Here is a 226,886-nt window from a genome sequence, read left to right on the forward strand (position 1 = left end):
GCCGGGGCGAGCGCCGTCGGCGTCCTCGCCTTCGCGGGCTTCCTGCACGGGTCGCCGCGGCGGCGGATCCTGCCCTCCGTGCTCTGGCTGGCCCTGGTGCTGGGCTGTTCCCTGGTCGCGCTCCAGCTCGGCGGCCAGGGCATCGCGGTCCTGCTGCTCTGTGGCATCGCGATGGGCTCGATGCAGCGACTGCCGCCGGTCGTCGGGGTCTCGGTCACCGCGATCTCGGCGGTGCTCTACGTCCTGCTGCTGCCCCAGTCCGGGTGGTTGGGCAATCTCGGTCCGGTGGTGGGCCTGGGCGCCCTCGGCTATGTCGGCCGAGTGGACCGGGAGGTCCGGGCCGGCACCCTCCGGCTGCTGGAGCAGGAGCGGGCCGCCCGGACCGCCGAGGCGGAGTCCGCCGCGCTCGCCGAGCGGGCCAGGATCGCCCGGGAGATCCACGACGTGCTCGCCCACAGCCTCTCCGCCCAGCTGGTCCACCTGGAGGCGGCCCGGCTGATGCTGGACGCCGGCGCCGACCGGGCGCTGTTGCGGGAGCGGATCGTGGACGCCCGGCGGATGGCCCAGGACGGGTTGGCCGAGACCAGGGCGGCGCTGTCCGCGCTGCGCGGCGAGTTCGTCCCGGCGGGCGAGTTCCTGGCGGCGCTGGCGGAGGCGCAGGGCGCCCGGCTGCGGATCGAGGGCGCGCCCCGGCCGCTCGGGGCCGAGGCCGGGGTGGCGGTCCGGCGCACCGCGCAGGAGGCACTGACCAATATCCGCAAGCACGCGCCGGGGGCGGAGACCGCCGTCCGGCTGTCGTACCTCGACGGCACGGTCGAGCTGGAGGTGCGGAACGGCGCGGCGGTCGGCGACGACCCGGTGCTGGCGTCCAGCGGCAGTGGGTACGGGCTGCTCGGCATGCGCGAGCGGGCCGAGCTGCTGGGCGGTTCGCTGCTGGCCGGGCCCGAGGCGGGCGGCTTTCGCGTGCTCTTGAGGCTGCCCACACCGTAGGGTTGCGCGATGAGCGAGAACATCGTGCGGGTGCTGGTCGCCGACGACCAGAAAGTGGTGCGCGAGGGCATCGTGATGCTGCTCGGGCTGCTGCCGGGGATCGAGGTCGTGGGCGCCGCGGCGGACGGCGAGGAGGCCGTGCGGCTGGTCGAGGAGCACGCCCCGGACGTGGTGCTGATGGACCTGCGGATGCCGCGCTGCGACGGCGTCGAGGCGACCAGGCTGATCCGCAGCCGCCACCCGGGCACCGAAGTGGTGATCCTGACCACCTACGCCGACGACGACTCGCTCTTCCCGGCGCTGCGGGCGGGCGCGCGCGGGTACCTGACCAAGGACGCGGGCGGCGAGGAGATCGCCCGGGCCATCAGCGACGTGCGGTCGGGGGCGGCCGGGCTGTCGCCGCAGATCCAGGCCCGGCTGCTGGAACGGCTGTCCGGGACGGGGCAGCCGCCGACTCCGGCCGAGCCGGGCGCGAGCGGCGCGGCGGGGACGTCGGGGGCAGCCGGGGCGAACGCGGCGTCCGGTGTGTCCGGTGCGTTCGGGGCAGCGGCGCCGGTCCGCGCGCCGGTCCCGGCAGCGGCGGCGCAGCAGTCGGCCGGGCTGCCGGACGGTCTGACGGCGCGTGAGGCGGAGGTGCTGGCGCTGATCGCGGCCGGGCTGTCCAACGCCGAGATCGCCGGCCGACTCTTCGTCAGCATGGCCACGGTGAAGACCCACATCAACAACCTGTTCGCCAAGACCGGGGTCAGGGACCGGGCCCAGGCGGTGGGCTACGCCTACCGGAACGGGCTGTCGACGCAGGAGTAGCCGGGCACCGATCATCACCTGATGGAGTGAACGTCCGCACACCGGACCACGCGGGTGCGTCCCGCTCACCATGCTGGATGCCGACGGGCGCGGGGTCACCTGGGGGGCGCCCGGCACTCCATCCAGCGTGGGAGCACAGTTGTTGAGACAGCGGGAAGCGACGGGGACGCCGCCGGAGCAGGGATCGGTCGCGACAGCGGGGGAGCCCGAAGGCGCCGGGGCCGAGCCGGAGGGGGTGTCCGAGCCGGAGGGAGTGTCCGAGCTGAGGGGGGTGGCCGAACCGGAGGAGGCGGTCGGGGCGGAGGCGCCGCCCGCAGCGCCGCCCGCGTCGCCGGGGGCGGCGCTGCGGGCCGACGTCTACCGGCAGGTGCACGAGGGCGAGGAGTTCCGGGCCATCCGTCGCCGCTACCGGGGTTTCGTCTTCCCCGCCTGCGCGGTGTTCCTGCTCTGGTACCTGCTCTACATCGTCGCCGCGGTCACCCTGCCGGGGCTGATGGCCCGTCCGGTCGCCGGACCGTTCAACGTGGCCTGGCTGCTGGGGCTGCTCCAGTTCGCCACCACCTTCCTGATCACCTGGCTCTACGCCCGCCACGCCCGCGACCACCGCGACCGGGCCGCGCTCGGTCTGCGCTGGGAGACCCAGGACCGGCTCCGATGACCACTGACAGCCGGCACGCCCTGGCCGTGGGGCTGTTCACGGTGGTGGTCGTGGTCACCCTCGGCATCACCTTCTGGGCGGGTCGCCGCCGACGCGGGGCCGAGGACTTCTACACCGGCGGGCGCGACTTCAGCCCTATGCAGAACGGTTTCGCCATCTCCGGCGACTACATGTCCGCCGCCTCCTTCCTCGGCATCACCGGCCTCATCGCCCTGTACGGCTACGACGGCCTGCTCTACACCGTCGGCTTCCTGGTGGCCTGGCTGCTGGTGCTGATGCTGGTGGCCGAACTGGTCCGGAACTGCGGCCGGTACACCCTGGCCGACGTGCTGGCCCTGCGGATGCGCCGGCGGCCGGTCCGGGCGGCGGCCGGGATGTCGTCCATCGTGGTGTCGCTGCTGTACCTGGTGGCGCAGATGGTCGGGGCCGGCAGCCTGGTGTCGCTGCTGCTCGGGCTGAACACCGCCGCCGACCGGGCCTGGTCGATCGTCGGCATCGGCGCGTTGATGATCGTCTACGTGACCGTGGGCGGGATGACGGCCACCACCTGGATCCAGATCGTCAAGTGCGTGGTGCTGCTGCTGGGGACCTCGGTGCTGACGGTCATGGTGCTGCTGCGCTTCCACGGCGACCTCGGCTCCCTGCTGCGCTCCGCCGCCGCCCACAGCGGCTACGGCAGTCGCTTCTACGCCCCCGGCCTCCGCTACGGCGGCAGCGCGCTCAACCGGCTGGACTTCGTCAGCCTCGGCCTGGCACTGGTGCTGGGCACCGCCGGGCTGCCGCACATACTGTCGCGCTTCTACACCGTGCCCACGGCCCGTGCTGCCCGGCGCTCGACGATGTGGGCGATCGGACTGGTCGGCGGTTTCTACCTGATGACGATCGTGCTGGGGCTCGGGGCCGCTGCGCTGGTCGGCACCGCCGCCGTCCGCTCCGCCAACGAGGCCGGCAACACGGCGGTGCCGATGCTGGCGCAGGTGCTCGGCGGCGGGGCCGGGAGCACCGGCGGCACGGTGCTGTTCGCGGTGATCTCGGCGGTGGCCTTCGCCACCATCCTGGCCGTGGTCGCGGGGCTGACCCTGGCCTCCTCGGCGGCCTTCGCCCACGACCTCTGGGCCCGGGCCTTCCGCCGCCGGGACGAGGAGACGCCGACGGAGCAGCAGGAGGTGGTGGTGGCCCGGGTCTCGGCCGTGGTCTTCGGCGCGGTGGCGATCGTGCTCAGCCTCTACGCGCAGAAGCTCAATGTGGCCTTCCTGGTCGGCATCGCCTTCGCGGTCGCGGCCTCGGCCAATGTGCCGGCGCTGCTGTTCAACCTCTTCTGGCAGCGTTTCAGCACCCGCGGCGCGACCTGGGCGATCTACGGCGGGCTGGTCCCGGCGCTGGTGCTGGTGGTCTTCTCGCCGGTGGTCTCCGGCAATGCGGCGGCGATCTTCCCCGGGGTCGACTTCCACTGGTTCCCGTTGGAGAACCCGGGGGTGGTCTCGATCCCCTGCGGCTTCTTCTTCGGCTGGCTGGGGACGGTCACCTCGGGCGGGGCCGCGGATCCGGACGCCTACGCGGAGCTGGAGGTCAGGGCGCTCACCGGTGCCGGGGCGGTCTGAGCCGGGGCCGGTCGGGCACACGGCCGGGAACGGGTCGAAGCCCCCGGGCGCGACGGGGGAGGCGCGCCCGGGGGCATTTCCAGAGTAGCCCTTCCACCGGTGCCGAGGAGGGCCGAATCGAGGGTTCCCGGCGAGCAGTTGCCGAGGTACGGGCCGGTGGGCTCAGCGGGTCCGGAGGACCGGTCCGGCCTCGTAGCGGGCCGGGGTGACCAGTTCGGCCCCGCAGCTCTGGCTGCGCGGCGGCAGCGACACCCCGGCGGTGACCTCGACCGTCCAGCCGCGCCCGTCGCGGTGGTCCACCGCCACCGACCAGCCGGTGACGGTGGGGGTCTGCCGGAGCGTCAGCACCTCCGCGCGGTCCTCGCCGGTGTGCGCCCGCACCGCCAGTTCCGCCGCCTGGCCGGCCGGTTCCCAGTAGGAGCGCCCACGGCACCACTCGGGAGCCATCCGGCCCTCGTGGGTGGCGGCCAGGACCTCCTTGGCGCTCTCCGGGGTGAGCCGCCCGTAGGCGTAGCCGTAGGGCAGCACCAGCACGGTGGGCGAGAAGCGGTGCCCGCCGAGGTGGGTGGTCTCCCAGACCTGGGCGTGTCCGGCCGCGGCCAGCTCGGCGGCGAGCGGCCGGCCGAGCAGCGCGCAGCAGCGGTCGCGGCGGCCGTTGGTGCACACCAGCGCGAGCGGGTCGCCCCGGTAGGCGCTGCCCACGCCGTCGTGGGCGCCGGCGCCGAGCGCGGCGAAGTCCAGGTCGAGCAGGTCGGCCGGGTCCGCCGTCCGCAGTTCCCGGACCCAGGACAGGCCCGGACGGGTGTGTGCGAGGAAGACGTGCCGGGAGGGGTTGGGCGGGCAGTCGGCGTGTCGGCCGGGTCTGCGGATCAGTCCGATCCGCAGACCCGTGTCGCGGGCGCGCGACTCCAGGGCCCGGCCGAGCGCCGGGTCGAGGTGGCTCTGGGTCAGCGCCTTGGCGCCCCAGGGGCCCGGTTGCTCCAGCAGCAGCCAGCCGGCACCCGTGGTGGCGGTGCCGCCCATGGGTTCGGCGAGGGCCCTTGAAAGGGTGGTACAGGTGCTCACATAGGCAAGGTTAGCCTTACCAGTCGCCCATGCCTGCCGTTGGGACGCCGCGAATCCCGTCCGCGTCCGAAGGACCGGTGCTCGCGGTCCCGCCCCGGCCGCCGTCCGCGAGCGGGTTCGGCAGCAGCGTCCACAGGTCGCCGGGCGGTCCGCCGGCCAGCCGCATCCGGGTGAGGGCCTTCACCGGCAGCGGGTCCCGCAGCAGCGCCCGGCGGTCCTCGGGCGACAGCACCTCCGCCGCCGCCTCCGCCTCCCCGGCCACCGCCTCCCAGAGCAGGCCCTCCAGCAGCCGGTCGCGTCGGCCGAGGCCGGACACCAGCGAGCCGAAGGTCCCGCCCAGCACCGAGCCGAACAGTTTGCGCCGGAGCACCACCGGGTCGTCGTCCAGGACGTGCCCGCCGAGCGCGGTCGGGCGGACCCCGCAGGCCGCGAGCCGTTCACGGCTCACCCGGACGTCGGCGAGGTCCCGGTAGACCAGCCGCAGCGGCCGGTGCAGCCGGTCCAGCACCACCAGCAGGTTCTGCCCGTGCGCCTCCAGCGCCACCCCCCAGGCCAGCAGCCGCAGCAGCGGTGGCCAGGCCAGCGCCGCGAGCGAGCGCAACCAGCCGACCGGGTCCGCGAGTTGCGGGGGATGCTCGGCCAGGGCGGCCAGTGGCACGACCCGTTCCCCGGGCCCGGCGTGGAGCTCCGGCGACTCCCGCACCAGCACCGCGACGTCCCGGCTGGGGACCCCGGAGACCAGGGCGGCGCCCGCCGCCAGGTTGCGGGTGACCACCAGCGCCCCGCCGAGCCGGTCGGCGAGCTCCTCCAACAACGCGGACAGGGGTGCGCTGTTGACCACCGACTCGCCGGAGATGTCCCGTACGGCGGAGGTCATCCGCAGCGACAGTGAGGTCTTGAGGTGGGGGCCGCCGCCCTCGGGGGCGAGGGTGCGCACCGACATCAGCGCCGAGGCGGTGATCCGGCCCGCGATCCCGCCCGTGGCCCCGCCCGCGAGGCCGGGCGACCCGAGCCGGGGCAGCACCTCCCGCAGCTGCCAGGGGTGGACCGGCAGCAGCACCCGGTCGCCCTCGCGCAGCCACTGCGGCCAGTCGCCGACCAGCAGTGCCTCCGCCGCCGGGACCGGCAGCAGCGCCAGCTCCACCGGCCGCCGGTGCTCCGGGGCGTAGGCGAGCTGGTCGGCGACGGTGAAGCCGGGACGGCTCCGGCAGCAGGGGTGGTAGGGATGCCCGTCCACGACGCTCTGCTCCCGGCCGACCAGGGTGTCCGGGACCGGCGGCCGGTGGTGCGCGGCGCCGGCGCGGGAGAGCGCGAGCGAGGCGACGCTGTGGTCGAGCTCGGCGGTCAGCTCGGCGCTGCCGGGCAGTCCCAGCTCGGCCAGCAGCGCGGCCGGGTGGGTGTACTCGCGGTCGCCGAGGCGGACGATCAGCTCGTCCTTGGCGGCGCCGACGTCGTGGGGGAGGAGCGCGGGCCCGCGCAGCCGGGTGCGCACCTCCGCCGGCAGGGCGGCGGCCAGCCCCCGCTCGAACAGCAGGGCCCGCCAGAGCCGGGCCAGGACCGCCGCGCGCGCCCCGGGCAGTGCGTCGGTGAACTGCGGGACCAGCGCTGGATGCCCGGTCCGCAGCTCGGCGGCGAAGAGGGCTTCCGTCGGGCGCATATGGTGAGACATGAGGTGATACCTACCCAGGGTTTGCCGGAGCGCATCGTGGGACAAGGCTTCCAGAGAGGACAGGGCTCCCAGTGGGCCGACCAGGAGGCGGGCGAGTGACGGAGACCGAGACGGACCGGCGGGCGGACCGTATCGCGCGGACGGCGCTGCTGAACTGCCTGGTCCGGGAGGTGGCGCGACCCCTGGGGGAGGACTGGCTGCTCCCGGCGAGCGGGGCGGTGCTGCGGCTCGGACCGGGCCGCTGGCCGACCGGGCCCGCGCTGGTCACGGCCGAGGGGCCGGTCCCGCTGGAGCTGGAGGGGCTGCTCGACGTGGCCGGGCGGGAGCTGCGGGCGCGGACCGGGACGGACAACCCGACCCTCGCCGACGAGGTCAGGGACAGCCGCGACGTGGTCGCCGCGCTGCTGCGGGCCCGTGCGGCGGCCCGGCCCCCGGCCGATCCCTACCTCCGCTCCGAGCAGGCGCTGCTCGCCGGGCACCGCTACCACCCGGCCCCGAAGACCCGGGGCGGCGGCCGGCCGGAGCACTGGCTGCGGTACGCGCCGGAGGCGTACGCCGCCTTCCCGCTGCGGCTGCTGGGCGTTCCCGAGGAGCTGCTGGCCGGCGCCGGGGACACCGAGGCGGTCGACCGGCTCTGGGGCGACCGGGCCCCGGCCGGGTACCGGGTCCTGCCGGCCCACCCCTGGCAGCTGGAACTGCTGCACTCCTGGCCCCAGCTGACGGACGGTCGACTGCTGGACCTGGGCGCTGCCGAGGAGACGGCCTGGGCCACCTCCTCGCTGCGCACGGTGTACCTGCCGGAGGCCGACCTGTCGCTGAAGTTCAGCCTGGAGGTACGGGTCACCAACGACATCCGCCGGCTGTGGCTGCGCGACCTCCGCTGGCTGGCGCCGGTGGACGAGCTGCTCGCCAAGGCCTTCGCGGACGGTCCGGCGAGCGCGTCCATGCTGGCCGACAGCGGCTACCGGACCGCCGACCTCGGCGGCCAGGAGGCCCACGAGGCGTTCGCGGTGCTGGTCCGGGAGGGCTTCGGACCCGGTCCGCGCCCGCTGCTGGCGGCCGGGCTCAGCGAGGGCTTTCCGGGGAGCCCGCTGCCGGGGCCCGGCTCCGGCCGGGAGCGGGCACTGGAGTGGTGGCGGCGCTACCTGGACCAGGTGGTCCCGCCGGTGCTGCACGCCTACTTCCACCACGGCGTGGTGCTGGAGTGCCATCTGCAGAACGTCCTGGTCGGCGTGGACGGCGAGGGCTTCCCGGACCGGGTCGTGTTCCGCGACCACGAGGGGGTCAAGCTGGTCGCGGAGCGCCACCCGGAGCTGCTGGCGAGCCTCGGCCCGGACGTCCCCACCCCCGGCGTCAGCGCCGGGGGTGGCTGGCAGCGGCTGCAGTACTGCCTGTTGGTGAACCATCTGCTGGAGATCGCCGGAGCGCTCGCCGAGGGCTGTCCGCAGGCCGCCGACGCGCTCTGGCCGACGGCCAGGGCGGCCTTCGGCGGCTACGGCGGTCTCAACGGCTACGGCGGGCTCAGCGGTCACGACGGTCTCAGCGGTCACGCCGGGCCGGGTGGCCACGGCGGGCAGCCGGAGCTGCGGGCGCTGCTGGACAGCCCGACCGTGCCGGCCAAGACCAACCTGCTGCTGCGCTGGCTGGACGCCGACGGCGGCGACTCGGTCTACACCCCGCTGCGCAACCCGCTGGCGGGCTGAAGGGGGGCGGCGGCCCGCCGCCCCCCTCGCGCTCCGCTACGCCGGTCCGGCGACGGCCGCGATCTCCTTGGCCAGCGGGACGCCCGAGCCGTCGCGGCGCGGGTCGCGTCCGGGCAGCTCGGCCGGGGTGCCGTTGGCGGTCGCGGCCCGGGCCGGTGCGGCGCCGGCCCAGGCCAGCACCAGCGACTCCTCGCCCTTGAGGAAGCGCTGGCAGCGCACCCCGCCGGTGGCCCGGCCCTTGCGCGGGTACTGGTCGAACGGCGTCGCCTTGGCGGTGCCCAGGTTCATCCCGTCCAGCCCCTCGGTGGCCCCGGCCACGGTCACCACCAGGGCGTCGGCCGCCGGGTCGACCGCGGTGAAGGACAGCACCCGGGCGCCGTCGGCCAGCTTGATGCCGGCCATGCCGCCGGCCGGGCGGCCCTGCGGGCGCACCTGCGCGGCCTGGAAGCGCAGCAGTTGGGCGTCGGAGGTGATGAAGACCAGCTCCTCCTCGCCGGTGGTCAGCTCGGCCGCGCCGACCAGCCGGTCGCCGTCCTTGAGCCCGATCACCTCGAACTCGTCCTTGTTCTCCGGCCAGTCCGGGACGACCCGCTTCACCACGCCCTGCTCGGTGCCGAGCGCCAGCCCGGGCGAGGACTCGTCCAGGGTGGTCAGCGCCAGCACCTTCTCGCCGGCGTCCAGCTTCAGGAACTCGCTGATCTGCGCGCCGCCGGAGAGGTTGGGCGCGGTGGAGCTCGGCGGCAGCGAGGGCAGGTCGATGACCGGCAGCCGCAGCACCCGGCCGGCCGTGGTGACCGCGCCGATGTCGGCCCGCGCGGTCGCCGCGACGGCCGAGACCACCAGGTCGTGCCGGGTGCGTCCGCCGTCCGGGTCCACCGCCTGGACCGCGTCGGCGGTCCGGGCCAGCAGGCCGGTCGAGGAGAGCAGTACCCGGCAGGGGTCGTCGGCGACCTCCAGCGGCACGGCGGCGGTGGCCACCGCGCCGGCCTCCAGCAGCACGGTGCGCCGCTCGGTGCCGAACTTCTTGGAAACGGCCCCGAGTTCGTCCGAGACCAGCTTGCGCAGGACGGTGTCGGACTCCAGGATCTCGGTCAGCTCGGTGATCTCGCGCTGCAGTTTGTCCTGCTCGGCCTCCAGCTCGACCTGGTCGAAGCGGGTCAGTCGACGCAGCGGGGTGTCCAGGATGTAGACGGTCTGCGTCTCCGACAGCGAGAAGCGCTCCATCAGCCGCTCCTTCGCCTGGGCCGTGTTGTCGCTGCCCCGGATCACCGCGATCACCGCGTCGATGTCCAGCAGCGCCACCAGCAGGCCCTCGACCAGGTGCAGCCGCTCCTCGCGCTTCCGGCGGCGGAAGTCGGAGCGCCGCCTGACCACCTCGAAGCGGTGGTCGACGTAGACCTCCAGCAGCTCCTTCAGACCCAGCGTCAGCGGCTGCCCGTCCACCAGCGCCACGTTGTTGATGCCGAAGGACTCCTCCATCGGCGTCAGCTTGTAGAGCTGCTCCAGCAGCGCCTCCGGCACGAAGCCGTTCTTGACCTCGATCACCAGCCGCAGTCCGTGCGAGCGGTCGGTGAGGTCCTTGACGTCCGAGATGCCCTGCAGCTTCTTCGCGTTGACCAGGTCCTTGATCTTCGCGATCACCTTCTCCGGGCCGATGTTGAAGGGCAGTTCGGTGACCACCAGGCCCTTGCGGCGCGGGGTGACGTCCTCCACCGTGACCTTGGCGCGGATCTTGAAGGTGCCGCGGCCGTTCTCGTAGGCGTCCCTGATCCCGGACAGCCCGACGATCCGGCCGCCGGTGGGCAGGTCCGGGCCGGGGATGAAGCGCATCAGGGTGTCGAGGTCGGCGCCCGGATGCTTGATCAGATGCCGGGCGGCGGCCACCACCTCGGTCAGGTTGTGCGGCGGCATGTTGGTCGCCATGCCGACGGCGATCCCGGTCGCGCCGTTGACCAGCAGGTTGGGGAAGGCCGAGGGCAGCACCCCGGGCTCCTGCTCGCTGCCGTCGTAGTTCGGGTTGAAGTCGACGGTGTCCTCGTCGATCGACTCCACCAGGGCCATCGAGGCCGCGGTCAGCTTGGACTCGGTGTAGCGCATCGCGGCCGGCGGGTCGTCGTTGCCCAGCGAGCCGAAGTTCCCGTGACCGTCGATCAGCGGGATCCGCATCGAGAACGGCTGCGCCATCCGCACCAGGGTGTCGTAGATCGAAGCGTCACCGTGCGGGTGCAGCCGGCCCATGACCTCGCCGACCACGCGGGCGCTCTTGACGTACCCGCGCTCCGGCCGCAGGCCCATCTCGTTGGCCTGGTAGAGCACCCGGCGGTGGACGGGCTTCAGACCGTCGCGGGCGTCGGGCAGGGCCCGGGAGTAGATCACCGAGTAGGCGTACTCCAGGAAGGAGCCCTGCATCTCGTCCACGACGTCGATGTCGAGGATCCGCTCCTCGAAGTCCTCGGGCGGTGGGGTCTGCGAACTGCGGCGGGCCATCGCGGCGGCGCTCCCTTGCGATTACTGGCGGGTACGAGGGTGTGCGGGTACGGGTGGGGTGATGTGCGGACATCCGAAAGATACGGGGCGACGGACGGGTGGACGCGCAACGGCCTCCATTCTGGACCCTGCCGACGACAATCCCGTGGTCGCCCCGATCCGATCGGGCCGCACTCTCCGGCGCCCCCGCTCGTTGCAGCACAATGAGGTACCCAGCAGCAACCGACCGGAAGGACGAGAGCGGATGGCCGACCAGGCCCCCAGTTCCACCAACGGATTCGTCATCAGTGAGCACACCCTGGCCAACGGTCTGCGCGTGGTGCTGTCCGAGGACCACCTCACTCCGGTCGCCGCCGTGTGCCTCTGGTACGACGTCGGCTCCCGGCACGAGGTCGCCGGCCGCACCGGTCTCGCCCACCTCTTCGAGCACCTGATGTTCCAGGGCTCGGCCTCGGTCCCCGGCAACGGCCACTTCGAACTGGTCCAGGGCGCGGGCGGTTCGCTCAACGGCACCACCAGCTTCGAGCGCACCAACTACTTCGAGACGATGCCGGCCCACCAGGTCGAGCTCGCCCTGTGGCTGGAGGCCGACCGGATGGGCTCGCTGCTCACCGCGCTCGACCTGACCGGCCTGGACAACCAGCGCGCCGTGGTCAAGAACGAGCGCCGCCAGCGCTACGACAACGTCCCCTACGGCACCGCCTTCGAGCGCCTGGTGGCGATGGCCTTCCCCGAGGGCCACCCCTACCACCACACCCCGATCGGCTCGATGGCGGACCTGGACGCGGCCACCCTGGCCGATGCCCAGGACTTCTTCCGCACCTACTACGCGCCCAACAACGCGGTGCTCGCGGTGGTCGGCGACATCGACCCGGAGCAGACCCTCGCCTGGGTCGAGAAGTACTTCGGCTCGATCCCGTCCCACGACGGCAAGCGCCCGCCGCGCGACGGCGTCGCGGTGGACCGCTCCGCCGGGGCCAGGATGAGCGAGCACCTGGTCGAGGAGGTCCCCTCGCGCGCGCTGATGGCCGCGTACCTGCTGCCGCAGGACGGGACCCGCGAGGCCGACGCCGCCGACCTGGCGCTGACCATCCTCGGCTCCGGCGAGTCCAGCCGCTTCTACAGCCGGCTGGTCCGCCGCGACCGCAGCGCCGTCACCGCCGGCTTCGGCCTGCTGCGGCTCTCCGGGGCGCCCTCGCTGGGCTGGCTCGACGCCAAGACCTCGGGCGAGTCGGCGATCGAGGACGTCGGCGCCGCGATCGACGAGGAGCTGGCCCGCTTCGCCGCCGAGGGCCCGACGCCCGAGGAGCTGGAGCGCGCCCAGGCGCAGATCGAGCGCGAGTGGCTGGACCGGCTGGACACCGTGGGCGGGCGCGCCGACGAACTCTGCCGCTACGCGGTGCTGTTCGGCGATCCCAAGCTGCTGAACCGGGCCCTGGACAAGGTCCTCGACGTCACCGCCGAGGAGGTCAGGGCCGTCGCCGCGCGCCATCTGACGCCGGAGAACCGCGCCGTCCTCACCTACGAGCCGCTGGCCGAGGACGAGGCCGAGGACGCTGCCGACAACGACGCCGAGAACGCTGACGAGGACGTGAACGCATGACCATCGCCTCCGCCATGACCTTCCACCCCCGCCCCGAAGCCGGCGAGGCCACCCCGTGGGCGTTCCCGGCGCCCACCCGCAGCGTGCTGCCCAACGGGCTGACGGTGCTCCGCTGCGACCGACCGGGCCAGAAGCTGGTCGCCGTCCAGCTTCTGCTCGACGCCCCGCTCGCGGACGAGCCGGCCGGGCTCGACGGCGTCGCGACGATCCTGGCCCGCGCGTTCAACGAGGGCACCGCGACGCTCACCGCCGAGGAGTTCGCCGGCGAGCTGGAGCGGGCCGGCGCCACCCTGGACGCCCACGCCGACCACATGGTGCTGACCCTGTCGCTGGACGTCCCGGCCTCCCGGCTTGAGCGCGGGCTGCGGCTGCTCGCCGACGCCGTGAGCACCCCGGCGCTGCCCGCCGACGAGATCGAGCGGCTGGTCGCCAACCGGCTGGACGAGATCGTCCACGAGCTGGCCAACCCCTCACGCCGGGCCGCCTTCGCCCTCTACGGCGAGCTGTTCCCGGCCGACGACCGGATCTCCCGGCCCCGGGCCGGCACCGCCGACACGGTCAAGGGCATCGACCGGGCGGCGGTCGCGGACTTCTACGCCGCCCATGTCCGTCCGGCCACGGCCACCGCCGTGATCGTCGGCGACTTCTCCGCCGTCGACTTCGACGCGGTGCTCGCCGACACCCTCGGCGCCTGGACCGGCACCCCGGCCGAGCCCAGCACGGCCGCGCCGGTCACCGCCGACGACAGCGGCCGGGTGATCATCGTCGACCGCCCCGGCTCGGTGCAGACCCAGGTGCTGATCGGCCGGGTCGGCCCGGACCGCCACGACGACACCTGGGCGGCGCAGGTGCTCGGCACCTACTGCCTCGGCGGCACCCTCACCTCCCGGCTGGACCGGGTGCTGCGCGAGGAGAAGGGCTACACCTACGGCGTCCGGGCCTTCGCCCAGCCCCTGCGCTCGGCGGCGGACGGCAGCGGCCGGGCCATGCTGGCCATCTCCGGCTCGGTGGACACCGAGTCCACCGCCCCGGCGCTGGCCGACACCTGGACGATCCTGCGGGACCTGGCCGCCGGGGGGCTGACCGACGAGGAGCGCGACATCGCCGTGCAGAACCTGGTCGGCGTCGCCCCGCTGCGCTACGAGACGGCCGGTGCGGTCTGCTCCACGCTGGCCGACCAGGTCGAGCAGGGACTGCCGGACGACTACCAGGCGCAGGTGTACCGCCGACTGGCGGAGACCGACACGGCCGAGGCCACGGCCGCCGTGGTGGCCGCCTTCCCGCCGGACCGCCTGGTCACCGTCCTGGTCGGGGACGCGGCGGCGATCGCCGGACCGCTGAAGGACCTCGGCATCGGCGAGGTCACCGTCGTCAGCGCCTGACGCCGCGTTCCGACAGCGGTGACCTGACGCCGTGACAGGCGGTCGGCGGGGCGGCTCCACCGCCCCGCCGACCGCCTGTCCGGGGACCATCGCTGTGCGGGGACCATCGCTGTGCGGGGACCATCGCTGTGCGGGGACCATCGCGGTTCGGGGACCATCGCTGTGCGGGGGCCATCGCCGCTCACTCGCGCAGGCCGCGCCAGCCGAGCAGGCAGCAGAGTGCGAGGGCCACGCCGGAGACGGAGAAGCCCGAGCGGGCGCCCAGGGTCTGGCCGACGCCGGAGACCAGGAAGCTGGTGGCTGGGAGGGTGCCCGACATGCAGATCCCCCACAGGCCCATCACCCGTCCGCGCATCTGCGGCAGGGTGCGCAGCTGGACCAGGGTGTTGGCGGAGGCGATGAACCAGATCGAGGTGAATCCGGCCAGGGCCATCCCGGCGAAGTTCAGCGCCAGCAGCGGGGACCAGGCCGCGAGCAGCACCGAGCCGGCCGTGGCCAGGCCCAGCACCCGGACCCGTCGGCCGGTCGGGGTGGCCGTCCCGGCGGCGAGCAGCGCGCCGGGGAGCGCGCCCAGGCCGAAGGCCGCCAGCAGCGCGCCGTAGCCGCCGCCGCCCAGGTGCAGCGAGCGGGTGGCGAGGACCGGCAGCGGGACGGACATGGCGAAGAGCATCCCGCTGGCGGTGGCCAGCGGCAGGCAGGCGCGGAGCAGCGGGCTGCGCCAGGCGTAGCGGATGCCGGAGCGGATCGCCCCGGGCTCCTTCGGCGGCCCGGCCGGCACGTCGTGCCCGGGCTCGGGCTGCGGGACCATCCGCCGGAGCACGAACAGTGCCGGGAGGTAGGCGAGTCCGTTCACCAGGAAGCAGGCGGTGGGGCCGGTGGTCGCCAGCAGTGCGCCGCCGATGCCGGGGCCGAGCACCCGGGAGGCGTTGAGCGCCACCTCCCACAGGCCGACGGCGCTGGCCAGGGCGGACCGGCCGACCAGGTCGACGACGAAGACCTGGCGGGCGGTGGAGTCCACCGCGGTGACGCACCCGGCCAGCAGCGACATGCCGAGGATGACCCAGATCCGGAGCGCGCCGACGCTGTTGACCAGGCCCAGCGTCAGTCCGGAGGCCAGCAGCAGGCTCTGGGTGACGAGCAGCAGCCGGCGCCGGTCCATCCGGTCCACCAGTGCCCCGGCCCAGGCGCCGAGCAGCAGCACCGGTCCCCAGGCGCAGACGGTCAGGGCGCTCAGCCAGAAGGCGTTGCGGGTGTCCTGGAGCACCAGCCAGGAGAGGGCGACGTTCTGGGTCATGCTGCCGGAGGCGGAGATCACCTGGCTGCCGAACCACCAGCGGAAGTCCCGGCGCCGGAGCGCGGTGCCGATCCGGGTGAGCGCGGTGCCGATGGGGCCGGCGGACGCGTCCGACATGTCGGACGGGACGGTCTCGGAGCCGGGATCGACGGGCTCCGCCTCGTGGATTCTCATGGTCCTCCCCTTGTCAGCTGCGGACTTTAGCGCATCTTTACCTACGTGACGCAGGTCACTGTCAGGGAGGGATTTTCCGGGGAGGTTCTCCCCGTTTACCAGGGTGACCGAGCCCGGCCGACGCGAGCAGACGGAGGAGACCGACCATGACCGATGTGGACGTCAGGCGCTGCGCTCCGCGGCTGCGCGCGGATGCCACTCGTAATCGTGAGCGCATCATCGCCGCCGCACAGGAGGCATTCGTCGAGCACGGCGCGGATGCGCCGCTGGACGAGATAGCCCGGCGTGCGGGCATCGGCAACGCTACGCTGTACCGGCACTTCCCGGACCGCCGTGAACTGATCCACGGCGTCGTCCTGGCACTGCTGGACCAGGTGGTGGCCGGGGCCGAGACAATGATGGCCGATGCGCCCGACGCCTTCACCGCTCTCGAACGCTTTGTCCACGAAACCGTCGACTGGAAGATCGGGGCCCTGTGCCCGCTGCTCTCCGAGTGGATGGACCCGAACGATCCCGCTACCGCTTCCGCCCGCAACCGCCTCGACGACGTGGTCGAGGACATGATCGAACAGTCCCAGGCGGAGGGGCACCTACGTACCGACGTCGGAGCCGGTGACCTGATGGTCATCGTCTCCCAGATCACCCGCCCGCTGCCCGACACGAATCCGCTGGACCATGCGAGGTTCGTGCACCGGCACCTCCAACTCGTCCTCGACGGGATGCGGGCACCGCAACGCTCCGTCCTGCCGGGGAGTCCGGCCACCTTCGACGACCTGCGTCGGAGCTGCGCCACCCATTCGTCCTGCTGAACCACCGAACCACTGAACCACCGAACCGGAACTCCTACCGCCTGTGGCTGATGCGCGATGACGCCGTGTCAGTCGTCGGTTGCTCACACCTGCCTCCATACACACGGGAACTCCCATGTCTGAAACCGGCATCCAGGCCGACGTCCAACCCGACCCACAGCGCTGGAAGGCGCTGATCTTCATTGCGATCGCCCAGTTGATGGTCGTGCTCGACGCGACCGTGGTGAACATCGCCCTGCCGCATGCGCAGGAGTCCCTGCACATCTCGGACGCCAACCGCCAGTGGGTCATCACCGGCTACAGCCTGGCCTTCGGCGGCCTGCTGCTCTTCGGCGGCCGGATATCGGACCTCTGGGGCCGCAAGCGGGCCTTCATCACCGGTCTGATCGGCTTCGCCGCCGCGTCCGCGCTCGGCGGCGCCGCCGTCAACGAGGGGATGCTGCTCGGCGCCCGCGCCCTGCAGGGCGCCTTCGGCGCACTGCTCGCACCGGCCGCGCTCTCGCTGCTCGCGGTCACCTTCACCGAGGCCAAGGAGCGGGCCCAGGCCTTCGGCATCTTCGGCGCCATCGCCGGTGCCGGCGGCGCCGTCGGCCTGATCCTCGGCGGCGTGCTCACCCAGTACGTCAACTGGCGCTGGGCGCTGTTCGTCAACATCTTCTTCGCCATCGTCGCCGCCATCGGTGCGATCCTCTTCGTCCACGAGCGTCCGGACGGCCGCAACCGCAACCGGCTCGACATCCCCGGGGTGCTGCTCGCCAGCACCGGCCTGGTCGCCCTGGTCTACGCCTTCACCAAGGCGTCCACCCCCGGCGACGGCTGGGGCGCGACCATCACCATCAGCATGTTCATCGCCGCCGCCGTGCTGCTCGGCGCGTTCGTGCTGGTCGAGGGCATGGTCAAGGCCCCGCTGCTGCCGCTCCGGGTCGTCACCAACCGCAACCGCGGCGGTGTCTACCTCTCGCTGGGCCTGGCCGTGATCGGCATGTTCGGCCTGTTCCTCTTCCTGACGTACTACCTCCAGCTGGTCAAGCACTACTCCCCGGTCATGACCGGCGTGGCCTTCCTGCCGATGATCGGTGGCATGATCACCGGCTCGACCCAGATCGGCGCCCGGCTGATGAACCGGGTGCCGGCCCGCTGGCTGATGGGCCCCGGCTTCCTGGTCGGCGCGGCGGGCATGCTGATCCTCACCCGGCTCAGCGTCAACAGCTCCTACGCCGGCACGCTGCTGCCCGGCTTCCTGCTGCTCGGCCTGGGCATGGGTACGGCGTTCATGCCGGCCATGAGCCTGTCCTCGTACAAGGTCGAGGCGCGGGACGCGGGCATCGCCTCGGCGATGATCAACACCTCCCAGCAGATCGGCGGCTCCATCGGCACCGCGCTGCTCAGCACGATCGCGGTCAACGCCACGACCAGCTTCATGAAGGCGCACCACGGCAACGCGGCCCTGGTCTACCAGGGTCAGGTGCACGGCTACGTCATGGCGATCTGGTTCGCGGTCGGCATCCTGGTGGTCGCCTCGGCGATCGCGTTCGTCCTGGTCAACGCCGGCAGCCAGGCCGTCGCCCCGGTCACCGGCGGCGTCGGCGAGGAGATCGGCGACGTCTCGGTCCCGGTCATCATCCACTGACGATCGGCTGACGTCCGACTGACGCCACGTCATACCGCAGCAGCGGCCCCCGCCCGGGATCCCGGGACGGGGGCCGCTGTGCTGCTGCCGCCCGGATGCCCGTCCGGGCGAAATACTGTTGCGAGCCCTCCGGCCGCCATGGCTAGATGGTCCCGTGACCGGCACCAGCGCCGGTCCGAAGGCAGTGGAGAGGAGGCGGTCACCATGCGGGTCGAGTTGCTCTGCGGGCGCGTCAGCGCCTGCGCCTCCCCCAGGCGACGCCCCTCCACTGCCTGTTACCAACGCCGCCGCTAACCAACGCCGCCGGCAACTGCCACTGCCGGTGACCATCACTGACACGTCGCGCACCAGCTGCGCACCCCCGCGCCGTACCGGAGGTACGTACGGCACCAACAGACTTTGACACACCATCGACCGCGGAGGTCGTTCAACCATGTCGTACACCGAAGTACCCGGCGTCCGGGTCCCCATCCGGATGTGGACCGACCCTGCGGCGGTCGAGGGCCAGGCCATGCAGCAGCTGCGCAATATCTCCACGCTGCCCTGGATCGCCGGCCTCGCCGTCATGCCCGACGTCCACCTGGGCAAGGGCGCGACCGTCGGCTCCGTCATCGCCATGAAGGGCGCGGTCTGCCCGGCGGCGGTCGGCGTCGACATCGGCTGCGGGATGAGCGCGGTCAAGACCTCGCTCACCGCCCGCGACCTGCCGGACAACCTCAGCCGGCTGCGTTCGAAGATCGAGGCGGCCATCCCGGTCGGCCGCGCCGCCCACGCCGAGGTGGTCGACCCCGGCAAGCTCCACGGCTACCAGACCTCCGGCTGGAACGACTTCTGGTCCCGCTTCGACGACATCGCGCCCGAGGTGAAGTGGCGCCGCGAGCGGGCGATGTCCCAGATGGGCTCGCTCGGCTCGGGCAACCACTTCATCGAGTTCTGCCTCGACACCGCGGGCTCGGTGTGGCTGATGCTGCACTCCGGCTCCCGCAACATCGGCAAGGAGCTGGCCGAGCACCACATGGGCGTGGCCCGCTCGCTCCCGCACAACCAGGGCCTGGTCGACCGCGACCTCGCGGTCTTCATCTCGGACACCCCGCAGATGAACGCCTACCGCCAGGACCTGTTCTGGGCGCAGGAGTACGCGAAGCACAACCGGGCGGTGATGATGTCGCTCTTCCAGGACGTCGTCCGGAAGGAGTTCGCGCGGTCCAAGGTCACCTTCGACCAGGTGATCAGCTGTCACCACAACTACGTCAGCGAGGAGACCTACGACGGCCAGGAGCTGCTGGTCACCCGGAAGGGCGCGATCCGGGCGGGCTCGGGGGAGTTCGGGATCATCCCGGGTTCGATGGGCACGGGTTCGTACATCGTGAAGGGCCTCGGCAACGAGCGGGCGTTCAACTCGGCCTCGCACGGCGCGGGCCGGAAGATGTCGCGGACGGCGGCCAAGAAGAAGTTCGGCGTCCGTGACCTGGAGGAGCAGACCCGGGGTGTGGAGTGCCGGAAGGACTCCGGCGTCGTGGACGAGATCCCGGGCGCGTACAAGCCGATCGAGAAGGTCATGGCCCAGCAGACCGACCTGGTCGAGGTCGTCGCCCAGCTCAAGCAGCTGGTCTGCGTCAAGGGCTGAACCGGGCCCCGCGCACGTGATGCCGTCCGGTCCGCCGCAGGGGAGCGGACCGGACGGCACCGTTTCCGCCTCGGGTCGGCGCGGGCCGAAGCAGCGAGCCCCCGCCGGGACGGTGTCCGGCGGGGGCTCGCTGCTGGTGGGGCGGTCGGATCAGCGCACGTCGCCCAGCATGGCGGTGACCTTCTTCCGGTAGATCACCACGGCCACGCCCGCCAGTAGTGCGGCGACGCCCTGGATCGCGAAGGAGGGTGTGCTGAGGAAGGCGTTGCCCAGCAGTTGTTGCAGCACTGCGGCGACGGAATCGCCCACGGTCACGGCCAGGAACCAGACGCCCATCATCTGGCTGGCGTACTTCGTCGGCGCCAGTTTGGTCGTGACGGACAGGCCGACCGGCGACAGCGCCAGCTCGCCGACCGTCTGGACCAGGTAGACCACGGCCAGCCAGAGCGGGGAGACCTTCGTGCCGCCGGACGCTGCCGCCATGGCCAGCATCATCACGCCGAAGGAGGCGCCGATGAGGACGAGGCCGTAGGAGAACTTGGCTGCGGTGCTGGGGTTCTTGTCCCGCCGGGAGAGCCACACCCAGAGCCAGGCGACGACCGGGGCGAGCGCCATGATGTAGAGCGGGTTCAGCGACTGGAACCAACTGGACGGGAAGTTGAAGCCGAACAGCTTGGTCGCCGTGTTGCTGGTGGCGAAGACGCTCAGGGTGGAGCCGGACTGGTCGTAGATCATCCAGAATATGGCGGCGGCGAGGAAGAACCACAGGTAGCCGGAGAGCTTGCCGCGCTCGTCGGTGGAGAGGTCCGGGTCCCGGCGCATCCGCAGGAAGACCAGTGCCGGGATGGTCATGCCGACGACGGTCAGCGGCCAGATCACCCAGCCGATGCTGTAGCTGCCGCTGGCCACGACCGCCGCGTAGAAGACGACGGCGAGGACCACCCAGAAGGCGGCCTTCCTGAGCAGCGCCCTGCGCTCGGCGGCGGGGAGCGGCGAGCCGACCTTCTGGCTCTCCTTGCTGAGGTGGCGGCCGCCCAGGATGTACTGGGTCAGCCCCAGTGCCATGCCGACGCCGGCCAGGGCGAAGCCCAGGTGCCAGTCGACCTTCTGGCCGATGGTGCCGATGACCAGCGGCGCGGCGAAGGCACCCAGGTTGATGCCCATGTAGAAGATGGTGAAGCCGCCGTCCCGGCGTGCGTCGTTGCGGTCCGGGTAGAGGTGGCCGACCATCGTGGAGATATTGGCCTTCAGCAGCCCCGAGCCCACCGCGATGAAGCCGAGGCCGACGAAGAAGGACGCCTCGGCCGGCACGGCCAGCATGAAGTGGCCGGCCATGATGATGCAGCCGCCGATGAGCACGGTCTTGCGGGCGCCCCAGAAACGGTCGCTGACCCAGCCGCCGGGCAGGGCCAGCAGGTAGACCATCGCGTTGTAGACGCTGTAGATCGCAGCCCCGGTCGCCGCGGTGAAGCCCAGTCCGCCCTTGGCGGCCGGGGCGACGAGGTAGATCACCAGCAGGGCGCGCATGCCGTAGAAACTGAAGCGCTCCCACATCTCGGTCATGAACAGGGTGGCCAGGCCGCGCGGGTGGCCGAAGAAGCTCCGGCCGGCGGCAGCACCGGTCTGCGGGGACAGCTCCGGATCGAGGGGCAGCGTCTCTGTGGGCGACATCTGGTTCCTTGCCTGGTTCAGCGGGCGCACGCCGGTCCGGCGTACGTCCACGCGCCGCGTGACACCCGCCGGGATAGGGCGGTGCCCGCAGTGGTGACACGGGATCCCGGAAACTGTACGTCAGCACTTAGGCCGACTTGACCACTCATAGGGCGACATCGGTCAACGTTTGCCATGACAGTGGACCAATGCGACAAACACCAACCCTGGCGACAACAGCCCCATGTTCGACATAGATCATGGAATCGTGGCTAGAACAAGAAAAAGATCAAGTGATCTGAAGGTCTTAATGATCAACAAGCTGTGATTCAGGTCATGCCGGCTCCCGGCGACGCTGGATCGTGTCCGCTATGGGGAACGCTCGTCATGGATCCGGCGGATCGGTAGCCTGACGATCACTGTCGGATTCGTCGTCATCGGGGCCAGCGTGAGCAGCAGTGAGAAGTTTCGCGTGGAGTTCGCCTGTTCCGGGAACACCTGCCGGTCGCCGATGGCGGCACACCTCCTCGGGGCGGCTCTCGACGAGGCCGGGCTGGGCGAGACGGTGTCGGTCGGCAGCAGCGGCACCGTTGCCGAGCCGGGAGCCGGGATGGATCCACGTGCGGCGGAGGTGCTGGGGATCACCGGGGAGCGTGGGAGCCACGCCGCGCGCCGGACGGATCCGGGGGAACTGGCCGCCGCCGACCTGATCGTCTGTATGGGGGCGCGCCACTTGGCACAGGTCGAGCAGGGCCTGCCGACACGGCGGCGGCCCACGGTGGTCCTGATGTCCGGCTTCGACCCCGCCGCCGCGGATGGCACCGACATCGCCGATCCCTTCCATGGGGACCTGGGCCGGTATCAGGAGACCCGATCCGCCCTGGCGGCCGCGCTGCCCGGGCTGCTGGCGCGGATCAGGGCCGGACTCGCCGCAGAGCGGTAGTGAGTCCGGCCTTCGTCATCGGCGGCCTGGCCGGCAATGCCGTGGGCAACGCGCTCCGCCGCAACAACGCCGGCCCTGCCGCCCCGCGCCCGCCATGGTCCTCAGCCGGCTCACCGGCTGACTCCGGGCGCGCGGAGGCTCAGTGCCAGTCGCTGATCTGGACGTCGCGCGGCGCCGGTGCGCCCGCTCCGGTCTCCAGCAGTGACTTCAGGGACATCAGGTAGGAGCCCCACTTGGTGCTGCAGTGGTGCATGAACTCCACCGGCTCCCGCCAGCCCTCGTGGCTGAACAGCACGATCGTGTAGTCGCCGTCCTGCCGGAGGTCCCAGGTGACGGTGGTGCCGATCCACTCCTCGGGGCCGTCCACCACCCGCCACACCACCCGCTCGGACGGCCGCAGCTCGACGACCTCCATGTCGAAGCCGCCGACCGGGGGGAACCGGAACGCGAGAGTCCCGCCGACAGCGGCGTCGCCCCCGGTGTCGACGGTCCACCAGCCGGCCAGGCCCTCGACGGTCGTCAGCGCTTCGTACACCTTCTCCGGGCTCGGGGTGACGACCCCGATCCGATGCAGAATGTCCACCATCTCGACTCTCCTCCTCGACTCTCCTCGGCCCGGTCAGTGCTGCTGACGGTCCTGTTGGGTGCGCTGGATCGTCTCGGCGATCCGCTTGATCCGCTGCAGTCGGGCGTCCCAGGCCGACCCGACCGAAGACAGTTGGGCCACCGCACGGGCCAGTTGGGCCTCGTCGACCCGGTACCGCCGCTCCCGGCCCTCGGGCGTCGCCCGGACCAGGCCGACCCGGTCGAGGATGCCGAGGTGCTTGGCCACCGCCTGCCGGGTGACCGGCAGCTGCCGGCCCAGGGTGGTCGCGGTGCCGCCGCCCTCGGCGAGCAGCAGGTCGAGCAGGCGGCGCCGGGTCGGGTCACCGATCGCGGACCAGAGGTCGTCGTCGACCGGTTCCGCCACTGCCGTGCTCATGCCCGCGCCTCCAGCTTCTCGGCACAGGGCGCCAGTCGCGGCAGGTAGAAGTCCCAGCCGGTGACGTGGTCCTGGTACTGCTGCTCCAGGACGGCGACCTCCCAGCCCATCTCGCGGAAGCCGCTCTCGGTCATCCGGAGCAGCGTCCCGCCGCCCGAGGGGGTCAGCTCGAAGGTGACCAGCAGCGAGTTTCCGGCCGCTGCGGCCTCCCCGGCCGGGTGGGTCCAGCGGAACGAGAAGGTGCGCGGCGGCCGCACGTCGACGACGGTGAACTGCATCACCGTTCCGTCGGCGTCGCGCTCGCCGAAGACGATCTCCCCCGTCGATCCCGGCGTCGGGTCGTACCGGGCGTCGTCCGGCCACCACTCCTTGAGGTGGTCGGGACTGCTCACCACGTCGAAGACGACCTCGGGCGGGGCCTCGACGTAGATCTCGCGTTCGATGGTTCCGAATTCCTTGGCTTCCAACTCCATGACAGCCTCCTGCAACCTTTGGTTGCATGCCAGCCTAGTCGGGGGTCGGGCTCAGTGCAACCAGAGGTTGCTCATCGGGCCGAAGAGTACCCCTTGCCGTTCCCGGGGGTGGGAACGGCAAGGGGTCCACACCAGGTGGCGGCGCGGACGCCGGGCTCGTCGGCGTCGGCCGGTTCGCCTTCCAGTGCGCTGGTGGCCGCTGCCGCGCCGAGTTCGTCCGCGCCACCGCCACCGGCTCCGCTGCCACCATCGAACGCACCGTGACCAAGACCGGCGCCCGCTACACCACCCCCGCCGTTCTCTTCGTACGTCGTCCACCCGGCCCCTCCTGGGCTGAAAATCGGCCAACTGCCCTGACCGGGGCCGGGAATGCGTGCGAATGCCCCGGTGGAGTCACTATCGGAGTTCGCCCCCCGGACCACCCTTCGTCCCGTCAAGTTCGCGGGGTGATCCGGTTCTCTGTCTCTTCGGTTGTGGACCAGTGCGGGTCCCGGCTCCGAACGGGGAGCCAGAACCGGGACCCGTCCCACGCGGCGGAGGGTGGATCACGCGGCGTGGGAGATATTGGAACGGTGCGAGGGCTATCGGCTCATGCGAGTGCCGTCCGAGTCAGGTCCCGTGAATCCTGCGAATACTCGCCGTAGGAGTTCGTTCACGACGTACACGGGCAGATCGACCCTACCGAGCGAGTGCTCGCCCAGATCTGCCGCGCCGGGGCCGCCGAACAGCACGAGGATCCCGTCGAACGGCAACGCCCTCCACGGGCAGCCGTCGCGCAAAGCCTGCCGATACGCCAAGCGGCGCACGTTCTCGGGCTCCGAGCGGGACACCCGCGTGATCTCCCCTCGGTACTCGCTCATAGGGCGGCTCGGGACAGGTCGAAGCGGCAGAAGACGCTCTTGCCGCCCTCGTCGCGCGGGACCCACCACAGGTAGTCCGAGAGGCTGCGGACGATGTGCAGCCCGCGCCCGCGATCCGGGATGAGTGCCTCTGGCAAGTCCTCGGCGAAGTGCGGCCCGAAGGCATCCCCTATGGGCAGTGTCGGGGGTGAGGAGTCCTCGTCCGCGACCTCCACGAACAGCCAACTCGGCCAGGCCCGCAGTGTGAGCACGACCACGTGTCCGGCCGGGGGCAGGCCGGCGCGGTCGTCGGGGATGCTGTGGTGGGCGGCGTTGCCGACCAGTTCCGAGACGCACAGTTGCACGTCGTCGCAGAGTCGGCTCAGCCCCCAGCCGGTCAGCGCGACGCGGACCATTTCCCGCGCCGCCCACCCAGTGCTCTGCGAGTCGACCGCCAGCGCGAGAGACCCAACGCGCGCCGGGGATTCCAGGAGAACTCCCGCGAAGCCTGGCGCTGCCGCCGGGAGCGTACTGTCCACGGCTCTCTTCGAGTCCATGTCACCCTTCACCACCTTTGTTCCTCGTGCATCGATCGGCTTCGAGTCGCCGGATCTGTGTCGGCATCGAAGAGGTGACCTGTGGCCGACGGTTACCAGGGTTGGGGTTGCGGTCAGCGGATGCGATACGCACGGCGTATGGCTCAGGCGTATCGTCAATTGCATGGCTGACAGAGGACCATGGGTGCAGGCCCGTTTGCGGGCAGCATGGGCAGCTGGCGAGTGGGGGGCGATCTTTCGTGAGTATCGGCGTGCCGCCGATATCTCACAGCTCACGCTCGGATCGCTGATCGGAATGCCGCAGTCTCACGTGTCCTTGATCGAGAACGGCAAGCGAAGGATCACCAACGCCGACCTCATGGTCCGAATCGCCGAAGGGCTGGACGTGCCAGACGAATTGCGCGGACTCCCCAGTGTCCGAGATTCAAGGTCGACCATGTGGAGCCCGGATCCTGAGCTGAGCGAGCGTATGGCTCACGCACAAGACACGGGGCGTGTTGACGTGCGATCAGCCGACTGGATCGCTCGCGTTCTCGCCGAGCACCGCCGCGCTGAGGACGAGGTGGGCGGGAAGGATCTGTGGATAGTGGTCCGTTCACAGCTTGACGCCGTCACCCAGCTACTTCCGCGCGCATCCGGAGCTGCCGCCGACCGATTGCTGACGCTCTCGGCCGAGCATGCCCACTGGCTGTCATGGGTGGCTGCGGAAGAAGGCCACCGAGGCCCCGCCATGGCCTGGCTTGACCTGGCGCACGGATGGGCTGTTGACGCTGGTGCAGCCGACTTGGCCTCATGGGTCACACGGGTGCGCTCGTACTACACGCTCAACCAGGGTGATCCCGTGCGCGCACTGCGTACCGCCGAGGTGGCCCAACTTGCCTCAGGTAGCCTTTCCCCGGGGGCCGCTGCAATCGCTGTGCACGCGACTGCCATGGCAGCAGCAGCAGTTGGTGAGAGAGATCGTTGCCGCAGGCTTGCGGAGCAGTCCTATGAGTTGGCCCTTCAAGTCCCGACGGCTGACGAGCGTCCGGGGTGGCTGTACTGGCTCGATCCCACCCGTGCCAAGCTCATGCTGGGAGATGCCGCCTACGCCGCGCGTGACTGGCCCACTGCCGCTGCCTCCTTCGGAGAGGCACTGGCCGGCCTCGAAGGCTATCCGCGCGATCATGCGTACTACTCCACACGTCTAGCGTACGCGCGCCAACGGTCCTGACCAGGAATTTTGTTCATGGAGTGGCCGGTGGTCACTACCTTCCCAACAGGCATTCGCCGATGTATTGCTACCCGCACAAGACGGCGTACCGGCGGCTCGACCCGTGCCCGCGACTGGCGGGGCTGTAGGCGGCGGATCCTGAGCAGGCGCTGTCGTGCTACGCCCCCATCCCCTTCTGTACGACGTCTTCGCCGGGGGCGTGCTGGAACGGATCCCGCAGGCGCTCAGCGCCGGGGCAGCCGCCCGGCCGCCCCGAGCCAGCTCAGATCGCCCGGGATCTCCTCGTCCGCCCGCCACTTGAAGATCGAGGTGATGCCCGGGTCGAGCAGTTCGAAGTCCCGCAGCCAGCGGGCGACGTCGGCCCGGGAGTGGAGCACCAGCGGGGAGCTGGACTTCTGGTAGGTGGCCTCGAACCGCGCCACCGCCTCCGGCGAGTGGCCCTCGGAGGAGCCGGTGGAGACCACCAGGTGGCTGCCCGGGGCCAGCCGCTCCACCAGCCGGTCCACCAGCAGTTCCGGGTGCTCCTGTTGCCGGACGAAGTGCAGCACGGCCAGCAGCAGCACCCCGACCGGCTGGGAGAAGTCGATGTGCTCGTTCAGCCGCGGGTCGTCCAGGACGGCCCCGGGGTCGCGGATGTCGCCCTCGATGGCCAGGACGCCGGGGGCGGCCCGCAGCGCCCGGGTGTGGGTGAGCACGACCGGGTCGTTGTCGACGTAGACCACCCGGGCCCCCGGCCGGATCCGCTGGGCGACCTCGTGGGTGTTGGGCGAGGTCGGGATGCCCGCGCCGATGTCGATGAACTGGCGCACCCCGGCCTCGGCCAGCGCCTCCACCGACCGGACCAGGAACCGGCGGTTGGCCTGGGCCCCGGCCGGTACCACCGGATGCTCGGCGATCATGCGGTCCGCGACCTCCCGGTCCGCCGCGAAGTTGTCCTTGCCGCCGAGGTAGTAGTCGTACATCCGGGCGGGGCTGGCGACATCGGGGTCGAAGCGGTGGTCGGCGCCCGGGTACTGCTCCGGACCCGGCGCCGTCGACTCCTTCGGCGTACCCGGCATGCTGCCCCCACTCGATCCGGCGCGCTGGTGCGAACTGGCGCCGATTCTAGATCGCTTGTCGGGTCGTCATACACCTGTTCCGGGATCCGGTCGGGACCTTCCGCATGTCCGGGCCACGCAGGTCCGTTCGGTTCCGGTGGGCCCGGATCCGGCTGGAAGGAAGGGGTGCAGTGACGGTGTGTGGGCGGTGAAGGCAAATTGCCCGTGGCGTCAGGAACCCGGTGGTATAACGAATTGTGGGCCGGTTCAGGCCTCCGGGGCGACAGTGCGCACTCCAGGCTGGGGGGCCTCGTCGGAGCAGCGTGTGCCGTGGCGGATCCCGTCGCGGCGGTCGACCGGTGAATCACTGGTGCGGAGAGTGGGGGTGGTGGCGTTGGCCATCGACGCGTCCGACGGGCCGAGCGGCAACCAGGAGGTCCGGTCATGAGCATTGATCTGCGTACCCGTGCCCGGCAGGGCTTCATCCGGCTCGGCGGCCGGTTCGGGAACAAGCGGCTCCACGATGTGCGCAGCCTGCTCGGCGCGCTGGCGCTGGGCCGCTGGCTCGCCGACCATCCGGCGGTCCCCGGCGGGCTGCGCCGTCGGCCCGGCCGCTTCGACGTCTTCCGGGACGCCGTGGACCGGATCACCGGCAAGTCGCCGCTGTACCTGGAGTTCGGCGTCTGGGAGGGCTACTCGCTGCGCTGGTGGTCCGAGCACCTCAAGGGCGACCAGGCGCGCCTGATCGGTTTCGACAGCTTCCAGGGCCTGCCCGAGCAGTGGCGCCCCGACTACCCGCCGGGGACCTTCACCGTCGGCAGGCCGCCGGAGATCGACGACCCCCGGATCTCCTACCAGGTCGGCTGGTTCGAGGACACGCTCCAGGACTTCGAACTCCCGGACCACGACCAGCTGATCATCAACATCGACTGCACCCTCTACTCCAGCACCGCGCTGGTGCTCCGCTTCCTGGAGAAGCACCTCAGCACCGGCGACCTGCTCTACTTCGACGAACTGCCCGAGTACGACCACGAGCTGCGGGCCTTCTTCGAACACGCGGAGCGCTGCGGCCGGGTGATCCGCCCGGTCTCCCAGGCCCGCGGCTACTACTGGCTGTTCGTCTACGAGTAGGCCGCCGACGGCCCGCGGGCGTTCCGCAGACCTTGATCCAATCCGTCCCGCCGTGCATGAGGTCACGGCGGAGCGGGAAGGCCAAGGGGCATGGACGACTCTGTTGACGTGGTGCGCGGGCTGACCTACGGCCCCAGCGGGCAGCGGCTGGACGTGCACCTCCCACCCGGCGGCCCCGAGGGCACGGTGCTGCTCTGGCACGGCCGGGGCCGGGACGAGCGCGACGTCCTCGCGCCGCTGGCCCGGGAGGTCGCCGCGCTGGGACTGCTGGTCCTGGTGCCCGACTGGCGTTCGAACGAGCCGGACGGCGGCTGGACGCAGCTGCGCGAGTCGGTCGCCTTCCTCCGCGACCGGGCCGGCGACTGGGGCGGCGACGCCGAACGCACCGTGCTGGCCGGCTGGTCGCTCGGCGCCCGCGCCGCCATGGCCACCGTGCTGCGCCCGGCCGCACCCACCGAGGGCTGGCGGCCGGTCGCCGTCGTCGGCATCGCCGGCAACTACCTCACCTCCTCGGACTGCCGGATGGGTCCGGCCGCCGTCGACGACGTCGTCACCACCGCCGAGACTCCGGTCCCGCTCTGGCTGCACCACGGGGTGGCCGACGCGGTGGTGGACGTGGCTTCGCCGCGCGGCTTCGCCCCGGTGGCCGAGGCCCACGGCTGGTTCACCCACTGCACCGAGTCGGCCAGCGACCACGCGGGCGTGGTGCTGACCGAGTACGACCGGGAACTCGGCCGCTGCCGCCCCGCCCGGGCCGAGCACGCGGTGCACGCCGGGCAGACGACCGCGCAGCTCATCGCCAAGGCCGCCGCCGACTGCTGAGGGCTCAGCCCAGGACCAGCGGCGCGGCGACCGGCTGCCGGGGCACCGGGATCGGCAGCGTCCGGGCCGGGGCCGGATAGGGCGTGGAGATCAGGGTGTAGTCCTCGTCCAGGGCCGACTCCCGGACCTCCAGCCCGGTCGGCTCCCGGCCCAGCGCCAACTGCAGGGCCGCCCACGGAAAGTTGACGCCGCAGCGGGAGAGCTGGTGCAGCCCGCCGGAGGGCCGGGTGTTGATGTCGAGCAGCACCGGCCGGCCGTCCTGGTGCCGGAACTGAATATTGGTCAGATAGGTCAGCCGGAAGGTCTCGGCCAGCACCCGGGCCGGCTCCAGATAGGCCGGGTCCAGGGTGAAGCCGCGCCGGCGGCCGGACTTGGTCCGGCCGACCGCCCCGCGCAGCCGTCCGTCCGGGTCGACCAGGCAGTCCACCGAGACCTCGGGGCCGGCCAGGTGCGGCATCACCAGCCAGTCCACCGGCTGCGCCTCGGGCGCGCGGTCCAGTGCCTCGACCACCTCGTCGTAGGGGACGAGCCAGCTCGGCGAGCCGGCCAGCCGGGCCAGCGAGAACGGCTTGCGGGTCAGCACCCGGAACCCCTCGCCGCCCGCCCCGGTCACCGGCTTCAGGCAGGCGGTGCCGCCCTCCGCCTCGATCGCCCCGACCGCGTCCTTCAGTGACGCCGCGTCACGCACCCGCCACCAGGGCGGAACCGGCAGCCCGGCCGCCGCCAGCGCCTCGTAGGCGTCGGCCTTGTCGGCGAAGAGCTCGATCGCGGCGGCCGGCGGGGTGACCACGGTCGTGCCCAGCGCGGCGAACTCCTCCCGCCGCTCGGCCACGGCCCGCTGGTGCAGCCGGGGCAGGAACAGGTCGATCCGGTGCCGCTCGCAGTAGGCGAGGGCGAACTCCAGGTACGCGGCGGGCGAGAGCTGGTCGGGTTCCAGCGAGGAGACGTCGGCGGCGCGCAGCACCGGGGAGTCGGGGTCGACGTGGGTGGCGTGCACCTCCACCGCGACCAGGTCGGGGTTGTCGCGCAGCAGCGAGATGAAGAAGGCGTTCTCGGCGTAGGTGCGGTTCAGCCAGATGCGCAGCGGTTCTTTCGAGAGCGGGTCTTTCAATGCGGTGTCTCCAGGACGAAGGCCGGCGGGACAGGGGAGGGGCTTCGTGGTGACACTGGCCGACGGAGCCCACACCTTCGTGGGGCCGTGGCCGTGGTCGGGTGCGACCTGTGCGCAGTGCAGGGGTGGAACACCTGGGTCGCCCTGGGCCGTGGGCGTATCAGATCATGCCGGAGGGGGGTAGCGCGAGTGGCAGCTCCCCGAAACCGGGGCGGGTAACCGGGTGTTCACACGGGGCGGGAACACCCGCACGAAGAAGGGTCACCCTGGGCGGTGGTGGCACCGGGTTCCGGGGTGACCCTCGTTCGCTTCTCGACCGTCCCGACGAGCGCGGTCAGTCCTTCGGGAAGTCCTCTTCCCAGTACTCGGCCGCGCCCCGCTCGGGCGCCTCCGGGCCGCCGTGGAGGTCGCCCTCGCGGCCGCGCAGCTCCACCCGGCGGATCTTGCCGGAGACCGTCTTCGGCAGCTCGGCGAACTCCAGTCGGCGGACCCGCTTGTAGGGCGAGAGCTGCTGCCGCGCCCAGACCAGGATCGAGCGCGCGGTCTCCGCCGTCGGCTCGTGGCCGGGGGCGAGGGTGACGTACGCCTTCGGCACCGACAGCCGGACCGGGTCCGGCGAGGGGACGACCGCCGACTCGGCCACCGCCGGATGCTCCAGCAGCACGCTCTCCAATTCGAACGGAGAGATCCGATAGTCGGACGACTTGAAGACGTCATCGGTACGGCCCACGAAGGTGAAGTAGCCGTCCGCGTCCCGGAAGGCCACGTCGCCGGTGTGGTAGTGGCCGCCGGCCATGGACTCGGCGTGCCGGGCGGGATCGTCCTGATAGCCCGTCATCAGCCCGAGCGGGGCGCTGTCCAGCGGCAGGCAGAGCTCGCCCTCGACGCCGACCTCGGTCACCACGGCCCCGGTCAGCGGGTCGACCAGGGCCACCTGGTAACCCGGCAGCGGCAGGCCCATCGAGCCCGGCTTGAGCGGCTGCCCGGGGACGTTGCCGATCTGCGCGGTGGTCTCGGTCTGGCCGTAGCCGTCGCGCAGGGTGACCCCCCAGGTGGCGCTGATCCGCTCGATGATCTCCGGGTTCAGCGGCTCGCCCGCCCCGACCAGCTCCCGCAGCGGTGGCTGCCACCCGCTCAGCTCCTCCAGCATCAGCATCCGCCAGACCGTCGGCGGCGCGCAGAAGGAGGTCACCCCGTAGCGGACCATGGCGTCCAGCAGCGGCTTGGCGGAGAAGCGCGGCTGATTGACGATCAGGATCTCCGCGCCCGCGTTCCACGGCGCGAAGAAGTTGCTCCAGGCGTGCTTGGCCCAGCCCGGGGAGGAGACGTTGAGATGGACGTCCCCGGCCCGCAGCCCGATCCAGTACATGGTGGAGAGGTGGCCGACCGGGTAGGAGCGGTGGGTGTGCTGCACCAGTTTCGGGCTGCTGGTGGTGCCGGAGGTGAAGTAGAGCAGCAGTGGGTCCTCGGCCCGGGTCGGCCCGTCCGGGACGAAGGCGGCGTCCTCCTGGCCGCGCGAGTCGGCGTAGGCCAGCCAGCCGGGGACCGGCTCGCCGACGGCGATCCGGGTCCAGTCGCCGTCCAGGCCGGCGAAGCCGACGGTCAGCGCCGACTCGGCGACCACGTGGCGGACCGCGCCCCGGTCCAGCCGGTCGGCCAGGTCGTCCGGGGAGAGGAGGGTGCTCGCCGGGATCACCACCGCGCCCAGCTTGATCGCGGCCAGCATCGTCTCCCACAGCTCCACCCGGTTACCGAGCAGCAGCAGCACCCGGTCGCCGCGCGCCACCCCCTGCGCCCGCAGCCAGTTCGCCAGCCGGTCGGAGCGTCGGCTGAGCTCGGCGAAGGTCAGCGCGGTCTCGTCGCGGACCGTGCCCCCGGCGTCCAGGTCGACCACCCGCAGGCCGACCGCCCGGTTGCCCGCCGCCTCGCGGTCGAACCAGTCCAACGCCCAGTTGAAGTACTCGCCCCCGGGGCGGGGAAAGGCCCGTGCGCCCTCCAGGTCGCCCCGGTGCCGCAGCAGGTGGTCCCTGGCGGCTCTGAACTCGCGGTGCGCGGCCTCCCCAGCCCCGTCGGTACCGGCCCCGTCGGTACCGGGCCCGTCGGTACCGGCCCTGCCGGTACTGGCCGTGCTCGTGCCGTCCGCTGACATGACGTCCCCAATCTCCAGGCCGGCTGCTGTCGGTCCGCTGCACGCTGCCAGCACCGGTGAGCGCAGGTCAAGGGCGACGGGGCAGGCGGGCCGGGCCCGAGGGGTCAGGCCGGGGGCAGCTCGTCCAGGCCCTCGGCGACCAGCTTCGCCAGCCGGTCCAGCGCCGCGTCGGCCCCGTCGGCCTCGGAGGCGAGCACCACCTCGTCGCCGCCGGCCGCGCCGAGGCCGAGCAGCGCCAGCATGGAGGCCGCGTTCACCGGACTGCCGCCGGCCTTGGCGATGGTCACCGGCACGCCCACGGCCCCGGCGGCGCGGACGAAGATGGCGGCGGGACGGGCGTGCAGGCCCTCGGGCCAGCCGACGATGACAGTGCGCTCGGCCATGATGGGTGCCTTTCCACTGGGGTATGGGCTGCTTGCCACCTTGCCCTGTGCTCCGGCCTCCTGCACTCCGAACACGTAACCTGACCTGTGTGCACCCCGCCGAGCCCGCGCCCGACCGGCCCGCAGCGCAGCCCCCGGTCCAGCCCAACGAGGACGGCGCCGCCGCGCCCTTCCACTGGGAGGCCGACATCGTGCTGCGCGACGGCGGCACCGCCCGGGTCCGACCGATCCGACCGGACGACGCCGACCGGCTGGTCGCCTTCTACGCCGGGGTCTCCGACCGGTCCAAGTACTTCCGCTTCTTCGCGCCGTACCCCCGGTTGTCCGAACGCGACGTCCGGCACTTCACCCATCACGACTACGTCAACCGGGTCGGTCTGGCGGCGCTGGTGCGGGACGAGTTCATCGCCACCGTCCGTTTCGACCGGATCGACGAGAACGGCCGGCCCTCCGGCAGCGGGACCGACGCCGAGGTGGCCTTCCTGGTCCAGGACGCGCACCAGGGCCGGGGCATCGCCTCGGCGCTGCTGGAACACATCGCGGCGGTGGCCAGGGAGCGCGGCATCCGCCGCTTCACCGCCGAGGTGCTGCCGGACAACCGCACCATGGGCAAGGTCTTCACCGACGCCGGCTACACCCAGCACCGCAGCTTCGCCGACGGCGTCATGCACTTCGAGCTGGACCTGGAGCCCACCGAGAAGTCGCTGGCGGTGATGCGCTCCCGGGAGCACCGCGCCGAGGCCCACTCCACCCAGCGGCTGCTCGCACCCGGCTCGGTCGCCGTCATCGGCGCCGGACGCCACCCGGCCGGGGTCGGCCGCAGCGTGCTGCGCAACCTGCTCGGCGCCGGGTTCACCGGCCGGCTCTACGCGGTCAACCGCCGGGCCGCCGGCAGCCCGGAGGCCGCAGGCCCGGACGGCGTGGACCGGCTGGACGGGGTTCCGCTGTTCGCCCGGGTCGGCGACATCCCCGAGCCGGTGGACCTGGCCGTGGTCGCGGTCCCGGCCGAGGCCGTCCCCGGCGTGGTCGCCGACTGCGGCGCGCACGGGGTGCAGGGACTGGTGGTGATCACCGCCGGCTACGCCGAGACCGGTGCCGCCGGCCGGGAGCGCCAGCGCGAGCTGGTCCGCCAGGCCCGCGCCGCCGGGATGCGGGTGCTCGGCCCCAACGCCTTCGGGCTGATCAACACCGACCCCGCCATCCGGCTGGACGCCTCGCTCTCGCCCCGGCTGCCGGAGCGGGGACCGCTGGGGGTCTTCAGCCAGTCCGGCGCCATCGGGGCGGCCCTGCTGGAGGCCGCAGACCGGCGCGGCCTGGGGGTCTCCTCCTTCGTCTCGGCCGGCAACCGGGCCGACGTCTCCGGCAACGACCTGCTGCAGTACTGGGAGGAGGACGAGGCCACCCGGGTCGCCGTGCTCTACCTGGAGTCCTTCGGCAACCCGCGCAAGTTCAGCCGGCTCGCCCGGCGGCTCGCGGCGGTCAAGCCGATCGTGGTGATCAAGGGCGGGCGGCACAGCACCAGCATCCCGGCCGGCCACGCCGCCGCGCTGACCCGGATCCCGGACAGCACCGTGGACACCCTCTTCCAGCAGGCCGGGGTGGTCCGGGTGGACACCATCACCGAGCTCTACGACACCGCCGACCTGCTCGCCCACCAGCCCGCGCCGCGCGGCGACCGGATCGCCATCGTCGGCAACTCCGACTCGCTGGGACTGCTCACCCACGACGCCGCCCTCAGCGCCGGACTCCAGCCGCTGCCGCCGCAGGACCTCACCACCGCCGCCACCGCCGAGGACCTGGCCGCCGGCCTCGCCACCGCGATCGAGCGCCCGGACAGCGACGTGGTGATCGCCGTGGTGATCCCGCCGATCGGCACCGACGCCTTCACCGGTGGCGCCGACCGGCCCAGCTTCCCCGGCTCCGGGCTGCTCACCCAGGGGGCCGGGCTGCACGCCGGACTCGGCCTGGGCGCCGAGGCGGCCCACTTCACCGAGGCGCTGCGCACCGCCGCCGGGCAGGCAGCAACGGCCGGCAAGCCGCTGCTGCTGGTCCACCTCGCGCTGCCGGAGCTCGCCTCGGCGCTGCACGGCGCGGTCCCCGGCTACGCCCGGCCGGAGCGCGCGGTCCGGGCCCTGGCCCACACCGTCCGCCGGGCCGCCTGGGTCAGGGACAGCGCCGACCACGGCAGCGTCCCGGAGTTCGAGGACGTCGCCGAGGCTCCCGCCCGCCGACTGGTCGCCGAGGCGCTGACCACCGCCGAGGCCGTGGCGCTGGACGAGGCGGGGGCCGCCGCCCTGCTCGGCCACTACGGCATCCGGGTGCTGCGCAGCCTGCCCGCCGCCGACGAGCTCGGCGCCGCGCTCGCCGCCGAGGAGCTGGGCTACCCGGTCGCGCTCAAGGCGACCGCGCCGCACCTGCGGCACCGGGCCGACCTGGGCTCGGTCCGGCTGGACCTGAAGAACGAACAGGAACTGCGCCGCGCGCACCGGGAGAGCACCGCGCTGCTCGGCGCCGACGCCCGGCTGGTGGTCCAGCCGATGGCCGCCCGGGGCGTCGACACCGCCGTCTCCGCCACGGTCGACCCGGCCGTCGGCGCGATCCTCTCCTTCGGCCTGGCCGGAGCCGCCTCCGAACTGCTGGGCGACGTGGCCCACCGGCTGATCCCGGCCACCGACCGGGAGGTCGCCGGGCTGATCCGGGAGATCAGGGCCGCCCCGCTGCTGTTCGGCTGGCGGGGGGCCGAGCCGGTGGACACCGACGCCCTGGAGGAGCTGCTGCTGCGGGTCTCCCAGCTGGTCGACGACGTCCCCGAGGTCGCGGCGGTGGAGCTGGAACCGGTGGTGGTGGCCCCGCACGGGCTGGCCGTGCTGGGCGCGGCGGTCCGGCTGGCGGTGCTCCCCGCCCGCACCGACCTGGGCCCGCGCGCGCTGGGCTGAGCGGCCGGTCCCCGACCCCGCTGCGCGGCCGAACAGATCATCGACAACCCAGTAGCGGCACGGTGGCGCACACTGTCACCGGTCCGTGCCAGGATGGAGTCATGGCGAAGACCGGTATGACCACCACCCAGGGGCTGCGCTCCGCGATCGAACGCAGCGGCTACTATCCGACCCTCGTCAGCGAGGCCGTCGAGTCGGCCGTCGGCGCCGAGCCCGTCTCCGCCTTCCTGGTCCACCAGGAGACCACCTTCGACGCCAACGAGGTCCGCCGGCACGTCACCGTGCTGGTGCTGACCGACGGCCGGTTCATCGTCAGCCACACCGACGAGCAGGGCGCCGACGACACCTCGCCGGTGCCGTACGCGACCACCTCCACCGAGAGCGTCCGCGTCGACCGGATCTCCTCGGTCGTGGTCAGCCGGGTCGTGGCCAACCCCGAGACCTACACCCGGGGCACCCTGCCGCGCGAGGTCGTCCTCACCATCGGCTGGGGCGCGGTCTCCCGGATCGATCTGGAGCCCGCCGCCTGCGGTGACCCCAACTGCGAGGCCGACCACGGCTACACCGGCTCCTCGACCGCCGACGACCTGTCGCTGCGGGTCAGCGAGGCCGGCGACGGTCCGGAGACCGTCGCCCAGGCCCTGACCTTCGCCCATGCGCTCACCGAGGCCACGGTGGCGGCGGGCTCGGGCGCGGCCGGCTGACCCGACCGGGTCCCGCCGCCGAAGCATCCGCCCCCGATACCACCTGCGCCCGAACCACCTGCGCCTGAACCACCTGCGCCTGAACCACCTGCCCCGAATGAAGAGCCGATGACCCACACCGCCCCGACGCTCGACCCGGCCACCGCGCCCGCACCCGCCTACGGCAGCGCCTCGCTGGCCGACCTGCTGCCCGCCGTGGCCGCCGGGCTGGGGGTCGCCGGGCTGCCGCCGACCGGACTGGCGCTGCCGCCCGCCGACCGGGTCTGCGTCTTCCTGGTGGACGGCCTGGGCTGGGAGCTGCTGCGGGCGCACCCGGACGAGGCGCCCTTCCTCAACTCGCTGGCGCCCAGCTCGCTCGGGGGCAGCGGCCGGCCGCTGACGGCCGGATTCCCGGCCACCACCGCGACCAGCCTGGCGTCCGTCGGCACCGGCCTGCCGCCCGGCGCGCACGGCCTCGCCGGGTACACCGTGCGGATACCGGGCGACCGGCGGCTGATGAACCAGCTCCGCTGGCAGCCGCACGTGAACCCGCGCAGCTGGCAGCCGCACCCCACCGTCTTCCAGCTCGCGGACCGGGCCGGGGTGGCGACCTATCAGGTCTCCTCGCCCAAGTTCCAGTTCACCCCGCTGACCGAGGTCGCCCTCTCCGGCGGCCAGTTCATCGGCCGGCTCTCCGGCGAGGACCGGATGGACCTCGCCGCCGACCGGCTGGCCTCCGCCGACCGCGCGCTGGTCTACACCTACTACAGCGAGCTGGACGCCATGGGCCACCGCTACGGCGTCCACTCCGACGCCTGGCGCGGTCAGCTGATGCTGGTCGACCGGCTCGCCCAGCGGCTGGCCGAGCAGCTGCCGCCGCGTTCGGTGCTCTATGTCACCGGCGACCACGGCATGGTCGACATCGCCCCGGGGGACCGGGTGGACTTCGACGAGGATCCTGAGCTGCGGGCCGGGGTGCTGCTGCTCGGCGGTGAGGGCCGGGCCCGGCACGTCTACGCCCACCCGGGCGCGGCGGCCGACGTCCACGCCGTCTGGAGCGAGCGGCTGGGCGCGCAGATGTGGGTCGCCACCCGCGACCGGGCCATCGAGGCCGGCTGGTTCGGCCCGGTGGTCGAGGACCGGGTCTACGAGCGGATCGGCGACGTGGTCGCGGTGGCGCAGGCCGACATGGCGGTGATCGCGAGCCGCCGCGAGCCGGGCGAGTCCGCGATGATCGGCCTGCACGGCTCGATGACCGCCTCGGAGCAGTTGGTCCCGCTGCTGGAGTACCGCCGCTGAGCGCTCCGGCGCGCCCCCTACCGGACCCCTACCCGGCCCGGAACTCCCGCTCCGGGTGGCTGCTTCCGCCAGAATGGCCGCCATGGAGACCACCAGCAGTAAGCCGAGCAGCACCACGCTGATCACCGCCGCCGAACTGTCCGCCGCGCTCGCGGGGGAGCACCCGCCCGCCGTCCTGGACGTCCGCTGGCAGCTCGGCGGCCCTCCCGGCATCGAGGACTACGCGGCCGGCCACGTGCCGGGCGCGCACTTCCTGGCCCTGGACACCGACCTCGCCGCCGCGCCCGTCCCCGCCCCGGGCGTCGGCGGCCGGCACCCGCTGCCCGACCCGGAACTGCTCGGCGCGGCGCTGCGCCGGGCCGGGGTCTCGGCCGACCGGGAGGTGGTGGTCCTGGACGCGGCCACCTCCGCCGCCGCGGCCCGCGCCTGGTGGCTGCTGCGCTGGGCGGGGCACCGCCGGGTCCGGGTGCTGGACGGCGGCCTGGCCGCCTGGACCGCCGCCGGGCTGCCGCTGGAGCAGTCCGCCCCGGCCGCCGGGGCGGGCGACTTCGTCCCGGTCCCGGGCGCGCTGCCGGTGCTGGACGCGGACGGCGCGGCGGCGCTGGCCCGGACCGGCGTGCTGCTGGACGCCCGCGCGGGCGAGCGCTACCGGGGCGAGACCGAGCCGATGGACACCAAGGCCGGGCACATCCCGGGCGCCCTGAGCGCCCCCACCCTGGACAACCTGCGGCCGGACGGACGGTTCCTCCCGGCCGGGGTGCTGGCCGAGCGCTTCGCCGCACTCGGGGTGAAGCCCGGCGCCGAGTCGGCCGAGACCGTCGGCGTCTACTGCGGTTCGGGCGTCACCGCCGCCCACGAGCTGCTGGCGCTGCACCTGGCCGGGGTCGACGGTGCGCTCTACCCGGGCTCCTGGAGCGAGTGGTCCGGCACCGACCGGCCGGTCGCGACCGGCCCCGAGCAGGGCTGACGACCGCGCGGAAACGCCGCTGCCCACCGTCCTCGCCGGACGGTGGGCAGCGGCACATCGATGGGGTGAGCGAACGTCACTCCTGTTTCTTGCGGCGGGTGCCGAACACGATCTCGTCCCAACTCGGCACCGCCGCGCGGCGACCGGGGCGGACGCCGTCGGCCTCGGCCTGCCGGTCGGTGCTGCCGATCAGCCGGTCGCGGTGCGGGGAGGCGGCGCGCGGCATCAGGATGTCGGCGTAGGCGGAGCCCGCCCCCACGGCTGCCGCCGGGGCCTCGGGCTCGACCGGTTCGTCCTCCACCGGCTGGGTGCCCTGCGAGGGCACGACATCCATCAGCCCGGTCAACGGCTCGCGCTCGGCGGTCACCGGGACGGCGGCAGCGGCGGCCACCGCCGGCGGTTCCACCAGCCGCTCGGGTACATGACGGTCCGGCACATGACGCTCCGGCACATGGCGTTCCGGCGGGGCCATCCGCTCCGCCGGGCCCATCCGGCCGGCCGGGGGCCGCTCCGGGGCCAGCGGGCGCATGCCCATGCCCCGGTCGGCTCCGGGCAGTCGGGCGATCCTCGGCACGAACGGGAAGGTCGGCTCCTCGCCGCCGCGCTCCTGCGGTTCGCCGATCAGCGCCCGGGCCTCGTCGTCGATCGGCTGCACCAGCCGGCGCGGCGGGTCGTAGGTCCAGCGCGCCTGCTGCTGAAGGCCGTCGGCGCGGAACTGGAGCACGATCTCCCAGGTGTTGTCGTCCCGTCGCCAGGAGTCCCACACCGTGCTGTCCTTCTCCGCGCCGCGCAGCAGCAGCCGCTCCGAGACGGCGTCGCCGAGCTGCGGTCCGGTGCTCTCGCCCTGGCGGCGGACGGTGGTCTTACGGGCGCGCTCGGCCATGAAGGCGCGTTCGGCCAGGACCGGGCCCTCGAAGCGGCGCACCCGCTCCACCGAGATCCCGGCGAGCTGGGCGACCTCCTCGGCGCTGGCGCCGGCCCTGATCCGGGCCTGGATGTCGCGGGGACGCAGATGGCTCTCGACGTCGATCTGGCCCAGCCTGGGCCGGTCGCCGCGTACGGCGGCGCGCAACCGCTCATCAATCGGAAGGAAGTATTCCGTCGAGTCGGCGGCCTTGAGCACCAGTCGTGAGCCGTCATTGCTGACGGCTACGACACGCAGTTCGGGCACGGTTACCTCCCGGGTGGTGCCTGCCGACGTCACCTGCGTCGCTGCTCCCGTAACGAGTGTGGCCTGCCGACGGGCGGCGGGCCACAACATTGCAGAGTTACCCGGTGTGTCGGCTCTTATCCGCGACCCACCGTTATGGCACGGTTACCTCTTTGCGCCACCGGCTCTCGGCGGTGCATGTCCTACCCCGGTCGCAAGTGAGTGCACGCCGAAGCGGCCCGCAGTCAGGCTCCACGAACGGTACTCCATTTGTGGCACCCAGGTGTGGTGGCTCACGACTCAAGTCTCTCCTGAATCGCCGGATTCTCAAGGGTCGCCACTCCGACGGCGGTCGACCGAACGGCGGACAGTGATCATCTTCACATTTTCCACCCCGACCGAACCGGACATTTCTTCGATCGGTCCCTCTTCCTGCAGGATGGGAAAAGTCGTACATGGAGGGGCATTGGTGCAGAAATCGGAAGAAGTGGCGCGTCCGGCCCGGCGCCGGACCCTCGATCTGAGCGTCACCCAGGTGGCAGCGAGCGCGCTGGCGGCCGTGGTGGGCGCGGTGCTGGCGTCCGAACTCGGGGTCTACGGGACGATCATCGGCGCCGCGGTGGTGAGCACCGGCGCGACCGTCGGCAGCGCCCTCTTCCAGCACCTGTTCCGGCGGACCGGGGAGCAGCTGCGCGATCTGGCGACCTCCGGGCCGGTGCGGCCGGTGTCGGCCGTGCCCTTCGAGCAGCCTCCGGCCGACTTCGACCCCTTCGACCCGGGCGGCGAGCGGACCCGGATGATGGCGGCGCTGGCCCCGCCGGTCCCGGTCGACTCGGTCGCGGTCTACCGGGGCCGGACCACCTGGCGGCCGAAGGGGTGGAAGACCTACGCACTGATGGGTGTGCTGGTCTTCGGCCTGGCCATGGGCACGGTGACGGTGGTCGAACTGGTGGCGGGCAAGCCGGTGGCGGCGATCGTCAGGAACGAGCCGGGCAGCGGCACCTCCTTCGGCGGCGGCTCGGTGGAGCACGGCTCCGGCGGCTCCGGCCGGACCGACCCGGCCACGGTGCCGTCCACCACGCCCTCCGGCCCGGCCGGCGGCGGCGAGCCCTCCTCCGGCGCGAGCAGCGGGCCGAGCGACGGCCCGAGCGACGGCGCGAGCCCGACGCCGAGCAGCACCCCCAGTGGGAGCCCGCAGCCGTCGCACTCCGCCTCGGCGACCCCCTCCGACGGCCCGACGGCCGGCGCCGGGGAGGCCGTCGGCGCCGACCCGTCCACCACGCCGACGGCCGGCTGAGGCGGGGGCGACCCGGGCGCCGGGGTTCGGCTGCCGGGGCTCAGTCGCCGAGAACGCGCCGCAGGTAGTCGTTGCCGAAGCGGCGCTCCGGGTCGACCTTGTCGCGCAGCGCGGTGAAGTCCGCGAAGTGCGGGTAGTGCTCGGCCAGGTAGGCCGCGTCCCGGGTGTGCAGCTTGCCCCAGTGCGGACGGCCCCGGTGCGCCGTCATGAGCTTCTCGACCTCGGTGAAGTAGCCCTGCTCCCGGGTGCCCCGGTAGAGGTGCACGGCGATGTAGGCGGTGTCGCGGCCGTTGGCGGTCGACAGCCAGACGTCGTCGGCGGGGGCGACCCTGACCTCGACCGGGAAGCTGATCTGCCAGTCGCTGCGCTCCACCAGCGACTTCAGCTCCCGGAGCACGGTGGTGGCGGCCTCGCGCGGGACCGCGTACTCCATCTCGACGAAGCGCACCCGGCGCGGGCTGGTGAAGACCTTGTAGGAGGTGTCCGTGTAACTGCGCTCGGACCAGGCCTTGCTGGCGATCTTCGCGATGCCGGGGACGGCCTTCGGGAACCGCCGGCCGACCCGGCAGGCGCCCTCCCAGACGGTGTTGGAGAGGAAGTCGTCGTCCAGCCAGTGCTTGAAGGCGGGCAGCGGCGCGGCCGGGCCCGCGCTGCGGTTGTTGGCCTTGGTGCTGCAGCCCTCGGTGTGCGGGAACCAGTAGAACTCGAAGTGCTCGTTCTCGGTGGTCAGCTCCTCGAAGCGGTCGAGCACCTCGTCGAAGACCATCGGCTGCTCCCGCGCGGTCAGCAGGAAGGCCGGCTCGACGCCGAAGGTGATCGCACTGACCACGCCGAGCGCGCCGAGGCCGAGCCGGGCCCCGGCGAACAGCTCCGGGTTCTCGGTCGGCGAGCAGGTGGTGACCGTGCCGTCGGCCAGCACCAGCTCCAGGCCCCGGATCTGGGCCGAGATCGAGGCCGAGTCGCGCCCGGTGCCGTGGGTGCCGGTGCCGGTCGCGCCGGCCACGGTCTGCACCATGATGTCGCCCATGTTGGTGAGCGCCAGCCCGGCGTACTCCAGCAGCAGGTTCAGCCGCTCCAGCGGCAGCCCCGACTCGACGGTGACCGTGCCGCCCCGGTGGTCGACCTCGCGGACGGCGGTCAGCCGGTCCGGCCGGACCAGCACACCGTCGGTGACGGCTATCGAGGTGAACGAGTGCCCGGCGCCGACGGCCTTGACCGGCAGCCCGTCCGCGGCGGCCGAGCGGACCGCCGCGGCCAGTTCCTCCACCGAGCCGGGGGAGACGCTGCGGCGCGGCCGGGCGCTCTGGTTGCCGGCCCAGTTGCTCCAGGCGGTCCCGCTACCCGGGCTGGTGCTGCCGCTGCTGCTCGTCGACATGCGCACGCTCCTGCTGTTCCGGCGCCGACCGCAGTCGGCGTGCCCCGAGGAACGCCGTGACCGCGGCGAGGGCGGCAGCGGCCACGGTCACCCGGAAGCCGGCCGATGCCCCCGCGCCGTCCACCACCCAGCCGGCCGCCGAGGAGCCCAGGGCCACGCCGACGGCGAGCCCGGTGGTGGTCCAGGTCATCCCCTCGGTGAGCTTGGAGGCGGGGACGATCCGTTCCACCAGCCCCATGGTGGTGACCATGGTCGGGGAGATGGACAACCCGGCGACGAACAGGGCCAACGCCAGGGCCACGAGGTTCTTCACGAATAGGAGGGGCAGCATACTCACCGTCATGCAGATGATCCCCACCAGGAACCTCCTGGACAAGGGTCCGTGCAGCTTCAGCGTCCCGAAGACGATTCCGGCGATGCAGGAGCCGAGCGCGTAGACCGCCAGGACCAGGCTGGACATCGCCTTGTGGTGCAGGTGGTCGGCGAAGGCCACGGTCACCACGTCCACCGAGCCGAAGACCGCGCCGACGCCGACGAAGGTCAGCACCAGCACCCACAGTCCGGGGGTGCGGATGGCGGAGGTCCCGCGGCCCTGCTGGACCGTCGGGTGCAGTGGCGGCTCGGTGCCCCGCTGGACGGCGAACAGCGCCACCCCGGACGCCAGGCAGACCATCGCCACCAGTGGCCCGGCCTCGGGAAAGGCGGCCGTGCACAGTCCCACCGAGAGGATCGGGCCGATGATGAAGACGATCTCGTCCACCACCGACTCGAACGAGTAGGCGGTGTGGAGCTGCGCCGAGCCCCGGTAGATCAGCGCCCAGCGGGCCCGCACCAGCGAGCCCATGCTCGGCATGCAGCCGGCCACCGAGGCGGCGGCGAAGAGCGTCCAGTCGGGTGCGTCCCAGCGGGCGCAGAGCAGCAGCGCGCCCATGGCCAGCACGGTCACCCCGGTCGCCCGGAGGATCACCCGGCTCTGCCCGAACCGGTCCACCAGCCGGGAGACCTGCGGCCCCAGCACCGCCGAGGAGAGCGCCAGCGTCGCCGACACCGCACCGGCCAGTCCGTAGTCGCCGCGGAGGGTGGACAGCATGGTGACGATCCCGATGCCGGTCATCGACAGCGGCATCCGCGATATGAATCCGGCGGCGGAGAAGCCGAGGCTTCCGGGCGCGTCGAAGATCCGGCGGTAGGTGGACAGCACAAGAGCTCCGTAAGGTACATGGCTAACTTACACAGCTTACGTGCGGTGGCAACGCATTTCACGAGGCCTTTTCCCGGTGGCAGGATCGGTGCCATGTCATACGCGCCTGTCCCGAACGCCGCCCCCTACGACGCCCTGCTGCTGCTCTCCTTCGGCGGTCCGGAGGGCCCCGAGGACGTGGTGCCGTTCCTGGAGAACGTCACCCGGGGGCGGGGCATCCCCCGGGAGCGGCTGGCCGAGGTCGGCCAGCACTACTTCCTGTTCGGCGGGGTCAGCCCGATCAACGAGCAGAACCGCGAGCTGCTGGACGCGTTGCGGACGGACTTCGCCGGGCACGGCCTCGACCTGCCGGTCTACTGGGGCAACCGGAACTGGGCCCCGTACCTGGCGGACACCCTGCGCGAGATCGCGGCGGCGGGCCACCGGCGGCTGCTGGTGCTGGCCACCAGCGCCTACGCCAACTACTCGGGCTGCCGGCAGTACCGGGAGAACCTGGCGGGCGCGCTGACCGGGCTCCGGGCCGAGGGTGCGCCCGGCGCCGAGGGGCTGCGGGTGGACCTGCTGCGCCGCTTCTACAACCACCCCGGCTTCGTCGGGCCGATGATCGAGAACACCCTGGCCGCGCTGGCGGAGCTGCCCGAGGGCGTGCGCGCGGGCGCGCGGCTGGCGTTCACCACCCACTCGATCCCCACCGCGCTGGCGGACAGCTCGGGCGCCCCCGGCGACCCGGCCCGGGGCGAGCCCGGCGGCGCCTACGTCGCCCAGCACCTGGAGGTGGCCCGGCTGGTCGCCGAGGCGGTGGCCGAGGCCACCGGCGTCGCCGACCGGCCCTGGGAGCTGGTCTACCAGAGCCGCAGCGGCGCCCCGCACATCCCGTGGCTGGAACCCGACATCTGCGAGCACCTGGCGGCGGTCCACGCCGAGGGCGCCGAGGCCGTGGTGATGGTGCCGATCGGCTTCGTCTCCGACCACATGGAGGTCAGGTTCGACCTCGACACCCAGGCCCGGGAGGAGGCCGAGAAGCTGGGGCTGCCGGTCTCCCGGGCCCGGACCGTCGGCGCCGACCCGCGCTTCGCCGCCGCCGTCCGCGAGCTGGTGCTGGAGCGCGCCGCCTCGTCCCGCGGCGAGCGGCCGGAGCGCTGCGCGCTGGGTAGGCTCGGAGCCGGTCACGACCTGTGCCCGGTCGGCTGCTGCCCGGCGGCGCGCAACGCCGCCCCGGCGGCGGCCGGCGCGGACTGGACCGACTGACCGCCCAGCCGCCCGACCGCCAGACCGACCGCCAGACCGACCGCCCGACCGGACCCGACCGACCGTTTCGCCTGAGAGGCCGTCAGATGACCACGCTCCAGCAGGAACTGCTCGATCTCGCCCTCGAAGCCGCGGGCCTGGCCGGGGCGCTGCTGCGCGACGGCCGACCGGAGGACCTGGGCGTGGCCGCGACCAAGTCCAGCTCGGTGGACGTGGTCACCGAGATGGACCTCGCGGCCGAGAAGCTGATCACCGAGCTGATCGCCGACCGCCGTCCGGCGGACGGGTTGCTCGGCGAGGAGGGCGCGGCGGTGGCGGGCAGCTCCGGCGTGCGCTGGGTGATCGACCCGCTCGACGGCACCGTCAACTACCTCTACGGGCTGCCCGCGTGGTCGGTGAGCATCGCCGCCGAGCTGGACGGCGCGACCGTGGTCGGCGTGGTCGCGGTGCCCTCGCGCGGCGAGACGGTGCGCGCCGTGCTGGGGGGCGGGGCGTTCCTGGACGACGGACGGCGGGACCGGCGGCTCGCCTGCCGCCCGGCACCGCCGATGGAGCGGGCGCTGATCGGTACCGGCTTCGGCTACCTGCGTGAACGCCGGGTCCAGCAGGCGGAGGTGGCAAGGGAGTTGATCCCGCGGCTGCGGGACATCCGGCGCGGTGGCTCGGCGGCGATCGATCTCTGCGACGTGGCCGCCGGGCGGTTGGACGGCTACTACGAGCGCGGACTGCAGCCGTGGGACCACGCCGCGGGGGTGCTGATCGCGAGCGAGGCGGGCGCCCTGGTCGGCGGCCGGCCCGGCGCGGCCCCCTCCGGGGAGCTGACCGTGGCGGCGGCGGCCGGGCTGTTCGAACCCCTGCAGCAGGCGCTGGAGGAACTGGGGGCGTGGCACGACTGAGGTCAGTGCGCCACACCCCGCGCCCGTGGCGTCCCCCGGACCTCAGCGAGCGGGTCCGGGGCGTGCAGGTCGGAGTAGGACGGCAGCTCCGGTCAGGCCGCGGTGCGCGGCATCAGTACGTTGACCGGGATGCCGTGCTCGGCGGCGAGGCGGTGCAGGTCGTCGAGCTCGGACTGCTCGACCTCGGCCAGGAAGTCGTCCCCCGACTCCCGGGCGGTGCGCAGATCCAGTTCGGCTTTCCTTATGCGTTGCAGAATGCCGGCGGTGAAGGCGTCCATAGCAAGACCCCCTTGCTGTGTGTCGGGCGACCCCGGGCGGAGCCCAGTGCGGATCGGTCGCACGGCGGGCGGGTGCGAACCCACGCGGCGGAGCATGCGTGATCGCGGGTGTACAGACCGTCCTCCCCCCGCCCGTGCGGAGGGAAACCTCGGAAACCATGGGAATTCCGGCTTCCGCCCGGACCCCGCCGGCGCCCCCCGGCGCACGCTTTTCGGCCACTGCCGCCCGGCCGTCGCCTCCACCGGCCTGCTTACCACTGCTTTATCCGCCGAGGAGGCAGGATGGACAGGCACCAAGAGTGCCCAGGACCTGGGCGCCGCGCCCCTCCCAGGCCCCGGTCCGGGGGGACATCTGTGAAGGGACCACTCCGTTGCGGGTTCTTGTGGTCGAGGACGAGCAGCTGCTCGCCGACGCCGTCGCCACCGGCCTCCGTCGGGAGGCCATGGCCGTGGACGTGGTCTACGACGGCCAGGCCGCCCTGGACCGGATCGGGGTGAACGAGTACGACGTGGTCGTGCTGGACCGCGACCTGCCGCTGGTCCACGGCGACGACGTGCTGCGCGGCATCATCGACGAGGGGCTGGCGACCCGGGTGCTGATGCTCACCGCCGCCAGCGACATCAGCGACCGGGTGGAGGGCCTGGAGCTGGGCGCCGACGACTACCTGCCCAAGCCGTTCGCCTTCAGCGAACTGGTGGCCCGGGTCCGCGCCCTCGGCCGCCGGGCGACCACCCCGCTGCCGCCGGTGCTGGAGCGCGCCGGGATCACCCTCGACCCGGGCCGCCGGGAGGTGCTGCGGGACGGCAACCCGGTCGCGCTGGCGCCCAAGGAGTTCGCGGTGCTGGAGGTGCTGATGCGGGCCGGCGGCGCGGTGGTCTCCGCCGAGCAGCTGCTGGAGAAGGCCTGGGACGAGCACACCGACCCGTTCACCAACGTGGTCCGGGTGACCGTGATGACGCTGCGCCGCAAGCTCGGCGAGCCGCCGGTGATCGTCACCGTGCCCGGTTCGGGATACCGGGTCTGACACCATGGCCGAGAGCTCCCCCGAACCCGACGCGCCCCGGCCCTGGCCGGGGAACGAGGCGCATCTGTCGATACTGCCGTTCCGGCCGACCCTGCGGATCCGGCTGACCATGTTCTACGGCGGGATGTTCCTGCTGGCCGGACTGGTGATGGTGCTGGTCATGTACGTGTTCGTGTCGCAGGCGTTCCACAAGGTCGGCCACATGCCGTACTTCGAGGTGGGCCCGGACGTCACCATCAAGACCCACGACGGGACCACGCTCACCGGCGACCAGCTGAACCAGTGGATCGCCGCCCAGGAGGCCGGCACCTCGTCCCGGTCGCTGCACACCCTGGTGCTGAAGTCGATAAGCGCGCTGATCGCGCTGCTGATCCTGGCCGTGGCCTTCGGTTACGCGATGGCCGGACGGGTGCTCCAGCCGATCGGCCGGATCACCCGCACCGCGCGCAAGGTGGCCAGTTCGGACATGCACCGCCGGATCGACCTGGACGGCCCCGACGACGAGCTCAAGGAGCTCGCCGACACCTTCGACGAGATGCTGGAGCGGCTCGACCGCTCGTTCGAGTCCCAGCGGAAGTTCGTCGCCAACGCCTCGCACGAGCTGCGCACCCCGCTGGCGATCAACCGCACCCTGCTGGAGGTCCAGCTCGCCGACCCGGAGACCTCGCCCGACCTCCAGCAGCTGGGCCGGACCCTGCTGGCGACCAACGAGCGCAGCGAGCAGCTGGTCGAGGGGCTGCTGCTGCTGGCCAGGAGCGACAACGAGCTGGTGGACCGGCGCCCGGTCGACCTGGAGGAGGTCGCCCGGCAGGCGCTGGAGCAGACCAGGACCGAGGCGGCGGCCCGGGGGATCCGGCTGACCAGCGCCCTGGAACCGGCCGTGGTCTCCGGCAACGGGGTGCTGCTGGAGCGGATCGCGCTGAACCTGATCCAGAACGCGGTGCGCTACAACCTGCCGGCCGACGGCTGGGTCGAGGTCGCGGTGGGGGCGGTGGAGGGGGCCGGCGAGCTGGTGGTGACCAATGCCGGACCGGTCGTCCCCGGGTATGAGTTGGAGCACATCTTCGAACCTTTCCGGCGGGTCAGGAGCAAGGAGCGGACCCGCAGCGACAAGGGCGTGGGTCTCGGTCTCTCCATCGTCCGCTCGGTGGTGCGGGCCCACGGCGGCGCGATAGAGGCCGTTGCCCGCCCCGAGGGCGGCCTGGTGATGCGGGTGCGCATCCCGAACGGCTGAGCATCCCGAACGGCTGAGCCGGGCCGAACCCCGTCGATCTTCACCCGCCGAACTTTCACCTGGTCGGCGGGGTTGTCAGGGGTTCCTTACCGATGCCCCCTGCAGCTATCGGTCGCCCCTTGCCTCGGGTCGCGGCAACAACCTACGGTGGCGTAACCTACGGAAGCGTAGGTGGATGCCTGACCGAGAGTTGGATGCCGTGACCATCACCCCCTCCCGCAGCACCATGTCCGACACGGACCTGATCCTCGCCCTCGAAGAGGTGGTGGAGCGGGAGCTCAACCGGCACCTCGGGGTGGCCAAGGAGTGGATGCCGCACGAGTACGTCCCGTGGAGCAAGGGGCGCGACTTCGACGGGCTGATGGGCGGCGAGGCGTGGGCCGTGGACCAGTCCCCGGTCAGTGACATCGGCCGGATCTCGCTGGTGGTCAACCTGCTGACCGAGGACAACCTCCCCAGCTACCACCACGAGATCGCCACCATGTTCGGCCGCGAGGGCGCCTGGGGCACCTGGGTGCACCAGTGGACGGCCGAGGAGGGCCGGCACGCCATCGTGATGCGGGACTACCTGCTGACCGCCCGCGCGGTCGACCCGGTCGCCCTGGAGCAGGCCCGGATGACCCACATGGCCGAGGGCTTCACCTCCGACAACAGCCACTCGATGCTCCACTCGGTGGCCTATGTGGCCTTCCAGGAGCTGGCCACCCGGATCTCGCACCGCAACACCGGCCACCACTCCGGCGACCCGGTCTGCGACCGGATGCTGGCCCGGATCGCCACCGACGAGAACCTGCACATGGTCTTCTACCGGAACCTGCTCAAGGCCGCCCTGGAGATCGCCCCGGACCAGGCCGTCCGGGCCGTCGCCGACGTGGTCACCGGCTTCCGGATGCCCGGCCACGGAATGCCCGGTTTCGAGCGGGCCGCCGCGCAGATGGCCATCGGCGGGATCTACAACCTGCGGATCCACCACGACGACGTGCTCCAGCCGGTGCTGCGCCACCTCCGGGTGGCGGAGCTCACCGGCCTCGGCCCGGTCGGCCTCCAGGCGCAGCAGGAGCTCGGGATGTACCTGGAGGGCCTGGACACCCAGGCCACCCGCTTCGACGAGCGCCGGGCGGCCCTGCTGGCCCGCCGTGCCGCCGCCCAGGCGGCCAAGGGCTGAACCCGTGGCCGGGACGCCGCCGGGCGGCCCGTTAGCAGCCCCTGAGCGGTCCCTGAGCGACCCGTGGACGACCCGTGGGCGGCCGGGAGGGGCCGGGGGACCCGGCGGGGGCGGCACTCGTCCGGGGGCCCGCAGGGGGCCGCCGGGCCCGGCTCCGGCCGCTCCGCCGACGGGTGTCTTGTACCGCTAAGTCAGGACTTTTCAGAACAGTGATAAAGGTCACACTTCCTGCCGTTCGGGTGAACATTTCAGTCGATCACTCAGGGTGACCAAATCCGGCCGAGTGACGCACGGTAGTCCTGGGCCGCAGTCGGGCGGCTGTGGCGTGACATCGGATTTTCCTTGCGGCGACAGGGCAGTACCGCATCGGTGGTGGATGTTTCCGGCGGCCATGATCACGGTAAGTGCCCAGGGGGACGCGAGGCACAGCGCGCCGTCCGGCCCGGCGGAATGCCCTTCCAGTCACCTCTTCGAGGGGTGGGACGGGTGTCGATTGAGTAACGAGCCTTGAAGTAAGGCAAAATCTCGCCCTCGGGTCGGGCACAAGTCCGGCTCCCCGCGCGTTACCTGCGCTGGAGATACCCGCAGACACCCAAAGGGGGAGAGCGACATGGCTACTGACTACGACACCCCACGCAAGACCGATGACGACCTCAACGAGGACAGCATCGAGGAGCTGAAGGCCCGTCGGAACGAGAAGTCGACCAGCTCGGTCGACGTCGACGAGTTCGAGGCCGCAGAAGGCCTGGAACTGCCCGGCGCGGACCTCAGCAACGAGGAGCTCTCGGTCCGGGTGCTGCCGCGCCAGGCCGACGAGTTCACCTGCATGAGCTGCTTCCTGGTGCACCACCGGAGCCAGCTCGCGAGCGAGAAGAACGGCAACCCCATCTGCCGGGACTGCGCAGCCTGACGATTTCGGGTAGGAGGGTCCGTATGAGGCCGTTCCGACAGAGAAACCGTTCAGTACCCGGCAGTTCCCAGCAGGACAGCAGTACCCAGCAGTACCGAAGTGACCAGCACGGCGGCGACCCCGCGGAGGAGTTCCTCCGAGTCGCCGCCGAGCTGGACGTCCTGGACGGGTCCGCGCCGGCGGACCCCGTCCTCGTGGACGGAGCGGCCCCCGCCGCGCGCCGGGGCCGGGGCCGGGTGGTGGACTACCTGGTCACCACGCTGATGGACACCGCACCCCGGATCCCGGTCCGCGACCTGGCCGCGCTGCGCGCCCAGCACCCCGACGCCCTCACCCCCGAGGACCTGGCCGACCGGCTGACCTCGGGCGCGGCCAAGGCGGCCGCGACCGTCGGCGCCGGTGTCGGCGCGGCGGCGATGCTCCCGGTGCCGCCCGCGATGACCGTGGAGATCGCCAGTGAGGTGGTCGGTGTGGCGGCGGTGGAGGTCAAGCTGATCGCCGAGCTCTACGCCGTCTACGGCCAGCCCGTGCCGGGCAACGGCGCCCGGCGCACCGGCGCCTACCTCGCGGTCTGGGGCCACCGCCGGGGTCTCGACCTCAGCCGTCCGGCCTCCGTGGCCGCGCTCACCGGCGGCGTCGAACTGCGCCGTCAACTCCGTAAACGGATCTTCCGCAGTGGTCTGCGCAGTCTGCCCACGCTCGCGCCGATGATGGTCGGCGCCGCGGCGGGAGCGGTGCTCAACCGCCGCGACACCCTGAAGCTGGCCGCCGAGATCCGGCGCGACCTGCGCAGCCGCCCCCCGCTGGACCGCGACTACTGGAGCTGACCGGGGCGGCTACTGCCCCTGGGCGGCCGTCTGCCGGGCCGCCTCGGCCCGGGCGGTCACCAGTGCCTCGGCCAGCGCGTCCGGCGTCCGGGTGGACAGGTAGACGTACGGGGTGGGGTCCTTGGGATCGGTGACGTCCACCCGGATGGCGGTCGGGATGTAGGAGCGCAGCAGCATGAAGGCGCGCCCGTTGGCCTTGTGGGTGCGCCAGGCGAAGGACTCCTCCCGGTCCATCGGGTGCGCCTCGCCGAGGGCCTCCACCGGGATCCGGGCCTCCCCGGCGACCAGCAGCCCCTGGACCACGCGGATCCGGGCGGAGCCGTAGGAGCTGAGCAGCACGGCGGCGGCGGCACCGCCGGCGACGAGGCCGATCAGGCCCGGGACCGGGCCGAAGATCATGAAGATCAGGCCGAAGGAGATGGCGCTGCCCACCGGGAGCAGCCACATGGCGGGCGGAGCCGTGAGGCGTTCGTCGTACATGGCCCCATTGTGGACGGGCTTCCTGAGGGTTCCCGCACAGGGTCGCCGGTTCGGCGTGCGCCGCCGTGTTCTGTAAGGTCACGGGCGTGACCGCCCGCCCGTCCGCTACCCGCCAGGTGAATCCGTGAGCCATGACCCCGTGGACGTGCTGCTGCGCCGTCTCGACCCGGAGCTGCCGGCTCCCGCGTACGCCCACCCGGGCGATGCCGGGGCCGATCTGAGGACCACGGTCGACGCCGAGCTGGCCCCGGGCGAGCGGGCGGTGCTCCCCACCGGGGTCGCCATCGCCCTGCCGGACGGCTACGCGGCCTTCGTGCACCCGCGGTCCGGGCTCGCGGCCCGTTGCGGTCTGGCGCTCGTGAATGCCCCTGGAACGGTCGATGCCGGGTACCGTGGTGAGATCAAGGTGATCGTCGTCAACCTCGACCCGCGCGAGCGGGTGGTCTTCCGCCGTGGGGACCGGATCGCCCAGCTGGTCGTCCAGCGGGTCGAGAAGGTCCGCTTCCACGAGGTGGAGGAACTGCCGGGGTCGGCGCGTGCCGAAGGAGGCTTCGGGTCGACGGGCGGCCATGGCGCGGTTAGCATCCCCGTGGCCGGGCAGGAAATCTCATCGGTACCCGACCGGGAAGGACAGTGACCGTGTTCCGTCGTCGCGCCAAGAGCGAGGACGCTGTCGATCAGCACGACGGCCTTGACCAGGACGCCCTGGACGAGGACGACGTCGAGCAGTCCGCTGACAGCGAGGACGTCGCAGGTGTCGACTCCGAGGGGGAGGACGAGGAGTGGGCGGCGCTGCCGCCGGCGCCGCGCCCCGACGGCCCCTGGGACTCCACCGAGGTGGAGAACGCCGCGGAGGGCCGGGTGGACCTCGGCGGTCTGCTGGTGCCGGGCGTGGATGGCATGGAGCTGCGGGTCGAGGTCGCCGGTGACTCGATCGTCGCGGCCACCCTGGTGCTGGGCAGCAGTGCGATCCAGTTGCAGGCGTTCGCCGCGCCCAGGTCCGAGGGGATCTGGGGCGAGGTCCGCAACGAGATCGCCTCGGGCATCACCCAGCAGGGCGGCATCGTCGACACCGAGGAGGGCCCGCTGGGCTGGGGCCTGCGGGCCCAGGTCCCGGTGCAGCTCCCGGACGGGAAGCACGGCGTCCAGCTGGTGCGCTTCGTGGGCTGCGACGGTCCGCGCTGGTTCCTGCGCGGGGTGATCTCCGGCCAGGCCGCGGTCCAGCCGGAGTCGGCGCAGGTGCTGGAGCAGGTCTTCCGGGAGACGGTGGTGGTCCGCGGCGACACGCCGATGGCGCCGCGCGACCCGATCGTGCTGAAGCTGCCCGAGGACGCCCAGATGGTGGCGGACGGGCTGCCGCAGCAGGCGCCCGCCGAGGAGGTCCCGAACCGCTTCAGCGGCGACCCGATGAACCCCTTCGAGCGCGGTCCGGAGATCACCGAGATCCGCTGACCCCCGCGCGCGGAGCACCGCGCACTGCGACAGGAGGGCCCCGCTTCGGCGGGGCCCTCCTCGCGTGCGCCCGGAGCGGGCAACCCCTCGGGCAACCTTTAGGGCAACCGGAGCGGGTCCTTCTGCTTCCCGAAACCCCTTGCCAGGTGCGAGGGGCAGCCGCCAGGCTGTCGCCACCATTGTGGTCTAGACCAGCAATTCCGGGGGACGAGTGTGGCCGGTACGGATGTCAGGACCACGCGCGCCCGCACCCTGCCGCCGGTGGTCCGGCGTTCCGCGCACCACGGACTGGTGCTGGCGGCGGCGGCCCTGATCGTCCTGCTGGCCGGCACCGTCCTGGCCTCGCTGGCCTCCCTGGCCGGCTCGGCGGTGGACGCCGGCGTGGACGTCCGGCTCGCCGCCGACCCGAACACCAATGTCCAGACCACGGCGACCTATGCGCAGGGCGGCTTCGACTCGGGCGACGCGGACGTCCAGGCCGCGCTGGCCCGGGTCTTCCAGGGCATCCCGGCGCAGACCTCGATCGCGCTGTCCGGACTCTCCCCGCTGAGCGTCGCCCCCGGCGGGCCCAAGCCACTGGGTGTGCCGACCCTGCTGCACGCCTCGGCCGCCCAGGGCGTGGCCGCGCACGCCGGGCTGGTCGAGGGCGTCTGGCCGCCGGGCGCCGGCGACGCGAGCCGTGCCGACTTCCGCTCGCTGCCCGGGTACCGGCCCGGGACGGACGCGGCCGGGGCCGGGGGCCCGGTCCCGGCCGCCGTCCCCACCGTGCTCGCCCAGCAGTACGGGCTGCACATCGGCGAGCAACTGCCGCTGGTGGACGCCTACGGGCACCCGGTCGCGATCCTGGTCGTCGGGATCTACCGGGGCGGCGGCGCGGACCCCGGCTACTGGCCGGCCGTCGCCGACGACGCGGACGGCGGCGGGGCGCTCGCCGCCGGTCCGCTGGTGGTCAGCCCGCGGGCGATGGTCGCCAACGCCGCCTTCAACCAGGGCATCTGGGCGCTCTGGTACTCCGAGCCGAACTACGCCCGGCTGGACGGCGGCCAGGTATCGCTGCTGAACCAGCGGGTGACCGACTACACCCAGAGCGACATCGCCACCTCCGTCTTCCACGGGCAGCGGACCCAGCTGCTCAGCGTCTCGGCCTCGTCCGGGATCCCCGGCATCGTCGGCTCGCTCGACACCACCACGGTCGTGGCCCGCTCCGCGCTCTATCTTCCGGCCGCGCTGCTCGCGGCGCTGGCGCTGGTCTCACTGGTGCTGACGGCACGTCAACTGGTGGAGCACCGGCAGTCCGAGCTGGTGCTCCAGCAGACCCGCGGGGCCGGCGCCGGACGGCTGGTCGGCGGCGCCGCCGCCGAGTGGGCGCTGCTGGTGCTGCCGGCCGCGGCGGTCTCGCCGTTCCTCTCGGGGCCGCTGCTGCACGGGCTGCACGCCGCCGGGCTGCTGTCCGGGCCGATGCCGCTGGACACCGTCGGCGCCGGCGCCTGGCTCGCGGTCGGGGCCACGGTGCTGATCCACGCCGTCGCCACCCTGGTGCCGGTGCTGCGGACGGTCTCCGGGCGGGACCCGCTGGCCCGGCTGCGGCTGCGCGGCGCCCGGGCGGCGGCGGCCCAGCGGATCGGTGCGGACCTGGCGCTGCTGCTGGTCGCCGTCCTCGGCTACCTCGAACTGCTGCACTACCACTCGACGGTGGTCGGGACCTCGGTCGACCCGGTGCTGCTGCTGGTGCCGGTCGCCTGCACGGTCGCCGCCGCGCTGCTGCTGCTCCGGCTGCTGCCGCTGGCCAGCCGGGTGCTGGACGCCTTCGGCCGGCGCCGGCGCGGCCTGGTGCTGCCGCTGGCCGGCTGGCAGCTCAGCCGCCGGGCCTCGCGCAACGCCGGGCCGGTGCTGCTGATGTGCCTGGCCGTGGCCGTGGGCGCGCTCTCCACCACTGCCATCGCCTGCCTGGACGGACTCGCCCGGGACCAGGCCGCCTTCACCGTCGGCGCGGACGTCGCCGTCGACACCGGATCGGCCAGCAGCTACCCGCAGACCGTGCTGGCCCGCGACTACCTGCGGCTGCCGGGCGTCACCGCGGTCACCCCGGTCACCGACACCCCGGTCTCCACCGCCTCCGGTGACGCCGTGGAGATCGTCGGCATCGACACCACCCGGGTCGGCGCCGCGCTGCCCGCCCCGCCGCTGCCGACCCTGCGCGGCGACCTGGCCGGTCCGGGCTTCGCGGCCCGGGTGGCCGGGCTGGCCGGGGGCGGACACGGGTACGGGCTGCCGATCGCCGGCGACGCCCCGCAGCTGTCGCTGACCGAGAGCCTGACCGAGTCCGACCCGGCCGCCCCGCCGCCGACGATCGTGGTCACCGTCGAGGACGCCGAAGGGCTGACCCAGTCGCTCAGCGCGGTGCTGCCCGCCGCCGACGGCGCCACCCGCACCGTCGCCCTCTCCTACGGCAGCACCGGCGGCGGCCGGCTGGTCGCCCCGCTGCGGATCGTCGGGGTCCAACTGGTCCCGGTGTTCGACATCCCGCCGGGCGGGGCGCCGCAGCCGGCCTCCACCTACCGGCTGGTGGTCGACCGCTTCAGCGCCGGGGACGCCGCGGCCTCCGTGCTGCCGGCGCACGTGTCCTGGACCGACCGCACCCCGGTGCTGCAGGGAGACCTGCCGTTCCAGCCCTGCGGCCCGCAGGGCCGGATCAGCGGGAACGTCACCCAGATCTGCAGCGTCGGCGGCGGGAGGGCCGGCGGACCCGCGCTGGAGGCGGTGTTCACCACCGGTGCGCCCGGCGGCATCGCCGGCTCCGAGGCGGTCGAGCTCTCCGCCGAGCAGCCGGCCGAGCAGCTCGCGGTACCGGCCCTGGCCGACGACGCCTTCCTCCACGCCGAGAACCTGCAGGTCGGAGCGGCGCTCCCGCTCCAGCTCGACCAGGACCACGGGATCCAGGTGCTGATCGTCGGGGTGGTCCACGACATCCCCGGGGTCGGCAGTGCCGGCGGGCACCTGCTGGTCGACCAGCGGGCCCTGGCCGCCGCCTCGGACCAGGCCGGCGCCGTGGTGCAGCCCGCCACCGACTGGTGGCTCAGCAGCGGCGCGCCCGCCGCCACCGCCGCCGCGATCGCCGGGGCCCCGGGGCTCGGCAGCGCGCAGACCACTCCGCAGGTGCAGGCGCAGCTGGAGGCCGACCCCTTCCGCTCCGGGATGCGCACCGTGCTGGCGCTCTGCCGACTGCTGGCACCGGCCTTCGCGGTGATCGGCTTCACCGTCCACGCGGTGGTCTCCACCCGCGAGCGCCGCCGCGAGTTCGCCCTGCTGCGGGCGATGGGCACACCGAGCCGTCGGCTCGCCACCCTGCTCCGGGCCGAGCAGTTGGCGGTCGTGCTCTTCGCCGTGGTGCCCGGGGCCCTGATCGGGGTCGGCCTCGCCGCCGCGATCCTGCCCAGGGTCGTGGTCGACGACGACGGGAGTCCACCGTTCCCGTCGATGCTGGTCCGGGTGGACTGGCTCACGGTGGGGGCCACCGCGGTCGCCACCGCCGGCGTCATCTGGCTGGTCGTCATCTCCATGTCGAGGCTGCTCGCCCGGGTCGACCTGGTCCGTACGCTGCGGGCGGGGGAGGACGCATGAGCAGCGACATCAGGATCTTCGGCGCACTGGTCCGCCGGGAGTCCCGGAGCGACCTGCCGCTCCTCGGCTGCCTCGCGGTCCTGGTGCTGGTGCTGGCCGCACTCGGCTCGGCCGGGCCGCTGCTGCTGGCACGCCAACAGGACACCGCGCTGAGCCAGCGGATCACCGCCGCCCAGCGCAACGGCCCGCTGCTCGACGTCGCCGGCCAGTTCACCCTGGACGTGGCGGCCGGCTACCCGGCCTCCGCGGCCCCCGCGGTGCCGCTCCGCACGGTGCTGCCGGACAGCGGCCGGGACCTGGCCGGGTCGTTCGGGCCGGTGCTCGGCCCGACGACCCACCCGGAGCGGACCACCCTCGCCCTGCCCTGGGGCGACTACCTCTCGACCACCGCCCTGGCCGACGGCTACGGCGACGTGTCGCTGCAGCCGCTCTGGGTGAGCGACGCCGACGCGCACGTCCGCTACGTCCAGGGGCAGGCGCCCTCCGCCGCCGCCGTGGCGAAGGGCGCCGCGCCGGACATCGCCCTCTCCCAGGCCCAGGCCCGGGCGCTCGGGCTGAGCGTCGGCGAGCGGTTCCAGGTCGCCTCGCGGACCGACGCCGACCAGAACGCGCCCCTCTCCTACCGGCTGAGCGGCATCTACCGGCCGGTCGACACCGGCGACGACTTCTGGACCGCGCAGGCCGAGCTGGACCAGGTCCAGGTGGAGACGCCGACCGTGCCCGGCCAGCCCTCGCCGCTGGTGGTCCAGGGCCTGGTCGGGGCCGGAGCCGCGGACAGCGTCAGCACGGACGGCTTCGGCTACTTCCCGGTCGACTGGTACTACCGGATGGACCTGGGCCGGGCCGCCAACGCCCGCAGCGCGCCGGTCGTCACCGCGCTCGCCACCCTGGGCAACAGCCTCCAGCAGGGCTGGTGCGGGGCGCTCGACGGCAACGGGAACCCCGAGTGCAGCCTCGACGGCCAGACCGTCACCACCTTCGCCGTCAACGACACGGCGACGCCGCTGCTCACCGCCTTCGCCCAGGAGAACCGGCAGTTCGAGGCGTTGGCTTCGTTCGCGGTGGCCTCGCTGCTGGCCGTCGGCCTGGCCACGGTCGTGGTCGCGGTCCGGCTGCTGCTCCGCCGCCGGTCCGGCGACCTGGTGCTCCGGCGCTCGCGCGGCGCCTCCACCACCGAACTCCTGCTCTCCCGCATGGCGACCACGGTTCCGGTCGCCCTCCTGGCCGGGGCGGGGGCTGGATCCTGGGCCGGCCCCTCGCCCCCTCGGGCACCTCGGGACATCCGCTGCCCGCGCTCGCGATCGGCAGCGTGGCGGCGGCCGTGCTGCTGGTCCCGCTGCTCACCTGGTACACCGTCAGGGAGCCGGGCACCGCCCGGCGTTCCCGGCAGCGACGGCCCGTCGCCGCCCGCCGCTACGTGCTGGAGGGCACCGGGGTGCTGCTCTGTGTCGCCGGGGTGACCGCGCTGCGGGTGCGCGGCAGCAGCGGCGGCAGTACCGGCGGCGGGATCGACGTCCAACTCAGCACCGTGCCGGTGCTGGTGGCGCTGACGACGGTGCTGGTCCTGGTCAGGCTCTACCCGGTGGTGCTGCGGCTGCTGGCCGCCTGGGCCCGCCGGGGCGGCGGCACGGTCGCCTTCGTCGGCCTGCGCCGGGCCGGCCGGGACGCGCCGGCCACCAGCCTCGCGCTGTTCGTCCTGGTGCTCACCCTGGGCACCGCCGTCTTCGGCGGCCTGATCTCCCGCTCGATCCAGGACGGCACCGCCGTCGGCGCCCGGTGGACCACCGGCGCGGACGCGGTCTCGGTCGCCGCCGGGAACATCGCCCCCGGCGCCGTCGCACCCGGCCTGGCCGGACCCGGGGCGGTCCGGGCCGAGCTGGTCGAGAACCTGCGGGTGGTCAACCTCACCGGGGACGGCGACGGCCAGATCTTCAACCCCGTCGCCCTGGTCACCCTCGACCCGAAGGCGCTGGCCGCCGCCGAGCCGGGATCGCCGCTGGCCGCCCAGCTGAGCGCGCTCGCCGCCGGGCCGATCACCCAACTGGGCGACGGCAGCGACGTCCTGCCGGTGCTGGCGGTCGCCGCCATCGCGGACCACCGGGAGCAGACCGGCACCTACAGCGCCAATGCCATCGCGGCGGTCAGCGGGCACCACCCGACCCGGGTGAGGCCCGAGGGCACCCTCGACCGGGCCGCCCAGCTGGACCCGGTCCTCGGCCCGCTGCTGGACCAGCAGCCGCCCGGCACCCTGCTGCTGGTCGGCACCACCGCGGACGACGCGGTGCTGCCGCTGCAGTCGTCCGGCAGCACCGCCGCGCTGCTCTGGGCCCGCCCGGGGGCCGCGCCCGCCGCGCTGCGGGCAGCCGCCGCCACCGCGCTCCAGGCCCCGCAGACCGATGTGCAGCTCCAGTCCGACGTCCTCACGGCTCTGCGCACCGACGGCCTCACCCGGGCCGTCGGCCGGATCTACACCGTCTGCACGGCGCTGGCGGTGCTGTTCGCGCTGCTGGCGGTGGCGCTGGAACTGGTGCTCACCGCGCGCGAACGCGGGCGCACCACCTCCTACCTGCGCACCCTGGGCCTCGCGAGCCGGGGCGCGGCCGGACTGCAGATCCTGCAGCTGGTCCCGCTGGCCGCCGCGGCCGCCGCCGGGGGCGTGCTGCTCGGCCTGGTCGTGCCCCGGGTACTCGGACCGGCCCTGCAGATCCAGCAGTTCACCGGCGGGCCGACCGGTCCCGCCCTGCACACCGACTACTCGCTGACCCTGGTGCTGGGCGCCGGACTGGCCCTGCTGGTGCTCGGGGCGGCAGCGGTCGAGACCGCCGTCGCCAGGCTGCGGCGGCTGGAGTCCGTCCTGAGGCTGGGCGAGCAGTGAACGGGCCGACAGCGAACGGGCCGACAGTGAACAGGCCGACAGTGAACAGGCCGACAGCGAATGGGGGAGCAGTGACCATCGACAACACCGTCGGCCGGGTCGGCACCGGGGCCGGTGCGGCCGCCGCCGACCCGGACGGCCAGCCCGACCTGGCGGAACTGCGCCGCCGGGCCGCGCTCTCCGGCGCCCCCGAGCGCGAGCACGGCCTGATCGTCTGCGAGAACCTGGTTCGGATCTACCAGACCGAGGGGGTCGAGGTGCAGGCCCTGCAGGGACTCGACCTCTCGGTCGCGGACGGCGAGATGATCGCCGTGATCGGCGCCTCGGGATCCGGGAAGTCCACCCTGCTGGGCATCCTCTCCGGACAGGACGTGCCCACGGCCGGCGCGGCCGAGGTGGCCGGCTACGACCTGCTGGCCATGAAGCGCCGGGACCGGCTCGCCTACCGGCGCGGGACGGTCGGCTTCGTCTGGCAGCAGACCGCCCGCAACCTGCTGCCCTACCTCACCGCCGTCGAGAACGTCATGCTGCCGATGGCGTACGGCGGACTGCCGCGCAAGGACCGCCGGGCCCGCGCCGAGGAACTGCTCGACCTGCTCGGCATCGCCCACGTCCGGGACCGCAACCCGAGCCGGATCTCCGGCGGCGAGCAGCAGCGCGTCGCCATCGCGGTCGCCGTCGCCAACCGGCCGAAGGTGCTGCTCGCGGACGAGCCCACCGGCGAGCTGGACACCGCGACCAGCGAGGACATCTTCGCCGCGCTGCGCCGGGCCAACGCCGAACTCGGCGTGACCGTGGTCATCGTGACCCACGACGCGCTGGTGTCCGAGCAGGTCCAGCGCACCGTGCGGATCCGCAACGGCCGCACCGCGACCGAGGTGCTGCGCCGGTTGGCGACCTCGGAGGAGGGCGTGGAGGAGCTCACCAGCGAGGAGTACGCGGTGCTGGACCGCAACGGCCGGCTGCAGCTCCCGGGCGATTTCACCGACCGGCTGCAAATGCGGCGCCGGGTGAGGCTGGCGCTGGAGGCCGATCACATCGGAGTATGGCCCGATACCAAGGCCGGTCCGACGGCCGAGCAGGAGGGGGAACTATGAGCAGCGCACCCGCACCCGAGGGCGGTACGGCCGTGGCCGCGCCCGACGAGGCGATGGTGCAGGTCCAGGACCTGCACAAGACCTTCGGCAGCGGCCCGACCGCTGTCCACGCCCTGCGCGGGGTGTCCTTCACCGCCCGTCGCGGGGAGCTCACCGCACTCAAGGGCCGCTCAGGCTCGGGCAAGACGACCCTGTTGAACCTGCTCGGCGGGCTGGACCGGCCCAGCTCGGGCCGGATCACCATCGACGGCCAGGATCTCCAGGAGCTGGGCGAGGACGGCCTGCTGGCGCTGCGCCGGGACCGGATCGGCTTCGTCTTCCAGTCCTTCGGGCTGATCCCGATCCTCACCGCGGCCGAGAACGTCGGCGTGCCGATGCGGCTGCGCCGCACGGCGCCGGCCGAGCGCGAGGAGCGGGTTGCCGACCTGCTGGCCCTGGTCGGCCTGAGCGACCACGTCAACCAGCGTCCGGGCGAGCTGTCCGGCGGCCAGCAGCAGCGGGTCGCCATCGCCCGTTCGCTGGCCAACCAGCCGGCGCTGATCATCGCCGACGAGCCCACCGGCCAGCTGGACTCGGACACCGGACGCGCCATCATGCAGCTGCTGCGGGCGGTCGTCCGCAGCGAGGGGGTGACCGCGCTGGTCGCCACCCACGACCCGCAGCTGATGGAACTGGCGGACCGGGTGCTCGACCTGAGGGACGGTCAGATCGTCGAGGGCTGAGCCGGGGGTCGGCCGTCGGCCCGGGCGCGCTGCCGCGCGCCCGGGCCGACGGCGCGGCTACCAGAGAGCGGGCTTGCGGTCGACCCAGGGACGGGCGCGCTCCAGCTGCGCCGAGAGCCGGATCAGCGTGGCCTCCTCGCCGTAGCGGCCGGCCAGCATCACGCCGATCGGCAGACCCTCCGGGTTCCAGTGCAGCGGAAGGCTGACCGCCGGCTGTCCGGTGGCGTTGTAGAGCGGCGTGAACGGGGTGAAGGCGGTGAGCGCGGCGAACTCCTCGGCCGGGTCCTCGTCGTGGCGCAGCCCGCCGACCAGGGCCGGCGGCTGGGCCAGGGTCGGGGTGAGGATGACGTCGTACTCCTGCTGGAGCGTGGCCACCAGCGTCCCGATCACCCGGAAGGTGTAGAGCGCGGTGGCGAAGTCGGAGCCGGAGACCTCGCGGCCCTTCGCCCGCAGGAACCGGGTGAGCGGCATCAGCAGCTCCTCCTGCTCGGGCGGGACCGGGCGCTGTGCCGCCATCACCGCCCAGACCTGCTCGAAGACCCGGCGCATGGTGTCGTCGGCCGGGAACTCCAGCGGGGTGACCCGGTGGCCCAGCACGGAGAGCAGCCCGGCGGCGTCCTCGGTCGCCGCGGCGCAGTCCGGGTGGACCGCGATGCCGGGCACCGGCGGCGTGGCCAGCACCGCGATCCGCAGCTTGCCCGGCTCCCGGGCGGCCTGGTCCAGGAAGGTCTCGCCCGGGGGCAGCGGCGGGGCGGTGAAGCAGTCGCCCGGCATCGGCCCGGCCATCACGTCCAGCAGCGCGGCGGCGTCGGCGACGGTCCGGGCCAGCGGGCCGCTGGTGCTGAGGCCACTGACGTCGTACAGGGTCGGGCCGCCGCTGATCCGGCCCCGGCTCGGCTTGATGCCGTAGAGCCCGCAGACCGAGGCGGGGATCCGGACCGAGCCTCCGCCGTCGCTGCCGTGCGCCAGCGGGGCCAGCCCGGCGGCGACGGCGGCCGCCGCGCCCCCGCTGGAGCCCCCGGCCGAGTGCTCCAGGCTCCACGGGGTCCGGGCCGGCGGCGCGATCTGGTTCTCGGTGTAGCAGGGCAGGCCGAACTCGGGGGTGTTGGACTTGGCGAGCATGATCGTCCCGGCCGCGCGGAGCCGGGTGACCACGTGGTCGTCGACGGTGGGGACCTGTTCGGCGAAGGCCGCCGAGCCCAGGGTCGCGCGGACGCCGGCGACGAAGTTGAGGTCCTTCACCGGTACCGGCACGCCGTGCAGCGGCGACAGCGCCCGCCCCTCGGCCCGGGCCGCCGCGGACTCCTGCTCGGCCGCCGCGGCCTGCCTCCTGGCCGCCTCCGGGGTCACCGTGATGTAGGCGCCGACGGTGGCGTTCAGCCGGTCGATCCGCTCCAGGTAGTGGTCGGTCAGCTCGACCGGGGAGAGCTTCCCGGCGCTGATCAACTCACCCTGTTCCAGTGCGGTCAAATCGTGGAGCTGCGTCATTGCGGTCCCCTCGGGTCGCGGGCGGAGTGCGTCCTCCGGCCGATCCTCGCACCGGGTTCCGGCCTCGGCCAGAGGCACGGCCGTGGGTCGGACGGCCCGGCGCTCTCGTCAAGATGCCGCTAAAGGCAATCCGGGGAGGTACCGGTCCGTGCTGGTCGATCGGATGTTCCCGTACGCTCGGCTGGAAGCCCGGTGCGCAGGAGTGCGCCGCGGAGGACGGCAGAACCTGACACGGCTGCGCGGATCACTGAGCAAGGACGGACATGGCTCGCGGCAGGCTGAGGATCTATCTCGGGGCGGCACCCGGGGTCGGCAAGACCTGCGCCATGCTCGGCGAGGCGCGCCGCCGCTCGGACCGCGGCACCGATGTCGTGGTGGGCTTCGTCGAGGACCACGGCCGGGTCCACACCCGCGAGCTGCAGGACGGCCTGGAGGTCGTGCCCAGGCGCACGCTGACCTACCGGGGCTCGGACTTCACCGAGATGGACGTGGACGCGGTGCTCGCCCGCAAGCCCGCCGTCGCCCTGGTCGACGAGCTCGCCCACACCAACATCCCCGGCTCCCGCAACGCCAAGCGCTGGCAGGACATCCAGGAGCTGCTGGACGCCGGGATCGACGTCATCTCCGCCGTCAACATCCAGCACCTGGAGTCCCTGGGCGACGCCGTCGAGGGCATCACCGGCATCCGCCAGCAGGAGACCGTGCCGGACGAGGCGGTCCGCCGGGCCGACCAGATCGAACTGGTCGACATGGCCCCCGAGGCGCTGCGCCGACGGCTCGCCCACGGCAACGTCTACGCCCCGGAGAAGGTCGACGCGGCGCTCGCCAACTACTTCCGCCCCGGCAACCTCACCGCGCTGCGCGAGCTGGCGCTGCTGTGGACCGCCGACCGGGTCGACGAGTACCTCCAGCGCTACCGCGCCGAGAACCACATCGACTCGACCTGGCAGGCCCGGGAGCGGATCGTGGTCGGGCTGACCGGCGGGCCCGAGGGCCGGACGCTGATCCGCCGGGCCGCCCGGATCGCCGCCAAGGGTTCCGGCAGCGAGTTGCTCGCCGTCTACGTCGCCAAGAGCGACGGCCTGACCGGGGCCTCCCCGGAGGAGCTGACGGTGCAGCGGTCGCTGGTCGAGGACCTCGGCGGCAGCTTCCACTCCGTCCTCGGCGACAACGCGGCCGAGTCGCTGCTGGAGTTCGCCCGGGGCGTCAACGCCACCCAGGTCGTCCTCGGCAGCAGCCGCCGCAAGGCCTGGCAGTGGGTGCTCGGACCGGGCGTCGGCGCGACCGTCGCCCGGGAGGCCGGCGACATCGACGTCCACATCGTCACCCACGAGCACGTCGCCAAGGGACGGGTGCGGCCGATCCGCCGGATCGCCCGGCTCGGCCCGGCCCGCAGCGCGGCCGGCTGGCTGCTCGGCGTCGCCGGGCCGGTGCTGCTCACCGGAATCATCGAGTGGGTCCACAACAGCTCGAACCAGCAGACCGACATGCTGCTCTACCTCGGCCTGACCGTCGGCGCCGCGCTCACCGGCGGACTCTTCCCGGCCCTGGCCTCGGCGGCGGTCGGCTCGCTGCTGGTGAACTGGTTCTTCACGCCGCCGGTGCACACGCTGACCATCTCCGACCCGCAGAACATCGTCGCCATGGCGGTCTTCCTGGCAGTGGCGCTCTCCGTCGCCTACGTGGTCGACCTGGCGGCCAACCGGACCGCGCAGGCCGCCAGCAGCCAGGCCGAGGCCGAGACGCTGAGCTTCATGGCGCAGAGCGTGCTCAGCGGCGAGAAGGCACTGCCGGCCCTGCTGGAGCGGGTCAGGGAGACCTTCCAGATGGAGTCGGTGACGCTGCTGGAGCGCAGCCAGGACTTCGGCCCGTGGAACTGCGCCGGGGCGGTCGGGCCGCGCCCGGTGAGCCGCCCCGAGGACGCCGACGTCGACGTCCCGGTCGGCGACCGGCTGGCGCTGGCGCTGTCCGGGCGGGTGCTGCCGGCCGCCGACCGCCGGGTGCTCGGCGCCTTCGCGGCGCAGGCCGCGGTGGTGCTGGAGCGCCGTCGGCTGAGCGAGCAGGCCGCCGACGCCCGGCGGCTGGCGGAGGGCAACCGGATCCGCACCGCGCTGCTGGCGGCCGTCTCGCACGACCTCCGCACGCCGCTGGCGAGCATCAAGGCGTCGGTCTCCTCGCTCCGGGCCGAGGACGTCCGGTGGACGCCGGAGGACGAGGCCGAACTGCTCGCCGGGATCGAGGACGGCGCCGACCGGCTCGACCACCTGATCGGCAACCTGCTCGACATGAGCCGGCTGCAGACCGGCTCGGTGGTCCCGCTGGTCCGCGAGTTCGACCTGGACGAGGTGGTGCCCTTCGCCCTGCGCGGGGTGGCGGCCGACTCGGTGCGCACCGACATCCCCGAGGACCTGCCGATGGTCGAGGGCGACCCGGGGCTGCTGGAGCGGGCGCTCGCCAACGTCATCGAGAACGCGGTGAAGTACAACGACTCGGGCCGGGTCCTGGTCTCCGGCAGCCACCTGCGGATATTCGGCCAGGGCGACCGGCTGGAGGTCCGGGTGGCCGACACCGGCCCGGGGATACCGGACGAGGCCAAGGAGAAGGTCTTCGAGCCCTTCCAGCGCTTCGGCGACGCGCCGCGCGGGGTGGGCGTGGGCCTCGGCCTCGCCGTCGCCCGCGGCTTCGTCGAGGCGATGGGCGGCACCCTGACCGCCGAGGACACCCCGGGTGGGGGCCTGACCATGGTCTTCACCCTGCTCGCGCTGCCGGTCCCGGTCGCCGGACAGGCGGTCCCGGCAGCAACGACAGCAGCAACGACGGAAGAAGTGGAAGGCAGCGCATGACGCGGGTCCTGGTAGTCGACGACGAGCCGCAGATCGTCCGTGCCCTGGTGATCAACCTGCGGGCCCGTGCCTACGAGGTGGACGCCGCCCATGACGGCGCCTCCGCCCTGGAGCTGGCGGCGGCCCGCCACCCCGACGTGGTCCTGCTCGACCTCGGCCTGCCCGACATGGACGGCACCGAGGTGATCAAGGGCCTGCGCGGCTGGACCAAGATCCCGATCATCGTGCTCTCCGCCCGGCACGCCTCGGACGAGAAGGTCGAGGCCCTGGACGCCGGCGCGGACGACTACGTCACCAAGCCCTTCGGCATGGACGAGCTGCTGGCCCGGCTGCGGGCCGCCGTCCGCCGGGCCGACCCGGCCGGGACCGAGGCCGACGAGGCCGTGGTCGCCACCTCCTCGTTCACCGTGGACCTGGTCGCCAAGCGGGTCACCCGGGACGACGCCGACATCCGGCTCACCCCGACCGAGTGGCACCTGCTGGAGATCCTGGTCCGCAACGCGGGCCGACTGGTCAGCCAGAAGCAGTTGCTCAAGGAGGTCTGGGGCCCCGCCTACGGCACCGAGACCAACTACCTTCGGGTCTACCTGGCCCAGCTGCGCCGCAAGCTGGAGGTCGACCCGGCGCACCCGCGGCACTTCATCACCGAGCCCGGCATGGGCTACCGCTTCGAGCGCTAGCCCCGAACCGGGGGCCGAGTGTCGAACGCCAGGACGGAGGAGCCTCCGGTCGGGTCACCGCAGGGGCCCGCCGGGTGCTCCCGCAGGCTCGGGACCGGTACTCTTCGGGCATGAGTGGTGACATCCGCAACGACCGGCAGCAGGGGCGCCTGCGACGCATGTTCAGCCGGCTCGCGGCGAGCAGCGAGGACCTCCAGGCGGAGGAACTCCGCCAGCACGCCGAGGAGCAGGGCTGCACGCCCATAGCCTCCTGCCAGGACCGCCAGGAGGTGAGCGTGAGCGGCACCCTGCGCGCCGTCACGCTGCGGCCACGGGCCGGCGTGCCGGCCCTGGAGGCCGAGCTCTTCGACGGCAGCGACTCGCTGGACGTGGTCTGGCTGGGACGCAGGTCCATCACCGGGATCGAACCGGGGCGCCGACTGGTCGCCCACGGCCGTATCAGCCATCAGCGGGGCCGCCGGGTGCTCTTCAACCCCCGGTACGAGCTGCGCCCCGTCGGATCGGAGTAGGCACGCGTGAGCGGTGGCGGCAAGCACGGGGGCGGCGGCAGGACGGGCGCCGGGCCCGACGGCGGGGCCGAGCCTGACGGCGCGGGCGGCGGGACCGGGGTCGACACCTCGCTGATCGACGCCTTCGGCGGGGTCCGCGGCATGGTCGACATGACCGTGCCCGGCTTCGCCTTCGTCGTGGTCTTCACGGTCACCAAGAACCTCGGCCTCTCCTCGTACTCGGCCTTCGGCCTGACGCTGCTGCTGGCCGTCGTCCGGCTGGCGCGCCGGGAGACCCTGAAGCACGCCTTCGGCGGCGTCCTCGGCGTGGCCATCAGCGCGTACATCGCGATGAAGTCCGGCAAGGCGCAGGACTTCTACCTGCCGTCGATGATCTACGGGGTGGCGCTCGGGATCGCCTACGCGATCTCGGCGGTGGTGCGCTGGCCGCTGATCGGGGTGTTCCTCGGCCCGATCCTCGGCGAGAACATGACCTGGCGGACCCAGAACCCCGGCCGGCTGGCCGCGTACACCAAGGCGACCTGGGTCTGGGTGGCGCTGTTCGCGCTGCGGGCGGCCATCCTCTTCCCGCTGTACTGGGCCGGGAACGTGACCTGGCTCGGCGTCGCCAAGATCGGCCTCGGCGTGCCGCCGTGGCTGGTGGCGATCTACCTGTCCTGGCTGATCCTCTCCAAGGCCCCGCCGCCCATCAAGGTGGCCCAGGAGGAAGCGCCGGAGTCGGCGTCGGACGCGGAGCCGGAGACCTCGGTCGAGGACCTGGTCGACTGGCCGGAGCAGCTACCCGAGCAGACGCCGGACCACGCGCCGGACCACGCGCCCGAGCGCCGCTGACCGGCGCCGTACGAAGCAGGGGCGGGCCGCGTCGTTTCCGACGCGGCCCGCCCCTGCTGCTGCTCCGGGCGATCAGCCCTGCTGCGGCTCCGCCACGGCGCCCAGCAGCGCCTCCAGCTCGCTCTCGCGCTCGGCGGTGGAGACGAACAGCAGCTCGTCGCCGCCCTCCAGGGTGTCGCCGCCGCTCGGCACCAGCACCCGGCCCTCGCGGATGATGGTCACCAGCGCGGTGTCCTCCGGCCAGACGACCCCGCTGACCCGGGTGCCGACCACGGTGGCGTCGGCGGAGAGGGTGATCTCCACCAGGTTGGCGTCGCCCTGGCTGAAGCGCATCAGCCGGACCAGGTCGCCGACGCTCACGGCCTCCTCGACCAGCGCCGACATCAGGCGCGGCGTGGACACCGCCACGTCCACCCCCCACGCCTCGTTGAACAGCCACTCGTTCTTGGGGTTGTTCACCCGGGCGACGACGCGCGGCACGCCGTACTCGGTCTTCGCCAGCAGCGAGACCACCAGGTTGACCTTGTCGTCCCCGGTCGCGGCGATGACGACGTTGCAGCGCTGCAGCGCCGCCTCGTCCAGCGCCGTGATCTCGCAGGCGTCGGCCAGCAGCCACTCCGCCCGCGGCACCCGCTCCACCGAGATGGACTTCGGGTTCTTGTCCACGAGGAGCACCTCGTGGCCGTTCTCCAGCAACTCGCCCGCGATGGAACGTCCCACCGCACCGGCCCCGGCAATGGCTACCCGCATCAGTGTTCCTCCGGGCCCTTCGCGAAGACGGCCTCGACGGCCTTGAGGTCGGCGGTGCGCGTCATCATGTGCACCAGGTCGCCGTCCTGGACGACCATGTCGGGCGTGGGCAGGGTGCCGACGCCGAGCCGGGTGACGAAGGCCACCCGGACCGCGGCGGCCTGCTCCAGCCGGGACAGCCGGTGGCCGATCCAGCCGGCGGCCACCGGGACCTCGGCGAGCTGGAGCTCGCCGCTCTGGTCCTGCCAGTGCGGCTCGACGTCGCTCGGCAGCAGCCGGCGCATCATCTGGTCGGCGGTCCAGCGGACGGTGGCGACCGTGGGGATGCCCAGGCGCTGGTAGACCTCGGCGCGACGGGGGTCGTAGATCCGGGCCGCGACGTTCTCGACGCCGAAGGTCTCCCGGGCCACGCGTGCGGCGATGATGTTGGAGTTGTCGCCGCTGCTCACCGCAGCGAAGGCGTCGGCCTCTTCGATCCCCGCCTCGCGGAGCGTGTCCTGGTCGAAACCGACCCCGGTGACCCGCTTGCCGACGAAGCCCGAACCGAGACGGCGGAACGCCGTGGGGTCCTGGTCGACTACGGCGACCGAGTGCCCCTGCTTCTCGAGGGTGCGTGCGAGGGCAGAACCCACCCGCCCGCAACCCATGATGACGATGTGCACGACCGTCCTTCCGGTGTGATGTCTCGGCTCGATCTTGGCACCGTCTTGACGGGTGCCCGCACCAGGGTCGCACCCTCGCGCGGCAATGGCACACCAGCAGTATCACCGCAATCGGGGCGGATCTACCCAGAAAACCCGGGGCATCCGGGCCGCTGGGCCCCACCGACCACCGCCACGTGCAGAAATTCACAAGCGGCGGAGACCAATCCGTGACGGAGTCGAGATCAAAGCTTCTGGTTGCATGGTCGTCTCGTCATGAATCCTGCGATTCTTAGGCACTTTTCGGTACATGGCGAGGAACCTTCTGCTATCTCCTCCCGCGGGCCCGATGGACGCAAGGGGGAGGGGCGTTAAGAAGGCGTTAACGGGAGGCTCTACCATCCTCAGCGTGTCCAAACTCACCGACATGCCCAAGCGCATCCTCATCGGACGCGCACTCCAGAGCGACAAGCTGGGCGAGACGCTGCTGCCGAAGCGGATCGCCCTGCCCGTCTTCGCCTCCGACGCCCTTTCCTCCGTGGCCTACGCCCCGGAGCAGATCTTCCTGGCCCTGTCCGTGGCCGGGATCTCCACCATCCACTACTCCTGGTGGGTCGGCGCGACCGTGGCCCTGGTCATGCTGGTGGTGGTCGCCTCCTACCGGCAGAACGTCCACGCCTATCCCAGCGGCGGTGGCGACTACGAGGTGGCCACGGTCAACCTCGGCGGCAACGCCGGTCTGACCGTCGCGGCCGCGCTGATGGTGGACTACGTGCTGACCGTGGCCGTGTCCACCACCTCGGGCGTGGCCAACCTGGTTTCGGCCGTGCCCTCGCTGCACGGCCACGAGGTCGCCATCTCGGTCACCCTGGTCATCCTCTTGATGGGGATGAACCTGCGCGGGGTGCGCGAGTCCGGGACGGCCTTCGCCATCCCGACCTACGGCTTCATGATCGGCATCCTGGGGCTGGCGGCCTACGCGGCGATCCGCAAGTACTTCCTCGGCGCCCAGATGCACACCGTCAGCGCCGGCTTCCACCTCGTCGCAGAACCCGGACACAGCAACCTGGCGGGCCTGGCCATGGTGTTCCTGCTGCTGAAGACCTTCTCCTCGGGCTGCGCCGCGCTCACCGGCGTCGAGGCGATCAGCAACGGCGTCCCGGCCTTCCGCAAGCCCAAGAGCAAGAACGCCGCCACCACGCTGCTGATGATGGCGGTGATGGCGGTGATCATGATGATCAGCATCATCTGGATGGGCAACCTGACCGGTCTGCACATGGCCGGCAGCAACAGCCAGCTGATCGGCGCCCCGGCCGGCTACCAGCAGAAGACCGCGCTGGCGCAGATCAGCCAGGCGGTGTTCAGCAACTTCACACCCGGCTTCTACTTCATCGCCGCCGTCACCGGGCTGATCCTGGTGCTCGCCGCCAACACCGCCTTCAACGGCTTCCCGGTGCTCGGCTCGATCCTGGCCCAGGACCGCTACCTGCCCAGGCAGCTGCACACCCGCGGCGACCGGCTGGCCTTCTCCAACGGCATCATCGCGCTGGCGGCCGTCGCCATCGTCTTCATCATCGGCTACGGGGCCAACCCCGACCGGCTGATCCAGCTCTACATCATCGGTGTCTTCGTCTCGTTCAACATGAGCCAGACCGGCATGATCCGGCACTGGACCAGGCTGCTGAAGACCGAGACCGACCCGGCGGTCCGGCGGCGGATGATGCGCAGCCGGGTGATCAACACCGTCGGCCTGTGCTGCACCGCCTGCGTCCTGGTGGTCGTCCTCGGCACCAAGTTCATGTCCGGCGCCTGGATGTCCTGCCTGCTGATGGTGGTGTTCTTCGTCACCATGAAGGCCATCCGCCGCCACTACGACCGGGTCTCCGCTGAGCTGGTCCCGGCCGAGGAGCGCCCCGAGGAGGAGCTGCTGCCGACCCGGGTGCACTCGGTGGTGCTGGTCTCCAAGCTGCACAAGCCGACCCTGCGCGCCCTCGCCTACGCCCAGGTCTCCCGCTCGCTGCGGACCTCCAAGCTGGAGGCGGTCACCGTCAACGTCGACCCGGGCGACACGGCGACACTGCGCCGGGACTGGGAGCAGCGCGGCATCGAGGTCCCGCTGAAGGTGCTGGACTCGCCCTACCGCGAGGTCACCCGTCCGGTGGTCGAGTACGTCCGGGCGCTGCGCCGGGACAGCCCCAGGGACGTGGTCACCGTCTACATCCCGGAGTACGTCGTCGGACACTGGTACGAGCACCTGCTGCACAACCAGAGCGCGCTCCGGCTGAAGGGCCGGCTGCTGTTCACGCCGGGGGTGATGGTGGTCTCGGTACCCTGGCAACTCGAGTCCTCCGAACGGCGACGCAAGCCGGTCGAGTGGATCGCCCCGGGGCAGGTGCGCCGCGGGGACATCAACCGTGTGCAGAACCGCGACACCGCCCGTCCCCGTGCGGTCAGCCAGAGCAGCAAGGACAGCGACGAGTGACGAACCGACGCCCCACCCCCACCCCTTCCACCGGCTCCACCGGTACGCCCGAGGCGGACTCCCTGGTCGGGCAGCGGTACGAGGTGGAGGTGGGGCCGGTCGCCCATGGCGGCCACTGCGTGGCCCGGCACGAGGGCCGGGTGCTCTTCGTCCGGCACGCGCTGCCGGGGGAGCGGGTCGTCGCCGAGGTCACCGACGGCAGCGCGACCTCGCGCTTCCTGCGGGCGGACGCGGTCGAGGTGCTGACCCCGTCCAAGGACCGGGTGGAGCCGCCGTGCGCCTTCGCCGGTCCCGGCCGCTGCGGCGGCTGCGACTGGCAGCACGCGACCCCCGGCGCGCAGCGCAAGCTCAAGGTCCAGGTGCTGACCGAGCAGCTGCGGCAGCTGGCCAAGCTCAGCCCGGCCGAGGCCGGCTGGGACGGCAGCGTCGAACCGGTCGGCGGCAAGCTGCCGGCCGGCGTCGTCCCCCGGTGGCGGACCCGGGTGCAGTACGCGGTCGACCCGGCCACCGGCCGGGCCGGGTTGCGCCGGCACCGCTCGCACGAGGTCCAGCCGGTCGACGGCTGTCTGATCGCCGCGCCCGGCATCTCCGAGCTGGGCGTGGAGACCCGCGCCTGGGACGGGATGGCGACGGTCGAGGCGATCACCTCCTCCGGCTCCTCCGACCGGCAGGTCATCCTCACCCCGCAGGAGGGGGCCCGGCTGCCGATCGTGGAGCTGGACCGGCCGGTGTCGGTGATGCGGATCGACGGCCACGGCGGGCTGCACAAGGTGCACGGCCGCTCCTTCGTCCGCGAGCGGGCGGCGGGCCGGACCTGGCGGGTCAGCGACGGCGGCTTCTGGCAGATCCACCCCGAGGCGCCGGACCTGCTGGTCTCGGCGGTGCTGGAGGGCCTCGACCCGCAGGAGGGCGAGAACGCGCTCGACCTGTACTGCGGCGTCGGCCTGTTCGCCGGGGCGCTCGCCGACCAACTGGGGGAGACCGGCGCGGTGCTCGGCATCGAGTCCTCCAAGCAGTCGGTCGCCGACGCCCGGCACAACCTGGCCGACCTGATCGGCGACGGCCGGGTCCGGATCGAGTGCGACAAGGTGGAGCGGCTGCTGCCGCGCACCGGGATCACCGAGACCGACCTGGTGGTGCTGGACCCGCCGCGGGCCGGCGCCGGCCGCGAGACCGTCCGCCACCTGGCCGGGCTGAGCCCGCGCCGGATCGCCTACGTCGCCTGCGACCCGGCCGCGCTCTCGCGCGACCTGGCCTTCTTCGCCGACGCCGGCTACCGGCCGGTCAGCCTGCGGGCCTTCGACCTGTTCCCGATGACCCAGCACTTCGAGTGCGTGGCGATCCTGGAGCCGGTCGAGCGCTAGGTTCCGTGCGACCGGGCGGCTCCGCTGCGGAACGTGATGAACCTGTGTCTTTTCGTGTCCGCCCGGTGTGGGTATCTCCTCATAGCTCTCCCCGCAGACAGCTCTCCGCTGCAGGGGCTTGCTTGCTAGCAGAATCGCGCTAGCTTGAAAGTATGACTAAGAAGCAGCTGAACGTCCGGGTGGACGCCACCACTGCGGAGATCGCCCGCGCCAGGGCGGAACAGGAGGGGATCAGCATGAACCAGTACATCGAGAAGCTGGTCCAGCAGGACATGGGCGAGGTGGGCCGCTCCTTCGTGGACGCCGCCGCCCAGTTCATGAAGGAGTACGAGGCCGCGTTCCTCGCCGAGTTCGGCGAGCCCGAAGGGACGGGCCAGCGCCGTTGAACATCGAGATCGACCTGTCCTGGCTGCTCATGGTCGCCGAGCAGTACACCCCGGGCGACCCCAGGGTGACCGACTACGGCTCGCTGGTCGCGGCGGTGACCCGCCATCAGGCCGAGATCTTCGACGTGCTGGTCTACCCCGAGCCCGAGGACCGGGCGGCGGCGCTGATGCACCAGCTCATCCGGGTGCCCGCACTCGAACGCAACAACGAGCTGTTCGCCACCGCCGTCGCCTTCGCCTACCTGGTCTCCGGCGGCGCCAATGTCGCCACCACCACCCGCGAGATGCGCAGTCTCGCCCGCGGCGTCCGCGAGGGCCGGCTGGGCGTGGAGGCCACGGCCGAGCGGCTGGCCGGCTGGATCGTCGACCAGCTGCCGGACGCGGACGACGACGAGGACGATCAGGGCAGCGGGGCCGGCGGCGAGCAGGGGGACGCGGGGGACGCCGGGGACGGCGGGGAGCCGGGCCCGGGCGAGCCCTAGCCGCCGCGATCTGACAGTCTCCGCCGCGATCTGCCAGGCTGGGGGCCCGACCAGCGGGTCCGGGCAGCCGTTCCGGCCCGGACAGCCCCAGAAGACGAGGACCGGTACGCGTGCTGCAGGACATCGTGGAGTACCTGGTGTGCCCCCTCTGCCGACAGCCGCTGGGGCTCGGGGACGACCGCCCGGCCACCACCCTCCGCTGCCCGGACCGGCACTCCTTCGACATCGCCCGGCAGGGCTACGCCAACCTGCTGCCCGGCGGGGCCCACGCCGGAACCGGCGACACCGCCGCCATGGTCGCCGCCCGCGACGCCTTCCTCGGCGCCGGCCACTACGCCCCGATCGCCGCCGCGCTCGCCGCCGCCGTCCCCGAGGACAGCGAGTCCGTGGTCGACCTCGGCGCGGGCACCGGCCACTACCTCGCCGCCGTGCTCGACCGCCGACCGCTCGCCCGCGGCCTGGCCCTGGACATCTCCAAGTTCGCGCTGCGCCGCGCCGCCCGCTCGCACCCGCGCGCCGGCGCGGTGGTCTGCGACACCTGGCAGCCGCTGCCGCTCCGCGACGCGGCGGCCTCGGCCGTGCTCAACGTCTTCGCGCCGCGCAACGGACCCGAGATCCGCCGGGTGCTGCGCCCCGGCGGCACCCTGCTGGTGGTCTCGCCGACGCCGCGTCACCTCGCCGAGCTGGTGGGCGAGCTGGGACTGCTCGGGGTGGACGACCGCAAGGACGAGCGGCTCGCGGCGGCGCTGCAGCCGTACCTCGACCACCGGGGCAGCACCGAGCACGGCTTCCCGATGGAGCTCGACCACGCGGCGGTCGCCACGGTCGTCGGCATGGGCCCGAGCGCCTGGCACACCGACCCGGCCGCCCTCGCCGAGCGGATCGCGGCGCTGCCGGACCCGGTCCGGGTGACCGCCTCGGTGAAGCTGAGCGTGTTCACCCGATCGTAGGAATCCGCACGCCCGGACCCGGCCGGTGGCCCGCCTCCGGCTTCGGCCCTGCGATCCGGGCGGCGGGCGGAGCAGTAGCGTCCGTGGGCGTGACCATGACCGTGCCCGCGACGACCGTGCCCGCGACCTCCGCCGCCGCACCGGCCGCGCCGCGCCGCCCCACCGTGCGGGAACTGCGGCTCGTCGCCTTCAAGTCCCACGTCGGGACGCAACTGCCGCTGGCCCCGGTAACCGTGCTGCACGGCGCCTCCGGCGCCGGCGCCTCGAACGTGCTGGACGGCCTGGCGGCCCTCTCCGGCCTGGCCGGCGGCGGCGAGCTGACCGAGGCGCTGTCCGGCGTCCGCGGCGGGCTCGCCGGATGCGTCCCGCACGGCGGGCGCGGCTTCCGGCTCGGCTGCACCGTGGGCACCCCGCAGGGCGCGGTCCGGCTGGAGGTGGCGGTCAGGACCGACGGCCGGCCGCGGGTGGTGGCCGAGCAGCTCGCCCTCGACGGCCAGGTGTTGCTCGCCACCGGCGCGGAGGACCAGGCCCGGGGCCGGATCAACGCCAGCTGGCACAGCGACGGGCGGCAGGGCGACATCCGGGCGCCGCTCTCCGCCTCCGCGCTGCTCACCGCCCAGCTGCCGCTGCGGGTGGCCGGTGCCACGCCGGGGGAGCAGCGGGTGCTGGTGGCCGTCCAGCACCTGCTGACCGCGCTGCGCGAGGTCTTCCTGATCGATCCGGCGCCCGGGCAGATGCGGGACTGGGTCTCGCCCGCCGACGACGCCCGGCTGCGCAGCTCGGCGGACAACCTGTCGGCGGTGCTGGCCCGGATCGAGGGCGAGTGCCGGATCAGGTACGGACGGCTGCTCCAGGCGGTCCGGGCCGCCGCCCCCTTCCCGGCGGCCGGCCTCGGCGTCCTCCGCGCCGCCGGGGACGGACGGGTGCTCGCGGCCGTGGACGAGGGCACCGGCCGCCGCACCTCGGCCGCGCTGCTGGGCGCCGGGACGCTGCGCCACCTCGCCTTCGCCACCGTACTGCTGACCGGACCCGGGGTGCTGCAGATGGGCTCGGCGACCGAGGTGCCGGACGCGGAGCGGCTGCTCACCGTGCTGGCCGAGGACTTCGACCAGCGGCTGCTGCCGTTGGCGGTGGAGGTGGCGGCCCGCGGGCACGTGCGGCTGCTGGCGACCGGACGGGAGCCCGCCGACGTCCCCGGGGTGGTCGACGTCCACTGCCGACGGGAGCCGACGACCGGCGGCAGCGTGCTGGAGGGCGGCACGGGGAGCGGACAATAGTCCTATGCCTATGGATGAGCAGCAGCAGGGCGACGCGGCCGGGACCAGGGTCGGGACCGGGACCGGTGCCGGGGCCGGGACGTGGCGGGTGGCCGGGAGCACGGTGGGGGACGGGGTTCCCGATGTCGCCGAGCTGCAGCGGCGGCTGGGCCGGTTCGCGGCGGCCCGGGGCTGGGGGCAGTACCACCTGCCCAAGAACCTGGTGGCCGCGCTGAGCGTGGAGGCCTCGGAACTGCTGGAGATCTTCCAGTGGTTGACGCCGGAACAGGCGGCGGCGGTGATGTCTGACCCGGAGCGCGCCCCCCGGGTGGAGGACGAGGTGGCGGACGTGCTCGCCTACCTGCTGCAGTTCTGCTCCGCGCTGGGGGTGGACCCGCTGGCGGCGCTGGCCGCCAAGATCGAGCGCAACGAACTCCGCTTCCCGGTCGGCGGGACGCCGCCACTGGACGCCTGAGGGCCCGGCGTCGGGCGTCGGCCGCGCCCGATCGCCCGATCGGGTGACGGAGTTTTCCACACCCCCGGGTCTGTCCACAGGAGGCAGCCGTCCGCGCCCCGGTGTCCGGCCGCCGGTCCACGCTGGATTTCTGACGGATCGTCCGTCGGGAGACCAACGGGAGTGCGACGCCATGGACGCGCTGAGACTCATCAAATCCACCCGCCATGCGCTCACCGAGGCGCGCAGCGTCCCGCCCGCGCTGATCGAGGCGTGGCAGGCCTGCGTCCTGGTGGAGGCCGTGGCCTCGCTCGCGGCGCTCTCGCTGACAGGACCCGGGGCCGGCGCCGGGGGCGGAGGTGGGGCTGCGGTCGGGAGCGGCGCGGTGGAGATCGCCAACGCGCTGATGGAGGCGGCGAGCCACGCCGCGGCCTGTGTCGGCCGCCCCCCGGACGAGGGCGGCCCGAGCCGGGCGGAGCGGCTGAGCAGCGTCGGGGACCTGACGGCGACCGTGCGGGAGTTGCGGGCGCTGATCCACGAGACGGCGGAGTCGCTCATCGTGCTCGCCTGCGGGGCCGGCGAGCAGGAGCTCTACTGGCGCTGCATCGACTCCGTCGACGCCGTGGCGGAGTGCCAGGAACTGGCGACCGAGCTGCTGCGCGCCGTGGACCGGAGCCGGACCGAGCCCCGGCCGGTCTGGGAGCGGCAGCGCGCCGACCGGGGCGGTGAGTCGTGACGGCGCTGCTAGAGCTGCTGCGACAGCTCCTCGCGCGCATGTGGCGGCGGGCTCTGCAGGTCGGCGTCGAGCCGGCCCAGATCGGCGTCGAGTTCGGCGAGCAACTGCTGCATCTGGGCCAGCAGACTCAGCGGAGCTGCGGGCCCCTCGGAAAAGGCTGCGGGCCCCTCGGAAAAGACAGAGGTCTCGGACATGGCGGGCGGGCCCCTCCTGGCTGCTGCGGACGGGCCCGGCGGACAGTGCCGGCCCCGCCCGTGGAACGAGCGGGAGCCGAGCCCGGTCACCCTGGGTCACACCCAGGGGGGATCTACGGCGCCCTGGTGAGCCCAGGGTTGACGGACCGGGCCGGCCCGCACCGCCGGTCCGTCAGTTGTGGGCGTGCAGGGCGGCGTTGAGGCCGCCCCAGGAGCCGCTGCGGGCGATGACCTCGACCGCGCCGGACTGCGAGTTGCGCCGGAACAGCAGGTTCGGCAGGCCGGACAGGTCGACGGCCTTGATGATCTCGCCGTCCGGCAGGGTCACCCGGGTGCCGGCGGTGACGTAGAGGCCGGCCTCGACCACGCAGTCGTCGCCGAGCGAGATGCCGATGCCCGAGTTGGCGCCGAGCAGGCAGCGCTCGCCCACGGACACGACCTGCTTGCCGCCGCCGGACAGGGTGCCCATGATCGAGGCCCCGCCGCCGATGTCGCTGTGGTCGCCGACCACCACGCCCGCCGAGATCCGGCCCTCCACCATGGAGACGCCCAGCGTCCCGGCGTTGAAGTTGACGAAGCCCTCGTGCATCACGGTCGTGCCGGCGGCCAGGTACGCGCCGAGCCGCACCCGGTCCGCATGGGCGATCCGGACGCCGGACGGCACGACGTAGTCCGCCATCCGCGGGAACTTGTCGATCCCGTAGACGGCCAGCTGGCCGCCCTCGGCGCGGACGGCCAGCCGGGCCGCCTCGACGCCGTCCACCGGCACCGGGCCGATGCTGGTCCAGGCGACGTTGGCGAGCAGGCCGAACAGGCCGTCGAGGTTCTGCCCGTGCGGCTGCACCAGCCGGTGGCTCAGCAGGTGCAGCCGCAGGTAGGCGTCGTGGGCGTCCAGCGGGGCCTCGTCCAGGGAGGAGACGACCGTGCGCACCGCCACGACATCGACGCCGCGCCGGGCGTCGGTGCGCAGGGCACCGGCCACGCCCGCGCCGAGGGCCTCGGCGGCCTCCTCGGCGGAGAGCCGCACGGTCCCGGCCGGGCCGGGGGACTCCGCCAGCGTGGGGGCGGGGAACCAGGTGTCGAGGACGGTGCCGTCGGCGGCGATGCCGGCCAGCCCGACGGCGACAGCGCCACGGGCGGCAACGCCGAGGGAGGCGGTGGAGGAAAGGGGTGCAGTCTCGTTGGTCACCCCTGAACGCTAACCAATCCGGCGGGCCGATGCCGAACCGGACCGGCACGCGGACGCACCGGGTGACCGGATCGGTCCGCTGTCGGACCCGATCGCGCCTGTCCCGGCCGGTCAGGGCCAGGCCAGACTGATGGACATGACCCGAGCACTGATTGTCATCGATGTCCAGGAATCCTTCCGCGCCCGTCCCGAGTGGGCCGCGATCAGCAACCCGAAGATCGCCGACCAGGTCGACCGGCTGGTCCGGCTCGCCCGCGACGCCGGCGACACCGTCGTCTGGGTGCTCCACAGCGAGCCCGGCAGCGGCGGCGTCTTCGACCCGGCCCTCGGCCAGGTGCGGCTGATCGACGGGCTGGAGCGCCGCGACGGCGAGCTGCTGATCCACAAGACCTCGCACAACGCCTTCACCACCACCAACCTCCAGCAGGAGCTGACCGCCCGGGGCATCCGCGAACTGACGGTCTGCGGGATCCGCACCGAGCAGTGCGTGGAGACCACCACCCGGGTGGGCAGCGACCTCGGCTACGACGTCACCTTCGTCAGCGACGCCACCGCCACCGACCCGGTCACCCGGGGCGGGGTCACCCTCAGCGCCGAGGAGATCATCCAGCGCACCGAGTTCGCCCTCGCCGACCGGTTCGCGACCATCGCCACCGTTGCCGAGCTGGAGGCCGCCGCCCAACTGGAAGCGACAGCGTCCGACGGGGAATGATCGACCCACTATGAGTCGCATCCTCTTCCTGCTGGCGCCCGGCGTGCACCTGCTCGACCTCGCCGGGCCCGCGCAGGTCTTCTCCACCGCGGCCGCCTTCGGCCACGCCTACACCCTGGGCTATGTCGCCGAGCAGCCCCTGGTCACCAGTGCCCAGGGGCTGCCGCTGAGCGCCTCGACGGAGCTGCCCGTGCCGGCCCGGGACGACCTGCTGCTCGTCCCCGGGTGGAGTACGCCGTCCCTGCGCCGGGGGCCGCAGTTCGGCCCCGAGGCCCTGGCCTGGCTGTGTGCGCACCACGACCGGGGCGGGACCGTTGCCAGCGTCTGCGCCGGGGCCGAGGCCCTGGGCAGCGCCGGGCTGCTGGACGGCCGCCGCTGCACCACCCACCACGACTTCCAGGAGGAGCTGGCCGCCCGTCACCCCCGGGCCACGGTGGTGCGCGACGTGCTGTTCACCGTCGACGACCGGGTGGTCACCTCGGCCGGGATCGCCAGCGGCATCGACCTGGCGCTGTTCCTGGTCGCCGGCCGGCACGGTCCGGCGGCCGCCGCGCAGGTCGCCCGCGACATGGTGGTCTACGCCCGCCGCAACGGCCATGAGCGGCAACACAGCGCCATGCTCCGGCACCGCGCCCACCTCGACGACACCGTCCACCGGGCCCAGGACGTCATCGACAGGTCCTATGCGGACCGGCTGCCGCTGGCCGTCCTCGCCGCCTCCGTCGGGGTCAGCGAGCGCACCCTCACCCGCCAGTTCACCCGCGCCACCGGCCTCACCCCGCTGCGCTACCAGCAGACCCTGCGGCTGGAGCGGGCCGAGCACCTGATCGCCCACGGCTCCACCGTGGACGCGGCCTCCCGGAGCGTCGGCTTCGAGGACCCGCGGATGCTCCGCCGGCTCCGGGCCCGCGAGGCGGCCCCGGAGTGAGCCGGAGCCGTGGACCGGGGCCGTGGACCGGGGCCGTGGACCTGAGCCGTGGACCTGAGCCGTGGACCGGGCCGAGGAGCAGCGGACGAATCTGTTCCGCCGCACCCGGCCGACCTGCGGTTGTTCCAGGCCCCGCAGAGAAGGCGGCCCAGAGGTATTGACCACTGGTAAATACCAGTTCACCATTCGGTCCATGACAAACCATCGTTCCCGACGGGTTCCGACCCTCGTCGCGCTGGGCGGACTGCTGGCCGCCCTGTGTCTCGCCCCCGCCGCCCCGGTGGCCCTGGCCAGTGCCGTCAGTGCCGTCAGTGCCGTCGGTGCCCCGGTGGCCCGGGCCGACGCCGCCGCGCCGACGTCTATGTCGACGCCGACGCCGACGCCGACGCCGATCGCGGCCCAGGAGTGGCTCTACCCGGGCCGGGCCGGCTCCGTGACCTGCTCCGCGCCCGCCGAGTACCACGACGGCAGGCTCAAGAACGGGGTGCTCAAGGCCGAGTACATCGACTTCGACAGCGACGGCGACCCGGTGCAGCTCAACGCCTCCGAGCCGGCCTACGCCTGCAACGGCTACAGCGCCGCCAACGTGGCCGACGTCAAGGCCTGGTCCGCCCAGCAGTACCTGACCACCTCGCTGGCCGACCTGCCCTCGGAGGAGGCGCTGACCGGCAACCCGGCCAAGGTCGCCACCGCTGTCAGCACACTGGTCAACCTGACCAGCAGTATCGGCTTCACCGGTGTCGACGTGGACTTCGAGAACTACTGGAGCTGGGTCGGCAACGACCAGGCCAACTACTACGGCTTCCTGGCCAAGCTGGCCGCCGGACTGCACGCCGCCGGGCTCAAGCTGCAGGTCGAGGGCCCGCCGGACGTCACCACCGGCTTCAACTACGGTCAGGTGCTGGCGGCCGGGGCCGACCAGGTGGTGATGATGGTCTACGACGACGAGTACCAGTCGCCGGTCGGCTCGACCTGTCTGGCCTTCACGCCCTTCTCCTGGGAGCGGAGCCTGATCACCGGCGCGCTGGCGCAGATCCCGGCGGCCCAGCAGTACCGGTTCGTGGCCGGGCTGCCCGCCGAGGCGTACACCGCCACCGCCAAGTGCCAGACCATCACCGGCAACCTGACCTTCAAGGACATGCAGGCCGCGCCCGGCTACTCCAGCAACCCGAGCACCGTCGCCGCCCGCCGCGATCCGGGCTCCGGCGAGATCCGCTGGAGCTCCGGCGGCAGCTTCTACGACTACGTCGACCAGACCGCGCTCGACGAGAAGCTGGCCCTGGCGCGCAGCCTCGGCGTCACCAGCATCTCGGTCTGGACCCTGGGCGGCGGCAACCCCTGGTTCTCCGCCAGTGCGCTGAACGCCACCGCGCTGGTCTCCACCGCGAGCGGACGCTGCCTGGACGACCCGGCCGACGCCACCGCCAACCTGACCCCGATCGACGTCTCGGACTGCACCGGCACGGCCGGCCAGAGCTTCTACCACGCGAGCGACAACTCGCTGCAGACCATGGGCAAGTGCCTGGACGCCAAGGGGCAGGGCACTCAGCCCGGCACCGAGGTGGACCTCTACACCTGCAACGGCGGCGCCAACCAGCAGTGGCAGCTGAACGCCGACGGCAGCATCACCGGCGTCCAGTCCGGCGACTGCCTGGACGTCACCGGCGGTGCGGTGGACGCGCCCGACGGCACCCCGATGGAGCTGTGGCCCTGCACCGGCGAGAGCAACGAACTGTGGACCCGGCGCTGACGGCCGACGGCTGACCGCCTGCCCGCACGACCAGGGGTGCCCGGCACGGTCGGGCACCCCTGCAACCCCGGCAACCGCTGCAACCCCTGCAACCGCTGCAACCCCGGCAACCGCTGCGCCGGTCGGCGCGCTCAGGAGGGCGTGGCGAAGAACGGGTCGGCCGGCAGCCCCCGGCCCTGCTCGGTCGGATCGGCGGTGGACCACTGACCCGCCAGCATCCGGCCGCCGCTGTCGTTCCTGGCCAGCGACAGCCGGGAGACGATCCGGTAGCGGTCGCCCCGGTAGACCGAGTGCGAGAACTCGACCACCCGGCCCTGCTCGTCCTCGGTGACCCGTTCGAAGAGCAGCGCCGGGAAGTGCTGCGGCACACCCAGCAGCGCCGCCTCCTCCTCGTCGGTCACCGTCGGTTCGATGGTCTGCAGCGCGTCATGGACGCCGATGCCGTAGCGCGACTCCAGCAGCGCGTAGAAGGAGTGGTCGGCCAGATCCTCCGCGGTGAGCCCGGGGACCAGGGCCTCCGGCAGGTGGAGGGTCTCCACCGAGATCGGCTCGCCGTCGACCAGGCGCAGCCGGGTCGCCCGCAGCACCGGGGCCGAGGGGGCGAGCCGCAGCCTCCGGCCGACCCGGGCGCCGGCGCTGATCCGGGTGAAGTCGACGGTCCGGCTGGTCCAGTTGCCGGTGACGCCGGCCACGGCGTGGGTGCCGATGCCGGTGGCGGCAACGCCCCTGGCCTGCTGGGTCAGCGCCTGCGCGATCTTGGGCTCGGCCACGAACATGCCCTGCCCCTGCCGGCGGACCAGCAGGCCGTCGCGGACCAGCTCGTCGACGACGGAACGCAGCGTGGGCCGGGAGACCTCCAGCTCGGCGCAGAGCCGCCGCTCCGAGGGGACCGCGTCGCCCGGGGCGAGGCCCTCCATCAGGTCGAGCAGGTGCTCGCGGATCCGATCCCGCTTGCGGTACGTGTGCGGGGCTGTTGCCACGGCTCTCGGTTCCTCCACTGTCCGGTCGCACCGGAGTCGGAGCGACAACTGGTCAACCTCTGGCGCAACTGGTCAACTAACTGGTAAACATTCTGCCATGCGGCCGTCGGCCTGGCCAGCGTCCGCCCGTCCACGCGCCCTCGTCGAGGGCGTCCTACCGACAGGAGTCCAGGGTTGAAGATCGTCGTCGTCGGTGGCGGTTCCACCTACACCCCCGAGCTGGCGGACGGATTCGCCCGGCTGCGCGACCTGCTGCCGGTCGAGGAGCTGGTACTGGTCGATCCGGCCGCCGAACGGCTGGAGCTCATCGGCGCACTCAGCCGAAGGATCTTCGCCCGCCAGGGCCACCCCGGCCGGGTCACCACCAGCAGCGACCTGGACGCGGCGGCCGAGGGGGCGTCAGCCGTCCTGGTCCAGCTGCGGATCGGCGGCCAGCAGGCCCGGCTCGGCGACGAGACGTTTCCGCTGGACTGCGGCTGCGTCGGCCAGGAGACCACCGGGGCCGGCGGCCTGGCCAAGGCGCTGCGCACGGTGCCGGTGGTGCTGGACATCGCCGAGCGGGTCCGCCGGGCCAGCCCGGACGCCTGGATCGTCGACTTCACCAACCCGGTCGGCATCGTCACCCGCACCCTGCTGGACGCCGGGCACCGGGCCGTCGGGCTGTGCAACGTCGCCAAGGGCTTCCAGCACAGCTTCGGCGAATGGCTGGGCGTCGACCCGGGCACGGTCGAACTCGACCATGTCGGCCTCAACCACCTGACCTGGGAGCGCGGCGTCCGGGTCGGCGGCGTCGACGTCCTGCCCCGGCTGCTGGACGAGCACGGCGAGGGCCTGGCCGCCCGCTGCCGGCTGCCGGTGGAGGTGATGCGGCAGATGGGCGCGATCCCGTCCTACTACCTCCGCTACTTCTACGGCCACGACGCCGAGGTCGCCGAGCAGCGCACCAAGCCCTCGCGGGCCCAGGAGGTCGGCGACCTGGAGCGGCGACTGCTCGACCTCTACGCCGACCCGACGCTCGACACCAAGCCGGCCCTGCTGGAGCAGCGCGGCGGCGCCTTCTACTCCGAGGCGGCGATCTCCCTGCTCGGCGGGCTGCTCGGGGACAGCGGCGCGCGGCACGTGGCCAATGTCTGGAACGCCGGGACGCTGCCCTTCCTGCCGGACGACGCGGTGATCGAGGTCCCGGCCACTGTCGGCACGGGCGGCGCGGTACCGCTGCCGGTCGCCCCGCTGGAGCCCCGGTACGCCGGGCTGATCGCCCATGTCGCCGCCTACGAGGAACTGGCCGCCGAGGCCGCCGTCAAGGGCGGGCTGCAGCGGGTCGAGCAGGCGCTGCTGGCCCATCCGCTGGTCGGCCAGTACGACCTGGCCCGGCGGCTGGCCGCCGAGCTCGTCTCGATCAACGCCGACCACCTGCCGTGGAGCCGGCGGTGACGCTGTTCCTGGCCGTCGACGGCGGCAACAGCAAGACCGACGTCCTGCTGGGCCACGGTCGGCAGCGAAGGAACCGCCGCTCGGCTATCCGAGGTAGCCCCAGGCCCGGGCCGTCTCCCGGAGCTCCTCGGGGACGTCGGCGGCGGCCGGCAGCGGACGGGCGGCCTGGACCCGGCCCGAGCCGATGTTCTCGCTCCAGTCCCCGAAGTAGGGCTTGAACGGGCCGTGGTCCTGCCTGCCGTATTCGAGCATCCCGGGCTCCCAGGCAACGCCCAGGTAGGCGCAGACGCGCCGGGTCTCGCGCTCCGGGTCGGCGGTGAGGTCCTCGTACCGCAGGGTGAGGCCGTCGAGCCGGCTCCTGGCCTCCTGGACGCCGGCCACCTGCGCGTGGACATCGCGGAGAGCGCCGGTCCGCTCGGCGTCGTGGTGCCGGTTCAGCACCGACTCCAGCACCGAACCGGGGTGCCGGAGCAGGAAGAGGTAGCGGGCGTCGGGCCAGGCCGCCGCCATGCGCCGCCAGATCAGCGCATTGTTCGGGGTCTTGTCCACGATGATGTCCTTGCCGCTGCGCGTCAGTTCGTGGTCCAGCACCCGGTCCCACAGCAGATGCTCCAACGCAGCCCGGGGGAGCCCGAGTTCTGCCATCACCTCGGCGGCGTAGTCGGCCCCGAGCCGCACCTGGAGGGTGTCCAGGTGGAGTTCGTGCGGAGCGCGGATCCGGGAGTGGCTGTTCAGCAGCACCCGCAGCAGGGTCGAGCCCGACCGCTGCGAGGAGATGACGAACACCGGGGACCCGACCAGCCGGGTCCCGTGCCGGTCGGGGAGCAGCGCCGCCGTCCGCCGGCTCAGTCCGGGCGGGCGGAGCGCCTCCCGGAGGTGTTCGGCCCGCCGTCGGACCGCCCGGGTTGCCGCCCCGCTGTGCCGCGCTTCTCGCATGTCCCTGCCCCATGTCGACGTCCACCGGTCCGAGCGACCGCGCCCTTACCTTCACGTCGTTTTCCTATACGGCTCTTAAGGGGAAGTGAGAGGAGCCTTTGACAGGTGATTCCGAGCCGCCTCCCAGGCGGTCGGGACGCCCCGCGAAAACCCGGTGCCCTGCCGCCGCCCGCCCGCGATACTCGATCGTGTGTTCCTGACGATCAGTACCTCCGGTTCCGCCGAGCGACCCGCCACCGACCTGGGCTTTCTGCTGCACAAGCACCCAGGCCGGGCCCAGTCGTTCGCCACCTCCCACGGCCGCGCCCATGTCTTCTACCCGGAGGCGACCGAACAGCAGTGCACCGCCGCACTGCTGTTGGAGGTCGACCCGATCGGGCTGGTCCGGCGCGGGCACGGTAAGGGACGCGGCGGCTCACCCGACTTCGCACTCGCCCAGTACGTCAACGACCGCCCCTATGCGGCGTCCTCGCTGCTCGCGGTGGCGCTCACCACGGTCTTCAAGAGCGCGATGAAGGGCCGCTGCGACCACCGGCCGGAGCTGGCGGCCAACCCGCTGCCGCTGCGGATCGCCGTTCCCGCGCTCCCGGCGAAGGCCGGTGAGGAGGGCGGGCCCGAGCTGGTCCGGCGGCTGTTCGAGCCGCTGGGCTGGCAGGTCGAGGCGGAGGCCGTCCCGCTGGACACCCGGTTCCCCGAGTGGGGCGACTCGCGCTACGTCCGGCTGGAGCTGACCGGCTCGCTGCGCCTCGCGGACGCACTCAGCCAGCTGTACGTGCTGCTGCCGGTGCTGGACGACGCCAAGCACTACTGGGTCGCGCCGGACGAGGTCGACAAGCTGCTGCGGGCCGGCGAGGGCTGGCTCGCGGACCACCCCGAGCTGCCGCTGATCGCCCGCCGCTACCTGGCCCGGCGCTGGTCGCTGGCGCGCACCGCGCTGGAGCAGCTGGAGCTGGCCCGGCTGGCCGAGGCCGACGACCGCGAGGTCGAGGAGCTTTCCCCGCTCGGCGGAGCGGCCGAGGCGGAGGCGGCCGAGGCGGCGGAGGCTGCCGAGGCCGAAGGCGTCGAGCCCCATCCGGTTTCGCCCCATCCGGTTTCGCCCCATCCGGTTTCGCTCCAGGTCCAGCGCCGCGCCGCGATCGTCGAGGTGCTGCGCGCGGCCGGGGCGACCCGGGTGCTCGACCTCGGCTGCGGCGAGGGCGGCCTGGTCGCCGCGCTGCTCAAGGACGCCCGGATCACCGAGGTCCTGGGCGTGGACGTGTCCTCGCGCTCGCTCGCCGTCGCCGCCCGCCGACTGCACCTGGAACGGATGTCCGAGCGGCAGGCGGCCCGGGTCCGACTGGTCCAGGGTGCGCTGACCTACGTCGACACCCGGCTCACCGGCTACGACGCGGCGGTGCTCAGCGAGGTGATCGAGCACGTCGACCCGCCCCGGCTGCCGGCCCTGGAGCACGCCGTCTTCGGGGCGGCGCGTCCCGGCACGGTCGTGGTGACCACGCCCAACGTCGAGTACAACGTCCGCTGGGAGTCCCTCCCGGCCGGACATGTCCGGCACGGCGACCACCGGTTCGAGTGGGACCGCGCCGAGTTCCGGTCCTGGGCCCGGCGGGTGGCCGAGAGCTACGGCTACACGGTGGCCTTCGCCCCGGTCGGCCCGGACGACCCGGAGGTCGGCCCGCCCACCCAGCTCGCCGCCTTCACCCGCGGCACCAGCACCAGCACCAGCACCAGCAACGACACTTCGGCAGGAGCCACCCGATGAGCCACGACGACGCGAGCAGCGGCAAGCGCGAGCTCGCCGTGCCCGACCTCTCCCTGGTCGTGCTCATCGGCACCACCGGCTCCGGCAAGTCCAGCTTCGCCGCCCGGCACTTCCGGCCGACCGAGGTGCTGTCCTCCGACGCCTGCCGCGGTCTGGTCGCGGACGACACCAACGACCAGTCCGCCTCCGGCGACGCCTTCGACGTGCTCCACTACATCGCCGGCAAGCGGCTCGCGGCCGGTCGGCTGACGGTCGTCGACGCCACCAACGTCCAGTCGGAGGCCCGGAAGCAGCTGATCGACCTGGCCCGCGCCCACGACGTGCTGCCGGTCGCGATCGTGCTCGACGTGCCGCCGGACGTCTGCGCGGCCCGCAACGCCGCCCGCCCCGACCGGGCCGGCATGGGCGCCCATGTGATCCCCCGGCACCAGCGCGAACTGCGGCGCTCGCTGCGCTCGCTGGAGCGCGAGGGCTTCCGCAAGGTGCACCACCTGCGCGGGGAGGCCGAGGTCGAGGCCGCCGAGATCGTCTACGAGAAGCGCTACAACGACCTGCGGCACCTCACCGGGCCCTTCGATATCGTCGGCGACATCCACGGCTGCCGGGCGGAGCTGGTCACCCTGCTCGGCCGGCTCGGCTATGCCGTCGCCTTCGACGACGAGGGCCGCGCCGTCGACGCGGTGCACCCCGAGGGCCGCACCGCCGTCTTCGTCGGCGACCTGGTCGACCGGGGGCCGGACAGCCCCGGCGTGCTGCGGCTGGTGATGGGCATGGTCGGCGCCGGACACGCCGTCTGCGTGCCCGGCAACCACGAGAACAAGCTCGGCCGCTACCTGGCCGGACGCAAGGTGACGGTCAGCCACGGCCTCCAGGAGACGGTGGACCAGCTCGCCGCCGAGACCCCCGAGTTCGTCGCCGAGGTCCGCCGCTTCATCACCGACCTGGTCAGCCACTACCTCCTGGACGGCGGCAACCTGGTGGTCTGCCACGCCGGGCTGCCGGAGAAGTACCACGGCCGCACCTCGGGCCGGGTCCGCTCGTTCGCGCTCTACGGCGACACCACCGGCGAGACCGACGAGTACGGCCTGCCGGTGCGCTACCCGTGGGCCGAGGAGTACCGGGGCCGCGCCCTGGTGGTCTACGGCCACACCCCGACCCCGACCGCCTCCTTCGTCAACAACACCGTCTGCCTGGACACCGGCTGCGTCTTCGGCGGACGGATGACCGCGCTCCGCTACCCGGAGCGCGAGCTGGTCGACGTCCCGGCCGAGCAGGTCTGGTACGAGCCGGTGCGCCCGCTGATCACCGACGCGCCCGGTGCCCGCGAAGGCCGCCCGCTGGCGCTCACCGACGTGGCGGGGCGCCGGATCGTCGAGACCGCCCAGCACGGCCGGGTCGCCGTCCGGGAGGAGAACGCCGCCGCCGCACTGGAGGTGATGAGCCGTTTCGCGCTCGACCCCCGGCTGCTCGCCTACCTGCCGCCGACCATGGCCCCGGTCGCGACCTCCCGCCGCGGGGGCTACCTGGAGCACCCCGAGGAGGCCTTCGCCGGCTACCTCGCCGAGGGCGTGCGCGAGGTGGTCTGCGAGGAGAAGCACATGGGCTCGCGCGCGGTCGTGCTGCTCGGCCGGGACGGGCCGGCGCTCGACAAGCGCTTCGGCGCGGTCCCGCCCGGTGGCGGCGCGATCTGGACCCGCACCGGCCGCTCCTTCCTCGACGGCGACGAGCTGACCGCCGCCGTGCTGGACCGGCTGCGCGCCGCCGCCGTGGCCGCCGGGCTCTTCGACGAGCTCGACAGCGACTGGCTGCTGCTGGACGCCGAGCTGATGCCCTGGTCGTTGAAGGCGCTCGGGCTGCTGCGCCGTCAGTACGCCGCCGTCGGCGCGGCGGCCGGCGCCGCGCTGCCCGCCGCCCTGGCGGCACTGGCGCAGGCCCGTGCCCGGGACGCCGGCCCCGAACTGGCCGAACTGGCCGAGCGCCAGCAGCTCCGGCACGCCGACGCCGCCGCCTTCACCGAGGCCTACCGGCGCTACTGCTGGCCGGTCGACGGCCTGGAAGGGATCAAGCTCGCCCCGTTCCAGCTGCTCGCCGCCGAGGGGCAGAACCTCGCCGTCCGTCCGCACGACCAGCACCTCGGCTGGATCGACCGGCTGGTCGCCGCCGACCCGAGCGGACTGCTGCGCGGCACCGGCCGACTGCTGGTGGACACCGGCGACGAGCGGTCCACCGCCGCCGCGATCCAGTGGTGGGAGGAGCTGACCGGCTCGGGCGGCGAGGGCATGGTGGTCAAGCCGCTGGCCGCGCTGGTCCGCCCGGAGGGCGGCCGACTGGTCCAGCCCGGCGTGAAGGTCCGCGGACGCGAGTACCTGCGGATCATCTACGGCCCGGACTACACCCTGCCCGCCAACCTGGACCGGCTGCGCTCGCGCTCGCTGGGCCACAAGCGCTCGCTCGCGCTGCGCGAGTACGCCCTGGGCCTGGAGGCCCTGGACCGGCTCGCGGCCGGCGAGCCGCTGTGGCGGGTGCACGAGGCGGTCTTCGCCGTCCTCGCCCTGGAGTCGGAGCCGGTCGACCCCCGGCTCTGACGCCGGGACTTCCATTCGATTCGACTGCATAAAAATTCTAGCGTCCGTATACACTTGCCGAATCGGTCGTCCCCGTCACCCCAGGAGCTCGGCATGGCCTTCAACCTGCGCAACCGGCACTTCCTCAAGGAGCTGGACTTCACCCCCCAGGAGTTCCGCTTCCTGCTCGACCTGTCGGCCCAGCTGAAGGCGGCCAAGTACGCGGGCACCGAGCAGCCCCGGCTGCGCGGCAAGAACATCGCCCTGATCTTCGAGAAGGGCTCCACCCGGACCCGTTGCTCCTTCGAGGTCGCCGCCGCCGACCAGGGGGCGCACACCACCTACCTCGACCCGAGCGGCTCGCACCTGGGCGCGAAGGAGTCGGTCAAGGACAGTGCCCGGGTGCTGGGCCGGATGTTCGACGGCATCGAGTACCGGGGCCACGGCCAGGCGATCGTCGAGGAGCTGGCCGAGTACGCCGGCGTCCCGGTCTGGAACGGGCTCACCGACGAGTGGCACCCGACCCAGATGCTGGCCGACGTGCTGACCGTCCAGGAGCACAGCAGCAAGCCCCTGGCCGAGGTGGCCCTCGCCTACCTCGGCGACGCCCGCAACAACATGGGCAACTCGCTGCTGGTCACCGGTGCGCTGCTGGGCATGGACATCCGGATCGTCGCGCCGAAGCAGCTGTGGCCGACGGCCGAGGTCCGGGCGGAGGCCGAGGCGCTGGCCGTCGCCAGCGGGGCGAGGATCACCGTCACCGAGGACGTCGCGGCCGGGGTCGCGGGCGCGGACTTCCTCTACACCGACGTCTGGGTGTCGATGGGGGAGCCGAAGGAGGTCTGGGCCGAGCGGATCGAGCTGCTGATGCCGTACCAGGTGTCGATGGACACGGTCCGCGCCACCGGCAACCCGGCCGTGAAGTTCCTCCACTGCCTGCCGGCCTTCCACGACCTCGGCACCGAGGTGGCCCGGCAGCTCCACGCGACCACCGGCCACACCGAGCTGGAGGTCACCGACGAGCTGTTCGAGTCGCCGCACTCGATCGTCTTCGACCAGGCGGAGAACCGGCTGCACACCATCAAGGCGATCATGGTCGCCACCCTGGGCGACTGATCCGCTGACGGATCGTCCGGGGTCCAGTAGTCTCGCGCGCACCGACTTGGTCCAGACCTATGGGGGCGGCGGCGATGACAGGGCGAACGGCGGGACGGACGGCGGCGGTTCGGGCGGTGGGGGTTCGGACGGCGGCGGGGCTGGCGGCCGGGGTGCTGGTCGCCCTCGGGGCGGCCGGCTGCGGCGGACCGGGCGGAGCGGCGGCCGGACCCGCCGCACCCTCCGCGCCTTCGTCCGCGCCGCCGTCAGCCGCCCCGGCCGTGCTCACCGTCACCAGCAGCGCCTTCACCGACAACGGCCCGATCCCGCTCCGGTACTCCTGCGACGGGAAGAGCCAGATTCCGCCGCTCTCCTGGACCGGCGTGCCCAAGGGCACCGGCTGGCTGGCGGTCACGGTCGACGACAACAGCACCTACCCGGTGGTGCACCACTGGTACGTGGTCGACATCCCGCCCGGCACCAGCGGCATCACCCCCGGCGGCCCGCTCCCGGGGCGCACGGTCGAGGGCTGGCTCGCCCCCTGTCCGGGCGGCGGCGCGACCGACGACTACGTCTTCACCGTCTACGCCCTGCCGAAGGACTACCGGCCGACCCGGCTGGGCGAGTCCCTGGTCTACGACGCCACCGGACTGGCCGCCCACGCGCTGGCCATGGGCACCGTCAACGGCAGCGTCACCGGCTCGGTGTGACCCCCGCCGCGACCCCTCCCCGCGTCGCCCACCGGCGTGTGATGCACTATGGTTATCTCGACATCAAGATATCCTCGCCGTGATCGCGTGGCATGCGCCCGGAGCCCGGGCGCGGAGAGAAACATAGGGAGACAGTCGTGTCCGCCAACAGCTTCGACGCCCGCAGCTCGCTGCAGGTGGGCGACGAGTCGTACGAGATCTTCAAGCTGGACAAGGTCGAGGGCGCGAAGCGCCTCCCCTACAGCCTGAAGGTGCTCCTGGAGAACCTGCTCCGCACCGAGGACGGCGCGAACATCACCGCCGACCACATCAGCGCCCTGGGCAACTGGGACGCGTCGGCGCAGCCGAACCAGGAGATCCAGTTCACCCCTGCCCGCGTGATCATGCAGGACTTCACCGGCGTCCCCTGCGTGGTCGACCTCGCCACCATGCGCGAGGCGGTCAAGGAGCTCGGCGGCGACCCGGCGAAGATCAACCCGCTGGCCCCGGCCGAGCTGGTCATCGACCACTCCGTCATCGCCGACAAGTTCGGCACCAAGGACTCGTTCACCCAGAACGTCGAGATCGAGTACGGCCGCAACAAGGAGCGCTACCAGTTCCTGCGCTGGGGCCAGACCGCCTTCGACGAGTTCAAGGTCGTCCCCCCGGGCACCGGCATCGTCCACCAGGTCAACATCGAGCACCTGGCCCGCACGGTCATGGTCCGCAACGGCCAGGCCTACCCGGACACCTGCGTCGGCACCGACTCGCACACCACCATGGTCAACGGCCTGGGCGTGCTCGGCTGGGGCGTCGGCGGCATCGAGGCCGAGGCCGCGATGCTGGGCCAGCCGGTCTCCATGCTGATCCCGCGCGTGGTCGGCTTCAAGCTCAACGGCGCGCTGCCGGCCGGGGCCACCGCCACCGACCTGGTGCTCACCATCACCGAGATGCTGCGCAAGCACGGCGTGGTCGGCAAGTTCGTCGAGTTCTACGGCGCGGGCGTCTCCTCGATCCCGCTGGCCAACCGCGCCACCATCGGCAACATGTCGCCGGAGTTCGGCTCCACCTGCGCGATCTTCCCGATCGACGCCGAGACCATCTCCTACCTCAAGCTGACCGGCCGCAGCGAGCAGCAGCTCGCCCTGGTCGAGGCCTACGCCAAGGCCCAGGGCCTGTGGCACGACCCGTCGGTCGAGCCGGTCTACTCCGAGTACATCGAGCTGGACCTGGCCACGGTCGTCCCCTCGATCGCCGGCCCGAAGCGCCCGCAGGACCGGGTCGTGCTGGCCGAGGCGGCCGACCGCTTCAAGGTCGCCGTGCGCGACTACATCGCGGTGGACGACGAGTCGGGCAAGGAGTCCTTCCCGGCCTCCGACTCCCCGGCGGTCTCCAACGGCATCCACAGGCCGACCCTGGTCACCTCGCCCGACGGCACGTCCTACGAGATCGACAACGGCGCGGTCGTGATCGCCTCGATCACCTCCTGCACCAACACCTCCAACCCCTCGGTGATGCTGGGCGCGGCCCTGCTCGCCAAGAAGGCCGTGGAGAAGGGCCTGCACGCCAAGCCGTGGGTCAAGACCACCCTGGCCCCCGGGTCCAAGGTCGTCATGGACTACTACGAGAAGGCCGGCCTGATCCCCTACATGGAGAAGCTGGGCTTCGACCTGGTCGGCTACGGCTGCGTCACCTGCATCGGCAACTCCGGCCCGCTGATCGAGGAGGTCTCGGCGGCGATCAACGAGCACGACCTCGCGGCCGTCTCGGTGCTCTCCGGCAACCGCAACTTCGAGGGCCGGATCAACCCCGACGTCAAGATGAACTACCTGGCGTCCCCGCCGCTGGTCGTCGCCTACGCGATCGCCGGCAACATGAACGTGGACATCACCAAGGACGCCCTGGGCACCGACGCCGACGGCAAGCCGGTCTACCTGGCCGACATCTGGCCGACCGAGCAGGAGATCGCCGACGTCGTGGCCTCCTCGATCGACGCGGAGATGTTCTCCAAGGACTACGCGGACGTCTTCGCCGGCGACCAGCGCTGGCAGTCGCTGCCGATCCCCACCGGCAACACCTTCGAGTGGGACGCCGAGTCCACCTACGTCCGGAAGCCCCCGTACTTCGAGGGCATGGCGCACGAGCCGAGCCCGGTCACCGACATCACCGGCGCCCGGGTGCTGGCCAAGCTGGGCGACTCGGTCACCACCGACCACATCTCCCCGGCGAGCAACATCAAGCCGGGCACCCCGGCCGCGCAGTACCTCACCGAGCACGGCGTGGAGAAGCGCGACTTCAACTCCTTCGGCTCGCGTCGCGGCAACCACGAGGTGATGATCCGCGGCACCTTCGCCAACATCCGGCTGCGCAACCAGATCGCCCCGGGCACGGAGGGCGGCTACACCCGCGACTTCACCCAGGCCGAGGGACCGGTGTCGTTCATCTACGACGCCGCGCAGAACTACCAGGCCGCCGGCGTCCCGCTGGTGGTCCTGGCCGGCAAGGAGTACGGCTCGGGCTCGTCCCGCGACTGGGCCGCCAAGGGCACGGCGCTGCTGGGCGTCAAGGCCGTCATCGCCGAGTCCTACGAGCGCATCCACCGCTCGAACCTGATCGGCATGGGCGTGCTGCCGCTGCAGTTCCCCGAGGGCGCCAGCGCCGACTCGCTCGGCCTGACCGGCGAGGAGACCTTCGCCATCACCGGCGTCACCGCGCTGAACGACGGCGGCGTCCCGGAGACCGTGCGGGTCCAGGCCGGCGACGTGGCGTTCGACGCCAAGGTCCGGATCGACACCCCCGGTGAGGCCGACTACTACCGCAACGGCGGCATCCTGCAGTACGTGCTGCGCTCGCTGATCGCCAAGTAGTGCCGCGGTTCCCGTAGTTCGAAACCGAGCCCCTCCCCGCACCGCGGGGAGGGGCTCGGTCGTCGGAAAGCCCGGCCGTCGAAATGCCCGGTCGTCGGAAGCCGCTCAGCGGGGCCGGTAGAACCGGTGGGAGCGGCCGACCTCGGTGAAGCCCCGGCGGGCGTACCAGTGGCGCGGCCAGTCGTTGGCGTCGGCCACCAGGAAGAACAGCCCGCAGCCGGCCGCGGCGGCGCGGCGCAGCCCGTCGGCGAGGACGGCGTCGGCGTGGCCGCGCCGGCTGTACCGCTCGGCCGTCACCACCCCCTCGATCTGGGCGATGCCCGCCGCCGGGTCGAGGTAGAGGTCGGCCCAGGCGGCCGGTTCGCCGTCGGCCGCCCGGGAGGCCAGGAACAGCACCTCCGGCGCACCCCGGCGGCGGGTCCCGCCCCGGCCGGCCAACTGCCGGAGGAGCTCCGCGTCGCCGTCCGGATTCCAGCGCCGCTGCTCCCGCTTGACCGCCGCCCGCAGCTCCTCCGGTTCGACGCTCCGCACGCCGCCGGCGGCGGCCCCGTCGGGGGTCCGCTCCCCGAGCGGCGGGAGCGGACCGGTGTGGACCAGCACCAGCTCGTCGTCGCGGGTGTAGCCCGCAGCGGTCAGCAGCGGCGTGCAGAGGTCCCCGAGCTCCCCCGTCAGCACGGAGACCTGCCGGTGCCCCAGTGGCCCCTCCAGCGCCGCCAGGACGGCCTCCGGGGCGGCGGTGCCGTCGAGCACCAGCTGGTTGTGCTCGTTGGAGCGGGGCAGGGCCGGGTCGGCCACCACGAAGCCGCCGACGGCCTCGGTGACCGCGGCGGCCTGGCGCCGGGCGAAGGAGCTGCGGAACGCGGCGGCGCGGGCGGCGGGTCCGGGGTTCCGGTTTGCGGATGCGGGCTGGGGGTGCATGATCCGCAGCCTAGGTCGGAACCCTTCGGTAACCTCCCGGACACTGTCCGCTTCCTCCGCTTTCGCGGCATAGGTTTCACAACGATCGGCCTTCACCCTTGACGGAACATGACCCGATTGGCTGAGCTTAGGGTTCATTAGTTGTAGTTGTGCACCGCCGCAAGGACGCGGCAGGGTCCCGGTCGGCCGTCGAGTCGCCGGGGTTCGGGAGGGTGGAACATGTCCGTGGACACGCCGGGATCGCAGTCTTCGCTGCATCGGGCCAACCTGGAACGGGTGCTGAGGGCGGTCCGGATGGCCGGCTCGCTCACCCAGGCCGAGATCGCCAGGAGTACCGGACTCTCGGCCGCGACGGTGTCGAACATCGTTCGCGAGCTGAAGGAGGCCGGGACCGTCGTGGTCACGCCGACGTCCTCGGGCGGAAGGCGGGCGCGCAGCGTCTCGCTGAGCGCCGACGCCGGGATCGTGGTCGGCGTCGACTTCGGCCACTCGCACCTCCGGGTGGCGGTCGGGAACCTGGCGCACCGGGTGCTCGCGGAGGAGAGCGAGCCGATCGACACCGACGCCTCCGCCGACGAGGGCTTCGGCCGGGCGGAGGCGCTGGTGACCCGGCTGCTGGAGCAGACCGGCTTCCGGACCGAGAAGGTGATCGGCGTCGGCCTCGGCGTCCCCGGCCCCATCGACGGTGAGACCGGGGCCCTCGGCTCGACCGCGATCCTGCCCGGATGGACCGGTATAGCCCCTGGCCAGGAGCTGTCCGCCCGCCTCGGCATGCAGGTCTACGTGGACAACGACGCCAACCTCGGCGCGCTCGGCGAGCTGGTCTGGGGGGCCGGTCGCGGGCTCTCCGACCTGGCCTACATCAAGGTCGCCAGCGGCGTCGGCGCGGGCCTGGTGATCTCCGGCCAGATATACCGCGGACCCGGCGGCACGGCGGGCGAGATCGGGCACATCACCCTGGACGAGTCCGGTCCGGTCTGCCGCTGCGGCAACCGCGGCTGCCTGGAGACCTTCGTCGCCGCCCGGCACATCCTGAACCTGCTCAGCAGCAGCCACGGGGCCGATCTGACGGTCCCGAAGGTGGTGCAGCTGGCCCAGCGCGGAGACCTCGGCTGCCGGCGGGTGCTGGCCGACGCGGGGCGGCAGATCGGCACCGGCGTGGCCAACCTCTGCAACCTGCTGAACCCGCGCCGGGTGATCCTCGGCGGCGACCTGGCCGAGGCCGGGGACCTGGTGCTGGACCCGATCCGCGAATCGGTCGCCCGGTACGCGATCCCGAGCGCCGCCCGGCAGCTCTCGGTGGTGCCGGGGACCCTGGGCGGCCGGGCCGAGGTTCTTGGAGCCTTGGCGCTGGTGATGTCCGAGATGGGTGACTCTGGGGCATTGCCCGCCACGGAGGGTAGGGGACTGGGCCATTCGGTTGCAGTCTTGCCTTCAGGAAGATAACGAATGGGTTCGGATCGGCGTAACACCGGTTTTACTTATTGACGTCATAGGCGTCATGACGGTTGACTCCCTGACACCTCGGTCGCAAAGTGGCGACCGCGTCAGGGAGGCACCCCAAAAGATGAACATGACCGTGCGTCGCACTGTTATCGCTACCGCCGCCGTTTCCATGGCCCTGGGCGTTGCTGCTTGTGGCAAGGCCGGTAGCTCCTCCAGCAGCTCCAGCGCGTCGAGCTCTGCCAAGTCCGGCTCCACCAGCTCGGCCGGCGGCAAGATCGGCCTGCTGCTCCCCGAGAGCAGCACCACCCGCTACGAGCAGTTCGACAAGCCGCTCATCGAGAAGCAGATCTCTTCGCTGTGCCCGAGCTGCCAGGTCATCTACGACAACGCGCAGAGCTCGGCGAGCACGCAGAACCAGCAGGTCAGCTCGATGATCAGCCAGGGCGTCAAGGTCCTCATCATCGACCCGGTCGACAATGTCGGCATCAAGGCGGCGCTGGCGCAGGCGTCCGCGGCCGGTATCAAGATCGTCTCCTACGACCGCCTCTCCGAGGGCCCGGTCGACGCCTACGTCTCGTACGACAACGAGAAGGTCGGTGAGCTCCAGGGTGCCACCCTCCTCCAGGAGCTGGGTGCCAAGGCCATTCCCTCCACCAAGATCGTCGAGATCGACGGCGACCCGAGCGACCCGAACGCGGCCCAGTTCAAGGCCGGCTTCCTGAGCGCGGTCAAGGGCAAGGTCGACATCGCCTACGACGCCACCGGTCTGTGGAACACCCAGACCGCCGCCACCAAGATGTCCGCCGCGATCAGCCAGCTGGGCGCGAAGAACATCGCGGCCGTCTACTCCGCCAACGACGGCATGGCCGACGGCATCGAGCCGGTCCTGCAGAACAACGGCATCGCGGGCATCCCGCTCAGCGGCCAGGACGCCCAGATCAGCGCCATCCAGCGGATCCTGGCGGGCACCCAGTCCTTCACCATCTTCAAGGACTACGCCCCCGAGGCCGCCGCCGCCGGCACCCTGGCCGTCGACCTGCTGAACGGCACCTCGATCAGCAGCACCGCCACCGCCACCTCCACCAGCGGCTCCGGCCAGAGCGTCCCCTCGGACATCCTGACCCCGGTCGTGGTGAACAAGGCCAACGTGAAGACCGCCATCTTCGGCACCGGCGGCCTCTACACCGCCGCCCAGGTCTGCACCGGCGCCTTCGCCGCGGACTGCACCGCCGCCGGCATCAGCTAGTCCCGGTCGGTACTTCGGGCTCCGCACGGGAACTCCGCCATTCGGGGTTCCCGTGCGGAGGCGTGACGGTATCTCATTGATGACAGACCGTCAGTTCCCGATTCCGCCCCAGCGGGCGGCCCATTCTGTTTCATGTACCACCGACTGCGCCGGGGACGGCGCGGCAACCCGCCCGAGGCACCGGGCGGGGAAGGAGTTTCACATGGCAAGCGCACCCGTACTGGCGCTGCGCGGCATCTCCAAGCGGTTCGGCGCCGTCCAGGCGCTGACCGAGGTCGAACTGGAGGTCCACGCGGGCGAGGTTGTCGCACTGGTCGGTGACAACGGCGCCGGAAAGTCCACGCTGGTCAAGACCATCGCCGGGGTCCATCCGATCGACGAGGGAGTCATCGAGTGGGAGGGCTCCCCGGTCAGCATCAACCGGCCGCAGGACGCCCAGCACCTCGGCGTCGCCACCGTCTACCAGGACCTGGCGCTCTGCGACAACCTCGACGTCGTCGCCAACCTCTACCTCGGCCGTGAGCTGCGCAACTTCGGCGTGCTCGACGAGGTGAGCATGGAGCAGAAGGCCCGCGAGCTGCTCACCACGCTGTCGATCCGGATCCCGAGCGTCCGGATCCCGATCGCCGGCCTCTCCGGCGGTCAGCGCCAGGTCGTGGCCATCGCCCGCGCCCTGATCGGCGACCCCAAGGTCGTCATCCTGGACGAGCCCACCGCGGCCCTCGGCGTCGAGCAGACCGCCCAGGTCCTCGACCTGGTCGAGCGGCTCCGCGAGCGCGGCCTCGGCGTGATCCTCATCAGCCACAACATGGCCGATGTCCGCGCCGTCGCCGACACCGTCGCGGTGCTGCGGCTCGGCCGCAACAACGGCATCTTCCCGGTCCAGGAGACCACCCACGAGACCATCATCGCCGCGATCACCGGGGCCACCGACAACGCGGTGACCCGGCGTCAGGCACGCACGGCGGAGGCATCGAAGTGAGCACCGACACCCCTACCGGCACCACCGGAACGGCTGACGACACCGCTGCCGCCGCGATCGACCCGCGTCTGCTGATCCGCGAGGAGGGCTTCGCCGGCTACCTCAACGAGTTCAAGCGGAAGGTGCGCGGCGGTGAGCTCGGCTCGCTGCCGGTCGTCATCGGCCTGATCGTGATCTGGCTGGTCTTCGGCCTCCAGAACAGCTCCTTCTTCACCTCCCGGGTGTTCGAGCAGATCCTCTTCCTGATGCTCCCGGTCGGGACGCTCTCGATCGGCCTGGTCTTCGTCCTGCTGCTCGGCGAGATCGACCTGTCGGTCGCCTCGGTGGCCGGCCTGTCGGCGGCGGTCTTCGCCACCACCTCGGTCACCCACGGGATGAACGACTGGCTGGCCGGTCTCCTCACCATCGTCACCGGCGCGCTGATCGGCACGGTCCAGGGCTTCGTCTTCGCCCGGATCGGCGTCCCCGCCTTCGTGGTCACCCTGGCCGGCTTCCTCGGCTGGCAGGGCGTCATGCTGTGGCTGCTCGGCTCCACCCAGGCGATCACCCTGCCCGACACCGGCCTCTCCCACCTGCTGTCCGGCACGTCCTACTTCATGGGCGGCGACATCGCCGGCGCCTACATCCTGGCCGTCCTCGCCGTCGCCGCGCTGCTCGGCAGCTCGCTGCTGGAGCAGCGCCGCCGCCGTGCGGCCGGGGTGCCGTTCCGGCCGACCAGCGAGATCCTGGTCCGCTCCGGACTGCTGGCGATCGCCGCCTTCGTCGCGGCCTACGTCCTCAACCAGTTCCAGGGCGTGCCCAACGCGCTCGTGCTGTTCCTGGTGCTGCTGGTGGTCACCGACTTCGTGCTGCGCCGCACCGGCTACGGCCGGAAGATCTTCGCGGTCGGCGGCGGCATCGAGGCCGCCCGCCGGGCCGGTATCAACATCGTCCTGGTCCGCACCTCGGTGTACGCGATCTCCGGCGCCTTCGCCGCGCTGGCCGGCCTGCTGCTGGCGACCCAGCTGGAGACCGCCAGCACCGACATCAGCGACCCGAACAACCTGATGATGGCGATCGCCGGTGCGGTCATCGGCGGCACCAGCCTCTTCGGTGGCCGCGGCCGGGTCTGGTCGGCACTGCTGGGCGCGCTGGTGATCGAGTCGATCTCCTACGGCCTGGCCATGCTCGGCATGAACGCCTGGGTGAACGACGTCATCACCGGCGCCGTGCTCCTGGTCGCCGTCATCGTCGACTCCCTGTCCCGCAAGGCGCAGAAGGCCTCCGGTCGAGGCTGACCCCGTAACTGCCGACCCTGGGCGGTTCCTCTTGAGGGGGAGGGACCGCCCGAGCCGGGGCCGGCACACACTGACTGCCCGGCACCGTACCGCTCCGGTGCCGGGCAGTCATGCTGTTCGGGCCGACAGGCCGCTTCGACCCGGTGGTTCAACCCAGTGGGCGTACGGCCGGAGCCTGCCCCATTAGACTCAAGTCGCTCGGCTGGAAAAGCACAGCGTTGACGAAGGAGGAACGGGTGGCCCTGCTGACCCGCATTCGGGGACCCCGCGACCTGGACCGACTCACGCCGGTGCAGCTCGTCGCGCTGGCCGAGGAGATCCGGGGCTTCCTGGTCGACGCCGTCTCCAAGACCGGCGGACACCTCGGCCCCAACCTGGGCGTGGTCGAGCTGACCATCGCCCTGCACCGGGTGTTCGACTCCCCGAAGGACCGGATCCTCTTCGACACCGGCCACCAGAGCTACGTCCACAAGCTGCTCACCGGCCGCCAGGACTTCTCCGACCTCCGGGTCCGCGGCGGGCTCTCCGGCTACCCCTCGCGCGCCGAGTCCGAGCACGACGTCATCGAGAACTCGCACGCCTCCACCGTCCTCGGCTGGGCCGACGGACTGGCCAAGGCCAACGAGCTGCAGGGCCTGAACGACCGGCACGTGGTCGCGGTCATCGGCGACGGCGCGCTCACCGGCGGCATGGCCTGGGAGGCGCTGAACAACATCGCCGAGGCCCAGGACCGCCCGCTGATCATCGTGGTCAACGACAACGAGCGCTCCTACTCGCCGACCATCGGCGGCCTCGCCAACCACCTGGCCACCCTGCGCACCACCCAGGGCTACGAGCGCTTCCTGTCCTGGGGCAAGGACGCGCTCCAGCGCACCCCGGTGGTCGGCCAGTCGCTGTTCGAGACGCTGCACGGCGCCAAGAAGGGCCTCAAGGACTTCATCGCCCCGCAGGGCATGTTCGAGGACCTGGGGCTGAAGTACGTCGGGCCGATCGACGGCCACGACGAGCAGGCCCTGGAGTCCGCGCTCAAGCGCGCCAAGGGCTTCGGCGGACCGGTCATCGTCCACTGCCTCACCCAGAAGGGCCGCGGCTACAGCGCCGCCGAGCGGCACGAGGAGGACCGCTTCCACGCCGTGGGGGTGATCCACCCCGAGACCGGACTGCCGGTCAAGGCCTCGGGCCAGGACTGGACCTCGGTCTTCGGCGAGGAGATGGTCGCCCTCGGCCGCGAGCGCGCGGACCTGGTCGCGATCACCGCCGCCATGCTGCACCCGGTCGGGCTCGCCCCCTTCGCCAAGGCCTTCCCGGAGCGCACCTACGACGTCGGCATCGCCGAGCAGCACGCCGCCGTGAGCGCGGCCGGGCTGGCCACCGGCGGCATGCACCCGGTGGTCGCGGTCTACGCGACCTTCCTCAACCGGGCCTTCGACCAGGTCCTGATGGACGTGGCGCTGCACCGCCTGGGCGTCACCTTCGTGCTGGACCGGGCCGGGGTCACCGGCCCCGACGGCGCCAGCCACAACGGCATGTGGGACATGTCGATCCTCCAGGTCGTCCCCGGGCTGCGGCTGGCCGCGCCCCGCGACGCCGACCAGCTCCGCAGCCAGCTCCGCGAGGCGCTGGACGTCGACGACGCCCCCACCGTGGTCCGCTACGCCAAGGGCGGCGTCGGCCCGGCGATCCCGGCCCTCGGCCGGATCGGCGGGATGGACGTGCTCCGGGAGAGCCCCGAGCCGGTCGGCCCGGTCCGGGCCGACGTCCTGCTGGTCGCCGTCGGCGCGATGGCCGCGACCTGCCTGGAGGCCGCCGACCTGCTCGCCGCCCAGGGCATCAGCAGCACCGTGGTCGACCCCCGCTGGGTCAAGCCGGTCGACCCGGCGCTGCCCGCGCTGGCCGCCGAGCACCGGGTCGTGGTGACCGTCGAGGACAACGGCCGCGTCGGCGGCGTCGGCTCGACCGTCGCCCAGGCCCTCCGGGACGCCGGGGTGGACGTGCCGCTGCGCGACTTCGGCATCCCGCAGGAGTTCCTCGACCATGCCACCCGCCCCGAGATCCTGGCGCAGGTGGGCCTGACCGGCCCTGCGATCGCCGAGCGCACCGCCGCGTTCGTCGCCAAGCAGGACCGGGCCGGCGCTGTCGTCTGACGTGCCGGCCGTTCCGGCACATTCCGGACCCGCCCGTCCGGCTCCAGCGACTACAGGTAGCGTGGCGGTGTGGTGAGAGAGCCGTCAGAACAGCGCCGGGGGACGATGTCGCGAACGGGCGGCTCCGTCGCAGCCCTGCCATGGGCTCCCTGGGGCAGCCCGGGCGAGCTGGGGCTGCGCGTCCGCGAGGCGCTGCGCACCGGCTACTGGGCCAGGCTGGTGCCGCTGCTCGCCGCCCTGGCGACCGTCACCCACCTGCCCTCCTTCGCGCGCACCGTCTGGAGCCCGGACGAGGGCTACCTGGCGACCGAGGCCAGGATGCTGGCCGGCGGCGGGGTCCTCTACAACACGGTCGTGGACCGCAAGCCGCCGCTGCTGCCCTGGCTCTACGACGCCGCCTTCGACCTGTTCGGCTCGGGATCGCTGTGGCCGCTGCGGGTGCTCGCCATAGCCGCCCACGTGGGCACCGCCGTGCTGCTCGCCGCCATCGCCCGCAAGCGCTGGGGCGACCGCTACGGGGTCCTGGCCGGGATCGCCTACGTGCTGGTGTCGATCGGGCTCTCGCCGGAGGACAGCCAGGCGGCCACCTTCGAGGTGTTCATGCTCCCCGGCACCGCCGCCGCCTTCTGGTTCGCGCAGAACCGGCGCTGGGCCCCGGCCGGGGCGGCGACCGCGGTCGCCGCGCTGACCAAGCAGACCGGCGGCGCGGTGCTGCTGCCGCTGCTCTGGCTGATCTGGCGCGGCCGCGGCGGCGGCAGGCCGCTGCTGGGCGCGGAGCGCGGGGGACGGCGGCGGGACCTGGCCGCGCTGCTGTTCGGCTTCGGACTCCCGATCGCGGTGATCGCGCTCTCCACCGGTGTGCGGAACTTCGTCTTCTGGGTGGTCACCGGCAGCAGCGGCTACGCCTCCGCCGACGGCGCCTGGCTGAACATGGCGGAGCGCTGCCTGGGCAACGCCGCCATCCTCGGCGCGGCCGCACTGGGCCTGCTGGTGCCGGTCGTCCGCGACTGGCGCCGCCGCCGCGAGGACGCCGACCTCTGGGTCTGGTTCGGCTCCTCCTGGCTCGGCGTGATCACCGGCTTCCACTTCTTCGGCCACTACTACCTCCAGCTGATCCCGCCGCTGGTGCTGCTGGGGGTCGGCGCCCTGGCCCGGGGCGCGGCCCGGGTGCGGCCGGCGATGGCCTGGACGGTCGCCGCCAGCGCGGTCTTCTGCGTGCTGGGCTTCGTCTGGCCGCACCAGTCGGTGCAGCACGACGTCTCGGTCGCCGAGGTCGTCGCCCAGGACACCACCCCGGAGGAGACCGTCCTGGTCTGGGGGATGCACCCGGAGATGTACTGGCTGTCCGACCGGATGCCGGCGACCCGGTACCTCACCGCCGGTTTTCTCACCAACTTCTCGGGCGGCCGGGACGGCCGGGGCGTGGGCGTCGACAAGGGCGTCGAGTCGGCCTGGAAGACCTTCGAGGCCGAGATGGCGACCCAGCTCCCGGAGGTCGTCGTGGACGACTCCGACGGCGCCCCCTACGCCCCGCAGTACATCACCCCGATCCGGACGCTGCTGGCCTCGCACTACGAGCGGGTGGCCCGGGACGGCACCACGGTGATCTACCGGCTGCGGATCACCCCGCCGCTGCCGCACCCCCCGCCCCGGCTGGGCGGGCTGGAGTAAGGACCCGAATCGGGAATTCCCAGGGTGGCGTGTCATTCTGTCCGTTGCAGAGTTCGCATTCGGAAGAGGGACCCCCACAGTGAAGCGTGCTGACGGCAAGAACCGGACGACCAGTGCCGCCAAGGGCGGGACCTCCGGCGGCGCCGGAGCCGGGGACGCGGAGCAGCCCCGCTCGGCCGTGCTCCGCTGGACGGTGATCGGCAGCCTCGTGGTCGCGGTCTTCGTGATCGCCGGACTGGTCGGCGCGTTCGTGCGCGACTACAAGTCGAAGGAGCTCGCCCCGCCCGCCTCCGCGGCCGGCCCCAGCGCGCTGGCGGTCCCGGTCTACGGCCACGCCCCGGTGACGCTGACCCTCTACGAGGACATGCGCGACCCGGCGAGCCTCCAGTTCTCGCAGACCTACGACGCGGCGCTGGCCCAGCTGGTCGCCTCCGGCACGGTGAACCTCTACTACCGCGAGGTGGCGGGCGTCGACGCGGCCCGGGGCGGCAACGGCTCCCTCTACGCGGGCAACGCGCTGGCCTGCGCCCAGGACGCGAACACCACCAAGGACTTCACCGCGTACCGCACCGTGCTGCTGGCCAACCAGCCGACCGCCGGCGGGACGGACACCTTCGGCTCCAAGTCCGAGCTGATCACCCTGGCGAAGCAGGTCAAGGGCCTGGACACGGACGTCTTCCGGGCCTGCGTCGACAACGGCCAGCACGACGTCTGGGTGCAGGACTCCACCACCGCCTTCAAGGCGCTGAAGCAGGGCGGCGTCCCGGTGCTGCAGATGCAGGTGCTCGGCCAGGCCGCTGCCACCACCGTGGTCGGCAGCTCCGCGCAGACCACCCCGGCGCAGCTGATCAGCCAGGTGATGGCCGCCGCGGCAGCCGCGCCGACCAGCTCGCCCTCGGCCACCCCCTCGTCGTCGAGCTGAGCCACCCGCTCAGCGAGCCCCACCGGGCCGCCGGACCGCCTTCGGGGCGGCCGGCGGCCCGCTTGCTGCAGCAGGGCACGGCGGGCCCGCAGCGGGCCGACTGTGCCCGTGACGCCGACAGGGCCGCCGCTCCGGAAGTTCCGGAGCGGCGGCCCTGTCGTTCGGAGCGGTGGTTACGCCGGGACGCTGGCGACGCCCGGGGCGAGGAACGGCTTGCCGTTCACCCGCTCGGAGACGCCGGAGCGGTCCAGGTAGGGGGTGATCCCGCCGAGGTGGAAGGGCCAGCCCGCGCCGGTGATCAGGCACAGGTCGATGTCCTGGGCCTCGGCGACGACGCCCTCGTCCAGCATCAGCGCGATCTCCTCGGCGACCGCCGTGAGCGCCCGGTCCAGGACCTGCTCGGGGGTCAGCACCACGTCGCCGACCTGCAGCAGCGCGGCGACCTCGGGGTCGATCTCCTGCTGGCCCGACGCCCAGGTGTAGAAGCCGCGCTTGCCGGCCTTGACCACCCGGGCCAGGTTCTCGGAGACGGCGAACCGGTCCGGGAAGGCCCCGTGCAGGGTCTCCGAGACGTGCAGCGCGATGGCCGGGCCGACCAGCTCGATCAGCACGATCGGGGACATCGGCAGGCCCAGCGGCTCGACGCCCTTCTCGACGGTCTCGATCGGGGTGCCCTCGTCGACGACCGTCTGGATCTCGCCCATGAAGCGGGTGAGGATCCGGTTGACCACGAACGCCGGGGCGTCCTTGACCAGCACGGCGGTCTTCTTCAGCGACTTGGCCACGCCGAAGGCGGTGGCCAGCGAGGCGTCGTCGGTGCGCTCGCCGCGGACGATCTCCAGCAGCGGCAGCACCGCCACCGGGTTGAAGAAGTGGAACCCGACGACCCGCTCCGGGTGCTCCAGCTTGGACGCCATCTCGGTGACCGAGAGCGAGGAGGTGTTGGTCGCCAGCACGCAGGTCGGCGAGACGACGGCCTCGACGTCGGCGAACACCTGCTGCTTGACGCCCATCTCCTCGAACACGGCCTCGATCACGAAGTCCGCGTCGCCGAAGGCGGCGGCCTTGTCGAGCGAGCCGGAGACCAGGCCCTTGAAGCGGTTGGCGGTGTCCTGGTTGACCCTGCCCTTGGCCAGCAGCTTGTCGATCTCGGCGTGGACGTAGCCCACGCCCTTGTCGACCCGCTCCTGGTCGATGTCGGTCAGCACGACCGGCACCTTCAGCCGACGGACGAAGAGCAGCGCTAGCTGCGAGGCCATCAGCCCCGCGCCGACCACGCCGACCTTGGTGACCGGACGGGCCAGCGCCCGGTCCGGGGCGCCGACGGGGCGCTTGCCGCGCTTCTGCACCAGGTTGAAGGAGTAGATCCCGGCCCGCAGCTCGCCACCCATGATCAGGTCGGCCAGCGCGATGTCCTCGGCGTCGAAGCCCGCCTGGAGGGCTGCGACATCTCCGGGGACCGCGTCCTTGACGGCGGCGATGATGTCCAGCGCCCGGTAGGGGGCCGGGGCGGCGCCGTGCACCTTGGAGTCGGCGATCAGCCGGCCCTGGGCGACGGCCTGGTCCCAGGCGTCGCCGCGGTCGATCTCGGGGCGCTCGACCACGGTCGCGCCGGTCAGCACCTCGGCCGCCCAGAGCAGCGACTGCTCCAGGAAGTCGGCCGGGGCGAAGATCGCGTCGGCGATCCCGAGGTCGAACACCTGCTGGCCCTTGAGCTGGCGGTTCTGCGAGAGCGAGTTCTCGATGATGACCGAGATCGCCTTCGCCGGGCCGATCAGGTTCGGCAGCAGGGTGCAGCCGCCCCAGCCGGGCACCAGCCCGAGGAAGCACTCCGGCAGCGAGAACGCCGGGACGCCGGCGCTGACCGTGCGGTAGCTGCAGTGCAGGCCGATCTCGACGCCGCCGCCCATCGCCGCACCGTTGTAGAAGGTGAAGCTGGGGACGGGCAGCGCGGCGATCCGCTTGAAGACGTCGTGGCCACCCTTGCCGATGGCCAGCGCGTCGCTGTGCTCCTTGAGCACCTCGACGCCCTTGAGGTCCGCGCCGACGGCGAAGATGAAGGGCTTGCCGGTGACGGCGACGGCGACGATCGAGCCCTCGGCGGCCTCGCGCTCGACCTGGTCCAGCGCCTCGGCCAGCTTGGCCAGCGAGCCCGGGCCGAAGGTGGTCGGCTTGGTGTGGTCGAAGCCGTTGTCCAGGGTGATCAGCGCCAGCCGTCCGGCGCCGAGCGGCAGGTCCAGGTGGCGGACGTGGGCCGTGGTGACGACCTCGTCCGGGAACAGCTCGTGGGCGCGCTCCAGCATGGCGGCCGTGTCGGTGGTGCCAGTCATCACTTGCCGCCCTCTGCTGCGAAGTTCGGGTTCTCCCAGATGACCGTTCCGCCCATGCCCATGCCGATGCACATGGAGGTCAGGCCGTAGCGGACGTCGGGGCGCTCCTCGAAGCGCCGCGCCAGCTGGGTCATCAGCCGGACGCCGGAGGAGGCGAGCGGGTGGCCGTAGGCGATCGCGCCGCCGTAGGGGTTGATCCGCTCGTCGTCGTCGGCGATGCCGAAGTGGTCCAGCATCGAGAGCACCTGGATCGCGAAGGCCTCGTTGATCTCGAACGCGCCGATGTCGGCGATCGTGAGACCGGCCTTGGCCAGCGCCTTCTCGGTCGCCGGGACCGGGCCGATGCCCATCACCTCGGGCTCGACGCCGACGAAGGCGTAGGAGACCATCCGCATCTTGACCGGCAGGCCGAGCTCGCGGGCCACGTCCTCGGCGGCGAGCAGCGAGGCCGTCGCGCCGTCGTTGAGGCCGGCCGCGTTGCCGGCGGTGATCCGGCCGTGCGGGCGGAACGGGGTCTTCAGACCCGCCAGCGACTCCATGGTGGTGCCCGGGCGCATCGGCTCGTCGACCGTGGCCAGGCCCCAGCCGGTCTCGCCGGCCGCCTCGTTGGTGCGGCGCACCGCGACCGGGACCAGGTCGGGCTGGATCTTGTTGTTGGCGTACGCCTTCGCGGCCTTCTCCTGGCTGCGGACGGCGTAGGCGTCGCACCGCTCCTTGGTCAGGTGCGGGAAGCGGTCGTGCAGGTTCTCCGCGGTCATGCCCATGAACAGCGCCGACTCGTCGACGACCTTCTCGGACAGGAAGCGCGGGTTGGGGTCGACGCCCTCGCCCATGGGGTGACGGCCCATGTGCTCGACGCCGCCGGCGATGGCGATGTCGTAGGCGCCGAAGGCGATGCCGCCGGCGACCGAGGTGGCGGCGGTCATCGCGCCCGCGCACATCCGGTCGATCGAGTAGCCGGGGACGGTCTTGGGCAGCCCCGCCAGCAGCGCGGCGGAGCGGCCCAGGGTCAGCCCCTGGTCGCCGATCTGGGTGGTGGCGGCGATGGCGACCTCGTCGACCAGCGCCGGGTCCAGTCCGGGGTTGCGGCGGAGCAGCTCGCGGATGGCCTTGATCACCAGATCGTCGGCGCGGGTCTCGGCGTAGATGCCCTTCGGTCCTGCTTTGCCGAACGGGGTGCGGACGCCGTCGACGAAGACGACGTCCCTCGCGGTACGAGGCACGGTGGCTCTCCTCCCAAGTCCCCAGAAGTAGGGGGCCCAAATGTCGTAGCGGCCCAGCTGGACCGGTGCGGGCCGCCGCAGCCAACGCTGAGGCGGCGGCGTCCTGGGAGAGATGCTACCCGCTGGTAACTAAGTTGCCCAGACGCCTCCGCGCCCGGCCCGCCATGGGATGCGCCACACGGGTCCGCCGACGGCCCCGCCAGGCCCGCCACCTCCCGCGACAAGCCTGCGTGACCACCCCTCGCGACCACCCCTCGCGACCACCCCTCGCGACTATCCTTTGCCGCCGCCGTCCGCGGCGGCGAAGGCGCGGGCGACCACCGGGGCGACCAGCTCCACCTGCCAGGCCCGGGCCCCGTGCCCGCGCAGGGCCTCCGCCACGCCCTCGGCGTCCGGCCCGGCGGGCGGGGTCCAGGAGACCCGGCGGACCAGCTCCGGCGAGACCAGGTTCTCCTGCGGGATGTTCAACGACTCGGCGAGGGCGCCGACCGCCTCGCGGGCGGCGGAGAGCCGGGCCGCGGCGGCCGGGTCCTTGTCCGCCCAGGAGCGGGGCGGCGGCGGTCCCTCGTGCGGGGCGGTGGCCGGCGGCAGCTGGGTCTCCGGCAGCTCGCGGGCGGCGTCGACCGCGGTCATCCACTGCTCCAGCGCCCGCCGGTGCACCCGCGGGCCGAAGCCCTGGAGCGCCTGGAGCGCGTTGGCGTTGGCCGGCATGGCCATCGCCGCCGAGATGATCGCCGCGTCCGAGAGCAGCCGTCCGGGGGAGATGTCGCGCTCCCGGGCCAGTCGGTCGCGCAGCTGCCAGAGCTCGCGCACGGCGGCCAGCTGTCGGCGGCGGCGGATCTTGTGCACCCCGGAGGTGCGCCGCCAGGGGTCGACCCGGGGCGGGGCCGGCGGGGCGGCGGCGATCGCGGCGAACTCCTGCAGCGCCCAGTCCAGCTTGGACTGGGCGGCGAGCTCGGCCTCCAGCGCGTTCCGCAGGTCCACCAGCACCTCGACGTCGAGCGCGGCGTAGCGCAGCCAGGGCTCGGGCAGCGGACGGGTGGACCAGTCCACCGCCGAGTGGCCCTTCTCCAGGGTCAGCCCGAGCACGTTCTCCACCATCGGGCCCAGGCCCACCCGGGGGAACCCGGCGATCCGGCCGGCCAGCTCGGTGTCGAACAGGGTGGTCGGATGCATCCCCAGCTCGCCCAGGCAGGGCAGGTCCTGGGTGGCGGCGTGGAGCACCCACTCGGTGTCCGCCAGTGCGGCGCCGAGTGCGGACAGGTCGGGGCAGCCGACGGGGTCGATCAGGGTGGATCCGGCGCCCTCGCGGCGCAGCTGCACCAGGTAGGCGCGCTGCCCGTAGCGGTAGCCGGAGGCCCGCTCGGCGTCGATCGCGACCGGTCCGGTGCCTGCGGCGAACCGCGACACTATCTCCGCGAGCGCGTCCGCGTCCGCGACCACGGGAGGGATGCCCTCCCTGGGTTCGAGCAGCGGGACCGGGCCGCCTTCGTCGGTGACGCCTGGGGCATCTGTGGTGTCGGTCGTTGCTTCGCGGGCGTCGGTCACGCCCCAAGACTACGCCCGCGCACCCGCTCCGACCGGCCGCGCGCCAGCCGGTCCGGGCCTGTGGTCCTTACCGGCGGCGGAAGTTGCTCCGGCACACGGCGAAGTTGCGCCGCCGCGCGGAGCAGCTGCTCCGCCGCACGAGAAGTAACGTTCCCTCGCGCGGCGGAGCCCTCCCCGGGAACTAGTGGATGATCCCGGTCCGCAGGGCGACGGCGACCATGCCGGCCCGGTCCCCGGTGCCCAGCTTGCGGGCGATCCGGGCGAGGTGGCTCTTGACCGTCAGCGCCGACAGTCCCATGGCCACCCCGATCGCCTTGTTCGACTGGCCCTCGGCGACCAGTCGCAGCACCTCGACCTCGCGGCCGGAGAGCTCGCGGTAGGCGGGCGGCGCGGTGGTGCCCGGAGCCCCGGGACCGCGCCCGGCGCCCCGGCCGCCCCGGGCGCGCCCGGACGCCGCAGCTGGCCGCCCATCGGGCGGCTGCCCATCGGGTTCATACCGTTCATGCCGGGCCGCTGCTGCATGCCGGCGGTGACCCGGGTGCCGGTCACCACATAGCCCTTCACGCCCCGGCGAGGGCGCTGCGGACCGCGCCGATGTCGTCGGCGGCGGACAGGGCCAGCCCGTTCGGCCAGCCTGCGGCACGGGTCTCGGCGAGGATGGCCAGCCCCGAACCGTCCGGGAGGTGGACGTCGGCCACGCAGATGTCGCGCGGGGTGCCGACGCGTGGCCGGGCCTCGGCGAGGGAGGACGCCTCGATCACGTCGCGAACGCCCAGTGCCCAAAGATGGCGGGTGACGGTGCTGCGGACGCGTGGGTCCGCTACGACCACCATGGCAGTGGGCTTGGTCGGACGGTAGGCGACCAGGTTTGCGGGGTGCTCGAGTAGTACAGACACCAGGCCTCCTGGGGGATGGCGCGGGGACCCGGGGAGACACTGATGGGGAGGGTCCTCGTGTGGAAAGGGTCATTGACTGCTTCGGCACGATCGGTGCCCGGCTTTAGCGAAAGATCACGATTGAGTGAGTAACTCCAGGGCAATTCGTGCATCTTGGACTGTCTGACCGAGCGTAAGTCACCCATAAGTGATCAAAAGTGATCGACGCGCCTAAAACGGGGGTGATTGTGAGAAACGCATGAGCGGGCCGCCCGGAGACCGCGGTGCACGGGTTGACGCGGCGCGAGGGCAGGCCGGAGCCGCGGCGCCGGTCGGTGCGGCCCGGTGCGGGTGCGCGGGTGCGTGGGTGGTGGCGGCGGACCGTCAGTGCGGGCGGCGGCGGGTCGGCAGCGCGACCGTCCTGGCCGCGGCCGATCCGGGCACGTGGGGCGGGAGCCCGGCGCACAGGCACAGCAGCTCGCACCAGGCCCGCAGATGCGCGGTGAAGTCGGCCGGGCCGGAGGTCACCGGCGTCCAGGAGGCGCGGATCTCGATGTCGGTGCTGCTCGGGCGCTCGGCCAGACCGCCGAAGTAGTGCGAGGAGCAGCGCGAGACCGTGCCGCTGGGGGCCGTGTACCCGGCGCCCTGCTGGGCCAGTGAATCGGTCAGCCAGTCCCAGCTGACCTCGGGCAGCAGCGGGTCCTGCGCCATCTCCGGCTCCAGCTCGGCCCGGCCCAGCGAGACCAGCCGGAACTCGCCCTGCCAGGCCTCGTGCCCGTTCGGCTCGTGCAGCAGCACCAGCTGACCGTCCGCCAGCTCCTCGCCGTCCGCCTCGACCGTGGCGGTCAACGCGAAGGCGTAGGGGGCGAGTTTGCGTGGCGCCGGGGTCTCCCCGAGCACCACCTCCGGGCGCAGCCGGGCCGCCCGCAGCGCGGCCACGGCCTCTTGGAAGGCCGACGGAACGCCGGTCACTCCGTCCTCATTCGCGGGGTGCCCGCTGACCGCTGCCATGCCGGAAGAGTAAGACCCGGGCACGTTCCCGTGGCGGAGGCACCACGGCGGGTCTCCGGGGCGCGGCGGCGCGTGCGAAGATTTCACCCGTGAGCGAGAGCAGCGAGAGCATCGAGAACACCGTGTCCGGCAGCGCTTCGGGCACCCTTCCGACCACCGCCCCGGCCGCCCCGGCCGGTGGCGCCGGCGGCCTCCGGGATTCCGCGTTCCTGCGCGCCTGCCGGGGCGAGGCCGTTCCGCATACCCCGGTCTGGTTCATGCGGCAGGCCGGGCGCTCGCTGCCCGAGTACCTGAAGATCCGCGAGGGCATTCCGATGCTGGACTCCTGCACCATGCCGGAGCTGGTGAAGGAGATCACCCTGCAGCCGGTCCGTCGGCACGGAGTGGACGCCGCGGTCTACTACAGCGACATCATGGTGCCGCTCAAGGCCATCGGCGTGGACCTGGACATCAAGCCCGGCATCGGCCCGGTCGTCGCCAACCCGATCCGCAGCCGCGCGGACCTGGAGCAGCTGCGCCCGCTGGAGCCGGCCGACGTCTGGTACGTCACCGAGGCCATCGGTCTGCTGACCGCCGAGCTGGGCGCGACGCCGCTGATCGGCTTCGCCGGCGCGCCGTACACCCTGGCCAGCTACATGGTCGAGGGCGGGCCCTCGAAGAACCACGAGCACACCAAGGCGCTGATGTACGGCGACCCGGAGCTGTGGCAGGAGCTGCTGGACCGGCTCGCGGTGATCACCTCCGGCTTCCTCAAGGTGCAGATCGAGGCCGGCGCCTCGGCCGTCCAGCTCTTCGACTCCTGGGTCGGCGCGCTGGAGCCGAAGGACTACCGGCGCTCGGTGATGCCGGCCAGCGCCGCGGTCTTCGAGTCGGTGGCCGGCTACGGCGTGCCGCGCGTCCACTTCGGCGTCGGCACCGGCGAGCTGCTCGGGCTGATGGGCGACGCCGGGGCCGACGTGGTCGGCGTCGACTGGCGGGTCCCGCTGGACGAGGCCGCCCGCCGGGTCGCCCCCGGCAAGGCGCTCCAGGGCAACCTGGACCCGACCATCCTGTTCGCGCCGGAGTCGGCGGTCCGTGCCAAGACCGAGGAGGTACTGGCAGCGGCCGAGGCGAGCGGACGCGGCCATGTGTTCAACCTCGGCCACGGCGTGCTGCCCAGCACCGACCCGGACACGCTGACCCGCCTGGTCGCCCACGTCCACGAGGCCACCGCCCGCTGACGCGCCGCGGTTGCGTTCACCCGGTTCCGTTCACCCGGTTGCGTTCACTCCGATCCGTTCATTCCGAGGGCGGCCCCTCCTGCACCACCGGGGCCGCCGCCGGGCGGCGGAGGCGGGGGCGCAGCCGGCGGTTCAGCCACAGGCACAGCCAGCCCAGCGGCACCAGCACCACGGCGAACGGCAGCACCGCGGCGACGCAGACCACCAGCGTCCGGAACACCAGGTACAGCCCGTGGACGCCGTCCTTCAGCGCGTCCACCATCGCCGAGCCGAAGTCCCTGGGCTTCGGCTTCGCCACCGGGGCCACCGCGGCCGCCTGCTGGTAGACCTGCAGGGTCACCGTCGACATCGCGGTCTGCGACTGCAGGGCGGCCTGCTGCGCCTCCAGCGTCTCCAGGTCGGACTCCCGCTGGGTCAGCGCCGCCTCCAGCGCGATCACGTCCGTCATGTCGGTCGCCTGGTTCATCAGCGCCCGCACCCGGTCGACGCTCGCCTCCTGGGTCTTCAGCCGGCTCGCCACATCGATCACCTGCTCGGTGACGTCCTGGGTCGAGCGCTCCTGGCCGAGCACCGTGCCCAGGCCCTGCAGCTTCCGGTAGACCGCGTCGAAGGAGGCCGAGGGGACGCGGACCACCAGCTGGGCCGCCTCGCCGCCGATGTCCGAGGGCTCCGGCAGGACCTGGACCGGGAGCGAGCTGTCGGCGCTCGGCGAGGCGCTGCCGTCCTGGTCCTCGTTCTGCGGGTCCTGGTACTGGGTCAGGCCCAGCTCGTCCACCGGGCCGGCCTGCTCCGAGTCGATGTAGCCGCCGACACCGGAGACCAGGCCCTCTGCCTCGGTCACCGCCGCGTCCACCCCGCCGGACCGCAGCTGCACCTCGCCGGTGTACACCAGGTCCCGGGCGGCGGGCACGGCGGTGCCGCCGCCGCTCCCCGCGCTGCCGCCGGAGCCGGTGCTGCCGCCGGGGCTCGTGTTCCCGGTGTTCCCGGTGTTTCCGGCGGCGGCGTCCCCGGCCGCGGGCGCGGCGGCCTGAGCCCGGTTGACCCCGGCCGCCGCGCCGCTGGAACTGCCGCTGCCCGACTGCCCGCAGCCGGCCAGCAGCGCGCCGCCGAGCAGCGCGCACACCCCCAGCGCCGCGCCGGTCCTTCTCCTGCCCGAACCGTTCATCGTCGGATCCCCTCGTCGCCGCCGGCTCCGCCCGCTGCGGGCCGAGCGGTGATGGGACCCGTCGGCGGTCCTGCCGGTTCCCGACGGACCGTCAAGAGCCGATCACGAATGGGTGGCGAATCGGCCTCCGGACCCGTGTGCGAGAGTGAGGGGCATGCACAGCAGCACTTCTGAAGCGGCCGCCGGGACCCCGACCGGACTCCCCACCGTGCTGGTCATCGGTGGCGGGATCGCCGGGCTCGCGGCCGCGGCCCGGCTGAGCGGGGCGGACGGCGGCGAGCCCACCGCCCGGGTCACCCTGGTCGAGGCCGGGCCCCGGCTCGGCGGCAAGCTCCGGGCCGGGGAACTCGACGGCATCCCGGTCGACCTCGGTGCGGAGTCGCTGCTCGCCCGCCGCCCGGAGGCGATGGAGCTGGCGCGCGCGGTCGGCCTCGGCGAGGCCCTGCAGCCGCCCGCCACCGCCAAGGCCGCGATCTGGACCAGGGGCGAGCTCCGCCCCATGCCCGGCGGCCACCTCATGGGCGTGCCCTGGGACCTGGACGCCCTCAGGGCCTCCGGTGTGGTCTCCGCCGAGGGCCTGGCCCGGATCGCCGAGGACCGGACGCGGCCGGCCACCGAGATCGGCGAGGACGCCACCGTCGGCGGCTACGTCGCCGAACGGCTGGGCCAGGAGATCGTGGACCGGCTGGTCGAGCCGCTGCTCGGCGGCGTCTACGCCGGGCACGCGGAGCAGATCTCGATGCGCGCCGCCGTGCCGCAGCTCCTCGCCGCCGCCCGGCGCGGCGGTTCGCTGGTCGAGGGCGTGCGCGAACTGCTCGCGGCCGTTCCGGCCAACCCCGCACCGGTCTTCACCGGCATCGTCGGCGGCATCGGCCGGCTGCCGGTGGCGGTCGCCGACGCCTGCCGGGCCGCCGGGGCCGAGCTGCTGACCGACGCCCCGGTCAGCGGGCTGCGCCGCACCCCGACCGGCTGGACCTGCACCGCCGGTGACCGGCGGCTGGACGCCGACGCCGTCGTCCTCGCCGTTCCCGCGCCCGCCGCCGCCGAGCTGCTGGCCACCGAGGCCCCCGGCGCCGCCACCGAACTGCGCGCGGTGGAGTACGCGAGCATGGCCCTGGTCACCCTCGCCTTCCGCCGCGCCGACCTGGCCGACCTGCCGGGGGGCGGACTGCGGGGGAGCGGCTTCCTGGTGCCGCCGGTGGACGGTCGCTCGATCAAGGCCTCCACCTTCTCCAGCAACAAGTGGCGCTGGCTGGCCGAGGCCGCGCCCGAGAGCTTCGTGCTGCGCACCTCGGTCGGCCGCCACCACGAGGACCAGGACCTCGACCTGGACGACGCCGAACTCGTCGCCCGCTCGCTGGGCGACCTGCGCGCGGCGGCCGGCCTCACCGCCCTGCCGTACGCCACCACGGTCACCCGCTGGCGGGCCGGGCTGCCGCAGTACCCGGTCGGCCACCTGGACCGGGTGGCCCGGGCCGAGCGCCTGGTGGCCGAGCTGCCGGGGCTGGCCCTGTGCGGCGCCGCCTACGCCGGTGTCGGCGTCCCGGCCTGTATCGCGAGCGCCTGGCGCGCGGCCGACCTGGTGCGGGCCGACCTGGTGAAGGGAGCACAGCGCACGGAAGGGACAATGGGCGCATGACCGAGAGCACAGAACCGAAGAAGAAGGCCCGCGACCTGAACCAGGTCATCCGGTACACCCTGTGGTCGGTCTTCCGGCTCAAGGACGCCCTGCCGGAGGACCGCAGCGCGCTCGCCACCGAGGTCGAGGAGCTGTTCGCGCAGCTGGCCGAGAAGGACGTCACCGTCCGCGGCACCTACGACGTCTCCGGGCTGCGCGCCGACGCCGACCTGATGATCTGGTGGCACGCCGAGGACAGCGACGACCTGCAGGAGGCCTACAACCGCTTCCGCCGCACCGCGCTCGGCCGCACCCTGGAGCCGGTCTGGTCGAACATGGCGCTGCACCGCCCGGCCGAGTTCAACAAGTCGCACATCCCGGCCTTCCTCGCCGACGAGACTCCGCGCGACTACGTCTGCGTCTACCCCTTCGTCCGCTCCTACGAGTGGTACCTGCTGGAGGACGCCGAGCGCCGCCGCCTGCTGATGGAGCACGGCATGCTGGCCCGGGGCTACCCGGATGTCCGCGCCAACACCGTCGCCTCCTTCGCCCTGGGCGACTACGAGTGGCTGCTGGCCTTCGAGGCCAACGACCTGTACCGGATCGTCGACCTGATGCGCGACCTGCGCGCCTCCGAGACCCGGCTGCACGTCCGCGAGGAGGTCCCGTTCTTCACCGGGCGCCGCAAGCCGATCAGCGAGCTGCTGAACGGCCTGGTCTGAACCTCCTGTTCCGCCGCTGCCGCCGCTCCCCGCCTTCGCCCCCACGGGCAGCGGTGAGCGGCGGTCGGCGTTTCTTCAGAGGACCGGGCGGACCGGCCGGTGCGGCGGTGGCTGGACCGCCGGACGGCTCCTGGGGTGACCCGCAAGGGCGTTGGCGGCGACCGAGACCAGCACCCCGGCGACGAAGAGGATCAGCGGCCACAGCAGCGGCGGCGACGCCTGGTCCGACGGGCCGCCGATGCTGGCGTCGGCCCACAGCATGGTCGCCACCGTGCCGAGCACCAGATTCACCAGCATGGCCGCCGCCATCAGCCGGTTGGCGACCCGCATCCGCCGCTCCGCCGCACCGCTTCGCACGGTTCCCCGCCGCACTGTTCCCCGTCGCGCCGTTCCCCGCCGCACTGTTCCTCGCCGTGCCCGGTGCAGCCGTTCCGCCGACCACAGTTGGTCCAGCGAGGCCAGGGCGAGCAGGACGACCGACGCCAAGCACTCGGGGCTGAGGTTCACCAAGCACCTCCGAGAAGCAGGAGGAGCCGGGTCCCCCGCTCCCGGCTCCTTGAGCCTGAGCATGTCTCGCGGAAATGGCGGAGGGAAGGGCCGAGCCCCATTATCAGAGCAAGATTTGAGCTTTCTGGCGGGAGTCTGCGCGACATGCTCCGCTTGCCCTGGTCTGTGCCCCGGCCGTGCTGCTGGACGCGCGTCGACTCCTATGGACGCCCGTGGCGGCTGGGACGGCCGGGACGGATGGGGCGGCTGTGCTCAGGCGGGTGGGGGCGGCGTACGGGTCGCCCGGAGCAGGTCCGCGGCGATCCGGCGGCCGACGGTCTCCAGCAGTCGGCCGGCGTGGGCCATCGACCGCTGTGGGTCCGGCTCCCACTCGGCCAGGCTGTGGACCCGGTCGAAGCCGGCCGCGTGCAGAGCCTCCGCCGTCAGCGCGAGCCGTCCGCAGACCGCCACCACCGGTACCCCGGCGGCACGGGCCGCCTCGGCCACCCCGACCGGGCCCTTGCCGTGCAGGGACTGCTCGTCCAACGAGCCCTCCCCGGTGACCACCAGCTCCGACCTGGCCAACTCGGCCGCGAATCCGGTGTGTTCGAGGATCAGCCCGATGCCGCTGCGGAGGTCCGCGCCGAGGTGGAGCAGGGCGGCGTAGCCGGTGCCGCCGGCCGCCCCGGCGCCCGGCGCCCGGGCCGCCCGCTCGGCCCGGGGACCGAGCTCCACCGCCGAAGCGGTGACCAACTGCCTTAGTCCGGACTCCAGTTCGGCGACGTCCTGCGGTCCGGCCCCCTTCTGCGGACCGAAGACGGCGGCGGCTCCGCGCGGGCCGAGCAGCGGGTTGTCCACGTCGCAGGCCACGGTGACGGCGGTGTGCCGCAGTCGGGGATCCAGGCCGGACAGGTCGATCCGGGCCAGCTCCCGCAGGGCGCCGCCGCCGTCGGGCAGCTCGCCGCCGTCCGCCGTGAGCAGTCGGGCGCCGAGCGCCGCGAGCAGCCCCGCCCCGCCGTCGGTACTGGCGCTGCCGCCGACGGCCAGGACCAGGTGGCGCGCCCCGGCGTCGAGCGCCCGCAGCAGCAGCTCGCCGGTGCCGCGGGTACTGGCCCGCAGCGGCTCGGCCGACCGGCCGTCCGGGACCAGGGCGAGCCCCGACGCCTGGGCCAGTTCGATCACGGCGGTGTCGCCGCGCAGGGCGAACACGGCCCGGACCGGATCGCCGAGCGGGCCGTGGACGACCGCCGTCCTCGGGGTGAACCCGGCGGCGACGAGGGCCTCGACGGTGCCCTCGCCCCCGTCCGCGATCGGCAGCCGGACCGGCTCGGCGCCGCCCTCGCGCAGGCCCGCGGCGAGGTGCCGCGCCGCCTGCTCCGCGGTCAGCGAGCCCTTGAACTTGTCGGGGGCGACGAGGACGTGGGGACGACGGGCCATGGCTGCTGGGGCCTTCCGGTGCGGGGAATGCTCACGGTAAGCGCTTTCCAGGGGCGGGTCAACCGGATCGGCCGGGCTGACCGGATCGGCCGGGCCGAGCTGCCTCATCGGCCCGGGGCCGGGCCGGTGCTGGCCCGGAGCACCAGCTCGGTGTCGAGCTCCACGGTGCGCGGCTCGTCCGCCTCCGGCTCCAGCAGCAGGCGCAGTGCCTCCTGCCCCGCCCGCTCCAGCGGCAGCCGGACGGTGCTCAGGGCGGGGCGCAGGTTGACGGCGTAGGGCGCGTCGTTGAAGCCCACCACCGAGACCTGTTCCGGCACGGCCAGCCCGAGGTCCTCCTGCAGTCCGGCCAGCACCCCGGCCGCCATCGCGTCGCTGAGCACCAGCACCGCCGTGGTCCCCGGGTGTGCGCGGAGCAGCCGGACGGCCGCCGCCCGGCCCCCCTCCTGCGAGAAGTCGCTGCGCTCCACCGGGGTGCCGGCCGCTGCGCCCAGGGCGCGCAGGGCGCGGCGTGCTCCGTCCAGCCGGTGCGCGACCGTGGTGAGGTCCGCCGGTCCGGCGACCACGCCCAGTTCGCGGTGGCCCAGCTCCCACAGCGCCCGCACCGCTCCGGCGGCCCCGCTCCGGTTGGCCATGGCGACGGTGTCCAGGCCGAGGCCGCGCTCGCCGATGGCCACCACCCGGCCGCCCTCGGCCTCGAAGGCCGCGATCTCCTCGGCCAGTTCCTCGCCGGTGCCGACGGGGTCCGTACCGGCGCCGGCAGTGCTGATGCCGCCAGTGCTGATGCCGGTGGTGCCGCTGCCGGCCAGGATGATCGCCCGGACCCGTTGGGCCCGCAGCGACCGCAGGTACTGGACCTCCAGGCCGCTCTCGCGGAAGGTCGCCGCGATCATCACCATCAGCTCCTGCTCGCGGGCGGCCTGCATCGCGCCGGCGGCGATCGCGCCGAAGTACGGGTCCGCGACATCGTGGACGATCAGGCCGACCACCGAGCTGCTGGACCGGGCGAGGGCCTGGGCCGGGGCGTTGGACACGTAGCGCAGGCTCCGGGCGGCGTCCTCGACCCGGCTGCGCAGCTGGTCGCCGACATTGCGCGCGCCGCTGCCGTGCAGCACCCGCGACGCGGTCGCCAGGGACACCCCCGCCAGCTGGGCGACCTGCTGCAGGGTGACCCCGCCGCCGGCCCGCGCCGAACGTGTCCTTGACCTTCGATTCTCCATCCTCGTAACGTATCTCTTGGAAAGCGCTTTCCCCGCCATTGGCATGCGGGCTTGCAGAGATGTGGGCTTGCAGAGAAATGCGGGCTTGCAGAGGGAGCAGCCATGAGGCCTCGTCGAGCGAAAGAAGATCCGCGCATGACACGCACCACTCTGGGCATCGTGATGAACGGCGTCACCGGGCGGATGGGCTACCGCCAGCACCTGGTCCGTTCGATCCTGGCGATCAGGGAGCAGGGCGGGTTCGCCCTGCCCGACGGCACCGTGCTCTGGCCCGAGCCGATACTGGTCGGCCGCAGTGCCGACAAGCTCCGTGCCCTCGCCGAGCGCCACGGCCTCGAACGCTGGACCACCGACCTGGACGCCGCCCTCGCCGATCCCGACGTCGACATCTACTTCGACGCCCAGCTCACCCACGCCCGGGAGGCGGCGGTCAAGGCCGCCATCGCCGCCGGAAAGCACGTCTACGTCGAGAAGCCGAGCGCCACCGACACCGCTACCGCGCTGGAGCTGGCCCGGCTGGCCGACGCCGCTGGCGTCCGCAACGGCGTGGTCCAGGACAAGCTCTTCCTGCCCGGGCTGCTCAAGCTCCGACGGCTGGTCGAGGGCGGCTTCTTCGGCCGGATCCTGTCCGTGCGCGGCGAGTTCGGCTACTGGGTGTTCGAGGGCGACTGGCAGTCGGCCCAGCGCCCCTCCTGGAACTACCGCGCCGAGGACGGCGGCGGCATGGTGCTCGACATGTTCCCGCACTGGCAGTACGTGCTGGAGAACCTGGTCGCGCCGGTCCGCTCGGTCTACGCCCACACCGCCACCCACATCCCCAGCCGCCGGGACGAGGCCGGCGCCGACTACCCGGCCACCGCCGACGACGCCGCCTACGGCGTCTTCGAGCTGGAGGGCGGCGTGGTCGCGCAGATCAACAGCTCCTGGGCGGTCCGGGTGGACCGCGACGAACTCGTCGAGTTCCAGATCGACGGCACCGAGGGCAGTGCCGTCGCCGGACTGTTCCACTGCCGGGTCCAGCACCGCTCCACCACCCCCAAGCCGGTCTGGAACCCGGACCTGCCCACCACCGAGCCCTTCCGTGGACAGTGGCAGCCGGTTCCGGACAACGCCGACTTCGAGAACGGCTTCAAGGTGCAGTGGGAGCAGTTCCTCGCCCATGTCGCCACCGGCTCGCCGTTCCCGCACGACCTGCTCTCCGGCGCGAAGGGCGTCCAGCTGGCCGAGCTGGGCATGCGCTCCGCCCGCGAGGGACGCCGCCTCGACGTGCCGGAGCTGACCCTGTGACCTCCGTGACCGAGATCCGCCTGCCGCTGGCCGACGGGGTCGAGCGCTACCGCATCCCGCAGGCCGCCGCGTTGCCCCGCACCGCGCGACCGGCCCGCAGCCGTACCGTCTTCGCCGCCGCCCATGTCGTCGCCGACCCGGCCGCAGAGCACCGCCCGGGCGTACCCGCCGTCCTCGACTGGGACGCCACCCTCGCCTTCCGGCACCACCTCTGGTCGCTCGGCCTCGGTGTCGCCGATGCCATGGACACCGCCCAGCGCGGCATGGGCCTGGACTGGGCGGCCACCCGGGAGCTCATCGTCCGCAGTGGGGCCGAGGCCCGCGCCGTCGGCGGACGGCTCGCCTGCGGCGCGGGAACCGACCAGCTCACTTCCCCCGCGCCCACGCTGAAGGAGATCACGGCCGCCTACCGGGAGCAGTCGGAGGTGGTCCAGGAGGCCGGCGCCCAGGTCGTGCTGATGGCCAGCCGCGCCCTGGCCGCCGCCGCGCGCGGCCCCGAGGACTACGCCGCCGTCTACGGCGAACTGCTCGCCGCCGTCGACCGCCCCGTCGTCCTGCACTGGCTGGGGACCCCCTTCGACCAGGCGCTGGAGGGCTACTGGGGCTCCGCCGACCTGGACCTGGCGGCGGGCCACGTGCTGGAGATCATCCACGCCAACGCCGACCGGATCGACGGCATCAAGGTCTCGCTGCTGGACGCCGACCGGGAGATCGCGCTCCGGCGCGCCCTGCCCGCCGGGGTCCGCCTCTACACCGGCGACGACTTCAACTACGCCGAGCTGATCCTCGGCGACGCGTTCGGCCACAGCGACGCGCTGCTGGGCGCCTTCGACCCGTTGGCCGCCCACGCCGCCGCCGCGCTGGCCGCCCTGGACCGGGGCGACGAGGACGGCTACCGGGCGGTGCTGGAGCCGACGGTGGAGCTGTCCCGGCACCTCTTCGCCGCACCGACCCGCCACTACAAGACCGGCGTGGTCTTCCTCGCCCATCTGGCGGGCCACCAGGAGCACTTCACCATGGTCGGCGGGGCCCAGTCGGACCGGGACACCGAGCACCTGGCCCGGCTGTTCCGGCTGGCGGCCGAGGCCGGGGCGCTGCCCGACACCGACCTGGCCGCCGCCCGGATGCGGTCCTTCCTCGCCTCGAAGGGATTCGACGCATGAGCAGCACCTCTCCCACGGTCGGCCCCGGGCTGGAGCGGCTGTCGCTGAACACGGCCACCACCAAGCGGTGGGCCCTGGCCGAGGCGGTGGCCGGGTGCGTCCGGGCCGGGATCCCCGGCATCGGCCTGTGGCGCGACCGGGTGGCCGAGGTCGGTCCGGAGCGTGCCGCCCGGCTGGTCGACGCCGCCGGACTGACCGTCACCAGCCTGTGCCGGGGCGGCTTCTTCACCGCACCGGACGCCGCCGGACGCGCGGCGGCGCTGGAGGACAACCGCCGAGCGGTCGAGGAGGCGGCCGCCCTCGGCACCGACACCCTGGTGCTGGTCTGCGGGGGACTGCCGGAGGGCAGCCGCGACCTGCCCGGCGCGCGCCGCACGGTCGTCGACGCGATCGCCGCGCTGCGTCCCTTCGCCGAGGCGCACGGCGTCAAGCTGGCCATCGAGCCGATGCACCCGATGTTCTGCGCCGACCGGGCGGTGGTCTCCACGCTCGGCCAGGCCCTGGACATCGCGGACGAGACCGACCCGGACGGCGGCACGGTCGGCGTGGTGGTCGACGCCTACCACGTCTGGTGGGATCCGGAGTTGGAGCGGGGGATCGAGCGCGCGGCGGGCCGCATCCACGGCTTCCAGGTCTGCGACTGGGTCCTCCCGCTGCCGGCCGACACCCTGCTCGGCCGGGGACACGTCGGGGACGGCCAGGTGGACCTGGCCCGGCTGGCCGTGCTGGTCGCGGCCACCGGCTACCAGGGGTTCACCGAGGTGGAGATCTTCAACCAGGAGGTCTGGGACGCCCCGGGCGACGAGACCCTGGCGACCCTGGCCGCCCGCCACCGCGCGCTGGCGTCCTGACCGGCGCGCGGTACCGGCGGTACGGCGCGGAGGCGGTCGGGCCTCCGCGCCTGCGGTCAGGGCGTGCGGCCCAGGGCGGAGCAGTCCGCGTCCCCGTCCTGCTCCGCCGCCCGTGCCGCCAGCAGCGCCGCGGCCCGCGCCGCCGGCAGCGGCCCGCCACCCCCGGGTTCCTGCTCAGGGAGCAGAGCCAGGACCAGCGCCAGGTCCTTGGCGAGCGCGGTGGTGGTGAAGTCGGCCTCGCCGTAGGCGTCGTGCGAGAGCCGCTCGCGCTTGCCGGTGACCAGTGGGCCCAACACCCCGTGCTGGAGGACGTCCAGCACGTCCGCACGGGCCAGCCCCAGCCGGGAGCCCAGGGCCACCGTGTCGTGCAGCCCGGCCAGGGCCGTGCCGAGGGCGAGGTTGGCGACCAGCTTGAGCGAGGCGGCGCTGCCGACGGGGCCGACCAGGCGGCGCCCCTCCGGCCGGGACCAGGCCTCCAGCAGCGGCTCGGCGGCGTCGGCGTCCGACTGCGTCCCGCCCAGCAGCACCTGCAGCGTGCCGGCCCGGGCAGCGGGCACCGAGCCGAGGACGGGTGCCTCCAGATAGCGCAGCCCGGCGGCCTCGGCGCGCCGGCCCAGCTCCCGCGACTCCTCCGGGGCGAGGGTGGTCGCGTTGACGATCAGCGTCCCCGGGGCTGCCCCCTCCGTGATCCCTTGCGGGCCGAAGAGCACGGACTCCGCCGCCGGGCCGTCGAAGACCATCACCACCACGGCCTCGGCGCCCCGGACCGCCTCGGCCGGGGTGGCGGCCCGACGGGCACCCGCCGGAGCCTCCCGGGGCGTCCGGTTCCAGACCGCGAGATCGTGGCCCCCGGCGGCCAGCCCGGCGGCGAAGACCGCCCCCATCCGTCCCAGCCCGCAGAGCGCCGCCCTCATCGCGGCGGCTCCGGGACGATCGCCAGCGCCTCGACCTCCAGCACCAGTTCGGGCCGGAACAGGGCGGCCACCTGGACAGCGGTGCTCGCGGGCCGCCGCGCGACATCGACATGGGTGTCGCGCACGGTGCGGATCACCGGCAGCAGACCGATGTCGGTGGTGAAGAAGGTGAACTTGACGACGTCGTCGAAGGTCGCGCCGGCCGCTGCCAGGCAGCGCCGCAGGTTCTCGAAGACCTGCCGGGCCTGCGCCTCGGGGTCACCCTCGCCGACGAGCTTCCCGTCCTCGTCGAGCGCCACCTGACCGGAGACCGCGACCAGCCGCCCGGAGCCCGTGACCACATGGGTGTAGCCCCCGCCCGGGGCAACGCCCTCCGGGGCCGGGATGTGCGTGAGATGTGATTGCTTCATACCGGCATCCTCGCCCGCCGGGGATCCATCCCGCCAACGCATATCCGGTACCTCGGCCATGCATGGTGGACATGGCTGAGCTACCCGCCGCGCCGGAGCGTCTACGCGGCCGTGCGCCAGGAGCAGTCGGGGGCCGTCGGCACCTCGGCCACGGCCGCGTTCGTCGGGGCGCTGGTCCGGGCGGCGGCGGAGACGCGCTGACCTGCCCCGGTGCGGCCGTGGGGCCCCGGGGCAGGTCAGCAGGGGTCAGCCGGCGTGGGCGTTGTCCCCGTGCTCCCGGGACGGCTGCTCCGTCTCCTTCGGGGTCTCGCTCGGCTCCTGCTCCGGCACGTCGGCGTCGGTGTCGGCGTCTGCTGCCGTCACCGGCTCCGCTGCCGGGAGGGCCGCGGCGACCGGCATCGGTCGGCGCTGCAGGACGATGAACCAGATGATCCCGGCGAGGGCCAGCAGCGAGGCGACGTAGAAGTTGAGCCGCAGCCCGAAGATGTACTGGGAGGAGTCCACCCGCAGGGACTCCTCGAAGATCCGGAAGGCCGAGTAGCCCGCGACGTAGAGTGCGAAGAGACCGCCGGGCCGGATCCTGCCCCGGTGGCCGATCCAGATGAGGAAGCCCGCCAGCGCCAGGTCCCAGACCAGCTCGTAGAGGAAGGTCGGGTGGAACGTGGCGTCCTGGAGGTATCCGGCCGGACGGTACTGGGGCGCGATCTCCAGGCCCCACGGGAGCTTGGTCGGCCCGCCGAACAGCTCCTGGTTGAAGTAGTTGCCGATGCGGCCGACGGCCTGGGCGATCAGCAGGCAGGGGGCCAGGGTGTCCATCATGCCGGTGACGCTGACGCCGGCCTTCCGCAGCCGCCAGACGCAGACGGCCGTCGCCAGCGCGACACCGCCCCAGATGCCGAGGCCGCCGTCCCAGACGGCGAACGGACCCCACCAGTGCGGCGGAATGTCCGCCGGGGTGGTGATGTCGAAGTAGATCCGGCCGCCGATGATCCCGAACGGCACGCCCCACAGGGCTATGTCGTCCACCAGCATCGGATCGCCGCCCAGCGCCCGCCAGCGGCGGCGGCCGAGCAGCACGGCCAGGGTGATGCCCACGAGGTACATCAGGGCATAGAAATGCACGAACAGCGGTCCGATGTGGAAACCGTTGATCGACGGCGAGGGGATGAAGGCGAGCATCACCCCGCCGACCTTACGCGGAACGGGTAAGGATCTCCGAGTCGGAAGCAGACGAAATATTTCTCCGGCTCCGTCACCGGGCTGCTAGGCGGCCTGTGGCCATCGGGTGTTGCTGGGGTGGTGGGTGTGGAGCGGGGGCCGGACGGTGTGGTGGCCGTCGGGTCGGCGGGTGAGCTCCCAGCCGGTGGCGTGGAGTTCCTGGTGGTGTTCGCGGCAGAGCAGCGCGATGTTGTCGACGGAGGTGGGGCCTCCGTCGGCCCAGTGGATCGCGTGGTGGCCCTCGCACCAGGAGGGTGGTCGGTCGCAGCCGGGCCAGACGCAGTGGCGGTCGCGGGCGGTGACGGCGTCACGGATGTGGGGCGGGACGGTGCGGGTGGCGCGGCCGACGGACAGGGGGCGGCCCTGGGCGTCGGTGAGCAGCACCCGGAGGGTGCAGTCGCAGGCGACGGCGCGGGCCCGGGCGCCGTCCAGCCGCAGTCCGCGTTCGGTGAACGCACCGTGAGGTGCGGCGAGCAGCGCCGCCAGGTCGTCGGGGGCGGCCTGAGGACGGCTCCCGGCGCGCTGTGCGGGCAGCCGGACGAGGTTGCCGGTCTCCCCGGCGGTGCCCGGCAGCGGCTGCTGGCCGTGGTGGCGCGGGCAGTCGCCGGGGAGCGGGAGGCTGCGCAGGGTGTCGAGGTCGGCGACGAGGGTGAGGTGGGGACGGCGGGTGCCGGTGGTGGGAAGCCGGTCGGTGCCCAGGGCGAGGTCGGTCACGGCTTCGAGGGCGTCGCCGGTGCGCTCGGGGTGGCTGCGCGGGTCCTGGGCGCTCGGGGCACCGGCGGCGGCCTCCAGCGCGATCCGCAGCTTCTCCCCAGCGAGGGCGTTGAGCTCGCCGGACAGGACCCAGAACGGGGCGTCGGTGGTCCCGGTCGGGGAGAGCCGCACCCAGGACTGGAACGGCTGCGACACCGTGTCGGTGTCGCCGGGGTGCTCCTGGTCGGTGAGCCGGGCGCGGAGCTCCTGGGCGGCGCGGGCGAGCTGGGTCAGGTGCAGGGCGGGGGCGTGGGCGAGCAGCAGTTCCTCGGCGAGGGCGCGCTCGCCGGGGTCGGGGACGGGGGCGAGGTGGCGGGCGATGACGGCGGCCTGGTCCGCGCCCAGGGTTCCGGCGGCCTGGGCGGTGCGCACGGCCGGGACGGCGTCCAGCTGGGCGGCGCGGGCGGTCAGCCGTCCGGCCGAGGCGCCGGTCAGTTGGCCGTGGGTGCGGAGGAAGCCCTTGGTCGAGCGGCAGCGCACGGCCTGTGCGCCGTCCATGGCGTCGAAGGCGGTGACCCGGCGCAGCTGTTCGGCCTCCAGCATGTCGCGCAGCCGTTGCAGGGCCAGGAGCTGTTCGGCCAGGGCGTGGGGACCGCCGGCGCGCAGGGTGTCGTCGTCCTCGGCCTGGAGGGCGGCGAGCATCGCGGCCGGGTCGCCGGGCAGGGAGCGCAGCGGGTCGGTGAAGACGCCGGTCCGCGAGGAGACAGGGGTTCCGGCGGGGTGGGAGGCGCCCTCGGCGTCGGTGGGCATCCCGCCGACGCCACGGTTGCGCGGCGAGGTCCGGGCGGTCTCGGCCGCGACGTCGTCGCGCCAGGTGTTCGACCAGGCGGAGGCGTCGTCGCCGGGGGCAGTCGGGGTAGAGGCGGTGGTGGGGTCCGGGGCGGAGGACTCGAACGCCGGGGCCGGAACCGAACCGGACGCCGTGTTGGGGAACTCCACCTCGCCCCCGAAAGGTGGGGCGTCCATGGGACAAGTATCCAACACCCCATCAAGCCACCGCAATCACCCATAAGAGTGAAGTAATCACTTCAAACCTTGACGCATCGTCAACTGGCCAGTGACAATGACCCCGCCCTCAGCCGCCCTCCCGGCGCAGATGGACGACGGTGCTGCTGAAGTCGCCGGTCAGGCCGAGGTCCAGCCTGACGTCCAGGCCCCGGGCCAGCAGCAGGGCCCCCTCGTGGAGGCGGCCGGTCTCCTGGTCGCGGTAGCGGGCGGCCGGGTCGAGCGCGGCCAGCCGCAGCGGGGGGATCGGGACGCCGTGCGGGACCGGCAACTGCCAGGCGATGAGCACCGATTCCTCGCCCAGGACGTGCTGGACCGCGTTCCGGTGCCGGTACTGCGCACCCTGCTGGACGACGGGCCGGATCCGCTTGTAGCGGGCCACCAGGTCGGCCGCCTGCCGGAGTTCGGCCTCCGTCCAGCTGCGCAGGTCGCCGCCGATACCGAGGGCGCCCGCCATGGCGACGTGGAAGCGGAAGGCCAGCGGGAGCGAGCGACCGGTCAACGGGTTGGGGCTGTCGGTGACCCAGGCCGACATGGTGCGGGCCGGGTAGAGCTGGCTGTAGCCGTGCTGGATGCCGATCCGGTCCAGGGCGTCGGTGTTGTCCGAGGTCCAGGCCGAGTCGGCGTGGGCGAGGACGCCGAGGTCGACCCGGCCGCCGCCGCCCGCGCAGGCCTCGATCCGCAGGCCCGGATGGTCGGACCGGAGCCGCGCCATCAGCGCGTGCACGGCGTGGACGTGGTCGAACCAGAGCCGGTCCGGGTCGGGGTGGCCGGGTCGGCCCGCATCGGTGAACGGGCGGTTCATGTCCCACTTGAGGTAGTTGACGGCGTACTCGGACACCAGGGCGTCCAGACGGGCGTGGGCCCAGGCGGCGACCTCGGGGCGGGCGAGGTCGAGCACCAACTGGTTGCGCAGGGTGGACCGTTCGCGGTGCGGCTGGCGGAGGACCCAGTCGGGGTGCTCCCGGTAGAGGTCGCTGTCGGGGTTGACCATCTCCGGCTCCACCCAGAGCCCGAAGCGCATCCCGAGCCGCCGGACCTCGGCGACCAGCGGGCCCAGTCCGTCGGGGAAGGCCTCGGCGGAGGGGGTCCAGTCGCCCAGGCCCGCGGTGTCGTCGCGTCTGGCGCCGAACCAGCCGTCGTCCATGACGAACAGTTCGACTCCCAGTTCGGCCGCCTTGGCGGCCAGTTGCAGCTGGTTCTGCTCACTGACCCGGAAGCCGGTGGCCTCCCAGGAGTTGTAGAGCACCGGCCGCAGCTCCGCCGCCCGGGGCAGGACATGGTCGGCGATGTGGCGGTGCCAGGCGCGGCTGGCACCGCCGAAGCCGTCCTGGGCGTACTGGCCGGCGAAGACCGGGGTCTCCCAGCTGTCGCCCGGCAGCAGTCGGACGACCAGTCCCTCGTGGCCGGAACCGCCGGTGCAGGAGACGACCCCCTCCGGGGCGCGCTGCACGGTGATCCGCCAACTCCCGCTCCAGGCCAGGGCGGTGCTCCAGACCTCGCCGCTGTCCTCGGTGGCGCTGCCGTCGTCGAGCATGAGCCAGGGGTTGGCCTGGTGGCTGGTGATGCCGCGCCGACTGGTGAGGACGGTCTCGGCGACCGGGATCGAGGTCCGGCGCAGCCGACCCTCGCTGCTCCAGCCTCCGGTCACATGGCTGAGCCGGTAGTCCGGCAGGGGCGGCAGGGTCCAGCAGGCGGCGTCCATGCGCAGCAGACGGACCGGCTCGCCCCAGGGTTCGGACTCGGACTCGGTGTGCCGCAGCACCGCCCGGCGTTCCAGCACCTCGCTGCTGGGGCGCAGGCGGTAGTGGAGGTCGAGTTCCAGCGGGTAGTGGCGGTCGCGGAAACGGATCGTCAACTCACAGGGGCGCGTGCCTTCTTCCCCCACCGCCGGCGACGCCTCCGGTGCCGCCGCGCCGGTCTCGATCCCGTGCCCCAGGTACTGCCAGTGGACGCCCCGGCTCCCGTCGGCATGGCGCAGCTGGAGCGACGGCAGACCGAAGCGGGCCCCGCCCTCGGCGGGGTACTCCTCGCCGGTGATGCCGTCGAAACTGCTGCCCGGCGCGGCGGCGGGGACGGCGGCAGCGGTCAGGGCCTGCTCCAGGGTGAGCGGTCGGCCCCAGTGGACCTGGCGGAGGACGTCGTCCTCGTCGAGGCGGATCGCGTAGGAGCTGCCGGCGGTGCTGAGCAGCCACAGCCGGGCGGCCGGGTCGTAGCTCACCAAGGTCATGACGTCTTACCCCCTCGTGCGGGCCACGGCAGGCCGTCGCGCAGGCAACGGCGAGCGTAGGAGGTCACGCGTTCGAAAGGCAACGGGGGCGGCCGGGACCGGCCCTCACCGCTTCCGGGCCCGGTACCGCTTCATCAGGACGGTGAGCTGCGCCGGGTCGGCCCGGCCGTTCAACTCGCCGAGGAGGTCGTCGGGGCAGAGTTCGTAGAGGTCACCCCACCAGCGGCCGCCCCTGTTGTCCCAGATCCGGTAGCCGCCCGGTACGCCTCTGGCCACGTACCGACGCCGGCTCATCCGGCCGTGGGGACCGGCGGCCGCAGCATGAAGACGTCGACCGGGTCCTCGGACTCCAGGACGAAGCCGTGGCGCTCGTAGAGCCGACGGGCGGCGCTGCCCTGGAGGACCTGGAGCCGGACCGGTTCGCCGGCCGCGTCCGCCCGCGCCAGCAGCGTCCGCAGCACGGCGGCGCCGAGCCCCCGGCCCTGGTGGAGCGGGTCGAGGTAGAAGTGCTCCAGCAGCAGCCCGCCGGTTCCGGCAGGGCGGAGGGTGACGCAGCCGATGAAGGCCCCGTCGTGCGTGATGACCGAACTGTGGCCCGGGGAGAAGGAGTTGCGCAGCCGCTGGCGCACCCGGTCGCCGTCGTAGCGGCCGAGCCGCTCCAGGTCTGCTCGCATCACCACGGCCCTGAGCTCGGCAGCCTGCTCGATGTCGTCCGCGCCGGCCGGGCGCAGTGCCCAGGCAGGGGCATGGACAGTCGGGGCGTGGACAGTCGGGGCTTGGACCGCCGACGGTGCGGAGGGGCCGTCGAAGTCGGGCACGCTGAGGCTTCCTTTGCTGGTCGGGCGTCCAAGCATGGCAGAGCAGCACGGACGGGCCCGGGGCCGGGGCCTCCTCGGCGGGGCGTCAGCGACTCAGCGCGGCCTTCATCGGCCGGGCGAGGACGTCGGGCTGCGGCCTGGCCCGGAATCTGGCGCGGCGGCGCGGTGGCACCAGGCCGGGCAGGACGAGCTCCCACAGGTCGCCGATCCGCTGGGGCAGCTCGGTCCGGCCGTCCAGGACGCCGGAGACCAGCTGGATTCCGGTGAACGAGCCGATGACGATGCGGGCCAGAGTGGCCGGGTCGGACTCGGCGCGGATGTCGCCGACCCGCTGCGCCTCGGTGAACAGCCCCTGGAAGAGCGAGATCCAGCCGAGGTACGGACCGGCGTCGGGTTCGTCCAGGAAGGCGCTCTGCTCGATCACCAGTCGGATGCTCGCCTGCATCATCGGGTCGTCCATCAGCGAGCGGGCGATCTGGTGGGTGAGGTCGATCGCGGCCTGGAGCGCCTCCGCGCCGCTGGGGAGCTCCGTCGCGTCCGGGTCCTCGATCGGCGCGAACTGCTCCAGCACGACGGCGCGGGCGAGGTCCTCCTTGGACGCGAAGTGGAAGTAGAGCGCACCCTTGGTGACCCCGGCCTCGGCGAGGATCTGGCTCAGGCTGGTGGCGAGGTAGCCGTTGGCGGCGAAGACCCGGGCGGCGGCGTCCAGTACCGTCCGCCGGGTCTGGATGGCGCGTTGTTGTTTGAGCACAACTGGCCCTTCTCGGCTGTTGCATGTTCAATCTTCGGCCTGGGGGACTACCAGAATCCTGACGCGGTGGCCGAGCGTCAACCTCTCGTGCTCCGGCGCGGAAAACAAACCGCGCAAAGGCGTTCGAGGCGCAGGGAAGGCTTCCCGTTGAACTGGATTCCAGGCAGGTCGGATCACGGTCGTGCAGGTGGGGATGGCAGGTATCGTGTACAGAACAAGTTACGGACGGACCGGCGAAAAGTCCACCGATGAGACGTTCGAACTGCGGCAGTGCGGTGATCAACTGCTGTGTGCAACTGCCTGATTCACGGCAAGGACGGAGCCGTGGAAGGTAAGGAAAAGGAACCTCGGCGGTGTTGTCCGTCCGCAGCGCTATTCGGGTTCGCCCGGTCCGCCGGTGCCGGAGTGTCCACGGCAGAGTGTCCACGGCGCAGTGTCCACGGCGGAGCGTCCATGAAGGAGGGGCGCCGTGGAGGAGGGGAGGAGGGGGCGGGGCCATGCCCCGGGCCCGGATCGCGGTACCGCCCGCGCCCCGACCGATCCGAGGGCTGGTCAGATCGGTCGGGCCGGTCGGGCCGGCGGCGCGTCGGGCGGACCGCCGCCGCTGCTCACTCCCCGGCGGGCCGGAGCTTCAGCGAGATGCTGTTGATGCAGTAGCGCTGGTCGGTCGGGGTGTTGTAGCCCTCGCCCTCGAAGACGTGGCCGAGGTGGGAGCCGCAGCGGGCGCAGCGGACCTCGACCCGGCGCATGCCCATGGTGGTGTCCTCGATGTACTGGACCCGGTCCTCGGCGAGCGGCGAGAAGTAGCTCGGCCAGCCGCAGTGGCTGTCGAACTTGGTCTCGGAGCTGAACAGTTCGTTGCCGCAGGCACGGCAGGAGTAGACGCCGACGGTCTTGGTGTCGGTGTACTCGCCGACGCCGGGCCGCTCCGTGCCGGCCTCGCGCAGCACGTGGTACTCCTGCGGGGTGAGCTCCTCGCGCCACTCCGCGTCGGTCTTCTCGATCTCGTAGGACATCGGGCGCTCCTGCCTTTCGGACGTCGCGGGCGGGGTCGGGTTCGGGTCAGCCGGCCGGGTCAGCTGCGGCCGGTGGGGGCGGCCAGGCGGGCCAGGATCTCCGGGCCGAGGGTGGTGACGTCGCCGGCGCCCATGGTGAGAACAAGGTCGCCCTGCTTGGCCATTCCCGCGATCAGCTCGGGCACCTCGGCCAGGGTGCGGGCCGACAGGGTGTCGGTGCCGTGGCTGCGGGCCGCGTCGATCACCAGCTCGCTGGTGACGCCGGGGACCGGGTCCTCGCGTGCCGGGTAGATGTCGAGCACCACGACGGTGTCGGCGAGCGAGAGGGCCTCGCCCATCTCGGTGCCGAGCTGCTGGGTGCGGCTGAACAGGTGCGGTTGGAAGACGGCCAGCACCCGGCCGTCGCCGGCGGCGGAGCGGATCGCCTCCAGGTCGGCGGCGATCTCGGTGGGGTGGTGCGCATAGGAGTCGATGACCTGGACCCCGGCCTCCTCGCCCTTGAGCTGGAGCCGGCGGCGGACACCGGTGTAGCTGCTCAGCGCCGGGGCGAGCTCGGCGGCCGGCACCCCGAGCGCGATCCCGGCGGCGAGCGCGGAGACGGCGTTGTGGGCGTAGTGGCGGCCGGGCACGGAGACGGTGAAGGTCAGTTCCGCATCGTCGACCAGGACGGTGACCTCGCTGGTCATCCCGTGCGGGGTGACCCGGAGGACGCGCAGTGTGGCGTCCGCGGACTCGCCGACGGTGACGATCCGCAGGTCGGGGCGGGCCGAGACCCGGGCGGTGAGCTCGCGGGCGCCCGGGTGGTCGGCCGAGACGACCAGCGTCCCGCCGGGCACGATCCGGGCCACGAAGGCCTCGAAGGACTCGTAGATCTCGACCATGGACGCGTAGTTGGCGTGGTGGTCGAGCTCCACGTTGAGGACCACCGCGACCTCGGGGGAGTACTTCTGGAAGCTGCGGTCGCTCTCGTCGGCCTCGGCGACGAAGATCTCGCCGGTGCCGTGGTGGGCGTTGCTGCCGGGCTCGTCCAGGTCGCCGCCGATGGCGTAGGAGGGGTCCAGGCCGAGGGCGCCGAGGCTGACCGCGAGCATGCTGGTGGTGGTGGTCTTGCCGTGGGTGCCGGCCACGGCTAGGGCGCGGCGGCCCACCATCAGCGCGGCCAGGGCGTCGGCGCGGTGGATCACCGGCAGACCCCGCTCACGTCCGGCGACCAGCTCCGGGTTGGTGTCGCGGATGGCGCTGGAGACGACGATGCAGCTGGCCCCGGCCGGCACGTGCTCGGCGGTGTGGCCGACGGAGACCTCGGCGCCGAGCTGCTTCAGCGCCAGTACGACGGTCGACTCCTTGGCGTCGCTCCCGGAGACCTGGGCCCCACGCAGGGCGAGGATCTTGGCGAGGCCGGACATGCCTGCGCCACCGATCCCGATGAAGTGGGGTGCGGAGAGGTCAGTAGGGCTCACGGGGGAGTCTCCCGGGGTCGGGCCGAGGGCTGTCGGCACCGATTGTGCCGTACCGGAGCCGTTCGGCCCGAAACCGCGGTCGTGGCGCGGGCGGACGGCTCAGTCCTGCTGGGCGAAGAGCTGGAGGACCGGGACGCCGACCTTGTGCCGGGCCTGCGAGGCCCAGTCGCGGTGGAACAGGCCTTCGATCCACTGCGGTGCGGCGAGCACGATCACCTCGTCGGCGCTCACCTGCTCGACCAGCGAGGTCAGCCCCTGGAGCGGGTGCTCGGCGACCACTCGGCCGGTGGCCTCCGCGCCGGCCGCGCGCAGCTGCTGGAGGGTGTGTTCGAGTTCCGCCGCCGCCGTGGAGACCGCCACCCCGCCGTGGGGCTCGTCGTGCTCGTGGACGGCCCGGTTGAGGTAGCCGAAGGCGACGTCGTCCACGGCCCGCAGCAGCTCGTCCTGGGTGCCCCTGGGCTGCATCAGGACGTGGAAGGCGACCTTCTCGTCGCCGTGGAGGGTGGTGATCAGTTCCAGGTCGGCGTTGGAGAGGGTCTTCTCGATCAGAAGTACGGTCGTGAACACGCGTTTCCCTTCAGGCTGGCCTGCCGTACGGAGGATCAGGTTCCGCTAATCGGCATACGCCACGCTACGGGTGTATCGAGCAAAGAGGAAACCTTTCTCCTCAAGTAGCGCAACAAGATCCAGCCGTTCTGCCAGTGCCTCGTGCCCATGTGCGATCCGAGGTGCGTCACCGGCGGCCAGCAGCGGCGCCAGCGAGAGGCAGAGCTCGTCCAGGACCCCGGCCGCCGCCAGCTGCCCGAGCAGGCTCGGGCCGCCCTCGGCCAGCAGCCGGGTCCAGCCGCGCGCGGCGAGCGCCGCGACCGCCGCCGCCGCCTCCACCTGCTGCTCCCCGGCGATGATCACATCGGCCACCCGGGAGACCGCCGCCAGCTCCGTGGCCGGAGCGTCCGAGCAGGTCAGCACGATGGTGGGGGAGAGCGGCTCGGTGAACAGCGGCAGGCTGAGGTCGAGGTCCAGTCGGCGCGAGACCACGGCGATCACCGCTGCGGGGGCCTGCCCGCGCGCGGCGCGCGCTTCGGCGAACTCCGCGCGGGCGCGCGCCGGGCGGTAGCCCTCGGCCCGGGCGGTCTCCGCGCCGACCAGGACGACGTCCGCCAGCGCCCGCAGCACCCCGAAGATCCGCTTGTCGGCCTCCGAGGACAGCCCGTCGGACAGCCCGTCCAGCCGGGCCGCGCCGTCGACGCTGGAGACCATGTTGGCGCGCAGCCACGGGGTCCCCGGGCCGTCGGCCGAGGCGGCGGTGGACGCCGGGTAGGCGTAGACCTCGGCCAGCCCCGCCAGGGTGGAGAGATCCGGGGTGGAGGAGGCCGGCGCGGTGGTGCGCTCGGTGGTGAGGTCCGTCACATCAAGGCCCGTAGGCAGCAGTCGGCGCATAGTCGGGAGTCTTCCACGCGGGCGCGCGCCGTACTCTTGGGTACCGTGCCTGCTGCCGAACTGACGATCACCCGCCCCGGTGACGCGATAGCCCTGACCACCCGCCTGCCGGTGGTGCCCGTGGGCCGGATGGTCGCCGAGATGACGCCGCCGCCGCGCTTCCTGGAGGCGCGTTTCAGCACCTACATCCCGGACCCGGCGCAGCCCAGCCAGACCGAGGCCGTCCGCATCCTGGAGGACTTCGCCGCGACGCTGGGCCGTTCCGGTGGCGACCGCGGCGGCCGCGGTGCCCGGAGGCGCTGGTTCGGCCGCGCCGCCGCCGCGCCCTCCGGCCCCGGCGGGATCTACCTCGACGGCGGCTACGGCGTCGGCAAGACCCACCTGCTGGCCTCGCTCTGGCACGCCGCCCCCGGCCCTAAGGCCTTCGGCACCTTCGTGGAGCTGACCAACCTGGTCGGCGCGCTCGGCTTCCAGCAGGCCGTCGCCGCCCTCTCCGGGCACAGCCTGCTCTGCATCGACGAGTTCGAGCTCGACGACCCCGGTGACACGGTCCTGGTCTCCACCCTGCTCAGCCGGCTGGCCGAGGCCGGGGTCAAGCTCGCGGCCACCTCCAACACCCTCCCCGGCAGGCTCGGCGAGGGCCGGTTCGCCGCCGCCGACTTCCTCCGGGAGATACAGGGGCTCTCCTCGCGCTTCCGCAGCGTCCGGATCGACGGCCAGGACTACCGGCACCGGGGCCTGCCGGAGGCCCCCGCGCCCTACGGCGACGACGTGGTGGCCGCCACCGCCGCCCGGATCGGCCCCGGGGCCTCCCTGGACGGCTTCGGCGAGCTACTGGCACACCTCGCCGTGGTCCACCCGAGCAAGTACGGAGCGCTGCTGGACGGCGTCGAGGCGGTCTGCCTGACCGGTGTGCGACCGGTCGAGGACCAGAGCACGGCGCTGCGGCTGGTGGTGCTGGCGGACCGGATGTACGACCGGGAGCTGCCGGTGATCGCCTCCGGCACCCCCTTCGACCAGATCTTCGGCCCGGAGATGCTGAACGGTGGCTACCGCAAGAAGTACCTGCGCGCGGTGTCGCGGCTGGTGGCCCTGGCCCGGGACAGCGGCAAGGTCGCCGCGGGCTGAGCCGGCGGCGGTCCGGACCGGGGCCGGTCCGGCAGCGGTCGGACCGGGGCTGCGGCCGATTGTCAGTGGCGGGTCGTACGGTTGGTGGCGTGAGACCCATCACCGATCTTGAGCGAACAGTGGCGCCTTTCGAGGTCGTCAGCCCCTACCAGCCCAGCGGCGACCAGCCCACCGCCATCGCCGATCTGGAACGCCGCATCCGGGCCGGCGAGAAGGACGTCGTCCTGCTCGGCGCGACCGGTACCGGCAAGTCCGCCACCACCGCCTGGATGATCGAGAAACTCCAGCGGCCGACCCTGGTGATGGCGCCGAACAAGACGCTGGCCGCACAGCTCGCCAACGAGTTCCGCGAGCTGCTGCCCAACAACGCCGTCGAGTACTTCGTCTCGTACTACGACTACTACCAGCCCGAGGCGTACATCGCCCAGACCGACACCTACATCGAGAAGGACTCCTCCATCAACGAGGAGGTCGAGCGGCTCCGCCACTCGGCCACCAACTCGCTGCTGACCCGGCGCGACGTGATCGTGGTCGCCTCGGTGTCCTGCATCTACGGCCTCGGCACCCCGCAGGAGTACGTCGACCGGATGGTCCGGCTCAAGGTCGGCGCGGAGATCGACCGCGACGCGCTGCTGCGCCGCTTCGTCGACATCCAGTACGCCCGCAACGACGTCGCCTTCACCCGGGGCACCTTCCGGGTGCGCGGGGACACCATCGAGATCTTCCCGGTCTACGAGGAGCTCGCGGTCCGGATCGAGATGTTCGGCGACGAGATCGAGGCGCTGACCACGCTGCACCCGCTCACCGGCGAGGTCATCAGCGAGGACGACGAGCTCTACGTCTTCCCGGCCTCGCACTATGTGGCGGGACCGGAGCGGATGGAGCGCGCCATCGCCGGGATCGAGGCGGAGCTGGAGCAGTCCCTCGCCACCATGGAGAAGCAGGGCAAGCTGCTGGAGGCCCAGCGGCTGCGGATGCGCACCACCTACGACATCGAGATGATGCGGCAGATCGGCACCTGCTCCGGCATCGAGAACTACTCCCGGCACATCGACGGCCGCGAGGCCGGCACCGCGCCGAACACCCTGATGGACTTCTTCCCGGAGGACTTCCTCCTGGTGATCGACGAGTCCCATGTCACCGTCCCGCAGATCGGCGCGATGTACGAGGGCGACGCCTCCCGCAAGCGCGCCCTGGTCGAGCACGGCTTCCGGCTGCCCTCGGCGATGGACAACCGCCCGCTGAAGTGGGAGGAGTTCCTGGAGCGGATCGGCCAGACCGTCTACCTCTCGGCCACCCCGGGACCCTTCGAACTCTCGCGCGGCGACGGCCAGGTCGACCAGATCATCCGCCCGACCGGGCTGATCGACCCGGAGATCGTGCTCAAGCCGACCGAGGGCCAGATCGACGACCTGGTCCACGAGATCCGGCTGCGGGTCGAGAAGGACGAGCGGGTGCTGGTCACCACCCTCACCAAGAAGATGTCCGAGGACCTCACCGACTACCTGCTCAACCTCGACATCCGGGTCAGGTACCTGCACAGCGACATCGACACCCTGCGCCGGGTCGAGCTGCTGCGCGAGCTCCGGGCCGGCGAGTACGACGTCCTGGTCGGCATCAACCTGCTCCGCGAGGGGCTGGACCTGCCCGAGGTCTCGCTGGTCGCGATCCTGGACGCCGACAAGGAGGGCTTCCTCCGCTCCGGGACCTCGCTGATCCAGACCATCGGCCGGGCCGCCCGCAACGTCTCCGGCCAGGTCCACATGTACGCGGACCGGATCACCCCGGCGATGGAGAAGGCCATCAGCGAGACCAACCGCCGACGCGAGATCCAGCAGGCGTACAACACCGAGCACGGGATCGACCCGCAGCCGCTGCGGAAGAAGATCGGCGACATCCTGGACTCCATCGCCCGCGAGGACATCGACACCGGCGAGCTGCTGAGCACCGGCTACCGGCAGGGCGGCGGGCGCGGCGGCCAGGGGGGCAAGGCGCCGGTCCCGGCGCTGGGCGCGGCGGCCAAGCGGGACGCCAAGGGTCTGCCGGCGGCCGAGTTGGCGGACCTGATCGGCGAACTGACGGAACGGATGCACACGGCCGCCGCCGAGCTGCAGTTCGAAGTGGCGGCCCGGTTGCGCGACGAGGTCAACGAACTGAAGAAGGAGCTGCGGCAGATGCGCGAGGCGGGAATGGCCTGAGTCGGCGATCCCGTCGGCAACCAGGACTGCGTAAGGTTCATCCTTGAGGATGGCGGCGACGGAGCCGAAGGCTGGACGGGGAGGGCAGCACCATGTCGGTGAGCCTGAGCAAGGGACAGAGCGTCAGCCTGCAGAAGGCCGGCGGCGGATCGCTCGCCGTGGTGCGGATGGGCCTCGGCTGGGAGGCCGCTCCGCGCAGGGGCCTCTTCGGCAGACGCGCCCGCCAGATCGACCTGGACGCCTCCGCGGTGATGTACGCCGACCGCCGCCTCGCCGACGTGGTCTTCTTCCAGCACCTGGTCAGCAACGACGGATCGGTCCGGCACACCGGCGACAACCTGACCGGTGGCGCGGGCGGGGAGGACGACGAGTCGATCCTGGTCGACCTCGCCCGCGTCCCGGAGCACGTCAACCAGATCGTGTTCACGGTGAACTCCTACACCGGCCAGAGCTTCGCCGAGGTGCGGAAGGCCCACTGCCGACTGGTGGACGAGACCACCGGGCAGGAGCTGGCCCGCTACAGCCTCGGCGGCGGCGGGGAGCACACCGGGCAGGTGATGGCCAAGGTGGTCCGGGACGAGGCGGGGGGCTGGCAGATGGCGGCGATCGGCGCGCCCGCGCGCGGGCGGACGTTCCAGGAGATGCTGCCCGCCATCGAGCCCTTCCTCTGACGCCCCGGGCCCCTGACGTCCCGTGCCGCTGACGATCTGGGTCCCTGACGGCCGTGTCGATTCTTATCCGGCCATTACCCTGCTGTTACCCTGTTCGGACGGAGGGGAGTACCCCCGCTGTCCTCACGGACAGCGCGACGCCCTCGTCAGCACGGCGGTCCCCTGCGGCCGTCCGGTGACGTCGACCCTGCAGCGTACGGACGGTCCCCGTCCGGAGCGGCGGGGCGGGAGAGACCTCCGGCAGCAGCTCTGTCCTGCCGGAGGAACGAATCGTCATGAACGTCTCCCTGTCCATGTGGGCCATCACTGTCGGGGTGCTCATCGCCCTCATCGCCGTCGACTTCCTGATCGGCGGGCGCAAGGCGCACGAGGTCTCGCTCAAGGAGGCGGGGACCTGGTCCGCCGTCTGGATCGCCCTGGCCCTCGGCTTCGGCGGCTTCCTCTGGTGGCACTCGGGAGCCACCCCGGCCGGTCAGTTCTTCGCCGGCTACGTCACCGAGAAGTCGCTCAGCGTCGACAACCTCTTCGTCTTCGTGCTGATCATGGCGAAGTTCGCGGTGCCGACCCGCTACCAGCAGCGGGTGCTGATGATCGGGGTGCTGATAGCGCTGGTGCTGCGCGCGGTCTTCATCGCCGCCGGGGCCACGCTGATCGCGAGCTTCTCCTGGATCTTCTTCCTCTTCGGGGCGTTCCTGGTGTGGACCGCCTGGAAGCTGATCAAGGAGGCCCGGGCGGAGCACTCCGGTACCGGTGCGGCCGAGCAGCCCGAGGCCGACTTCCAGGAGAACCGGCTGCTGCGGGCGGTCGAGAGGCGCTTCCCGACCACCGACGACTACCGGGGCACCCGGCTGACCGTGGTCGAGGGCGGCCGGCGGCTGATGACGCCGATGCTGGTCGTCGTGCTGGCGATCGGCAGCACCGACGTCCTGTTCGCGATGGACTCGATCCCGGCGATCTTCGGCCTGACCCAGGACGCCTACATCGTCTTCACCGCCAACGCCTTCGCCCTGATGGGCCTGCGCCAGCTGTACTTCCTGATCGGCGGCCTGCTGAAGCGGCTGGTCCACCTCTCCTACGGGCTGTCGGTGATCCTCGGCTTCATCGGCGTGAAGCTGCTGCTGCACGCGCTGCACGAGAACGGGGTGCCCGCCGCGCCGGAGATCGGGATCCCGTTCTCGCTGGGCTTCATCGTGCTGGTGCTCGCGGTCACCACGACCACCAGCCTGATCGCCTCCCGCCGACGCGCGTCGGCCCGGACGGAGATCCCGTCCGGGCCGACCGACTGACCCTCGGTCAGACCACGATCTTGCTCAGGTCGGGGGCGCCCTTGGTGCCGCTGCCCGAGAACTCGATGGTGTTGGAGCTGCCGGTCTTCAGCTGGACGGTCACGCTGTAGCTGCCGATCACGCTGTAGCTGCTGGCGGAGGTCTCCGGGAAGTTCACCGTCTGGCTGCTGCCGTTGACGGTGATCACGGCGGGCTTCGCCGCACCCACGGCGAGGTAGTACACCGTCATGGTGTAGCTGCCGGAAGCGGACTCGGAGACATCGGCGAAGGTCACCGTGCCGGCACCGCCGCCGCCGACGCTGCTGACCTTCTCCCCGCCGGTGCAGGCGGTGCAGCTGTTGGCGTCGGCGCTGCCGCCCAGGCTCGCCGAGGCGGCCAGGTAGGTACGGCCGCCGGCGGGCGCGGTCGCCGTGGAGCTGGGACTGGCGGACGCGCTGGCGCTGGCGGAGGCACTGGCGCTGGCGGACGCGCTGGAGCTGGCGGACGGGCTGGAGCTGGAGCCGGGGCCGGAGATCACCAGGGTCGGGAAGGTCCACTGCGCCGAGGCGCTGGAGCAACTGCCGGTCTTCAGCGTGGCCCCGGAGGCCTGGTAGCACTTCTTGCCGGTCTGGATGTCCGACATGGTGCCGTTGGGATTCTGCGACCACTGTTGACCCGGCCCGCCGGTGCAGGTGTCGAGGACGAGGCTGCTGCTCCCGGACTCGTCCGCGCACAGGCCGTTGAGCTGGAGGAAGGTGCCGTCGAAGATGAACTGCTGTTCGGCCGAGCCATTGCAGGCCGCCATGTCGAGTTTGACGCCGTTGCTCTTGCTGTCACCCGGATCGTCGATGCAGGTGCCGGTCGAGTTGTTCTTCCACTGCCCGAGCGTGGTCGTCGGTTTGGCCCCGCCGTAGCAGGCGTTGGTGCTGGTGTTGAAGATCGGGGTGGGGTCGTAGGTCTCGGTCGACGGCGGGTCGACGACCGCGGACTCCATGAACGGGGAGCCGTTCGCGTTGCTCTTGGTCAGCGCGTCCTCGCAGTCGATCGCGGCCATGGCGTTGCCGCCCTGGCCACCGAGCCAGAGGTCGAAGTGCCAGAGGTTGGGGCCGCCGTCGGGGCCCTGGCCGGACCAGTCGGCGTCGCACTCCCCGCAGTCGTCCTCCATGATGAAGTACTTCTCGACCCGGGGGACGTAGATGATCGTCCCGGGGGCGAGCTCCGACTTGTCGGTGGCGAAGGTGATCGGGTCGGCGTAGGTGCCGGTGCCGCCCGCCGTCTGGTGGATCTGCGGGTAGGCGATGGCCGAACCGGGCGGGGTGTTGTCCCAGTAGCCGTAGAACGTCAGATAGGCCTGCTGGGTGGTGGACGCGCCGGCGGTGGGCGCGCCCATCAGCATGGCGGCGACGGCAGTCAGCAGGGCTGTGCAGAGGGTGAGCACGGTTGCGGTGAGCGTACGTCTGCGCACGGTGCCTCCATGATTGACCGGGGTCGTACAACGTGGGTGCCAGCGTCGGCCCGGGGGGTCGCCAAGTCAAGGTCTTGTTAGGAAGCTTTTCTAACTTGTTTTCAATCGGTCGATTTCGAGGCCCGGTTGACGGTCCGTCAACCGGCTTCCGCAGCAAGGCCCTCGCGAATGATCGAGGTCAGCACGCCGCGCAGCCAGAGGTGTGCCGGATCGGTGTCCAGCCGCAGGTGCCAGGCCATGTCCAGGCGGGTCGGGGGCAGGTCCAGCGGGATCTCCAGCACCTCCAGGGGCAGCACCTCGGCCATCCGGGTGGCGAAGTGCACCGGCAGCAGTGCCAGCAGCTCCGACTCCAGGGCCATGAAGCAGGCCGCGCCATGGGTCGGCGCCGTCGCCAGCACCTGCCGGGACAGGCCCAGTTGGTCCAGCAGCTCGTCCACCACGCCCCGGAACCGGCCGCGCCGGGAGACCACGACCTGCGGCAGCGAGGTGAACTGTGCGAGCGTCAGCATCCCGGACCGGTCCGCCGGGCGCACCGCGCCGGTCCGCGCCACGGCGACCTGCCGGTCCTCGAACAGCGAGGTGCTGCGGATGTCGGCCGGCAGCTCGGCCGGCGCGCTCAGGTCGAGGTCCACCCGGTCCCGCAGGTCGGCCGGGTCCTCGTCGCCCTCCGGCAGGATCCGCAGCCGGACCCCCGGGGCCTCCCGGGCCACCCGGGCGGTCACCGCCGCGCCCAGGACCACGGCCACCGCGTCGTTGGTCCGGATGGTGAACTCCCGCTGCAGGGAGCCGATGTCGACCGGCGGCGGCGGCCGGAGCGCCGCCAGGGCCTCCGCCAGGGCGGCCTCCACCTGGGGCTGCAGTTCGCGGGCCCGGGGTGTCAGCGCCAGCCCGCGTCCGGCCGGGACCAGCAGCGGGTCGCCCACCACCCGGCGCAGCCGCCCGAGCGTCCTGCTCATCGCGGAGGCCGACACCCGCATCTCCTCGGCGGCCCCGGTGACGCTGCCCTCGCGGAGCAGGGCGTCGAGGGCGGGCAGCAGGTTCAGGTCCGGTAGTTGCATGAGACGCAATACTAGCTTCGCAATCAGGAACTGGTGCTCAGCATTCGCGCTCGGCAGCATGGAGGAATGATCGACACACGCCACCGCCGCACCGCATTCCTGATAGCGGGCTGCTTCTTCATGGAGATGCTGGACGGAACCATCGTCTCCACCGCCGCCCCGCAGCTCGGGGCCTCCCTCCACACCGCAGCGGTCTCGGTCGGACTGGTGGTCACCGCCTACCTGCTGACCGTCGCCACGCTGATCCCGCTCAGCGGCTGGCTGGCCGCCCGGTACGGGCCCCGCCGGACCATGCTCGGCGCCATCGCGCTGTTCACCCTGGCCTCGCTCGCCTGCGCGGCCAGCTCCGACCTGGCCGAACTGGTCGCCATGCGGGTGCTCCAGGGCGTGGGCGGGGCGATGATGGTCCCGGTCGGCCGAATGGTCGTGCTCGGCCCGGCCGCCAAGCCCGACATCCCCCGGCTGATGGCGTACATCGTCTGGCCCGGGCTGGTCGCCCCCGTGGTCGCCCCGCTGCTGGGTGGGCTGATCACCACCTACGCCGACTGGCACTGGCTGTTCCTGGTCAACCTGCCGCTGGGGCTGGCCGCCTTCGCCGTCACCTGGCGGCTCGTCACCGGCGGCCCGCAGCCGGACTCTCCGCCGCTGGACCGGATCGGGGTGCTGCTCACCTGCGCCGGTCTGGCCGGGGTCACCTGGACCGCCCACCTGCTCTCCGGCACGCCCACCCCCTGGGCCACGGCCGCACTGCTCGGTGCGGCCTCCGCCACCGTGCTGGCCCTCGCCGTCCGGCACCTGCTGCGCGCCCCGCACCCGCTGGTGGCGCTGCGGGTGCTGAGCGCCCCCGGGCTGCGCGCCTCGGTCGTCGGCGGCACGCTCTACTGGGCGGTCGTCGGAGCGGTGCCGTTCCTGCTGCCGCTGCTGTTCGAGGAGGTCTTCGACTGGAGCCCGGTGAAGTCCGGCGCGCTGGTGCTCTTCGTCTTCGTCGGCAACATCGGCGTCAAGCCGGCCACCACCTGGCTGATGAACCGTTTCGGCTTCCGCGTGCTGCTGATGGCCAGCACCCTGGTGCTGGCCGCGACCATGGCCGGCTGCGCGCTGCTCACCGCCGCCACCCCGCCGGTGCTGATCGCGCTGCTGGCCGCGCTGAGCGGCGTGGCCCGCTCCGTCGGCATGACCGGCTACTCGGTCCTGGCCGTCAGCGACACCCCGCCGGAGCGGATGCGCGACGCCAACACCCTGTCGGCGACGCTCACCCAGACGGCGGCCGGGCTGGGCATCGCGGTCGCCGCGGTGGCGCTGCGGCTGGGCGGGGCGATCAGCGGCGACCCGGCGACGGTCTACGGCACCGCCTTCGGCGTGCTCGGCCTGCTGGCCCTGCTCGCCGCCGTCGACGCCTTCCGGCTGCACCCGGCCACCGGTGACGCGGTGCTCCGCCCCGGTGGCGGGCAGCCGACCGGCCCGGCGGGCATCCTCACCGTCGACCGCGCGGCGGCCCCGGCTCCGGCCGCCGAGTAGGCCGCCGAGTAGGCCGCCGCACGGAAACGCGACGGCGCCCCCGTACCGGAGGACCGGTGCGGGGGCGCCGTCGACGCGCTGGGATCGATCAGATCACACGTCAGATGACGCGGATGTTCTCGGCCTGCGGGCCCTTCTGGCCCTGCGTGACCTCGAACTCGACCTTCTGGCCCTCAAGGAGCTCGCGGAAGCCCTGCGCGTTGATGTTCGAGTAGTGAGCGAAGACGTCGGCGCCGCCGCCGTCCTGCTCGATGAAGCCGAAGCCCTTTTCAGCGTTGAACCACTTCACGGTACCGGTGGCCATATTGGTCTCCTTCTTGTACAGGGGCTGGTGCCAGAGCCCACCCTGTGTGGACTCCGTGTCGCCGGGATGATCACCCTGGTCATGAAGAGACCTGCAAAAGCACGAACGCCCGTGATCGCGATCACGGGCGGCCAAACTTAGGGAACCACGCACTGCAACTGATCACCAGAATACAGGGGGAGGGCCGGGGGTCGTCAACAGATTCCGGTGATCTCTACGACCCCCGGATCCGGGCGCCCGCCCGGGTTCTGGGCGCTTTCGCACGGCTTTGGGCGTCCTTGCCCAGAGGTTCCGAAAGGGCTCGGGACCGGCTCCGGCCCACCGGCGACATGCCTCCCGAGCTGCGGTGAACGCGTCGCGTGGTCGTCCGGCCGCGCATCGTGTACGGTTTTGCCCTGTAGTAGTCGTGGTTCTCGACGTTTGTACGCCCGTGATCCCGATCGCGGGCGTTTCTGTTGTTTGCGATCTTCGTCATGAGCAGTGCGGGCGGCGACTGCGGAGTCCGCACGGTGCGGCTCCTGCGCGACTGCATGAGGAGAGCAACAGACATGGCCACCGGTACCGTCAAGTGGTTCAACGCCGAAAAGGGCTTCGGCTTCATCGAGCAGGACGGCGGCGGCGCCGACGTCTTCGCCCACTACTCCAACATCAACGCCCAGGGCTTCCGCGAGCTCCTTGAGGGCCAGAAGGTCGAGTTCGACGTCACGCAGGGCCAGAAGGGCCCGCAGGCCGAGAACATCCGCCCGCTGTAAGGCTCCCCGCCTGAGCGTGTGACCAACGCGATGTGCCCCCGTACCGCTCTGCCGGTACGGGGGCACATCGCGTTTCCGGGGTCCGCGCCGGGTGGCCCCGGTGCGGGGCGCGTGCTTCCGTGGACGGGGTATCCGGGGACCGGGGGCGTGTGAGGAGGACACTGTGGGTGTCGAACCGTACTCGTTGAGGATCCGCCAGGCCGGCAGCTCGCTGGTGCACGTCGCCCGGCGCACCGGCATCGACGCCGAGACCCCCTGCGGCTACCGCCCCGGGGCCGGCCACTACACCGTGGTCGCGGCGGAGCCGGTGAGCTGCCCCGACTGCGTCCGCCACGCCGAGGACCGGCTGGCCGAGGTCCCCGGCGGACGCTGACCGCCGTCCCGCGTCCGCGGCTACCAGCCGCGGGCGCGCCACTCGGCGAGGTGCGGGCGCTCCGCGCCGAGCGTGGTGTCGTCGCCGTGGCCCGGGTAGATCCAGGTCTCGTCGGAGAGCGGGCCGAAGACCTTCTCCTCCAGCCCGTCCATCAGCGAGGTGAAGGCCACCGGGTCGAGGGTCCGCCCGGGGCCGCCCGGGAAGAGGCAGTCGCCGGTGAAGACGTGGGAGTGGCCCTGCGGGTCGTCGTAGACCAGGACGATCGCCCCCGGGGTGTGCCCGATCAGGTGCCGGACGGTCAGCCCGACCTCGCCGACCCGCAGGATGTCGCCGTCCGACAGCTCCAGCGCGGTCGGGATGTCGATCCCCTCGGCGTCGAAGCGCCCGGCCGCCGTCCGGGCCCCGGTCGCGGCGACCACCTCGGCCAGGGCGCTCCAGTGGTCGCGGTGCCGGTGGGTGGTCACCACCGTGGCGAGCCCGTCGCCGACCGTCTCCAGCAGCACCGGCGCCTCGGCGGCGGCGTCGACCAGCAGCTGCTCCCCGGTGGCCCGGCAGCGCAGCAGATAGGCGTTGTTGTCCATGGACCCCACGGCGACCTTGGTGATCACCAGCTGGGGCAGCTCCCGTACGTCCGGCGTTCCGCCGACCTTGACTGCTCCGTGGTACGACATGCGGCTCAGCCTAGCGGGGGCAGGACCGGCAGGTCCGTGATCGGGACACCCAGGTCCGAACCGTCCGAGCGGCCCGACATCCAGGCCACCCGGGCGTGGCCGGGGGCGTCCTCCAGCCGCTTCAGCAGCTCCGGGGCGAGCAGGCCGGAGTCGGTGTGGACGGCGGTCAGCCTCCCCAGCTCCGACTCGACGAACTCGGCCGACCAGTGCTCGGGGCGGTAGTCGAGGCCGAGGTCCACATGGTGGTACTCGATCTCCTTGAGCCGCTTCTCCGGGACGCCCTCGGCCGGGAACGGGCCCAGCCGGTGCGGGACCACGACCGACCAGGCCGCGTCCGGCATGGCCGCGAACTCGCGGTGCAACCCGAGGTCGGCGTCCCGGAGGTCGGTGTACTGCTCGGCCGGGCCGCGTCCGGCGCCGGCCTCGATGTCGCGGTCGCGGGCCTCCGGGCTCGGGTACATCGGGATGGACTGCCCGGTGCGCGCGCCCCGGATCAGGTTGCCCAGGGCGTCGGCGTTGCGGGCGATGTGGGTGAGGACGTGGCCGCGGCTCCAGCCGGGCAGCAGCGAGGGTTCCCGGACCTGCTCGGGCAGCATCGGCCCGACGGAGCGCAGCAGCCGCTCCTGGGCCGCGGCGGCTGCCGCGGCGGCGGTGGCGTGACTGGGGGTGGGCATGGTGTCTCCACATTCGACGCGATGGGTCGTGTCCCGGGTGCCGTACGGTCGTTGCACCGGGTGCGGCAGGAATCACGCTACCGTCGGAATGTCACCCGATCGGGTGAGGGATCGCGATTGCCCTGAAAATCGAACACGTGCTCCCATAGTCTTCAGTGGCCGCAACGGCCGACACGGTGACCGCGCCGACCCGGTGCCTACGATGGTGGACGGACCCAGGTCCGGCACGCGTCCGCGCCGACCGGCTCGACTCCGTCCAGTACGGCCCAGATCAGTACGGCACTGCTCAGTACGACCCTGCCCAGCACGACCACATTCGTCGGGCAGCCCCGGATCGCCCCGTCCAGGACTGCCCGACTCCCGTCCGGAAGGTCCAGAAGCGTGGCAGACCGCCTCGTTGTCCGCGGTGCTCGCGAGCACAACCTCAAGAACGTGTCGCTCGACCTGCCCCGCGACTCCCTCATCGTCTTCACCGGGCTGTCCGGCTCGGGAAAGTCCTCGCTCGCCTTCGACACGATCTTCGCCGAGGGCCAGCGCCGCTACGTCGAGTCGCTCTCCTCCTACGCCCGGCAGTTCCTCGGCCAGATGGACAAGCCGGACGTCGACTTCATCGAGGGCCTCTCCCCGGCCGTCTCGATCGACCAGAAGTCGACCTCCAGGAACCCGCGCTCCACCGTCGGCACCATCACCGAGGTCTACGACTACCTGCGGCTGCTGTTCGCCCGGATCGGCCACCCGCACTGCCCCGAGTGCGGTCGGCCGATCGCCCGGCAGTCGCCGCAGCAGATCGTCGACAAGATCCTGGAGCTGCCCGAGGGCACCAAGTTCCAGCTGCTGAGCCCGCTGGTCCGGGCCCGCAAGGGCGAGTTCGTCGACCTCTTCGCCGACCTCCAGACCAAGGGCTACGCCCGGGCCCGGGTGGACGGCGCGACGGTCCAGCTGACCGAGCCGCCGGTGCTCAAGAAGCAGGAGAAGCACACCATCGACGTGGTCGTCGACCGGCTCACGGTGAAGAAGAGCGCCCAGCGCCGGCTCACCGACTCGGTCGAGACCGCGCTCAAGCTCTCCGGCGGCACGGTCGTGCTGGACTTCGTCGACCTGGCCGAGGACGACCCCGAGCGTGAGCGGATGTACTCCGAGCACCTCTACTGCACCTTCGACGACATCTCCTACGAGGAGCTGGAGCCGCGCTCCTTCTCCTTCAACTCGCCCTTCGGCGCCTGCCCGGAGTGCACCGGCATCGGCACCCGGATGGAGGTGGACCCGGAGCTGATCGTCCCCGACGAGGAGAAGACCCTCGCCGAGGGCGCGATCCACCCCTGGTCGCTGGGCCACACCAAGGAGTACCACCTGCGGTTGATCGGGGCGCTGGCCAAGGAGCTCGGCTTCCGGATGGACATCCCCTGGGCGGGGCTGCCGCAGCGGGCCAAGAAGGCGCTGCTCCACGGCCACAAGACCCAGGTCGAGGTGCGCTTCACCAACCGCTTCGGGCGGGAGCGCTCGTACATCACCGGCTTCGAGGGCGCGGTGCCCTTCGTCCAGCGCCGGCACGCCGACTCGGAGAGCGACAGCAGTCGCGAACGCTTCGAGGGCTACATGCGCGAGGTCCCCTGCCCGGCCTGCCACGGCACCCGGCTGAAGCCGGTGGTGCTGGCGGTCACCATGGCCGGGAAGTCGATCGCCGACGTCGCCGCGATGTCGATCAGCGACTGCGCCGAGTTCCTGGGCGCGATGGAGCTCTCCGAGCGGGAGAAGACCATCGCCGAGCGGGTGCTGAAGGAGGTCAACGAGCGGCTGAGGTTCCTGGTCGACGTCGGCCTGGACTACCTCTCGCTGAACCGGGCGGCCGGGACCCTCTCCGGCGGCGAGGCGCAGCGGATCCGGCTGGCCACCCAGATCGGCTCGGGCCTGGTCGGGGTGCTGTACGTGCTGGACGAGCCCTCGATCGGGCTGCACCAGCGGGACAACCACCGGCTGATCGAGACCCTGGTCCGGCTGCGCGACCTGGGCAACACCCTGATCGTGGTGGAGCACGACGAGGACACCATCCGCACCGCGGACTGGGTCGTCGACATCGGTCCTGGCGCGGGCGAGCACGGCGGCCATGTGGTTCACTCCGGTTCGCGCGAGGGCCTGCTGGCCAACGAGCAGTCGCTGACCGGCGCCTACCTCTCCGGCCGCCGCTCCATCCCGACGCCGGACGTCCGCCGCCCGGTCGACCCGCAGCGGCAGATCACCGTCCACGGTGCCCGCGAGCACAACCTCAAGGACGTCGACGTCAGCTTCCCGCTGGGGATGTTCACGGCGATCACCGGGGTCTCCGGCTCCGGCAAGTCGACGCTGGTCAACGACATCCTCTACACCCACCTCGCCCGCGAGCTGAACGGCGCGCGGAGCGTGCCGGGGCGGCACACCCGGGTCACCGGCACCGAGCTGGTGGACAAGGTGGTCCATGTCGACCAGTCGCCGATCGGCCGCACCCCCCGGTCCAACCCGGCGACCTACACCGGCGTCTTCGACCATGTCCGCCGGCTGTTCGCGGAGACCACGGAGGCCAAGGTCCGGGGCTACCTGCCCGGGCGCTTCTCCTTCAACGTCAAGGGCGGGCGCTGCGAGAACTGCGCCGGCGACGGCACCATCAAGATCGAGATGAACTTCCTGCCGGACGTCTACGTCCCCTGCGAGGTCTGCCACGGGGCCCGCTACAACCGGGAGACCCTGGACGTCCACTACAAGGGCAAGTCCATCGCCGAGGTGCTGGACATGCCGATCGAGGAGGGGCTGGAGTTCTTCGAGGCGGTCCCGCCGATCGCCCGGCACCTGCGGACGCTCACCGACGTCGGCCTCGGCTACGTCCGGCTGGGCCAGTCCGCGCCGACCCTGTCGGGCGGCGAGGCGCAGCGCGTGAAGCTGGCCTCGGAGCTGCAGAAGCGCTCCACCGGCCGCACCGTCTACGTCCTGGACGAGCCCACCACCGGGCTGCACTTCGAGGACATCAGCAAGCTGATCAAGGTGCTGACCGGCCTGGTGGAGAAGGGCAACACGGTCATCGTCATCGAGCACAACCTGGACGTGATCAAGACCGCCGACTGGGTCGTCGACATGGGCCCCGAGGGCGGCAACGGCGGCGGCATGGTCGTCGCCGAGGGCACGCCGGAGCAGATCGCCCTGGTCGGCGAGAGCCACACCGGCAAGTTCCTCCGCGACATCCTGGGCGACCGGGTGTTCGAGGAGGAGGCAGCCGCCAAGCGAAAGCCCGCCGCCAAGAAGGCCGCCGCGAAGAAGGCCGTCGCGAAGAAGCCCGTCGCGAAGAAGGCTGTCGCCAAGAAGGCGGCCGGGCGGTCGAAGACCGGCTAAGTGATCCACAGGCAGGGCGCATAGGGTGCACCCGGGGCCGCAACCAGCCCCGGGTGCCGCGCGTTGTGCCGAGTGCACCCCCGTCGTCTGCCTCCGGAGCAAGCCGATCATGTCGCAGCCCACCACCGCCCCGCTGGACCTGCAGCACCCCGCCGAATCCGGCGCCGAGCCCTGCTGCGGCGGCTGCGGGCCCTCGCGGCGCAGCCTGCTGCGCGGCGCCGCCGCGGTCGGGGTGGCGGGCGCCGCCGCCGTCGGTCTCGCGGCCTGCTCCTCCGGCTCCTCCGGCTCCTCCTCGTCCTCCGCGAGCGGCCCGACGACGCTGGGTCCGACCAGTGACGTCGCCGTCGGCGGCGGCAAGCTGTACAAGTCGGACAAGGTGGTGGTGACCCAGCCGACCGCAGGCGTCTTCAAGGCGTTCAGCGCGATCTGCACCCACCAGGGCTGCCTGGTGGACGGGGTCTCCAGCGGGGTGATCCAGTGCCCCTGCCACGGCAGCGAGTTCAACATCACCACCGGTGCGGTGGTCCAGGGCCCGGCCCCCACCCCGCTGCCGGAGAAGACGCTCACCGTCTCCGACGGCAAGATCGTCGTCACCCTCTGAGCACTGCGCCCACCCGCCGCCGGGGGCATGCCGTATGTTCGCCGGCCGCTCCGCGGCGCATGCTGGTCCTGGGCGGACGCCGGCTCGGCGGCGCCGGTGGGACGTTGGAGGGGGAGCCGATGGGGGCCGAACTCGCGGAGCTGGCCAGCTCCGGGGCCACGACGCTGGTCGGGCTGCTGGTCTCGGACTCGTGGGAGCAGGTGAAGCAGCGCGTCGGCGCGCTGTTCGCCCGGGGCCGTTCGGAGCAGGCGGCCACCGAGGAACTGGAGCTGTCCCGGGCGGAGTTGATCGCCGCGCGGGAGGCCGGGGACACCGGCACGGCGGCGGACGCCGAGGCGGCCTGGCGGGTCCAGCTGCGCCGGGTGCTGCTGGCCGACCCGGCCGCCGTGGCGGAGCTGGAGGCGCTGCTGCGGGAGATCGGGCCGCCGCAGCCGGAGGCCGCCGGCGGCTCCCTGCACAACTCGATCACCGGCCCGGTGCGCAACAGCACGGTCGTCCAGGCCCGTGACACCCGGATCGGCAGCATCGGCCCGCCCCCGGCCCGCGACCGCCGGCCCTGACACCGCGGGCGGCGCGGGCGGCGCCGACGATCGCGGGGCGTGCTGTCGGACCCGGGCGCTAGTGTCTTCACTGTCTCGGCTGATCCGTTCGCAGGGAGTTCCGCCCGTATGTCGTCACCGCCTCGTGTGTGCTGGTCAGCCGCAGCGTGCCGGGCTGGGGGTTCCTGATGGCCGACCCGTCCGCCTACCGCCCCGCGCCGGGGCAGATCCCGACCTCCCCGGGCGTCTACAAGTTCCGGGACGCCCAGCACCGGGTGATCTACGTCGGGAAGGCCAAGAGCCTGCGCCCCAGGCTCAGCAGCTACTTCCAGGACCTGGCCAACCTCCACCCGCGCACCCGGCAGATGGTCACCACGGCGGCCTCGGTCGAGTGGACCGTGGTCGGCACCGAGGTCGAGGCGCTCCAGCTGGAGTACAGCTGGATCAAGGAGTTCGACCCCCGCTTCAACGTCAAGTACCGCGACGACAAGAGCTACCCCTCGCTGGCGGTGACCCTGAACGAGGAGTTCCCCCGGGTCCAGGTGATGCGCGGGCCGAAGAAGCGCGGGGTGCGCTACTTCGGCCCCTACGGGCACGCCTGGGCGATCCGGGAGACGGTCGACCTGATGCTCCGGGTCTTCCCGGTCCGGACCTGCTCCGCCGGGGTCTTCAAGCGGGCCGAACAGGTCGGCCGGCCCTGCCTGCTCGGCTACATCGGCAAGTGCTCGGCGCCCTGCGTCGGCCGGATCTCGCCCGAGGACCACCGGGCGCTGGCCGAGGAGTTCTGCGACTTCATGGCCGGCCGCACCGGCGCCTACCTGCGCCGGCTCGAACAGGAGATGAAGCAGGCCGCCGCCGAGATGGAGTACGAGCGGGCCGGGCGGCTGCGCGACGACATCGAGGCGTTGAAGCGCGCCATGGAGAAGAACGCGGTCGTCCTCGCCGACGGCACCGACGCCGACCTGCTCGCCCTCGCCGAGGACGAGTTGGAGGCCGCGGTGCAGATCTTCCACGTCCGCGGCGGCCGGGTGCGCGGCCAGCGCGGCTGGGTCACCGACAAGGTCGAGAACGTCGACACCGCCGGGCTGGTCGAGCACGCGCTGCTCCAGCTCTACGGGGAGGAGCGCGGGGAGGCGGTGCCGCGCGAGGTACTGGTCCCGGCGCTGCCGGACCCGGTCGGGCCGATCGCCGAGTGGCTCAGCGAGCGCCGGGGCAGCCGGGTCGACCTGCGGGTCCCGCAGCGCGGCGACAAGCGGGAGCTGATGGTGACGGTGGAGCGCAACGCCGCCCAGGCGCTGTCGCTGCACAAGACCAAGCGCGCCTCCGACCTCACCACCCGCAGCGTGGCGCTGCAGGAGATCGCCGACGCCCTCGGCCTGGACACCGCCCCGCTGCGGATCGAGTGCTACGACATCTCCCACCTCCAGGGCCAGGACGTGGTCGCCTCCATGGTCGTCTTCGAGGACGGGCTGGCCCGCAAGAGCGAGTACCGGCGCTTCGCGATCAAGTCCTTCGAGGGCCAGGACGACGTCCGCTCGATGCACGAGGTGATCACCCGCCGCTTCAAGCACACCGAGCAGCCCAAGGAGCGGGACGAGGAGACCGGGAAGCCGCGCCGCTTCGCCTACCCGCCGCAGCTGATCGTGGTCGACGGCGGCGAGCCGCAGGTCGCCGCCGCCCAGCGGGCGCTGACCGAGCTCGGGGTGCACGACGTCGCGCTCTGCGGGCTGGCCAAGCGGCTGGAGGAGGTCTGGCTCCCGGGCGAGGACGACCCGGTGGTGCTGCCGCGCAGCAGCGAGGGCCTGTACCTGCTGCAGCGGGTCCGCGACGAGGCGCACCGGTTCGCCATCACCTACCAGCGGCAGAAGCGCGCCAAGCGGCTCACCGCTGGCGGCCTGGACGACGTCCCCGGGCTCGGCGAGGCCCGGCGGCAGGCGCTGCTGAAGCACTTCGGCTCGGTCAGGCGGATGCGCACCGCGACGGTCGAGGAGATCTGCGCGGTCCCGGGGTTCGGCCCGCGCACGGCGGCGGTTGTTGTGGCAGCGTTGGCCTCGATGACACCGGCTGCTCCTACCGTTAACACGGCGACCGGGGAGGTCATCACCGATGGTGATGTCACTCGTGCGAGTGACACAGGGAAGCCGCAGACGGCCGCGAGCGTTGAGGTTGATGATGCGAGCGAAAGCGGGGAGAAGAAGTGACTGTGTCTGGTAGTACCACCGGTGCCGTCGGCACCGTGGAGGTGCCCGAGGTGGTGCCCGAGTTGGTGATCATCTCGGGCATGTCGGGGGCGGGCCGGAGCACCGCCGCGAAGTGCCTGGAGGATCTCGGCTGGTTCGTGGTCGACAACCTGCCGCCGTCGCTGATACCGACCATGGTGGACCTCGGGGCGCGCTCCCAGGGAGCGGTCGCCCGGATAGGCGCGGTGGTCGACGTCCGCGGCCGCAGCTTCTTCGACGACCTGCTGGCCTCGCTGGAGGACCTGGAGCGGCGCGGCGTCCGGCTGCGGGTGGTCTTCCTGGAGGCCTCCGACGACGCCCTGGTCCGGCGGTTCGAGAGCGTCCGCCGACCGCACCCGCTGCAGGGCGAGGGGCGGATCGTGGACGGCATCGCCCAGGAGCGGACCCTGCTGCGCGACCTGCGCGGCGAGGCCGACCTGGTGATCGACACCTCCGACCTCAACGTCCACGAACTCCGGGCCAAGATGGACGCGCAGTTCGCCGACGACCAGGAGCCGCAGCTGCGGGCCACGGTGATGTCCTTCGGTTTCAAGTACGGCCTGCCGGTCGACGCCGACCTGGTCGTCGACTGCCGGTTCCTGCCGAACCCGCACTGGGTCCCCGAGCTCCGCGCGCGTACCGGGACCGACGAGGAGGTCGCCCGCTACGTCTTCGACCAGCCCGGGGCCAAGGAGTTCCTGGACCAGTACGCGGATCTGCTGCGCATCGTCACCGACGGCTACCGGCGCGAGGGCAAGCGCTACATGACGGTTGCCGTAGGCTGCACCGGAGGCAAGCACCGCAGCGTGGCCATGTCGGAACGGCTGGCCAAGCGGCTGATCTCGGACGGCCTGGAAACGGTGCTGGTGCACCGCGACATGGGCCGCGAGTAGGGCGCGACCGGCAGCAGGACCGGACGGGCAGCGGGGCGGCGGGGCAGCAACGGCGCGGTAGAGGGGCACGGGTGTCGGCACACATCATCGGTGGGCGGCAGATCCGGCGCCGCCGTGGGGCGCCGCGGATCGTCGCGCTCGGCGGCGGCCAGGGGCTGTCCGCCTCGCTGTCGGCACTGCGGCGGCTCACCGGCGAGCTCACGGCCGTGGTCACGGTCGCCGACGACGGCGGCTCCAGCGGGCGGCTGCGCGCCGAGTTGGGCGTGCTGCCGCCGGGGGACCTGCGCAAGGCGCTGGCCGCCCTGTGCGGGGACGACGAGTGGGGCCGGACCTGGTCCGAGGTCATCCAACACCGCTTCCAGAGCAACGGCGACCTGCACGGCCACGCGGTCGGCAACCTGCTGATCGTGGCGCTGTGGGAGAAGTTGGGCGATCCGGTCGAGGCGCTGGCCTATGTCGGCCGGCTGCTGGGCGCGCACGGCCGGGTGCTGCCGATGTCCGCCGTGCCGCTGGACATCGAGGCCACCGTCCGGGGCCTGGACCCGGCCTTCCCCGAGCGGATGGACACCGTCCGGGGCCAGGCCGAAGTGGCGGTCACCCCGGGCGAGGTGGAGTCGGTACGGCTGCTGCCGCAGGACCCGCCGGCCGTGCCCGAGGCGGTCGAGGCGGTGCTGGAGGCGGACTGGGTGGTGCTCGGTCCCGGCTCCTGGTTCACCAGCGTGCTGCCGCACCTGATGGTCCCTCAGCTGCGCACCGCACTGGTCGAGGCCAGGGCCCGAAAGGTGCTGGCGCTCAACCTGGTTGCGCAGCCCGGCGAGACCGAGGGCTTCTCCCCGCAGCGGCACCTGGAGGTCTTCGGTGCGCATGCGCCGGAGCTGACGGTCGACTTCGTGCTCGCCGACAAGGAGGCCGTGGCCGACGCGGAGGCGCTGCGCAGTGCGGCCAAGCGTCTGGGGGCCGAACTCGTGCTCGACGACGTCGCGGCGGTGGAGCCGGGCACCCGAGTCCCCTCCGGGCGACACGACCCGGAGCTTCTGGCGGCCGCGTACGACCGGATCTTCAGGATGCATGGAAGGATCGCGCCATGGCGATGACGGCAGCGGTGAAGGACGAAATCAGCCGACTCCCCGTCACCCGGGCCTGTTGCCGCAAGGCGGAGGTGTCGGCGGTTCTGCGGTTCGCGGGCGGTCTGCACATTGTGGGCGGACGCATCGTGATCGAGGCGGAGCTCGACACCGGAGTGGCGGCACGGCGACTGCGCAAGGACCTGCTGGAGATCTTCGGGCACTCCTCGGAGCTGGTGGTGATGGCCCCCGGCGGTCTGCGACGCGGCAGCCGGTACGTGGTGCGGGTGGTGAAGGACGGCGAACTGCTGGCCCGGCAGACGGGCCTGGTGGACGGGCGGGGACGCCCGATCCGGGGGCTTCCCCCGGCGGTGGTCTCCGGGGCGACCTGTGACGCGGAGGCGGCCTGGCGCGGCGCCTTCCTGGCCCACGGGTCGCTCACCGAGCCGGGCAGGTCCTCCTCGCTGGAGGTCACCTGCCCCGGCTCGGAGGCGGCGCTGGCGCTGGTCGGCGCGGCCCGGCGGCTGGGCATCCCGGCCAAGGCCCGCGAGGTGCGCGGGGTGGACCGGGTGGTGATCAGGGACGGCGACGCGATCGGCGCGCTGCTGACCCGGCTGGGCGCGCACGAGTCGCTGCTGGCCTGGGAGGAGCGGCGGATGCGCCGCGAGGTCCGGGCGACGGCGAACCGGCTGGCCAACTTCGACGACGCCAACCTGCGCCGCTCGGCTCGGGCCGCGGTCGCGGCCGGCGCCCGGGTGCAGCGGGCGCTGGAGATCCTCGGCGAGGAGGTCCCGGAGCACCTGGCCGCGGCCGGGCGGCTGCGGATGGAGCACAAGCAGGCCTCGCTGGAGGAGCTGGGCTCGCTGGCCGACCCGCCGCTGACCAAGGACGCGGTGGCCGGCCGGATCCGCCGACTGCTGGCGATGGCCGACAAGCGGGCCTCGGAGCTGGGCCTGCCGAGCACCGAGCACAACCTGTCCGAGGCCGAGGAGATGGTGGCCGGCTGAGGGCGCTCCGGCGGGAACCGGCCGGGTTCGCCCGTTCGGCGGCGCTCCCGCCGCCTCCCGGTCCGGCCCGACGGCCCGTCCGACGTACCGCCCCGGGGTGTCCGCGCCCCGGGGCGGTCGCGTTCCCGCTGGAGCGGGTCCGTCAACCCCGGTGCGGACGGCGGCGCATGGGTGCAGGCACCCGGCGCACGCCCGGTACGCACGCCCGCTGATCGGGGGTTGAGGGGCCGGGCGCGCCCAGTGTTCGCACCGGACGGATGTGCTCTCGGACACGCTTGCGGGGTAGGGTTTCAAGCGGTCGGGGACATCCCATTCCAGCTCGTCGGCTCCATGAGCCGGCGTATCAGCGAGGAGATCGGTTCGTGACGATCCGGGTAGGCATCAACGGGTTCGGCCGCATTGGCCGCAACTTCTTCCGTGCGGTTATCGCCCAGGGCGCGGACATCGAAATCGTCGGTGTCAACGACCTGACCGACACCAAGACCCTGGCACACCTGCTGAAGTACGACTCGACCCTGGGTACCCTGCACGCCGAGGTGACCCACACCGACGACAGCATCACCGTGGACGGCAAGACCTTCAAGGTCTCCGCCGAGCGCGACCCGGCCAAGCTCGCCTGGGGCGAGCTGGGTGCGGACATCGTGATCGAGTCCACCGGCTTCTTCACCAAGGGCGATGCCGCCGCCAAGCACCTCACCGCGGGTGCCAAGAAGGTCCTGATCTCGGCGCCCGCGTCGGACGAGGACATCACCATCGTCATGGGTGTCAACGACGACAAGCTTGACGTCAGCAAGCACAACATCATCTCCAACGCCTCCTGCACCACCAACTGCGTGGCGCCGATGGCGAAGGTCCTGCACGAGGCCTTCGGCATCGCCAAGGGCATGATGACGACGGTGCACGCCTACACCAACGACCAGGTCACCCTGGACTTCCCGCACAAGGACCTGCGTCGCGCCCGCGCCGCGGCCCTGAGCATCATCCCGACCTCCACCGGTGCCGCCAAGGCCACCGCGCTGGTGCTGCCGGAGCTCAAGGGCAAGCTGGACGGCACCTCGCTGCGCGTCCCGGTCCCGACCGGCTCGATCACCGACCTGGTGGTCGACCTGGAGCGCGAGGTCACCAAGGACGAGGTCAACGCGGCCTTCCTGAAGGCCTCCCAGGGCAGCCTCAAGGGCTACCTGTACTACAACGAGGACGAGATCGTCTCCCGCGACATCGTCAACTCGCCGTACTCCTGCATCTTCGACGCCCCGCTGACCATGGTCCAGGGCAACCAGGTGAAGATCTTCGGCTGGTACGACAATGAGTGGGGCTACTCCAACCGCCTGGTCAACCTGACCTCGCTGGTCGGCAGCCAGCTCTGACGAGTTCGGCACACGTGATGTGAGGCAGGGTCCGGACGCCATGTCCGGGCCCTGCCTGCGTCGCCCGCTCGTCCCGACCGTCCTCCCCCCGCCCTCGTCCGCTCCCACAGGAGATACCAGACCGTGCAGACCATCGACGACCTCGACGTCGCCGGCCAGCGGGTATTCGTCCGCGCCGACCTCAATGTGCCGCTGTCCGGCACCACCATCACCGACGACGGCCGGATCCGCGCCGTCGCGCCGACCATCGCCAAGCTGGTGGGCAAGGGCGCGAAGGTGATCGTCGCCTCGCACCTGGGCCGTCCCAAGGGCGCCCCCGACCCCCAGTACACCCTCGGCCCGGTGGCCGTGCGGCTGGCCGAGATCCTCGGCCAGGACGTCACCTTCGCCAATGACACGGTCGGCGAGAGCGCCGCCCAGGCCGTGGCCGAGATGCAGGACGGCGACGTCGTCGTGCTGGAGAACCTGCGCTTCAACCCCGGCGAGACCAGCAAGGACGACGCCGAGCGCGGCGCCTTCGCGGACCAGCTCGCCACCCTGGCCGACCTCTACGTCGGCGACGGCTTCGGCGCCGTCCACCGCAAGCACGCCTCGGTCTACGACCTGCCGGCCCGACTGCCGCACGCGGTCGGCCTGCTGATCGAGAAGGAGGTGGCGGTCCTCAAGCGGCTCACCGAGGACGTCGAGCGCCCCTACGCCGTGGTGCTCGGCGGCTCCAAGGTCTCCGACAAGCTCGGCGTGATCGACAACCTGCTCGGCAAGGCCGACCGGATCCTGATCGGCGGCGGGATGGTCTTCACCTTCCTCGCGGCCAAGGGCTACGGCGTCGGCAGCAGCCTGGTGCAGACCGACCAGATCCCGGCGGTCCAGGAGTACCTGAAGCGCGCCGAGCAGAACGGCGTGGAGTTCGTGCTCCCGGTCGACATCGCGGTCGCCTCCGCCTTCCCCGACCTCAAGGCCGACGACGCGCCGGTGGCGGACTACGCGGTGGTCCCGGCCGACGCGATCCCGGCCGGCCGGATGGGCCTGGACATCGGCCCGGAGACCGCCAAGCTCTTCGCCGCGAAGCTCGCGGACGCGAAGACCGTGTTCTGGAACGGCCCGATGGGCGTGTTCGAGCACCCGAGCTTCGCCCAGGGCACCGCCGCGGTGGCCGAGGCGCTGGCCGACGGCGACTCCTTCTCGGTGGTCGGCGGCGGCGACTCGGCCGCGGCCGTGCGCATCCTCGGCTTCGACGAGAAGAAGTTCGGCCACATCTCGACGGGTGGCGGCGCCAGCCTGGAGTACCTCGAAGGCAAGACCCTGCCCGGCCTCGCCGCACTGGAGAACTGAGAACATGAGCACTGCGCGTACCCCGCTGATGGCGGGCAACTGGAAGATGAACCTCAACCACCTTGAGGCCATCGCCCACACCCAGAAGATCAACTTCGGGCTGAACGACAAGGACTTCGCGGCCGTCGAGGTCGCGGTCCTGGTCCCGTTCACCGACCTGCGGTCGGTGCAGACGCTGACCGACGGCGACAAGATGAAGATCAAGTACGGCGCCCAGGACATCTCGGTGCACGACTCCGGCGCCTACACCGGCGAGATCTCCGGCCCGATGCTGTCCAAGCTGAAGTGCACCTATGTGGCGATCGGCCACTCGGAGCGGCGCCAGTACCACGGCGAGACCGAGCCGGTCGTCAACGCCAAGGTCAAGGCCGCGTTCCGGCACGGCATCGTGCCGATCCTGTGCGTCGGCGAGGGCCTGGACGTCCGCAAGGCCGGCAACCAGGTCCCCTTCACCCTCGCCCAGCTGGACGGGGCGCTGGAGGACGTGCCGGCCGCCGACGCCGAGCGCATCGTCGTCGCCTACGAGCCGGTGTGGGCCATCGGCACCGGCGAGGTGGCCACCCCGGAGGACGCGCAGGAGGTCTGCGCCGCGATCCGGACCCGCCTCGGCGAGCTGTACAGCCCCGAGCTGGCCGACAAGGTCCGGGTACTCTACGGGGGTTCGGTCAAGGCTTCGAACGCGGCGGGCATCATGGCCAAGCCGGATGTCGACGGCGCGCTCATCGGCGGGGCGGCGCTGGACCCCGAGGAGTTCGTGAAGATCGTCCGCTATCGGGACCAGGCAGTAGGCTGACCGGCCGAACCGTCGTACGCTAGGGCCGGAGCAGTGGCAGCACCACCGCTCCGGCCTTGTGCCAAGCACCCACACAAGAGATTGGTTCCGCCGTGGTCCTCTGCTTCTCCATCGCGTTGATCTTCTTCAGCGTGATGATGGTGGTCCTGGTCCTGCTCCACAAGGGCAAGGGCGGCGGTCTGTCCGACATGTTCGGTGGCGGCGTGTCCTCCACCGGCGGCGGCTCCGCCGTGGCCGAGCGCAACCTCGACCGCATCACCATCATCATGGGTGTCGGCTGGTTCGCCTGCATCATCATTCTCTCGCTGCTGTTGAAGGCCAAGAACGGCTGACCCCCGGCGGCGAATTGCACCAATACACCCTGCGGTAGCCCGTCTGTGCGAGAACTGACGGAGTGTCGCCCGGCCGCCTATCATGGTGGCAGTTGTCGCCAGTGACGGTGACGGACCGTGTGCGCGCGGTCCGTACACTGGGACAATTCCGTCGCCGGGGGGCGCGGGAACACCGTGGGGACCGAGCCACGTTGGCACGGAAGAACTCCCAGGTGGCCGGCGCTACGCACGATCACGCAGGGAGTCGCACCGTGGCAAGTGGCAACGCTATCCGTGGCAGCAGGGTCGGGGCCGGCCCCATGGGTGAGGCCGAGCGCGGCGAGTCCGCCCCCCGGCTCCGGATCTCCTTCTGGTGTGCCAACGGGCACGAGACCCGTCCCTCCTTCGCCTCCGACGCCCAGCTCCCGGAGACCTGGGACTGCCCCCGGTGCGGATTCCCGGCCGGCCCGGACGAGGAGAACCCGCCGGCCCCGCCGCGTACCGAGCCCTACAAGACCCACCTCGCCTACGTCCGCGAACGGCGCACCGACGCCGACGGTGAGGCGATCCTGGCCGAGGCGCTGGCCAAGCTGCGCGGCGAGGTCTGACGCACGGCCCGACAACTCCTGGCTCCATCGGTCGAACTGACGCATCGTCAGATTTTCTGTCGCCGGACCGCAGTCGGCACCCGATCGCGTCTTCCCTAACAAGTATTTGGTAGGTTAACGTGCCGGTAGCCGCGCACGGGCGCGGACCGCACGGTGCACCCCGCGGTGCGCCCAGTGGACGGAACGACATGCAGAGCAAGGACCTCACCGGCAACGGCCCCCGGAGCACCGGCGGGGCCGTGCCCTCGCGGCGCGAGGAGCTGCTGGCCACCGCTGCCGAGGTGTTCGCCCGGCAGGGCTACGACGCGACCACGGTCCGGGAGATCGCCGACGCGGCCGGCATCCTGGCCGGCAGCCTCTACTACCACTTCGACTCCAAGGAGTCGATCCTCGACGAGATCCTCTCCGGCTTCCTGGACGAGCTCTGGACCGGCTACGACGCCGTCCTCGGGGCCGGGCTCGGCCCCCGGGCGACGCTGGAGGCGCTGGTGGTCGAGTCCTTCCGGGAGATCGACCGGCACCACGACGCCGTCGCCATCTACCAGCGCGAGCGCCACCTCGCCGGGCAGCCCCGCTTCGGCTACCTCGCCGAGTCGATGCACCGCTTCGAGCACATCTGGCAGGGCACGCTGGAACGGGGGGTGGCCGAGGGCGAGTTCCGGGCCGACCTCGACCTGCGGCTGGCCTACCGCTTCGTCCGCGACACCGTCTGGGTCGCCGCGTCCTGGTACCGCCCCGGCGGGCGGCACGACGCGGCGGAGATCGCCCGGCAGTACCTCGGCCTGCTGCTGGACGGCATCGCCGCGCACTGACCGGTTCCGCCCGCCCCGTTCCGCCCGACCCGTTCTGCCCGACCCGTTCCGTCCGACCGTGCCATCCCGACCCGTGCCACCCAGATCCAGGAGGTAGGAACCATGCCCGAGGCCTATATCGTCGAGGCTGTCCGCACCCCCGTCGGCCGCAAGGGCGGCGGCCTGGCCGCCGTCCACCCCGCCGACCTCGGCGCGCATGTGCTGCAGGCCCTGGTCACCCGCAGCGGCATCGATCCGGCGCTGGTCGAGGACGTGGTCTTCGGCTGCCTGGACACGGTGGGACCGCAGTCCGGTGACATCGCCCGGACCAGTTGGCTGGCGGCCGGGCTGCCGGAGGAGGTGCCCGGGGTCACCATCGACCGGCAGTGCGGCTCCTCGCAGCAGGCGGTGCACTTCGCCGCGCAGGCGGTGATGTCGGGGACCAGCGACCTGGTCGTGGCGGGCGGCACCCAGAGCATGTCGCAGATCCCGATCGGCTACTCCTCACGCGAGGCGGCGGTGCCGCTGGGGCTGACCGAGGGGCCGTTCGCCGGCTCGGTCGGCTGGCGTGCCCGCTACGGCGACCAGCCGGTCAGCCAGTTCCTCGGCGCCGAGATGATCGCCGAGAAGTGGGGCATCTCCCGCGAGCAGATGGAGGAGTTCGCGCTCCGCTCGCACCAGCGGGCGGTCCGGGCGATCGACGAGGGCCGGTTCGACCGCGAGATCGCCCCCTACGGCGAGGTGGTGCACGACGAGGGTCCGCGCCGCGACACCACCCTGGCCAAGATGGCCGGGCTGAAGACGCTGGCCCCCGGCGGCCGGGTGACCGCCGCGCTCTCCTCGCAGGTCTCCGACGGGGCCTCGGCCATGCTCATCGCCTCCGAGCGCGCGGTGCGGGAGTACGGACTCACCCCGCGCGCCCGGGTGCACCACCTGTCGGTGCGCGGCGAGGACCCGATCCGGATGCTCTCCGCGCCGATCCCGGCCACCGCGTACGCGCTGAAGAAGACCGGGATGTCGATCGGGGAGATGGACCTGGTCGAGATCAACGAGGCCTTCGCGCCGGTGGTGCTGGCCTGGCTCAAGGAGACCGGCGCGGACCCGGAGCGGGTCAATGTCAACGGCGGCGCGATCGCGCTCGGCCACCCGCTGGGCGCGACCGGCGTCCGGCTGATGACCACGCTGTTGCACGAGCTGGAGCGGACCGGCGGCCGCTACGGGCTGCAGACCATGTGCGAGGGCGGCGGCCAGGCCAACGTCACTGTCATCGAGCGGCTGTAGCCCGTCGAACGGCCGTGGTGCGGCGCCCCGGCACCCGGAGTCGACGGATCGTCAGCTCTGGGCGCCGGGGCTGACCGCCGGCCCCGGTGCGGTGGCGACCGGGCCGGGCGGGGGAGTGGCGTAGGCGCGGGCCACGGTGGCGCGGTCGAACACCCGCCAGGTGCTGATCGAGACCAGGACCGCGACCACGAAGGCGATCCAGTAGGGCGCGGTCAGCCCGAACCGGGAGGCGACCAGGCCGCCCAGCACCGCACCGAGGCAGTTGCCCCCGGCCGCGATGAACAGGTTGGTGCTGCCGACGCGGCCCAGCATCTCCGGCGGGGTCAGTCGTTGCCGCAGCGAGTTGGCCACGATGTTCCAGAGCGACCCGTGCACGCCGAAGGCCACGAAGGCGGCTCCGATCAGGTAGGCGCTGTGCGAGGCCGCGAGGCAGAGGTGCAGCCCGGCCTCGATCACCAGGCCGATCCTGACCGTCCAGGTCGGCGTGACCCTGGCCACCAGCCGGTCGCCGAAGACCGAGCCCAGCACCCCGCCGACCGCCATGCAGGTGAACAGCAGGCCGTAGCCCACCGACCCCAGGTGGAGCCGGTCCTTGGCCAGCAGGACCAGGACGGCGGTGGTGGCGGTCAGGGTGATGTTCAGCAGGCCGATCAGCACGGCCATGGTCCGCAGCAGCCGCTGGCGGGCCAGCCAGCGGAAGCCCTCGACGATGTCGGCCCGGACCGAGCTCCGCGGCCCGCTCTCCTCCGTCGGTCGGCGTGCCGAGCGGTAGGTCCCGCCGACCGTGCCGATCAGCACGGCGCTGGCCGCGTAGGTGGTGGAGTTGACGAAGAACGGACTGCACGCCGCGGTGACGAAGAGGAAGCCGCCGAGGGGTCCGGCGACCATCTGCTGCATCAGCGTCGTGCCGCCGACCAGCCAGCCGTTGGCCCGCTCCAGCCGCTCACGCGGCACCACCGAGGGGAGCAGCGCCTGGCCGGCCGAACGGAAGACGATCTCACCGGTGTTGATGGTGAAGAGCACCGCGAAGAGCAGCGGGATGCTGTCGCGGCCGGTCGCCACGGCCGTGCCCAGGACGGCGGTCGCGGCCACCCGGACCCAGTCCACCAGCACCATCAGCCGCCGCCGGTCGACCCGGTCGACCAGTACCCCGCCGGGCAGCGCGAACAGCAGCCAGGGCAGCCAGGCGATGCCGGTGGCCGCCGATACCACCAGCGGACTGCTGCTGCGGGAGGCCACCAGCAGCGGTGCGGCGATCGTGGTGAGGCCGCTGCCGAGAGCCGAGGTGGTGCTTGCCGCGCAGAGCTTCACGAAGCGCGCGCCCAGCGGTTCTGCCGTGCTTGCTGCCATGGTCTTCGAACCTAGCAAAGCGGCGACGGGGGGTCATCCGAGTTTTCGCCCCGGTGGCAGCGCGCCGCCGATCACGGTGGCCACCACCTGCCGGAGGGCCGCCGGCTCCGGCCGGGCGCTCTCGCGGTCGGCGAAGAGCAGGTGGCCGGCGCCGATCAGGGTGGGGGCGAGCGGCCGCAGGTCGGCCTCGGCCGCGATCCGGCCCAGCCGCTGTTCGGCGGCGAGGTACCCGGCGAGCATGGCGGTGGCCTCGGCCAGCAGCGGGACGCCGCGCGGGGTGGTCCGGCGCAGCCGGGCGCGCAGCTCGTCGCGGAAGGTGACCAGGCCGACGACGGCCACGGCGACCGGGTCGAACAGGGCGCCCAGCGCGTCAGCGAGGTTGCCGGTGACGGTGCCGGTCCCCGCGGCGGTGTGGAGGGCGGCGGACTGGGCCGCGATCCGGCCGATCCGGTCCAGCACCAGCGCCTCCAGGAAGTCGTCGAAGTCGGCGAAGTGCCGGTGCAGGACGCCCTTGGCGCAGCCGGCCTCGGCGGTGACCGCCCTGCTGGTCAGAGCGTTCGGCCCGGCCTGGAGCAGCAGTCGCTCGGCGGCGTCGAACAGCTGTGTGCGCGGGTCCTGGAAGGCCACCCCTGTCGGCACCGTGGGTCCTCTCGTCCGTCTCTGCGACACCCGCGCCATTGAGGAGTGGGCGTCCGCCCACTATGGTGGGCGCATGCCCACTCTACCGCCGGAGAACGTACCCCCCACCCCTCCCGAGCCCCATCGGCAGCGGCTGGTGGCCGAGTCCTTCGGGGCCGACGCCGAGCGCTACGACCGCACCCGACCCCGCTACCCCGAGGCGCTGGTGCGGCGGATCGCCACCGCGAGCCCCGGCCCCGACCTCCTCGACGTCGGCTGCGGCACCGGCATCGCCGCCCGGCAGTTCCTGGCCGCGGGCTACCGGGTGCTCGGTGTCGAACCCGACGCCCGGATGGCCGTCGTGGCCCGGCAGTTCGGCCTGCCGGTCGAGGAGGCCGGCTTCGAGGGCTGGGACCCGGCCGGCCGGAAGTTCGACGTGGTGGTGGCCGGCCAGGCCTGGCACTGGATCGACCCGGTGGCGGGCGCGGCCAAGGCCGCCTCGGTGCTGCGCCCCGGTGGGCTGCTGGCGGCCTTCTGGAACGTCTTCGAACTCCCGCCCGAGGTCCTGACGGCCGTCGACGAGGTCTGCGCCCGGGTGCTGCCCGACTCGCCGTTCCGGTACCGCGCCGAACCCGGAGCGGCCCTGCAGGCCTACGACTCGCTGCTGGCCCGCGCCGCCGAGGGCATCCGCGCGGCGGGCGGCCTGGGCGAGCCCGAGCAGTGGCGCCAGGACTGGGCTTGGACCTGCACCCGGGACGCCTGGCTGGACCAGATGCCCACCCAGGGCGCCTTCACCAGGCTCCCGCCGGAGCAGTTGGCCGAGGTGCTGGCCGCGGCCGGCGCCGCCATCGACGCCCTCGGCGGCAGCTTCCCGATGCGCTACACCACGGTCGCCCTGATCGCGGTGCGCGGCTGACCGGACCTGCCGACCCCACCCCCTGGAACACCGGTGGCCCCGGCCGTGCAACCCTTCCCCGGTCGCGCGCATTAGACGGGTGGAAACGACCGGCACCAGGAAACAGGGGGAACGCCCATGGCGGAGCGGAAGCGCGACGCCGAGTTCGTCGAGTACGTGAGCAGCAGGTCGGCCTGGCTGCGGAAGACCGCCTACCTGCTCTGCGGGGACTGGCACCGCGCCGACGACCTCGTCCAGACCAGCATCACCAAGCTGTACGTCAACTGGGGCCGGGCGGGCGGAGTCGAGAACATCGACGGCTACGCCCGGACCGTCCTGGTCAACACCTTCCTGGCCGAGCAGCGCGCGCCCTGGGTCCGCCGGGTGCTGCTGCGCACCTCCGACTCCGACTCCGACTCCGAGGAAGCGGCGCGGCTGCCCGACCTGGAGGCCTCGCTCGACCTGCGCGAGGCCCTCGCCGCCCTGCCGCCCCGGCAGCGCGCGACGGTCGTGCTGCGCTACTTCTGCGACCTGAGCGTGGAACAGACCGCCGACGCGCTCGACTGCTCGACGGGCAATGTGAAGAGCCAGACCTCGCGCGGCATCGACGCGCTGCGCCGCCTGCTCGGCGCCCGCCCCGCCCCCGCCACGGAAGGACTGCCGACATGAGCCTCGACACCGACGAACTGCTGGTCCGGCTCCACGCGATGGCCGAGGAGCCCGCGCCGGCCGACCCGGTCGACATCGCCGGCGCGATCCGGGTGGGACGGCGCCGACTGGTCCGCCGCCGACTGGCCCGGACCGCCGGGGTCGGCGTGCTGGCCTGCGCCGTCGGCCTGGGCGTGTTCGCCCTTCCCGGCGGCGGCACCGAGGTCTCGGCGGCCAAGGGCGGCACCGGCAGCGGCACCCTGCAGGGGGCCGACCCGCTGGTGGCGCCGTACCGCTTCGGCTGGCTGCCGCCGTCGTTCAACAGCATCGGGGCCGGCTCGATCGACAGCGGTCAGCAGGGCGTCGAGAGCCAGCCGGAGGCGTTCGCGCTGCTGCGCGGCGACGACGCCGTCAACATCGGCTACTACCGGCTCGACAAGGGCGAGCAGCCGGACCTGACCGGTTTCGCCCACGGGAAGGTCGTCAACGGGACCGAGGTCGCCACCGCGCCGATCGACGGAAGGCCGGCGTTCTGGGTGGTCCTGCCCGGCCTGCCGCAGCGCCAGCAGCTCTTCTGGAAGCTGCCGGACGGTCAGTTGGCCGGACTCGTCGGCGAGAACCTGCCCGGCCGGGTGGCCGACCCGACGGGCACGCTGCGCCGGATCGCGGCCGACATCCGCGAGGGTGACCGCCCGGTGCCGCTGCCGCTGCGGATCAGCGGACTGCCCAAGGAGTTCTCGCTCCGCAATGTCACGCTGACCACCGATCTGAACAACGACCGGTCCTGGACCGAGACGGTGCAGTACGCGACGCCCAGTGGCGTGATCTTCAACATCTGGGCCACCGCCGGCACCGGCTGGGAGGGCGGAACCCCGGGTGCGGCCACGGCCACCACCAAGGGCGTGCTGGTCTCGGTGTTCAAGCAGAACCAGGCCGACGCCGCCTCGCTGGACGCCGTCGGCGGCCTCAAGGGGGTGCTGAACCACGTCGTGGTGCTCGGCAACGACTCGGCGAACTGGACCACGGAGGCGTTCCTGCCGTAGTGAGCAGCGCCCGGAACGGCGGCGGCCCCGCACCTCCCGGCCGGGAGGTGCGGGGCCGCCGCCGTCGTGCTCCGTGCGCTGCCGCGCCGTCAGGCCGAGGCCGGCGGGTAGAGCTGGGGCGGTATCTTCGCCGCCGCCGCCCGGTCCAGCAGCCAGAGGGTGCGCTGCCGGCCGTAGGCACCGGAGGCCGGGGCCTGGATCTCGCCCGGGCCGGACAGTGCCAGGGCCACGGCCTCGGCCTTGTCCTCGCCCGCCGCGAGCAGCCAGACCTCGCGGGCGGCCCGGATCGCCGGCAGGGTCAGCGAGACCCGGACCGGCGGGGGCTTGGGCGCGCCGCGCACGCCGACGACGGTGAGCGCGGTCTCCCGCACCCCCGGGTGCTCCGGGAAGAGCGAGGCCACATGGGTGTCCGGGCCGACGCCGAGCAGCAGCACGTCGAAGGCCGGAACCCGGAGGCGGTCCTCCGGGCCCGCCGCCCTGGCCAGTTCGGCGGCGTAGCGCTGCGCCGCCGCCTCCGGGTCGTCGCCGTCGGGGCCGTCCGACGCGGGCATGGGGTGCACGCGTGCGGGGTCCAGCGGCACCGCGTCCAGCAGCTCGTCCCGTGCCTGGGTGGCGTTGCGCTCCGGGTCCCCTTCGGGGAGGAAGCGCTCGTCGCCCCACCACAGGTCGAGCCGCGACCAGTCCACGGCGTCCCGGGCCGGCGAGGACGCCAGCGCCGCGAGCACCGCATTGCCGTTGCGACCCCCCGTCAGCACCACCGAGGCGGTGCCGCGGGAGGACTGGGCGTCCACGATCCGGGTGATCAGCCGGGCCGCGGCCGCGAGCGCCATCAGCTCCTTGTCGCGGTGGACGACCAGCTGCGGGGTGGTCATGACGAGGCCGACTTCCGCCCGCTGGGCTTGGCCGGGGCGTCCTTGGCGGCGTCCGGAGCGGCGGCCGCCGCCTTCGGCACGGCCTTGGTCCGGGTCGCCGAGGCGACCGGCGCGGCCGGGATCGGAGCCGGGGCCGGCTCCGGGTCAGCCGCGTCGACCGTCTCGTGCTCCGGCCCGTCCTGGTGCAGCTTCTCCACCCCGTACTTGACCGAGGTGGCGTATATGTCGTCCGGGTCGAGTCGGCGCAGCTCCTCGGCGATCAGCTCGGACGTCTCGCGGCGCTTCAGCGCCACCATCCGGTCGGGCTGCTCGGGCATGGAGAGCTTGGCCAGCAGGCCGTCCGAGCGGTCCAGGGTGATGTCGCCGCCGGCCGTGCGCAGCCGCACGGTGGTCAGCCCCGGGCCGTCGGTGACGACCCGCTCCACCTTGATGTCGAGCCGGCTGGCCAGCCACAGCGCCAGCAGTTCGGCGCTGGGGTTGTAGGACTCGCCCTCGACCACCGCGGACTCGACCTTGACGTGGCGCTGGTCGAGCGCGGCGGCCAGCATCGAGCGCCACGGGGTGATCCGGGTCCAGGCCAGGTCGGTGTCGCCGGGGCTGTAGGTCAGCGCGCGGGTGGCGAGCTGAGCCACCGGGGACTCCGCCGAGACGGCATCGGTGATCCTGCGCTGCGCGAGTGCGCCGAGCGGGTCCCGGGCCGGGTTCTCGGGGGCGTTCTCCGGCCACCAGACCACCACCGGGGCGTCCGGCAGCAGCAGTGGCAGCACCACCGACTGCGCCTGGGAGGCGAGTTCGCCGTGCAGCCGGAGCAGGACCGTTTCCCCGGTGCCCGCGTCGGAGCCGACCCGGATCTCGGCGTCCAGCCGGGCCTCGGCCCGGGCCCGTGGGGAGCGCCCGGGACGGCTGATCACCGCGAGGATCCGCGAGGGGTGCTCGCGGGAGGCCTCGCCGGCGGCCTTGAGCGCGTCGTAGGCGCTGCCCTCGTCGGTGACGATGACGAGGGTGAGCACCATGCCGACCGCGCCGGCGCCGATGGCCCGGCGGGCCTCGATCAGTCCAGAGTTGATTTTGCTGGAGTTGGTGTCCGTCAGATCGATCTTCATGGCCGACGCCAGCTCCTACCGTCTCGTGCGAGCATCTCGTCTGCCTCGGCGGGTCCCCAGGTGCCGGACTCGTACGGGGCGGGCTTGCCGTGCTTGTCCCAGTACTCCTCGATCGGGTCCAGGATCTTCCAGGACTCCTCGACCTCCTGGTGCCGGGGGAAGAGGTTGGCGTCGCCGAGCAGCACGTCCAGGATGAGGCGCTCGTACGCCTCCGGGCTGGACTCGGTGAAGGACTCGCCGTAGGCGAAGTCCATGCTGACGTCGCGGACCTCCATCGAGGTGCCGGGGACCTTGGAACCGAACCGCATGGTCACGCCCTCGTCCGGCTGCACCCGGATGACCAGGGCGTTCTGCCCCAGCTCCTCGGTGGCGCTGGAGTCGAACGGCAGGTACGGGGCGCGCTGGAAGACCACCGCGATCTCGGTGACCCGGCGGCCCAGCCGCTTGCCGGTGCGCAGGTAGAACGGGACGCCCGCCCAGCGGCGGTTGTTGATCTCCAGCTTCACCGCGGCGTAGGTGTCGGTGGTGGACTTGGGGTCGATCCCCTCCTCCTCCAGGTAGCCGAGCACCTCCTCGCCGCCCTGCCAGCCGTGGGTGTACTGGCCGCGCACGGTGTGCAGGCCGAGATCCTTGGGGATCTTGACCGCGGACAGCACCTTGAGCTTCTCGGCGACCAGGGCCTTCGGGTGGAACGAGGCCGGCTCCTCGATGGCGGTCAGCGCCATCAGCTGGAGCAGGTGGTTCTGGATCACGTCACGGGCCGAGCCGATGCCGTCGTAGTACCCGGCCCGGCCGCCGATGCCGATGTCCTCGGCCATGGTGATCTGCACGTGGTCGACGTAGGACCGGTTCCAGATCGGCTCGAACATGGCGTTGGCGAAGCGCAGCGCCAGGATGTTCTGGACCGTCTCCTTGCCGAGGTAGTGGTCGATCCGGAAGACCTCGTCGCGCGGGAACACCGAGTGCACGACCCGGTTGAGCTCGGTCGCGCTGGCCAGGTCGTGGCCGAAGGGCTTCTCGATGACCGCGCGGCGCCAGGAGCCCTTCGGCGGGTCGGCCAGGCCGTGGGCCTTGAGCTGCTCCACCACCTGCGGGAAGAACTTCGGCGGCACGGACAGGTAGAAGGCGAAGTTGCCCCCGGTGCCCTGGGCCTTGTCCAGCTCCTCGATGGTCTCGCGGAGCTTCTCGAAGGCGTCGTTGTCGACGAACTCGCCCTGGACGAAGCGCATGCCCTTGGCGAGCTGCTGCCAGACCTCCTCGCGGAAGGGGGTCCGGGCGTGCTCCTTGACCGAGTCGTGGACGACCTGGGCGAAGTCCTCGTCCTCCCAGTCGCGCCGGGCGAACCCGATCAGCGAGAAGCCCGGCGGCAGCAGGCCGCGGTTGGCCAGGTCGTAGACGGCCGGCATCAGCTTCTTGCGCGACAGGTCGCCCGTCACGCCGAAGATGACCAGACCGGACGGTCCGGCGATGCGCGGCAGCCGCCGGTCCGCCGGATCACGCAGTGGGTTGAGCCAGGCGTTGACCACGCCCGTCTCCTCCTCCAGTACGGATTGGGCCTCTTCGCTCACTTGGTGGATCCCCCCTTGACGGTGAACTTCTGCAGGGAAGCGGAGACCGTGTCGAGCAGCTCCTTCCAGGACGCCTCGAACTTCTCCACGCCCTCGTCCTCCAGCAGCTGGACGACGTCGTCGTAGGAGATGCCGAGTGCGGCCAGGGCGTCGAGCTCGGCCTTGGCCCCCGCGTAGCTGCCCTTGATGGTGTCGCCGCGGACCACGCCGTGGTCGGCGACAGCGTCGAGGGTGGCCTCGGGCATGGTGTTGACGGTGCCCGGCGCGACCAGTTCGACCACGTACATGGTGTCGTCGTAGGCCGGGTCCTTGACGCCGGTGGAGGCCCAGAGCGGACGCTGCGGCTTGGCGCCGGCGGCGGCCAGTGCCTTCCAGCGGTCGCTGGTGAAGACCTCTTCGTAGGCCTGGTAGGCCAGCCGGGCGTTGGCGACGGCGGCCTTGCCCTTGGCGGCCGCGGCGGCCGGAGTGGCGATCTTGTCGAGCCGCTTGTCGATCTCGGTGTCCACCCGGGACACGAAGAAGGAGGCCACCGACTCGATGGTGGAGAGATCGATGCCGGCGGCCTTCGCGGTCTCCAGACCGGTGAGGAAGGCCTCCATGACGCCCCGGTAGCGCTCCAGCGAGAAGATCAGCGTGACATTGACGCTGATGCCCTCGCCGAGGACGGTGGCGATGGCCGGCAGGCCCGCCTTGGTCGCCGGGATCTTGATCAGGGTGTTCGGGCGGTCCACCAGCCAGGCCAGCTGGCGGGCCTCGGCCACGGTGGCCTCGGTGTGGTGCGCCAGCCGCGGGTCGACCTCGATGGAGACCCGGCCGTCGCGGCCGTTGCTGGCGTCGTAGACCGGGCGCAGCACGTCGGCGGCCTCGCGGACGTCGGCGGCGGTCATCATCCGCACCGCCTCGTCCACGGTGACGCCGCGGACCGCGAGGTCGCGCAGCTGCGCGTCGTAGGCGTCGCTGCCGCCGCCGATGGCCTTCTGGAAGATGGTCGGGTTGGTGGTGACCCCGACGACGTGCTTGGTGCGGACCAGGTCGGCCAGGTTGCCGGAGGTCAGGCGGGAGCGGCTGAGGTCGTCCAGCCAGATCGCCACGCCTTCGTCGCTGAGGCGCTTCAGAGCGTCAGTCATGGTGGTACTTCTCCTCTGGAATTCTGGTGGGGCGCGAATCAGCGGTTGGCGTCGGCGAGCGACTCGTGGGCGGCGGCGACCACGGCCTCGGCGGTGATGCCGAACTCGCGGTAGAGCACCTTGTAGTCGGCGGAGGCGCCGAAGTGCTCCAGGCTGACGGCGCGTCCGGCGTCGCCGAGGTAGCGCCACCAGGTCAGCGCGATGCCGGCCTCGACCGAGACCCGGGCGCGGACCGACGGCGTCAGCACGCTCTCGCGGTAGGCGCGGTCCTGCTCCTCGAACCACTCGACGCAGGGCATCGACACCACGCGGGTGGGGATGCCGGCGGCCTGGAGGGTGTCCCGGGCCTCGACGGCGAGCTGCACCTCGGAGCCGGTGCCGATCAGGATGACCTGGGCCGGGCCGCCCTCCGCCTCGCGGAGCACGTAGCCGCCGCGGGCGGCGTCCGGGTTGGCCTCGTAGGTGGGGACGTTCTGCCGGGTCAGCGCCAGACCGTGCGGGGCGGGGTTGGTCGCGTGCCGGCGCAGCACCTCGGCCCAGGTGGTGACGGTCTCGTTGGCGTCGGCCGGGCGGACCATGTTCAGGCCGGGGATGGCGCGCAGCGCGGCCAGGTGCTCGACCGGCTGGTGGGTCGGGCCGTCCTCGCCGAGGCCGATGGAGTCGTGCGTCCACACGTAGGTGACCGGCAGCTTCATCAGCGCGGCCAGGCGGACGGCGCCGCGCATGTAGTCGGAGAAGGTGAGGAAGGTGCCGCCGTAGACGCGGGTGTTGCCGTGCAGCGCGATGCCGTTCAGGGCCGCGCCCATGGCGTGCTCGCGGATGCCGAAGTGGATCGTCCGCCCGTACTGGTCCGCCCCCGGCAGCGGGTTGCCGACCGGCAGGAAGGAGGAGTTCGGGTCGATCGTGGTGAGGTTGGAGCCGGCCAGGTCGGCGGAGCCGCCCCAGAGCTCGGGCACGACCGCGCCCACGGCCTTGAGCACCTCGCCGGAGGCCTTGCGGGTGGCGACGTCCTTGCCGGCCGGGAAGGAGGGCAGCGCCTGCTCCCAGCCCTCGGGCAGCTCGCCCGCGCTGATCCGGTCGAACTCGGCGGCGCGCTCCGGGTTGCCGGCGCGCCAGTCCTGGAAGCGCTTGGTCCAGGCGGCGTGGGCCTCGGCGCCGCGCACCCCGACCTCGCGGGCGTGGGCCAGCACCTCGTCGGCGACGACGAAGGACTGCTCCGGGTCGAAGCCGAGCACCCGCTTGGTCGCGGCCACCTCGTCGGCGCCGAGCGCCGAGCCGTGCGACTCCTCGGTGCCCTGGGCGTGCGGGGCGGGCCAGGCGATGATGGTGCGGGCGGCGATGATCGAGGGGCGCTCGGTCTCGGCCCTGGCGGCGGCCAGCGCGGCGTGCAGCTGGTCGACGTCGAAGTCGCCGTTGGCGCCGTGGACGATCCGCTGGACGTGCCAGCCGTAGGACTCGTAGCGCTTGAGCACGTCCTCGGAGAAGGCGGTCTCGGTGTCGCCCTCGATCGAGATGTGGTTGTCGTCGTAGAGGAAGACCAGGTTGCCCAGCTTCTGGTGGCCGGCCAGCGAGGACGCCTCGCCGGAGATGCCCTCCTCCAGGTCGCCGTCGGAGCAGATGCCCCAGATGGTGTGGTCGAACGGGGAGGTGCCGGGGGCGGCGTCCGGGTCGAACAGGCCGCGCTCGTAGCGGGCCGCCATCGCCATGCCGACCGCGTTGCCGATGCCCTGGCCGAGCGGACCGGTGGTGACCTCCACCCCGGTGGTGTGCCCGTGCTCGGGGTGACCCGGGGTCAGCGAGCCCCAGGTGCGGAACGACTTGAGGTCGTCCAGCGTCAGACCGTAGCCCGAGAGGTAGAGCTGGATGTAGAGGGTGAGGCTGGTGTGTCCGCAGGACAGGACGAAGCGGTCGCGGCCGGGCCAGGCCGCATCGGCCGGGTCGTGCTGCAGGAAGCGCTGGAACACCATGTAGGCGGCGGGGGCCAGGGACATGGCCGTGCCGGGGTGGCCGTTCCCGACCTTCTGGACAGCGTCCGCCGCCAGAACCCGCACCGTGTCCACGGCGCGCTGGTCCAGTTCGGTCCACTCAAAGGTAGTGCTCGGCGTCGTACTCACCCTGAATCAGGGCTCCTTCCGTATCGTCATTCGACCCGGTGCCGGGGACCGTCGACGGTGGCGGACCTGGTCACAGAGCGTTGACCCGCTTGACGTGACGAGCCTATCGCTTATGCGTACGTCGATCCCGCGCAAGCCCATCAGGCGGTCGGCGGAGCACCGTGCTCCGCCCGCCGCCTCGCGCGTACGGTGCCAGCCTGAGGGATCCGAGGTTCGTCCGCCCGCTGAACGGGGCAACACGGTTACCCGAACCCGGACCCGGCGCGGAGCCGGACATATGCAACGTCTAAGGTGGCGTGGTACGCGCAGGACCGGTCCGTCCGGTGTCTGCGGATCTCCATCAACCAGGGGTGTTCGTGACCGCCGTCGAATCCCGCCCTGCCGGGCTGGTCAAGGCGAACCCCGGGCACCGGCCGTTCGCGGCCCGTGTCGGGGCTTTCGTCGCACTGACCAAACCGCGGATCATCGAGCTGCTGCTGATCACCACCGTTCCGGTGATGTTCCTCGCCCAGCGCGGGGTGCCCGACCTGCTGCTGGTGCTGGAGGTCGTGTTCGGCGGCTACCTGTCGGCCGGCGGCGCCAACGCGCTGAACATGTACATCGACCGCGACATCGACGCGCTGATGCACCGTACGGAACGGCGGCCGCTGGTCACCGGGATGGTGTCGCCGCGTGAGTGCCTGGTCTTCGGCATCGCGCTCGCGCTCGTCTCGACCGCCTGGTTCGCGCTGCTGGTCAACCCGTTGTCGGCGGGGCTGTCGCTGGCGGCGCTGCTGTTCTACGTCTTCGTCTACACCCTCGGCCTGAAGCGCCGCACCGCGCAGAACATCGTCTGGGGCGGCATCGCCGGCTGCATGCCGGTGTTCATCGGCTGGGCGGCCGTGACCGACTCACTGGCCTGGTCGCCGGTGGTGCTGTTCCTGGTCATCTTCTTCTGGACGCCGCCGCACTACTGGCCGCTGTCGATGAAGGTGAAGGACGACTACGCCAACGCCGGGGTGCCGATGCTGCCGGTGATCGCCACCAACGAGGCCGTGGCCAAGCAGATCGTCGCCTACAGCTGGGTCATGGTGGCGGTCTCGCTGGCGCTGTGGCCGCTGGGCCACACCAGTTGGCTCTACCCGGTGACGGCGGTGCTGCTGGGCGCGTTCTGGCTGCGCGAGGCGCACGGGCTGCTGTCCCGCGCCAAGGCCGGGGTGGTCGGCGCGGCGCTGAAGGAGATGCGGCTGTTCCACTGGTCGATCACCTATCTGACGCTGCTCTTCGTCGAGATCGCGATCGACCCCTTCCTCAAGTAGTCCCCTCTTCCTCCGTCAGCGCCCCGATGTGCCACGCGGCACACCGGGGCGCTGTCGTCAGCGGGCCTACCGCTGGGTAGCATCGGCCGCATGAGCGAAGAGACCACCACCCCCGCCGCCGCCTCCGCCCTCAGCGGTTCGGACGAGCGCCGGGCGCAGCGCATCGCCAAGCACGTCCGGGCCTTCGCCACGGCCCACGGCGGCAGCGCCGACGGCGTCGTGGAGCACGTCGGCCGGATCTCCACCCGGATCGTCCTGGTCGGCGCCGACGGCGAGTGGGGCGACCAGGTCGCGCCGAACCGGGCCGTGGCGGACCGCGCGGTGGAGCTCTCCGGGATCACCCGGCACGACGAGTTCGACCCGGAGATCGGCCTGCGGATGCGCACCGGCTCCTACGAGTGGAAGCGGATGGCCGGGATCCAGATCGGCGGCAGCCAGCCGCGGACGGCCGCCTGAGCGGAACCAGAAGGGTGAGGGGCGGGCGCCGATGGCGCCCGCCCCTCACCCTTCTGGTACGTGTGCCGACGCGTCAGACGGCGGCCAGGTCGGCGACGCTCTCGATGCCGGCCGGGCGTTCGAGCTCGCCCTCGGCCGGGCGGATCCGCAGCGAGAGGTGCAGCCGCAGCACCGAGACCCAGACCAGCGCGGCGCCGAGCATGTGGAAGCCGACGATCAGCTCGGGCAGGCCGGTGAAGAACTGGACGAAGCCGATCAGCGCCTGCGAGAGCAGGACCACCAGGAACTCGCGGGAGCGCCTGCGCGGCTCGGCGGGGGCGTCCACGGCCAGCAGGACGAAGATCATTGCCAGTGACAGGCCGATGGTGACCATCGCGAAGTCGGCGTGGAACTGGGTCACCTTCTCCCAGTTGAACGGCATCCGCTTGACCGAGGTGCCGTCGCCCGAGTGCGGCCCGGTACCGGTGGCCAGGGTGCCGGCCGCGATCAGCAGCGCGGTGACGACGATGATCAGCCGGGACAGGTGCTGCACCGGCTTGCCGACCGTGCGCACCGGTTCGCCGTCTCCCTCGCGGGTGCGCTGCCACATCGCCAGCGCGACCATGATCAGCACCGGCGACACCAGGAAGTGCACCGCCACCACGAACGGGTTGAGGTGCGACAGCACCGTGATCCCACCGAGGACGGCGTCCACCATGATGATCCAGAACTGGGCCCAGCCCAGCCGGGAGACGCTGCGCCGCCAGGGCTTGCCGCAGCGCGCGGTGATGATCGAGAGGCCGACCAGCACACAGATGACGTCGGTGAGCATCCGGTTGCTGAACTCGATGATGCCGTGGACGCCCATCGCCGCCGTGGGCGCGAGGTCGCCCCCACCGCAGGTGGGCCAGGTCGGGCAGCCCAGCCCGGAGCTGGTGAGCCGGACCGCGCCACCGGTGACGACGATCAGCACGCTCGCGACGAGGGTGGCGAAGGCCGTCCAGCGGATCACCCGGTCGGAGACGGTGACGCGCTCGGCGAGGAGAGAGAAGGGGGTACGCACGGATTCATCGTAGATTGCGGCTCTGCGGATCTTTGTCGCGGGGCCGCGGGTCGACGCCGCGTCGCAGCTCAGGCCTCCTTGGCGACCGGGCCGGTGATCGCGCGCTCGGCGTTGCGGCGGGTCTTGGCCCAGCCGTTGCGGCCGGTGACGATCCGGGCGACGGCGCGCCAGGAGACCACGTACAGCGAGACCAGGTAGACCGGGTACATCAGGCCCCAGCCGATGGCCTGCCAGAATCCGGCCTCCGGCTCGCACTTGCGCCGGTAGATCGGGCCCCAGATGACGAACTGGCCGAAGGCCATCGCCAGGTAGAGCGCCAGGCCGCGCCAGCCGCCGGAGGCGATGTAGTGCGCGGCGACGTCGGGGTGGCGGGCGTAGGAGAGCAGCAGCGCGATCATCGGGATCGGGTAGAGCAGCGCGCCCAGCAGCTGCAGCCAGGGCTGGACCAGGAAGAAGGTCAGCTCCAGGAAGCCGAGGTTGGGTATCAGGTCGGAGCGCCAGACCGCGCCGATGTAGCGGAGGCACTGCATCACCCCCTGGGCCCAGCGGGTGCGCTGGGTCAGGAACCGCTTGGTGTCGAACAGGGCCTCCTGCTCGACGTAGGTGTCGGCGCAGAAGCTGTTGATCCAGCCGGCCAGCAGCAGGTGCATGCCGAGCTCGAAGTCCTCCAGCAGCCGTCCGGTCCACGGGCGGCCGCGCTCGACCGCCAGGTCGTCCAGCGCGCTGAGCCGGGCGAACTGGCCGTTGCCGCCGAGGCAGACGCTGCGGGAGGTCTTCCGGGCGTGCTGGAGCGCGGCCACCGGGGCCCGGAACTCCAGGTCCTGCATCCGGATCAGCAGCCGGGCGTAGAGGTTGCGGATCCGGCCGCCGTCGGGCGCCGGGCGGCGCTCGACCCGGTTCATCATCCGCACCTCGATCTGCACCCCGCCGACCTCCGGGCGGCCGAGGAAGCGGCGGGCCGCGACGTAGTCGAGGCAGCCGGGCTCGGGGCGGCCGTCGGCGTCGAAGACCCCGACGATCGTGCGGTTGCGGTCGGCGTGCTGCGGCAGCCAGGCGTGGAGGGCCCGGTAGGCGGCGTTCAGCGCCTCGCCCTTGCCCTGCCGGGCCTCCGGCCGGCGGCGCTGCACCAGGTGGATGCCCCGGTCGTGCTGGGCGGCCCAGCGCACGATGGCGCCGGTCTCGTCCTCGGAGTCGTCGTCGATCACCCAGATGTGCGCCGTCGGGCAGGCGGTGCGCAGGTACTGCAGGGTCTGCCCGATCACCGCCTCCTCGTCGCGGCAGGGGACGAAGAGGTGCCAGTCGTAGTCGCCGGCCCGGCCGGGCCGGCGGGTGCGGCGCACCAGCAGCGGCAGCACCAGGCCGACCAGGTAGAGCGGGAAGAGCAGGCTGAGGACCAGTGATATCTGGGACACCAGGGCGAGCACGCCGGAGGAGGCAGGGGTGTTCATGGGCTCGGTCTTCCAGGGGGCTCGAACCGGCGGCGCGGGCGCGGGGCGGGGGTGGCGGGAACGCGGGGAGCAGCGGGTGCGGGTCCGACCGGCGGTGCGGTCGGACCCGTGCGCGGTCCGGCACGGGGCCCGGAGTACTGGTCGGGCGGGCCGCGCCGGTGCGCCGACTCAGCGCTTGGCGCGGGCCACCCGGGCCGAACGCATCATCAGCAGGCCGGCCATGACCATGGCGACGGCCAGCACGGTGATGGCGACGCCGGGCAGTCCGAAGCCGGTGTCGGCCAGCTGCGCGCCGCCGAGGACGGCTCCGGCGCCGACGGCGCCCTTGCCTGCGGTTCCGTACATGGGACTCCTTTCGTTGGTTCTGGTGGTGACAGGTGCGGTCCCGGGACCCGGGCGCACGACCGTGTGCTCAGCCGTCGGCGGCGAGCGGCCCGTCGGGGACCGGCAGCCGGTCGGCCAGCGCCCGGGCGATGCCGCTGATCCGGGCCGAGGCGCTGCCGTCGCCGTAGGGGGAGGGCGTCCCGGCGAGCCGGCCCGCCAGGTCCGGGTCGGCCAGCAGCCGGTTGGCGGTGGCCAGCAGTTCGGCGCCGGGCTCGACCAGGTGGGCGAAGCCGGCGCTGACCGCCTCGGGCCGCTCGGTGCTGGTGCGGACGACCAGGAGCGGCTTCTTCAGCACGGTGGCCTCCTCCTGGATCCCGCCGGAGTCGGAGACCAGCAGCCGGGCGCGCTGCGCCAGGGCGAGGAAGAGCGGATGGTCCACCGGCTCGATCCGGTGCAGCCGCCGGGCGGCCGGCTCCAGGCCGAACTCCTTGATCCGGGCCCGGGTGCGCGGGTGCAGCGGCAGCACGACCGGGAGTTCCAGCGCGGCGAGCGACTCCAGGGTCGCGGCCAGCCGGACCGGGTCGTCGGCGTTCTCCGGCCGGTGGAAGGTGGCGAGCACGTACTCGGCGGGCAGCTCGAACGGTGCGAGCAGGGCGTCCAGCCGGTCCGGTGCGGGCAGCGAGCGGTGGGTGGCCTCGACCACGGTGTTGCCGGTGATCCGGATCCGCTCGGGGGCGGTGCCCTCGGCGAGCAGGTTGGCGGCGGCCTCCGGGGTGGCCGCGCAGTGGATGTCGGCGAGCACGCCGACGATCTGACGGTTGATCTCCTCCGGCATGGACCGGTCCCGGGAGCGCAGACCGGCCTCGACGTGGACCACGGGTATGCCGCAGTAGTGCGCGGCCTGGGCCCCGGCCGAGGTGCTGTTGGTGTCGCCCTGGACGATCACCGCGCGCGGCGGGTCGACGGTGAAGGCGCGGGACAGCTCGGCGGTCAGGGTGCCGACCTGGTGCCCGCGTCCCCAGGGCCCGGTGGCGCCGTCGAGCAGCAGGTGCGGCTCGGGCAGGTCGAAGTTGGCGAAGAAGGCCCCGGAGAGCTCGCTGTCGTAGTGCTGGCCGGTGTGGACGATCCGGGCGCGGTCGGCGAGCTCGGTGATCACGCCGGCCAGTTTGATGATCTCCGGCCGGGTGCCGAGGACGACGGCTATGTCGCGGGCCGCGTTGGTGCGTGACACGGGCTTACGTCCCTGCTCAATGGGTACCGGGGAGCGGCGGCGGAGGGCGGGGGCCGAGCCGGGCCGCAGCAGATGCTAGGCGGAATATGGCGCACCACGACGTGATCCTCGATGATCTGCGGAGAACGTGTTCGATTCGTGATGAAAACGTGTGGGCGCCTGCTACTCCCAGCGGAAGAAGCGCGCGGCGGCGGCCAGGCCGAGGACCGCCCAGACCGCGAGGATGCCCAGGTCCCCCCAGGGCATCGCGGCGCCGTTCTGCAGCACGGTCCGCAGCCCGTCGGAGAGCGCGCTGATCGGCAGCGCCTCCAGCACCGGCCGCACCGCCGAGGGGAACTTCGCCAGCGGCACCACCACCCCGCCGGCCAGCAGCAGCAGCACGAAGACCAGGTTGGCGGCGGCCAGCGTGGCCTCGGCCCGCAGGGTGCCGGCCATCAGCAGGCCGAGCCCGGAGAAGGCGGCGGTGCCCAGCAGCAGGAGCAGCAGCACCGCCAGTGGGTCGCCGTGCGGGTGCCAGCCCAGCGCCAGGGCGATCACCGACAGCAGTGCCACCTGCAGCACCTCGGTCACCAGCACGCTGCCGGTCTTCGCGGTCATCAGCGCCCAGCGCGGCAGCGGGCTCGCGCCCAGCCGCTTGAGCACGCCGTAGCGGCGCTCGAAGCCGGTGGCGATGGCCTGCCCGGTGAACGCGGTGGACATCACGGCCAGTGCCAGCAGGCCGGGGGCGAGGAAGTCGACCCGGGCCCCGGGGCCGGTGGTGGAGACGATGTCGACGGCGCTGAACAGCACCAGCAGCACGCTCGGGATGACCGCGGTGAGCAGCAGCTGCTCACCGTTGCGCAGCAGCATCGAGGTCTCCAGCGCGGTCTGCGCGCGGAGCATCCGGCCGATCGGGGCCGCGCCCGGCGCGGGGGAGTGGTCGGCGCGGGCCCGGTCGGCGCGTGAGAGGTCGGCGCGTGAGAGGTCGGTGGCGGTCATGCGCGCAGGTCCCGTCCGGTCAGTTCGAGGAAGACGTCTTCGAGGGTGTGCCGTTCCACGGCGAGCCGTTCCGGCATCACCCCGGACTGGGCGCACCAGGTGGTGACCGTGGCCAGCAGCTGCGGGTCGACCGCGCCCTCGACCAGGTAGCTGCCGGGGGTTGGCTCGCTCGCCCGGCTGCCCTCGGGCAGTGCCTTGACCAGCGAGGCGAGGTCGAGTCCGGGCCGGGAGCGGAAGCGGACGGTGTTGGCGGCCTCGGCCCGGCAGAGCTCCTCCGGGCTGCCCTCGGCGATCACCCGGCCGCCGTCGACGATGGCGATCCGGTCGGCGAGCTCCTCGGCCTCGTCCATGTGATGGGTGGTCAGCACCACGCTCACGCCGTCGGCGCGCAGGTCGCGGACCAGGTCCCAGGTGGCGTGCCGGGCGTGCGGGTCGAGGCCGGCCGTGGGCTCGTCCAGGAAGACCAGTTCCGGGCGGCCGACCACGGCCATGGCCAGGGCCAGCCGCTGCTGCTGGCCGCCGGAGAGCCGGCGGTAACTGGTCCGGCCGCAGGAGTCGAGGCCGAGCCGGGCGGCCAGGGCGTCCACGTCCAGCGGGTGGGCGTGCAGTTTCGCCGTGTGCCGGAGCATTTCCAGGGCGCGCGCGCCGGGGTAGATGCCGCCGGACTGCAACATCACGCCGATCCGGGGGTGCAGCCGGGCGGCGTCGGCGACCGGGTCGAGGCCCAGTACCCGGACGGTGCCGGCGTCGGGGCGGCGGTAGCCCTCGCAGATCTCGACGGTGGTGGTCTTGCCCGCGCCGTTGGGGCCGAGCACGGCGGTGACCGAGCCCCGCGCCACGGTCAGGTCCAGGCCGTTCACCGCGGTCTTCGCGCCGTAGCGCTTGACCAGGCCGGTGATCCGGACGGCGGCGCCGGCCTCCGGGGAGGCGCCGGCGTCGGGGGAGGCGTCGGCCGCTACGGCTTCGGATTGCATGGGGACGAGTCTACGAAGCGGGGCGGGTGCCGAGGAGCGCGGGTCGGGGCGACCGCCGGGCAAATGATCAAAAGCCCGAATTTACTTAGGCAAGCCTTAGTGATCGACCAGACAGAATCCGCTCCGGCATGAAGTTGTCCGACCGGAATGAATTACGCAACAATGGCGTTGTGAAATACATGCGCGAGAGGAACGAGAGCCAGGAGGCCGCCGTCGCGGCCCCCCACGCCCACGTGCCCTCGCGCGACCGGGTGGCCCGGTCCATTCTCGACCACGGCCCCAGCAGCGCCGCCGACCTGGCCGACCGGCTCGGTCTTACCCAGGCCGCGGTCCGCCGCCACCTCGACTCGCTGCTGGCGGCCGGGCTGGTCAGCGCCCGTGAGCAGAAGGTCTACGGCCATCGCGGCCGGGGCCGTCCGGCCAAGGTCTTCCTGCTCACCGACTCCGGCCGGGACGCCTTCTACCAGGCCTACGACCAGCTCGCGGCGGACGCCCTGCGGTTCCTGGCCGAGTCGGCCGGCGGCGGCGAGGCCGGCCGCGAGGCCCTGGCCGCCTTCGCCCGCGCCCGGCTGGCCCGGGACGCCGACCGCTACCGGGCCGCGCTCGCCGCGACCGAACCCGAGGGTCCGACCGCCACCGAAGCCCTGGCCGGGGCGCTCTCCACCGACGGGTACGCTGCCACGGTGCGGCGCGCGCCCCTCGGCGAGCAGCTCTGCCAGCACCACTGCCCGGTCGCGCACATCGCCGAGCAGTTCCCGCAGTTCTGCGAGGCCGAGACCGAGGTCTTCTCACAGCTGCTCGGCACCCATGTGCAGCGGCTGGCCACCATCGCCCACGGCGACGGGGTCTGCACCACCTTCGTGCCCGCCGCTCCTGCGGCTGCCGGCCCCGTGCCTGCTGTTCCCGTATCCACCCCTGTAGCCGCAACCACCGAAGTCTCCGGGAGGAACCCCGCATGACCACCACCGCTCACCCGGAGCTTGAGGGCCTGGGCACCTACGAATTCGGCTGGTCCGACTCCGACGCGGCCGGCGCCACCGCCAAGCGTGGGCTGTCCGAGGCCGTCGTCCGCGACATCTCCGCCAAGAAGTCCGAGCCCGAGTGGATGCTGAACCTGCGGCTCAAGGGGCTGAAGCTGTTCGCGAAGAAGCCCATGCCGACCTGGGGCTCCGACCTCACCGGCATCGACTTCGACAACATCAAGTACTTCGTGCGGTCGACCGAGAAGCAGGCGGAGTCCTGGGAGGACCTGCCCGAGGACATCAAGAACACCTACGACAAGCTCGGCATCCCGGAGGCGGAGAAGCAGCGCCTGGTCGCCGGTGTCGCCGCCCAGTACGAGTCCGAGGTCGTCTACCACCAGATCCGGGAGGACCTGGAGGAGCAGGGCGTCATCTTCCTCGACACCGACACCGCGCTGAAGACCCACCCGGAGCTCTTCCAGGAGTACTTCGGCACGGTCATCCCGGTCGGCGACAACAAGTTCGCCTCGCTGAACAGCGCGGTGTGGTCCGGCGGCTCGTTCATCTACGTGCCGAAGGGCGTGCACGTCGACATCCCGCTGCAGGCCTACTTCCGGATCAACACCGAGAACATGGGCCAGTTCGAGCGGACGCTGATCATCGTCGACGAGGACGCCTACGTCCACTACGTCGAGGGCTGCACCGCCCCGGTCTACTCCTCGGACTCGCTGCACAGCGCCGTGGTCGAGATCATCGTGAAGAAGGGCGGCCGCTGCCGCTACACGACGATCCAGAACTGGTCGAACAACGTCTACAACCTGGTGACCAAGCGCGCCGTCGCCTACGAGGGCGCGACCATGGAGTGGGTCGACGGCAACATCGGCTCCAAGGTCACCATGAAGTACCCGGCCGTCTACCTGATGGGCGAGCACGCCAAGGGCGAGACGCTGTCGATCGCCTTCGCCGGCGCCGGCCAGCACCAGGACGCCGGGGCCAAGATGGTGCACATGGCGCCGAACACCTCGTCCAACATCATCTCCAAGTCGGTGGCGCGGGGCGGCGGCCGCACCTCGTACCGCGGCCTGATCGAGATCGGCGAGGGCTCGAAGGGCGCGAAGTCCAACGTCCTCTGCGACGCGCTGCTGGTCGACACCATCTCCCGCTCGGACACCTACCCCTACGTCGACGTCCGCGAGGACGACGTCTCCATGGGCCACGAGGCGACGGTGTCCAAGGTCAGCGAGGACCAGCTGTTCTACCTGATGAGCCGGGGCATGACCGAGTTCGAGGCGATGGCGATGATCGTCCGCGGCTTCGTCGAGCCGATCGCCAAGGAGCTCCCGATGGAGTACGCCCTGGAGCTCAACCGGCTGATCGAGCTGCAGATGGAGGGCTCCGTCGGCTGACCCGCGCGGCGGCCCCCGGATCCCTCCCCCTTATCCAGAAAGCGAGCAGTACGACAGCTATGGCTGACGTCATGAATACTCCCGGCAGCTCGACCACGGCCGGTTCCATCGAGGTCGGCACCGCCGGCGCCGGCGCGCAGCTCGCCGGCCCCGGCACCGGCCGCGAATCCGTCGCGCACCCGGTGGACGCCCGGCTCGACGCCGTCGCCTCCTTCGACGTGGCGGACTTCGCCGTGCCGAACGGGCGCGAGGAGAACTGGCGCTTCACCCCGCTGAACCGCCTCCGCGGCCTCCACGACGGGACGGCCGAGGCCACCCGCGGGGCGCTCAAGGTCGACGTGAGCGCCCCCGAGGGTGTCACGGTCGAGGCCGTGGACCGGACCGACCCCCGGGTCGGCGCCGCCGGGAAGCCGGTGGACCGGGTCGCGGCCCAGGCGTTCAGCAGCTTCGGCAAGGCCGGGGTGGTCTCCATCCCGCGCGACACCCGGCTGACCGAGCCGGTCCGGATCACCATCCAGGGCCAGGGCGGCACCGCCTACGGCCACCAGGTGATCGAGGTCGGCGCGTTCGCCGAGGCCGTGGTGGTCATCGAGCACACCGGCGACGCCGTGCTCGCGGCCAATGTCGAGTACCTGGTCGGCGACGGCGCCAAGCTGACCGTGGTCTCCATCCAGGACTGGGACGACACCGCCGTCCACGTCGCCCAGCACACCGCGCTGGTCGGCCGGGACGCCTCGTTCAAGTCGGTCGTGGTGACCTTCGGCGGCGACCTGGTCCGGCTGCACCCGCGCGTGGTCTACGGCTCGACCGGCGGCGAGGCCGACCTGTACGGGCTGTACTTCGCCGACGCCGGCCAGCACCTGGAGCACCGGCTCTTCATCGACCACGACACCCCGCACTGCCGCAGCAACGTCGCCTACAAGGGCGCGCTGCAGGGCAAGGACGCGCGCGCGGTGTGGATCGGCGACGTGCTGATCCGGGCCGCGGCCGAGGGCACCGAGACCTACGAGCTCAACCGCAACCTGGTCCTCAGCGACGGGGCGCGGGTCGACTCGGTCCCCAACCTGGAGATCGAGACCGGCGAGATCGTCGGCGCCGGCCACGCCTCGGCGACCGGCCGCTTCGACGACGAGCAGCTGTTCTACCTCCAGGCGCGCGGCATCCCGGCCGACGAGGCCCGGCGCCTGGTCGTCCGCGGCTTCTTCGGCGAGCTGGTGCAGCAGATCGGCCTGCCCGAGCTGCAGGACCGGCTGATCGAGAAGATCGACGCCGAACTGGAGGCCTCGGTCGCATGACGGTCGCAGCCTCGGAAGGCTTCGTGCGGGTCGCCGCCCTCAGCGAGCTGGAGCCGGACACCCCGAAGCGGGTCGTGGTCGGGGCGGTCCCGGTGTCGCTGGTGCGCACCGGGGGCGAGGTCTTCGCGATCAACGACATCTGCTCGCACGCCAACGTCTCCCTCTCCGAGGGCGAGGTGGACGACTGCTCCATCGAGTGCTGGCTGCACGGGTCGAGCTTCGACCTGCGCACCGGCAAGCCCTCCGGCCTGCCGGCCACCCGTCCCGTTCCCGTGTACCCCGTAAAGATCGAAGGGGACGATGTGCTCGTCTCCGTCACCCAGGAGTCCTGAGCCCATGGCAACCCTTGAAATCCACGACCTGCACGTCACCGTCGAGACGGAGAACGGCCCGCGGGAGATCCTCAGCGGCGTCGACCTGACGGTCAAGCAGGGCGAGACCCACGCCATCATGGGGCCCAACGGTTCCGGCAAGACCACCCTCGCCTACTCCATCGCGGGCCACCCCAAGTACACGATCACCAAGGGCACGGTCACCCTCGACGGCGAGGACGTGCTGGCGATGACCGTCGACGAGCGCGCCCGGGCCGGGGTCTTCCTGGCCATGCAGTACCCGGTCGAGATCCCCGGCGTGTCGATCTCCAACTTCCTCCGGACCTCGGCCACCGCGGTCCGCGGCGAGGCGCCCAAGCTGCGCACCTGGGTCAAGGAGGTCAAGTCCGCGATGGCCGAGCTCCAGATGGACCCGGCCTTCGCCGAGCGCAACGTCAACGAGGGCTTCTCCGGCGGCGAGAAGAAGCGCCACGAGATCCTGCAGATGGAGCTGCTCAAGCCGAAGGTCGCGATCCTCGACGAGACCGACTCCGGCCTGGACGTCGACGCGCTGCGGGTGGTCTCCGAGGGCGTCAACCGGGTCCGCGCCACCGGCGAGGTCGGCACCCTGCTGATCACCCACTACACCCGGATCCTCCGCTACATCAAGCCCGACTACGTGCACGTCTTCGCGGCGGGCAAGATCGTCAAGTCCGGTGGCCCCGAGCTGGCCGACGAGCTGGAGAACGAGGGCTACGAGAAGTACGTGAAGGGCGGCGCAGCAGCGTGACCGATACTTTCCGTTCCGGCAGCGGCAGCGGCAGCGGCGTCTTCGACGTCGAGGCGATCCGCAAGGACTTCCCGATCCTGCAGCGGGTGCTGCACGACGACAAGCCCCTGGTCTACCTGGACAACGCGGCGACCTCGCAGAAGCCCCGGCAGGTGCTGGACGCGATGAACGCGTACTACGAGCGCCACAACGCCAACGTCCACCGCGGGGTGCACACCCTCGCGGAGGAGGCCACGGCGCTGTACGAGGGCGCCCGTGACAAGGTCGCGTCCTTCGTCAACGCCCCCAGCCGGGACGAGGTGATCTTCACCAAGAACGCCTCGGAGTCGCTCAACCTGGTCGCCAACATGCTGGGCTGGGCCGACGAGCCGTACCGGGTCGGCCCGGACACCGAGATCGTGATCACGGAGATGGAGCACCACTCCAACATCGTGCCGTGGCAGCTGCTGGCGCAGCGCACCGGCGCGAAGCTGAAGTGGTTCGGACTGACCGACGAGGGCCGGCTCGACCTCTCCAACATCGACGAGATCATCACCGAGAAGACCAAGGTCGTCTCGTTCGTGCTGGTGTCGAACATCCTCGGCACGGTCAACCCGGTCGAGGCGATCGTCCGGCGCGCGCAGGACGTCGGCGCGCTGGTGGTCATCGACGCCTCGCAGGCCGCCCCGCACATGGTGCTGGACGTGCAGGCGCTGGAGGCCGACTTCGTCGCCTTCACCGGCCACAAGATGCTGGCCCCGACCGGCATCGGCGTGCTCTGGGGCCGCCAGGAGCTGCTGGAGGACCTCCCGCCGTTCCTGGGCGGCGGCGAGATGATCGAGACCGTGTCGATGAGCTCGTCCACCTACGCCCCCGCGCCGCACAAGTTCGAGGCCGGCACCCCGCCGATCTCGCAGGCCATCGGCCTGGGCGCGGCCATCGACTACCTCTCGGCCGTCGGCATGGACGCCGTCGCCGCGCACGAGCACCGGATCACCGGCTATGCGATCGAGCGGCTGCTGGAGGTGCCCGAGCTGAAGATCATCGGCCCGGCCACCGCCGAGGGCCGGGGCGCGGCGATCTCGTTCACACTGGGTGACATCCACCCGCACGACGTCGGCCAGGTGCTGGACGAGCAGGGCATCGCGGTCCGGGTCGGGCACCACTGCGCCCGGCCGGTCTGCCTGCGCTACGGAATTCCGGCGACCACCCGGGCGTCGTTCTACCTGTACTCGACCGAGGCGGAGGTGGACAGTCTGATTGCCGGGCTGCACCACGTCCGGGACTTCTTCGGCTGACGGACTGGGAGGAGGAGCGACGCGATGAAGATGGACTCGATGTACCAGGAGATCATCCTGGACCACTACAAGCACCCGCACGGCAAGGGCCTTCGGGCCGGTGACGCCGAGGTGCACCACGTCAACCCGACCTGTGGGGACGAGATCACCCTGCGGGTCCGGCTGGACGGCAGCACCGTCGCGGACGTCTCGTACGACTCGCAGGGCTGCTCGATCAGCCAGGCCAGCGCGTCGGTGCTGAACGACCTGCTGGTCGGCAAGACGGTCGGCGAGGCGCAGCAGATCCAGGAGGCCTTCCTGGAACTGATGCAGAGCAAGGGGCAGGCCGAGGGCGACGAGGAGGTGCTGGAGGACGCCATCGCGTTCGCGGGCGTCTCCAAGTACCCGGCCCGGGTCAAGTGCGCCCTGCTCAGCTGGATGGCCTGGAAGGACGCCACCGCCCAGGCGCTGGCCGACACCCCTGTGAAGGAGAGCGCATGAGCGAGACGACTGCCGAGCCCGCCGCCGAGACGGCAGCGGACGGCGCGAGCACGTTCGTCGGGACGACCGCCGGAACGGTGGCCGTGGACGACCTGATGGAGGCCCTGCTGGACGTGGTCGACCCCGAACTGGGCATCGACGTGGTCAACCTGGGCCTGATCTACGGCGTCCACATCGACGAGTCGGACGTGGCCACCATCGACATGACGCTGACCTCGGCGGCCTGCCCGCTGACCGACGTCATCGAGGACCAGGCCCGTACCGCCACCGACGGGCTGGTCCAGGACCTGCGGATCAACTGGGTCTGGATGCCGCCGTGGGGCCCGGACAAGATCACCCCCGACGGCCGCGACCAGCTGCGGGCCCTGGGCTTCAACGTCTGAGCGACGTCTGAGCGACGTCCGAGCGACGTCCGAGCGACGTCCGCGGCCGCACGGCTGCCCCCGAGGCCGCCGGGCCGCGATCCGTTCCCTCTGCCGCGTGGATTCATCCCTTGTGGGGATAGATCCACGCGGCAGTGGTACGTCGGCATCCGGTGCGCGACGCTGGAGCGACGCCCCGTCCGGGTGAGCGTGGGCGTCCTGGGAGCGGGTGCGGGATAGTGTCGTCAGATGCGGAGCGTGACGGCGGCTGTCGTCGCCTCCGGTAGAGCTGTCGCGGTACGGATGAGGGAGTGCACGGCCATGGCGGGTTCCAGCCGTAAGAAGAGTGACAACCCGTCGGGTGCAGGCGCGGGTGCGGGTTCGCTCCCGGCCGACTTCGACCTGGAGACGCTGTACGGCGCGGTCGGCGGGCGCGACGAGGCCGAGGAGGAGGACGAGCTGATCATCGTGCCTCCGGTGCGGCTGCTGCCGCGCGAGGAGCTGGCCGCGGCGGCGCTGGGCGTGCCGCTGCTCTCGGCCGCGATCCGGCTGGCGCGCTGGATCACGCCGTTCCGCCCGGTCGACGAGTGGGGCGAGCTGGGCTCGGAGCTGGAGACCCAGGCCGCGATGGACCTGGACCTGGTGCCCGAGGACGGCGACGCCGACGTCGCGCTCGGCAAGGTCGCCGCGGCCTGGGCGCTGGCGGTGGACCTGGAGCTGATCCGGGTCGGCGACGCCGACCCGGCGAGCGGTGAGGGCGAGGGCGAGGTCGCTCGCCCCGGCGCCGAGCTGGAGGTACTGGAGCGCGGCGACACCGACAGCGTGCTGGAGGCATGGGAGACCGCCGCCTCGATCGTCGCCGGGACGGCCGTCGAGGCCGAGATCGACCTGGGCGTCGAGCCGCCGGCCGAGGCCGCCGCCAAGGACCCGGACGAGGAGACCGAGAGCGAGTACGCCGAGCTGGAGGAGGCCCGCGAGGAGACCCAGGGCCTGCTGGACGACGCCCTCCAGGTGCTCTACGAGACCCGTGCCTTCGCCGCCACCGAGGCCGAGCAGACGATTCCGCTGGGCGTCCTGGCCGCGCTGCTGGTGGTCCCGGACGGCCAGGAGCCGGACGCGGAGATGCTGGGCGACATCACCTCGGTGATGGTCACCCTCGACCCGATGCTGCAGGACCTCGCCGACATCGGAATGCTGGAGTACCGCCCGATCGACCCGACCCTCTTCGCCGAGGGCGAGGGCGAGGGCGAGGAGGAGGAGCCCGGCCCGGACACCGCCGTCCCCGAGGTCGACGCCGAGCAGGCCGCCCGCTTCGGGCTGGCCCGGCTCACCCCGCTCGGCGTCCACGGCGTCCGGCAGTGGCTGCTGGAGGACGGCTACGACGCGCCGCTGGTCGGGGTGCACGCCCAGGGCGACGCGGCCGAGCTGCTGGAGGGGATCTGCGGCTCCGCCAATGTGCTGCCCGAGGAGGAGATCCGGGAGTGGCTGAGCGGCCGTGAGCCGCTGCTCGCCGCCACCGAGCTGCTGGCAGCCGCGCGCGGCAACGACTTCGTGGCCCCGATCCGGCGGATGTTCTGCGCCCGCGCGCTGGACCACCTCGGCGGCCCGGCCGAGCCCTCCGTCCGCGCGGTGCTGGCCGACCCGGAGCTGGGCGGCCTGGCCACCGCGTGGCTGACGGCCCAGGGCGCGACCGGTCTGCCGGAGCTCAGCCCGGACGTCCGGCTGTGGAACACCATCGACACGGTCGCCGCGCACCTCATCGACTCGGCCGAGCGGGAGCAGGTCTTCCGCGAGCTGGTGGTCGAGGTGACCGGGGGACGCCCGAGCACGGCCCTCTTCGCCGAGCTCTGGCGGGTCGACCACCCGTACACCACGGCCGTGCTGGACGCGATCGGCGAGGTCCACCCGGACAAGGCCACCGCCAAGGAGGCCCGCAAGGCCGCCTACAAGGCCAGGTCCAAGGCCGGTTCCCAGCAGCAGGGCTGAGGGCGTGGACGCGGTACGGATCCGGCCGGCGACGGTCGCCGACGCGGCGGCCGTCGCCGCGATCCACCGGGACGCGCGGGCGGCGGCCATGCCCTACCTTCCGCTGCAGCGGCGCACCCTGGACGAGGTGACCCGCTGGGTCGCGGAGGTCGTGCTCCGCGAGTCGCGGGTCTGGGTCGCGGTGCGCGCGGCCGACGGCGCGGCTGCGGACGGTGCCGAGGAGGTCATCGGCTACGCCGCGCTGGAGGGGGAGCTGCTCGACAAGCTCTATCTCCGCCCCGACCTGCGCCGCCGGGGCGTCGGCTCGCTGCTCCTCGACGAGCTCGCCCGGCACAGCCCGGGCGGGCTCACCCTCCAGGTCTTCGAACTCAACACCGAGGCCCGCGCCTTCTACCGGCGCCACGGCTTCACCGTCGTCGGGCGCGGCGACGGCAGCGGGAACATGGAGGGACTGCCGGAGCTGACCCTGCGCCGGGAGCCCGCCGGGGAGCCACGTGTGATGCGGTAGTGTGACCGTCGCACCATCGGCTTGAGCTCCATCGGCTCCGGCCCCGGACACACCGTCGTCACGAGCCGCCGAGGCCGTGGCCTCCCCGAGGAGGTGGGACCCGTCAACGCTGGACGCAACCGGGTGCTCGCCCCCTGCGGCCCTCTGACCCGCCGGTCCTGACCGGCTCCGGGTCGGCCGCACGAGCGCCCTTCGGTTTCCCGAGAGGCCCTCATGACCGTCTTTCCGTCTTCCCTTCCGTCCTCCTCCGCTGATCTCGCCGTCGTCTCCAGGCTGCGCGCCGCCGGCTGCGTCTTCGCCGAGGAGGAGGCCCGGCTGCTCGTCGCCGCCGCCGACACCCCCGCCGAGCTCGACGCCATGGTCGAGCGGAGGGTGGTCGGACTACCCCTCGAACATGTCATCGGCTGGGCCGAGTTCTGCGGCCTGCGGGTGTCCGTCGACCCCGGGGTGTTCGTGCCCCGGGTCCGCACCGGCTTCCTGGTCGAACAGGCCCTGACCGCCGCCCGCGGTCTGCCCGAACCGGTCGTGGTGGACCTCTGCTGCGGCTCCGGCGCGGTCGGCGCCGCGCTGCTGGCGGCGCTGGACGGGATCGAGCTCCACGCCGTCGACATAGACCCCGCCGCGGTGCGCTGCGCCCGCCGCAACATCGGCGACGGCGGCCGGGTCCACCAGGGCGACCTGTACCGGCCGCTGCCCGCCGGGCTGCGCGGCCGGGTCGACGTGCTGGTCGCCAACGCTCCCTACGTCCCCACCGACGCCATCGGCCTGCTGCCGGCCGAGGCCCGGATCCACGAGGCCAGGGTGGCACTCGACGGCGGCGCCGACGGGCTGGACATCCAGCGCCGGGTCGCGGCGGCGGCGCTGGACTGGCTCGCCCCCGGCGGGCAGCTGCTGGTGGAGACGAGTGACCGTCAGGCCCCGTACTCGGTGCAGGCGTTCACCGCCGGCGGGCTGACCGCCCGGGTGCTCGCCGACGAGGAGCTGGACGCCACGGTGGTCGTCGGCGGCAGGAGCGGCAGCAGCACGGCGAAAGTCATGCCAACCACATAGTCGACCCGATCGGACCACTGCCTCTGGCCGCTGATGCTCCGTAGGGTGGTCGTAGGGAACCGACCACACCTGGAGGGGACGTCGGCGTGCAGTACGGGAGCGGTAGCTGGGGTTTCGATGACCCGCGTGACATCTGGTACGAACTCGCCCTGGCCGATCTGCGCAGCCTGGGCAGACGCGGCTTCCGGCTCTACGGACCCACCGCGCCGCTGCTGTCCTCGCCCACGCTGGCCTCCTGGGAGCGGCACAACAGCGAACTGGTGCTGGTGGTCCTGGCCCACGGCGAGCACTTCGCCCCCGAGGGGCCCTACGTCCAGGTGCAGACCGCCTCGGCGGCGGCCGGACAGCGCTCGTCCTCGTTGCACGACGTCATCGAGGACGAGCGCGACCGGCTCTACGAGCACGCCGGGATCGACGAGGGCGAGTACCGGGACCTGCCGGTGGAGTCCGAGCCCTGGTTCACCATCGACGGGATCCCGGTCCGGGCCGCGCTGCGGGTCGAGGGCAGGCTGTGGGCCGCCCGGCTGAGCCTGGGCGGTCCGGACTGCCCGCTGCTCAGCCGCGGCGGCGAGCCGGTGACGCTCACCGTGACCGGGCGCGGGGTCGCCCCGGACCGGGTCGGGCTGCGCACCGTCGAGGACCTGGAGCCCTATGCGGTGGGGCGGCAGGAACGGTTGGCCGCGCTGGCGGCGCGCCGCTCCCAGCGCCGGGGGCCGAGTGGGCCGGAGCAGCCGGAGCCGGTCGGTCTCGACGCCCACCGGCGGCTGGTGGAGTACTCGGTGCAGCATGCGCTGCGGGTCGAGGCGGCGCTGGAGTCGGGGCATCCGCCGCGCGAGCCGCGCTCCGGCCGCGAGGACGACTCGGCGCTGTGGGAGAGCGCGGTGCGGCAGCAGATGCGGCTGGCCGGGGAGGAGCGCGCGGCGGCCAACGACGCGGTGACCGCGCTGGTCAACCAGATGGTGCAGCTCGCCCGGCGGGTGGACTGGTTCCCCGGCTCGCCGGACGCCAGGGCGGCGGTGGAGGAGAGCATCCGCTACACGGTCTTCGACAGCGAGGTCGCCAGCGTGGACGCCCAACGGGCCTGGCGCGCCCAGTGGTCCCGGCACGACTTCCCCTCCGACCGCCGCGGCCCCGACCGGCGCGAACGGCAGGAGCAGCAGATCGAGGCGGACGCGCAGTGGCTGGGGCTGTGGCAGAACTGGCGGGAACGGCTGGCGGCGGGCGGCTGACGCCGGATCAGTCCGGCGGCAGCCGCAGCTGGAGCATGGCCAGCAGCCGTTGCTCGGGGCGGCCCAGGTCGAGACCGGTGAGCTGCTCCGCGCGGCGGACCCGGTAGCGCAGGGTGTTGGGGTGGATGTGCAGCCCCTCCGCCGCCGCCCGGACGTCGCCGAAGGCGTCCAGCCAGGCGAGCACGGACTCGGTCAACTGCCGGTTGTCGCGCGCCAACCGGGTCAGCCGGGGGTCGCGGACGGCGGGGTTGGCGGCGAGCAGCACCAGGGTCTCGCCGACCAGGACCTCGGCCAGGACCTCCGGCAGCGCCGCCACCTCGGCGTCGACCCGGCCCGCGGCCATCGCGTCCAGCACCCGGTCAGCCTCGTGCCGGGAGGCGGGGGCGGCCTCCAGGCCGGCCACCACCCGGCCGACCGCGCCGCGCAGCCGGGTGTCCAGGTGGCGGCGGGCGGTCTCGGTGATCTCCTGGGCCCAGCCGAGCAGCGCGGTCGGGGCGAGGCCGCGCGGCAGGTCGGGCAGCAGCACGTAGACCCGGTCGCCGATGGGGGTGACCAGGGCGTTGCGGTGCCGGGCGGCGGCATGGACCGAGACCAGGCCGATGGTCTCGCCGCGCGCCGGATCCATCGACCCGGGCAGGCTGAAGCCCAGCACCGCAGCCGGCCTGGTCAGGCCGAGGTTGAGGTGACCGGCCAGCGACTGGGGCCCGGTGGCGCCGTCCAGCAGGCCGGTCAGCAGGGTCCGGGTGAGCCGGAGGTCGGCGTCGGGTTCCCGGCGGGGGCGGACCAGGTGCAGCGCGGCGACCCGGGCCGCGCCGAGCAGCGTCTGGTCGGCGCGTTCGGCCAGCGGGGTGGAGCCCTCCTGGACCCAGATGGTGCCCAGCTGCCGGTCGCCGGAGCGGATGCCGATGGCGAGCCGGCGGCGCAGCCCGAGATCCGGGTGCGCGTCGATCGCCACCACCGCGTCCGAGCTGCGCAGTTGCTGGAAGACGCCCCAGCCGCGCAGCGCGGCGAGGTAGGGCTCCGGGCCCTGCCAGCCGAGGATGGTGAGCCGCCGCAGGTCGTCGACCTCGTCGGAGTCGGCGGAGCGCGAGTAGGCGAGGACCCGGTTGGCGGTGTCCTCGATGGAGACGATGCCGCCGGTGAGCACGGCCGTGGTCTGTGCCAGGGCGAAGAGGTCGCCCTCGTCCGGCCCCTCGCCGGGCCGACTGGGCTGGACGCTGCCGAGGACGGCGCGGGCCAGCGCGTCCAGGTGCCCCCAGCGGACCAGCGGGCCGACGGACAGCAGCGCGATCCCGGCCTCCTCGGCGGCCTCCCGCAGCGGGCCGGTGGCGGCAGGGCCGTCCTGGCCCTTGACCGCGACCGCGGCGGCGCCGTCCCGGCCGGCGGCGCGCAGCACCGGGAGCGCGGCGCGGCCCCGGACGCCGAGGGCGAGCACCAGGTCGCCGGGCCTGGCCGCCGGGGGCTCCTCGGGGTCGGTCAGCGCGATCCCGCCGACCTGGACGTCCAGCCCGGCCGGCGCGCACTGGAGTTCCACCACCGGCTCGCCCAGTGACATCAGCAGGTGCCGGAGGGTCACCCCGCGCGCGGTGGGCTCGCCGTAGCCGGGCTCGCCGCCGGGCGGTTCTGTACTCATGGTGGCCCTCGGGGTTGGCCGGTCGGACAGGAGTGTGCTCAAGATGTTAGTCGGTCGGACAAATACGCCGGGCCGGGCGCGGCCCTAACGTCGAGGTGACGCCAGACCCACGAACGTCGACACCGAGGAGAGCGCACGTGTTGGATGCTGTGACCCGGATTCCCGCACCGGTGAACGAGCCGGTGCACAGCTATGCACCGGGCAGCCCGGAGCGTGCGCGACTGGAGGCCGAGCTGAAGCGCCTCGGCGGACAGGAACCGGTCGAGCTGACCATGGCCATCGACGGCGAGCGCCGCCTGGGCCGGGGCGAGCCGATCGACGTGGTCCAGCCGCACCGGCACGCGGCCGTACTCGGCACCATGCGCAACGCCACCCGCGAGGACGCCGAGGAGGCCGTGCAGGCCGCCCTCGCCGCCGCCCCCGCCTGGCGGGCGCTCTCCTTCGACGACCGGGCCGCGATCTTCCTCAAGGCCGCCGACCTGCTGGCCGGCCCCTGGCGCGAGACCCTGGCCGCCGCCACCATGCTCGGCCAGTCGAAGACCGCCCAGCAGGCCGAGATCGACACCCCCTGCGAGCTGGTCGACTTCTGGCGCTTCAACGTCCACTTCGCCCGGGAGATCCTGGCCGAGCAGCCGGAGTCCTCGCCGGGCGTCTGGAACCGCAGCGACCACCGGCCGCTGGAGGGCTTCGTCTACGCGATCACGCCCTTCAACTTCACCGCGATCGCCGGCAACCTGCCGACCGCGCCCGCGCTGATGGGCAACACCGTGGTCTGGAAGCCGTCCCCGACCCAGCAGTTCGCGGCGCACCTGCTGATGGACCTGCTGGAGGAGGCCGGGCTGCCGGCCGGTGTGATCAACATGGTGACCGGCGACGGCCTGGCCGTCTCCGAGGTCGCGCTGCACCACCGCGACCTGGCCGGCATCCACTTCACCGGCTCCACCGCGACCTTCCAGCACCTGTGGCGCACGGTCGGCGAGAACATCACGAACTACCGCAGCTACCCGCGCCTGGTCGGCGAGACCGGCGGCAAGGACTTCCTGGTCGCCCACCCCTCGGCCGACCCGGCGGCGCTGCGCACCCTGCTGACCCGGGGCGCCTTCGAGTACCAGGGCCAGAAGTGCTCGGCGCTGTCCCGCGCCTACATCCCCGCCTCGCTCTGGGCGGAGATCAAGGACGGCCTCCGGGACGAGGTGCAGGGGCTCACCATGGGCGACGTCACCGACCTCGGCAACTTCCTCAGCGCCGTCATCGACGCCCGGGCCTTCGCTAAGAACAAGGCCGCGCTCGACCGCGCGGCGGCCGACCCGCAGGTGGAGGTGCTGGCCGGCGGCGGCTACGACGACTCGGTCGGCTACTTCGTCCGGCCTACCGTGCTGGTCTGCGCGGACCCGACGGCCGAGTACTTCCGGGACGAGTACTTCGGCCCGATCCTCTCCGTCCACGTCTTCGACGACGCCCGGTACGAGGAGGTGCTGGACCTGGTCGACTCGGCCTCCGGCTACGCGCTGACCGGCTCGGTGATCGCCCGGGACCGGGCCGTGATCGCGTCGACCATGGAGCGGCTGCGCTTCACGGCCGGCAACTTCTACATCAACGACAAGCCGACCGGCGCCGTCGTCGGCCAGCAGCCCTTCGGCGGCGGTCGCGCCTCCGGGACCAATGACAAGGCCGGCTCGGCGCAGAACCTGCTGCGCTGGACGTCGACCCGCTCCATCAAGGAGACCTTCGTCCCGCCGACCGACTACCGGTACCCGCACCAGGGCTGACGTCCCGTCGGTCCGACCCGGGCGCCGCGCCCCCAGCCCCCGGGGGCGCGGCGCCCACCCCCACCCCCACCTGCCCGCGCCCCGCGCCCCTGCCCAGGAGTGCACATGCTCCGTACCACTCTGCTCGCCGCCTCCCGCGCCCCGCGGGTCCGCCAGGTCATCGAGAAGCTTCCGCCCACCCGCGCCATCGTCCAGCGCTTCGTCGCCGGCGACCAGCTGGAGGACGCGGTCGCGGTCACCGACGCGCTGGTCGGCGGCGGGCGCCGGATCACCCTCGACCACCTCGGTGAGGACACCCGGGACGCCGCCCAGGCCGCCGACACCGCCGCCGCCTATGAGAAGCTGCTGGCCGCGCTCAAGGAGACCGGGCTCGCCGAGCGCGCCGAGGTCTCGGTGAAGCTCTCCGCGGTGGGGCAGTTCCTGCCCGCGGACGGCGCCCGGATCGCGCTGGACAACGCCCGCCGCATCTGCGAGGCCGCCGCCGACGCCGGGACCACGGTCACCCTGGACATGGAGGACCACACCACCACCGACTCCACCCTCGGCATCGCCCGCGAGCTGCGCGCGGACTTCCCCTGGCTGGGCGTGGTGCTCCAGGCCTACCTGCACCGCACCGAGGCCGACTGCGCGGACCTGTCGAGTGCCGGCTCCCGGGTCCGGCTGTGCAAGGGCGCCTACCAGGAGCCCGCGTCGGTCGCCTTCCAGGGCAAGCGCGACGTCGACCTCTCCTACGTGCGCTGCCTCAAGGTGCTGATGGCCGGCGAGGGCTACCCGATGGTCGCCTCGCACGACCCGCGCATGATCCGGATCGCCGGGCAGCTCGCCCAGTGGGAGGGCCGCGGGCTGGACACCTTCGAGTACCAGATGCTGTACGGCATCCGGCCCGAGGAGCAGGAGCGGCTCGTCGACACCGGCGCGACCATGCGGATCTACCTGCCCTACGGCGGCGAGTGGTACGGCTACTTCATGCGCAGGCTGGCCGAGCGCCCGGCCAACCTGGCCTTCTTCCTCCGGGCGCTGGCCACCCGGGACTGAGTCAGTGCTCGAAGGCTACCCGCTTCACCTGCGGGAAGTCCTCAGGTTCTCGGGTCGGCGACTGCGGCAGTGATCATCCGAAGGTCGGACTAGCGAAAGATCCACTCCGGCCTGCGGGTGATCCAAAACGGCCCCGTAGAGCGTACGTAGAGATCCATTACAAGTCCTCTCCGACCCACGCATCCATCGCCGCGCGCCCCTTGTCGCCAGCGCCTGGCATGAAGTGAGTGTAGGTCCGCAGCGTGAAGCCCGGGTCGTCGTGCCCGAGCCACTCGGACAGCGAAATGATGGACTCGCCGGCCTGCAGCTGGACTGAGGCGTAGGTGTGCCGGGCGATGTGGAAACCCCACTCGCGCGTACCCGGCCATGCTCCGCGGTGGTGCGTCGTAGACCGAGCCTGGGGGGGAATCACCCCAGCACGGGCCAGCGCCGGCTTCCATGAGTCGAGGTCCCAGCTGGACCCGTCGACCGGGTTCCTGAACCTCGTCGACACCAGCAGGCGCACGGTGGTCACCTTGGAGGCGCCGCCTTCGCCCATCCAGGGCAGCTCCTTTTCGAGCGGCAGATGCTTCTCGCTGTACTCCAGCAGCCGCTTCAGCAGGCCGGGCGACAGGGGAACGTCGCGCTCCTTGTCGCCCTTGGGGAGCTTCAGGTACGCCTTGGCGTTGTCGCGCTGCAGCTGTCGGCGAATGTGCAGGACACCGGCCGCCTCGTCGATGTCGTCAGGGGAGAAGCCCAGGACCTCGCCCTGTCGGAGGCCGGCGGCGATTCCCAGGTCCAGCACGATACGGTCCCGCTCGCGGAGCTCCTGGCGGACAGCCTGGGCCTGTGCGGCGGTGAACGCTCGGGCCTTCTTATCGGGCTTCTTGGGCTTGATCCCGCGAGTGGCACATGGGTTCTTCGGGATCCTGCCTCCGATCACGGCCGCGTTGAGGATCGCCGAGAGGTAGGAGTAGACCAGGCGAGAGGTGCTGACCGCCAGGCTCTTCCGGATGGTGGCGAGCCATATGCGGACCTGCTCGTCCTTGATCTCGTTGAGCGGTCGGTGGCCGAGCAGAGGGATGATGTGCTTGTTGATCTTGCCGAGCATGCTCCGTTGGGTGCCGACCGCCACTGTCACGCCGGGCCAGTACACCGTCTCGAAGTAGTCCCGGAGCAGTATCGCCCCGAGCTCAGGGTCGACGAACACGCCTCGCCTGGCATCCGTCTGTGCGGCAGCCAGCCAGGCCTTCGCGTCAGCCAGGGCCTTGAATGACTCGTCCTTGACCCCGGGGATGCCGCAGACCCGGTACCTCAGGCCCTGGTTGACGCGGTCCTTCGGCTTCTTTTTGCCTGTCTTCTTGTCGACATCCTTGTAGTACCAGCGATCTTCGATGTATCCCGGCATCAGCCCCCCTTCCCTGCCGAGCGATCCGAGGTCAGATCGCGGCGGGCTCGTCCTCCCGCAGTTCCGGCGACGCGATCGACACGATCTCCCCGTCCCACAACTGGAACCAGTGGGCCCCGTCCAGCAGCTTCTGCTCAACGAGGGTCAGGTTCATCACTGCCTCTTCGGTGAAGTGGTACGGAGAGCAGTGGTAAACGATCTGGCCTCGTGTCTCGCGGGCCACAATGGGCACATCGCGACCGAGCTCCGGGTCCAGTACGTACACCTTCCTGAGCAAGGTACCCCCCTGTCGACGAGCCGACGCCCGTAGCGTCAGCGTCTGCTGATCACTGACCCTCGTGCTTAACACGTTCGGATGCTTCGATCATCGCCCGGTACTGGCGGACCTCGGCGTCGGTCATGCCTGCCAGGTAGCTCGCGACGACTCGGACGTCATCGGAATAGCCGCTCAGTTCCTTGGCCTCGTACTCCAGGAACTGGCGTGCGGCGGCCCGTTGTACGACGGACAGCGGCTTGCCAAGGGCGACGGCCAGGGCCCGGAGTTGCCAGGGTGCCGGCGCGGACTTGATCAGATTCCTGGCCAGGTTGTTGATCCACGGAGTGCTGAGCTGCTGCTCCGTCTCCGGGTCGATGGCGCGTCGCGCTAGGGAGCGGTAGGAGCTGCCGTCGCCGGCGTTGGCCTCGCGGACCATGGCGGAGAGGTCATCGCGCCGCGGAGCCTCGACGTCGGCCATGCGGTGGCTCTCCTGTCTCGTGCGTATCACCCGCATCTGGCATATGCCCATCTGGTGACGGGTTGCCGCAGGTCAGACGACATGCAGTGTCTCAATCTGCAGACGGATTGTCTACAGAAGCCCATCGTCGACACCCTACGCGCGCTGAATATCCACATCTCGGCGTCAGGATTCCTAGACAGGTTGTCTCAAGTTGGCTATCGTCGTCAGCATCGAGAGACGAACCGTCTCCGATGGAGAGACGCATGGAGCGACGTTGAGAATCCCGTATAGCCTGCGCGATCCGGACCTTATGCGCCGGATCATGGAGCATCCCGGCCGGGGGACCGCGTACAGCACTCGATCGCTCGCCACTGCTGCAGGAGTTTCGCCCAGCATCATTGGCCACCTGCTGTCCGGTCGGCGCGCGGACGCCAACGTGGATCACGCCCACCGCATCGCGGAGGCCCTCGGCGTCGCGGTGCTCGTGCTCTTCATGCCCTCAGCGTCTCCAAAATCTGACGTTTCTCACGAAAATCTTGACACTCTCAAGGAGGACATGTGACCGCGACCATGCGTGGCCGCGCGCCGAAGGGCTGCGTCTGGCTCCCGGAGGCGGCCGTACAGCTTGGTATTGAGCCGAGCACGCTCCGCAAGTGGCGTGTCCGCCGAGTCGGCCCCGAGAGCTTCAAGCACGCCGGTCGGGTCTGCTACGAGCAGGCGGCGATCGACGGGTACCTCGCCGCCTGCAAGGCGGCTGACTCCCGAAGCAACCGGGCGCTGTCACCTACGGCTCGACCGAAGCGCCCCCATCTCCCCGCGGTGCCGAGCCGCGCGGCCTGAGACACAAGCGGGCCGCCCCGGTGCAACGGAGCGACCCATGCCACACCCCACCCCTGACCTGCGAGAGGAGTAGGCCGTGACGATCACCCAGCCTACCGACAGCACCACCCCCAGGAACGCGCTCACCGCAGCCCAGACCCTGGTCCAGTTCTTGACCGACCACCCGGAGCTCCAGGGCCAGCCGATGGACTGGCGGCCCCGGCCGGACGGCCAACTGCAGATGTCGGTGCGGTACATGCACGTCGACAGTGCGCGCCTGGCGGCCGAGATCGCCACCTGCCTCGACGCGACGGTGGACAAGCACCCCGTCGGCGACTCGATCGGCTTCTACGTGCGCGGCTCGATCGGCGAGACGGCCGTCAGCTTGTCGGCCTACCTGCCGAAGGACCCGTTCGCCGAGTTCACCGCGAACCACGCCCGTGACCCGCTGGCCTGGTCCGAGGAGGAGCGCGTCGAGTACGCGGCCCTGTCGGCTGCCGTGCAGGCCGTGACGGCGGTGGCGGCATGACGGTCACCGCGACGATCGGCGCCGACCACCTCGCGGTCCGGTTGCGCACCGACGACCTGATCCCCGCCGTGCTGGACATGCTGGCCGACGCCTACGGCGACGACCCCGAGACCATCGGCCAGCTCCTCATCGACCTCGCCGCCGCCCAGGCACACCTCTCCTCGGTGCAGCACGACCAGGAGCGTCGGGACCTGCCCGAGTGGATGGTCACCCACGCCGCTGAGGTCGTCGACAAGTACCGCGAGGAGCTCGCGGAGGCCGCGATCACCGAGCACGCCGAGTCGACGCTCAACTACCGCGAGGCCCTCGCGCTCGCCGACGGCCTGACCGGCGCGGCCGCGCAGACCCTCACCGCCCGCCTCATCGACGCCCCCTGGAGGGCAGCTTGAGCACCTTCGCTTTCAGCCCGGCGACCCGTGAGCAGGCTCGCGCTCGCATCGGGCTCCAGGGGCCCGCCGGGTCCGGCAAGACCAAGAGCAGCCTGCGGATCGCCGAGGGTCTCGCGCAGGGTGGACTGATCGGCGTGATCGACACCGAGCGCGGATCCGCTCTCACTTACGCCCCGGTGCCCGGCAAGCCCGAGCTCGGCGGTCACGTCTTCGGTCACATGCCGATGGACAACCACGACCCGCGCAACCTGATCGAGGCGGTCCACGTCGCCGAGCAGGCCAGCCTCGCCGTCCTCATCGTGGACAGCTGGTCCCACTTCTGGAACGGCAAGGGCGGCCTGCTGGCGATCGTGGATGAGGCCGGCCGCAAGCCCGGTGCCGGCGGATCCTTCGGCGGCTGGCGCGACGGCAACCCCATCGAGCAGGCCATGCTCGACGCGCTGCTGAACTTCTCGGGCCACGTCATCGTCACCATGCGCACCAAGGGTGACTACGCGATCGAGGGCAAGAAGGTCACCAAGCTCGGCGTCAAGGCCGTGCAGCGCGAAGGCGCGGAGTACGAGCTCGGCCTGATCCTGGACATGGTCGAGGGCACCGGAACCGTCACCAAAACGCGGTACGAGCCACTGGAGGGGCTGACTGTCCATCACCCGGGCGAGGAGCTCGCTGCGGTGATCCTGGAGCAGCTCGGCCACGGCATCGATCCGGTGCAGCCGATCGTGGACGAGCTCACCGCTGCTGGCCTGACGTACGCGTCGGCGCTGAGCCTGTACGCCCGTGCCGGTCAGCGTGGTCTGCACAGCGCGTTGGTTGCGCACCCGGTCAGCAAGGAGCGGCTGCAGCTCGGGAAGCTAATCAAGGAGTACGGCTCTGCTCTGAAGCCTGGGGCTGTCGCCCCGACGCGGCCGGAACGGGCGTCAGCGCGCATCGCAGCTGAACCCACCGACGCCGAGCTGTACGCCGCGCTTCAGTCTGGGCATCCGGATGTAGAAGACAGCGCGGCGGACATGCTCGCGGGTCGTGGTCGCCTGCCGCTCCCCGCAGCACGCCCACGGCAACTCCCCTACGGGTCACGGCCTTCGGCGCATCCCGCCAGTGCGCCGCCGGAGCACGACTACGTGGCCGACGCCGTCAACGCGCTCGACGCGGATGCCGTCGAGCACGTGTGGAACCTGGCCAGCGCGGCTGGGGCCGGACAGGACACGCTCGATCAGATCTCTCAGCTTGGCTGGGACAAGGCCCGGGCCGCGATGGAGCGCGCCGCCGACGACATCGCACTGCCGCTGGCCGAACTGGCCGAGGCTTTCAAGGGCACCTTCAACATGCCCATCGCGCACGGCAGCGTCGCGGCGTTCCAGGAGATGACGACCAACCTGCGCCGGAGCGCCGCCGCATGAGCGAGACGCTGATGGACCTGGCCCTGCGCGAGGCCGCGTTGAAGGCCGAGCTCGCGGCGGTTCAACTGCACGTCACAGCGGCCAAGGCCCGCTACGAGGCCGCGCGCGGCCGGGTCCAGGCCGCGATGGACGACGAGACGCAGCGAGGCGTGACCGCGTTCGGCGCGGTGATGCCCAGCGGCCAGGTCGTCGCCAAGGTCGTGCTGACGAACCCCGACCCAGCGCCGCGGATCACCGACGAGCGGGCATGGATCGACTGGGTCCGCGACACCTACCCGACCGTGCACACCACCCGCTTCGTGCGGGAGGTCAGCCCTGCATGGCAGAGCGGGCTGTTCAAGGCCATGCAGAAGTCGGGCAAGGCGATCGATCCGGCGACCGGGGAGATCGTTCCCGGTGTCGAGATCCCGGACGAGCGTCAGCGCGGGCACCGGCTGACGTTCACCGCCGACGGCGAGGACGCCATCACGCAGGCATTTCGCGCTGGCCTGATGACGCCCGACGTGCTGCCCGCTCTCCTGGCGCCGCCGGAGTCGGACGAGGCGTAGCCATCGCCCCGGGGCCGCCCCGCGCGGGCGGCCCCAACCCCCAATCCACGCACCGCACTCAGGGAGACTCCCGTGTTCGGACGCAAGACCACCAAGATCACCACGCTGACGCGTCGCGTCGAGTCGCTGGAGATGGCGCTCATCGACGCTCGCCAGGACGTCGGCACCGCGCAGATCAACCAGCGTCGCGCCCTCGACAGCGTCCAGGAGCTGTACGGCGAGGTCGCGGAGCTGGAGTCGCAGCTCCAGGCGGCCCGCAACCTCAACGCCCGGCTCAACGCCCGCCGTCCGCAGACCGCCTTCGCCGGGGGTGTGCGATGAGCGCCACCCTGCTGTGGAGCCGCCCCACGGGCGCCCACCGCCGCACTGCCGCCTCGTGGGAGCGCTTGACCGGCGCGCTGGCCACTGCCACCGAGGCCGCGGTCACGCTCACCCGGCAGCTCGCCAAGGAGCGCGAGCAGCGCGCCCTGGCCGACGACCTCATGGCGCGGCTCGTCGAACAGCGCCTCGCGGCCGAGGCCCGCGCCACCACCGCCGAGCAGGCCCTCGCCGCCGAGCAGGCGCGTGCCAGCCGCGCCGGCCAGATCATCGAGGACCTCCGCCGCCAGCTCGACCGCCCCGACGGCCAATCGGAGACGACGGAGATCCCGATGCCGCTCGTCCTCCCGCTGTGGGAGAGCGCCGCCCGCCGCGACACCACCCCGGCACCGTCCGCTGCCCGGCCGTCCTGGGCGAGGGCGTCATGACCACCCGGCAGGCGCGCGGCACGCACGTTCCACTACCGACGTCCACCCCCGGTCACCCCCGTAACTGCAACTGCCTCCCGTGCTGCGACGTGGCCGCGAGCTGGGTGCGCCAGCGTCGCCGCCGGATCGCCTACGGCACCTGGCAGCCCTTCGTCGATGCCGCCCCGTCCCGGGCCCACATCGAGGACGTCCACGACAGCGGGATCGCCTACCGGCAGATCGCCCGGCTCGCGGGGGTCACCCTGTGGGACCTCAACCAGATCCGTGCCGGTCGTCTCCGGGTCAGGCCGACGACAGAGGCCGCGATCCTCGCCGTCTCGCCGAACCCGCAGCGACTGGAGCCGAAGGCGTTCCTGCCGGCCCTGGGCAAACAGCGCAGGATCCAGGGGATGCGGGCCATCGGATGGCCGAACCCGGAACTCTCGCGCCGGTCCAAGCGGAGCCTGGACTCGCTGTCCCGGATCCTCTCATCGCCGTTCGTCTGGGCATCGACGCATCTCGCGATCGTGGACGTCTACGACGACCTCCACGACCAAGACCCAGCCGCACACGGAGTGAAGCCGTGGATCGTCCGGCGCGGCATCAACTACGCCCAGGCACAAGGGTGGGCGGTCCCGACAGCGTGGACGGACATCGACTCGGACGAGGCTCCCAACCCGAGGATTCGGACGCCCCGCTACGCGTCCACCGCGTCGCAGTACGGCCAGCAGGAGCTGATCGACGAGACGCTCACCCTCGCACTAGACGGCGCGACCCGCGCCGAGATCGCCGAGCGCCTCGGAATCACCTGGGACGCCATCGGTCAGGCCCACCGCCGCGCGGAGAAGCCGCTGCCAATCCGCCTGCAGATCGAGGCGTTGGAGGCAGCGGGGTGACCGGGCAGCCGCCGCTCCTGGACTGGCGCAACTCGGCCCACTGGTCCGGGCAGCCGCTCCCGTGCCGGCACTGCGGCGGTCTCACGCACCTGCGGACGACCAAGCGGCGCCCGGCCCACAAGGTCTGCGCCGTGGCCGCCCTCGCCGCCCAGAGCGCGCAGCTCGCTGACCGCTACCTGAACGGAACCTGATGCCTGAACAGCCCGAACTCGCAGCCCTACGCACTGCCCTGGAGCAGCGCCTCGACCGCTCCAACCGCATCATCGACCCCTGGCACGAAGGGTGGAGCGAGAGCAGCGAGCAGGCCGCGCTCGTGGACCTGGCCGGCGCCGCCCGCGCCTACCTCGCCCTCCAGGACGCGCTGCCCATCGCCGACACACCGCTCAGCCGCGCGCTCGACCTCGCGGACTCCGAGACCAGCGGGATCCAGACCTTCAGCCGCCTGATGCTCCTCGACGGCGCTGTGCGCCGTCACCTCGCTGAACTCGGTGAGCCCGTCCGCCGCCAGGGGGACTGATCCGTGCCGTCCACCGCCCGGCCGCCGCCGTGCGTCTCCCGGCAGCCCTGCGCCCTCCCCGGCCGCTGACCCCACCACGTAGGAGCACCGCACGATGCCATGGTTCGCAGTCGACGACGGGTTCGACAACCACCCGAAGATCCGCAAGGCGGGCAACGCCGCCGCCGGGCTCTTCTGCCGCCTGGGTGCCTACGCCGCGCGGCATACCACCGAGGGCCACGTCCCCGGACCCGTGGCCCGCGACTACGGCACCCCCGCCCAGTTCCGCAAGCTCGCCGGCCTCGGGATGCTCCACGTCCGGGGCCACGAGTGCCCGCGGTGCGAGCAGCCCGAAGCGGGCGACTGGGTCATCCACGACTACCTGCTCTACAACCGGTCGAAGGACGAGGTCGAGCAGGCCCGCGAAGCAGGAGCTGAGCGCCAGCGCAGGCGCCGCGCACGCCTCGCCGAAGAACGGGCCTCGATCAAAACCGCGACCCCAACCGGGGTCCCGACCGAGACCTCAGGTGAGACCCCAGACGTGACCCCGACTGAGACCTCAGGTGAGACCCCGGATTGCGACAACATCCGCAGGTCAGAGCCAACTGTCACGCCGGACTTCGCTGAAGAACGCGCGCGGCTAGCCCCTCCCCTCCCCTCCCTACCTCCTACGGAGGTAGGGAATGCAAGCAAGCTCGCGCCCCCGGCACGCGGCGTCCCGGACGTCGTTCGGCCGCTCCAGGAAGCCCTGGCCGCGCACCCGGAGCTGGCCGGCACCGCGTGGAACGTGCGCCGAGCCAGCGACTGGGAACGCATCCGCCGAACCATGGTCCGCGTCGGCGTGCGCGCCATGGTCGCCCACGCCCTGGCAGCCGCCCGAATGCGCTCAGCACCCGCCCACGTCACCGCGTGGCTGCCCGGCTGGGAATCCCTGGCCAACGAGCAACCCGCCGCCGAGCAGGGCGCGTTCCTGCTGGCCATCCCTGGCGGCGGCGCAGGCGCCGCCCGACCGTCCACCACTGACCAGCGCGTCGGCCAGGCCCTCGCCCTCGCCGCGCAACTCCGCGCCCAGGAAGCCCAGGAAGCCCAGGAAGCAGGCACAGCATGACCCCGTCCCAGATCGCTGAACTCCTCGGCATGTGCAGCGCGTTCGACCGCCGGACCGTCGGCGCCATGGACGTCACGGCCTGGCACCGAGTCCTCGGCGACATCGACGCCACCGATGCCCAGCAGGCCGTCGCCGACCACTACAGCGACACCCGCGACTGGATCATGCCCGCCGACATCCGACGCCGCGTCAAGGCCCTCCGCGCCGGCCGCCTCGCCGCCGCCCACCCGGTCTACGACGGCCGCCCGGACGAGACCGGCGCCCAGTCCGCCGCGGCAATCCGCGCCCTGGCTGCCGACGCCGCGGCCGGACGGCTCCCGGCCCGACCGATCCGCGCCGCGCTGGAGTCCGGCAGTGCCGTGCCATCGCCGCGGCTCGCCGCCGAGCTCGCCGCCGTCGGCCAGACTCCCGGCGGCCAGCCCGAGATCGGCGTGAACGTCCTCTCGGTGCCCTGCCAGCAGTGCGCCGCCCCGGCCGGCCGGTCCTGCCGGAACCGCCGCCGCACCGCGCGTGCCGAGGTCCACCCCTGGCGCCTCGACGACGCCCGCCGAGCCGCCAGCAGCCTGCCGCCCGTGTCCCGCGAGGACGTCGAGGCCGAGCAGGCCCGCCGCCGCGAGGCATCCCGCCAGGCCACTGCCGCCACCAGCACCGCGGCCGCGCTCGCGCCGGGGGTGGCCGAGTGACCCGCCGCCCGTACGTCCCCGCCGAGGCCCGCGCCGCCCTGGCCGCCGCCCTCCCCGCCTACGGCACCGCCAAGGTCGACCAGCCCCAGCGCGAGGTCGAATGCCCGAAGTGCAAGGCGCAGCCCGGCCGCCCGTGCACGGCGCCCACCACCCGTCCGCTGTCCGGCACCCACGGCTCCCGCCTGGAGGCCTGGACCGCGCAGCAGGGAGGGCAACGCTGATGCCCGCTGACCTCGGTACCTGCCAGCACTGCCACCAGCCCGTCCGATGGACCATCACCGCAGCCCGCAAGCGCCAGGCGCTCAACCCCGAGCCCGACAACGAGGGCAACGTCGTGGCCTACCGCGACGGCCTCGGCACCTGGCGCTCCCGAGTCCCGACCACCGACCTCCCGCAGGCCGGCCACGAACGCCGGTACATGCCCCACGCCGCGACCTGCCTCCAGCAGCCCCGCACGGTCACCCAGTCCCGGCTTCCGGACGGCGTGGTCTCCCTCGCCGCCCGCCGCCGACAGCGCCGAGCAGGTGGTCGGCGGTGAGGCGCTGGCGAGACCTCACGCAACAGCTCGGCGCCGCGCTCAACGGCCGTGCCCAGCACGACGCGCACTGGATCGCGGTCGAACAGGCCTGGCAGCGCAAGCAGGCCCTGGCCGCCGCCCGGTGCCGGGTCGCCGCGATGGACGACTGGGCGGTTCGCATCGAGCTCACCCGGATCGTCGTCGCGACCGTCGCCATGGAACGCGCCGAACGCGCCAACCATCAACGCGCCAACCCGACACCGCCAGCGATCACCTAACGGCCGAACGCACCACCGAGCCTCCCGAGGTGTCAACCAGCCACCGCAGGCCCGCACAGCGCCACACGGCCACTCTCCAGCCCCGCCCACACCCAGGACACGACATGCCCAGCCGAACACCACCCACCCCAGGAAGCCCCCTCGCCCGGACTGAGCGACTCGTCCTTGCCGGCATCGCCCGCGGCCGAACCAACCCCCAGATCGCCAGAGACCTGCACCTCAGCGTTCACACCGTCCGGAGCTGCATCACCACGACCGCAGCCCGACTCGACTGCCCCAGCACCCGGGTGTCTGTCGTCGTCGAGGCCTACCGCCAGAGCGTTCTAGCCGACCTACCTGCCGAGCCGCGCCCGACAGTCGACCTGCAGCAGCGCGAACACGATCTCCTCGAAGACATCGCAGTCAACCTGACCGCACGTCAGATCGGGCGACGCCGCTACATGTCCGAGGACGCCGTCAAGTGCGCCCTCCACCGAATGTTCCGCCGACTCGGCGCCCACAGCCGCGAGCACGCCATCGCCCTGGCCGTCCAACACGGCCACCTCACTCTCACCCTCATCACGACCACCGACCAGGCCGGAGCAGCCGCATGACCCCGACCAGCCTCGCCCAGCAGCTCGCCACCGCACTCGACGACGCCAACCTCACCGCCATAGCCCCCGCCGGCCACACCGCCGTCCGCCAGCTCCTCGACGCGGTCCGGGCCGAGCTCACCACTGCCACGGACGCGGACGCCGTCGTCCTGGCCGTCGTCCTCCTTGCCGACGAGGTCCGCCGGGCCCGCCGCCGCCACGCCGGCACCGTCGCCCAGTGCCGCAACGAGCATCAGCTCGCCCAGGCCCTCGCCGCCGAGTGCGAGCAGCTGCGCGCAGAGCTCGCGAACGCCTGCGCCGGGCGCACCTTCGGCGCCGCCGCGTGACCGCCACCACCATCCCCGACAACCCGGAGCAGCCCCAGTGAACCGCGACCTCTTCGCCTTCCTCACCGCCAACACCGCCAGCGGACGCTTCGTGACTCCCTCACAAGCCCTGGCACTCGACAGCTCCCTGGACCGTCTGACCGGCCAGAACCGCGCACTGCAGGAGCAGTTGGCCACCGACCGAGAGGTCATGGCCCGAGCCCTGAAGCAGCAAGAGCGAGACCAGGCGGTGCACGGCAGCATCATCAAGGAGGCTCAGCGACAGGACCGGCGCGCCAACCTCCTCGCGACCGCCCTCGACGACGTGCTCCGCACCTTCACGGACGCTAAACCCGATGCTTGGTACGGGAAGCAGCTTCGGAGCTGGTACGTCAAGGAGCAGCAGCTCGACGACTGGCGCGCGCTGCTGCCCGCCTCCAAGAACCGCAGCGGCTGGCGCACCGACCTCATGGCGCGCAGCCAGTACGACCGCGAGGTCCAGAAGGCCCGGGACAGCGCGGACTACGCGCAGAAGCGCAGCAACCACCTGGTCGATGTCGGGGAGCAGCACGCGACGGAGCTCCTCCTCCGCGCCCAGGCCGAGCAGCAGCTCCGCGCCGTCACCGCCGAGCGTGACCAGCTCGCCGCGCGCCTACGCGACATCCAGCCCGAGCGTGAGCGCTCCGCCGAGGCCCTCGGCCGCGCCTACCGACGGGCCCAGGCCGCGGGCGAAGAGCGTGAGCGCGCCGAGCGCCGCGCGGAGAGCACCATCGCGGAGGCCCGCCGGCAGGCCGTTCGCGCCGACGCCGCCGAGGCCCGCGCGGAGGCTGCAGAGGCTCAGCGACAGCCGTCCCCCACCTCCATTCCCCTCATCGAGCACCTGACCCAGTTCAGCCAGACCCACCAGCGCATCGCCGGTCTCGAAGCGGAGCTCTTCCAGGCCCGCCGGGAGCTCGCGGCTCGGCGCCCACTGGACGAGTCCTGGCCACATGCGCCGCAGCACGTCCACCCGGCGCCCGAACCACAGGTCAGCACTCCGCCGCTGGTGGACCAGCCGGACGCTCTCCGCCGAGGCGTAGTCCGCTTCCCGGACCTCAGCCCGCTCTGCAACACCCCCTTCCCGGCATTCGACTTGGTGCGGAATGGGGAACGACCCGTCATCACGCAGCGCGCCCCGCGCGCCGGTGACCGCGTCCAGCTCACCTACGAGGCCGAGCTCGTCGCCCAGGTCGATACCTGGGGTCGGCGGCGCGTTCGCTGGAGCGACGGTGAGCAGCAGGTCCCCGCTTACGTGCGCGTCGGATCGCTGCCCGCCCACGCCACGGTGACGGTCCTGGACGGTGGCCGATGAACCGCGCCATCGCCGTCGGCGACACCCTGCTCGGCCCCTGCGCCGGCATCTTCGGCAGCGCCGCCGAACAGCCCCGCGTCGTCGAGGCCATCGGACCGGACTGGGCAGTCGTCCGCCGACACGCCCACGGCCAGGACTACATCGAGCTGGCCCGAGGCGAGATCAACCTCACCGCGCTCCGCCGCCACCGCGCCCCGGGGGTCGACCGGTGAACCGACTCAAGATCGCGACCGCATGGGTTCAGGGAGCGACCGCTGGATTCCTGATCGGCGCGAGCATCGACCAGCCCCAGGTGTGGCCCCTGGCCATCAGCATCAGCGCCGCCGAACTCGCGATGCTCTGCGGACTACTGGCCGCCGCTGGCCGGCCCCGCTCCTGACCCGAACCCTGTGGGGCGCGCCCGCCCGGCCAGAGCATCCGGCGCGCCCCCACGGCAGTGATCACCGTACCCCGCCTGACCAGGGAGAACCACAGTGAACACCGCCGACACCCGCGCCAACCTCCGCATCATCCGCCAGTACTGGGGAGACCTCATGGCAGCCCTCGACGCCGACCCGCAGCCCGTATGGCCGCCGCAACGCCTCACCACCGAGATGTGGGCCCGCCGCGACGCCGAGGCCGCCGCCGAGCGCGCCGAGCGCAACAGCGACGCGCTCGGCGACTCCCCGGCACCGCTCAACCTCGACGCCGCCCAGGCCGTCGAGGACATCACCACCGCGGTCCTCGCCCTGGCCGACCAGGTCGCCGCCGCCACCCAGCGCCCCGCAATCCAGCCCCCGCACGTCCACGACGGCACCCCGGGCGGCGCCCGGTTCGCCGCGGACCTGCGCGCCGCCGCCGACCTCGACCGGACCGACCCCCGCCGCTGGCACTACAACGCCAGTTGGGCAAACGGCGTCCACTGGGCCTGCGTCTACATCGATGGCCGTGTGGCCGGCGACGACCTCGACGACGGCCTCTTCGGTCCGCTCTCCGAGCACCTGCTTCGTGAAGTCGCCGTCTTCGCCGACAACAGCGCCCGCCAGCTCCTGCGCGTCCTGGGCATCGGCACCCGCTCCACCGTCATCCCCGACCGCCCCTGCCCCTGGTGCGGTGCCGAACTCCGGATGCACCAGCCCATCGACGAGCCCCCGACGGTGACCTGCTCGACCGGGCCGTCCTGCACCGCGCCCGTCGGCCAGGACGACCGCGGGCGCCGCGTCTGGGCCTGGCACGACCTCGCACAACTCGCCCACGCCCTCGACGCCGCCGAGCGCCGCCACACCACCACCGAAGGAAACGCAGCGTGAACCTCACCCAGAAGACCGCCCGCCGGATCGCCACCGCCGCCACGGCCGCCGGCCTCACCGTCAGCCTCGCGGCCTGCGGCGGCATCACCCACGGCACCATCACCGGCAAGGAGTACCGGCCCGCCCACCAGTACATCGAGATGGAGCCGATCTACGGCACCCACTGCTCCGGCTACGGCAAGAACTTCTCCTGCAGCACCGTCATCACCGGCTGGATCCCGGAGACCATGACCTCCCCGGAGTGCTACCGGCTCGACCTCCGCGCTGGGCAGAAGACCGGATCGGTGTGTGTCGCTGCGTCCGACTACGCCACCGCGCACATCGGCGGCACCTGGTGACCGGGCTCTGGCTGCCCGGCGACGTCGTTACCAGCAACGAGCTCAAGCTGCCCGGACACGACATGCCGCAGCGCTACCGGGACATGCAGCGCACCGACTATCAGTGCTGGGTCAACATCGCGCTCGCCCGGGACTACTGGACCGCCATGGACAGGGCCTTGATCGACTCAGTCGCGCCACCGATGACGTGGGAGCACGCGGAGGAACTCTGGGACCGGGCGGTCGCTGACAAGGGTGACGGGTGGCAGGCCGGGTGGCCTACTGCTTCGCCCAGTCCTCAATGGCGGGCCGCTCGGGCAGTTCGGCACCAGGGCGGTGCAGGAACCAGGCGACCAGTTCCTTGAGCTTGGTGCCCCGGTCGCTGCCCTGGCTGGCAGCGGCGGCCAGCAGGTCGGCCCAGTCCTCGTCGGAAAACCGGACGCTGCGGTGCTGGGACTTCGGGGCGTTCGGCATATCCGCAGGGTAGCGCGGTGGCCGGGTGTGCGTACACCTAGCGGGCGTACGTACACCCGGGCTAGGGTGTACGTACACCACTTCGCGTCGGGGGACCCAATGACCGCTGCCACTCAGCACCGCTGCCTCCGCTGCGGACGCACCCTCCGCTCCACCGACAGCATCGCCCGGGGCTACGGCCGCACCTGCCGCGCCAAGGTCACCGCTGCCGCGAAGGCCAAGGCCGCCAGTCAGTTCAAGCCCGCGACGGTCGCCAAGGCCCAGGAGCTCATCGAGCTCGGCGGCCTGGTCGCCATACAGCCCCGGGTCTTCCGCGTCGTCTCCAGCGACGGCGCCGGCCACTACCTCACCGCACCCGAAGCCTGCACCTGCGCGGCCGGCCTTCGGGGACTGCACGTCTGCTACCACCGCGCAGCCGCCGCCATCATGCTCGCCGCCTGACTGGAGATCACCAATATGCCCAGCACCGACTTCAAGCCTGGACAGTGCATCACCGTCGCTGACGGCTCCCTCCAGGTCGTCGCAAAGATGGTCCAGCTGCCCGGCGAACCGCTGCGCATCGAGGTCGAGGACGGCCCTGCATGGCTGGCCTCCGAGTGCGAGCTCGCCCCGGCTCCGGTCGGCTTCGGCCAGGTCCGCTGCGAGGACCACGCCGGTGCGCACACCGAGAGCTCTGGCTGCGCCTGGCCCCACTACATCGGCCCGAGCGGCGCTGAGCCGCGAGTGGGACACCCGTACCGCAGCTGCGACTGATCGCCGGTCGGCTGCGCGTCTCGCACGCGCAGCCCATCAGGCACTCAGCCGACGCCCCCGCTCGCCAACCATCAGGAGCAGCAACATGGCCACTGGCCCCGAGCACTACCGCGAAGCTGAATCCCGACTGCGCATGGCCTGGGAGGACGGCCGCGAGCCGGAGAACATCGCCCACCTCGTTGCCGAAGCGCAGGTCCACGCGACGCTGGCGCTCACCGCCGCGACCGTCATGCACGCCGTCACGCAGGGTGACGCCGTCAACTACAACCACGTCGAGTGGGCGGAGTGGGACAGCGCTACCAAGGCGACCAGCTACGCCGTTGTCGACCGGTGCAAGGACTGCGGTGTCCCGCGCGCCGGCGGCCGAATCCTGCACGCCACCAGCTGCCTGTCCGGCTGAACTCGCCAACCATCAACCCGCCAACCACAACCAGGAGCAGCCCATGCCCACCACACCCGACAACTACCCGCACACCGAGCAGGACGCCCTCATCGCCGCCGCCCTGGACCGCGCCCAAGCCGAATACGCCCCCGAAGGCGACCCGCAGGCCGACGCCTGGGCCGAACGCGCCGACGACCGCCTGGCCGTCGCCGCCCGCGACCTGGTCCACGCCATCGACGCGCTGCCAGCAGACCAGCAGCCCCGCGACTGGATCGTCAGCCGCAAGCCGAAGCCGCTCGCCGGAGTCCCGAGCGCACCCCGGGCCGAGCGGGCGCCGAACGGCAAGTGGCGCGCCCGCTGGCGCGAGGGAAGAACCACACGACAGCTCGGCGGCTTCACCAGCCGGCACGAGGCTCTGGACTACGCCGTCAGCCTCGCGGCCGAGTCGCGCCGCCAGCAGCACTGAGCACCCACCCACCGGGGCGGTGCCGCATCCGCCGGCACCGCCCCGGCCAACCGACGCCCTGGAGAGCACGATGCCCGACCTCATACCGGCCGACGTCGCCGAGCAGATCAAGACCGAGGTGATCCGCAAGCCGGGCGCGATCCACGCTCCGCACCATGCGCCGCTCTTCGGCCCCCGCTGCCAGCGCTGCCCGCCGGCCGTCTGCTCACCCTGCGAGAACACCCGACTCGACGGCCGCTGGAACTACCACGGGCAGTGCACCGGCCTCTCCTGGCCGACCTACGCCGAGTCGCACATCTGGTGGACCGACCGCGACCGGATCGACGACGTAGACCGGTGGGTCGACGGTCCTTGGCAGCTGTGGCTCAAGCCGCGCACCTGCGAATGCGGCTGCGACCCGGCTGCGGTCCGCGCCGAACAGGCCGCATCCCGCGAGCGCGCCCGGCGACTCACCGTCCTGCAACCCGCTCTGTTCTGACCAGCCCTATTCATCGTCCGAAGGATCAACGTGTCCGACCTGCCCCGCACGACGGCCATCGGCCGCACCTACCTGGTCCGGTTCGCCCAGGCCGTCATCCACGTCTACCGCGACCCCGCGCGCCCCGGCGCTGGCGTCAGCAGACCCGCCCTCGACCGGCTCCTCACCGACGGCCTGGTCGGCCTCGGCGAGTACGAGCCGACGCGAGGCCGCGCTGTCCTGCTGACCGACCTCGGCCGCGCCGTCCTTGCCGCCATCCCGAGCCACCTGGGCGACCAGCCGTGACCCGGCAGCCCGCGCAACCGCCGATCCCCGGCACACAGCCCCTCGTGGCCGACCGCCGGATCGTGCGCTGCGCGGGCTGCGGCCGAATGCGAGGTGCAGCGCCTGCTGCTTCGGCGGCTCGCCCCCGTTACTCGGCGTCAGGCTTGCTCGGAACCCTACGGTTCGCCGCCCGCTGCTCTTGGTTTCTCTTTCGTTCGGCCTTCTCTTCCAGCACGGCGCGCTTCTCAACAGCCTTCACGGACGGCCCGTACAGCCACCACTGCTTCGCGATGATGATGATCCACAAGGCGACAAGGGCAACGAACCACCAGGTGATCGCGAAGTGGCCGTGGGACTTGAGCAGGCTTTCGATGGTGTTCGCGGCGGTGAAGCCGACGCCCCAGGCGAGGCTCTGCAGCGTCTTGCGTGCGCGTATGGACATGTGGGAACTCTAGAGTTCGGCCATGTCTTCGGCCAGTGAGGTCCGATAGCGGTGGAAGTGCCGCTGATCAGCGCAAATATGCTGTAAGGATCATGAATTGCGTGCGCTGCGCGGGCTGCGGCCGGGAACTCACCGACGCCGAGTCCCGGCTGTACGGCCGCGGCGAGAAGTGCCGCGGCCACACCCCGGCGCTGCCGCGAGGCTGGGACATCGAGCAGGAAGCACTCCCCGGGACCTGATCGCCATGTCAGATGCAAATAACTGATGCCGCGTCAGTATCAGGAATCGATACCTTCCCGCATCACCCCACTGCCCCGTACGGTCGATCTATGCCCCACCAGACGATCAGATGAAGGGAGGTGGAAGAGCATGACGAGCAAGCAGAAGGGCCTCGTGGTCCTGGGCGTGCTGCTGCTGGCCGAGGCGTTCCTCGGCAATGCGGTCAGCAAGACGGCGAAGGCCGTCGGCGTCTCCGGCGCGTGGCTGTCGGTCGGCGGCCTGGCCGCCGGCGCGATCGTGGCAGCGCTGTAGCTGGATCGCCCGGCTCCGCCACTGGCGGAGCCGGGCACTTCTGCGCCGGCACCCGGGGATCCAGCGGAACGCCAACGGCTGCCATGGAGCGGCAGTACGGTGGCATTCCCCGCATCGAGGAGGCACCATGCGCAGCCGCGACTTCATCTGGGATGTCACGCACAACACCATCTGGGACTGACGGCGCCCGTCTCTCGCGGGCGCACCTCACAGCGTCCAGTCCTCCGGGCCGCCGCCACGCCACGCCACCAGCTCGGGGTCGAGCGGGTCCAGGTCCTCCAGGCCGACGCGGCGCGCGAACTCGACGACGTCCGCCAGGCTGTAGGCGTGCCCGGCCGGGACGTGCCCGATCTCGACACGCCGGTACGGCGGCGTGCCGGCGACCAGGCCGTGGACGACGATCGGCGGATCGGTCGGCATCTCGTGCATGCCACCAGGGTGTGCCCGCTCCTGCCGGGCCGCCACCGGAGCGTAAGACCCTACGTGCCCGTCGTGACGCCCAACGCCTGCAGCCGGGCATCCAGAGATGCCAGTTCGGCGTTTGCGCTGTCGAGGAGGCTGGTCATGTCGCTGAGCTCGTCTAGGCCCTGCCCGGCCACCAGGTCCTCGCAGTGCGGGACCGTGTTCTGCAACGTCTCCACGAGCGACTCCCACGCCTGAGCCGATGGGGTGTCCAGCGGCTCAGGCGCCGCATTGCCAAGGTCATGCGACAGGCCTGCGCAGTCTGCATTCATCGCCTGCAATGCCGGTCCGGGCGGAGTCGCGCCGCCTGACGTCCCCGATGCGTCACTCACCAGGGAGGACGTGTCGTTCGCCAATGCGAGCGTGCTGGCCTGTCCGCCGAGCTTCGTCCACCAGACCGTCATCAGCGTTGTCGCGGTTGCTGCAGTCGTCGCGGTCGCTGGGGGCGGGGCCACTGCAGCGCTCGGGTTGGCCGAGGGTGTCGCAGACGACAACACGGACGCCGATGGGCTCGGACCGGGCCGCGCCACCGACGGTGCAGCGCCGCAACCCGACGCCGCAAGGACGGCTGCAGAAATTACTGTGACTACGAAGAACCGCACGGTGCCCCCTGTTCGAATGCGCCGATGCTAGTGCAGCCGTGCTCCAGCTACTCCTCCGGCTTTGAAAGGTCGGTCCGCCGGCCCTGCCGAGACTTCCGGTCGCGGAAGTAAGGCTCGGCGGCGTACCAGTCCACGGCCATCGACCGGCCGACCCTGACCACGGGCGGGAAGTCCGGATCGTCGCGGGAGAGCTGCGACACGCGCTGATGACTGATCGCGGGCACGACGTGCTCAGCCACCAGCCTCTTCGCCAGTTCACGGAACGACACCAAGTCTGGCCCCTTTCCAGCGTCGGCCATGGCTACCATCCTCCCTCACTTCATAGCCATATGGCTAGGAAGTGAGTACGCTCGATCCTGTCCCAAGAAGTTGGCCCCGGCCGGTGCTCCAACACCGTATGGCCGGGGCCAGTCCCGCCCACCAGCTATCACCTGGAAGGCCAGACAGTGCCTGATCGTACGGACCCACACCGCCCACGGCGATCCTTCCGCCTCGCATGGTTCCTCGTCGTCCTCATGATGCTCACCGCCGCCGCCTGGTCCATCTCCGGCCAGCTCACCCGCTGGGGCATGCCGCACTGGCTCGCCTACGGCCTCTCGCTGATGTTCGACGGCGCCGGACTGATCTGCGCCGAGTACGCGCGCCTCGCGGTCGAGCGCGGAACTCCGGCGGGCCTGCCGCGTCTCAGCATCCTGGCGTTCGCCAGCGTCTCCGGCCTGCTGAACTACAGCAGCGGGCACAGGTTCGGCGGCACAGTCGGCGGAGCAGCGTTCGCCAGCACCAGCTTCCTCGTCGAGCTGCTGTTCGAGCTGCACCGCCGCGACCTCCGCGACACCCAGCGCGTCGCCCGCGGCCTGGTCCCCGAACTGCTGCCCAGGATCCCGCTCGTCGCGTGGCTCCTCCACCCGCAGCAGTCGTTCGTCGCCCTCGACCGAGCGATCGGCGTGCGCCTCGCGCAGCTCGACCCCGTCCAGCACCCGACGATCATCGCCGTCGAGCGCGCGGACAGTTCGGCGGACAGGGCGGACGCGACTGTCCGCTCCGCTGTCCGCGCCGCCCTTGACACCCTCCCGGCCGGCACGAGCGCCGCCGACATCGCCGCGCACCTCACCGGCCTTGGCATCCCCACCAGCCCGGACACGGTCCGCTCGCTGTCCGGACAGCACGGCGGACAGCCGGACAGCGTTGTCCGGCTCCTGCCCGACGATGCCACCATCAGCGACGCCGTCCGCGCCCTGACAGCCCTCGGCGTCACCGATCCGGACAGCGTCCTCGCGGCTGTCCGGACAACCCACGGACAGGACGTCAACCCCGACACGGTCGCCCGGATCCTGCGCCGCGTGACCACTGGGGCTGCATCATGATGGCGCTCGTCTGGGCCTGGGCCACCGGCCTCGGGCTGCTCGGCGTGATCTCGGCCGTCACCGCGCACCGCCTTGACGACCCCCAGCGCCCGACCCGCGCCGCGCAGCGCGCGCACGCGGCCTTCGTCGCCTGGATCGTCCTCGGCGTGGCCGGCGGAGTGCTGTACCTGGTGGGTGGCCGGTGAGTACGTCTTTGATCCCGATGCCGCCGGCCTACGCGCCCACCGTGCACCTCGGCAAGGCGGCTCCGACACCAGCACCCGCTCAGGTGTCGGAGCCCGACGTCGAGCCCGCTACCGAGCCCGCCGACACCACCGGCCGGTCCTGGTCCGGCGTCCCGTGGCGCGTCGGCTACAACGCCTTCTGCCTCGGCGTCGCTCTCTTCCCCATCCCCGGGACCAGCGACTCTCTCACCGACGGCTGGCGAGCGGCCCTGCACGCCTGCGCCCACGAGCAAGGCGCATCCGCAGCGTTCGGCCTGGCCGTCCTTGGAACCGGCTTCTGGGTTCTCCTGGACCGCTACAGGGGCAGTTGGATCACCCGGGCCATGCTCTGGGCCGTCGCGCTGGGCATCGTCACCACCCCGGACGTGGTCCTCGGCCTGGTCCAACTCCTTACCGGAGCGACATCGTGACCATCACCGTCGGCGGGGCCCTGATCGGCCTCGTCCTGAGCGTCATCGTCATCTGGCCCTGGTGGCGGAAGAGCAGCGGCGGCGGGAAGAGCGACTTCAAGGGGAGTGCTGCAGCTGCCGGCCGGAACTGGAAGGGACTGCTGCCGTTCCTCGGCGCCCTGGCCCTCGGGATCGTCGTCGCCGTCAGCGTCGGTGGCCTCATCGGCGGTGCAGCCACGAAGGTCCGGGTCGGCAGCGACCAGCTCGGCGACGACGGACTGCACACCCTGACTGGTGCCGCCACCGAGACCGTCATCCACCCCGCGCTCCCGCATCTCCAGGCCGGGGCCGCCGTCGTCGTCCTCATCCTGCTGACCGTCGTCGTGTTGACGATTCGCAAGGGCAGCAAAGCGATGCGGCGCGACCTCGGGTTCGGCCTGATCGCCGGGATCACCCTCGGGCCGTCCGCCGCCGCCACCGGCCTCGCGACCACGTTTCTGCTGCCGATGGTCGACGGCGCCGGCGCGCACGTCATGAGCTGGCTGTGACCCGCCGTCAGCGCGCTGCCTCGCGAATCTCCCGGGGCAGCGTGCAGATCGGATGGCGGATCGCCTGCTGGCCGTGGGAGGAGAAGGCCTGGCGCGAGCGGGCCGGACGGCTTGCCGTCCAGGCCTTCGGCGGGTGGGCGGTGTGGCGGCTGGCCGAGGCGTACCCGGTCGTCCCTGAGGTCGCGCTCGGCTGGTGGCTGATCGCGGCCTACCGCGCCGCCGACGCCGAGGAAGACGAGAACGAGGCCGAGGCCGAGCAGCGCGAGCAGCACCAGGACCTCATCGTCGGCGCGCACACCATCGAGCAGCTCCGCGAGGCCCTCGCCGACACCGTCCGCGAGCTGGCCGGCGGAGCGACCGGTGCACACCTCGATGCGGTCATGGCCGACTGGCAGGAGCAGGGCCTCATCCGGCCCGGCCGGACGCTCACCGAGTTCCGCGCGTTCGTTGAGGGCCTCGGGGTCCGAGTCCGGGCCTCGCAGAAGGTCCGTGGTCTCAACCGCATGGGCATCCGCGTGAGCGACCTGCCGGCACCGCGCCGGGCCCCTCCCCCCGGCGGTGACGGGGACGGATACGTAGGCGGGTAGTTGCGCAGGTCAGGCCGTGAACTACCCGGTGGACTACCACCTGAACTACCGGTCGACTACCGGCCGGTTCCGATGCTCGGATGCGCTGCCAGACTGTGGCGGCGGCCGACAGCATGAGGGGAGATGACGATGGGTGATCTTGAGACGGTGCGGGTGCGGATTCTGCTGCTGGTCGGCGACCAGGCGGAGGTGACGGCTGACGCGGAGGACTCGGCCGAGCCCGAGCGGTACGACGCGGCGGTGATCGCAGAGGCGGTCGGGGTCGCGGCGGCGCAGCTCCCGGGGATGCGCCTGCTGGCGGACGTCGGCGCGGGGGACCGGTTGGTGAACTGGCGGTTGCCGTAGGCTGGTGGTGTCCTTCGGGGCGTTGTGGACCGGCGGGTTTGCGGCCTGGCCTCAGCTTGAGGCGGGGTGCCCCTCATGGGGTGGGCCTGCCGGTCCATTTGTGCGCCCGGTAGGGCGAGAACAGCAGCGCCGAAGGCGCTTCCTTGCGGCGGAGCCGCCGAGCCCCGCGAGCGAAGCGAGCTTGAGGGGGCTCGCCCCGGGCGCAGCCCGGGTAGGCCGCCCGCGCCGAAGGCGCTTAGGGGGCGGCCGACCAGCCGCGCCCGCAGGGCGCATGAGGGCTGGTCTCCCTTGTGCGCCGTAGGCGCTCCTTTACCGGCGCGGACCGGCCGCCCATGATCATCATGGGCGGCCGGCGAATCACATCACGCTTCCGGCTGCTCCGGCTTCTCCAGCCGCACCAGCCACTCCCCGAAGTCCAGCGCCGCGTCATCCGACGCCGCGATGCAGTGCGCGGCAGCGGCGATCAGGTGCTCATCCTCCGGCGACGCGAAGAACGCGCTCAGCATGCGGTCGGCGGCGATCCACAGCAGGCAGGCGTGCTCCATCTGGAACTGCTGCGGCTCCGGCATCGGCTGCTCCTCCGCCAGCTGCGCGGCACGGATCAGCGCCGCGCGCATCTCGCCGCTCTCGATCACGCCCGTGGGCAGCTGGACCGGCACGGGCAGCTCCAGCAGCAGCCGCCCCAGCAGGGCGTACGAGGCCAGCAGCTGCACCAGGACAAAGTGGAACTTGTGGTCGTTCTCGTCGGACATGGGTGTCCCCTTCTTGGCGTTGCGGCCGGTCGTCGGAGTTGCGGCTCCAACGGCGGTCGCGCCCCCGCGTGTTGCGGGGTGCGGGGTCAGGAGGCCATACGGGAGCGGGGGAGCAAAATCGCGGTGCGCGCCGCAGGCGCAGCGATTTTGACCTTGGCCCGGTGCGCGAGCGCAGCGAGCAGGGCCAAGGCGTCCGGCCGCTTGCGGCCGGATCGATGCCGGTGAACGCGCACGAAGTGCGCCCGGCATCGACCCCGGAGCGCGCGCCAGCGCGCGTAGGGGCGTCCCACGTGCACGTATGGCAGCCTGCCCCCCGCACCCCGCAAACCGTCCCGTGCTGCTCCCGACCCGACGCGCACCGACGCGCCCTGCTGCGCCCGACTCTCAAACCACAAGCGGTGAGCGACCTACCGGCCCCACAATGAGCAGTGAGACGCCGAGATGTACTCTGAGTGATCTAGTGAGCCGCCCATGCCTAAACGCCAGAAGCCCCTTCGTCACTGCATCTTCTGCGGCGAGGCCCGGGGAATGTCCCGCGAGCACCTGTGGCCTGACTACCTCTCCGACTACACATCGACCGGGGACAACAGCAGGACCACAGTCGGCATGGGCTTCACCCACGACGACAACGGCATCGCCCACATCCTGCCCATCGAGACTCGGGAGCGGCCCGGGAGCGCTCTGCAGTTCACGGTTCGCGAGATCTGCGAAGCATGCAACAACGGGTGGATGAGCGCGTTGGAGGAGCGATTGAAGCCCTTGCTGCTGGGGCTTATGCGCGCGGAGCGGATGGTCATCGACGCGAGCGAAGCTGCCCTGCTTGCGACTTGGGCGACGAAGACTGCCATGGTCAACGAGTACCTGAGCAGCCCCGGAGCCGATCCCACGCCCCAGCCGACGTGCACCGCCGAGATGAGACGCTTCCTCATGGATCGGCAACTGCCGCCACCGAACACGAAGGTCTGGGTCGCCCGGCACTTCGGCCGGCTGCACGTTGATGCCCGACGGGGACAACTCAGCATCGTGGAGCAGCCGAATCCTGCGTGGACCGGTGGCTACGAGGTGTCGGCTACGGCCCTCACGCTTGAGCAGATGACTCTCTTGGTGTGGGCTGCGGACTCGCCCCGTGCTGTTGCCGCCGCTCTTGATCCTGATGTGTGGCGCCCTATCTGGCCCAACATTCAAGGGCTCCGATGGCCGCCACCACGATCAGCGTCGGACGCGGACGTGGAGAACGTGGCCTACCGCGTGGGGGCCTGCTATCCGAAAGTCAACACCGTCTTGGTCCAGCGGGATGACATCGCCGCTAACATCCGCCGCGAGAAGGCCCTGAGCACATCGCCCGTTATCTCTTCGTGACATTCGGTCCGTGATGCTCTAGAGTCACATCTCGACGCGGCATGCCCGGAAACGGGCACCGCCCCTGACGCACCAGCAGCCCTGCACCCACCATGGTGCGGGGCTGTTCCGCGTTCCCGTGCCCTCAACGCTCAGCGGCCGACCTGGCCCATCCGAGCACCGACTCGCTCGCCCATCAGGCGCACGCGACCGCTCCGGAGGACACCATGACCGACTGGACCCTTCACCACGGCGACGCACTCACCACCCTGGCCACGATCGCCGACAACTCGATCGACGCCGTCATCACCGATCCGCCCTACAACAGCGGCGGACGCACCCCCAACGACCGCACCGGCCAAGGCTCCCGCGACAAGTACGTCAGCAGCGACGCCAAGCACGACCTGCCCGACTTCGAGGGCGAGACACGCGACCAGCGCGGCTACCTCGCCTGGATGAGCCTGGTCCTCGCCGAGTGCCGGCGTACCGCCGTCACGGGCGCACCCCTGCTGCTGTTCACCGACTGGCGGCAGCTCCCCGTCACCTCCGACGCCCTGCAGGCCGCCGGGTGGGTCTGGCGCGGCATCGTGCCCTGGAACAAGCCCATCGCCCGCCCCACGCCCGCCGGGTTCCGACGCTCCTGCGAGTACATCCTGTGGGCCACCAACGGACCCGTGGACGCCGCCAGGAACCCGATCTACCTGCCCGGCATCTTCACGGCCAGCCAGCCGCGCGGCAACAAGCGGCAGCACATCACACAGAAGCCCGACGAGCTCATGGACGAGCTGGTCCGGATTTGCGCGCCGGGGGGGACCGTACTCGACCCGTTCGCCGGCTCCGGATCGACCGGTGTCGCCGCAGTCGCGTCGGGCCGCCAGTTCGTGGGCGTCGAGCTCTCGCCCAAGTACGCCAAGGTGGCGCGCGGCCGACTGTCGCTCGCAGCCTGAAGCACCGCCGCCCCCGGTCCGGGGGCGGTTCCAGCGGGGTAGCGCAGAGGTAGCGCGCCGGGCTCATGTCCCGGAGGCCGCCGGTTCGAGCCCGGCCCCCGCCACTGCATGCCCACTGCCGCTACGGCCCGCCAATAATCAGTCGCCGCATCGGCTCACCAGTTCGTACGATCAGTGCAGCGGGATGGCGCAGTTCGGTCAGCGCGGGGGCCTCATAAGCCTCAGGTCACGGGTTCGAATCCCGTTCTCGCAACGCGTCGAGCGCCAGCGCGCAACCGGGCCTGTAAAGCCTGGGTCTTCGGACACGCCAGGGTCGGCACCTGGGCGACGCACTGTGGTCGTAGCTCAATTGGTAGAGCGCCGCGTTGTGGTCGCGGTGGTTGCGGGTTCGATTCCCGCCGATCACCTTGAAGGGTTGTAGCTCAGAGGCCAGAGCAGCCGTCTCCAACACGGCTTGTCGCAGGTTCGACTCCTGCCGACCCTGCTGATCCCTGTTGGTGCAATCGGCAGTCACGCCGCGCTCTGGACGCGGAGATCGAGGTTCGAGTCCTCGGCGGGGAGCTCCACCGATGGCCCGTAGCTCAGTTGGTAGAGCAGCCCGCTGTTAACGGGCGTGTCGCAGGTTCGATCCCTGCCGAGCCAGCCTGTCAGCCCCTCCTCCCGCCCGGGATGAGGGGCTTTCGCATGTTCAGCCCCACCCCTTCACCCCTGGAGCACCCTCATGCTCGCGATGCCCACTCGCGCCCACCGCCGCGCCATCTCCCGTGACCTCGCCCGCCAGTTCCCGGTCCCGCGCCGTCTGCCGAGCCACGGTGTCGTCGGCCGGATCGTGCACGCGCGCCGGCCGAAGACTGTCCGGCTACGGTCGCCGCGGTCGGGCCAGGACCGGATCAACGCGAAGCGCGACGCCCGGGCCGGGTTCTGGCTCGGCCGGACGACGCTCTACGACCTCGCCCGTCAGCTCGGCATCCCGGCCTCCGACATCGACGACGTCCCGGCACACATCCGCGCGATCCTCGCCGCCACCCCCGCCATCTGACCCACCAGGAGCCCTCATGCCCTCGTACCTGCTGGTTCTCGACCTTGGTCGTGGTGCCGTCGAGCACACGGTCAACGACATCGCCTGTATCCACCGCGATGAGTACCAGGTCGCGTTTTACGCTGCTGACCACGTCCTCGTCTACGCGGTCCGGCCCGACGTCCTGCTCAGCACCGAGCGCCTGGTCGACCCCCCGGACACCGACGCGTGCACGACCGCGCCGGAGCCCGCGCCAGAACCGGACCGCCAGGAGGACGAGGCGAACTTCGCCATCGCCTTCGGCGTCCCCGGCCTGTGGATCACCGACGCCATGCGGCAAGGCATCGCCGACGCGGCGGCGCGGGGCGGCATGCGCGGGGCACTCCGCCAGGCCAGCCAGTACGCGGCCGAGTCCGGCCAGCCGTTCGGCCGTGCCTGGTGAGGTGAGCGATGCCTGCGAGCAAAGCCCAGCAGACCCTAGTCGCCGAGCGTCGCCGGGCTGCGGTGCAACTCCGTATCGCGGGCCACTCCTGGTACGAGATCGCACAGCAGCTCGGCTACGACTCCAAGGCCTCGGCGTACACCGACGTGCGCCGCGCCCTGGAGAAGGCAGTCAGGGACCTGTCGATCCCGCTTGAAGTGCACCGCGAGCTGATGCTCCAGCGGCTCGACGCCATGCTGAACGCCCTGTGGCCGAACGTCCTCGCGGGGGACACGAAGGCGATCGACGCCGCAGGCCGGCTCCTCGACCGCTACATGAGACTCCTGGGCCTGGAGGCACCGCAGCGGCACGAACTGACGCTGGAGGTGCTGGATGCCGCGCTCATCGAGGTCGAGCAGCAACTCGCCTCTGCTCGAAGCGAAGCAGCAGCGGCTGAAGCAGCTTCGGAGAGCGAAGGCTGAGCTTCGCCGTCTGGAGGCCGAACGGCTCAAGCGGATCGACGTCTTCGGACTGCTCGGATACGTCCCCACCGACCGGCAGCGCGAGTTCCACGCCGCGACCGAGTTCGACGTCCTGTACGGCGGTGCGGCCGGCGGCGGGAAGACCAAGGCCCTGCTCATGGAGGGCATCCGGGCGTGCGTCCGGCACCCAGGGATCCGCGTCGGCGCGTTCCGGCGCACATACGGCGAGCTGAAGGAGAGCCTGCTCGCCGAGCTCGCTGAGGTCGGCTACGCCCGCGCCCTCGGCGCGTCCTGGAACGGGACCGAGTACGAACTCCGCTTTGGCAATGGCTCGCTGATGATGTTCCGGTACGCCGAGACCATCAAGGACGCCACCAGGCGCCAGGGTGGCCAGTACCAGCTGATCCTGTTCGACGAACGGACCCTGACCGGGCCCGAGGTCTGCGGGTTCCTGGAGTCGCGGCTGCGGTCCGGCCGGGCCGACCGGCCGGTCCTCGGGATCAGGTCCGGTACCAACCCGGGCGGTGCCGGCCACGGCACGGTCAAGGCCCGCTACATCGACGCGACCGGCTACGGGGCTCGGGTCATCACCGACCGGCGGG

At 72.2% G+C, this 226,886-nt stretch carries 222 protein-coding genes, 6 tRNA genes and 2 pseudogenes (2 of these 230 only partly in view); 155 read left to right on the plus strand and 75 right to left on the minus strand.

The features are described 5' to 3' along the window. From BS75_RS28310 to BS75_RS28325, 4 genes are all read left to right on the plus strand, one after another. Window positions 1–990 carry the 3' portion of a sensor histidine kinase gene (locus BS75_RS28310; RefSeq protein ID WP_034090278.1) on the plus strand. Its footprint begins 171 nt before the window's first position, so only the last 990 of its 1,161 coding nucleotides appear in the window; the start codon falls outside the window, past its left edge; the stop codon is at window positions 988–990. A 9-nt stretch (window positions 991–999) separates the two neighbouring features. Beyond that, a complete protein-coding gene (locus BS75_RS28315) occupies window positions 1,000–1,797 on the plus strand; it encodes a response regulator transcription factor (protein ID WP_034090279.1) in 798 nt (265 codons plus the stop codon). 253 nt (window positions 1,798–2,050) lie between these two features. Continuing rightward, window positions 2,051–2,455, plus strand: a complete 405-nt coding sequence (locus BS75_RS28320; protein ID WP_042436686.1) for a DUF485 domain-containing protein — start codon at window positions 2,051–2,053, stop codon at window positions 2,453–2,455. Then, window positions 2,452–4,056, plus strand: coding sequence for a solute symporter family protein (locus tag BS75_RS28325; RefSeq protein WP_034090281.1), 1,605 nt, complete (start codon window positions 2,452–2,454; stop codon window positions 4,054–4,056). The genes BS75_RS28320 and BS75_RS28325 overlap by 4 nt, the downstream gene beginning before the upstream one ends. Window positions 4,057–4,218: 162 nt before the next feature. Here BS75_RS28325 and BS75_RS28330 read toward each other — a convergent pair whose 3' ends face one another. Then, entirely contained in the window at window positions 4,219–5,121 is a 903-nt protein-coding gene (locus tag BS75_RS28330) for a sucrase ferredoxin (RefSeq protein WP_034090282.1), read from the minus strand. A gap of 16 nt (window positions 5,122–5,137) precedes the next feature. After that, window positions 5,138–6,778 carry an IucA/IucC family protein gene (locus BS75_RS28335; protein WP_063771382.1) on the minus strand — a complete coding sequence of 547 codons (1,641 nt, stop codon included), beginning with the start codon at window positions 6,776–6,778 and terminating at the stop codon, window positions 5,138–5,140. Window positions 6,779–6,885: 107 nt separating this feature from the next. Here BS75_RS28335 and BS75_RS28340 point away from each other — a divergent pair, with 107 nt between their 5' ends. Further along, window positions 6,886–8,493, plus strand: coding sequence for an IucA/IucC family protein (locus BS75_RS28340; RefSeq protein ID WP_034090283.1), 1,608 nt, complete (start codon window positions 6,886–6,888; stop codon window positions 8,491–8,493). A gap of 36 nt (window positions 8,494–8,529) precedes the next feature. Here BS75_RS28340 and BS75_RS28345 read toward each other — a convergent pair whose 3' ends face one another. Beyond that, window positions 8,530–10,980, minus strand: coding sequence for a DNA gyrase/topoisomerase IV subunit A (locus BS75_RS28345; RefSeq protein ID WP_034090284.1), 2,451 nt, complete (start codon window positions 10,978–10,980; stop codon window positions 8,530–8,532). A 244-nt stretch (window positions 10,981–11,224) separates the two neighbouring features. Between BS75_RS28345 and BS75_RS28350 the strand changes: the two genes are divergently transcribed. Both BS75_RS28350 and BS75_RS28355 read left to right on the plus strand, forming a co-directional pair. Next, a complete protein-coding gene (locus BS75_RS28350; protein ID WP_034090285.1) occupies window positions 11,225–12,583 on the plus strand; it encodes a M16 family metallopeptidase in 1,359 nt (452 codons plus the stop codon). Next, window positions 12,580–13,965, plus strand: coding sequence for a M16 family metallopeptidase (locus BS75_RS28355; protein WP_034090286.1), 1,386 nt, complete (start codon window positions 12,580–12,582; stop codon window positions 13,963–13,965). The genes BS75_RS28350 and BS75_RS28355 overlap by 4 nt, the downstream gene beginning before the upstream one ends. Window positions 13,966–14,146: 181 nt before the next feature. Here the strand turns inward: BS75_RS28355 and BS75_RS28360 are convergent, their stop codons facing one another. Further along, window positions 14,147–15,433 carry an MFS transporter gene (locus BS75_RS28360; protein ID WP_231607914.1) on the minus strand — a complete coding sequence of 429 codons (1,287 nt, stop codon included), beginning with the start codon at window positions 15,431–15,433 and terminating at the stop codon, window positions 14,147–14,149. Between the two features lie 146 nt (window positions 15,434–15,579). On the opposite strand from BS75_RS28360, the gene BS75_RS28365 reads away from it, so the two are divergent. From BS75_RS28365 to BS75_RS28375, 3 genes are all read left to right on the plus strand, one after another. Next, entirely contained in the window at window positions 15,580–16,242 is a 663-nt protein-coding gene (locus tag BS75_RS28365) for a TetR/AcrR family transcriptional regulator (protein WP_034090287.1), read from the plus strand. 115 nt (window positions 16,243–16,357) lie between these two features. Further along, window positions 16,358–17,872 (plus strand): MFS transporter, encoded by a 1,515-nt coding sequence (locus BS75_RS28370; protein ID WP_034090288.1) that lies wholly within the window; start codon window positions 16,358–16,360, stop codon window positions 17,870–17,872. Between the two features lie 433 nt (window positions 17,873–18,305). Further along, the gene (locus BS75_RS28375) at window positions 18,306–19,499 is read left to right on the plus strand and encodes an RtcB family protein (RefSeq protein ID WP_034090289.1); all 1,194 of its coding nucleotides are present in this window, start codon (window positions 18,306–18,308) and stop codon (window positions 19,497–19,499) included. A gap of 150 nt (window positions 19,500–19,649) precedes the next feature. On the opposite strand, the gene BS75_RS28380 is transcribed toward BS75_RS28375, so the two are convergent. Then, window positions 19,650–21,170, minus strand: a complete 1,521-nt coding sequence (locus BS75_RS28380) for a peptide MFS transporter (protein WP_034090290.1) — start codon at window positions 21,168–21,170, stop codon at window positions 19,650–19,652. Between the two features lie 427 nt (window positions 21,171–21,597). Here BS75_RS28380 and BS75_RS28385 point away from each other — a divergent pair, with 427 nt between their 5' ends. Continuing rightward, window positions 21,598–22,092, plus strand: a complete 495-nt coding sequence (locus tag BS75_RS28385; protein WP_063771383.1) for an arsenate reductase/protein-tyrosine-phosphatase family protein — start codon at window positions 21,598–21,600, stop codon at window positions 22,090–22,092. A gap of 139 nt (window positions 22,093–22,231) precedes the next feature. Here the strand turns inward: BS75_RS28385 and BS75_RS28390 are convergent, their stop codons facing one another. From BS75_RS28390 to BS75_RS49515, 4 genes are all read right to left on the minus strand, one after another. Next, window positions 22,232–22,678, minus strand: coding sequence for an SRPBCC family protein (locus BS75_RS28390; protein WP_034090292.1), 447 nt, complete (start codon window positions 22,676–22,678; stop codon window positions 22,232–22,234). Window positions 22,679–22,711: 33 nt separating this feature from the next. Next, entirely contained in the window at window positions 22,712–23,074 is a 363-nt protein-coding gene (locus BS75_RS28395; protein WP_034090293.1) for an ArsR/SmtB family transcription factor, read from the minus strand. Then, a complete protein-coding gene (locus tag BS75_RS28400; RefSeq protein ID WP_034090294.1) occupies window positions 23,071–23,547 on the minus strand; it encodes an SRPBCC family protein in 477 nt (158 codons plus the stop codon). Before BS75_RS28400 ends, BS75_RS28395 begins: the two co-directional genes overlap by 4 nt. A gap of 856 nt (window positions 23,548–24,403) precedes the next feature. Then, window positions 24,404–24,802, minus strand: a complete 399-nt coding sequence (locus BS75_RS49515; protein WP_160312219.1) for an ATP-binding protein — start codon at window positions 24,800–24,802, stop codon at window positions 24,404–24,406. 139 nt (window positions 24,803–24,941) lie between these two features. Here BS75_RS49515 and BS75_RS47000 point away from each other — a divergent pair, with 139 nt between their 5' ends. Then, window positions 24,942–26,156, plus strand: coding sequence for a helix-turn-helix domain-containing protein (locus BS75_RS47000; RefSeq protein ID WP_231607915.1), 1,215 nt, complete (start codon window positions 24,942–24,944; stop codon window positions 26,154–26,156). Between the two features lie 224 nt (window positions 26,157–26,380). On the opposite strand, the gene BS75_RS28415 is transcribed toward BS75_RS47000, so the two are convergent. Next, window positions 26,381–27,214 carry an SAM-dependent methyltransferase gene (locus BS75_RS28415; protein WP_081982652.1) on the minus strand — a complete coding sequence of 278 codons (834 nt, stop codon included), beginning with the start codon at window positions 27,212–27,214 and terminating at the stop codon, window positions 26,381–26,383. Between the two features lie 423 nt (window positions 27,215–27,637). Between BS75_RS28415 and BS75_RS44880 the strand changes: the two genes are divergently transcribed. Beyond that, complete coding sequence (locus BS75_RS44880) at window positions 27,638–28,324, plus strand: class I SAM-dependent methyltransferase (RefSeq protein ID WP_052069758.1); 687 nt, start codon at window positions 27,638–27,640, stop codon at window positions 28,322–28,324. Between the two features lie 90 nt (window positions 28,325–28,414). Further along, complete coding sequence (locus BS75_RS28425; protein ID WP_052069759.1) at window positions 28,415–29,146, plus strand: alpha/beta hydrolase; 732 nt, start codon at window positions 28,415–28,417, stop codon at window positions 29,144–29,146. Between the two features lie 4 nt (window positions 29,147–29,150). On the opposite strand, the gene BS75_RS28430 is transcribed toward BS75_RS28425, so the two are convergent. The 3 genes from BS75_RS28430 to BS75_RS28440 all read right to left on the minus strand — a co-directional run bounded on the left by BS75_RS28430 (window position 29,151) and on the right by BS75_RS28440 (window position 32,789). Continuing rightward, entirely contained in the window at window positions 29,151–30,257 is a 1,107-nt protein-coding gene (locus tag BS75_RS28430; protein ID WP_063771384.1) for an ATP-grasp domain-containing protein, read from the minus strand. Window positions 30,258–30,591: 334 nt separating this feature from the next. Then, a complete protein-coding gene (locus tag BS75_RS28435) occupies window positions 30,592–32,406 on the minus strand; it encodes an AMP-binding protein (protein ID WP_081982653.1) in 1,815 nt (604 codons plus the stop codon). A 104-nt stretch (window positions 32,407–32,510) separates the two neighbouring features. Then, on the minus strand, window positions 32,511–32,789 hold the full coding sequence (locus BS75_RS28440) for an HPr family phosphocarrier protein (protein WP_034090296.1): 279 nt from the start codon (window positions 32,787–32,789) through the stop codon (window positions 32,511–32,513). An 89-nt stretch (window positions 32,790–32,878) separates the two neighbouring features. On the opposite strand from BS75_RS28440, the gene BS75_RS28445 reads away from it, so the two are divergent. The 4 genes from BS75_RS28445 to BS75_RS28460 all read left to right on the plus strand — a co-directional run bounded on the left by BS75_RS28445 (window position 32,879) and on the right by BS75_RS28460 (window position 38,674). Then, the gene (locus BS75_RS28445) at window positions 32,879–35,725 is read left to right on the plus strand and encodes a bifunctional acetate--CoA ligase family protein/GNAT family N-acetyltransferase (RefSeq protein ID WP_408022559.1); all 2,847 of its coding nucleotides are present in this window, start codon (window positions 32,879–32,881) and stop codon (window positions 35,723–35,725) included. Between the two features lie 101 nt (window positions 35,726–35,826). Next, a complete protein-coding gene (locus BS75_RS28450; RefSeq protein WP_034090297.1) occupies window positions 35,827–36,429 on the plus strand; it encodes a DUF5998 family protein in 603 nt (200 codons plus the stop codon). Between the two features lie 108 nt (window positions 36,430–36,537). After that, entirely contained in the window at window positions 36,538–37,707 is a 1,170-nt protein-coding gene (locus BS75_RS28455; protein WP_034090298.1) for an alkaline phosphatase family protein, read from the plus strand. An 82-nt stretch (window positions 37,708–37,789) separates the two neighbouring features. Next, window positions 37,790–38,674 (plus strand): sulfurtransferase, encoded by an 885-nt coding sequence (locus tag BS75_RS28460; protein WP_042436701.1) that lies wholly within the window; start codon window positions 37,790–37,792, stop codon window positions 38,672–38,674. Window positions 38,675–38,750: 76 nt separating this feature from the next. Here BS75_RS28460 and sepH read toward each other — a convergent pair whose 3' ends face one another. Beyond that, complete coding sequence (sepH, locus tag BS75_RS28465) at window positions 38,751–39,878, minus strand: septation protein SepH (RefSeq protein ID WP_081982659.1); 1,128 nt, start codon at window positions 39,876–39,878, stop codon at window positions 38,751–38,753. A gap of 415 nt (window positions 39,879–40,293) precedes the next feature. Here sepH and BS75_RS28470 point away from each other — a divergent pair, with 415 nt between their 5' ends. Further along, window positions 40,294–41,121, plus strand: a complete 828-nt coding sequence (locus BS75_RS28470) for a hypothetical protein (protein WP_156164298.1) — start codon at window positions 40,294–40,296, stop codon at window positions 41,119–41,121. A 40-nt stretch (window positions 41,122–41,161) separates the two neighbouring features. Here the strand turns inward: BS75_RS28470 and BS75_RS28475 are convergent, their stop codons facing one another. Both BS75_RS28475 and BS75_RS28480 read right to left on the minus strand, forming a co-directional pair. Beyond that, a complete protein-coding gene (locus BS75_RS28475) occupies window positions 41,162–42,496 on the minus strand; it encodes a D-arabinono-1,4-lactone oxidase (RefSeq protein WP_034090300.1) in 1,335 nt (444 codons plus the stop codon). Further along, complete coding sequence (locus BS75_RS28480; RefSeq protein WP_034090301.1) at window positions 42,459–43,697, minus strand: MFS transporter; 1,239 nt, start codon at window positions 43,695–43,697, stop codon at window positions 42,459–42,461. Before BS75_RS28480 ends, BS75_RS28475 begins: the two co-directional genes overlap by 38 nt. A 93-nt stretch (window positions 43,698–43,790) precedes the next feature. On the opposite strand from BS75_RS28480, the gene BS75_RS28485 reads away from it, so the two are divergent. Beyond that, window positions 43,791–44,945, plus strand: coding sequence for a ferrochelatase (locus BS75_RS28485; RefSeq protein WP_034090302.1), 1,155 nt, complete (start codon window positions 43,791–43,793; stop codon window positions 44,943–44,945). Between the two features lie 86 nt (window positions 44,946–45,031). Further along, window positions 45,032–45,841 (plus strand): inositol monophosphatase family protein, encoded by an 810-nt coding sequence (locus BS75_RS28490; RefSeq protein ID WP_034093948.1) that lies wholly within the window; start codon window positions 45,032–45,034, stop codon window positions 45,839–45,841. Between the two features lie 92 nt (window positions 45,842–45,933). Here the strand turns inward: BS75_RS28490 and BS75_RS28495 are convergent, their stop codons facing one another. Further along, window positions 45,934–46,119, minus strand: a complete 186-nt coding sequence (locus BS75_RS28495) for a hypothetical protein (RefSeq protein ID WP_034090303.1) — start codon at window positions 46,117–46,119, stop codon at window positions 45,934–45,936. Window positions 46,120–46,490: 371 nt separating this feature from the next. Here BS75_RS28495 and BS75_RS28500 point away from each other — a divergent pair, with 371 nt between their 5' ends. The 5 genes from BS75_RS28500 to BS75_RS28520 all read left to right on the plus strand — a co-directional run bounded on the left by BS75_RS28500 (window position 46,491) and on the right by BS75_RS28520 (window position 51,280). Further along, window positions 46,491–47,144, plus strand: coding sequence for a response regulator transcription factor (locus BS75_RS28500; protein ID WP_034090304.1), 654 nt, complete (start codon window positions 46,491–46,493; stop codon window positions 47,142–47,144). Between the two features lie 4 nt (window positions 47,145–47,148). Next, on the plus strand, window positions 47,149–48,378 hold the full coding sequence (locus BS75_RS28505) for a sensor histidine kinase (protein ID WP_034090305.1): 1,230 nt from the start codon (window positions 47,149–47,151) through the stop codon (window positions 48,376–48,378). 226 nt (window positions 48,379–48,604) lie between these two features. Next, window positions 48,605–49,543: an acyl-ACP desaturase gene (locus BS75_RS28510; RefSeq protein WP_231608189.1), complete on the plus strand. Its 939-nt coding sequence runs from the start codon at window positions 48,605–48,607 to the stop codon at window positions 49,541–49,543. Window positions 49,544–50,153: 610 nt separating this feature from the next. Then, window positions 50,154–50,453, plus strand: a complete 300-nt coding sequence (locus tag BS75_RS28515; RefSeq protein WP_030258984.1) for a DUF4193 domain-containing protein — start codon at window positions 50,154–50,156, stop codon at window positions 50,451–50,453. Window positions 50,454–50,476: 23 nt separating this feature from the next. Continuing rightward, window positions 50,477–51,280: a hypothetical protein gene (locus BS75_RS28520; RefSeq protein WP_052069761.1), complete on the plus strand. Its 804-nt coding sequence runs from the start codon at window positions 50,477–50,479 to the stop codon at window positions 51,278–51,280. A gap of 9 nt (window positions 51,281–51,289) precedes the next feature. Here BS75_RS28520 and BS75_RS28525 read toward each other — a convergent pair whose 3' ends face one another. Beyond that, on the minus strand, window positions 51,290–51,760 hold the full coding sequence (locus BS75_RS28525; RefSeq protein WP_034090307.1) for a DUF3093 domain-containing protein: 471 nt from the start codon (window positions 51,758–51,760) through the stop codon (window positions 51,290–51,292). 124 nt (window positions 51,761–51,884) lie between these two features. Between BS75_RS28525 and dut the strand changes: the two genes are divergently transcribed. The 6 genes from dut to BS75_RS28555 all read left to right on the plus strand — a co-directional run bounded on the left by dut (window position 51,885) and on the right by BS75_RS28555 (window position 61,527). Continuing rightward, a complete protein-coding gene (gene dut / locus BS75_RS28530; protein ID WP_231607916.1) occupies window positions 51,885–52,397 on the plus strand; it encodes a dUTP diphosphatase in 513 nt (170 codons plus the stop codon). Window positions 52,398–52,399: 2 nt separating this feature from the next. Further along, complete coding sequence (locus BS75_RS28535) at window positions 52,400–53,212, plus strand: DUF3710 domain-containing protein (RefSeq protein WP_034093950.1); 813 nt, start codon at window positions 52,400–52,402, stop codon at window positions 53,210–53,212. Window positions 53,213–53,425: 213 nt separating this feature from the next. Further along, a complete protein-coding gene (locus tag BS75_RS28540; RefSeq protein WP_052069762.1) occupies window positions 53,426–56,833 on the plus strand; it encodes an ABC transporter permease in 3,408 nt (1,135 codons plus the stop codon). Between the two features lie 1,309 nt (window positions 56,834–58,142). Beyond that, window positions 58,143–59,708, plus strand: a complete 1,566-nt coding sequence (locus BS75_RS48570) for a hypothetical protein (RefSeq protein ID WP_034090309.1) — start codon at window positions 58,143–58,145, stop codon at window positions 59,706–59,708. A gap of 149 nt (window positions 59,709–59,857) precedes the next feature. Continuing rightward, window positions 59,858–60,805: an ABC transporter ATP-binding protein gene (locus BS75_RS28550; RefSeq protein ID WP_034093952.1), complete on the plus strand. Its 948-nt coding sequence runs from the start codon at window positions 59,858–59,860 to the stop codon at window positions 60,803–60,805. Further along, complete coding sequence (locus tag BS75_RS28555) at window positions 60,802–61,527, plus strand: ABC transporter ATP-binding protein (protein WP_034090310.1); 726 nt, start codon at window positions 60,802–60,804, stop codon at window positions 61,525–61,527. The genes BS75_RS28550 and BS75_RS28555 overlap by 4 nt, the downstream gene beginning before the upstream one ends. A gap of 57 nt (window positions 61,528–61,584) precedes the next feature. Here the strand turns inward: BS75_RS28555 and BS75_RS28560 are convergent, their stop codons facing one another. Then, window positions 61,585–63,015, minus strand: coding sequence for an amidase (locus BS75_RS28560; RefSeq protein WP_034090311.1), 1,431 nt, complete (start codon window positions 63,013–63,015; stop codon window positions 61,585–61,587). Window positions 63,016–63,278: 263 nt separating this feature from the next. Here BS75_RS28560 and BS75_RS28565 point away from each other — a divergent pair, with 263 nt between their 5' ends. The 4 genes from BS75_RS28565 (at window position 63,279) to BS75_RS28580 (ending at window position 67,878) form a co-directional block, all read left to right on the plus strand. Further along, complete coding sequence (locus BS75_RS28565; protein WP_034090312.1) at window positions 63,279–65,858, plus strand: sensor histidine kinase; 2,580 nt, start codon at window positions 63,279–63,281, stop codon at window positions 65,856–65,858. Further along, the gene (locus BS75_RS28570; protein ID WP_034090313.1) at window positions 65,855–66,538 is read left to right on the plus strand and encodes a response regulator; all 684 of its coding nucleotides are present in this window, start codon (window positions 65,855–65,857) and stop codon (window positions 66,536–66,538) included. Before BS75_RS28565 ends, BS75_RS28570 begins: the two co-directional genes overlap by 4 nt. 110 nt (window positions 66,539–66,648) lie before the next feature. After that, window positions 66,649–67,047, plus strand: coding sequence for an OB-fold nucleic acid binding domain-containing protein (locus BS75_RS28575; protein WP_034090314.1), 399 nt, complete (start codon window positions 66,649–66,651; stop codon window positions 67,045–67,047). A 6-nt stretch (window positions 67,048–67,053) separates the two neighbouring features. Continuing rightward, entirely contained in the window at window positions 67,054–67,878 is an 825-nt protein-coding gene (locus BS75_RS28580) for a DUF3159 domain-containing protein (protein ID WP_063771385.1), read from the plus strand. A gap of 72 nt (window positions 67,879–67,950) precedes the next feature. Here the strand turns inward: BS75_RS28580 and BS75_RS28585 are convergent, their stop codons facing one another. Both BS75_RS28585 and BS75_RS28590 read right to left on the minus strand, forming a co-directional pair. After that, the gene (locus BS75_RS28585; RefSeq protein ID WP_034090315.1) at window positions 67,951–68,628 is read right to left on the minus strand and encodes a potassium channel family protein; all 678 of its coding nucleotides are present in this window, start codon (window positions 68,626–68,628) and stop codon (window positions 67,951–67,953) included. Then, window positions 68,628–69,290 (minus strand): potassium channel family protein, encoded by a 663-nt coding sequence (locus tag BS75_RS28590; RefSeq protein ID WP_034090316.1) that lies wholly within the window; start codon window positions 69,288–69,290, stop codon window positions 68,628–68,630. The genes BS75_RS28585 and BS75_RS28590 overlap by 1 nt, the downstream gene beginning before the upstream one ends. A gap of 388 nt (window positions 69,291–69,678) precedes the next feature. Here BS75_RS28590 and BS75_RS28595 point away from each other — a divergent pair, with 388 nt between their 5' ends. The 8 genes and pseudogenes from BS75_RS28595 (at window position 69,679) to BS75_RS28630 (ending at window position 77,379) form a co-directional block, all read left to right on the plus strand. Further along, window positions 69,679–71,751, plus strand: a complete 2,073-nt coding sequence (locus BS75_RS28595; RefSeq protein ID WP_042436484.1) for an APC family permease — start codon at window positions 69,679–69,681, stop codon at window positions 71,749–71,751. 62 nt (window positions 71,752–71,813) lie between these two features. After that, entirely contained in the window at window positions 71,814–73,115 is a 1,302-nt protein-coding gene (locus tag BS75_RS28600; RefSeq protein WP_034093955.1) for a class I SAM-dependent RNA methyltransferase, read from the plus strand. Between the two features lie 152 nt (window positions 73,116–73,267). After that, window positions 73,268–73,501, plus strand: coding sequence for a toxin-antitoxin system HicB family antitoxin (locus tag BS75_RS28605; protein ID WP_034090317.1), 234 nt, complete (start codon window positions 73,268–73,270; stop codon window positions 73,499–73,501). Beyond that, window positions 73,498–73,860, plus strand: a pseudogene (locus BS75_RS28610) (fic family toxin-antitoxin system, toxin component); the annotation flags it as partial. The gene BS75_RS28605 and the pseudogene BS75_RS28610, both read left to right, overlap by 4 nt. A 233-nt stretch (window positions 73,861–74,093) precedes the next feature. After that, window positions 74,094–74,933: a putative RNA methyltransferase gene (locus BS75_RS28615; protein WP_034090318.1), complete on the plus strand. Its 840-nt coding sequence runs from the start codon at window positions 74,094–74,096 to the stop codon at window positions 74,931–74,933. Between the two features lie 89 nt (window positions 74,934–75,022). After that, complete coding sequence (locus BS75_RS28620; protein ID WP_152645574.1) at window positions 75,023–76,210, plus strand: AAA family ATPase; 1,188 nt, start codon at window positions 75,023–75,025, stop codon at window positions 76,208–76,210. Window positions 76,211–76,313: 103 nt separating this feature from the next. Beyond that, on the plus strand, window positions 76,314–76,664 hold the full coding sequence (locus tag BS75_RS28625; RefSeq protein ID WP_034093958.1) for a nucleotide pyrophosphohydrolase: 351 nt from the start codon (window positions 76,314–76,316) through the stop codon (window positions 76,662–76,664). 172 nt (window positions 76,665–76,836) lie between these two features. Further along, window positions 76,837–77,379 (plus strand): DUF6099 family protein, encoded by a 543-nt coding sequence (locus BS75_RS28630; RefSeq protein WP_034090319.1) that lies wholly within the window; start codon window positions 76,837–76,839, stop codon window positions 77,377–77,379. An 8-nt stretch (window positions 77,380–77,387) separates the two neighbouring features. On the opposite strand, the gene BS75_RS28635 is transcribed toward BS75_RS28630, so the two are convergent. Continuing rightward, window positions 77,388–77,573: a hypothetical protein gene (locus BS75_RS28635; RefSeq protein ID WP_034090320.1), complete on the minus strand. Its 186-nt coding sequence runs from the start codon at window positions 77,571–77,573 to the stop codon at window positions 77,388–77,390. Between the two features lie 172 nt (window positions 77,574–77,745). Continuing rightward, entirely contained in the window at window positions 77,746–78,762 is a 1,017-nt protein-coding gene (gene dapD, locus BS75_RS28640) for a 2,3,4,5-tetrahydropyridine-2,6-dicarboxylate N-succinyltransferase (protein WP_034090321.1), read from the minus strand. 136 nt (window positions 78,763–78,898) lie between these two features. Here dapD and BS75_RS28645 point away from each other — a divergent pair, with 136 nt between their 5' ends. The 3 genes from BS75_RS28645 to BS75_RS50685 all read left to right on the plus strand — a co-directional run bounded on the left by BS75_RS28645 (window position 78,899) and on the right by BS75_RS50685 (window position 82,152). After that, on the plus strand, window positions 78,899–79,474 hold the full coding sequence (locus BS75_RS28645) for an isochorismatase family protein (RefSeq protein WP_034090322.1): 576 nt from the start codon (window positions 78,899–78,901) through the stop codon (window positions 79,472–79,474). Window positions 79,475–79,484: 10 nt separating this feature from the next. Further along, the gene (locus BS75_RS28650) at window positions 79,485–80,402 is read left to right on the plus strand and encodes a GlxA family transcriptional regulator (protein WP_034090323.1); all 918 of its coding nucleotides are present in this window, start codon (window positions 79,485–79,487) and stop codon (window positions 80,400–80,402) included. 193 nt (window positions 80,403–80,595) lie between these two features. After that, window positions 80,596–82,152 carry a ricin-type beta-trefoil lectin domain protein gene (locus BS75_RS50685; RefSeq protein ID WP_052069764.1) on the plus strand — a complete coding sequence of 519 codons (1,557 nt, stop codon included), beginning with the start codon at window positions 80,596–80,598 and terminating at the stop codon, window positions 82,150–82,152. Between the two features lie 131 nt (window positions 82,153–82,283). On the opposite strand, the gene BS75_RS51615 is transcribed toward BS75_RS50685, so the two are convergent. Next, complete coding sequence (locus BS75_RS51615; RefSeq protein WP_034090324.1) at window positions 82,284–83,132, minus strand: GntR family transcriptional regulator; 849 nt, start codon at window positions 83,130–83,132, stop codon at window positions 82,284–82,286. A 174-nt stretch (window positions 83,133–83,306) separates the two neighbouring features. On the opposite strand from BS75_RS51615, the gene BS75_RS28670 reads away from it, so the two are divergent. Beyond that, window positions 83,307–84,566, plus strand: a complete 1,260-nt coding sequence (locus tag BS75_RS28670) for a family 4 glycosyl hydrolase (protein ID WP_034090325.1) — start codon at window positions 83,307–83,309, stop codon at window positions 84,564–84,566. 84 nt (window positions 84,567–84,650) lie between these two features. Here the strand turns inward: BS75_RS28670 and BS75_RS28675 are convergent, their stop codons facing one another. Continuing rightward, entirely contained in the window at window positions 84,651–85,502 is an 852-nt protein-coding gene (locus tag BS75_RS28675; RefSeq protein WP_063771386.1) for a sulfotransferase family protein, read from the minus strand. 190 nt (window positions 85,503–85,692) lie between these two features. Here BS75_RS28675 and BS75_RS28680 point away from each other — a divergent pair, with 190 nt between their 5' ends. The 5 genes from BS75_RS28680 (at window position 85,693) to acnA (ending at window position 94,476) form a co-directional block, all read left to right on the plus strand. Further along, a complete protein-coding gene (locus tag BS75_RS28680; protein WP_034090326.1) occupies window positions 85,693–87,261 on the plus strand; it encodes a 3' terminal RNA ribose 2'-O-methyltransferase Hen1 in 1,569 nt (522 codons plus the stop codon). Then, window positions 87,258–89,846: a polynucleotide kinase-phosphatase gene (locus BS75_RS28685; protein WP_034090327.1), complete on the plus strand. Its 2,589-nt coding sequence runs from the start codon at window positions 87,258–87,260 to the stop codon at window positions 89,844–89,846. The genes BS75_RS28680 and BS75_RS28685 overlap by 4 nt, the downstream gene beginning before the upstream one ends. A gap of 93 nt (window positions 89,847–89,939) precedes the next feature. Beyond that, window positions 89,940–90,941, plus strand: coding sequence for an ornithine carbamoyltransferase (gene argF, locus BS75_RS28690; protein ID WP_034090328.1), 1,002 nt, complete (start codon window positions 89,940–89,942; stop codon window positions 90,939–90,941). 116 nt (window positions 90,942–91,057) lie between these two features. After that, the gene (locus BS75_RS28695) at window positions 91,058–91,630 is read left to right on the plus strand and encodes a YbhB/YbcL family Raf kinase inhibitor-like protein (RefSeq protein WP_052069765.1); all 573 of its coding nucleotides are present in this window, start codon (window positions 91,058–91,060) and stop codon (window positions 91,628–91,630) included. A gap of 92 nt (window positions 91,631–91,722) precedes the next feature. Then, a complete protein-coding gene (gene acnA / locus BS75_RS28700; RefSeq protein WP_174515016.1) occupies window positions 91,723–94,476 on the plus strand; it encodes an aconitate hydratase AcnA in 2,754 nt (917 codons plus the stop codon). Between the two features lie 105 nt (window positions 94,477–94,581). Here the strand turns inward: acnA and BS75_RS28705 are convergent, their stop codons facing one another. Beyond that, on the minus strand, window positions 94,582–95,394 hold the full coding sequence (locus tag BS75_RS28705) for a GNAT family N-acetyltransferase (protein ID WP_042436490.1): 813 nt from the start codon (window positions 95,392–95,394) through the stop codon (window positions 94,582–94,584). 225 nt (window positions 95,395–95,619) lie between these two features. On the opposite strand from BS75_RS28705, the gene BS75_RS28710 reads away from it, so the two are divergent. The 7 genes from BS75_RS28710 to BS75_RS28740 all read left to right on the plus strand — a co-directional run bounded on the left by BS75_RS28710 (window position 95,620) and on the right by BS75_RS28740 (window position 105,082). Beyond that, window positions 95,620–96,840: an ROK family transcriptional regulator gene (locus BS75_RS28710; protein ID WP_304941502.1), complete on the plus strand. Its 1,221-nt coding sequence runs from the start codon at window positions 95,620–95,622 to the stop codon at window positions 96,838–96,840. Window positions 96,841–96,961: 121 nt separating this feature from the next. Beyond that, window positions 96,962–98,086, plus strand: a complete 1,125-nt coding sequence (locus BS75_RS28715) for a substrate-binding domain-containing protein (RefSeq protein WP_081982663.1) — start codon at window positions 96,962–96,964, stop codon at window positions 98,084–98,086. Window positions 98,087–98,288: 202 nt separating this feature from the next. After that, complete coding sequence (locus BS75_RS28720; RefSeq protein ID WP_034090330.1) at window positions 98,289–99,068, plus strand: ATP-binding cassette domain-containing protein; 780 nt, start codon at window positions 98,289–98,291, stop codon at window positions 99,066–99,068. Next, window positions 99,065–100,345 (plus strand): sugar ABC transporter permease, encoded by a 1,281-nt coding sequence (locus BS75_RS28725; RefSeq protein WP_081982665.1) that lies wholly within the window; start codon window positions 99,065–99,067, stop codon window positions 100,343–100,345. Before BS75_RS28720 ends, BS75_RS28725 begins: the two co-directional genes overlap by 4 nt. A gap of 236 nt (window positions 100,346–100,581) precedes the next feature. Further along, window positions 100,582–102,489 carry a 1-deoxy-D-xylulose-5-phosphate synthase gene (gene dxs, locus BS75_RS28730; RefSeq protein WP_034090332.1) on the plus strand — a complete coding sequence of 636 codons (1,908 nt, stop codon included), beginning with the start codon at window positions 100,582–100,584 and terminating at the stop codon, window positions 102,487–102,489. A gap of 105 nt (window positions 102,490–102,594) precedes the next feature. Next, complete coding sequence (locus tag BS75_RS28735; protein ID WP_081982667.1) at window positions 102,595–104,160, plus strand: glycosyltransferase family 39 protein; 1,566 nt, start codon at window positions 102,595–102,597, stop codon at window positions 104,158–104,160. Between the two features lie 79 nt (window positions 104,161–104,239). Then, entirely contained in the window at window positions 104,240–105,082 is an 843-nt protein-coding gene (locus BS75_RS28740) for a DsbA family protein (RefSeq protein WP_052069766.1), read from the plus strand. Window positions 105,083–105,255: 173 nt separating this feature from the next. On the opposite strand, the gene BS75_RS28745 is transcribed toward BS75_RS28740, so the two are convergent. The 5 genes and pseudogenes from BS75_RS28745 to BS75_RS28765 form a co-directional block, all read right to left on the minus strand. Beyond that, complete coding sequence (locus BS75_RS28745; RefSeq protein WP_034090333.1) at window positions 105,256–107,412, minus strand: 3-hydroxyacyl-CoA dehydrogenase NAD-binding domain-containing protein; 2,157 nt, start codon at window positions 107,410–107,412, stop codon at window positions 105,256–105,258. Then, a complete protein-coding gene (locus tag BS75_RS28750) occupies window positions 107,412–108,635 on the minus strand; it encodes a thiolase family protein (RefSeq protein WP_034090334.1) in 1,224 nt (407 codons plus the stop codon). Before BS75_RS28750 ends, BS75_RS28745 begins: the two co-directional genes overlap by 1 nt. A gap of 273 nt (window positions 108,636–108,908) precedes the next feature. Then, window positions 108,909–110,183 (minus strand): HRDC domain-containing protein, encoded by a 1,275-nt coding sequence (locus BS75_RS28755; protein ID WP_034090335.1) that lies wholly within the window; start codon window positions 110,181–110,183, stop codon window positions 108,909–108,911. Window positions 110,184–110,364: 181 nt separating this feature from the next. Beyond that, window positions 110,365–111,079: pseudogene (locus tag BS75_RS43510) on the minus strand (LuxR C-terminal-related transcriptional regulator). Window positions 111,080–111,442: 363 nt separating this feature from the next. After that, on the minus strand, window positions 111,443–112,069 hold the full coding sequence (locus tag BS75_RS28765) for a DUF3000 domain-containing protein (protein WP_034090336.1): 627 nt from the start codon (window positions 112,067–112,069) through the stop codon (window positions 111,443–111,445). Window positions 112,070–112,191: 122 nt separating this feature from the next. On the opposite strand from BS75_RS28765, the gene hemE reads away from it, so the two are divergent. After that, window positions 112,192–113,289 (plus strand): uroporphyrinogen decarboxylase, encoded by a 1,098-nt coding sequence (hemE, locus tag BS75_RS28770; RefSeq protein WP_081983399.1) that lies wholly within the window; start codon window positions 112,192–112,194, stop codon window positions 113,287–113,289. A 58-nt stretch (window positions 113,290–113,347) separates the two neighbouring features. Here the strand turns inward: hemE and BS75_RS44885 are convergent, their stop codons facing one another. Continuing rightward, window positions 113,348–114,454 carry a DUF4349 domain-containing protein gene (locus BS75_RS44885; protein WP_081982669.1) on the minus strand — a complete coding sequence of 369 codons (1,107 nt, stop codon included), beginning with the start codon at window positions 114,452–114,454 and terminating at the stop codon, window positions 113,348–113,350. Window positions 114,455–114,608: 154 nt separating this feature from the next. Here BS75_RS44885 and hemG point away from each other — a divergent pair, with 154 nt between their 5' ends. Both hemG and hemQ read left to right on the plus strand, forming a co-directional pair. Further along, window positions 114,609–116,093: a protoporphyrinogen oxidase gene (hemG, locus tag BS75_RS28780; RefSeq protein ID WP_042436499.1), complete on the plus strand. Its 1,485-nt coding sequence runs from the start codon at window positions 114,609–114,611 to the stop codon at window positions 116,091–116,093. Beyond that, window positions 116,090–116,794 carry a hydrogen peroxide-dependent heme synthase gene (hemQ, locus tag BS75_RS28785; RefSeq protein WP_034090337.1) on the plus strand — a complete coding sequence of 235 codons (705 nt, stop codon included), beginning with the start codon at window positions 116,090–116,092 and terminating at the stop codon, window positions 116,792–116,794. Before hemG ends, hemQ begins: the two co-directional genes overlap by 4 nt. A 75-nt stretch (window positions 116,795–116,869) precedes the next feature. Here the strand turns inward: hemQ and BS75_RS28790 are convergent, their stop codons facing one another. From BS75_RS28790 to BS75_RS28800, 3 genes are all read right to left on the minus strand, one after another. Continuing rightward, a complete protein-coding gene (locus BS75_RS28790) occupies window positions 116,870–117,124 on the minus strand; it encodes a hypothetical protein (protein ID WP_034090338.1) in 255 nt (84 codons plus the stop codon). Window positions 117,125–117,553: 429 nt separating this feature from the next. Continuing rightward, the gene (locus BS75_RS28795; RefSeq protein ID WP_034090339.1) at window positions 117,554–118,717 is read right to left on the minus strand and encodes a glycerate kinase; all 1,164 of its coding nucleotides are present in this window, start codon (window positions 118,715–118,717) and stop codon (window positions 117,554–117,556) included. 104 nt (window positions 118,718–118,821) lie between these two features. After that, a complete protein-coding gene (locus tag BS75_RS28800; protein ID WP_042436503.1) occupies window positions 118,822–119,934 on the minus strand; it encodes a LacI family DNA-binding transcriptional regulator in 1,113 nt (370 codons plus the stop codon). A 135-nt stretch (window positions 119,935–120,069) separates the two neighbouring features. On the opposite strand from BS75_RS28800, the gene BS75_RS28805 reads away from it, so the two are divergent. The 3 genes from BS75_RS28805 to BS75_RS28815 are packed head-to-tail and all read left to right on the plus strand — an operon-like array spanning window position 120,070 to window position 123,235. Then, the gene (locus tag BS75_RS28805; RefSeq protein ID WP_034090340.1) at window positions 120,070–121,221 is read left to right on the plus strand and encodes a Gfo/Idh/MocA family protein; all 1,152 of its coding nucleotides are present in this window, start codon (window positions 120,070–120,072) and stop codon (window positions 121,219–121,221) included. After that, window positions 121,218–122,384, plus strand: coding sequence for a dihydrodipicolinate synthase family protein (locus tag BS75_RS28810; RefSeq protein WP_081982671.1), 1,167 nt, complete (start codon window positions 121,218–121,220; stop codon window positions 122,382–122,384). The genes BS75_RS28805 and BS75_RS28810 overlap by 4 nt, the downstream gene beginning before the upstream one ends. Beyond that, window positions 122,381–123,235, plus strand: a complete 855-nt coding sequence (locus BS75_RS28815) for a sugar phosphate isomerase/epimerase family protein (protein ID WP_034090341.1) — start codon at window positions 122,381–122,383, stop codon at window positions 123,233–123,235. Before BS75_RS28810 ends, BS75_RS28815 begins: the two co-directional genes overlap by 4 nt. A 56-nt stretch (window positions 123,236–123,291) precedes the next feature. On the opposite strand, the gene BS75_RS28820 is transcribed toward BS75_RS28815, so the two are convergent. After that, on the minus strand, window positions 123,292–124,149 hold the full coding sequence (locus tag BS75_RS28820) for an NAD(P)-dependent oxidoreductase (protein WP_034090342.1): 858 nt from the start codon (window positions 124,147–124,149) through the stop codon (window positions 123,292–123,294). Further along, window positions 124,146–124,559: a RidA family protein gene (locus tag BS75_RS28825; protein ID WP_034090343.1), complete on the minus strand. Its 414-nt coding sequence runs from the start codon at window positions 124,557–124,559 to the stop codon at window positions 124,146–124,148. Before BS75_RS28825 ends, BS75_RS28820 begins: the two co-directional genes overlap by 4 nt. Here BS75_RS28825 and BS75_RS48575 point away from each other — a divergent pair. Then, entirely contained in the window at window positions 124,551–124,760 is a 210-nt protein-coding gene (locus tag BS75_RS48575) for a hypothetical protein (RefSeq protein ID WP_152645575.1), read from the plus strand. The two genes, BS75_RS28825 and BS75_RS48575, sit on opposite strands and share 9 nt — an antisense overlap. Window positions 124,761–124,805: 45 nt before the next feature. Here the strand turns inward: BS75_RS48575 and lgt are convergent, their stop codons facing one another. From lgt to BS75_RS28875, 10 genes are all read right to left on the minus strand, one after another. Then, window positions 124,806–125,738 (minus strand): prolipoprotein diacylglyceryl transferase, encoded by a 933-nt coding sequence (lgt, locus tag BS75_RS28830; RefSeq protein WP_052069768.1) that lies wholly within the window; start codon window positions 125,736–125,738, stop codon window positions 124,806–124,808. An 84-nt stretch (window positions 125,739–125,822) separates the two neighbouring features. Continuing rightward, the gene (locus BS75_RS51620) at window positions 125,823–127,496 is read right to left on the minus strand and encodes an HNH endonuclease signature motif containing protein (protein WP_034090344.1); all 1,674 of its coding nucleotides are present in this window, start codon (window positions 127,494–127,496) and stop codon (window positions 125,823–125,825) included. A 109-nt stretch (window positions 127,497–127,605) separates the two neighbouring features. Next, window positions 127,606–129,765, minus strand: coding sequence for an alpha-galactosidase (locus BS75_RS28840; RefSeq protein ID WP_034090345.1), 2,160 nt, complete (start codon window positions 129,763–129,765; stop codon window positions 127,606–127,608). A 105-nt stretch (window positions 129,766–129,870) separates the two neighbouring features. Further along, the gene (locus BS75_RS28845; protein WP_034090346.1) at window positions 129,871–130,059 is read right to left on the minus strand and encodes a hypothetical protein; all 189 of its coding nucleotides are present in this window, start codon (window positions 130,057–130,059) and stop codon (window positions 129,871–129,873) included. Next, on the minus strand, window positions 130,056–130,496 hold the full coding sequence (locus BS75_RS28850; RefSeq protein ID WP_034093974.1) for a GNAT family N-acetyltransferase: 441 nt from the start codon (window positions 130,494–130,496) through the stop codon (window positions 130,056–130,058). Before BS75_RS28850 ends, BS75_RS28845 begins: the two co-directional genes overlap by 4 nt. 172 nt (window positions 130,497–130,668) lie before the next feature. Further along, window positions 130,669–131,334 carry a ScbR family autoregulator-binding transcription factor gene (locus BS75_RS51625; protein WP_034090347.1) on the minus strand — a complete coding sequence of 222 codons (666 nt, stop codon included), beginning with the start codon at window positions 131,332–131,334 and terminating at the stop codon, window positions 130,669–130,671. A 608-nt stretch (window positions 131,335–131,942) separates the two neighbouring features. Continuing rightward, window positions 131,943–132,350, minus strand: a complete 408-nt coding sequence (msrB, locus tag BS75_RS28860; protein ID WP_034090348.1) for a peptide-methionine (R)-S-oxide reductase MsrB — start codon at window positions 132,348–132,350, stop codon at window positions 131,943–131,945. Between the two features lie 59 nt (window positions 132,351–132,409). Beyond that, entirely contained in the window at window positions 132,410–133,810 is a 1,401-nt protein-coding gene (gene murC / locus BS75_RS28865) for a UDP-N-acetylmuramate--L-alanine ligase (RefSeq protein WP_034090349.1), read from the minus strand. Window positions 133,811–133,909: 99 nt separating this feature from the next. Next, the gene (locus BS75_RS28870) at window positions 133,910–134,377 is read right to left on the minus strand and encodes a hypothetical protein (protein ID WP_034090350.1); all 468 of its coding nucleotides are present in this window, start codon (window positions 134,375–134,377) and stop codon (window positions 133,910–133,912) included. Window positions 134,378–134,422: 45 nt separating this feature from the next. After that, on the minus strand, window positions 134,423–135,250 hold the full coding sequence (locus BS75_RS28875; RefSeq protein WP_034090351.1) for a pyrimidine reductase family protein: 828 nt from the start codon (window positions 135,248–135,250) through the stop codon (window positions 134,423–134,425). A 129-nt stretch (window positions 135,251–135,379) separates the two neighbouring features. On the opposite strand from BS75_RS28875, the gene zapE reads away from it, so the two are divergent. From zapE to BS75_RS28895, 4 genes are all read left to right on the plus strand, one after another. Next, complete coding sequence (gene zapE / locus BS75_RS28880) at window positions 135,380–136,378, plus strand: cell division protein ZapE (protein WP_152645600.1); 999 nt, start codon at window positions 135,380–135,382, stop codon at window positions 136,376–136,378. 89 nt (window positions 136,379–136,467) lie between these two features. Then, window positions 136,468–138,576 carry an excinuclease ABC subunit UvrB gene (gene uvrB, locus BS75_RS28885; RefSeq protein WP_034090352.1) on the plus strand — a complete coding sequence of 703 codons (2,109 nt, stop codon included), beginning with the start codon at window positions 136,468–136,470 and terminating at the stop codon, window positions 138,574–138,576. A gap of 92 nt (window positions 138,577–138,668) precedes the next feature. Beyond that, a complete protein-coding gene (locus BS75_RS28890; RefSeq protein WP_034090353.1) occupies window positions 138,669–139,247 on the plus strand; it encodes a TerD family protein in 579 nt (192 codons plus the stop codon). A 275-nt stretch (window positions 139,248–139,522) separates the two neighbouring features. Continuing rightward, entirely contained in the window at window positions 139,523–140,533 is a 1,011-nt protein-coding gene (locus BS75_RS28895) for a TerC family protein (RefSeq protein WP_034090354.1), read from the plus strand. Window positions 140,534–140,540: 7 nt separating this feature from the next. Here the strand turns inward: BS75_RS28895 and BS75_RS28900 are convergent, their stop codons facing one another. Together BS75_RS28900 and BS75_RS28905 are read right to left on the minus strand one after the other, a co-directional pair. Beyond that, on the minus strand, window positions 140,541–141,977 hold the full coding sequence (locus BS75_RS28900) for a ricin-type beta-trefoil lectin domain protein (protein ID WP_197091965.1): 1,437 nt from the start codon (window positions 141,975–141,977) through the stop codon (window positions 140,541–140,543). Between the two features lie 137 nt (window positions 141,978–142,114). Beyond that, window positions 142,115–143,035, minus strand: a complete 921-nt coding sequence (locus BS75_RS28905; RefSeq protein ID WP_034090355.1) for a LysR family transcriptional regulator — start codon at window positions 143,033–143,035, stop codon at window positions 142,115–142,117. Window positions 143,036–143,101: 66 nt separating this feature from the next. On the opposite strand from BS75_RS28905, the gene BS75_RS28910 reads away from it, so the two are divergent. Continuing rightward, a complete protein-coding gene (locus BS75_RS28910) occupies window positions 143,102–144,553 on the plus strand; it encodes an MFS transporter (protein ID WP_063771387.1) in 1,452 nt (483 codons plus the stop codon). 100 nt (window positions 144,554–144,653) lie between these two features. On the opposite strand, the gene BS75_RS28915 is transcribed toward BS75_RS28910, so the two are convergent. Further along, window positions 144,654–144,857, minus strand: coding sequence for a cold-shock protein (locus BS75_RS28915; protein WP_034090356.1), 204 nt, complete (start codon window positions 144,855–144,857; stop codon window positions 144,654–144,656). Between the two features lie 548 nt (window positions 144,858–145,405). On the opposite strand from BS75_RS28915, the gene BS75_RS28920 reads away from it, so the two are divergent. Then, complete coding sequence (locus BS75_RS28920; RefSeq protein ID WP_034090357.1) at window positions 145,406–145,609, plus strand: cold-shock protein; 204 nt, start codon at window positions 145,406–145,408, stop codon at window positions 145,607–145,609. A 163-nt stretch (window positions 145,610–145,772) separates the two neighbouring features. Further along, window positions 145,773–145,982, plus strand: a complete 210-nt coding sequence (locus BS75_RS28925) for a hypothetical protein (RefSeq protein ID WP_034090358.1) — start codon at window positions 145,773–145,775, stop codon at window positions 145,980–145,982. Window positions 145,983–146,002: 20 nt separating this feature from the next. On the opposite strand, the gene BS75_RS28930 is transcribed toward BS75_RS28925, so the two are convergent. Both BS75_RS28930 and BS75_RS28935 read right to left on the minus strand, forming a co-directional pair. After that, complete coding sequence (locus BS75_RS28930; RefSeq protein WP_034090359.1) at window positions 146,003–146,653, minus strand: MBL fold metallo-hydrolase; 651 nt, start codon at window positions 146,651–146,653, stop codon at window positions 146,003–146,005. A gap of 5 nt (window positions 146,654–146,658) precedes the next feature. Then, on the minus strand, window positions 146,659–147,327 hold the full coding sequence (locus BS75_RS28935; protein ID WP_034090360.1) for a maleylpyruvate isomerase N-terminal domain-containing protein: 669 nt from the start codon (window positions 147,325–147,327) through the stop codon (window positions 146,659–146,661). A 381-nt stretch (window positions 147,328–147,708) separates the two neighbouring features. Here BS75_RS28935 and uvrA point away from each other — a divergent pair, with 381 nt between their 5' ends. From uvrA to BS75_RS29005, 14 genes are all read left to right on the plus strand, one after another. After that, window positions 147,709–150,684, plus strand: a complete 2,976-nt coding sequence (gene uvrA, locus BS75_RS28940) for an excinuclease ABC subunit UvrA (protein ID WP_034090361.1) — start codon at window positions 147,709–147,711, stop codon at window positions 150,682–150,684. 109 nt (window positions 150,685–150,793) lie between these two features. After that, window positions 150,794–151,285: a Rieske (2Fe-2S) protein gene (locus tag BS75_RS28945; protein WP_081982677.1), complete on the plus strand. Its 492-nt coding sequence runs from the start codon at window positions 150,794–150,796 to the stop codon at window positions 151,283–151,285. Window positions 151,286–151,404: 119 nt separating this feature from the next. After that, the gene (locus BS75_RS28950; protein WP_034090362.1) at window positions 151,405–151,845 is read left to right on the plus strand and encodes a hypothetical protein; all 441 of its coding nucleotides are present in this window, start codon (window positions 151,405–151,407) and stop codon (window positions 151,843–151,845) included. 167 nt (window positions 151,846–152,012) lie between these two features. Further along, a complete protein-coding gene (gene uvrC / locus BS75_RS28955; RefSeq protein WP_081983401.1) occupies window positions 152,013–154,025 on the plus strand; it encodes an excinuclease ABC subunit UvrC in 2,013 nt (670 codons plus the stop codon). Between the two features lie 2 nt (window positions 154,026–154,027). Continuing rightward, the gene (rapZ, locus tag BS75_RS28960) at window positions 154,028–154,936 is read left to right on the plus strand and encodes an RNase adapter RapZ (RefSeq protein WP_034090363.1); all 909 of its coding nucleotides are present in this window, start codon (window positions 154,028–154,030) and stop codon (window positions 154,934–154,936) included. 71 nt (window positions 154,937–155,007) lie between these two features. Next, on the plus strand, window positions 155,008–156,030 hold the full coding sequence (locus tag BS75_RS28965; protein ID WP_034090364.1) for a gluconeogenesis factor YvcK family protein: 1,023 nt from the start codon (window positions 155,008–155,010) through the stop codon (window positions 156,028–156,030). Continuing rightward, on the plus strand, window positions 156,021–157,007 hold the full coding sequence (gene whiA, locus BS75_RS28970; RefSeq protein ID WP_034090365.1) for a DNA-binding protein WhiA: 987 nt from the start codon (window positions 156,021–156,023) through the stop codon (window positions 157,005–157,007). The genes BS75_RS28965 and whiA overlap by 10 nt, the downstream gene beginning before the upstream one ends. Before the next feature lie 362 nt (window positions 157,008–157,369). Next, on the plus strand, window positions 157,370–158,374 hold the full coding sequence (gene gap / locus BS75_RS28975; protein ID WP_034090366.1) for a type I glyceraldehyde-3-phosphate dehydrogenase: 1,005 nt from the start codon (window positions 157,370–157,372) through the stop codon (window positions 158,372–158,374). A 123-nt stretch (window positions 158,375–158,497) separates the two neighbouring features. Next, window positions 158,498–159,706: a phosphoglycerate kinase gene (locus tag BS75_RS28980; protein WP_034090367.1), complete on the plus strand. Its 1,209-nt coding sequence runs from the start codon at window positions 158,498–158,500 to the stop codon at window positions 159,704–159,706. 4 nt (window positions 159,707–159,710) lie between these two features. Beyond that, complete coding sequence (gene tpiA, locus BS75_RS28985) at window positions 159,711–160,499, plus strand: triose-phosphate isomerase (protein WP_034090368.1); 789 nt, start codon at window positions 159,711–159,713, stop codon at window positions 160,497–160,499. A gap of 92 nt (window positions 160,500–160,591) precedes the next feature. Continuing rightward, window positions 160,592–160,831, plus strand: coding sequence for a preprotein translocase subunit SecG (gene secG / locus BS75_RS28990; protein ID WP_034090369.1), 240 nt, complete (start codon window positions 160,592–160,594; stop codon window positions 160,829–160,831). A 299-nt stretch (window positions 160,832–161,130) separates the two neighbouring features. After that, complete coding sequence (locus tag BS75_RS28995) at window positions 161,131–161,418, plus strand: RNA polymerase-binding protein RbpA (protein ID WP_034090370.1); 288 nt, start codon at window positions 161,131–161,133, stop codon at window positions 161,416–161,418. 188 nt (window positions 161,419–161,606) lie between these two features. Then, entirely contained in the window at window positions 161,607–162,230 is a 624-nt protein-coding gene (locus tag BS75_RS29000; protein WP_042436517.1) for a TetR/AcrR family transcriptional regulator, read from the plus strand. A gap of 102 nt (window positions 162,231–162,332) precedes the next feature. Beyond that, window positions 162,333–163,490, plus strand: coding sequence for an acetyl-CoA C-acetyltransferase (locus BS75_RS29005; RefSeq protein ID WP_034090371.1), 1,158 nt, complete (start codon window positions 162,333–162,335; stop codon window positions 163,488–163,490). Between the two features lie 51 nt (window positions 163,491–163,541). Here BS75_RS29005 and BS75_RS29010 read toward each other — a convergent pair whose 3' ends face one another. Together BS75_RS29010 and BS75_RS29015 are read right to left on the minus strand one after the other, a co-directional pair. Then, window positions 163,542–164,840 carry an MFS transporter gene (locus tag BS75_RS29010; RefSeq protein ID WP_042436519.1) on the minus strand — a complete coding sequence of 433 codons (1,299 nt, stop codon included), beginning with the start codon at window positions 164,838–164,840 and terminating at the stop codon, window positions 163,542–163,544. A 33-nt stretch (window positions 164,841–164,873) separates the two neighbouring features. After that, the gene (locus BS75_RS29015) at window positions 164,874–165,479 is read right to left on the minus strand and encodes a TetR/AcrR family transcriptional regulator (protein WP_034090372.1); all 606 of its coding nucleotides are present in this window, start codon (window positions 165,477–165,479) and stop codon (window positions 164,874–164,876) included. A gap of 73 nt (window positions 165,480–165,552) precedes the next feature. On the opposite strand from BS75_RS29015, the gene BS75_RS29020 reads away from it, so the two are divergent. The 3 genes from BS75_RS29020 (at window position 165,553) to BS75_RS29030 (ending at window position 168,044) form a co-directional block, all read left to right on the plus strand. Next, complete coding sequence (locus BS75_RS29020) at window positions 165,553–166,374, plus strand: class I SAM-dependent methyltransferase (RefSeq protein WP_081982682.1); 822 nt, start codon at window positions 165,553–165,555, stop codon at window positions 166,372–166,374. A 117-nt stretch (window positions 166,375–166,491) separates the two neighbouring features. Continuing rightward, the gene (locus BS75_RS29025; protein ID WP_034090374.1) at window positions 166,492–167,022 is read left to right on the plus strand and encodes a SigE family RNA polymerase sigma factor; all 531 of its coding nucleotides are present in this window, start codon (window positions 166,492–166,494) and stop codon (window positions 167,020–167,022) included. Beyond that, complete coding sequence (locus BS75_RS29030; protein ID WP_034090375.1) at window positions 167,019–168,044, plus strand: hypothetical protein; 1,026 nt, start codon at window positions 167,019–167,021, stop codon at window positions 168,042–168,044. Before BS75_RS29025 ends, BS75_RS29030 begins: the two co-directional genes overlap by 4 nt. 89 nt (window positions 168,045–168,133) lie before the next feature. Here BS75_RS29030 and pgl read toward each other — a convergent pair whose 3' ends face one another. The 5 genes from pgl to tkt are packed head-to-tail and all read right to left on the minus strand — an operon-like array spanning window position 168,134 to window position 174,828. Further along, window positions 168,134–168,916, minus strand: a complete 783-nt coding sequence (gene pgl, locus BS75_RS29035; RefSeq protein WP_034090376.1) for a 6-phosphogluconolactonase — start codon at window positions 168,914–168,916, stop codon at window positions 168,134–168,136. After that, window positions 168,913–170,019, minus strand: coding sequence for a glucose-6-phosphate dehydrogenase assembly protein OpcA (gene opcA, locus BS75_RS29040; RefSeq protein WP_034090377.1), 1,107 nt, complete (start codon window positions 170,017–170,019; stop codon window positions 168,913–168,915). The genes pgl and opcA overlap by 4 nt, the downstream gene beginning before the upstream one ends. Further along, a complete protein-coding gene (zwf, locus tag BS75_RS29045) occupies window positions 170,016–171,545 on the minus strand; it encodes a glucose-6-phosphate dehydrogenase (RefSeq protein WP_034090378.1) in 1,530 nt (509 codons plus the stop codon). The genes opcA and zwf overlap by 4 nt, the downstream gene beginning before the upstream one ends. Before the next feature lie 38 nt (window positions 171,546–171,583). After that, the gene (tal, locus tag BS75_RS29050; RefSeq protein WP_034090379.1) at window positions 171,584–172,714 is read right to left on the minus strand and encodes a transaldolase; all 1,131 of its coding nucleotides are present in this window, start codon (window positions 172,712–172,714) and stop codon (window positions 171,584–171,586) included. Window positions 172,715–172,752: 38 nt separating this feature from the next. Further along, window positions 172,753–174,828 (minus strand): transketolase, encoded by a 2,076-nt coding sequence (gene tkt, locus BS75_RS29055; protein WP_034090380.1) that lies wholly within the window; start codon window positions 174,826–174,828, stop codon window positions 172,753–172,755. Between the two features lie 356 nt (window positions 174,829–175,184). On the opposite strand from tkt, the gene BS75_RS29060 reads away from it, so the two are divergent. Both BS75_RS29060 and BS75_RS29065 read left to right on the plus strand, forming a co-directional pair. Next, the gene (locus tag BS75_RS29060) at window positions 175,185–176,126 is read left to right on the plus strand and encodes a heme o synthase (protein WP_034093982.1); all 942 of its coding nucleotides are present in this window, start codon (window positions 175,185–175,187) and stop codon (window positions 176,124–176,126) included. Window positions 176,127–176,216: 90 nt separating this feature from the next. After that, entirely contained in the window at window positions 176,217–176,582 is a 366-nt protein-coding gene (locus tag BS75_RS29065; protein WP_034090381.1) for a hypothetical protein, read from the plus strand. 73 nt (window positions 176,583–176,655) lie between these two features. Here BS75_RS29065 and BS75_RS29070 read toward each other — a convergent pair whose 3' ends face one another. The 6 genes from BS75_RS29070 to BS75_RS29090 form a co-directional block, all read right to left on the minus strand. Then, window positions 176,656–177,624 (minus strand): COX15/CtaA family protein, encoded by a 969-nt coding sequence (locus BS75_RS29070; RefSeq protein WP_034090382.1) that lies wholly within the window; start codon window positions 177,622–177,624, stop codon window positions 176,656–176,658. 68 nt (window positions 177,625–177,692) lie between these two features. Continuing rightward, window positions 177,693–179,072, minus strand: a complete 1,380-nt coding sequence (locus BS75_RS29075) for a glycosyltransferase (protein ID WP_034090383.1) — start codon at window positions 179,070–179,072, stop codon at window positions 177,693–177,695. A gap of 168 nt (window positions 179,073–179,240) precedes the next feature. After that, the gene (locus BS75_RS48580; RefSeq protein WP_156164299.1) at window positions 179,241–179,417 is read right to left on the minus strand and encodes a hypothetical protein; all 177 of its coding nucleotides are present in this window, start codon (window positions 179,415–179,417) and stop codon (window positions 179,241–179,243) included. A gap of 67 nt (window positions 179,418–179,484) precedes the next feature. Continuing rightward, the gene (gene wecB, locus BS75_RS29080; protein WP_034090384.1) at window positions 179,485–180,627 is read right to left on the minus strand and encodes a non-hydrolyzing UDP-N-acetylglucosamine 2-epimerase; all 1,143 of its coding nucleotides are present in this window, start codon (window positions 180,625–180,627) and stop codon (window positions 179,485–179,487) included. Between the two features lie 162 nt (window positions 180,628–180,789). Continuing rightward, the gene (locus tag BS75_RS29085; protein ID WP_042436745.1) at window positions 180,790–181,509 is read right to left on the minus strand and encodes an ABC transporter permease; all 720 of its coding nucleotides are present in this window, start codon (window positions 181,507–181,509) and stop codon (window positions 180,790–180,792) included. 92 nt (window positions 181,510–181,601) lie between these two features. Then, entirely contained in the window at window positions 181,602–182,579 is a 978-nt protein-coding gene (locus BS75_RS29090; RefSeq protein ID WP_081982684.1) for an ABC transporter ATP-binding protein, read from the minus strand. A 179-nt stretch (window positions 182,580–182,758) separates the two neighbouring features. On the opposite strand from BS75_RS29090, the gene BS75_RS29095 reads away from it, so the two are divergent. The 12 genes from BS75_RS29095 (at window position 182,759) to BS75_RS29150 (ending at window position 194,235) form a co-directional block, all read left to right on the plus strand. After that, window positions 182,759–183,538, plus strand: coding sequence for a helix-turn-helix transcriptional regulator (locus BS75_RS29095; protein ID WP_042436525.1), 780 nt, complete (start codon window positions 182,759–182,761; stop codon window positions 183,536–183,538). Continuing rightward, window positions 183,535–184,947 carry a Fe-S cluster assembly protein SufB gene (sufB, locus tag BS75_RS29100; RefSeq protein ID WP_034090386.1) on the plus strand — a complete coding sequence of 471 codons (1,413 nt, stop codon included), beginning with the start codon at window positions 183,535–183,537 and terminating at the stop codon, window positions 184,945–184,947. Before BS75_RS29095 ends, sufB begins: the two co-directional genes overlap by 4 nt. 71 nt (window positions 184,948–185,018) lie before the next feature. Next, window positions 185,019–186,242, plus strand: coding sequence for a Fe-S cluster assembly protein SufD (gene sufD / locus BS75_RS29105; protein ID WP_408022560.1), 1,224 nt, complete (start codon window positions 185,019–185,021; stop codon window positions 186,240–186,242). Further along, entirely contained in the window at window positions 186,239–186,574 is a 336-nt protein-coding gene (locus BS75_RS29110) for a non-heme iron oxygenase ferredoxin subunit (RefSeq protein WP_034090388.1), read from the plus strand. Before sufD ends, BS75_RS29110 begins: the two co-directional genes overlap by 4 nt. A 4-nt stretch (window positions 186,575–186,578) precedes the next feature. Beyond that, window positions 186,579–187,343 carry a Fe-S cluster assembly ATPase SufC gene (gene sufC, locus BS75_RS29115; protein WP_034090389.1) on the plus strand — a complete coding sequence of 255 codons (765 nt, stop codon included), beginning with the start codon at window positions 186,579–186,581 and terminating at the stop codon, window positions 187,341–187,343. Beyond that, a complete protein-coding gene (locus BS75_RS29120) occupies window positions 187,340–188,620 on the plus strand; it encodes a cysteine desulfurase (RefSeq protein ID WP_042436528.1) in 1,281 nt (426 codons plus the stop codon). Before sufC ends, BS75_RS29120 begins: the two co-directional genes overlap by 4 nt. A gap of 24 nt (window positions 188,621–188,644) precedes the next feature. Continuing rightward, entirely contained in the window at window positions 188,645–189,100 is a 456-nt protein-coding gene (sufU, locus tag BS75_RS29125; RefSeq protein WP_034090390.1) for a Fe-S cluster assembly sulfur transfer protein SufU, read from the plus strand. 95 nt (window positions 189,101–189,195) lie between these two features. Beyond that, window positions 189,196–189,483, plus strand: coding sequence for a metal-sulfur cluster assembly factor (locus BS75_RS29130; RefSeq protein ID WP_042436747.1), 288 nt, complete (start codon window positions 189,196–189,198; stop codon window positions 189,481–189,483). Between the two features lie 300 nt (window positions 189,484–189,783). Continuing rightward, window positions 189,784–191,448: a hypothetical protein gene (locus tag BS75_RS29135; RefSeq protein ID WP_052069770.1), complete on the plus strand. Its 1,665-nt coding sequence runs from the start codon at window positions 189,784–189,786 to the stop codon at window positions 191,446–191,448. 4 nt (window positions 191,449–191,452) lie between these two features. Then, complete coding sequence (locus BS75_RS29140; RefSeq protein WP_042436532.1) at window positions 191,453–191,956, plus strand: GNAT family N-acetyltransferase; 504 nt, start codon at window positions 191,453–191,455, stop codon at window positions 191,954–191,956. A gap of 213 nt (window positions 191,957–192,169) precedes the next feature. Further along, window positions 192,170–193,006: a putative protein N(5)-glutamine methyltransferase gene (locus BS75_RS29145; RefSeq protein ID WP_042436535.1), complete on the plus strand. Its 837-nt coding sequence runs from the start codon at window positions 192,170–192,172 to the stop codon at window positions 193,004–193,006. Window positions 193,007–193,092: 86 nt separating this feature from the next. Then, on the plus strand, window positions 193,093–194,235 hold the full coding sequence (locus tag BS75_RS29150; RefSeq protein WP_034090391.1) for a hypothetical protein: 1,143 nt from the start codon (window positions 193,093–193,095) through the stop codon (window positions 194,233–194,235). A gap of 7 nt (window positions 194,236–194,242) precedes the next feature. On the opposite strand, the gene BS75_RS29155 is transcribed toward BS75_RS29150, so the two are convergent. After that, window positions 194,243–195,868, minus strand: coding sequence for a PucR family transcriptional regulator (locus BS75_RS29155; RefSeq protein WP_231607917.1), 1,626 nt, complete (start codon window positions 195,866–195,868; stop codon window positions 194,243–194,245). Window positions 195,869–196,008: 140 nt separating this feature from the next. On the opposite strand from BS75_RS29155, the gene pruA reads away from it, so the two are divergent. Together pruA and BS75_RS29165 are read left to right on the plus strand one after the other, a co-directional pair. Then, entirely contained in the window at window positions 196,009–197,637 is a 1,629-nt protein-coding gene (gene pruA, locus BS75_RS29160; RefSeq protein ID WP_034093991.1) for an L-glutamate gamma-semialdehyde dehydrogenase, read from the plus strand. 105 nt (window positions 197,638–197,742) lie between these two features. After that, a complete protein-coding gene (locus BS75_RS29165) occupies window positions 197,743–198,672 on the plus strand; it encodes a proline dehydrogenase family protein (RefSeq protein ID WP_034090392.1) in 930 nt (309 codons plus the stop codon). A gap of 157 nt (window positions 198,673–198,829) precedes the next feature. Here BS75_RS29165 and BS75_RS29170 read toward each other — a convergent pair whose 3' ends face one another. The 3 genes from BS75_RS29170 to BS75_RS29180 form a co-directional block, all read right to left on the minus strand. Then, window positions 198,830–200,059, minus strand: a complete 1,230-nt coding sequence (locus tag BS75_RS29170; RefSeq protein ID WP_042436538.1) for a tyrosine-type recombinase/integrase — start codon at window positions 200,057–200,059, stop codon at window positions 198,830–198,832. Between the two features lie 31 nt (window positions 200,060–200,090). Continuing rightward, window positions 200,091–200,213, minus strand: a complete 123-nt coding sequence (locus BS75_RS51630) for a hypothetical protein (protein ID WP_267970408.1) — start codon at window positions 200,211–200,213, stop codon at window positions 200,091–200,093. A gap of 172 nt (window positions 200,214–200,385) precedes the next feature. Further along, a complete protein-coding gene (locus tag BS75_RS29180; protein WP_042436541.1) occupies window positions 200,386–200,793 on the minus strand; it encodes a hypothetical protein in 408 nt (135 codons plus the stop codon). 193 nt (window positions 200,794–200,986) lie between these two features. Here BS75_RS29180 and BS75_RS29185 point away from each other — a divergent pair, with 193 nt between their 5' ends. The 22 genes from BS75_RS29185 to BS75_RS29290 all read left to right on the plus strand — a co-directional run bounded on the left by BS75_RS29185 (window position 200,987) and on the right by BS75_RS29290 (window position 213,036). Beyond that, a complete protein-coding gene (locus BS75_RS29185) occupies window positions 200,987–201,337 on the plus strand; it encodes a helix-turn-helix domain-containing protein (protein ID WP_152645577.1) in 351 nt (116 codons plus the stop codon). 354 nt (window positions 201,338–201,691) lie between these two features. Continuing rightward, window positions 201,692–202,123, plus strand: a complete 432-nt coding sequence (locus BS75_RS29195; protein WP_034090394.1) for a hypothetical protein — start codon at window positions 201,692–201,694, stop codon at window positions 202,121–202,123. Beyond that, window positions 202,120–202,512, plus strand: coding sequence for a hypothetical protein (locus BS75_RS29200; protein ID WP_034090395.1), 393 nt, complete (start codon window positions 202,120–202,122; stop codon window positions 202,510–202,512). Before BS75_RS29195 ends, BS75_RS29200 begins: the two co-directional genes overlap by 4 nt. Beyond that, window positions 202,509–203,909: an AAA family ATPase gene (locus tag BS75_RS44890; protein ID WP_052069772.1), complete on the plus strand. Its 1,401-nt coding sequence runs from the start codon at window positions 202,509–202,511 to the stop codon at window positions 203,907–203,909. Before BS75_RS29200 ends, BS75_RS44890 begins: the two co-directional genes overlap by 4 nt. Continuing rightward, window positions 203,906–204,457: a hypothetical protein gene (locus BS75_RS29210; RefSeq protein WP_034090396.1), complete on the plus strand. Its 552-nt coding sequence runs from the start codon at window positions 203,906–203,908 to the stop codon at window positions 204,455–204,457. The genes BS75_RS44890 and BS75_RS29210 overlap by 4 nt, the downstream gene beginning before the upstream one ends. Before the next feature lie 72 nt (window positions 204,458–204,529). Further along, entirely contained in the window at window positions 204,530–204,778 is a 249-nt protein-coding gene (locus BS75_RS29215) for a hypothetical protein (RefSeq protein ID WP_034090397.1), read from the plus strand. Next, window positions 204,775–205,203 (plus strand): hypothetical protein, encoded by a 429-nt coding sequence (locus tag BS75_RS29220; protein WP_034090398.1) that lies wholly within the window; start codon window positions 204,775–204,777, stop codon window positions 205,201–205,203. The genes BS75_RS29215 and BS75_RS29220 overlap by 4 nt, the downstream gene beginning before the upstream one ends. A gap of 89 nt (window positions 205,204–205,292) precedes the next feature. Continuing rightward, window positions 205,293–206,078, plus strand: a complete 786-nt coding sequence (locus tag BS75_RS29225; protein ID WP_034090399.1) for a hypothetical protein — start codon at window positions 205,293–205,295, stop codon at window positions 206,076–206,078. Beyond that, entirely contained in the window at window positions 206,075–206,269 is a 195-nt protein-coding gene (locus tag BS75_RS29230; protein WP_034090400.1) for a hypothetical protein, read from the plus strand. The genes BS75_RS29225 and BS75_RS29230 overlap by 4 nt, the downstream gene beginning before the upstream one ends. Then, window positions 206,269–206,595 carry a hypothetical protein gene (locus BS75_RS29235; protein WP_034090401.1) on the plus strand — a complete coding sequence of 109 codons (327 nt, stop codon included), beginning with the start codon at window positions 206,269–206,271 and terminating at the stop codon, window positions 206,593–206,595. Before BS75_RS29230 ends, BS75_RS29235 begins: the two co-directional genes overlap by 1 nt. Before the next feature lie 94 nt (window positions 206,596–206,689). After that, window positions 206,690–207,682 carry a hypothetical protein gene (locus BS75_RS44895; RefSeq protein WP_052069773.1) on the plus strand — a complete coding sequence of 331 codons (993 nt, stop codon included), beginning with the start codon at window positions 206,690–206,692 and terminating at the stop codon, window positions 207,680–207,682. Beyond that, window positions 207,679–208,365: a hypothetical protein gene (locus tag BS75_RS44900; protein ID WP_052069774.1), complete on the plus strand. Its 687-nt coding sequence runs from the start codon at window positions 207,679–207,681 to the stop codon at window positions 208,363–208,365. Before BS75_RS44895 ends, BS75_RS44900 begins: the two co-directional genes overlap by 4 nt. After that, window positions 208,362–208,586 (plus strand): zinc finger domain-containing protein, encoded by a 225-nt coding sequence (locus BS75_RS29250; RefSeq protein WP_034090402.1) that lies wholly within the window; start codon window positions 208,362–208,364, stop codon window positions 208,584–208,586. Before BS75_RS44900 ends, BS75_RS29250 begins: the two co-directional genes overlap by 4 nt. Next, on the plus strand, window positions 208,586–208,903 hold the full coding sequence (locus BS75_RS29255) for a hypothetical protein (RefSeq protein ID WP_034090403.1): 318 nt from the start codon (window positions 208,586–208,588) through the stop codon (window positions 208,901–208,903). The genes BS75_RS29250 and BS75_RS29255 overlap by 1 nt, the downstream gene beginning before the upstream one ends. After that, entirely contained in the window at window positions 208,900–209,160 is a 261-nt protein-coding gene (locus BS75_RS29260) for a hypothetical protein (RefSeq protein ID WP_034090404.1), read from the plus strand. Before BS75_RS29255 ends, BS75_RS29260 begins: the two co-directional genes overlap by 4 nt. A 104-nt stretch (window positions 209,161–209,264) precedes the next feature. Then, window positions 209,265–209,753 carry a helix-turn-helix transcriptional regulator gene (locus BS75_RS47010; protein ID WP_052440016.1) on the plus strand — a complete coding sequence of 163 codons (489 nt, stop codon included), beginning with the start codon at window positions 209,265–209,267 and terminating at the stop codon, window positions 209,751–209,753. Continuing rightward, window positions 209,750–210,079: a hypothetical protein gene (locus BS75_RS48585; RefSeq protein ID WP_034090405.1), complete on the plus strand. Its 330-nt coding sequence runs from the start codon at window positions 209,750–209,752 to the stop codon at window positions 210,077–210,079. Before BS75_RS47010 ends, BS75_RS48585 begins: the two co-directional genes overlap by 4 nt. 37 nt (window positions 210,080–210,116) lie before the next feature. Then, a complete protein-coding gene (locus BS75_RS29275; protein ID WP_034090406.1) occupies window positions 210,117–211,409 on the plus strand; it encodes a hypothetical protein in 1,293 nt (430 codons plus the stop codon). Further along, window positions 211,406–211,621, plus strand: coding sequence for a hypothetical protein (locus BS75_RS29280; protein WP_034090407.1), 216 nt, complete (start codon window positions 211,406–211,408; stop codon window positions 211,619–211,621). The genes BS75_RS29275 and BS75_RS29280 overlap by 4 nt, the downstream gene beginning before the upstream one ends. Beyond that, window positions 211,618–211,788: a hypothetical protein gene (locus BS75_RS48590; RefSeq protein ID WP_156164300.1), complete on the plus strand. Its 171-nt coding sequence runs from the start codon at window positions 211,618–211,620 to the stop codon at window positions 211,786–211,788. The genes BS75_RS29280 and BS75_RS48590 overlap by 4 nt, the downstream gene beginning before the upstream one ends. Before the next feature lie 94 nt (window positions 211,789–211,882). Beyond that, on the plus strand, window positions 211,883–212,698 hold the full coding sequence (locus BS75_RS29285; protein ID WP_042436553.1) for a hypothetical protein: 816 nt from the start codon (window positions 211,883–211,885) through the stop codon (window positions 212,696–212,698). Continuing rightward, window positions 212,695–213,036 (plus strand): hypothetical protein, encoded by a 342-nt coding sequence (locus tag BS75_RS29290; protein WP_034090408.1) that lies wholly within the window; start codon window positions 212,695–212,697, stop codon window positions 213,034–213,036. The genes BS75_RS29285 and BS75_RS29290 overlap by 4 nt, the downstream gene beginning before the upstream one ends. A gap of 258 nt (window positions 213,037–213,294) precedes the next feature. Here the strand turns inward: BS75_RS29290 and BS75_RS29295 are convergent, their stop codons facing one another. Beyond that, window positions 213,295–213,489: a hypothetical protein gene (locus BS75_RS29295; RefSeq protein ID WP_034090409.1), complete on the minus strand. Its 195-nt coding sequence runs from the start codon at window positions 213,487–213,489 to the stop codon at window positions 213,295–213,297. Between the two features lie 99 nt (window positions 213,490–213,588). On the opposite strand from BS75_RS29295, the gene BS75_RS29300 reads away from it, so the two are divergent. The 6 genes from BS75_RS29300 (at window position 213,589) to BS75_RS29325 (ending at window position 215,853) form a co-directional block, all read left to right on the plus strand. Next, the gene (locus BS75_RS29300; protein ID WP_034090410.1) at window positions 213,589–213,930 is read left to right on the plus strand and encodes a DUF6011 domain-containing protein; all 342 of its coding nucleotides are present in this window, start codon (window positions 213,589–213,591) and stop codon (window positions 213,928–213,930) included. A gap of 15 nt (window positions 213,931–213,945) precedes the next feature. Beyond that, window positions 213,946–214,242, plus strand: coding sequence for a hypothetical protein (locus BS75_RS29305; RefSeq protein ID WP_034090411.1), 297 nt, complete (start codon window positions 213,946–213,948; stop codon window positions 214,240–214,242). A gap of 85 nt (window positions 214,243–214,327) precedes the next feature. Next, window positions 214,328–214,642, plus strand: a complete 315-nt coding sequence (locus tag BS75_RS44910) for a hypothetical protein (RefSeq protein WP_052069776.1) — start codon at window positions 214,328–214,330, stop codon at window positions 214,640–214,642. A 43-nt stretch (window positions 214,643–214,685) separates the two neighbouring features. Next, window positions 214,686–215,090 carry a hypothetical protein gene (locus BS75_RS29315; RefSeq protein ID WP_034090412.1) on the plus strand — a complete coding sequence of 135 codons (405 nt, stop codon included), beginning with the start codon at window positions 214,686–214,688 and terminating at the stop codon, window positions 215,088–215,090. Between the two features lie 70 nt (window positions 215,091–215,160). Further along, the gene (locus tag BS75_RS29320; protein ID WP_034090413.1) at window positions 215,161–215,568 is read left to right on the plus strand and encodes a hypothetical protein; all 408 of its coding nucleotides are present in this window, start codon (window positions 215,161–215,163) and stop codon (window positions 215,566–215,568) included. 30 nt (window positions 215,569–215,598) lie between these two features. Further along, entirely contained in the window at window positions 215,599–215,853 is a 255-nt protein-coding gene (locus BS75_RS29325) for a hypothetical protein (RefSeq protein WP_034090414.1), read from the plus strand. A 127-nt stretch (window positions 215,854–215,980) separates the two neighbouring features. On the opposite strand, the gene BS75_RS29330 is transcribed toward BS75_RS29325, so the two are convergent. Continuing rightward, the gene (locus BS75_RS29330) at window positions 215,981–216,274 is read right to left on the minus strand and encodes a hypothetical protein (RefSeq protein ID WP_034090415.1); all 294 of its coding nucleotides are present in this window, start codon (window positions 216,272–216,274) and stop codon (window positions 215,981–215,983) included. Between the two features lie 92 nt (window positions 216,275–216,366). On the opposite strand from BS75_RS29330, the gene BS75_RS48595 reads away from it, so the two are divergent. Together BS75_RS48595 and BS75_RS48600 are read left to right on the plus strand one after the other, a co-directional pair. Beyond that, a complete protein-coding gene (locus BS75_RS48595) occupies window positions 216,367–216,513 on the plus strand; it encodes a DUF6011 domain-containing protein (protein ID WP_156164301.1) in 147 nt (48 codons plus the stop codon). A gap of 130 nt (window positions 216,514–216,643) precedes the next feature. Next, window positions 216,644–216,805 carry a hypothetical protein gene (locus tag BS75_RS48600; protein ID WP_156164302.1) on the plus strand — a complete coding sequence of 54 codons (162 nt, stop codon included), beginning with the start codon at window positions 216,644–216,646 and terminating at the stop codon, window positions 216,803–216,805. Window positions 216,806–217,012: 207 nt separating this feature from the next. Here the strand turns inward: BS75_RS48600 and BS75_RS29335 are convergent, their stop codons facing one another. From BS75_RS29335 to BS75_RS29340, 3 genes are all read right to left on the minus strand, one after another. After that, window positions 217,013–217,234: a hypothetical protein gene (locus BS75_RS29335; protein ID WP_231607918.1), complete on the minus strand. Its 222-nt coding sequence runs from the start codon at window positions 217,232–217,234 to the stop codon at window positions 217,013–217,015. 50 nt (window positions 217,235–217,284) lie between these two features. Next, window positions 217,285–217,671, minus strand: a complete 387-nt coding sequence (locus BS75_RS48605; RefSeq protein WP_152645578.1) for a hypothetical protein — start codon at window positions 217,669–217,671, stop codon at window positions 217,285–217,287. A gap of 245 nt (window positions 217,672–217,916) precedes the next feature. Continuing rightward, entirely contained in the window at window positions 217,917–218,168 is a 252-nt protein-coding gene (locus BS75_RS29340) for a hypothetical protein (protein ID WP_231607919.1), read from the minus strand. 216 nt (window positions 218,169–218,384) lie between these two features. Between BS75_RS29340 and BS75_RS29345 the strand changes: the two genes are divergently transcribed. From BS75_RS29345 to BS75_RS29370, 6 genes are all read left to right on the plus strand, one after another. After that, on the plus strand, window positions 218,385–219,233 hold the full coding sequence (locus BS75_RS29345) for a DUF2637 domain-containing protein (RefSeq protein WP_081982692.1): 849 nt from the start codon (window positions 218,385–218,387) through the stop codon (window positions 219,231–219,233). Beyond that, window positions 219,230–219,418: a hypothetical protein gene (locus tag BS75_RS29350; protein ID WP_152645579.1), complete on the plus strand. Its 189-nt coding sequence runs from the start codon at window positions 219,230–219,232 to the stop codon at window positions 219,416–219,418. Before BS75_RS29345 ends, BS75_RS29350 begins: the two co-directional genes overlap by 4 nt. Then, window positions 219,415–219,867 (plus strand): hypothetical protein, encoded by a 453-nt coding sequence (locus tag BS75_RS29355; protein WP_152645580.1) that lies wholly within the window; start codon window positions 219,415–219,417, stop codon window positions 219,865–219,867. Before BS75_RS29350 ends, BS75_RS29355 begins: the two co-directional genes overlap by 4 nt. Next, window positions 219,864–220,394, plus strand: coding sequence for a hypothetical protein (locus BS75_RS29360; RefSeq protein ID WP_034090418.1), 531 nt, complete (start codon window positions 219,864–219,866; stop codon window positions 220,392–220,394). The genes BS75_RS29355 and BS75_RS29360 overlap by 4 nt, the downstream gene beginning before the upstream one ends. Beyond that, a complete protein-coding gene (locus BS75_RS29365; protein WP_034090419.1) occupies window positions 220,391–220,981 on the plus strand; it encodes a hypothetical protein in 591 nt (196 codons plus the stop codon). Before BS75_RS29360 ends, BS75_RS29365 begins: the two co-directional genes overlap by 4 nt. Before the next feature lie 129 nt (window positions 220,982–221,110). Then, a complete protein-coding gene (locus tag BS75_RS29370; RefSeq protein ID WP_034094005.1) occupies window positions 221,111–221,326 on the plus strand; it encodes a hypothetical protein in 216 nt (71 codons plus the stop codon). Between the two features lie 362 nt (window positions 221,327–221,688). Here the strand turns inward: BS75_RS29370 and BS75_RS29375 are convergent, their stop codons facing one another. After that, complete coding sequence (locus BS75_RS29375) at window positions 221,689–222,078, minus strand: hypothetical protein (protein ID WP_034090420.1); 390 nt, start codon at window positions 222,076–222,078, stop codon at window positions 221,689–221,691. A 471-nt stretch (window positions 222,079–222,549) separates the two neighbouring features. On the opposite strand from BS75_RS29375, the gene BS75_RS29380 reads away from it, so the two are divergent. The 12 genes from BS75_RS29380 to BS75_RS29435 form a co-directional block, all read left to right on the plus strand. Further along, a complete protein-coding gene (locus BS75_RS29380) occupies window positions 222,550–223,437 on the plus strand; it encodes a hypothetical protein (RefSeq protein ID WP_042436576.1) in 888 nt (295 codons plus the stop codon). 206 nt (window positions 223,438–223,643) lie between these two features. Then, a complete protein-coding gene (locus BS75_RS29385; protein ID WP_034090422.1) occupies window positions 223,644–224,363 on the plus strand; it encodes a DNA-methyltransferase in 720 nt (239 codons plus the stop codon). A 32-nt stretch (window positions 224,364–224,395) separates the two neighbouring features. Beyond that, a tRNA-Met gene (locus tag BS75_RS29390) sits at window positions 224,396–224,467 on the plus strand. Between the two features lie 74 nt (window positions 224,468–224,541). After that, window positions 224,542–224,616 (plus strand) — tRNA-Met (locus tag BS75_RS29395). A gap of 81 nt (window positions 224,617–224,697) precedes the next feature. Next, window positions 224,698–224,770: transfer RNA gene (locus BS75_RS29400), tRNA-His, on the plus strand. Between the two features lie 4 nt (window positions 224,771–224,774). Next, a tRNA-Trp gene (locus BS75_RS29405) sits at window positions 224,775–224,847 on the plus strand. A gap of 4 nt (window positions 224,848–224,851) precedes the next feature. After that, a tRNA-Gln gene (locus tag BS75_RS29410) sits at window positions 224,852–224,924 on the plus strand. A gap of 9 nt (window positions 224,925–224,933) precedes the next feature. Continuing rightward, window positions 224,934–225,006 (plus strand) — tRNA-Asn (locus BS75_RS29415). A gap of 87 nt (window positions 225,007–225,093) precedes the next feature. Continuing rightward, entirely contained in the window at window positions 225,094–225,402 is a 309-nt protein-coding gene (locus tag BS75_RS29420; RefSeq protein WP_152645581.1) for a hypothetical protein, read from the plus strand. A 16-nt stretch (window positions 225,403–225,418) separates the two neighbouring features. Next, a complete protein-coding gene (locus BS75_RS29425; RefSeq protein ID WP_034090424.1) occupies window positions 225,419–225,823 on the plus strand; it encodes a hypothetical protein in 405 nt (134 codons plus the stop codon). 8 nt (window positions 225,824–225,831) lie between these two features. Next, entirely contained in the window at window positions 225,832–226,284 is a 453-nt protein-coding gene (locus BS75_RS48610) for a hypothetical protein (protein WP_034090425.1), read from the plus strand. Continuing rightward, a protein-coding gene (locus BS75_RS29435; protein WP_081982694.1) for a hypothetical protein crosses the window boundary here: on the plus strand, window positions 226,196–226,886 show its start. 890 nt of this gene lie beyond the right edge of the window; the window shows 691 of its 1,581 coding nt (coding positions 1–691); it begins with the start codon at window positions 226,196–226,198; its stop codon lies off the right edge, out of view. The genes BS75_RS48610 and BS75_RS29435 overlap by 89 nt, the downstream gene beginning before the upstream one ends.

This window comes from Streptacidiphilus albus JL83, assembly GCF_000744705.1.
In the GTDB taxonomy this organism is placed as follows: Bacteria; Actinomycetota; Actinomycetes; order Streptomycetales; family Streptomycetaceae; genus Streptacidiphilus; species Streptacidiphilus albus.

Coding starts and splice junctions, on each gene's coding strand:
- BS75_RS28315 (WP_034090279.1), top strand. CDS start 1,000: ATGAGCGAGAACATCGTGCGGGTGCTGGTCGCCGACGACCAGAAAGTG.
- BS75_RS28325 (WP_034090281.1), top strand. CDS start 2,452: ATGACCACTGACAGCCGGCACGCCCTGGCCGTGGGGCTGTTCACGGTG.
- BS75_RS28335 (WP_063771382.1), bottom strand. CDS start 6,778: ATGCGCCCGACGGAAGCCCTCTTCGCCGCCGAGCTGCGGACCGGGCAT.
- BS75_RS28345 (WP_034090284.1), bottom strand. CDS start 10,980: ATGGCCCGCCGCAGTTCGCAGACCCCACCGCCCGAGGACTTCGAGGAG.
- BS75_RS28350 (WP_034090285.1), top strand. CDS start 11,225: ATGGCCGACCAGGCCCCCAGTTCCACCAACGGATTCGTCATCAGTGAG.
- BS75_RS28355 (WP_034090286.1), top strand. CDS start 12,580: ATGACCATCGCCTCCGCCATGACCTTCCACCCCCGCCCCGAAGCCGGC.
- BS75_RS28360 (WP_231607914.1), bottom strand. CDS start 15,433: ATGAGAATCCACGAGGCGGAGCCCGTCGATCCCGGCTCCGAGACCGTC.
- BS75_RS28365 (WP_034090287.1), top strand. CDS start 15,580: ATGACCGATGTGGACGTCAGGCGCTGCGCTCCGCGGCTGCGCGCGGAT.
- BS75_RS28370 (WP_034090288.1), top strand. CDS start 16,358: ATGTCTGAAACCGGCATCCAGGCCGACGTCCAACCCGACCCACAGCGC.
- BS75_RS28375 (WP_034090289.1), top strand. CDS start 18,306: ATGTCGTACACCGAAGTACCCGGCGTCCGGGTCCCCATCCGGATGTGG.
- BS75_RS28380 (WP_034090290.1), bottom strand. CDS start 21,170: ATGTCGCCCACAGAGACGCTGCCCCTCGATCCGGAGCTGTCCCCGCAG.
- BS75_RS28390 (WP_034090292.1), bottom strand. CDS start 22,678: ATGGTGGACATTCTGCATCGGATCGGGGTCGTCACCCCGAGCCCGGAG.
- BS75_RS28395 (WP_034090293.1), bottom strand. CDS start 23,074: ATGAGCACGGCAGTGGCGGAACCGGTCGACGACGACCTCTGGTCCGCG.
- BS75_RS28400 (WP_034090294.1), bottom strand. CDS start 23,547: ATGGAGTTGGAAGCCAAGGAATTCGGAACCATCGAACGCGAGATCTAC.
- BS75_RS49515 (WP_160312219.1), bottom strand. CDS start 24,802: ATGGTCCGCGTCGCGCTGACCGGCTGGGGGCTGAGCCGACTCTGCGAC.
- BS75_RS47000 (WP_231607915.1), top strand. CDS start 24,942: ATGTCACCCTTCACCACCTTTGTTCCTCGTGCATCGATCGGCTTCGAG.
- BS75_RS28415 (WP_081982652.1), bottom strand. CDS start 27,214: ATGCCGGGTACGCCGAAGGAGTCGACGGCGCCGGGTCCGGAGCAGTAC.
- BS75_RS44880 (WP_052069758.1), top strand. CDS start 27,638: ATGAGCATTGATCTGCGTACCCGTGCCCGGCAGGGCTTCATCCGGCTC.
- BS75_RS28425 (WP_052069759.1), top strand. CDS start 28,415: ATGGACGACTCTGTTGACGTGGTGCGCGGGCTGACCTACGGCCCCAGC.
- BS75_RS28435 (WP_081982653.1), bottom strand. CDS start 32,406: ATGTCAGCGGACGGCACGAGCACGGCCAGTACCGGCAGGGCCGGTACC.
- BS75_RS28440 (WP_034090296.1), bottom strand. CDS start 32,789: ATGGCCGAGCGCACTGTCATCGTCGGCTGGCCCGAGGGCCTGCACGCC.
- BS75_RS28450 (WP_034090297.1), top strand. CDS start 35,827: ATGGCGAAGACCGGTATGACCACCACCCAGGGGCTGCGCTCCGCGATC.
- BS75_RS28455 (WP_034090298.1), top strand. CDS start 36,538: ATGACCCACACCGCCCCGACGCTCGACCCGGCCACCGCGCCCGCACCC.
- BS75_RS28460 (WP_042436701.1), top strand. CDS start 37,790: ATGGAGACCACCAGCAGTAAGCCGAGCAGCACCACGCTGATCACCGCC.
- BS75_RS28475 (WP_034090300.1), bottom strand. CDS start 42,496: ATGTCGACGAGCAGCAGCGGCAGCACCAGCCCGGGTAGCGGGACCGCC.
- BS75_RS28485 (WP_034090302.1), top strand. CDS start 43,791: ATGTCATACGCGCCTGTCCCGAACGCCGCCCCCTACGACGCCCTGCTG.
- BS75_RS28490 (WP_034093948.1), top strand. CDS start 45,032: ATGACCACGCTCCAGCAGGAACTGCTCGATCTCGCCCTCGAAGCCGCG.
- BS75_RS28495 (WP_034090303.1), bottom strand. CDS start 46,119: ATGGACGCCTTCACCGCCGGCATTCTGCAACGCATAAGGAAAGCCGAA.
- BS75_RS28505 (WP_034090305.1), top strand. CDS start 47,149: ATGGCCGAGAGCTCCCCCGAACCCGACGCGCCCCGGCCCTGGCCGGGG.
- BS75_RS28510 (WP_231608189.1), top strand. CDS start 48,605: ATGTCCGACACGGACCTGATCCTCGCCCTCGAAGAGGTGGTGGAGCGG.
- BS75_RS28515 (WP_030258984.1), top strand. CDS start 50,154: ATGGCTACTGACTACGACACCCCACGCAAGACCGATGACGACCTCAAC.
- BS75_RS28520 (WP_052069761.1), top strand. CDS start 50,477: ATGAGGCCGTTCCGACAGAGAAACCGTTCAGTACCCGGCAGTTCCCAG.
- BS75_RS28525 (WP_034090307.1), bottom strand. CDS start 51,760: ATGTACGACGAACGCCTCACGGCTCCGCCCGCCATGTGGCTGCTCCCG.
- BS75_RS28555 (WP_034090310.1), top strand. CDS start 60,802: ATGAGCAGCGCACCCGCACCCGAGGGCGGTACGGCCGTGGCCGCGCCC.
- BS75_RS28560 (WP_034090311.1), bottom strand. CDS start 63,015: ATGACGCAGCTCCACGATTTGACCGCACTGGAACAGGGTGAGTTGATC.
- BS75_RS28565 (WP_034090312.1), top strand. CDS start 63,279: ATGGCTCGCGGCAGGCTGAGGATCTATCTCGGGGCGGCACCCGGGGTC.
- BS75_RS28570 (WP_034090313.1), top strand. CDS start 65,855: ATGACGCGGGTCCTGGTAGTCGACGACGAGCCGCAGATCGTCCGTGCC.
- BS75_RS28575 (WP_034090314.1), top strand. CDS start 66,649: ATGAGTGGTGACATCCGCAACGACCGGCAGCAGGGGCGCCTGCGACGC.
- BS75_RS28585 (WP_034090315.1), bottom strand. CDS start 68,628: ATGCGGGTAGCCATTGCCGGGGCCGGTGCGGTGGGACGTTCCATCGCG.
- BS75_RS28605 (WP_034090317.1), top strand. CDS start 73,268: ATGACTAAGAAGCAGCTGAACGTCCGGGTGGACGCCACCACTGCGGAG.
- BS75_RS28630 (WP_034090319.1), top strand. CDS start 76,837: ATGGACGCGCTGAGACTCATCAAATCCACCCGCCATGCGCTCACCGAG.
- BS75_RS28635 (WP_034090320.1), bottom strand. CDS start 77,573: ATGTCCGAGACCTCTGTCTTTTCCGAGGGGCCCGCAGCCTTTTCCGAG.
- BS75_RS28645 (WP_034090322.1), top strand. CDS start 78,899: ATGACCCGAGCACTGATTGTCATCGATGTCCAGGAATCCTTCCGCGCC.
- BS75_RS28650 (WP_034090323.1), top strand. CDS start 79,485: ATGAGTCGCATCCTCTTCCTGCTGGCGCCCGGCGTGCACCTGCTCGAC.
- BS75_RS50685 (WP_052069764.1), top strand. CDS start 80,596: ATGACAAACCATCGTTCCCGACGGGTTCCGACCCTCGTCGCGCTGGGC.
- BS75_RS28675 (WP_063771386.1), bottom strand. CDS start 85,502: ATGCGAGAAGCGCGGCACAGCGGGGCGGCAACCCGGGCGGTCCGACGG.
- BS75_RS28685 (WP_034090327.1), top strand. CDS start 87,258: ATGAGCCACGACGACGCGAGCAGCGGCAAGCGCGAGCTCGCCGTGCCC.
- argF (WP_034090328.1), top strand. CDS start 89,940: ATGGCCTTCAACCTGCGCAACCGGCACTTCCTCAAGGAGCTGGACTTC.
- acnA (WP_174515016.1), top strand. CDS start 91,723: ATGCGCCCGGAGCCCGGGCGCGGAGAGAAACATAGGGAGACAGTCGTG.
- BS75_RS28705 (WP_042436490.1), bottom strand. CDS start 95,394: ATGCACCCCCAGCCCGCATCCGCAAACCGGAACCCCGGACCCGCCGCC.
- BS75_RS28715 (WP_081982663.1), top strand. CDS start 96,962: ATGAACATGACCGTGCGTCGCACTGTTATCGCTACCGCCGCCGTTTCC.
- BS75_RS28720 (WP_034090330.1), top strand. CDS start 98,289: ATGGCAAGCGCACCCGTACTGGCGCTGCGCGGCATCTCCAAGCGGTTC.
- BS75_RS28735 (WP_081982667.1), top strand. CDS start 102,595: ATGTCGCGAACGGGCGGCTCCGTCGCAGCCCTGCCATGGGCTCCCTGG.
- BS75_RS28745 (WP_034090333.1), bottom strand. CDS start 107,412: ATGACTGGCACCACCGACACGGCCGCCATGCTGGAGCGCGCCCACGAG.
- BS75_RS28765 (WP_034090336.1), bottom strand. CDS start 112,069: ATGGCAGCGGTCAGCGGGCACCCCGCGAATGAGGACGGAGTGACCGGC.
- BS75_RS44885 (WP_081982669.1), bottom strand. CDS start 114,454: ATGAACGGTTCGGGCAGGAGAAGGACCGGCGCGGCGCTGGGGGTGTGC.
- hemG (WP_042436499.1), top strand. CDS start 114,609: ATGCACAGCAGCACTTCTGAAGCGGCCGCCGGGACCCCGACCGGACTC.
- hemQ (WP_034090337.1), top strand. CDS start 116,090: ATGACCGAGAGCACAGAACCGAAGAAGAAGGCCCGCGACCTGAACCAG.
- BS75_RS28790 (WP_034090338.1), bottom strand. CDS start 117,124: ATGCGGGTCGCCAACCGGCTGATGGCGGCGGCCATGCTGGTGAATCTG.
- BS75_RS28795 (WP_034090339.1), bottom strand. CDS start 118,717: ATGGCCCGTCGTCCCCACGTCCTCGTCGCCCCCGACAAGTTCAAGGGC.
- BS75_RS28800 (WP_042436503.1), bottom strand. CDS start 119,934: ATGGAGAATCGAAGGTCAAGGACACGTTCGGCGCGGGCCGGCGGCGGG.
- BS75_RS28805 (WP_034090340.1), top strand. CDS start 120,070: ATGACACGCACCACTCTGGGCATCGTGATGAACGGCGTCACCGGGCGG.
- BS75_RS28815 (WP_034090341.1), top strand. CDS start 122,381: ATGAGCAGCACCTCTCCCACGGTCGGCCCCGGGCTGGAGCGGCTGTCG.
- BS75_RS28820 (WP_034090342.1), bottom strand. CDS start 124,149: ATGAGGGCGGCGCTCTGCGGGCTGGGACGGATGGGGGCGGTCTTCGCC.
- BS75_RS28825 (WP_034090343.1), bottom strand. CDS start 124,559: ATGAAGCAATCACATCTCACGCACATCCCGGCCCCGGAGGGCGTTGCC.
- lgt (WP_052069768.1), bottom strand. CDS start 125,738: ATGCTCGCCTTCATCCCCTCGCCGTCGATCAACGGTTTCCACATCGGA.
- BS75_RS51620 (WP_034090344.1), bottom strand. CDS start 127,496: ATGGACGCCCCACCTTTCGGGGGCGAGGTGGAGTTCCCCAACACGGCG.
- BS75_RS28840 (WP_034090345.1), bottom strand. CDS start 129,765: ATGACCTTGGTGAGCTACGACCCGGCCGCCCGGCTGTGGCTGCTCAGC.
- BS75_RS28845 (WP_034090346.1), bottom strand. CDS start 130,059: ATGAGCCGGCGTCGGTACGTGGCCAGAGGCGTACCGGGCGGCTACCGG.
- msrB (WP_034090348.1), bottom strand. CDS start 132,350: ATGTCCTACGAGATCGAGAAGACCGACGCGGAGTGGCGCGAGGAGCTC.
- BS75_RS28875 (WP_034090351.1), bottom strand. CDS start 135,250: ATGCGCCGACTGCTGCCTACGGGCCTTGATGTGACGGACCTCACCACC.
- zapE (WP_152645600.1), top strand. CDS start 135,380: ATGGTCGCCGAGATGACGCCGCCGCCGCGCTTCCTGGAGGCGCGTTTC.
- BS75_RS28890 (WP_034090353.1), top strand. CDS start 138,669: ATGTCGGTGAGCCTGAGCAAGGGACAGAGCGTCAGCCTGCAGAAGGCC.
- BS75_RS28895 (WP_034090354.1), top strand. CDS start 139,523: ATGAACGTCTCCCTGTCCATGTGGGCCATCACTGTCGGGGTGCTCATC.
- BS75_RS28905 (WP_034090355.1), bottom strand. CDS start 143,035: ATGCAACTACCGGACCTGAACCTGCTGCCCGCCCTCGACGCCCTGCTC.
- BS75_RS28910 (WP_063771387.1), top strand. CDS start 143,102: ATGATCGACACACGCCACCGCCGCACCGCATTCCTGATAGCGGGCTGC.
- BS75_RS28915 (WP_034090356.1), bottom strand. CDS start 144,857: ATGGCCACCGGTACCGTGAAGTGGTTCAACGCTGAAAAGGGCTTCGGC.
- BS75_RS28920 (WP_034090357.1), top strand. CDS start 145,406: ATGGCCACCGGTACCGTCAAGTGGTTCAACGCCGAAAAGGGCTTCGGC.
- BS75_RS28930 (WP_034090359.1), bottom strand. CDS start 146,653: ATGTCGTACCACGGAGCAGTCAAGGTCGGCGGAACGCCGGACGTACGG.
- BS75_RS28935 (WP_034090360.1), bottom strand. CDS start 147,327: ATGCCCACCCCCAGTCACGCCACCGCCGCCGCGGCAGCCGCCGCGGCC.
- BS75_RS28945 (WP_081982677.1), top strand. CDS start 150,794: ATGTCGCAGCCCACCACCGCCCCGCTGGACCTGCAGCACCCCGCCGAA.
- BS75_RS28950 (WP_034090362.1), top strand. CDS start 151,405: ATGGGGGCCGAACTCGCGGAGCTGGCCAGCTCCGGGGCCACGACGCTG.
- uvrC (WP_081983401.1), top strand. CDS start 152,013: ATGGCCGACCCGTCCGCCTACCGCCCCGCGCCGGGGCAGATCCCGACC.
- whiA (WP_034090365.1), top strand. CDS start 156,021: ATGGCGATGACGGCAGCGGTGAAGGACGAAATCAGCCGACTCCCCGTC.
- tpiA (WP_034090368.1), top strand. CDS start 159,711: ATGAGCACTGCGCGTACCCCGCTGATGGCGGGCAACTGGAAGATGAAC.
- BS75_RS28995 (WP_034090370.1), top strand. CDS start 161,131: ATGGGTGAGGCCGAGCGCGGCGAGTCCGCCCCCCGGCTCCGGATCTCC.
- BS75_RS29000 (WP_042436517.1), top strand. CDS start 161,607: ATGCAGAGCAAGGACCTCACCGGCAACGGCCCCCGGAGCACCGGCGGG.
- BS75_RS29005 (WP_034090371.1), top strand. CDS start 162,333: ATGCCCGAGGCCTATATCGTCGAGGCTGTCCGCACCCCCGTCGGCCGC.
- BS75_RS29010 (WP_042436519.1), bottom strand. CDS start 164,840: ATGGCAGCAAGCACGGCAGAACCGCTGGGCGCGCGCTTCGTGAAGCTC.
- BS75_RS29020 (WP_081982682.1), top strand. CDS start 165,553: ATGCCCACTCTACCGCCGGAGAACGTACCCCCCACCCCTCCCGAGCCC.
- BS75_RS29025 (WP_034090374.1), top strand. CDS start 166,492: ATGGCGGAGCGGAAGCGCGACGCCGAGTTCGTCGAGTACGTGAGCAGC.
- BS75_RS29030 (WP_034090375.1), top strand. CDS start 167,019: ATGAGCCTCGACACCGACGAACTGCTGGTCCGGCTCCACGCGATGGCC.
- pgl (WP_034090376.1), bottom strand. CDS start 168,916: ATGACCACCCCGCAGCTGGTCGTCCACCGCGACAAGGAGCTGATGGCG.
- opcA (WP_034090377.1), bottom strand. CDS start 170,019: ATGAAGATCGATCTGACGGACACCAACTCCAGCAAAATCAACTCTGGA.
- tal (WP_034090379.1), bottom strand. CDS start 172,714: ATGACTGACGCTCTGAAGCGCCTCAGCGACGAAGGCGTGGCGATCTGG.
- BS75_RS29065 (WP_034090381.1), top strand. CDS start 176,217: ATGAGCGAAGAGACCACCACCCCCGCCGCCGCCTCCGCCCTCAGCGGT.
- BS75_RS29075 (WP_034090383.1), bottom strand. CDS start 179,072: ATGAACACCCCTGCCTCCTCCGGCGTGCTCGCCCTGGTGTCCCAGATA.
- BS75_RS48580 (WP_156164299.1), bottom strand. CDS start 179,417: ATGTACGGAACCGCAGGCAAGGGCGCCGTCGGCGCCGGAGCCGTCCTC.
- BS75_RS29085 (WP_042436745.1), bottom strand. CDS start 181,509: ATGCTCCGCGCGCAGACCGCGCTGGAGACCTCGATGCTGCTGCGCAAC.
- BS75_RS29090 (WP_081982684.1), bottom strand. CDS start 182,579: ATGCAATCCGAAGCCGTAGCGGCCGACGCCTCCCCCGACGCCGGCGCC.
- BS75_RS29095 (WP_042436525.1), top strand. CDS start 182,759: ATGCGCGAGAGGAACGAGAGCCAGGAGGCCGCCGTCGCGGCCCCCCAC.
- sufB (WP_034090386.1), top strand. CDS start 183,535: ATGACCACCACCGCTCACCCGGAGCTTGAGGGCCTGGGCACCTACGAA.
- sufD (WP_408022560.1), top strand. CDS start 185,019: ATGAATACTCCCGGCAGCTCGACCACGGCCGGTTCCATCGAGGTCGGC.
- BS75_RS29110 (WP_034090388.1), top strand. CDS start 186,239: ATGACGGTCGCAGCCTCGGAAGGCTTCGTGCGGGTCGCCGCCCTCAGC.
- sufC (WP_034090389.1), top strand. CDS start 186,579: ATGGCAACCCTTGAAATCCACGACCTGCACGTCACCGTCGAGACGGAG.
- sufU (WP_034090390.1), top strand. CDS start 188,645: ATGAAGATGGACTCGATGTACCAGGAGATCATCCTGGACCACTACAAG.
- BS75_RS29130 (WP_042436747.1), top strand. CDS start 189,196: ATGGAGGCCCTGCTGGACGTGGTCGACCCCGAACTGGGCATCGACGTG.
- BS75_RS29135 (WP_052069770.1), top strand. CDS start 189,784: ATGGCGGGTTCCAGCCGTAAGAAGAGTGACAACCCGTCGGGTGCAGGC.
- BS75_RS29145 (WP_042436535.1), top strand. CDS start 192,170: ATGACCGTCTTTCCGTCTTCCCTTCCGTCCTCCTCCGCTGATCTCGCC.
- BS75_RS29155 (WP_231607917.1), bottom strand. CDS start 195,868: ATGAGTACAGAACCGCCCGGCGGCGAGCCCGGCTACGGCGAGCCCACC.
- BS75_RS29165 (WP_034090392.1), top strand. CDS start 197,743: ATGCTCCGTACCACTCTGCTCGCCGCCTCCCGCGCCCCGCGGGTCCGC.
- BS75_RS29170 (WP_042436538.1), bottom strand. CDS start 200,059: ATGCCGGGATACATCGAAGATCGCTGGTACTACAAGGATGTCGACAAG.
- BS75_RS51630 (WP_267970408.1), bottom strand. CDS start 200,213: ATGAACCTGACCCTCGTTGAGCAGAAGCTGCTGGACGGGGCCCACTGG.
- BS75_RS29180 (WP_042436541.1), bottom strand. CDS start 200,793: ATGGCCGACGTCGAGGCTCCGCGGCGCGATGACCTCTCCGCCATGGTC.
- BS75_RS29200 (WP_034090395.1), top strand. CDS start 202,120: ATGACGGTCACCGCGACGATCGGCGCCGACCACCTCGCGGTCCGGTTG.
- BS75_RS29210 (WP_034090396.1), top strand. CDS start 203,906: ATGAGCGAGACGCTGATGGACCTGGCCCTGCGCGAGGCCGCGTTGAAG.
- BS75_RS29220 (WP_034090398.1), top strand. CDS start 204,775: ATGAGCGCCACCCTGCTGTGGAGCCGCCCCACGGGCGCCCACCGCCGC.
- BS75_RS29235 (WP_034090401.1), top strand. CDS start 206,269: ATGCCTGAACAGCCCGAACTCGCAGCCCTACGCACTGCCCTGGAGCAG.
- BS75_RS44895 (WP_052069773.1), top strand. CDS start 206,690: ATGCCATGGTTCGCAGTCGACGACGGGTTCGACAACCACCCGAAGATC.
- BS75_RS44900 (WP_052069774.1), top strand. CDS start 207,679: ATGACCCCGTCCCAGATCGCTGAACTCCTCGGCATGTGCAGCGCGTTC.
- BS75_RS29255 (WP_034090403.1), top strand. CDS start 208,586: ATGCCCGCTGACCTCGGTACCTGCCAGCACTGCCACCAGCCCGTCCGA.
- BS75_RS47010 (WP_052440016.1), top strand. CDS start 209,265: ATGCCCAGCCGAACACCACCCACCCCAGGAAGCCCCCTCGCCCGGACT.
- BS75_RS48585 (WP_034090405.1), top strand. CDS start 209,750: ATGACCCCGACCAGCCTCGCCCAGCAGCTCGCCACCGCACTCGACGAC.
- BS75_RS29280 (WP_034090407.1), top strand. CDS start 211,406: ATGAACCGCGCCATCGCCGTCGGCGACACCCTGCTCGGCCCCTGCGCC.
- BS75_RS29295 (WP_034090409.1), bottom strand. CDS start 213,489: ATGCCGAACGCCCCGAAGTCCCAGCACCGCAGCGTCCGGTTTTCCGAC.
- BS75_RS29300 (WP_034090410.1), top strand. CDS start 213,589: ATGACCGCTGCCACTCAGCACCGCTGCCTCCGCTGCGGACGCACCCTC.
- BS75_RS29305 (WP_034090411.1), top strand. CDS start 213,946: ATGCCCAGCACCGACTTCAAGCCTGGACAGTGCATCACCGTCGCTGAC.
- BS75_RS44910 (WP_052069776.1), top strand. CDS start 214,328: ATGGCCACTGGCCCCGAGCACTACCGCGAAGCTGAATCCCGACTGCGC.
- BS75_RS29315 (WP_034090412.1), top strand. CDS start 214,686: ATGCCCACCACACCCGACAACTACCCGCACACCGAGCAGGACGCCCTC.
- BS75_RS29320 (WP_034090413.1), top strand. CDS start 215,161: ATGCCCGACCTCATACCGGCCGACGTCGCCGAGCAGATCAAGACCGAG.
- BS75_RS29330 (WP_034090415.1), bottom strand. CDS start 216,274: ATGTCCATACGCGCACGCAAGACGCTGCAGAGCCTCGCCTGGGGCGTC.
- BS75_RS48595 (WP_156164301.1), top strand. CDS start 216,367: ATGAATTGCGTGCGCTGCGCGGGCTGCGGCCGGGAACTCACCGACGCC.
- BS75_RS48600 (WP_156164302.1), top strand. CDS start 216,644: ATGACGAGCAAGCAGAAGGGCCTCGTGGTCCTGGGCGTGCTGCTGCTG.
- BS75_RS29335 (WP_231607918.1), bottom strand. CDS start 217,234: ATGCACGAGATGCCGACCGATCCGCCGATCGTCGTCCACGGCCTGGTC.
- BS75_RS48605 (WP_152645578.1), bottom strand. CDS start 217,671: ATGACGGTCTGGTGGACGAAGCTCGGCGGACAGGCCAGCACGCTCGCA.
- BS75_RS29340 (WP_231607919.1), bottom strand. CDS start 218,168: ATGGCCGACGCTGGAAAGGGGCCAGACTTGGTGTCGTTCCGTGAACTG.
- BS75_RS29345 (WP_081982692.1), top strand. CDS start 218,385: ATGATGCTCACCGCCGCCGCCTGGTCCATCTCCGGCCAGCTCACCCGC.
- BS75_RS29350 (WP_152645579.1), top strand. CDS start 219,230: ATGATGGCGCTCGTCTGGGCCTGGGCCACCGGCCTCGGGCTGCTCGGC.
- BS75_RS29370 (WP_034094005.1), top strand. CDS start 221,111: ATGGGTGATCTTGAGACGGTGCGGGTGCGGATTCTGCTGCTGGTCGGC.
- BS75_RS29375 (WP_034090420.1), bottom strand. CDS start 222,078: ATGTCCGACGAGAACGACCACAAGTTCCACTTTGTCCTGGTGCAGCTG.
- BS75_RS29380 (WP_042436576.1), top strand. CDS start 222,550: ATGCCTAAACGCCAGAAGCCCCTTCGTCACTGCATCTTCTGCGGCGAG.
- BS75_RS29385 (WP_034090422.1), top strand. CDS start 223,644: ATGACCGACTGGACCCTTCACCACGGCGACGCACTCACCACCCTGGCC.
- BS75_RS29420 (WP_152645581.1), top strand. CDS start 225,094: ATGCCCACTCGCGCCCACCGCCGCGCCATCTCCCGTGACCTCGCCCGC.
- BS75_RS29425 (WP_034090424.1), top strand. CDS start 225,419: ATGCCCTCGTACCTGCTGGTTCTCGACCTTGGTCGTGGTGCCGTCGAG.
- BS75_RS48610 (WP_034090425.1), top strand. CDS start 225,832: ATGCCTGCGAGCAAAGCCCAGCAGACCCTAGTCGCCGAGCGTCGCCGG.